This is a genomic window from Streptomyces sp. SS7, from assembly GCF_037993025.1.
Classification (GTDB): Bacteria; Actinomycetota; Actinomycetes; order Streptomycetales; family Streptomycetaceae; genus Streptomyces.
In genome coordinates, this window is sequence record NZ_CP141223.1 from 4,952,466 (window position 1) to 5,181,479 (window position 229,014).

The 229,014-nt window shown below is 70.6% G+C and carries 203 protein-coding genes, 8 tRNA genes, 9 pseudogenes and 1 riboswitch (2 of these 221 running past the window's edge); of the genes and pseudogenes, 105 read left to right on the forward strand and 115 right to left on the reverse strand.

What is annotated here, in order from left to right; translation table 11 throughout:
• On the forward strand, positions 1-2,428 hold the final stretch of the coding sequence (locus tag U5640_RS22865) for a DNRLRE domain-containing protein (RefSeq protein ID WP_340377634.1). It extends 3,704 nt beyond the left edge of the window; only the last 2,428 of its 6,132 coding nucleotides appear in the window; the start codon falls outside the window, past its left edge; its stop codon occupies positions 2,426-2,428.
• Positions 2,429-3,954: 1,526 nt separating this feature from the next.
• Entirely contained in the window at positions 3,955-4,197 is a 243-nt protein-coding gene (locus U5640_RS22870) for a hypothetical protein (RefSeq protein WP_340377635.1), read from the forward strand.
• Positions 4,198-4,349: 152 nt separating this feature from the next.
• Here the strand turns inward: U5640_RS22870 and U5640_RS22875 are convergent, their stop codons facing one another.
• Both U5640_RS22875 and U5640_RS22880 read right to left on the reverse strand, forming a co-directional pair.
• Complete coding sequence (locus U5640_RS22875; protein WP_340377636.1) at positions 4,350-4,808, reverse strand: hypothetical protein; 459 nt, start codon at positions 4,806-4,808, stop codon at positions 4,350-4,352.
• 28 nt (positions 4,809-4,836) lie between these two features.
• Positions 4,837-5,289: a hypothetical protein gene (locus U5640_RS22880; protein ID WP_340377637.1), complete on the reverse strand. Its 453-nt coding sequence runs from the start codon at positions 5,287-5,289 to the stop codon at positions 4,837-4,839.
• Positions 5,290-5,535: 246 nt separating this feature from the next.
• Between U5640_RS22880 and U5640_RS22885 the strand changes: the two genes are divergently transcribed.
• Both U5640_RS22885 and U5640_RS22890 read left to right on the forward strand, forming a co-directional pair.
• Positions 5,536-8,184, forward strand: coding sequence for an AAA family ATPase (locus tag U5640_RS22885; RefSeq protein ID WP_340377638.1), 2,649 nt, complete (start codon positions 5,536-5,538; stop codon positions 8,182-8,184).
• Positions 8,185-8,338: 154 nt separating this feature from the next.
• Positions 8,339-8,968, forward strand: a complete 630-nt coding sequence (locus tag U5640_RS22890) for a hypothetical protein (RefSeq protein WP_340377639.1) — start codon at positions 8,339-8,341, stop codon at positions 8,966-8,968.
• A gap of 203 nt (positions 8,969-9,171) precedes the next feature.
• Here U5640_RS22890 and U5640_RS22895 read toward each other — a convergent pair whose 3' ends face one another.
• Positions 9,172-9,483, reverse strand: a complete 312-nt coding sequence (locus U5640_RS22895; protein ID WP_340377640.1) for a helix-turn-helix transcriptional regulator — start codon at positions 9,481-9,483, stop codon at positions 9,172-9,174.
• Positions 9,484-9,595: 112 nt separating this feature from the next.
• On the opposite strand from U5640_RS22895, the gene U5640_RS22900 reads away from it, so the two are divergent.
• Complete coding sequence (locus U5640_RS22900) at positions 9,596-10,507, forward strand: hypothetical protein (RefSeq protein WP_340377641.1); 912 nt, start codon at positions 9,596-9,598, stop codon at positions 10,505-10,507.
• Between the two features lie 2 nt (positions 10,508-10,509).
• Positions 10,510-12,270, forward strand: coding sequence for a hypothetical protein (locus U5640_RS22905; RefSeq protein WP_340377642.1), 1,761 nt, complete (start codon positions 10,510-10,512; stop codon positions 12,268-12,270).
• Between the two features lie 199 nt (positions 12,271-12,469).
• On the opposite strand, the gene U5640_RS22910 is transcribed toward U5640_RS22905, so the two are convergent.
• Positions 12,470-12,556, reverse strand: a tRNA-Leu gene (locus U5640_RS22910).
• 431 nt (positions 12,557-12,987) lie between these two features.
• Here U5640_RS22910 and U5640_RS22915 point away from each other — a divergent pair.
• The 6 genes from U5640_RS22915 (at position 12,988) to pknB (ending at position 21,156) form a co-directional block, all read left to right on the forward strand.
• Positions 12,988-13,851: a DUF3662 and FHA domain-containing protein gene (locus U5640_RS22915; protein WP_340377643.1), complete on the forward strand. Its 864-nt coding sequence runs from the start codon at positions 12,988-12,990 to the stop codon at positions 13,849-13,851.
• A gap of 10 nt (positions 13,852-13,861) precedes the next feature.
• Positions 13,862-14,380, forward strand: a complete 519-nt coding sequence (locus tag U5640_RS22920; RefSeq protein WP_055636209.1) for an FHA domain-containing protein — start codon at positions 13,862-13,864, stop codon at positions 14,378-14,380.
• Positions 14,381-14,520: 140 nt separating this feature from the next.
• A complete protein-coding gene (locus U5640_RS22925; RefSeq protein ID WP_340377644.1) occupies positions 14,521-16,077 on the forward strand; it encodes a Stp1/IreP family PP2C-type Ser/Thr phosphatase in 1,557 nt (518 codons plus the stop codon).
• 27 nt (positions 16,078-16,104) lie between these two features.
• Positions 16,105-17,544: an FtsW/RodA/SpoVE family cell cycle protein gene (locus U5640_RS22930; protein ID WP_340377645.1), complete on the forward strand. Its 1,440-nt coding sequence runs from the start codon at positions 16,105-16,107 to the stop codon at positions 17,542-17,544.
• A complete protein-coding gene (locus tag U5640_RS22935) occupies positions 17,541-19,010 on the forward strand; it encodes a penicillin-binding transpeptidase domain-containing protein (protein ID WP_340377646.1) in 1,470 nt (489 codons plus the stop codon). Before U5640_RS22930 ends, U5640_RS22935 begins: the two co-directional genes overlap by 4 nt.
• Before the next feature lie 169 nt (positions 19,011-19,179).
• Positions 19,180-21,156, forward strand: a complete 1,977-nt coding sequence (gene pknB, locus U5640_RS22940) for a Stk1 family PASTA domain-containing Ser/Thr kinase (RefSeq protein WP_340377647.1) — start codon at positions 19,180-19,182, stop codon at positions 21,154-21,156.
• Positions 21,157-21,241: 85 nt separating this feature from the next.
• On the opposite strand, the gene U5640_RS22945 is transcribed toward pknB, so the two are convergent.
• The 6 genes from U5640_RS22945 to U5640_RS22970 are packed head-to-tail and all read right to left on the reverse strand — an operon-like array spanning position 21,242 to position 25,494.
• Positions 21,242-22,006 carry a class E sortase gene (locus tag U5640_RS22945; RefSeq protein WP_340377648.1) on the reverse strand — a complete coding sequence of 255 codons (765 nt, stop codon included), beginning with the start codon at positions 22,004-22,006 and terminating at the stop codon, positions 21,242-21,244.
• A gap of 6 nt (positions 22,007-22,012) precedes the next feature.
• A complete protein-coding gene (locus U5640_RS22950) occupies positions 22,013-23,185 on the reverse strand; it encodes a class E sortase (protein WP_340377649.1) in 1,173 nt (390 codons plus the stop codon).
• Positions 23,182-23,820, reverse strand: a complete 639-nt coding sequence (locus U5640_RS22955; RefSeq protein ID WP_067255370.1) for an aminodeoxychorismate/anthranilate synthase component II — start codon at positions 23,818-23,820, stop codon at positions 23,182-23,184. The genes U5640_RS22950 and U5640_RS22955 overlap by 4 nt, the downstream gene beginning before the upstream one ends.
• Positions 23,817-24,014, reverse strand: a complete 198-nt coding sequence (locus U5640_RS22960) for a hypothetical protein (protein ID WP_340377650.1) — start codon at positions 24,012-24,014, stop codon at positions 23,817-23,819. Before U5640_RS22960 ends, U5640_RS22955 begins: the two co-directional genes overlap by 4 nt.
• A 16-nt stretch (positions 24,015-24,030) precedes the next feature.
• Entirely contained in the window at positions 24,031-24,708 is a 678-nt protein-coding gene (locus U5640_RS22965; RefSeq protein ID WP_340377651.1) for a class E sortase, read from the reverse strand.
• Between the two features lie 18 nt (positions 24,709-24,726).
• A complete protein-coding gene (locus U5640_RS22970) occupies positions 24,727-25,494 on the reverse strand; it encodes a DUF881 domain-containing protein (RefSeq protein WP_340377652.1) in 768 nt (255 codons plus the stop codon).
• Positions 25,495-25,633: 139 nt separating this feature from the next.
• On the opposite strand from U5640_RS22970, the gene crgA reads away from it, so the two are divergent.
• On the forward strand, positions 25,634-25,888 hold the full coding sequence (crgA, locus tag U5640_RS22975) for a cell division protein CrgA (RefSeq protein WP_340377653.1): 255 nt from the start codon (positions 25,634-25,636) through the stop codon (positions 25,886-25,888).
• Positions 25,889-26,134: 246 nt separating this feature from the next.
• Here crgA and U5640_RS22980 read toward each other — a convergent pair whose 3' ends face one another.
• Together U5640_RS22980 and U5640_RS22985 are read right to left on the reverse strand one after the other, a co-directional pair.
• Complete coding sequence (locus tag U5640_RS22980; RefSeq protein ID WP_340377654.1) at positions 26,135-27,028, reverse strand: rhomboid family intramembrane serine protease; 894 nt, start codon at positions 27,026-27,028, stop codon at positions 26,135-26,137.
• 104 nt (positions 27,029-27,132) lie between these two features.
• Positions 27,133-27,660 carry a peptidylprolyl isomerase gene (locus U5640_RS22985; protein WP_340377655.1) on the reverse strand — a complete coding sequence of 176 codons (528 nt, stop codon included), beginning with the start codon at positions 27,658-27,660 and terminating at the stop codon, positions 27,133-27,135.
• Between the two features lie 254 nt (positions 27,661-27,914).
• Here U5640_RS22985 and U5640_RS22990 point away from each other — a divergent pair, with 254 nt between their 5' ends.
• On the forward strand, positions 27,915-28,637 hold the full coding sequence (locus U5640_RS22990; RefSeq protein WP_340377656.1) for a DUF5324 family protein: 723 nt from the start codon (positions 27,915-27,917) through the stop codon (positions 28,635-28,637).
• Positions 28,638-28,913: 276 nt separating this feature from the next.
• On the opposite strand, the gene U5640_RS22995 is transcribed toward U5640_RS22990, so the two are convergent.
• Positions 28,914-28,986, reverse strand: a tRNA-Ala gene (locus U5640_RS22995).
• Positions 28,987-29,165: 179 nt separating this feature from the next.
• Between U5640_RS22995 and U5640_RS23000 the strand changes: the two genes are divergently transcribed.
• Positions 29,166-29,714 (forward strand): DNA-binding protein, encoded by a 549-nt coding sequence (locus tag U5640_RS23000; RefSeq protein ID WP_340377657.1) that lies wholly within the window; start codon positions 29,166-29,168, stop codon positions 29,712-29,714.
• A 340-nt stretch (positions 29,715-30,054) separates the two neighbouring features.
• On the forward strand, positions 30,055-31,617 hold the full coding sequence (locus U5640_RS23005; RefSeq protein WP_340377658.1) for a serine/threonine-protein kinase: 1,563 nt from the start codon (positions 30,055-30,057) through the stop codon (positions 31,615-31,617).
• On the opposite strand, the gene U5640_RS23010 is transcribed toward U5640_RS23005, so the two are convergent.
• Both U5640_RS23010 and U5640_RS23015 read right to left on the reverse strand, forming a co-directional pair.
• On the reverse strand, positions 31,581-32,942 hold the full coding sequence (locus U5640_RS23010) for a hypothetical protein (RefSeq protein WP_340377659.1): 1,362 nt from the start codon (positions 32,940-32,942) through the stop codon (positions 31,581-31,583). The two genes, U5640_RS23005 and U5640_RS23010, sit on opposite strands and share 37 nt — an antisense overlap.
• Before the next feature lie 242 nt (positions 32,943-33,184).
• Positions 33,185-33,313 carry a DLW-39 family protein gene (locus U5640_RS23015; protein WP_003999697.1) on the reverse strand — a complete coding sequence of 43 codons (129 nt, stop codon included), beginning with the start codon at positions 33,311-33,313 and terminating at the stop codon, positions 33,185-33,187.
• A gap of 663 nt (positions 33,314-33,976) precedes the next feature.
• Here U5640_RS23015 and U5640_RS23020 point away from each other — a divergent pair.
• Together U5640_RS23020 and U5640_RS23025 are read left to right on the forward strand one after the other, a co-directional pair.
• Positions 33,977-34,168, forward strand: a pseudogene (locus U5640_RS23020) (DUF6344 domain-containing protein); the annotation flags it as partial.
• Between the two features lie 200 nt (positions 34,169-34,368).
• A pseudogene (locus U5640_RS23025) lies at positions 34,369-34,488 on the forward strand (glycosyltransferase family 2 protein); the annotation flags it as partial.
• 2 nt (positions 34,489-34,490) lie between these two features.
• Here U5640_RS23025 and U5640_RS23030 read toward each other — a convergent pair.
• The 10 genes from U5640_RS23030 to dnaA form a co-directional block, all read right to left on the reverse strand.
• Complete coding sequence (locus U5640_RS23030; RefSeq protein WP_340377660.1) at positions 34,491-34,985, reverse strand: hypothetical protein; 495 nt, start codon at positions 34,983-34,985, stop codon at positions 34,491-34,493.
• A 359-nt stretch (positions 34,986-35,344) separates the two neighbouring features.
• A tRNA-Ile gene (locus U5640_RS23035) sits at positions 35,345-35,421 on the reverse strand.
• Between the two features lie 112 nt (positions 35,422-35,533).
• The gene (locus U5640_RS23040; RefSeq protein ID WP_340377661.1) at positions 35,534-36,310 is read right to left on the reverse strand and encodes a DUF3566 domain-containing protein; all 777 of its coding nucleotides are present in this window, start codon (positions 36,308-36,310) and stop codon (positions 35,534-35,536) included.
• Between the two features lie 19 nt (positions 36,311-36,329).
• Entirely contained in the window at positions 36,330-38,924 is a 2,595-nt protein-coding gene (gene gyrA, locus U5640_RS23045; RefSeq protein WP_340377662.1) for a DNA gyrase subunit A, read from the reverse strand.
• Between the two features lie 42 nt (positions 38,925-38,966).
• Positions 38,967-41,030 (reverse strand): DNA topoisomerase (ATP-hydrolyzing) subunit B, encoded by a 2,064-nt coding sequence (gyrB, locus tag U5640_RS23050; RefSeq protein ID WP_340377663.1) that lies wholly within the window; start codon positions 41,028-41,030, stop codon positions 38,967-38,969.
• A 468-nt stretch (positions 41,031-41,498) separates the two neighbouring features.
• Complete coding sequence (locus tag U5640_RS23055; RefSeq protein WP_340377664.1) at positions 41,499-42,044, reverse strand: DciA family protein; 546 nt, start codon at positions 42,042-42,044, stop codon at positions 41,499-41,501.
• Positions 42,041-43,198: a DNA replication/repair protein RecF gene (gene recF, locus U5640_RS23060; protein WP_340377665.1), complete on the reverse strand. Its 1,158-nt coding sequence runs from the start codon at positions 43,196-43,198 to the stop codon at positions 42,041-42,043. The genes U5640_RS23055 and recF overlap by 4 nt, the downstream gene beginning before the upstream one ends.
• A 35-nt stretch (positions 43,199-43,233) precedes the next feature.
• A complete protein-coding gene (gene gnd / locus U5640_RS23065; RefSeq protein WP_340377666.1) occupies positions 43,234-44,109 on the reverse strand; it encodes a phosphogluconate dehydrogenase (NAD(+)-dependent, decarboxylating) in 876 nt (291 codons plus the stop codon).
• A 189-nt stretch (positions 44,110-44,298) separates the two neighbouring features.
• Complete coding sequence (gene dnaN, locus U5640_RS23070) at positions 44,299-45,429, reverse strand: DNA polymerase III subunit beta (protein ID WP_340377667.1); 1,131 nt, start codon at positions 45,427-45,429, stop codon at positions 44,299-44,301.
• A gap of 998 nt (positions 45,430-46,427) precedes the next feature.
• On the reverse strand, positions 46,428-48,386 hold the full coding sequence (dnaA, locus tag U5640_RS23075) for a chromosomal replication initiator protein DnaA (protein ID WP_340377668.1): 1,959 nt from the start codon (positions 48,384-48,386) through the stop codon (positions 46,428-46,430).
• A 363-nt stretch (positions 48,387-48,749) separates the two neighbouring features.
• Here dnaA and rpmH point away from each other — a divergent pair, with 363 nt between their 5' ends.
• The 9 genes from rpmH to U5640_RS23120 all read left to right on the forward strand — a co-directional run bounded on the left by rpmH (position 48,750) and on the right by U5640_RS23120 (position 55,644).
• A complete protein-coding gene (gene rpmH / locus U5640_RS23080) occupies positions 48,750-48,887 on the forward strand; it encodes a 50S ribosomal protein L34 (protein WP_003956500.1) in 138 nt (45 codons plus the stop codon).
• Positions 48,888-48,908: 21 nt separating this feature from the next.
• A complete protein-coding gene (rnpA, locus tag U5640_RS23085) occupies positions 48,909-49,280 on the forward strand; it encodes a ribonuclease P protein component (RefSeq protein ID WP_079079303.1) in 372 nt (123 codons plus the stop codon).
• A complete protein-coding gene (gene yidD / locus U5640_RS23090; protein WP_340377669.1) occupies positions 49,277-49,630 on the forward strand; it encodes a membrane protein insertion efficiency factor YidD in 354 nt (117 codons plus the stop codon). Before rnpA ends, yidD begins: the two co-directional genes overlap by 4 nt.
• 3 nt (positions 49,631-49,633) lie before the next feature.
• Positions 49,634-50,917 (forward strand): membrane protein insertase YidC, encoded by a 1,284-nt coding sequence (yidC, locus tag U5640_RS23095; protein ID WP_340377670.1) that lies wholly within the window; start codon positions 49,634-49,636, stop codon positions 50,915-50,917.
• A 15-nt stretch (positions 50,918-50,932) separates the two neighbouring features.
• Positions 50,933-51,442 (forward strand): R3H domain-containing nucleic acid-binding protein, encoded by a 510-nt coding sequence (locus U5640_RS23100; RefSeq protein ID WP_055632124.1) that lies wholly within the window; start codon positions 50,933-50,935, stop codon positions 51,440-51,442.
• Positions 51,443-51,561: 119 nt separating this feature from the next.
• Positions 51,562-52,278 (forward strand): 16S rRNA (guanine(527)-N(7))-methyltransferase RsmG, encoded by a 717-nt coding sequence (gene rsmG, locus U5640_RS23105; RefSeq protein ID WP_340377671.1) that lies wholly within the window; start codon positions 51,562-51,564, stop codon positions 52,276-52,278.
• A 247-nt stretch (positions 52,279-52,525) separates the two neighbouring features.
• Positions 52,526-53,599 (forward strand): AAA family ATPase, encoded by a 1,074-nt coding sequence (locus U5640_RS23110; RefSeq protein ID WP_340385266.1) that lies wholly within the window; start codon positions 52,526-52,528, stop codon positions 53,597-53,599.
• Entirely contained in the window at positions 53,596-54,690 is a 1,095-nt protein-coding gene (locus tag U5640_RS23115; protein ID WP_340377672.1) for a ParB/RepB/Spo0J family partition protein, read from the forward strand. The genes U5640_RS23110 and U5640_RS23115 overlap by 4 nt, the downstream gene beginning before the upstream one ends.
• A 336-nt stretch (positions 54,691-55,026) precedes the next feature.
• Positions 55,027-55,644, forward strand: coding sequence for a GNAT family N-acetyltransferase (locus tag U5640_RS23120; protein WP_133911126.1), 618 nt, complete (start codon positions 55,027-55,029; stop codon positions 55,642-55,644).
• A gap of 78 nt (positions 55,645-55,722) precedes the next feature.
• Here the strand turns inward: U5640_RS23120 and trxA are convergent, their stop codons facing one another.
• The 7 genes from trxA to U5640_RS23155 all read right to left on the reverse strand — a co-directional run bounded on the left by trxA (position 55,723) and on the right by U5640_RS23155 (position 65,587).
• Positions 55,723-56,055, reverse strand: a complete 333-nt coding sequence (gene trxA / locus U5640_RS23125) for a thioredoxin (RefSeq protein WP_340377673.1) — start codon at positions 56,053-56,055, stop codon at positions 55,723-55,725.
• 52 nt (positions 56,056-56,107) lie between these two features.
• Entirely contained in the window at positions 56,108-57,076 is a 969-nt protein-coding gene (trxB, locus tag U5640_RS23130; RefSeq protein WP_340377674.1) for a thioredoxin-disulfide reductase, read from the reverse strand.
• A 166-nt stretch (positions 57,077-57,242) separates the two neighbouring features.
• Positions 57,243-58,181: a hypothetical protein gene (locus U5640_RS23135; RefSeq protein ID WP_340377675.1), complete on the reverse strand. Its 939-nt coding sequence runs from the start codon at positions 58,179-58,181 to the stop codon at positions 57,243-57,245.
• Positions 58,178-58,900 (reverse strand): RNA polymerase sigma factor SigM, encoded by a 723-nt coding sequence (gene sigM, locus U5640_RS23140; RefSeq protein ID WP_340377676.1) that lies wholly within the window; start codon positions 58,898-58,900, stop codon positions 58,178-58,180. Before sigM ends, U5640_RS23135 begins: the two co-directional genes overlap by 4 nt.
• A 27-nt stretch (positions 58,901-58,927) precedes the next feature.
• Entirely contained in the window at positions 58,928-60,646 is a 1,719-nt protein-coding gene (locus U5640_RS23145) for a protein kinase family protein (RefSeq protein WP_340377677.1), read from the reverse strand.
• A 136-nt stretch (positions 60,647-60,782) separates the two neighbouring features.
• Positions 60,783-63,083 (reverse strand): murein biosynthesis integral membrane protein MurJ, encoded by a 2,301-nt coding sequence (murJ, locus tag U5640_RS23150; protein WP_340377678.1) that lies wholly within the window; start codon positions 63,081-63,083, stop codon positions 60,783-60,785.
• Between the two features lie 44 nt (positions 63,084-63,127).
• On the reverse strand, positions 63,128-65,587 hold the full coding sequence (locus U5640_RS23155) for a DUF6049 family protein (RefSeq protein ID WP_340377679.1): 2,460 nt from the start codon (positions 65,585-65,587) through the stop codon (positions 63,128-63,130).
• Positions 65,588-65,852: 265 nt separating this feature from the next.
• Between U5640_RS23155 and U5640_RS23160 the strand changes: the two genes are divergently transcribed.
• A complete protein-coding gene (locus U5640_RS23160; RefSeq protein WP_340377680.1) occupies positions 65,853-67,295 on the forward strand; it encodes a CCA tRNA nucleotidyltransferase in 1,443 nt (480 codons plus the stop codon).
• Positions 67,296-67,421: 126 nt separating this feature from the next.
• On the opposite strand, the gene U5640_RS23165 is transcribed toward U5640_RS23160, so the two are convergent.
• The 4 genes from U5640_RS23165 to U5640_RS23180 form a co-directional block, all read right to left on the reverse strand.
• Complete coding sequence (locus U5640_RS23165) at positions 67,422-67,889, reverse strand: hypothetical protein (RefSeq protein WP_340377681.1); 468 nt, start codon at positions 67,887-67,889, stop codon at positions 67,422-67,424.
• Between the two features lie 131 nt (positions 67,890-68,020).
• Positions 68,021-69,283, reverse strand: a complete 1,263-nt coding sequence (locus U5640_RS23170) for an MFS transporter (protein WP_340377682.1) — start codon at positions 69,281-69,283, stop codon at positions 68,021-68,023.
• Between the two features lie 116 nt (positions 69,284-69,399).
• The gene (locus U5640_RS23175) at positions 69,400-70,482 is read right to left on the reverse strand and encodes an inositol-3-phosphate synthase (protein ID WP_340377683.1); all 1,083 of its coding nucleotides are present in this window, start codon (positions 70,480-70,482) and stop codon (positions 69,400-69,402) included.
• A gap of 44 nt (positions 70,483-70,526) precedes the next feature.
• Positions 70,527-71,207: a helix-turn-helix transcriptional regulator gene (locus tag U5640_RS23180; protein ID WP_340377684.1), complete on the reverse strand. Its 681-nt coding sequence runs from the start codon at positions 71,205-71,207 to the stop codon at positions 70,527-70,529.
• A gap of 362 nt (positions 71,208-71,569) precedes the next feature.
• Here U5640_RS23180 and U5640_RS23185 point away from each other — a divergent pair, with 362 nt between their 5' ends.
• Together U5640_RS23185 and U5640_RS23190 are read left to right on the forward strand one after the other, a co-directional pair.
• A complete protein-coding gene (locus U5640_RS23185) occupies positions 71,570-74,242 on the forward strand; it encodes a transglycosylase domain-containing protein (protein ID WP_340377685.1) in 2,673 nt (890 codons plus the stop codon).
• 122 nt (positions 74,243-74,364) lie between these two features.
• Positions 74,365-75,921 carry a glycosyltransferase 87 family protein gene (locus U5640_RS23190; protein ID WP_340377686.1) on the forward strand — a complete coding sequence of 519 codons (1,557 nt, stop codon included), beginning with the start codon at positions 74,365-74,367 and terminating at the stop codon, positions 75,919-75,921.
• 91 nt (positions 75,922-76,012) lie between these two features.
• Here U5640_RS23190 and U5640_RS23195 read toward each other — a convergent pair whose 3' ends face one another.
• The 3 genes from U5640_RS23195 to U5640_RS23205 form a co-directional block, all read right to left on the reverse strand.
• Entirely contained in the window at positions 76,013-77,044 is a 1,032-nt protein-coding gene (locus tag U5640_RS23195) for an alanine racemase (protein WP_340377687.1), read from the reverse strand.
• 49 nt (positions 77,045-77,093) lie between these two features.
• The gene (gene femX, locus U5640_RS23200; RefSeq protein WP_340377688.1) at positions 77,094-78,215 is read right to left on the reverse strand and encodes a peptidoglycan bridge formation glycyltransferase FemX; all 1,122 of its coding nucleotides are present in this window, start codon (positions 78,213-78,215) and stop codon (positions 77,094-77,096) included.
• Positions 78,216-78,435: 220 nt separating this feature from the next.
• Positions 78,436-78,750 (reverse strand): hypothetical protein, encoded by a 315-nt coding sequence (locus U5640_RS23205; protein ID WP_340377689.1) that lies wholly within the window; start codon positions 78,748-78,750, stop codon positions 78,436-78,438.
• A 287-nt stretch (positions 78,751-79,037) separates the two neighbouring features.
• Between U5640_RS23205 and rpsF the strand changes: the two genes are divergently transcribed.
• From rpsF to rplI, 4 genes are all read left to right on the forward strand, one after another.
• Positions 79,038-79,328 (forward strand): 30S ribosomal protein S6, encoded by a 291-nt coding sequence (rpsF, locus tag U5640_RS23210; protein ID WP_007383258.1) that lies wholly within the window; start codon positions 79,038-79,040, stop codon positions 79,326-79,328.
• A gap of 81 nt (positions 79,329-79,409) precedes the next feature.
• Positions 79,410-80,003: a single-stranded DNA-binding protein gene (locus U5640_RS23215; protein ID WP_340377690.1), complete on the forward strand. Its 594-nt coding sequence runs from the start codon at positions 79,410-79,412 to the stop codon at positions 80,001-80,003.
• A 40-nt stretch (positions 80,004-80,043) separates the two neighbouring features.
• Complete coding sequence (gene rpsR / locus U5640_RS23220; RefSeq protein ID WP_003949403.1) at positions 80,044-80,280, forward strand: 30S ribosomal protein S18; 237 nt, start codon at positions 80,044-80,046, stop codon at positions 80,278-80,280.
• Positions 80,281-80,298: 18 nt separating this feature from the next.
• Positions 80,299-80,745 (forward strand): 50S ribosomal protein L9, encoded by a 447-nt coding sequence (rplI, locus tag U5640_RS23225; RefSeq protein ID WP_055633673.1) that lies wholly within the window; start codon positions 80,299-80,301, stop codon positions 80,743-80,745.
• A gap of 138 nt (positions 80,746-80,883) precedes the next feature.
• On the opposite strand, the gene U5640_RS23230 is transcribed toward rplI, so the two are convergent.
• Entirely contained in the window at positions 80,884-82,221 is a 1,338-nt protein-coding gene (locus U5640_RS23230; protein ID WP_340377691.1) for an MATE family efflux transporter, read from the reverse strand.
• Between the two features lie 459 nt (positions 82,222-82,680).
• Here U5640_RS23230 and dnaB point away from each other — a divergent pair, with 459 nt between their 5' ends.
• Positions 82,681-84,153 carry a replicative DNA helicase gene (dnaB, locus tag U5640_RS23235; protein ID WP_340377692.1) on the forward strand — a complete coding sequence of 491 codons (1,473 nt, stop codon included), beginning with the start codon at positions 82,681-82,683 and terminating at the stop codon, positions 84,151-84,153.
• A 57-nt stretch (positions 84,154-84,210) separates the two neighbouring features.
• Positions 84,211-85,599 (forward strand): serine hydrolase domain-containing protein, encoded by a 1,389-nt coding sequence (locus tag U5640_RS23240; RefSeq protein ID WP_340377693.1) that lies wholly within the window; start codon positions 84,211-84,213, stop codon positions 85,597-85,599.
• 72 nt (positions 85,600-85,671) lie between these two features.
• Here U5640_RS23240 and U5640_RS23245 read toward each other — a convergent pair whose 3' ends face one another.
• Positions 85,672-86,124, reverse strand: a complete 453-nt coding sequence (locus U5640_RS23245) for a GNAT family N-acetyltransferase (RefSeq protein ID WP_340377694.1) — start codon at positions 86,122-86,124, stop codon at positions 85,672-85,674.
• A gap of 210 nt (positions 86,125-86,334) precedes the next feature.
• Positions 86,335-87,201 (reverse strand): GNAT family N-acetyltransferase, encoded by an 867-nt coding sequence (locus U5640_RS23250; RefSeq protein WP_340377695.1) that lies wholly within the window; start codon positions 87,199-87,201, stop codon positions 86,335-86,337.
• A gap of 120 nt (positions 87,202-87,321) precedes the next feature.
• On the opposite strand from U5640_RS23250, the gene U5640_RS23255 reads away from it, so the two are divergent.
• A complete protein-coding gene (locus tag U5640_RS23255; RefSeq protein WP_340377696.1) occupies positions 87,322-87,954 on the forward strand; it encodes a haloacid dehalogenase-like hydrolase in 633 nt (210 codons plus the stop codon).
• Between the two features lie 325 nt (positions 87,955-88,279).
• The gene (locus U5640_RS23260) at positions 88,280-89,881 is read left to right on the forward strand and encodes a globin domain-containing protein (RefSeq protein WP_340377697.1); all 1,602 of its coding nucleotides are present in this window, start codon (positions 88,280-88,282) and stop codon (positions 89,879-89,881) included.
• Positions 89,882-89,902: 21 nt separating this feature from the next.
• On the opposite strand, the gene U5640_RS23265 is transcribed toward U5640_RS23260, so the two are convergent.
• The 5 genes and pseudogenes from U5640_RS23265 to U5640_RS23285 form a co-directional block, all read right to left on the reverse strand.
• On the reverse strand, positions 89,903-90,385 hold the full coding sequence (locus U5640_RS23265) for an NUDIX hydrolase (RefSeq protein ID WP_340377698.1): 483 nt from the start codon (positions 90,383-90,385) through the stop codon (positions 89,903-89,905).
• A gap of 99 nt (positions 90,386-90,484) precedes the next feature.
• Positions 90,485-90,764: pseudogene (locus tag U5640_RS23270) on the reverse strand (LysR family transcriptional regulator); the annotation flags it as partial.
• Positions 90,765-90,879: 115 nt separating this feature from the next.
• On the reverse strand, positions 90,880-92,049 hold the full coding sequence (locus tag U5640_RS23275) for a cystathionine gamma-lyase (RefSeq protein WP_340377699.1): 1,170 nt from the start codon (positions 92,047-92,049) through the stop codon (positions 90,880-90,882).
• The gene (locus U5640_RS23280) at positions 92,046-92,537 is read right to left on the reverse strand and encodes a low molecular weight protein-tyrosine-phosphatase (protein ID WP_340377700.1); all 492 of its coding nucleotides are present in this window, start codon (positions 92,535-92,537) and stop codon (positions 92,046-92,048) included. Before U5640_RS23280 ends, U5640_RS23275 begins: the two co-directional genes overlap by 4 nt.
• A 7-nt stretch (positions 92,538-92,544) precedes the next feature.
• Complete coding sequence (locus U5640_RS23285) at positions 92,545-92,922, reverse strand: phage holin family protein (protein WP_340377701.1); 378 nt, start codon at positions 92,920-92,922, stop codon at positions 92,545-92,547.
• Positions 92,923-92,980: 58 nt separating this feature from the next.
• Here U5640_RS23285 and U5640_RS23290 point away from each other — a divergent pair, with 58 nt between their 5' ends.
• The 4 genes from U5640_RS23290 to U5640_RS23305 all read left to right on the forward strand — a co-directional run bounded on the left by U5640_RS23290 (position 92,981) and on the right by U5640_RS23305 (position 95,301).
• The gene (locus U5640_RS23290) at positions 92,981-93,298 is read left to right on the forward strand and encodes a cupin domain-containing protein (protein ID WP_340377702.1); all 318 of its coding nucleotides are present in this window, start codon (positions 92,981-92,983) and stop codon (positions 93,296-93,298) included.
• 161 nt (positions 93,299-93,459) lie between these two features.
• Positions 93,460-93,672: a DUF5326 family protein gene (locus tag U5640_RS23295; protein ID WP_340377703.1), complete on the forward strand. Its 213-nt coding sequence runs from the start codon at positions 93,460-93,462 to the stop codon at positions 93,670-93,672.
• Between the two features lie 200 nt (positions 93,673-93,872).
• On the forward strand, positions 93,873-94,754 hold the full coding sequence (locus tag U5640_RS23300) for a helix-turn-helix domain-containing protein (RefSeq protein WP_340377704.1): 882 nt from the start codon (positions 93,873-93,875) through the stop codon (positions 94,752-94,754).
• 100 nt (positions 94,755-94,854) lie between these two features.
• Positions 94,855-95,301, forward strand: coding sequence for an SsgA family sporulation/cell division regulator (locus tag U5640_RS23305; protein ID WP_340377705.1), 447 nt, complete (start codon positions 94,855-94,857; stop codon positions 95,299-95,301).
• 100 nt (positions 95,302-95,401) lie between these two features.
• Here the strand turns inward: U5640_RS23305 and U5640_RS23310 are convergent, their stop codons facing one another.
• Positions 95,402-97,147, reverse strand: a complete 1,746-nt coding sequence (locus U5640_RS23310; RefSeq protein WP_340377706.1) for a YibE/F family protein — start codon at positions 97,145-97,147, stop codon at positions 95,402-95,404.
• A 71-nt stretch (positions 97,148-97,218) separates the two neighbouring features.
• Positions 97,219-97,407, forward strand: a riboswitch (TPP riboswitch).
• Between U5640_RS23310 and thiC the strand changes: the two genes are divergently transcribed.
• Entirely contained in the window at positions 97,400-99,220 is a 1,821-nt protein-coding gene (gene thiC, locus U5640_RS23315) for a phosphomethylpyrimidine synthase ThiC (RefSeq protein ID WP_340377707.1), read from the forward strand. Its footprint overlaps the riboswitch before it by 8 nt.
• A gap of 114 nt (positions 99,221-99,334) precedes the next feature.
• On the opposite strand, the gene U5640_RS23320 is transcribed toward thiC, so the two are convergent.
• Together U5640_RS23320 and U5640_RS23325 are read right to left on the reverse strand one after the other, a co-directional pair.
• Positions 99,335-99,805 (reverse strand): NUDIX domain-containing protein, encoded by a 471-nt coding sequence (locus U5640_RS23320; RefSeq protein WP_340377708.1) that lies wholly within the window; start codon positions 99,803-99,805, stop codon positions 99,335-99,337.
• Positions 99,806-99,807: 2 nt separating this feature from the next.
• Positions 99,808-100,188, reverse strand: a pseudogene (locus U5640_RS23325) (XRE family transcriptional regulator); the annotation flags it as partial.
• Positions 100,189-100,392: 204 nt separating this feature from the next.
• On the opposite strand from U5640_RS23325, the gene U5640_RS23330 reads away from it, so the two are divergent.
• Entirely contained in the window at positions 100,393-101,103 is a 711-nt protein-coding gene (locus tag U5640_RS23330; RefSeq protein ID WP_340377709.1) for a DUF2637 domain-containing protein, read from the forward strand.
• A gap of 132 nt (positions 101,104-101,235) precedes the next feature.
• The gene (locus U5640_RS23335; protein ID WP_340377710.1) at positions 101,236-102,699 is read left to right on the forward strand and encodes a replication initiator; all 1,464 of its coding nucleotides are present in this window, start codon (positions 101,236-101,238) and stop codon (positions 102,697-102,699) included.
• 285 nt (positions 102,700-102,984) lie between these two features.
• On the opposite strand, the gene U5640_RS23340 is transcribed toward U5640_RS23335, so the two are convergent.
• The 3 genes from U5640_RS23340 to U5640_RS23350 form a co-directional block, all read right to left on the reverse strand.
• Positions 102,985-105,210, reverse strand: coding sequence for a UvrD-helicase domain-containing protein (locus tag U5640_RS23340; protein WP_340377711.1), 2,226 nt, complete (start codon positions 105,208-105,210; stop codon positions 102,985-102,987).
• The gene (locus tag U5640_RS23345) at positions 105,207-106,037 is read right to left on the reverse strand and encodes a hypothetical protein (protein WP_340377712.1); all 831 of its coding nucleotides are present in this window, start codon (positions 106,035-106,037) and stop codon (positions 105,207-105,209) included. The genes U5640_RS23340 and U5640_RS23345 overlap by 4 nt, the downstream gene beginning before the upstream one ends.
• 300 nt (positions 106,038-106,337) lie before the next feature.
• On the reverse strand, positions 106,338-107,903 hold the full coding sequence (locus tag U5640_RS23350) for a recombinase family protein (RefSeq protein ID WP_340377713.1): 1,566 nt from the start codon (positions 107,901-107,903) through the stop codon (positions 106,338-106,340).
• 79 nt (positions 107,904-107,982) lie between these two features.
• Here U5640_RS23350 and U5640_RS23355 point away from each other — a divergent pair, with 79 nt between their 5' ends.
• Complete coding sequence (locus U5640_RS23355; RefSeq protein WP_340385709.1) at positions 107,983-108,111, forward strand: hypothetical protein; 129 nt, start codon at positions 107,983-107,985, stop codon at positions 108,109-108,111.
• 106 nt (positions 108,112-108,217) lie between these two features.
• Here the strand turns inward: U5640_RS23355 and U5640_RS23360 are convergent, their stop codons facing one another.
• Positions 108,218-108,631 (reverse strand): VOC family protein, encoded by a 414-nt coding sequence (locus U5640_RS23360; protein WP_340377714.1) that lies wholly within the window; start codon positions 108,629-108,631, stop codon positions 108,218-108,220.
• Positions 108,632-108,760: 129 nt separating this feature from the next.
• On the opposite strand from U5640_RS23360, the gene U5640_RS23365 reads away from it, so the two are divergent.
• Complete coding sequence (locus U5640_RS23365) at positions 108,761-110,179, forward strand: VWA domain-containing protein (RefSeq protein WP_340377715.1); 1,419 nt, start codon at positions 108,761-108,763, stop codon at positions 110,177-110,179.
• 89 nt (positions 110,180-110,268) lie between these two features.
• Here U5640_RS23365 and U5640_RS23370 read toward each other — a convergent pair whose 3' ends face one another.
• The 3 genes from U5640_RS23370 to U5640_RS23380 all read right to left on the reverse strand — a co-directional run bounded on the left by U5640_RS23370 (position 110,269) and on the right by U5640_RS23380 (position 113,947).
• A complete protein-coding gene (locus U5640_RS23370) occupies positions 110,269-111,147 on the reverse strand; it encodes a hypothetical protein (protein ID WP_340377716.1) in 879 nt (292 codons plus the stop codon).
• A gap of 214 nt (positions 111,148-111,361) precedes the next feature.
• The gene (locus U5640_RS23375) at positions 111,362-112,444 is read right to left on the reverse strand and encodes a metallophosphoesterase (protein WP_340377717.1); all 1,083 of its coding nucleotides are present in this window, start codon (positions 112,442-112,444) and stop codon (positions 111,362-111,364) included.
• 390 nt (positions 112,445-112,834) lie between these two features.
• A complete protein-coding gene (locus U5640_RS23380; protein WP_340377718.1) occupies positions 112,835-113,947 on the reverse strand; it encodes a LacI family DNA-binding transcriptional regulator in 1,113 nt (370 codons plus the stop codon).
• Between the two features lie 404 nt (positions 113,948-114,351).
• On the opposite strand from U5640_RS23380, the gene hisC reads away from it, so the two are divergent.
• The 5 genes from hisC to U5640_RS23405 all read left to right on the forward strand — a co-directional run bounded on the left by hisC (position 114,352) and on the right by U5640_RS23405 (position 122,793).
• On the forward strand, positions 114,352-115,431 hold the full coding sequence (gene hisC / locus U5640_RS23385) for a histidinol-phosphate transaminase (protein WP_340377719.1): 1,080 nt from the start codon (positions 114,352-114,354) through the stop codon (positions 115,429-115,431).
• Positions 115,432-115,606: 175 nt separating this feature from the next.
• Positions 115,607-117,115, forward strand: coding sequence for a cytochrome ubiquinol oxidase subunit I (locus U5640_RS23390; RefSeq protein ID WP_340377720.1), 1,509 nt, complete (start codon positions 115,607-115,609; stop codon positions 117,113-117,115).
• A 20-nt stretch (positions 117,116-117,135) separates the two neighbouring features.
• Entirely contained in the window at positions 117,136-118,143 is a 1,008-nt protein-coding gene (gene cydB, locus U5640_RS23395) for a cytochrome d ubiquinol oxidase subunit II (RefSeq protein ID WP_340377721.1), read from the forward strand.
• A gap of 12 nt (positions 118,144-118,155) precedes the next feature.
• On the forward strand, positions 118,156-121,656 hold the full coding sequence (gene cydD, locus U5640_RS23400) for a thiol reductant ABC exporter subunit CydD (protein ID WP_340377722.1): 3,501 nt from the start codon (positions 118,156-118,158) through the stop codon (positions 121,654-121,656).
• A 78-nt stretch (positions 121,657-121,734) separates the two neighbouring features.
• Complete coding sequence (locus U5640_RS23405; RefSeq protein WP_340377723.1) at positions 121,735-122,793, forward strand: peptidoglycan DD-metalloendopeptidase family protein; 1,059 nt, start codon at positions 121,735-121,737, stop codon at positions 122,791-122,793.
• A 52-nt stretch (positions 122,794-122,845) separates the two neighbouring features.
• Here U5640_RS23405 and U5640_RS23410 read toward each other — a convergent pair whose 3' ends face one another.
• The 4 genes from U5640_RS23410 to U5640_RS23425 form a co-directional block, all read right to left on the reverse strand.
• Positions 122,846-123,733 carry a Cof-type HAD-IIB family hydrolase gene (locus U5640_RS23410; RefSeq protein WP_340377724.1) on the reverse strand — a complete coding sequence of 296 codons (888 nt, stop codon included), beginning with the start codon at positions 123,731-123,733 and terminating at the stop codon, positions 122,846-122,848.
• Positions 123,734-123,824: 91 nt separating this feature from the next.
• A complete protein-coding gene (locus tag U5640_RS23415) occupies positions 123,825-124,727 on the reverse strand; it encodes an LLM class flavin-dependent oxidoreductase (protein WP_340377725.1) in 903 nt (300 codons plus the stop codon).
• Between the two features lie 99 nt (positions 124,728-124,826).
• Positions 124,827-125,375 (reverse strand): RNA 2'-phosphotransferase, encoded by a 549-nt coding sequence (locus U5640_RS23420; RefSeq protein WP_340377726.1) that lies wholly within the window; start codon positions 125,373-125,375, stop codon positions 124,827-124,829.
• 185 nt (positions 125,376-125,560) lie between these two features.
• On the reverse strand, positions 125,561-127,321 hold the full coding sequence (locus U5640_RS23425; protein WP_340377727.1) for an SDR family oxidoreductase: 1,761 nt from the start codon (positions 127,319-127,321) through the stop codon (positions 125,561-125,563).
• Between the two features lie 245 nt (positions 127,322-127,566).
• On the opposite strand from U5640_RS23425, the gene U5640_RS23430 reads away from it, so the two are divergent.
• The 6 genes from U5640_RS23430 to U5640_RS23455 all read left to right on the forward strand — a co-directional run bounded on the left by U5640_RS23430 (position 127,567) and on the right by U5640_RS23455 (position 131,781).
• Complete coding sequence (locus U5640_RS23430) at positions 127,567-128,562, forward strand: ABC transporter ATP-binding protein (protein WP_340385268.1); 996 nt, start codon at positions 127,567-127,569, stop codon at positions 128,560-128,562.
• Positions 128,552-129,460: an ABC transporter permease gene (locus tag U5640_RS23435; protein WP_340377728.1), complete on the forward strand. Its 909-nt coding sequence runs from the start codon at positions 128,552-128,554 to the stop codon at positions 129,458-129,460. Before U5640_RS23430 ends, U5640_RS23435 begins: the two co-directional genes overlap by 11 nt.
• The gene (locus U5640_RS23440) at positions 129,457-130,368 is read left to right on the forward strand and encodes an ABC transporter ATP-binding protein (protein WP_067255493.1); all 912 of its coding nucleotides are present in this window, start codon (positions 129,457-129,459) and stop codon (positions 130,366-130,368) included. Before U5640_RS23435 ends, U5640_RS23440 begins: the two co-directional genes overlap by 4 nt.
• 10 nt (positions 130,369-130,378) lie before the next feature.
• Positions 130,379-131,098: an ABC transporter permease gene (locus tag U5640_RS23445; protein WP_340377729.1), complete on the forward strand. Its 720-nt coding sequence runs from the start codon at positions 130,379-130,381 to the stop codon at positions 131,096-131,098.
• Positions 131,099-131,213: 115 nt separating this feature from the next.
• Positions 131,214-131,456, forward strand: coding sequence for a hypothetical protein (locus U5640_RS23450; protein ID WP_067255497.1), 243 nt, complete (start codon positions 131,214-131,216; stop codon positions 131,454-131,456).
• Between the two features lie 238 nt (positions 131,457-131,694).
• A tRNA-Ser gene (locus U5640_RS23455) sits at positions 131,695-131,781 on the forward strand.
• Positions 131,782-131,842: 61 nt separating this feature from the next.
• On the opposite strand, the gene U5640_RS23460 is transcribed toward U5640_RS23455, so the two are convergent.
• The 9 genes from U5640_RS23460 to U5640_RS23500 all read right to left on the reverse strand — a co-directional run bounded on the left by U5640_RS23460 (position 131,843) and on the right by U5640_RS23500 (position 141,951).
• Entirely contained in the window at positions 131,843-132,673 is an 831-nt protein-coding gene (locus tag U5640_RS23460; RefSeq protein ID WP_340377730.1) for an HAD family hydrolase, read from the reverse strand.
• On the reverse strand, positions 132,670-133,947 hold the full coding sequence (serS, locus tag U5640_RS23465) for a serine--tRNA ligase (RefSeq protein ID WP_340377731.1): 1,278 nt from the start codon (positions 133,945-133,947) through the stop codon (positions 132,670-132,672). Before serS ends, U5640_RS23460 begins: the two co-directional genes overlap by 4 nt.
• Positions 133,948-134,486: 539 nt before the next feature.
• Positions 134,487-135,419 (reverse strand): prephenate dehydratase, encoded by a 933-nt coding sequence (gene pheA, locus U5640_RS23470; protein ID WP_340377732.1) that lies wholly within the window; start codon positions 135,417-135,419, stop codon positions 134,487-134,489.
• A 133-nt stretch (positions 135,420-135,552) separates the two neighbouring features.
• Positions 135,553-136,833: an iron uptake transporter deferrochelatase/peroxidase subunit gene (efeB, locus tag U5640_RS23475; RefSeq protein WP_340377733.1), complete on the reverse strand. Its 1,281-nt coding sequence runs from the start codon at positions 136,831-136,833 to the stop codon at positions 135,553-135,555.
• Between the two features lie 8 nt (positions 136,834-136,841).
• Positions 136,842-138,914, reverse strand: a complete 2,073-nt coding sequence (locus tag U5640_RS23480; RefSeq protein WP_340377734.1) for a copper resistance protein CopC — start codon at positions 138,912-138,914, stop codon at positions 136,842-136,844.
• Between the two features lie 13 nt (positions 138,915-138,927).
• Positions 138,928-139,347 (reverse strand): copper chaperone PCu(A)C, encoded by a 420-nt coding sequence (locus tag U5640_RS23485; protein ID WP_340385270.1) that lies wholly within the window; start codon positions 139,345-139,347, stop codon positions 138,928-138,930.
• Positions 139,348-139,373: 26 nt separating this feature from the next.
• Complete coding sequence (locus U5640_RS23490; RefSeq protein ID WP_340377735.1) at positions 139,374-140,027, reverse strand: SCO family protein; 654 nt, start codon at positions 140,025-140,027, stop codon at positions 139,374-139,376.
• Between the two features lie 179 nt (positions 140,028-140,206).
• Positions 140,207-140,971, reverse strand: a complete 765-nt coding sequence (locus tag U5640_RS23495) for a YcnI family protein (protein WP_340377736.1) — start codon at positions 140,969-140,971, stop codon at positions 140,207-140,209.
• Between the two features lie 164 nt (positions 140,972-141,135).
• The gene (locus U5640_RS23500; RefSeq protein ID WP_340377737.1) at positions 141,136-141,951 is read right to left on the reverse strand and encodes a hypothetical protein; all 816 of its coding nucleotides are present in this window, start codon (positions 141,949-141,951) and stop codon (positions 141,136-141,138) included.
• A 253-nt stretch (positions 141,952-142,204) separates the two neighbouring features.
• Between U5640_RS23500 and U5640_RS23505 the strand changes: the two genes are divergently transcribed.
• The 3 genes from U5640_RS23505 to U5640_RS23515 all read left to right on the forward strand — a co-directional run bounded on the left by U5640_RS23505 (position 142,205) and on the right by U5640_RS23515 (position 144,670).
• A complete protein-coding gene (locus U5640_RS23505; RefSeq protein WP_340377738.1) occupies positions 142,205-142,660 on the forward strand; it encodes an ATP-binding protein in 456 nt (151 codons plus the stop codon).
• Between the two features lie 111 nt (positions 142,661-142,771).
• Positions 142,772-143,725, forward strand: a complete 954-nt coding sequence (locus tag U5640_RS23510; protein ID WP_340377739.1) for an intradiol ring-cleavage dioxygenase — start codon at positions 142,772-142,774, stop codon at positions 143,723-143,725.
• 9 nt (positions 143,726-143,734) lie between these two features.
• Positions 143,735-144,670 carry a triphosphoribosyl-dephospho-CoA synthase gene (locus U5640_RS23515; protein ID WP_340377740.1) on the forward strand — a complete coding sequence of 312 codons (936 nt, stop codon included), beginning with the start codon at positions 143,735-143,737 and terminating at the stop codon, positions 144,668-144,670.
• Here U5640_RS23515 and U5640_RS23520 read toward each other — a convergent pair.
• Together U5640_RS23520 and U5640_RS23525 are read right to left on the reverse strand one after the other, a co-directional pair.
• Positions 144,582-146,057 carry an aminopeptidase P family protein gene (locus tag U5640_RS23520; protein WP_340377741.1) on the reverse strand — a complete coding sequence of 492 codons (1,476 nt, stop codon included), beginning with the start codon at positions 146,055-146,057 and terminating at the stop codon, positions 144,582-144,584. The two genes, U5640_RS23515 and U5640_RS23520, sit on opposite strands and share 89 nt — an antisense overlap.
• A 114-nt stretch (positions 146,058-146,171) precedes the next feature.
• Positions 146,172-147,689 (reverse strand): PP2C family protein-serine/threonine phosphatase, encoded by a 1,518-nt coding sequence (locus U5640_RS23525; protein ID WP_340377742.1) that lies wholly within the window; start codon positions 147,687-147,689, stop codon positions 146,172-146,174.
• Positions 147,690-148,202: 513 nt separating this feature from the next.
• Here U5640_RS23525 and U5640_RS23530 point away from each other — a divergent pair.
• Together U5640_RS23530 and U5640_RS23535 are read left to right on the forward strand one after the other, a co-directional pair.
• The gene (locus tag U5640_RS23530) at positions 148,203-148,868 is read left to right on the forward strand and encodes a bifunctional DNA primase/polymerase (RefSeq protein WP_340377743.1); all 666 of its coding nucleotides are present in this window, start codon (positions 148,203-148,205) and stop codon (positions 148,866-148,868) included.
• Between the two features lie 269 nt (positions 148,869-149,137).
• Positions 149,138-149,671: a hypothetical protein gene (locus U5640_RS23535; RefSeq protein WP_340377744.1), complete on the forward strand. Its 534-nt coding sequence runs from the start codon at positions 149,138-149,140 to the stop codon at positions 149,669-149,671.
• Positions 149,672-149,951: 280 nt separating this feature from the next.
• Here the strand turns inward: U5640_RS23535 and U5640_RS23540 are convergent, their stop codons facing one another.
• From U5640_RS23540 to U5640_RS23550, 3 genes are all read right to left on the reverse strand, one after another.
• A complete protein-coding gene (locus U5640_RS23540) occupies positions 149,952-150,917 on the reverse strand; it encodes a DUF5926 family protein (protein ID WP_340377745.1) in 966 nt (321 codons plus the stop codon).
• A gap of 175 nt (positions 150,918-151,092) precedes the next feature.
• Positions 151,093-151,731, reverse strand: coding sequence for an ATP-binding protein (locus U5640_RS23545; protein WP_340385272.1), 639 nt, complete (start codon positions 151,729-151,731; stop codon positions 151,093-151,095).
• A 180-nt stretch (positions 151,732-151,911) separates the two neighbouring features.
• Positions 151,912-152,748, reverse strand: coding sequence for a glycerophosphodiester phosphodiesterase (locus U5640_RS23550; protein WP_340377746.1), 837 nt, complete (start codon positions 152,746-152,748; stop codon positions 151,912-151,914).
• A 256-nt stretch (positions 152,749-153,004) separates the two neighbouring features.
• On the opposite strand from U5640_RS23550, the gene U5640_RS23555 reads away from it, so the two are divergent.
• The 3 genes from U5640_RS23555 to U5640_RS23565 all read left to right on the forward strand — a co-directional run bounded on the left by U5640_RS23555 (position 153,005) and on the right by U5640_RS23565 (position 155,194).
• Positions 153,005-154,570 carry a trypsin-like peptidase domain-containing protein gene (locus tag U5640_RS23555; protein WP_340377747.1) on the forward strand — a complete coding sequence of 522 codons (1,566 nt, stop codon included), beginning with the start codon at positions 153,005-153,007 and terminating at the stop codon, positions 154,568-154,570.
• Between the two features lie 102 nt (positions 154,571-154,672).
• Positions 154,673-154,759 (forward strand) — tRNA-Ser (locus tag U5640_RS23560).
• Positions 154,760-155,011: 252 nt separating this feature from the next.
• The gene (locus U5640_RS23565; RefSeq protein WP_340377748.1) at positions 155,012-155,194 is read left to right on the forward strand and encodes a hypothetical protein; all 183 of its coding nucleotides are present in this window, start codon (positions 155,012-155,014) and stop codon (positions 155,192-155,194) included.
• Positions 155,195-155,684: 490 nt separating this feature from the next.
• Here the strand turns inward: U5640_RS23565 and U5640_RS23570 are convergent, their stop codons facing one another.
• The gene (locus tag U5640_RS23570; protein ID WP_340377749.1) at positions 155,685-156,419 is read right to left on the reverse strand and encodes a GntR family transcriptional regulator; all 735 of its coding nucleotides are present in this window, start codon (positions 156,417-156,419) and stop codon (positions 155,685-155,687) included.
• Between the two features lie 307 nt (positions 156,420-156,726).
• Here U5640_RS23570 and U5640_RS23575 point away from each other — a divergent pair, with 307 nt between their 5' ends.
• The 5 genes from U5640_RS23575 (at position 156,727) to U5640_RS23595 (ending at position 160,750) form a co-directional block, all read left to right on the forward strand.
• Positions 156,727-156,936 carry a hypothetical protein gene (locus U5640_RS23575; RefSeq protein ID WP_340377750.1) on the forward strand — a complete coding sequence of 70 codons (210 nt, stop codon included), beginning with the start codon at positions 156,727-156,729 and terminating at the stop codon, positions 156,934-156,936.
• 47 nt (positions 156,937-156,983) lie between these two features.
• Positions 156,984-158,357, forward strand: coding sequence for a replication initiator protein RepSA (repSA, locus tag U5640_RS23580; protein WP_340385274.1), 1,374 nt, complete (start codon positions 156,984-156,986; stop codon positions 158,355-158,357).
• Entirely contained in the window at positions 158,351-158,569 is a 219-nt protein-coding gene (locus tag U5640_RS23585; RefSeq protein ID WP_062644697.1) for an excisionase family DNA-binding protein, read from the forward strand. Before repSA ends, U5640_RS23585 begins: the two co-directional genes overlap by 7 nt.
• The gene (locus U5640_RS23590; RefSeq protein ID WP_340377751.1) at positions 158,569-159,747 is read left to right on the forward strand and encodes a site-specific integrase; all 1,179 of its coding nucleotides are present in this window, start codon (positions 158,569-158,571) and stop codon (positions 159,745-159,747) included. Before U5640_RS23585 ends, U5640_RS23590 begins: the two co-directional genes overlap by 1 nt.
• A 403-nt stretch (positions 159,748-160,150) precedes the next feature.
• Entirely contained in the window at positions 160,151-160,750 is a 600-nt protein-coding gene (locus U5640_RS23595) for a beta/gamma crystallin domain-containing protein (protein WP_340377752.1), read from the forward strand.
• Positions 160,751-160,895: 145 nt separating this feature from the next.
• Here U5640_RS23595 and U5640_RS23600 read toward each other — a convergent pair whose 3' ends face one another.
• From U5640_RS23600 to U5640_RS23610, 3 genes are all read right to left on the reverse strand, one after another.
• Positions 160,896-161,210 carry a hypothetical protein gene (locus U5640_RS23600; RefSeq protein WP_340377753.1) on the reverse strand — a complete coding sequence of 105 codons (315 nt, stop codon included), beginning with the start codon at positions 161,208-161,210 and terminating at the stop codon, positions 160,896-160,898.
• Positions 161,211-161,283: 73 nt separating this feature from the next.
• Positions 161,284-162,092, reverse strand: a protein-coding gene (locus U5640_RS23605) for an IS5 family transposase (RefSeq protein ID WP_340385277.1) whose coding sequence is annotated in 2 segments (ribosomal slippage) — positions 161,284-161,753 and positions 161,753-162,092 — 810 coding nt in all. Because the reading frame shifts where the segments join, the coding sequence is not laid out codon by codon here.
• 147 nt (positions 162,093-162,239) lie between these two features.
• A complete protein-coding gene (locus U5640_RS23610; RefSeq protein WP_340377754.1) occupies positions 162,240-162,902 on the reverse strand; it encodes a TetR/AcrR family transcriptional regulator in 663 nt (220 codons plus the stop codon).
• 111 nt (positions 162,903-163,013) lie between these two features.
• Here U5640_RS23610 and U5640_RS23615 point away from each other — a divergent pair, with 111 nt between their 5' ends.
• Entirely contained in the window at positions 163,014-164,216 is a 1,203-nt protein-coding gene (locus U5640_RS23615; protein ID WP_340377755.1) for an NAD(P)/FAD-dependent oxidoreductase, read from the forward strand.
• Positions 164,217-164,274: 58 nt separating this feature from the next.
• Here the strand turns inward: U5640_RS23615 and U5640_RS23620 are convergent.
• The 3 genes and pseudogenes from U5640_RS23620 to U5640_RS23630 form a co-directional block, all read right to left on the reverse strand.
• Positions 164,275-164,587, reverse strand: a pseudogene (locus tag U5640_RS23620) (hypothetical protein); the annotation flags it as partial.
• Positions 164,588-164,595: 8 nt separating this feature from the next.
• Positions 164,596-164,928 (reverse strand): annotated as a pseudogene (locus U5640_RS23625) (transposase); the annotation flags it as partial.
• 423 nt (positions 164,929-165,351) lie between these two features.
• On the reverse strand, positions 165,352-165,690 hold the full coding sequence (locus U5640_RS23630; RefSeq protein WP_340377756.1) for a YciI family protein: 339 nt from the start codon (positions 165,688-165,690) through the stop codon (positions 165,352-165,354).
• 266 nt (positions 165,691-165,956) lie between these two features.
• Between U5640_RS23630 and U5640_RS23635 the strand changes: the two genes are divergently transcribed.
• Positions 165,957-166,613 (forward strand): hypothetical protein, encoded by a 657-nt coding sequence (locus U5640_RS23635; RefSeq protein WP_340377757.1) that lies wholly within the window; start codon positions 165,957-165,959, stop codon positions 166,611-166,613.
• A 79-nt stretch (positions 166,614-166,692) separates the two neighbouring features.
• Here U5640_RS23635 and U5640_RS23640 read toward each other — a convergent pair whose 3' ends face one another.
• Entirely contained in the window at positions 166,693-167,565 is an 873-nt protein-coding gene (locus tag U5640_RS23640; RefSeq protein ID WP_340377758.1) for a bifunctional DNA primase/polymerase, read from the reverse strand.
• 370 nt (positions 167,566-167,935) lie between these two features.
• Here U5640_RS23640 and U5640_RS23645 point away from each other — a divergent pair, with 370 nt between their 5' ends.
• The 6 genes from U5640_RS23645 to U5640_RS23670 all read left to right on the forward strand — a co-directional run bounded on the left by U5640_RS23645 (position 167,936) and on the right by U5640_RS23670 (position 173,526).
• Positions 167,936-168,250 (forward strand): hypothetical protein, encoded by a 315-nt coding sequence (locus U5640_RS23645; RefSeq protein WP_340377759.1) that lies wholly within the window; start codon positions 167,936-167,938, stop codon positions 168,248-168,250.
• A 258-nt stretch (positions 168,251-168,508) separates the two neighbouring features.
• Positions 168,509-169,408, forward strand: coding sequence for a bifunctional MaoC family dehydratase N-terminal/OB-fold nucleic acid binding domain-containing protein (locus U5640_RS23650; protein WP_340377760.1), 900 nt, complete (start codon positions 168,509-168,511; stop codon positions 169,406-169,408).
• Positions 169,405-169,854 carry a MaoC family dehydratase gene (locus U5640_RS23655; RefSeq protein WP_340377761.1) on the forward strand — a complete coding sequence of 150 codons (450 nt, stop codon included), beginning with the start codon at positions 169,405-169,407 and terminating at the stop codon, positions 169,852-169,854. Before U5640_RS23650 ends, U5640_RS23655 begins: the two co-directional genes overlap by 4 nt.
• Complete coding sequence (locus U5640_RS23660; protein WP_340377762.1) at positions 169,851-171,020, forward strand: lipid-transfer protein; 1,170 nt, start codon at positions 169,851-169,853, stop codon at positions 171,018-171,020. The genes U5640_RS23655 and U5640_RS23660 overlap by 4 nt, the downstream gene beginning before the upstream one ends.
• A gap of 160 nt (positions 171,021-171,180) precedes the next feature.
• Complete coding sequence (locus tag U5640_RS23665) at positions 171,181-171,729, forward strand: SigE family RNA polymerase sigma factor (protein ID WP_340377763.1); 549 nt, start codon at positions 171,181-171,183, stop codon at positions 171,727-171,729.
• A 117-nt stretch (positions 171,730-171,846) separates the two neighbouring features.
• The gene (locus U5640_RS23670; RefSeq protein ID WP_340377764.1) at positions 171,847-173,526 is read left to right on the forward strand and encodes a long-chain fatty acid--CoA ligase; all 1,680 of its coding nucleotides are present in this window, start codon (positions 171,847-171,849) and stop codon (positions 173,524-173,526) included.
• A gap of 63 nt (positions 173,527-173,589) precedes the next feature.
• Here U5640_RS23670 and U5640_RS23675 read toward each other — a convergent pair whose 3' ends face one another.
• From U5640_RS23675 to U5640_RS23685, 3 genes are read right to left on the reverse strand one after another with little or no spacing between them, the layout of a single operon-like run.
• Positions 173,590-175,626 carry an N-6 DNA methylase gene (locus U5640_RS23675; protein WP_340385279.1) on the reverse strand — a complete coding sequence of 679 codons (2,037 nt, stop codon included), beginning with the start codon at positions 175,624-175,626 and terminating at the stop codon, positions 173,590-173,592.
• A gap of 13 nt (positions 175,627-175,639) precedes the next feature.
• Positions 175,640-176,260 (reverse strand): restriction endonuclease subunit S, encoded by a 621-nt coding sequence (locus U5640_RS23680; RefSeq protein ID WP_340377765.1) that lies wholly within the window; start codon positions 176,258-176,260, stop codon positions 175,640-175,642.
• Positions 176,261-176,311: 51 nt separating this feature from the next.
• Positions 176,312-176,527 (reverse strand): hypothetical protein, encoded by a 216-nt coding sequence (locus U5640_RS23685; RefSeq protein ID WP_340377766.1) that lies wholly within the window; start codon positions 176,525-176,527, stop codon positions 176,312-176,314.
• Between the two features lie 203 nt (positions 176,528-176,730).
• Between U5640_RS23685 and U5640_RS23690 the strand changes: the two genes are divergently transcribed.
• Complete coding sequence (locus U5640_RS23690) at positions 176,731-177,315, forward strand: TetR family transcriptional regulator (RefSeq protein WP_340377767.1); 585 nt, start codon at positions 176,731-176,733, stop codon at positions 177,313-177,315.
• A gap of 49 nt (positions 177,316-177,364) precedes the next feature.
• Here U5640_RS23690 and U5640_RS23695 read toward each other — a convergent pair.
• Both U5640_RS23695 and U5640_RS23700 read right to left on the reverse strand, forming a co-directional pair.
• Positions 177,365-181,670 (reverse strand): annotated as a pseudogene (locus U5640_RS23695) (PAS domain-containing protein).
• A 375-nt stretch (positions 181,671-182,045) separates the two neighbouring features.
• Positions 182,046-182,564, reverse strand: coding sequence for an SSI family serine proteinase inhibitor (locus U5640_RS23700; protein WP_340377768.1), 519 nt, complete (start codon positions 182,562-182,564; stop codon positions 182,046-182,048).
• Positions 182,565-182,722: 158 nt separating this feature from the next.
• Between U5640_RS23700 and U5640_RS23705 the strand changes: the two genes are divergently transcribed.
• The 4 genes from U5640_RS23705 to U5640_RS23720 all read left to right on the forward strand — a co-directional run bounded on the left by U5640_RS23705 (position 182,723) and on the right by U5640_RS23720 (position 185,306).
• Positions 182,723-182,816, forward strand: a tRNA-Ser gene (locus U5640_RS23705).
• A 205-nt stretch (positions 182,817-183,021) separates the two neighbouring features.
• A tRNA-Arg gene (locus tag U5640_RS23710) sits at positions 183,022-183,094 on the forward strand.
• Between the two features lie 169 nt (positions 183,095-183,263).
• A complete protein-coding gene (locus U5640_RS23715; RefSeq protein WP_340377769.1) occupies positions 183,264-183,899 on the forward strand; it encodes a signal protein in 636 nt (211 codons plus the stop codon).
• A gap of 105 nt (positions 183,900-184,004) precedes the next feature.
• Positions 184,005-185,306, forward strand: coding sequence for a helix-turn-helix transcriptional regulator (locus U5640_RS23720; protein WP_340377770.1), 1,302 nt, complete (start codon positions 184,005-184,007; stop codon positions 185,304-185,306).
• 46 nt (positions 185,307-185,352) lie between these two features.
• Here the strand turns inward: U5640_RS23720 and U5640_RS23725 are convergent, their stop codons facing one another.
• Both U5640_RS23725 and U5640_RS23730 read right to left on the reverse strand, forming a co-directional pair.
• Positions 185,353-186,258, reverse strand: a complete 906-nt coding sequence (locus tag U5640_RS23725; RefSeq protein ID WP_340377771.1) for a hypothetical protein — start codon at positions 186,256-186,258, stop codon at positions 185,353-185,355.
• 322 nt (positions 186,259-186,580) lie between these two features.
• A complete protein-coding gene (locus U5640_RS23730; protein ID WP_340377772.1) occupies positions 186,581-187,918 on the reverse strand; it encodes a helix-turn-helix transcriptional regulator in 1,338 nt (445 codons plus the stop codon).
• Positions 187,919-188,298: 380 nt separating this feature from the next.
• Here U5640_RS23730 and U5640_RS23735 point away from each other — a divergent pair, with 380 nt between their 5' ends.
• Positions 188,299-188,811: a hypothetical protein gene (locus U5640_RS23735; RefSeq protein WP_340377773.1), complete on the forward strand. Its 513-nt coding sequence runs from the start codon at positions 188,299-188,301 to the stop codon at positions 188,809-188,811.
• Between the two features lie 20 nt (positions 188,812-188,831).
• Here U5640_RS23735 and U5640_RS23740 read toward each other — a convergent pair whose 3' ends face one another.
• The 4 genes from U5640_RS23740 to U5640_RS23755 all read right to left on the reverse strand — a co-directional run bounded on the left by U5640_RS23740 (position 188,832) and on the right by U5640_RS23755 (position 191,342).
• On the reverse strand, positions 188,832-189,386 hold the full coding sequence (locus U5640_RS23740) for a hypothetical protein (RefSeq protein ID WP_340377774.1): 555 nt from the start codon (positions 189,384-189,386) through the stop codon (positions 188,832-188,834).
• A 159-nt stretch (positions 189,387-189,545) separates the two neighbouring features.
• A complete protein-coding gene (locus tag U5640_RS23745; RefSeq protein ID WP_340377775.1) occupies positions 189,546-190,343 on the reverse strand; it encodes a hypothetical protein in 798 nt (265 codons plus the stop codon).
• Between the two features lie 146 nt (positions 190,344-190,489).
• Entirely contained in the window at positions 190,490-190,780 is a 291-nt protein-coding gene (locus tag U5640_RS23750; protein ID WP_340377776.1) for a hypothetical protein, read from the reverse strand.
• Between the two features lie 55 nt (positions 190,781-190,835).
• Positions 190,836-191,342, reverse strand: coding sequence for a MarR family transcriptional regulator (locus tag U5640_RS23755; protein WP_340377777.1), 507 nt, complete (start codon positions 191,340-191,342; stop codon positions 190,836-190,838).
• Positions 191,343-191,455: 113 nt separating this feature from the next.
• On the opposite strand from U5640_RS23755, the gene U5640_RS23760 reads away from it, so the two are divergent.
• From U5640_RS23760 to U5640_RS23805, 10 genes and pseudogenes are all read left to right on the forward strand, one after another.
• Positions 191,456-191,872, forward strand: coding sequence for an HGxxPAAW family protein (locus U5640_RS23760; protein WP_340377778.1), 417 nt, complete (start codon positions 191,456-191,458; stop codon positions 191,870-191,872).
• Complete coding sequence (locus U5640_RS23765) at positions 191,829-192,710, forward strand: DUF2797 domain-containing protein (RefSeq protein WP_340377779.1); 882 nt, start codon at positions 191,829-191,831, stop codon at positions 192,708-192,710. The genes U5640_RS23760 and U5640_RS23765 overlap by 44 nt, the downstream gene beginning before the upstream one ends.
• Positions 192,711-192,991: 281 nt before the next feature.
• On the forward strand, positions 192,992-193,732 hold the full coding sequence (locus U5640_RS23770; RefSeq protein ID WP_059202906.1) for a response regulator transcription factor: 741 nt from the start codon (positions 192,992-192,994) through the stop codon (positions 193,730-193,732).
• On the forward strand, positions 193,729-195,363 hold the full coding sequence (locus U5640_RS23775; RefSeq protein WP_340377780.1) for a HAMP domain-containing sensor histidine kinase: 1,635 nt from the start codon (positions 193,729-193,731) through the stop codon (positions 195,361-195,363). The genes U5640_RS23770 and U5640_RS23775 overlap by 4 nt, the downstream gene beginning before the upstream one ends.
• 14 nt (positions 195,364-195,377) lie before the next feature.
• Positions 195,378-196,901: a bifunctional glycosyltransferase family 2/GtrA family protein gene (locus U5640_RS23780; protein WP_340377781.1), complete on the forward strand. Its 1,524-nt coding sequence runs from the start codon at positions 195,378-195,380 to the stop codon at positions 196,899-196,901.
• Positions 196,898-199,118 (forward strand): annotated as a pseudogene (locus U5640_RS23785) (glycosyltransferase family 39 protein). The gene U5640_RS23780 and the pseudogene U5640_RS23785 overlap by 4 nt, the downstream one beginning before the upstream one ends.
• 87 nt (positions 199,119-199,205) lie before the next feature.
• Positions 199,206-200,648, forward strand: a complete 1,443-nt coding sequence (locus U5640_RS23790) for an MFS transporter (protein ID WP_340377782.1) — start codon at positions 199,206-199,208, stop codon at positions 200,646-200,648.
• Between the two features lie 76 nt (positions 200,649-200,724).
• Positions 200,725-201,942 (forward strand): FAD-dependent oxidoreductase, encoded by a 1,218-nt coding sequence (locus U5640_RS23795; protein ID WP_340377783.1) that lies wholly within the window; start codon positions 200,725-200,727, stop codon positions 201,940-201,942.
• A gap of 30 nt (positions 201,943-201,972) precedes the next feature.
• Positions 201,973-202,869: an RNA polymerase sigma-70 factor gene (locus U5640_RS23800; RefSeq protein WP_340377784.1), complete on the forward strand. Its 897-nt coding sequence runs from the start codon at positions 201,973-201,975 to the stop codon at positions 202,867-202,869.
• A gap of 86 nt (positions 202,870-202,955) precedes the next feature.
• The gene (locus U5640_RS23805) at positions 202,956-203,741 is read left to right on the forward strand and encodes a TetR/AcrR family transcriptional regulator (protein WP_340377785.1); all 786 of its coding nucleotides are present in this window, start codon (positions 202,956-202,958) and stop codon (positions 203,739-203,741) included.
• Between the two features lie 44 nt (positions 203,742-203,785).
• Here the strand turns inward: U5640_RS23805 and U5640_RS23810 are convergent, their stop codons facing one another.
• The 4 genes from U5640_RS23810 to U5640_RS23825 all read right to left on the reverse strand — a co-directional run bounded on the left by U5640_RS23810 (position 203,786) and on the right by U5640_RS23825 (position 208,203).
• A complete protein-coding gene (locus U5640_RS23810; protein ID WP_340377786.1) occupies positions 203,786-204,256 on the reverse strand; it encodes a PPOX class F420-dependent oxidoreductase in 471 nt (156 codons plus the stop codon).
• A gap of 49 nt (positions 204,257-204,305) precedes the next feature.
• Positions 204,306-205,127: a YceI family protein gene (locus U5640_RS23815; RefSeq protein ID WP_340377787.1), complete on the reverse strand. Its 822-nt coding sequence runs from the start codon at positions 205,125-205,127 to the stop codon at positions 204,306-204,308.
• Positions 205,128-205,202: 75 nt separating this feature from the next.
• Positions 205,203-207,683, reverse strand: a complete 2,481-nt coding sequence (locus U5640_RS23820) for an MFS transporter (RefSeq protein WP_340377788.1) — start codon at positions 207,681-207,683, stop codon at positions 205,203-205,205.
• Between the two features lie 13 nt (positions 207,684-207,696).
• On the reverse strand, positions 207,697-208,203 hold the full coding sequence (locus U5640_RS23825; protein WP_340377789.1) for a MarR family transcriptional regulator: 507 nt from the start codon (positions 208,201-208,203) through the stop codon (positions 207,697-207,699).
• A gap of 383 nt (positions 208,204-208,586) precedes the next feature.
• On the opposite strand from U5640_RS23825, the gene U5640_RS23830 reads away from it, so the two are divergent.
• Positions 208,587-208,787 (forward strand): hypothetical protein, encoded by a 201-nt coding sequence (locus tag U5640_RS23830; RefSeq protein WP_067255576.1) that lies wholly within the window; start codon positions 208,587-208,589, stop codon positions 208,785-208,787.
• 9 nt (positions 208,788-208,796) lie between these two features.
• On the opposite strand, the gene U5640_RS23835 is transcribed toward U5640_RS23830, so the two are convergent.
• The 5 genes from U5640_RS23835 to U5640_RS23855 all read right to left on the reverse strand — a co-directional run bounded on the left by U5640_RS23835 (position 208,797) and on the right by U5640_RS23855 (position 212,481).
• A complete protein-coding gene (locus U5640_RS23835; protein ID WP_340377790.1) occupies positions 208,797-209,573 on the reverse strand; it encodes a hypothetical protein in 777 nt (258 codons plus the stop codon).
• Positions 209,574-209,641: 68 nt separating this feature from the next.
• Positions 209,642-210,547 (reverse strand): RNA polymerase sigma factor SigF, encoded by a 906-nt coding sequence (locus U5640_RS23840; RefSeq protein WP_340377791.1) that lies wholly within the window; start codon positions 210,545-210,547, stop codon positions 209,642-209,644.
• Between the two features lie 370 nt (positions 210,548-210,917).
• The gene (locus U5640_RS23845; protein WP_340377792.1) at positions 210,918-211,751 is read right to left on the reverse strand and encodes an RNA polymerase sigma factor SigF; all 834 of its coding nucleotides are present in this window, start codon (positions 211,749-211,751) and stop codon (positions 210,918-210,920) included.
• A 178-nt stretch (positions 211,752-211,929) separates the two neighbouring features.
• Positions 211,930-212,223, reverse strand: coding sequence for a Dabb family protein (locus tag U5640_RS23850; protein WP_340377793.1), 294 nt, complete (start codon positions 212,221-212,223; stop codon positions 211,930-211,932).
• Positions 212,224-212,310: 87 nt separating this feature from the next.
• Positions 212,311-212,481, reverse strand: coding sequence for a hypothetical protein (locus U5640_RS23855; protein ID WP_340385711.1), 171 nt, complete (start codon positions 212,479-212,481; stop codon positions 212,311-212,313).
• Between the two features lie 204 nt (positions 212,482-212,685).
• Between U5640_RS23855 and U5640_RS23860 the strand changes: the two genes are divergently transcribed.
• On the forward strand, positions 212,686-212,982 hold the full coding sequence (locus tag U5640_RS23860) for a hypothetical protein (protein ID WP_340377794.1): 297 nt from the start codon (positions 212,686-212,688) through the stop codon (positions 212,980-212,982).
• Here U5640_RS23860 and U5640_RS23865 read toward each other — a convergent pair.
• The 5 genes from U5640_RS23865 to U5640_RS23885 all read right to left on the reverse strand — a co-directional run bounded on the left by U5640_RS23865 (position 212,969) and on the right by U5640_RS23885 (position 215,463).
• Positions 212,969-213,538, reverse strand: coding sequence for a DUF4232 domain-containing protein (locus U5640_RS23865; RefSeq protein WP_340377795.1), 570 nt, complete (start codon positions 213,536-213,538; stop codon positions 212,969-212,971). The genes U5640_RS23860 and U5640_RS23865 overlap by 14 nt on opposite strands.
• A 224-nt stretch (positions 213,539-213,762) precedes the next feature.
• A tRNA-Ser gene (locus U5640_RS23870) sits at positions 213,763-213,847 on the reverse strand.
• Positions 213,848-213,914: 67 nt separating this feature from the next.
• Entirely contained in the window at positions 213,915-214,346 is a 432-nt protein-coding gene (tadA, locus tag U5640_RS23875) for a tRNA adenosine(34) deaminase TadA (RefSeq protein WP_340377796.1), read from the reverse strand.
• Positions 214,347-214,396: 50 nt separating this feature from the next.
• Positions 214,397-214,924 carry a hypothetical protein gene (locus U5640_RS23880; protein ID WP_340385281.1) on the reverse strand — a complete coding sequence of 176 codons (528 nt, stop codon included), beginning with the start codon at positions 214,922-214,924 and terminating at the stop codon, positions 214,397-214,399.
• Positions 214,925-215,256: 332 nt separating this feature from the next.
• Positions 215,257-215,463 (reverse strand): hypothetical protein, encoded by a 207-nt coding sequence (locus tag U5640_RS23885; protein WP_340377797.1) that lies wholly within the window; start codon positions 215,461-215,463, stop codon positions 215,257-215,259.
• A gap of 130 nt (positions 215,464-215,593) precedes the next feature.
• Between U5640_RS23885 and upp the strand changes: the two genes are divergently transcribed.
• Entirely contained in the window at positions 215,594-216,229 is a 636-nt protein-coding gene (upp, locus tag U5640_RS23890; protein ID WP_340377798.1) for a uracil phosphoribosyltransferase, read from the forward strand.
• A gap of 153 nt (positions 216,230-216,382) precedes the next feature.
• Here upp and U5640_RS23895 read toward each other — a convergent pair whose 3' ends face one another.
• The 6 genes from U5640_RS23895 to U5640_RS23920 form a co-directional block, all read right to left on the reverse strand.
• A complete protein-coding gene (locus tag U5640_RS23895; protein ID WP_340377799.1) occupies positions 216,383-217,033 on the reverse strand; it encodes a LytR C-terminal domain-containing protein in 651 nt (216 codons plus the stop codon).
• Positions 217,034-217,256: 223 nt separating this feature from the next.
• Positions 217,257-217,553 (reverse strand): type II toxin-antitoxin system VapB family antitoxin, encoded by a 297-nt coding sequence (locus U5640_RS23900; protein WP_004943146.1) that lies wholly within the window; start codon positions 217,551-217,553, stop codon positions 217,257-217,259.
• A gap of 419 nt (positions 217,554-217,972) precedes the next feature.
• Positions 217,973-218,098, reverse strand: coding sequence for a hypothetical protein (locus tag U5640_RS23905; RefSeq protein WP_340377800.1), 126 nt, complete (start codon positions 218,096-218,098; stop codon positions 217,973-217,975).
• Positions 218,099-218,144: 46 nt separating this feature from the next.
• Positions 218,145-218,459 carry a hypothetical protein gene (locus tag U5640_RS23910; RefSeq protein WP_340377801.1) on the reverse strand — a complete coding sequence of 105 codons (315 nt, stop codon included), beginning with the start codon at positions 218,457-218,459 and terminating at the stop codon, positions 218,145-218,147.
• Between the two features lie 136 nt (positions 218,460-218,595).
• Positions 218,596-219,180 (reverse strand): HhH-GPD-type base excision DNA repair protein, encoded by a 585-nt coding sequence (locus U5640_RS23915; RefSeq protein ID WP_340377802.1) that lies wholly within the window; start codon positions 219,178-219,180, stop codon positions 218,596-218,598.
• 52 nt (positions 219,181-219,232) lie between these two features.
• Positions 219,233-219,952, reverse strand: a complete 720-nt coding sequence (locus tag U5640_RS23920) for a siderophore-interacting protein (protein ID WP_340377803.1) — start codon at positions 219,950-219,952, stop codon at positions 219,233-219,235.
• A gap of 123 nt (positions 219,953-220,075) precedes the next feature.
• On the opposite strand from U5640_RS23920, the gene U5640_RS23925 reads away from it, so the two are divergent.
• The 7 genes from U5640_RS23925 (at position 220,076) to U5640_RS23955 (ending at position 228,524) form a co-directional block, all read left to right on the forward strand.
• The gene (locus tag U5640_RS23925; protein ID WP_340377804.1) at positions 220,076-222,202 is read left to right on the forward strand and encodes a penicillin acylase family protein; all 2,127 of its coding nucleotides are present in this window, start codon (positions 220,076-220,078) and stop codon (positions 222,200-222,202) included.
• A complete protein-coding gene (locus U5640_RS23930; protein WP_340377805.1) occupies positions 222,195-222,800 on the forward strand; it encodes a GNAT family N-acetyltransferase in 606 nt (201 codons plus the stop codon). The genes U5640_RS23925 and U5640_RS23930 overlap by 8 nt, the downstream gene beginning before the upstream one ends.
• A 60-nt stretch (positions 222,801-222,860) precedes the next feature.
• The gene (locus U5640_RS23935; protein ID WP_340385283.1) at positions 222,861-223,328 is read left to right on the forward strand and encodes a cupin domain-containing protein; all 468 of its coding nucleotides are present in this window, start codon (positions 222,861-222,863) and stop codon (positions 223,326-223,328) included.
• The gene (locus U5640_RS23940; RefSeq protein ID WP_340377806.1) at positions 223,325-224,089 is read left to right on the forward strand and encodes an SDR family oxidoreductase; all 765 of its coding nucleotides are present in this window, start codon (positions 223,325-223,327) and stop codon (positions 224,087-224,089) included. Before U5640_RS23935 ends, U5640_RS23940 begins: the two co-directional genes overlap by 4 nt.
• Before the next feature lie 159 nt (positions 224,090-224,248).
• Positions 224,249-226,288 (forward strand): copper resistance protein CopC, encoded by a 2,040-nt coding sequence (locus U5640_RS23945; protein ID WP_340385285.1) that lies wholly within the window; start codon positions 224,249-224,251, stop codon positions 226,286-226,288.
• A gap of 199 nt (positions 226,289-226,487) precedes the next feature.
• Positions 226,488-227,465, forward strand: coding sequence for an EamA family transporter (locus U5640_RS23950; protein ID WP_340377807.1), 978 nt, complete (start codon positions 226,488-226,490; stop codon positions 227,463-227,465).
• A gap of 216 nt (positions 227,466-227,681) precedes the next feature.
• Complete coding sequence (locus U5640_RS23955) at positions 227,682-228,524, forward strand: hypothetical protein (protein WP_340377808.1); 843 nt, start codon at positions 227,682-227,684, stop codon at positions 228,522-228,524.
• Between the two features lie 26 nt (positions 228,525-228,550).
• On the opposite strand, the pseudogene U5640_RS23960 reads toward U5640_RS23955, so the two are convergent.
• A pseudogene (locus tag U5640_RS23960) lies at positions 228,551-229,014 on the reverse strand (DUF234 domain-containing protein) (its annotated part continues 702 nt past the right edge of the window); the annotation flags it as partial.

A 229,014-nucleotide genomic window follows, 5' to 3' on the forward strand; every position in this document is an offset into this window, starting at 1 on the left:
CGAAGTCGCCCTCGGCGTATCCACCGAGGACAAGGCCACCCAGGCCGACCTCGGCATCGCCCAGCTCACCAAGGCCGAACGCGCCGACCTCCTGGCGACCAAATCCGTCTACAACGACACCGGCACCCGGGAACTGGAGGAGTACGGCCCGCTGCGCCGGATCGACCTGACCGCCGATCTCAAGCAGGGCACCACCACCCTGGTGCCGTCCGGCACGTCGGTCACCGCCCGCACCTGGACGGTCAACGAGTACGACGGCGGCCGCCCGACCGACGGCACCGCCAAGGTCAAGGACCAGATCACCAGGACCATCACCGGCGCCCAGGTCCGCGAGCACCCGACAGTCCAGGGCGAGACGCGCACCGTGCAGACCGTCTTCGACTGGGCCAAGGGCCTGCCGACCAAGACGGTCAAGGACCCTGGCGGTCTGGCGATCACCGAGACGACGGAGTACGACGCCCAGGGCCGCGTGACCAAGCAGCTCCTGCCTGGCGCCACCGGCACCGACGCGGGCACCCGCGTCACCACCTACTGGTCCGCGACCGGGACGGGTACCTGTGCCGGCCGCCCCGAGTGGGCCGACCTGGTCTGCTCCACCTCCGCGGGCGGCACCATCACCGGCGGCGGCTCCAACCCGACCGGACTGCCCACAACCACCACCGAGTACGACGGGTGGGGCAACACGGCCAAGGTCACCGACACCGCGAACGGAGTGACCCGCACCACCACCACGTCGCGCGACAACGCCGGCCGCCCCACCACGGTCACCGTCACCGGCGGCACGGGCCAGGCAGTTCCGTCGACCACCACCGAGTACGACCCCGCCACCGGCAAGGCCGTCAAGACGGTCTCACCGACCGGCGGCACGCTCACCAAGGCATACGACAAACTCGGCCGCCAGATCTCCTACACGGACGCCGACGGCGGAACGACCACCACCGAGTACGACCTGCTGGACCGCCCGGTCAAGGCCACCGACACCGCACCGTCCACGGTCACCTACACCTACGACCACACCTCCGAACCGCGCGGCCTCGCCACCTCCACCACCGACTCCATCGCCGGCACCTTCAAGGCCACCTACGACGCAGACGGCTCGGTCGCGACGGAGAAACTCCCCGGCGGCTACACCCTCACCCAGACCGAGGACCCCACCGGCTCCGCGACCGCCCGCACCTACACCCGCGACAGCGACGCCACGATCGTCTACTCCGACACCACGGCCGAATCCATCCACGGCCAGGTCACCCGCCACGCCGGCTGGTCCGACCAGACCTACGGCTACGACGCCACCGGCCGCCTGACCACGGTCGAGGACACCTCCGAAACCATCTGCACCCAACGCACGTACAGCTTCGACACACGCACGAACCGCAAGTCCCTGACCACCGCAGCCAGCACCCCCGGCGCTGACTGCCCCACCACGGGCGGCACTACCAGCAGCTCCGCTTACGACAGCGCCGACCGTATCGTCGACTCCGGCTATACCTACGACGCCTTCGGCCGCACCACGGCGCTGCCTGGCACTACGCTCGGCTACTACGCCAACGACCTGGCCTACCAGCAGACCGCGGCCGGCAATCGCCAGACCTGGCAGCTCGATGCTGCCCTGCGCTTCCGCTCCTGGAAGACCGAAACGGGCAGCGGCAGCACATGGACCCAGACCGCGTCCAGACTCAACCACTACGACAGCGACAGCGACAACCCGCGCTGGGTCGTGGAGGACACCGCCACCGGCGCCCTGACCCGCAACGTCGATTCCGCCTCCGGCGACCTGGCCGCCACCACCAGCAAGACAGGCGACACCGTCCTCCAACTCACCACCATCCACGGCGACGTCGCACTCCAGCTCCCGCTGAACACTGGCCAGGCTCCCGTCGCCCTGGACGCAGATGAGTACGGCACCCCGAGAGCAGGCCAGACGACGGCCCGCTACGGCTGGCTCGGTGCCAAACAGCGATCCGCAGAGACGCTCACCGGCCTCACTCTCATGGGCGCCCGCCTGTACAACTCCCGCAGTGGGCTGTTCCTCTCAGTGGACCCCGTCTACGGAGGCAATGCCACCGCATACAACTACGTCTACGGCGACCCGCTCAACAAGTACGACCTGAGCGGCAAGTACTGTGAGTGGTGGAAGGGCAAGTCCTGCAAGAAGGCAAAGAAGAAGCCCTATTACGGCAAGCGGACGTCCAAGTGGAGTGCACGCCGTTGGTTCGGTAACAGGCTCCGCGGCGCGGTGTACTGGGGTTCTCGGTGGGGCGGTGCCGGGCTTGTCGGCGGAAGCTTCGTCGGTTGCGCATACGGGGCGATCTTCGGTCCGGCCGGTTGCGTCGCAGGCGGAGTCGCCGGGGGCGGGTACGGCGGTTTCTGGGGAGCAGCAGGAGGAGGGATCTACGGACTCTTCCGCGGATCAAGAAGTTGGTTCTAGTGAGCGCATTCCGCAACATAGTGAGAGGGGTGAGCGGGCTTGACTCCTCACTTCCCGTTGACCTTCAATACGTTCTAATCGGCGTATTGAACGGGATCATCTGGGCAGCCTCCAGTCAAATAAAGGGAAGTCGCGTCATCACATCTGTCGGGCTTTTCTTTGTTGGCTTCACGATCGGCCTTCTCCTTTACGGGGGCGTTCGGCACTTCATCCAATGATGCCGTTCCCAGCGCTTGACTGACGCTCCTTTAGATGCCGGGATGCGAGAGCCCAGCGCATCCCGGTATCTCCAGTCAAGAGGCTAGAAGGATCCTGATCGGCTGAATGTCTGGATAATTCAGGGCCCTGTTCAGATATTTCAAGGCGTGACAGGGAATAAAACTCGACGGCGAGGCAGACATGCTCAAATTTTTCCACACATTGCAACGCCGCATGGACACGCTGATGCCACCTCGCTGGCAGTACGTGTCCGGCATTGTCCTAGGCGGTTTCGGCTACGCGGTGTCTGGCCTATCACAGGGCGACTCCACCGCCGCCCTCATAGCGGAGTCCGCAGCCGGACTCCTCGTCGGCGGACTGGTGGTAGCAGGCCTCCGTTATCTCGGACGAGAAAGATAGCCCCACCTCTAGGTGCCCCGCGGGCTGTATCGGCTCGCGGGGCATTCCGGTCACTGCGATTTTCCGCCAAGGTTCGCGGATGGCCAGCCCGCTGTCTGGCCGAGGCTCCGCCGGCGTCATCGAGTGAACCGTTCACGCATGCATGTGTGGAATTGGCACTCACGCAGGTAGGTCGACGCCACGGATTCCGCAACAGCAGCACGCGACGAGGTCTGGCAATGACGGTGCGGCCTCTCGGCATTGGGTGGTGCTCTGGAACGACTGGCCGCTCCCTTGGACGGCCAGTCCGCCATCCAGGCAGTGCTGGCTGCCCACCCTTCTTTCCTATCCCTGACGTCGATGCCCGGCGTCGGTGTCAAAGCCGCCGCAGTCCTCCTGGTCACCGTCGGCGAGGGCAGATTGAATGGAATATACATGACAAGCCAGACAAAGCGTACGTCGCGTGCGATGTTCTCTTCGGGCCTGACTGTTTTCGCGCTGGGCATTACAGCGTCCGCTCTGTACGGGCACAAGGATGGCGAGCACCTGTTCTTCTGCTCCGCCATAGTCCTCGCGATCGCCTGGCTAATCGAACGGAGATCTGATGACTGACTGTCTGAGTAAGGTGTTCCGATTCACGGACCTCCTTCCGGGAGGCGAGCTGCCGACGAGCCGGACTCAGCGGTTCGCTGCGCGATATCTATTCGCTGCCGGACTCCTTGCGAGTCTCATTTCGTTTGGATTCGGCATGCTGATTTCCGACCGCGACGGCGGAGCAGCAAGTTGCCTGTATCCTCTCTTTTTCGGAACTATCATGGGATGCGTCTTCGTCGCAACCAGCTTCGGAGAGCGCAAGCGCCAGGCGCGGCTGGAGCGGGCTGGTCACTGATCCAGCGAACGGCCCGTGGAGCGAGAAGGAATAGGCGCGGGTGGAAGCACTCGTACCGGAGATGACGGCGTTCGCAACTCACGTCTACGAGGAAGAGCCGGGCACCCTGCCGCACCGGGTCGAGTTCAGCCACCGCGTCGGCGTCGAGACGCTGCTGAGCCGACTGCGAGACATGGGCAAGCCCTATCCTCTGACCGGCGGCGGCATCGCGCTCAAGTGGCGCGATATGAGTGACCCCTACCTCAAGCGGCAGCAGGAGATCCAAGACCGCGGTGAAGCCTGAGCCACCTTGATCGAACGACTGCAGAACGGCGCTGAGGTCACCGCTACCGCCCAATGGGCCGAGCAGATCGAGGTGATCTTTGATTCGGTTCGTGAGGGGCGGCACTTCCTGAATCGCCCTGTCTCAACGGGCGCTTGGCCGCATACCCGGCGTCATACTCCGCCGATCCGCCGAGCTGCCGCCCGGGTCACTTCCTCGGGTGTGAAATCGTCGAACAGCCGGCTCAGGGCGCAGGCCAGCCTCGCGCGTCGTGTGGAGCGGTCCCGGGCCAGTGCCCGGGCAATGGCCGCCTTGAGGTACATCTCCGGTGTCTGTCCCGCTTCGGCCGCGAGGTGTTGAAGGCGTTCGGCGGTTTCCGGCTCCATCGGGATGCTCATGAGGTAGCTGCCGTCGACACCCGGGAACAGTCCGCAGAGCACGTCGACGGGCAGTGCGTCTCCCAGCCGTTTCCAGATCTTTCGTACGGCTCTGGGCTCGCTCTTCGCGGACACGAGGACCACCAGGCGGCTGCCGTCACCGGAGGCCGCCATGGCAAGACGGCTTCGCTGCTGTGCGGCCCTCAACTCAACCGCGCCCACGGCGCGAGTCAGGACGATCTCGATGACGTACATGGACACTGTGCTTCTCCTGTCCCTGGGCTCACTCGAGGGAGACCAACCCGTCGGGCAGCCATCCCTCCCAGTAACCGTCGATGAGGTCGAGCAGCACGCGCGGCTCCACCCGCACGTTCGCCTCCCGCAGTTCGGTCGTGGTCCACCACCGCGCGCCCGGCGACAGCAGGACGCGGACGTCACAGGGCCAGACGCCCGCCGCGGGGGCCGCCAGCACGAAGTACTCCTCGCACCGGCGCTCCTCGGAGGCGGGAAGGCGTCCGGTGACGGAGGCGATCCGCACTGCGGGCAGCCGCAGTTCACGCCGGAGGTGGTGCGCCGCCGCCCGGCGGAAGGACTCGCCCAGCCGTATCGAGCGCCTGGGAACGCTCCAGGTAACCGGGGGTACGGCGCGGTCGGGTACCAGCAGAAAGCTGCGTGCGGCCGGGTCGATGACGACGGGACGGACGCATGCGGCTGCCGGGAGGGCTGGGCTGATCACATAGGCCACTCTGCCCGCATGTTATTGGAATGGCATGCCGATGTGTTCCATACGGGTGTGTCAGGGCAGGATCCGGCGTGCATGTAACAGCGAACTGGACGCGATGTGAGTGCGAAAGCGACGTCGCATCCAGTTCACTGGATGGCGAGGAAGATCTGACCGGACCGAGCGGTGGCGGTCCGCACTCGTGGGCGGTGTGAACGCGCAGGAGTCCGGCTCGGCACCGTTCGGCCCGGCCAGGTGCGGATGACGGGTGAGGGGAGGAGCAGGGTGTGGCCCGACCGGCTCGCCGTGGGAGACCGGGTCCGGTTCGACGGGCAGGTGTGCACGGTGACCGGCGTGCGCGGCGGGCACGTCGCGTTGCTGGACGGACTCGGCGCCACCGAGCAGGTCGATGTGGTCTTCCTGGTGTCTTCGGAGGGCTTCGAGTTCCTGGGGCGGGGAGCAGGGCCGCCTCCTGAGCAGTCGGCGCCGCCCCTGCCGGCATCCGCGCTGGAGCGTGCACGCTGGTGGCGGCGGCACGTCACCGAGGTGCTCGACGGCGTGCCGTACGACGCCCCGGCCGGCACCGAGCCGCTCCCGGCCTACGATCCGTCGCACCGCACCTTGACCGAGCGCGAGGAAGCCAAGGCACGGGAGTTGGCCGACCTGGGCGTGCGCGGCGCATCCGCGCGGACGGTGCGGCGCAAGCGACAGCGGTATCAGCAGCAGGGCCTGGCCGGGCTCGCCGACGGGAGGGCCGGCCGGCATATGACCGACGAGGCCCGGCTGGACCCCCGAGTGCGGGCGACGGTGTGGGAGGTGCTCGCCGCGCAATTGTCAGGAGCCCCCCTGACGGCCGGACACTTGCACGATCAGGTGCTGGCCCGGCTGGCCGGGCCCATCTCGGCGGGTGAGCTGCCCAGGCCGTCCCGGGCTGCCGTCCGGCGGCTCGCCGCCGAGATGCTTGCCGGCGAGGGGAAGCGACGGCTGCGCCAGGTGAGCGACGTGGCCGTGGGCGAGCGTGTTCATCTGGAGTCGGTCGAGTTGCCGCTGCCATCCAGCGGGGCGGTCCCAAGGGGGCGTCTCCGGCTGCTGGTCGCTCTGGACGAGGCGACCGGACTCGTACTGACCGCCGTCGTCCACACCGGGTATCAACCGCCACTGCACGCGACGCTGCTCGCCCGGATGCTCGCCCCCGTCGGGGTGCCCACGGACTGGGGCGCCCTCCTGTCCGGACCACTGTGTCGCACGGACCGGCGACCCACGTCCTCACTGATCGTCCGCCCGGACAGCCTCGTTGTCGACGGGGGCCACGCGCCCAGCCTGCGGGCACTGCGCCCGGCCTGCGTCCATCTGGGCATCCACGTGCGCTACGCACAGCGTCTGCGGCCCACGGCCCGCCGGTGTGTGGAGCGCATGCTGGACCACTTCGTCTCTCTCTTCACCGACCATCTGCTCTCCGCCGCCGGGCGAGCCGCGCACGAGGCGGGATGGCCACCCGAGATGGTGCAGGACCTGCTCGACGTATGGGTGGCCCGAGTATGGCCGGACACCCCAGCGCCGACGGCCTTCTCAGTCGGAGCGCACACGCCGCGCACCCGTCACGAGACACTGACCGCCTCGGCGGGGTGGACACCGACACCGTTGCCCCCGCACGGTTTGGCGGAACTTCTGAGCGTGGCCTGGAGAGTGGTCGGAGGCCGGGGACTGCGGCTCAGCGGGCAGACCTACAACTCCTCGGCCCTGGATCCCTTGCGTTCCCGGTCATCCTCGGACAACGGCCGCAGGTTCGAGGTCCGCTGGGATCCGTATGACCTCCGCCGTGTGTGGCTGCGGTCGGCGGACAACGCGTGGATCACGGTTCCCACCGTGTCACCCACTGCCCGGCCGGCCGTCCGGACCGTCCTGCGCCACGCGCCGCTCGAACACACGGAGGTCTACGCCGCCGTCCCCCGGCAGCAGCCGGATTCGGCCGCGGACGCGAGCGCGCACTCGCCTGTCTCCTGGACCGGGGCGTCCTGTCGCGAGCGGGTGGCCCCGTGGTTCCCGCTTTCGGACCAGGAGGACGGCTCACATCCGGCACCAAACGATCCCCGCGTGGCCTATCACGCCGGGCTCCGGCTGCGCGTGCCGGACGTCGTGTCCGCCGCGCAGCGTATCGAGGAGTTGCTGGACCTCAACCGGTACGGGACAGGCGCCCGCCACGGAGTGCTGCTGCACGGGGTGTCCGGTACCGGCAAAACCACGGCCCTGCTGGAAGCGGCACGCCGCTACACCGCCCAACTGCCCGGCACTGCCTCGGAGAAGCCAGGCAGCTCGGCCGGGCCGGTGGTCTACGTCCGGCTGCCACCCGCCACCTCACCGCGCCTGCTTCTGGCCGAACTCGCACGCGCTCTCGGCATCCCACTGCGCGGCTCGCCGACGACCGCCGACCTTGCGGCCCGGGTGAGCGAGGCACTGGCAACCGCCCGGACCGGCCTCGTCCTGGTGGACGAGGTCCAGCACCTTCGCAGCCCGGGCTGGTCGGACACCGCAGTGGCCGAGATTCTGGACTACCTCTGCGACCGCATCCCGGCGACGTTCGCCTTTGCCGGTATCGGCAGCCCCGAGTCCCTCGCCACGGCGGTGACGCACACACCGCACCGCCGACTGCTGTCGGTACGCCTGGAGCTTCTGCCCGACGGCGAGGTCTGGCAGGAGGCCATCAACCGGTTCGAAGACGCGCTGCGTCTGCACGCGCACGAGCCAGGCACCCTGACCGCCCAGGCCGCCTATCTCCACCAGCGCACCGGCGGAAACGTGGGCCGGCTGGCCCTTCTCCTGCGCACCGGAGCCGTCCGCGCCATCCGCGGAGGCACCGAACAACTGACCCTCCCCCTGCTTTCCGGGTTGCCTCTTCCCAGCCCCTCGTGAAGACCTTTCCGAGAGCCGTAAATACCATCCACAAAAGCGAAGCACGAACATACAGACGATAAATGAGCGCTCTATCAGGGTTGCAGCCACCAAAAAGCCAGCTGGTCCCCCAAAGGCCAGACGGCCAACTGGCTTTGCCCCTACCTTGATGGCCATGACGTACCAGGAGACTTTTCCGAGTCCCCCACCTGAAGGGGACGAAGCGGAACATGTGGTCCGTCAGTACGAATCGCTGATCGAGAAGTCCCAAGCGGCCATCGGAAGGCTGAGTACGGCGCTGCGTGAGGAAACCGAGAAGTGTGAGGCGCTGATCGCTCACCGCGATGAGGCGCGAGGCCTGGTGGGAATGCAGTCCCGCTTGCGGAGCATGCATGAACGGGCCAGACAGCACGGCATCTTCACCGGCCAGCCCACCCCACCGGTGACGCTGCACATCGTCCCGGAACCTCTGGACCGCGAACAGTCCTCGTCGGAAAGCGAGCCGCATGCGTCCGCTGAACCGGCACTGGCACCGACGGATGCGGGCCATCTGCCGGCCGCCCTCACGATCCGGAGCAGCCGACAGCAGGAAATCCTGAACGTCATCGCCGCGCGCCCGGATCTTCCCTGGGGCAGTGAGGACATCGCCAAAGTCCTGGGCATTCCCAAAGAGGACCCCCGGGGCCGCAAGAGGCTGCGCAACCGTCTTCGGGCTCTGACGCTGATCGGCGCCCTGGAACGCGTCACACGCGAGGACGACCGGCACGTCTACTACCGTCCACGAATGAACTGGAAGTTCGACTGACCATCCCACCCACGACAAGCGATAAGCGCACTGCTGTTTTATGACCGCCGCCGCATGTAGCGATCCAGGAGGCAACCTGGATCCGCGGCGACGGTCGTGACCGTACAGGCCGTTTCCGACACTACCCGGCACCGCCCGAGCGTGTTCGGCATTCGGTCATTTTTCCCTGCCTCTTTCCCGAGGAACCGAATGCCCATGCGAATTCACTTCGGTGGATTGCCCGGCTCACGGCCGGGCCACAGGTCCACTTCCAGCGCCTTCTCCAGGTTCGCGATCGTCAGCAGGTCGCACCACACCGCGCCGTCCAGCACCTGGGCGACCGTCATGCGGGACACGCCACTACGGCGGGACACCTCTGCGACGGACCAGCCCTTCTCGCCGATCACCTTGCGCAGCCTTGCCGCCACCTCCTGCGCCACGCGGGCGCCGTGGTGGTCATCGAGCACGGCGTGCGGCCACGCGCCGTCGGTCACGTACTCGGCAGGGCTGCGTCGTCGCTTGTCTCCTCGTGGCACAGCGAAGAGTGTCGCCCATCCGGCCCTCCCGGGATGACAGCGTCCGCCAACTCCACCGCATGCTATTCCAAACACACCCCCTCCCGGGGTTCTTTCCTGGTGGAGAGTCACGATGGACGCGATCGAGCGCTACCGGCCCAACCTGCCGGGGCCTGTCTGGGCCCGTATCGGCCCCGACTGCCGCCGCGCCGTCGCCAAGGCCGGGCCGGCCACGCCCAAGGAGGCCCGCGACTGGCTCGGCGCCCTGGCTCACGCCGCCGCTCACGCCGATGCCTGCGGGCGCCCCACCAAGGCCGAGCACCTGCTCACCCCGGAGGCGATCGAGTGGTACCTGGCCACCGGCTGCCTGCACCTGCAGGAGCCCTCCCGCTCCAACCGCCGCTGCCGCCTCAACAAACTGCGCCGCGCCCTGCTCGGCCCCGACCTGATCACCGGCACCCCCGCCGCCTACTCCGGCTCGGACGCCTCCCGCCCCTACACCCAGCCGGAACAGGCCCAGCTGTACGCCTCCGCCCGCGCCCAGCCCACCGACGAACTCCGTAACGGCCTCCTGACGCTGCTCGCCCTCGGCTTCGGCTGCGCCCTGGACTCGCCCGAGATCATCCCGCTGCGCACCCACGACGTCCGCGAGGCGCCCAACGGCGCCGTCGCCGTCGCTGTCCGCGGACAGCGCGCCCGGGTGGTGCTGTGCCGCACCGCCTGGGCCCCGGTCCTCACCGAGGCCACTGCCTGGGCCTCCCGCCCCGGTCAGGCCCGCTATCTCTTCCGCCCCAGCAGCCACGCTCGCGGCACCAACACGGTCACCAACTTCCTCGCCCGCACCAATAAGCCGCCGGTAACGCCTCTGCTGGTCATAGGCCGGGCCCGTGCCACCTGGCTCGTCGACGCCATCGAAGCCCGCATGCACCTGCCCACCCTGATGGCCGCCGCAGGCCTGACCACCCTGCGCTCCATCGACCGGGTCCTGCCCCACGTCCGCAACCTCTCGCCCGACCAGGCCGCCGCCGCGCTCAAGGAGTTCTGACCATGACCAGCCGCCTCGCACGCCACAGCCGTATCGCCCGCCTACGCTCCCAGCGCGCACTCGTTCCCGACCTGGAAGTCGCCGAGATCCGGGCGGAAGTGGCCGGCTCCGGCCTGATCGAGGAGATCGAGCCGCTCGTCGCCCGCCGCACCGGCTGCCCCTGCAAGCTCCCTGTCGAGGCCTTGCTGGTCGGTATGAGCCTTGCCTCCGCCCGCAATGGCGGTGTCGTGACGTTCACCGCCGTCACCGATCTGCTGTTCTTCTCCCTCTCCGAGCCGATGCGCGAGCAGCTCGGCCTGCGCCGCTACCCCGACCACGACCGCGGCTTCGAAGCCGCCTACGCCACCGTCCGCCGCCGCCTGCACAGCATCCTCGGAGCGATCGACCCGTCCCCGCTGCCCAAGAACCACCGCCTGGCCCGCCGCCATGCCGAGAAGCTCATGGCCAAAGCCGACCCGGACGAGCTCGCCCGCAAGCGCACTCTCATGATCAAGCTGGCCAACCTGATCCTGGCCATGTCCCTGCGGGAGGCGATGCCACTCCTGGAAGACCGCTGGAACGGCTCGGTCTGCGTCGACGCCACCGTCATCGGCACCTACGCCAAGGGGCTCGCCCCGAACAGCCCCGTCACCGCCACCGACCCCGACGCCGCCTGGTACGTGCGCACCGCCAAGCACAAGGACCCCCTCGCTCTGGACGACCTCGCTCCCGACCGGCAGGACAAGACGGGCGCCAGGCTCCTGAAGAAGGCGGAACGCATCAAGAAGAGCCTGTTCGGCTACGACGCCTCCCTCGTCATCGCCCGCGACCCCAGCCGCAACGGCGTCCCGCTGCCTGACGGCTCCGCCGACCCCGACGTCGTCCCGGCCCTGGTCATCGCCTTCTCCGTCGACAAGCCCAGCCACCGCCCCGGCCACGTCGCCGTCGAGGCTCTCCAGCAGATCGACGACAGCCTCCCGCGCGGCTACCTGGCGGGCGACCGCGCCTACAACGACCAGAAACCCGAGAACTTCCAGCTCCCCATCCGCGCCATGGGTTACGAGCCCGTCTACGACTACGCAAAAGACCAGCTCGGCGTCCAGGCCGGCTTCGCCGGCGCCGAACTCGTCGAGGGCAACTGGTACTGCCCCTCCATGCCCCAGGAGCTCAAGGAAGCCACCAAGGACCTGATCAACGAGCGGATCGACAAGCAGACCTGGATCAACCGCATCCGCGCCCGGGCCGCCTACGTCTTCATGCCCAAGCAGCGGCCCGACGCCGAAGGCCACCGCCGTCTGATGTGCCCCGCCGAGGCCAACTGGACCCAGTGCCCTCTCAAGGCCTACACCCTCGGCCGCGGCATCCACCTGCCCCTCGTCGACCCCGCCCCCAGCCCCGCGGGCTCGCCTCCCTGCTGCAGCCAGAAGACAGTCACCGTCCCACCGGAAGCCGGCGCCGGCCTCTGGCAGCCCCTCCAGTACGGCTCCGAAGCCTGGCAGCGCGTGTACTTCCGGCTGCGCAACAGCGTCGAAGGCATCAACGGCTACGCCAAGGACCCCCTCTACGAGCGCCTCGAAGACGCCGGCACCCGCCGGATCCGCGGCATCGCCGCCCAGACGCTCCTGCTGGCCTTCCAGCTCGCCCACGCCAACCGCCGCAAGCTCAGGGCCTGGGCCGACTCGATCGCTCTCCACGACGACCGACCGCGCCGCCGGCCCACCCGCCGTCGCAAGACCAAGCCCCTGGGCACCTGGACTCCCAAGGGCTACGTCACCCAGCCCTGAAGCCTGAGACCTTCATCACAAGCCACCCGTAGCCCACCCCAACGCCACCGAAGATCCACACCCAAAAACCGGACCGCCGACGGCACCCAGCCGTCGGCGGTCCACGTGTTTCTGCCCACACAAAGCGGAACGGGCGGCATCGTGATCACGATGCCGCCCGTTCCGTCGGTGTGTCAGGAGCACTTTCGTCGGTGCTCCCTGGTGCGCGAGGGGGGAGTTGAACCCCCACGCCCTTGCGGGCACTGGAACCTGAATCCAGCGCGTCTGCCTATTCCGCCACCCGCGCATTGGGTGTGTCCTGGGGCTTCGGGCTTTTCGTCCCGGCGCCTTCCGACATGCAGAACATTAGCACGGTGACCAGGGTGCGTTCACATCCCTTATCCGGGGCACAGGTCCCGTGGGAGGCCGACGGCAACCTCCTGCGTCTCGGCGGTGACTGGTTCACGTATCAACCTCGTACCTATGGCGTCCGTCTCCCCGGGAGCCGGAGCAGGTCCACAGTCGGGTGCGGGACACTGGTCCTCGGCCGCCTCTACGATCCTGGGCAGAACCGGTACGGAAGCAGGTACGGAGACAGGTGAGGACGAGGGCGTCGACACCCGTCGACGGGGCCGACAGGGGGAACCAGCCGATTCACCGGCGCGTGGATACGATCAGTAAGCAGTACCAGGTAGGCAGCAGGACACGGGACGCAGGTCACGACGGAGGAGGTGCCCCATGGGAGTCCTGAAGAAGTTCGAGCAGCGTCTCGAGGGTCTGGTCAACGGCACCTTCGCCAAGGTCTTCAAGTCCGAGGTCCAGCCCGTGGAGATCGCCGGAGCGCTCCAACGCGAGTGCGACAACAACGCGACGATCTGGAACCGCGACCGGACCGTCGTCCCCAACGACTTCATCGTGGAGCTCAGCGCGCCGGACCACGAGCGCCTCAGCCCCTACTCCGGCCAGCTCGGCGACGAGCTCGCCGGCATGGTGCGCGACTACGCCAAGCAGCAGCGCTACACCTTCATGGGACCGATCAAGGTCAACCTGGAGAAGGCGGACGACCTCGACACCGGCCTGTACCGGGTGCGCAGCCGTACGCTCGCCTCCTCCAGCAGCCAGGCCGCCACGGGCGCCCCCGGCGCCGGCCCCGCACAGCGGCCCGGCGGCTACGGCTACCCGCCCGCCGGCGGCACCGCCGCTCCCCCCATGCCGTCCTCGCCGCCACCGGCCGGCGGCTACGGCTATCCGCCCGCCGCCGGTGCCCAGCGCCCCGGCGCCGCGGGCGGCGGCCTCGCCGGCGCCCCCGCGCCCGGCTCGCGCACCCGCCACTGGGTCGAGATCAACGGCACCCGCCACCAGATCTCCCGCGGCACCCTCGTCCTGGGCCGCTCCACCGAGGCCGACGTGCGGATCGACGACCCCGGCGTGTCCCGCCGGCACTGCGAGATCCGGACCGGTTCGCCCTCGACGATCCAGGATCTCGGCTCCACCAACGGCATCGTGGTGGACGGCCAGCACACCACCCGCGCTACGCTCCGCGACGGCTCGCGGATCGTCGTGGGCAGCACCACCGTTATCTATAGGCAAGCCGAAGGGTGAAGCGGGGGCAATGTCAGAGCTGACCCTCACGGTCATGCGGCTGGGTTTCCTGGCCGTACTGTGGCTGTTCGTGATCGTGGCCGTCCAGGTCATCCGCAGCGACCTGTTCGGTACGCGCGTCACCCAGCGCGGCTCGCGACGGGAAGCGGGACGACCGCAACAGGCCCAGCGCCAGCAGGCGCCTCCGCAGCAGCGCCAGCAGCCCGCCGCGTCCGGCGGCCGCCGGGGCCGCAACGCCCCGACCAAGCTCGTCGTGTCCGAGGGCATCCTCACCGGCACGACCGTCGCGTTGCAGGGTCAGACCATCACCCTGGGCCGCGCGCACGACAGCACGATCGTGCTGGACGACGACTACGCCTCCAGCCGCCATGCCAGGATCTACCCGGACCGCGACGGCCAGTGGATCGTCGAGGACCTGGGCTCCACCAATGGCACGTACCTCGACCGAACGCGGTTGACGACCCCCACGCCGATTCCGCTGGGCGCGCCGATCCGTATCGGCAAGACCGTCATCGAGCTGCGGAAGTAGTGCTACATCATGACTGAGCGCGAGCGGAGCGAGCACGCCAGGACAGCCGGCACCCCGGTCCCGGGCGCGCTCCCGACCGGAGGGTGGGCAGTGTGGCTCGACACGACCGGCTGTACCCGGGGCCGACGGGCGAGGTGGGCATGAGTCTGTCACTGCGTTTCGCCGCCGGATCGCACAAGGGCATGATCCGCGAGGGCAACGAGGACTCCGGTTACGCCGGTCCCCGACTGCTCGCCATCGCCGACGGCATGGGCGGCGCCGCCGCCGGTGAGGTCGCCTCCTCCGAGGCCATCTCCACCATCGTCGCCCTCGACGACGACGTGCCCGGCTCCGACGTCCTCACCTCCCTCGGCACCGCGGTGCAGCGCGCCAACGACCAGCTGCGCTCCCTGGTCGAGGAGGACCCCCAGCTCGAAGGCATGGGGACCACCCTGACCGCCCTGCTGTGGACGGGCCAGCGCCTCGGTCTGGTGCACGTCGGCGACTCGCGCGCCTACCTGCTCCGGGACGGCGTACTGACCCAGATCACCCAGGACCACACCTGGGTGCAGCGGCTGGTGGACGAGGGCCGCATCACCGAGGAAGAGGCCACCACCCACCCCCAGCGCTCCCTGCTGATGCGGGCGCTCGGCAGCGGCGAGCACGTCGAACCCGATCTGTCGATCCGTGAGGTCCGGGCGGGCGACCGCTATCTGATCTGCTCCGACGGACTGTCCGGGGTGGTCTCCCACCAGACCCTCGAGGACACCCTCGCCAGCTACCAGGGCCCGCAGGAGACCGTGCAGGAGCTGATCCAGCTCGCGCTGCGCGGCGGCGGCCCCGACAACATCACCGTCATCGTCGCGGACGTCCTCGACCTGGACACGGGCGACACCCTCGCCGGCCAGCTCTCCGACACCCCGGTCGTGGTCGGCGCGGTCGCCGAGACCCAGCACCAGCTGCACGACAACGGCATCATGCAGACCCCGGCCGGCCGGGCCTCGAACCTCGGCCGCAGGCGCCACGCCGGCGGCGGCGGGGGCGGGGGCGGCGCGTTCGGTCCGCCCGGCTCGGGCGGCGACATCACCGGCTTCATCCCCACCGACGGCTTCGGGGAGTACACCGACGACGACTTCGTCAAGCCGCGCAAGGGCCGCAGGTGGCTGAAGAGATCCTTCTACAGCGTCCTCACCCTCGCCGTGATCGGCGGGGGTCTCTACGGCGGCTGGCGCTGGACGCAGACCCAGTACTACGTCGGCACCAACGGCGAACACCTCGCGCTGTACCGGGGCATCAGCCAGGACCTGGCCTGGGTCTCGCTCTCGAAGGTGGAGAAGGACCACCCCGAGATCGAACTCAAGTACCTCCCGGAGTACCAGCAGAAGCAGGTCCAGGCCACGATCCCCGAGGGCAGCCTGAACAGCGCCCAGAAGAAGATCGAGGAACTGTCGGTCCAGGCGTCGGCGTGCCGGAAGCAGACGCAGGCCGACGCGGCCAAGACCAAGGCCAGTTCCAAGACCGGCACCGGCCAGGCCGGCGGCGGCACGGGAACCACCCCCGTGTCCCTCACGTCCAAGGCTTCACCGAGCCCGACCCCGAACCCGAGCAAGCCGTCGGGTTCGTCGTCCCCGTCCCCGTCCGCGACCGCCAATCCCAGCCCCGGCCCCACTCTCTCGGAGGAAGAGCAGAAGGTCGTCTCGCGGTGCGGTGAGCAGTAGGCAAGCCGTGAGAGGCCCTGTCACATCATGAGCAGTACTACTAATTCGCCGACGCATCACACGTCCACGATCGGCTCGATCGGCACCCCGAGCCGGCGCAACACCGAGCTCGCGCTACTGGTGTTCGCCGTCGTGATCCCGGTCTTCGCCTACGCCAACGTGGGCCTCGCGATCAACGACCAGGTGCCGTCCGGCCTGCTGAGCTACGGCCTGGGCCTCGGCCTGCTGGCCGGCGTCGCCCATCTCGTCGTCCGCAGGTTCGCGCCGTACGCCGACCCGCTGCTGCTGCCGCTGGCCACCCTGCTGAACGGCCTCGGGCTCGTCGCCATCTGGAGACTCGACCAGTCGAAGCTGCTCCAGCAGATCAAGCAGGCGGGCACGGCCGCGCCCCGGCAGCTGATGTACACGGCGATGGGCATCGCGCTCTTCATCGTGGTGCTGATCTTCCTCAAGGACCACCGCGTCCTGCAGCGCTACACCTACATCTCCATGGTCGGCGCGCTGTTCCTGCTGCTCCTCCCGCTCGTCCCCGGTCTCGGCCAGAACATCTACGGCGCCAAGATCTGGATCTCGGTCGCCGGTTTCTCCATCCAGCCCGGCGAGTTCGCCAAGATCGTGCTCGCGATCTTCTTCGCCGGCTATCTGATGGTGAAGCGCGACGCGCTCGCCCTCGCCAGCCGCCGCGTCCTCGGCCTGTACCTGCCACGCGGCCGCGACCTCGGCCCGATCATCGTGGTCTGGCTGATCTCGATCCTGATCCTGGTCTTCGAGACGGACCTCGGCACCTCGCTGCTGTTCTTCGGAATGTTCGTCATCATGCTGTACGTCGCCACCGAGCGGACCAGCTGGATCGTCTTCGGTCTGCTGATGTCGGCGGCCGGCGCGGTCGGCGTGGCCCAGTTCGAGAGCCACGTCCAGCAGCGTGTCCAGGCCTGGCTCGACCCGATGAACGAGTACAAGCTCTCCCAGGCGGGCCAGATCGGCCACTCCGAGCAGGCCATGCAGGCGCTGTGGGCGTTCGGCTCCGGCGGCACCCTCGGCACCGGCTGGGGCCAGGGCCACTCCGAGCTGATCAAGTTCGCGGCCAACTCAGACTTCATCCTCGCCACGTTCGGCGAGGAGCTGGGCCTCGCCGGCATCATGGCGCTGCTCCTGCTGTACGGCCTGATCGTGGAACGCGGTGTGCGCACCGCCCTCGCCGCCCGCGACCCGTTCGGCAAGCTGCTCGCCATCGGCCTCTCCGGCGCCTTCGCGCTCCAGGTGTTCGTCGTCGCCGGCGGTGTGATGGGCCTCATCCCGCTCACCGGTATGACGATGCCCTTCCTGGCGTACGGCGGTTCGTCCGTCATCGCCAACTGGGCCCTGATCGGCATCCTGATCCGGATCAGCGACACCGCGCGGCGTCCCGCCCCGGCCCCCGCCTCCAACCCCGACGCCGAGATGACCCAGGTGGTCCGCCCGTCATGAACAAGCCCCTGCGCCGGATCGCGATCTTCTGCGGCCTGCTCGTGCTGACCCTGCTGCTGCGGGACAACTACCTGCAGTACGTCAAGGCGGACAGCCTGGCGAGCGACACCAAGAACCGCCGCGTCAACATCACGCGCTACTCCACGCCGCGCGGAGACATCATCGTCGACGGCAAGGCCATCACCGGCTCCGTCGAGACCACCGGCGACTACAAGTACAAGCGCACCTGGAAGGACGGCGCCATGTGGGCGCCGGTCACCGGCTACTCCTCGCAGGCCTTCGGCGCCAACCAGCTGGAGAAGCTCGAGGACGGCATCCTCTCCGGCAACGACGACCGGCTCTTCTTCCGCAACACCCTGGACATGATCACGGGCAAGGAGAAGGAGGGCGGCAGCGTCGTCACCACCCTCAACGCCGCCGCCCAGAAGGCCGCCTACAAGGGCCTCGGCGACAAGAAGGGCGCCGTCGCCGCGATCGAGCCGTCCACCGGCAAGATCCTGGCCCTGGTCTCCACGCCGTCGTACGACCCCTCCAAGTTCGCCGGGTCCTCCAACAAGGACCAGGAGGCCTGGGAGGCCGTCCAGAAGAAGAACGACCCCGACGAGCCGATGCTCAACCGCGCGCTGCGCGAGACCTACCCGCCGGGCTCCACGTTCAAGGTGGTCACGGCCGCGGCGGCGCTGGAGAACGGCGAGGTCGACGGGATCGACGACAAGACCGACACCCCTGACCCGTTCCCGCTGCCGGAGTCCTCCAGCAAGCTGACCAACGAGCACGGGGCCTGCAAGAACGCCTCCCTGCGGTACGCGCTCATGGTGTCCTGCAACACCGTCTTCGCGAAGATGGCCGACAACGTCGGCAACGCGAAGATGATCGAGCAGGCGGAGAAGTTCGGCTTCAACGAGACCGAGCTGGACACTCCGGTGCGCGCCGCCGAGAGCGTCTACCCCAAGGACAACCGGCCGCAGAACGCCCAGGACGGCATCGGCCAGGCCTCCAACCGCGCCACCCCGCTCCAGATGGCCATGGTCGCCTCGGCGGTCGCCAACGACGGCAAGCTGATGAGGCCGTACATGGTCGACGAGCTCAAGGCGCCGAACCTGGACACCCTGGAGACGACCGAGCCCCAGCAGCTGTCCCAGGCGGTTTCCGCGGAGACCGCGCAGAAGCTGCAGGACATGATGGTGACGGTCGTCAACGACCCGCAGGGCACCGGTGGCAAGGCCAAGATCTCCGGCGTCACCGTCGGTGGCAAGACCGGTACCGCCCAGCACGGCCTGAACAACAGCGAGAAGCCGTACGCCTGGTTCATCTCGTACGCGAAACTGTCCGACGGCAGCACGCCGGTGGCCGTCGCGGTCGTCGTCGAGGACGGCGCGGCCAACCGTGAGGACATCACCGGTGGCGGTCTCGCCGGTCCGATCGCGAGGGACGTGATGAAGGCTGTCATCGACAGCAAGAAGTGACCCCCATCACGTTGCCTGCACATCGGTGCACGTTGCGATACCGGTCCTGCATCGGGTGACGGGCTTGGCCAGGTCACGCACCGCCGTCCGGGTACGGTATGCCCGGACGGCAGCCTTCGACCGCACATGTGTGCCGGTCGGGACCGACGGAGAGGGCTGGTAGGTAGCTATGGAAGAGCCGCGTCGCCTCGGCGGCCGGTACGAGCTGGGCCATGTGCTCGGTCGTGGTGGCATGGCGGAGGTCTATTTCGCGCACGACACCCGCCTCGGCCGCGCCGTGGCGGTGAAGACGCTGCGCGTGGACCTCGCGCGCGACCCTTCCTTCCAGGCCCGGTTCCGCCGGGAGGCCCAGTCGGCCGCCTCGCTCAACCACCCCGCGATCGTCGCGGTCTACGACACCGGCGAGGACTACATCGACGGGGTCTCGATCCCGTACATCGTCATGGAGTACGTCGAGGGCTCCACGCTCCGTGAGCTCCTCCACTCCGGCCGCAAGCTGCTGCCGGAGCGGACGCTGGAGATGACCATCGGCATCCTCCAGGGCCTGGAGTACGCGCACAGAAGCGGCATCGTGCACCGGGACATCAAGCCGGCCAACGTCATGCTCACGCGCAACGGCCAGGTCAAGGTCATGGACTTCGGCATCGCCCGTGCGATGGGCGACTCCGGGATGACGATGACGCAGACCGCGGCCGTCATCGGCACCGCCCAGTACCTCTCGCCGGAGCAGGCGAAGGGCGAGCAGGTCGACGCCCGCTCGGACCTGTACTCGACGGGTTGCCTGCTGTACGAGCTGTTGACGGTACGGCCGCCCTTCGTGGGCGACTCCCCGGTGGCCGTCGCCTACCAGCACGTCCGTGAGGAGCCGCAGCCCCCGTCGGTCTTCGACCCCGAGATCACCCCCGAGATGGACGCGATCGTCCTGAAGGCGCTGGTCAAGGACCCGAACTACCGCTACCAGTCGGCCGACCAGATGCGCGCGGACATCGAGGCCTGCCTCGACGGCCAGCCGGTCTCGGCCACGGCGGCGATGGGCTCCGTGGGCTACGGCTACGGCGACGACCAGGCCACCACGGCCCTGCGCTCCGCCGACGGCGGCGCCACCTCGATGCTGCCGCCGATGAACCCGGACGACGGGGGCTACGGCTTCGGCACCTACGACGACCGCCCGGACCGCCGCCGCCAGAAGAAGTCGAACACCTCGACGATCCTGCTGGTGGTGGCCGCGGTCCTGGTGCTGGTGGGCGCGATCCTGATCGGGAAGTACGCGTTCGACGGCAAGGCGCAGGACAAGCCGTTCGCCGTCCCCAATTTCGTGAACCATACGCAGGCCGAGGCCAGGACGATGGCCGGGAACGTCGACCTGAAACTGGTCTTCGCGGAAAAACCCTGCGAGAGCACCACCAAGGGCAACGTCTGTTCGCAGGACCCGGCGTTCGGGAAGAACGTGAACAAGGGCGACACCGTCAACCTCGTGGTGTCGACGGGCGCGCCCAAGGTCGCGGTGCCCAGTGTCCTCGGCAAGAGCCTCGACGAAGCCAAGTCGATCCTCGAGGACGACAAGTACGGCTTCGACGTGAAGACCAAGGAGGAGATCTCCACCGAGGAGGCCGGCACCGTCCTCGAGCAGGACCCGAAGCTCGGCGCAGAGGTGGAGAAGGGCACCACCATCACCCTCACCATCGCCAAGGCCGAGGAGAAGGCGACCGTTCCCGACGTCTCCGGCCAGAGCTGTGACGCCGCCAAGAACCAGATGCAGGCCAACAACCTGACCGGCAACTGCGTCGAGGTCGACACCCAGGACCAGAACCAGGTCGGCAAGGTCATCTCGACCAGCCCGTCCATCGGGTCCCAGGTCGACAAGGGCTCCACGGTGACGATCCAGATCGGCAAGAGCAGCCAGACCCAGGTGCCGTCCGACCTCCAGGGCCTGAGCCTGAGGGACGCCAAGCAGAAGCTCGCGGACGCGGGCTTGAACGTGGGCCAGATCTCCGGCTCCCAGGACGACAACGCCCAGGTCATCGGCTCCGACCCGAGCCCCGGCAGCACGGTCAACCGCGGCACCACGGTCAACCTGATCGCCGTACAGACCGGGAACAACAACGGCGGCAACAACGGCGGCTTCTTCGGCGGCGGCAACGGTTAGCCACTGAGCCCGCACGGCCCTGCGGCGAGGGGCCCGGTACTCGGATCGGACGAGTACCGGGCCCCTCGCCGTGCCGCCGGGACGGTCAGCCGTTCAGTTCCTTCGGCGGAGTGCGCTCGGCGTCGACCTTCTGGACCCGCTCCAGTTCGCCCCACACCACGTAGCGGTAGCGCGAGGTGTAGACCGGGGTGCAGGTCGTCAGGGTGATGTAGTGGCCGGCCTTCTTCTTGCCGGACTCCTCGGGGATGCGGCCGAGCACCTCGACGTTGTACTTCGAGGTCTCGGGGAGGATCGCGTAGACCTTGTAGACGTACCAGTCGTCCCGCGTCTCGAAGACGATCGGGTCGCCCTTCCTGAGCTTGTCGATGTTGTGGAACTTCGCGCCGTGGCCGTCCCGGTGTGCGGCGAGGGTGAAGTTGCCCTCCTTGCCGCTGGTGGGGAGGACGGCCTTGACGGGGTCGGTGTAGTAGCCGGCCACGCCCTCGTTGAGGACGTCCGTCGAGGTGCCCTTCTCGACCAGGACCTCGCCGTTCCGCATGGCGGGCACGTGCAGGAAGCCGATGCCGTCCTTGGTGTCGAGCACGCCCGGCCCGGTGTCCTGCCGGGCCCAGTGGTCGCGGACCTTGTCGGCCTGTTTGTCGGCGTGCCGGTCGGCGACGACGTTCGTCCACCAGAGGGAGTAGACGACGAACAGGCCGAGGACCAGGCCCGCCGTGATGAGGAGTTCACCGAGGACGCTGACGGCGAGGGCGATCCGCCCCCGCCCGGGCGGCCCCGCCGATGAGTCCGATGAGTCCGTCTCCGGATCCCGTACCTGCTCGGTGTCGCCGGTGGTCGCTGCCACGTTCATCTGCCCCTACTCGACTAGCGCATCCGGCTTGCCCTTGCTGCGCGGCCGTTCCTCGACCATCTTGCCCCAGACGATCAACCGGTACTTGCTGGTGAACTCCGGCGTACAGGTGGTGAGGGTGATGTACCGGCCCGGACCGGTGAATCCGGACTGCGGCGGTACGGCGTCGAGGACGCTGGTGTTGCTGGGCGAGGTGACGGGCAGCGACGACGTCATCTTGTAGACGAAGTACTCGTCCTGCGTCTCCACGACGATGTCGTCGCCCTGCTGGAGCCGATTGATGTAGCGGAATGGCTCACCGTGCGTGTTGCGGTGGCCGGCGAGCCCGAAGTTGCCGCTCTTGTCCTCGGGCATGGCCGTCTTCAGCGCGCCCTCGCCGTAGTGCCCGACCATGCCCTTGTCGAGCACCTTCTTGTTGCTGACGCCCTCCGCGATCGGCACGACCACGTCCAGCTTGGGGATGTGGAGGATCGCGAAGCCCTGCCCGGGGGAGAAGGTGCCCGGGTTGCGCTTGCCGTTGGCCCAGTCGTCCTGGAGGCTGTTCGCCTCCTTGCTGGCCTGGGCGTGCGCCCGCACGTTCGTCCACCAGAGCTGGTAGCTGACGAAGAGCAGCATCAGCACGCCCGTGGTGATGAACACCTCGCCGACCGCCCGGCTGGCGACGACCGCGGCGCTGGGCTTGCGCGCCTTGGCCTGCCGGCGGGCCTCCACCCGCGACAGCGGCCGCTCGTCCTGCGAGGGCGCGATCGCCAGGTCGTCCGCGTCGAGCACTCCCGCGGCGGAGCCGCCCTGACGGCCGTGACGGCCCTTGGCTGCCTTTCTGCGGGCCGCTCGGCCCCCTGCAGGGGTTCCGGGGGCAGGAGGGGCCGCTGTGGCGCCAGAGGTGCCTGTGGCGTCCCGGAAGGGGTCGACCCCTGGCGGTGGCTCGGGTATCCGCAGCGCCACCGTCTCCTCGTCGATGGGCGGAAGCTGCTGGGTGAACGCCTCCGCGCCCCCCGCCGCGCCGCTCCTCGGTTCGGCAGCCTGGGCCGGCTTCCGTCGCCGCCCGGTGCCGGGCCGCGGATCGCCGGCGTACGGCTGGGCACCCGGCGGCCGCTCCCCCGCATACGCATCCACGCCGAAGGACTCGTACGGCGCGGTGCCGTACGAGTCCTCACGCTCGGGGCGCAGCGCGGTCACGCCGTGGCCCTGCCCACCACCGGGGCGAGCCCCGCCGACCTCGCCACCGCGCCCTGGTCACCGCACTCCACCAGCCAGTTGGCCAGCATCCGGTGGCCGTGCTCGGTCAGCACCGACTCCGGGTGGAACTGGACGCCCTCGACCGGCAGTTCCCGGTGGCGCAGCCCCATGACGATCCCGTCGTGGGTGCGGGCGGTGACCTCCAGCTCGGCCGGGACGGTGGCCGGCTCGGCGGCGAGCGAGTGGTAGCGGGTCGCGGTGAACGGGGTGGGCAGTCCGCTGAAGACGCCCTTGCCCCCGTGTTCCACCAGCGAGGTCTTTCCGTGCAGCAGCTCGGGCGCACGGTCGACGACACCGCCGTACGCCACCTGCATCGACTGCATGCCCAGACAGACCCCGAAGACGGGGACACCGGTGGCCGCGCAGTGGCGGACCATCTCGATGCAGACGCCGGCCTCCTCGGGCGTGCCGGGGCCGGGGGAGAGCAGAACGCCGTCGAAGCCGTCCTGGGCGTGGGCCGTGGAGACCTCGTCGTTGCGCAGGACCTCGCACTCGGCGCCCAGTTGGTACAGGTACTGGACGAGATTGAAGACGAAGCTGTCGTAGTTGTCGACGACGAGAATGCGCGCGCTCACTGGTTGTCCACCGTCACATCGTTGAAGGGAAGCAGCGGTTCGGCCCACGGGAAGACGTACTGGAACAGGGCATAGACGACAGCGAGGACCAGCACGATCGAGATCAGCGCCCTCACCCACGCGTTTCCCGGCAGATGCCGCCAGATCCAGCCGTACATGCCGTCCCTTCCGTCGCACCACGGCACCTGACTCACGCCGTACGCCACCAGACTAACGGCGCAGGGCCTTGGGTTCGCCTGCCTCCACAGGCTGTGTGGAGTCGAGGTGCGCCCAGACGATCAGCCGATGACTGTGCCCCCATTCCGGATCGCACGTGGTCAGCGTCAGATACCGGCCCGGACGCGTATACCCCGACTTACGTGGCACAGCGTCGATCACCTCGACGTCGGAGGGCACGGTTTTGTAGGGGCCTTTGTCGATCCGATACGTGAACCAGGTCGTGCCGTCGGTGAGCACCACCGCGTCCCCGCGCCGCAGCTCGGGGAAGTCCTTGAAGGGGTCGCCGTAGGTGCGGCGGTGGCCCGCGACGGAGAAGTTCCCGGGCTGTCCGAGGCGTGCCGTGCCGGTGTAGTGGCCCAGCCCCTTCTTCAGGGTGCCGGTCCCGGTGCCTTCGAGGACGGGCTTGTTCCACGTGAAACCGAGGCGCGGGATGTACATGACCGCGAAGGGCTGTCCGCCGCGGTACGGCGCCGGCGGCGCGGGGCTGCTCGCCCGGGGGGCCGGCGGCCGGGTCGCCCACTGGTGGTGCAGGTCGTCGATCTGGTCACCCATGGCCCGGTCGGCCCGCACGCCGGTCCAGAAGAGCACATAGGCCACGAAGAGCACGATGAGGGCGCCGACGGTGATGCACAGCTCGCTGAACGCCCTGACGATCACCCGTAACGACACAGGCGCTCCCGCCGGTTGCTACTCCACAGGCTTCGCGTAGTGCAGATCCACTGTGCCCGAGTAGCCCGGCAGAGTCACCGTCCCGTCCTCGGTGACTTTCCAGCCGAGGCCGTAGACGTTGACGTAGACCATGTAGTTCTGGATCGCGGGCGAGTCCGCGAGCGCCTTCTGGAGCTTCTCGGGGTCGCCGACCGCCTGGATCTTGTACGGCGGTGAGTAGACCCGGCCCTGGAGGATCAGGGTGTTGCCGACGCAGCGCACGGCGCTGGTGGAGATCAGCCGCTGGTCCATGACCTTGATGCCGTCGGCGCCGCCCTTCCACAGGGCGTTGACCACGGCCTGGAGGTCCTGCTGGTGGATGACCAGGTAGTCGGGCTGGGGCGCGGGGTAGCCGGGGAGCTTGGCGGTGGCGTTGGGCGGGGCGTCGTTGAGGGTGACCGTGATCGCCCTGCCCTTGAGCTTCTGGGTGCCGGCGCTCTTCTCCAGGCCCGTGAGCTTCTCGTCCTCGGCGCTGGTGCTGCCGTCGTCCGCCTCGGCCAGGGACTCGACCTGCGAGCGCAGGGCCCCGTTGGACTCGTCCAGCTCGCCGTTCTTGCGGCTGTGCTCCTGGATCAGGTCGGAGAGCTTCAGCAGGGAGGCGTCCGTGCGGATGTTCGTGCCCTTGGCCGTCTGGAAGCTGGTGACGAAGATGAGTCCGGCGAGGGCGAAGACGCCCGCGGTGAGCATGCGCACGGGACGGTGACGGGGCGTTGAACCCGTGCGGGGGGAGTCGGCAGAATTGCTCAACGTACCCTTATCTCCTTCGGCGCCGTAGAAGCACTACGCTAACGGACGCCCGGGGGAGCCCCTCAGTCCCCTAGTACGCAGCCCCCGAGCCCGACCAGCCCCTGCGCGGCCACGCAGCGCATCGACAGGAGAGACCCTCGTGCCGAAGTCACGTATCCGCAAGAAGGCCGATTACACGCCGCCGCCGGCGAAGCAGGCGACCGCGATCAAGCTGACCAACAGCGCCTGGGTCGCCCCGGTGATGCTGGCCATGTTTGTGATCGGCCTGGCCTGGATCGTCGTCTTCTACGTGACGGACGGCACGCTGCCGATCGACAGCCTGAACAACTGGAACATCGTGGTGGGCTTCGGGTTCATCGCGGCCGGGTTCGGCGTCTCCACGCAGTGGAAGTAGCCTCGGCCGCACTGAGTTATCCACAGGCCTGAGCCTTCTGTCCACAGAGTGGGGAAAAGAAACGACGATCTGTGGATAACTCACTGGAGGTTGACGCCGGTATGACCTAACTACCGGCAGTCACCGCCACTCGAAAACCCGTTCGCCCCCTGCCTGACCTGCACCGATGCAGGTCGTCAGCAGGGGGCGTCGCCGTTCCCGCACGTTGTGCACAAGATTCGCCACGCGCTGTGGACAACAGGGCGCTCAAGTGAGCTGGGCGGTCCTCAACAGGGTCAACACGACCACCGCGGCCAGCACCACCGCACAGGTCCCGTACTGCACCAGGGCCCGGTGCTCACGCGGGGCGTGGACCATGCCGTACCCGATGATCACGCCCGCGACGAGCCCGCCGATATGGGCCTCCCAGGCGATGTTGCTCCACCCGAAGGTGAAGATCAGGTTGATCACCAGCAGCGCGATGATCGGCCGCATGTCGTAGCGCATCCGGCGCATCAGCACGGCCGTGGCGCCGAAGAGGCCGAAGATCGCGCCCGAGGCGCCGAGGGAGGGCTGGTTGGGTTCGGCGATCAGGTACGTCAGCGCGCTGCCCGCCAGCCCGGAGACGAAGTACAGCGCCAGGTAGCGGGCCCGGCCGAGCGCCTGTTCGAGCGGACCGCCGAGCCACCACAGGCTCATCATGTTGAACAGGATGTGGACGACCCCGCCGTGCAGGAACATCGGCGTCACGAGCCGGTACCACTGGCCCTCCGCGATGCCCTCGACACCGCCGAGGCCCGGCACGTACGCCCGGCCGAGCAGCTCGAAGCTGTTGGTGAAGCGGTCACCGACGGCCATCTGGACCAGGTAGACGGCCACGCACAGCCCGATGAGGATCTTGGTGACCAGGCGGGGGTCCTCCCGGAGGGATCCCCCGGCCAGGGTGCGCGGCTGCGAGGCCGCGGCCGGATGCCCCGTGCCCGAGCCCTCCCGGACGCAGGTGGGGCACTGGAACCCGACGGAGGCGCTGACCATGCACTCCGGGCAGATCGGCCGCTCGCAGCGGGTGCAGCGCACGCCGGTCTCCCGGCCCGGATGCCGGTAGCAGGAGGGCAGCCCGCTGTGGGTGCCGTCCGGCCGGCTGCCTGGCGCCTGGTCCATGAGCTCCCCCAGTTCGTCGTCGGGCGGGACGGGCGTACGGGATTCGCCCTGCTCATCCTTACGGACGAGCGGGGCAAATGGTTCCTGTCCCGCCACGGACCGCGCTAACGCGTCTCGACGACCACGGACTCGATGACGACGTCCCGCAGCGGGCGGTGGGTGCGCGGGTTGGTCTCGGTGGCCGCGATGTCGTCCACGACCTTCTGACCGGCCTTGTCGACGACCTCCCCGAAGATGGTGTGCTTGCGGTTCAGCCAGGCCGTCGGGGCGACGGTGATGAAGAACTGCGAGCCGTTGGTGCCCGGGCCGGCGTTCGCCATGGCCAGCAGATACGGGCGGTCGAAGCGCAGCTCGGGGTGGAACTCGTCGGGGAACTGGTAGCCGGGGTCACCGGTGCCGTTGCCCAGCGGGTCACCGCCCTGGATCATGAACCCGCTCATCACCCGGTGGAAGACCGTGCCGTCGTACAGCGGGGCCGTGGAGCGCTCGCCGGTCGCGGGGTGGACCCATTCGCGCGCACCGGTGGCGAGCTCCACGAAGTTGGCGACCGTCTTCGGGGCGAAGTCCCGGAAGAGCCGGATCTCGATGTCGCCCCTGCTGGTCCTCAGGGTGGCGTAGAGCTGCTCGGCCACGATCCTGCCTTCCGTCGTGCTCGTGTGATCCCCCGATCCTCGCACGGACGGGAGCGGGCGGCGCCGATCCGTGGCATTGTCGACGACAAGGTCCCGTTGCCCTTATTCATCCCCTATGGCACTCGCCCGGCCCCCTGTCGCACCCGCCCGGCACCCGGATGCCCCTCCGCGCGTGCCGCGACGGACACCGGCAGGCATGATCCGTAAAAGGGTGGAAAGTCGAATTACCGTACGCCACCGAGGAGGAGGAACCCGTGACCCGCATCGACAGCGTGCGCGCCGCGACCGGCTCGGCGAAGGACAGCGTGCTGCACGCCGCGGAAGTGGTGGCGCCCTACGCCGACACGGCCAAGGAAAGGGCCGCGCAGTACGCGCAGGAGGCCCGGGAACGACTCGCGCCCAGGGTGTCCCTGGCCGCCGAGCAGGCCCGCACCCAGTACGACACCCATGTCGCGCCCCGGCTGGAACTGGCGAGGACGCATGTACCGCCGAAGGTCGACCAGGCCGCGCACGAGGCGGCCGTCCGGACCCGGATCGCCGCACGGCAGGCCGCCGAGTACTCCCGGCAGGCTGCCGAGTACTCCCGGCCGAGGATCGAGCAGGTGGTCGCCGCGGCCGGCCCCATGAAGGACGAGGCCGCCGCCCGGGGCGTCGCCGCGGTGGCCGCGCTGCGCGGTCAGGTGACACCGAAGGAGATCGAGCGGCTCGTGCGCAGGCACCGGCGCCAGGCCCGGGCCGGCCGGGCCGCCCGGATCCTGCTGGTGTGCGGGGCGGTCGCCGGCGGCGCCTTCGCGGCCTGGAAGTGGTGGGACAAGCAGGCCAACCCCGACTGGCTGGTCGAACCGCCCGCCCCCACGGAGGTCCCCGCCACCGGCGGGCTGTCCTCGGTGGACGGCAGCGGTGCCGCCCTGGACCCGGAGGTGCAGGCCAAGCAGGCCGAGGAGGAGGCGGCGCACCGCGACGACGAACGCGGCTGACGGCTGACGGCTGACGGCTGGGGCCGTACGAACGGTACGTCGGCCGACCGGAGTTCGGCCGGATTCCGTGGCCCGTCGTGGCCCGTCGTGTCCTGTCGTGTCCTTGCGGACAGGGCGGTCCCGTCCGTCCGACCGGTCGGGCGGGACCGCCCGTCACCCACCGCCGCCCCGCGAGACGGCCCGAGAGAACCCGAGAGAACCTGAGAGAAGCCCGAGAGAACCTGAGAAAAGCCCCTCTGCTCTGCGTTGATGCAGATCAGAGGGGCTTTTCGGGTGTGGAGCCTAGGGGAGTCGAACCCCTGACATCTGCCATGCAAAGACAGCGCTCTACCAACTGAGCTAAGGCCCCGGAAGGGACGTCCGGCCGGGAACTCGTCCCGACGGCCGCCGCAGACCAGAGTACCGGGTCACCGGGGGTATCTCGCAAAAAGATTGGGGGTCCCCGTGAATGACCACTCTCCGTAAGATGCTCGACGTGGTTCGCTACAGCGAACCGTGGATGTTCTGGGGAAGCGATGGGGAGACGCAATGGACGCCGCACAACAGGAAGCGACCGCGAGAGCGCGGGAACTTCAGCGGAACTGGTACGGGGAGCCACTGGGGGCGCTCTTCCGTAAGCTCATCGACGATCTCGGCCTCAACCAGGCTCGTCTCGCGGGGGTGCTGGGGCTGTCGGCCCCGATGCTGTCCCAGCTGATGAGCGGTCAGCGGGCGAAGATCGGCAACCCGGCCGTGGTGCAGCGCGTGCAGCTGCTCCAGGACCTGGCCGGACAGGTCGCGGACGGCAGCGTCAGCGCCGCCGAGGCGACCGAGCGGATGGACGAGATCAAGCGCTCGCAGGGGGGCTCCGTGCTCAGCAACACCACCACCACGACGAGCAGTTCGGGTGCCCCCACGGTGAAGCGGGTGGTCCGGGAGATCCAGTCGCTGCTGCGCTCGGTGGCCGCCGCCGGCGACATCATCGACGCCGCCGACACTCTCGCCCCGAGCCACCCGGAACTGGCCGAGTTCCTCCGGGTGTACGGGGCCGGCCGCACCTCGGACGCCGTGACGCACTACCAGTCGCACCAGAGCTGAGCCGTCCGCCCGGTCGCTGAAGGGGGTTCGGCACCGGACGCACGCACCCGGCCGTCGGGGGACGGTCAGAGGAGTACTCGGGGAGACCACTACAGGTGCAGGGGGCACCGGTACGGGTTACACGGGGGACGAGTACGAGGTACTCAGGGGACAGGTACGGGGAACACGGGGGACGAGTACGGGGGTACTCGGGGGATACATACGGGGGCACGGGGGACATACCCGAGGGGCCGGGGAGACCTTCCCACAGGACCGCGGGGACACGGGGGTCCATCACTCGCCACGGGGGTAGCGAGGGGGTAGCAGGGGGACAGCCGAGGGGGAGGAGCGACGCACTGCCATGGGTGAGGTCTTCGCCGGACGGTACGAACTGGCCGACCCGATCGGGCGCGGAGGGGTCGGCGCGGTCTGGCGCGCCTGGGACCACCGCCGCCGCCGGTACGTGGCCGCCAAGGTGCTCCAGCAGCGGGACGCGCACTCCCTGCTGCGGTTCGTCCGCGAACAGGGGCTGCGAATCGACCACCCGCATGTGCTCGCGCCCGCCAGCTGGGCCGCCGACGACGACAAGGTGCTGTTCACCATGGACCTGGTGGGCGGCGGTTCGCTGGTCCACCTCGTCAACGACTACGGTCCGCTGCCGCCCGCGTTCGTCTGCGGCCTGCTCGACCAGCTTCTGTCCGGGCTCGCCGCCGTGCACGCGGAGGGCGTGGTCCACCGTGACATCAAACCGGCGAACGTCCTCCTCGAAGCCACCGGCACCGCCCGCCCCCGGCTCAGGCTGTCCGACTTCGGCATCGCGATGCGGCTCGGCGAACCGCGCCTGACCGAGACCAACCTCGTGGTGGGGACGCCCGGTTACCTCGCGCCCGAGCAGATGTTGGGCGCCGAGCCCGACTTCCCGGCCGACCTGTTCGCCGTGGGACTCGTCGCGCTGTACCTCCTCGAAGGCGCCAAGCCGGACGCCAAGGCGCTGGTGCAGTACTTCGCCGAGCACGGAACTCCGGGCGCTCCCAAGGGAATCCCCGATCCGCTCTGGCAGGTCGTCGCCATGCTGCTGCAACCCGACCCGCAGGCCCGCTTCCGTACGGCCACGGGGGCGCGCAAGGCGCTGGCGGCGACCGCGGAACTCCTGCCGGAACCCGGCCCCGACGACGAACTCATCGAGATATTCGACCAACTCGGGCCCCTTCCCCAGGGGTTCGGGCCCGAGGGGCCCCTGACGGACCGTCTGGGTCACACCGGTCACGTCAAGCTCAGAAGTCACACCGGCCACACCGGATCGACCGGCGAGCGCATCCTGCCCGCCCGGCCGGCCACTCCCCCCGACGGGTCCTATCCCGTACGACCGGACGCTCCCCCCGGCCACGCTCGTGCGGGCACGGATCCCCTGCCCGCACGGCCCCTCACGCCCCCCGGCCCGTCCGCCCCCTCCGCCCCGGCCGGTCCAGGCGAAACGTCCCCTCACACGGCGTCCACGCCGACGCCCTCGCTCTCCGGCCCCGTCGGCCCGCTCACCCCACGGCCACCCGCACACCCTCCGACGGTCACCCCCACCCCGACACCGACGCCGACCCCGACTCCGTCCATGTCGGACACCGGCAGCTTCCACCTCCCGCCCCCGCTCCCGACGGTCACGGCCACGCCCACCCCCACCCCGACGTCGGCACCCGCCCCCTACGACCCCACCCTCTCCCTCCTGCCGGTCCCCGGCCCGCGGGCCGCCACGGCCACCGCCACCGCCTCCTCCACCGCTCAGGACCCGGTGGCGGAGGCGTCGCGGCCGCGGGGGCACCGGGCGGTGCGGCAGCGGCGGCCGGGTCCGCCCGTCAGGGTCACGGTGCCGGTGCTCCTGCTCGCCCTGGCCTGTTACGCCGTCGGGTTCTGGGCGCTGACGCGGATCTGAGCGGAGGCCCGGCGGCGGGCGATCAGGGTCCAGCCGCCGAGGAACAGCAGCAGGGCGCTGCCCGTGCCGAAGCCTGCCGCCGCGACCGCCCGCATCACGGGATCGTCCCCGGCCCCCGTTGATCCCCCGGACGGCCCCGAGCCCGTGTCGGTGCCGAAGACCCCGCGGGGCACGGGCCGGCCCAGGTACCCCGGCCCGGCCTCCGGGGTACCCCCGAGACGGACCCGCAGGGTCACCTCGTAGGGGCCGTCGCCGAACTGCTCGGCGACCTGGGTGGAGAGGTGGACGACGAGGTAGTAGGAGCCGGCGAAGCGCAGACTGTTCTGCGGGTCGGTGGGCGCGTACCGGTTGGCGTACCGGACGGGCGGAACGGGGTCCAGGGCGGCGGACTTCTGGGTGCCGCCGTAACCGGTGCCCCGGGCCACCACCTTGGCGCGCACGGGGTTGTAGAGGGTCAGCTCCAGCGCGTCGACCGTATATCCGCTTCCGCCTCCGGCACCGGTCTCCGAGGCGCTGCTCGTGGTGCCGCCGCCGGCCAGGTCCGCCTCGGCGTACAGCTGCTGTCCCCAGTCGACGGGCACCCGGTAGAAGACGGTCTCGCCGGGGACCACCTCGCCGCGCCAGACGCCCTGCCCGACGGCGGTCGCGGCGCTGAAACCGGCGCCGCCCGGCCGCGCGACCGGCTCCCCGGACGGCGGTGCGGGGGTCGCGGAGTCCCAGGCCCGGGGCGTGCCCGTGTCGTCGGTCGCGGCGAGCGGGGGCTCGGTGACGGGCGCGAGTTCCAGCTCCCAGGGGTCGTCGGCGGTCTCCCCGGTGCCGGTGTCCGACCGCTCGACGACCACGTAGTACGTGCCCGCCTCCTGGCACAGCCCCTTGCCGGACCGGATCTCGCGCGCGCCCCAGGCCGTCACGGGCTGCGGGCTGCGCGCGGCTCCGATCGTCGCCGACTCGAAGGAACAGCTTCTGCTGTCGGCGTCCTGCACGGAGACCGTGATGCCGTCGCCGACGGCGGGCGTGCTCCCGGGGCGGGGGATCGCGGTGACGGCGACGTACGCGGTGCTCGCGTCGTCGAGCTCGAGGCGGTAGTACGCCTTGCTGCCGCCGTCGAGCGTGCTTCTGTACGTCGCTCCGGGCTCCAGCCGTACGGCGTCGGCGGCGCCGGCCGCGGCACGGGCCTCGCGGACGTCGTCGGCGAAGGCGTACGACGGGACGTCCGGCGCGGCGACGGCGGCCGGCGCCGGGACCGTCCACCCGAGCAGCATCCCCAGGACCACGGCGCGCAGCACCACGGCCGCGCGCCCCGTACCCCCCGTACGCCGGGCCATCAGAACCCGCCCCCTCGCCTTGGTCCGAACGTGGCCCATCCTGCCCCGCTGCCCCGGCCGCCGCCCCCGCATTCCCCGCGAGCGTCCGGAACGCCCGCCTCTATCCGCAAACCGGAACCTCCGCAACCGGAAGCCGCGCACCGGGGGCGTGCACGGGGGCGTGCACCGGCGGCGGCAACACAAAACCCCGACCGCTTCGGCGGCCGGGGTCTGATCTCGATCTCAGTCTCTGGTGTCGGTACTCACGAACCCGTGGGCACGGAGTCGGTGGCCTCCGTCCACAGGTCCTGCTCGGCGCGATCCGCCTGGATCTGCCGGTACACGAGGAGACCGCCGATGGCGGCCAGTGCGACCAGGAGCAGCTTCTTCACCGCGCGACCTCGTCTTTCCTTGACGTAGGGGACCTCTGGCGCCCGACTATACACACCGATCGATACCGATCGGTGACCTGAGCCGGCCTCCCAACTCCCTTCTGGGGATGCCCTGCGACTCATTTCGCCCGGTGCGCCCATACGAGTGGTGTTCATCGGAACATCGCCTCGTCGTGTGCGTCGGTCCGCTGGTTCCCGCTCGCCCTACACATGATGAGCAAAGTACGCAAATCGCCCAACCTGAAGGTGAGGGGCATGACCGTGAACCAGGTCATGAAGCTGTGGACCGCCATCGTCACCGCGTTCCTCGCGCTGTGCACGGCGCTCGGCTTCGTCGCTTCGACCGCCGCGACCGCGACGGCACAGACGGGACCGACGCACACGGACGCCGAGAAGACCGGCGGCGCCGAGAGCCCGCGCGCCGAGAGCGCAGGCGGGTCGAGCCCCGGAGGCTCGCGCCCCGCGGCCGGCGAGAGCAGCCGCGCCGACGGCCTCCGCGCCACGAGCCCCGCGGCGTCGAGCCCGCGCGGTAGGAGCGCCGCAGGCGAGGTCCCCTCCACGAAGAGGGTCGCCGGCCGGGGCGTGGGCTCGGTGAGTCCCGTCGGTGAACGTCCGCGCGGGCCGGTCACGACCTCTCCGGCCGTCCCCACCTGGGACTGGTTCCAGACCCGCTCCCTGCCCCCCACCATGAAGCAGCGCATCCTCGCCGAGGCCCACGGCAAGTCCCCCAGCTGCCGCCACAGCTCCCTCGACGACGCGGACGCGGCCGAGCAGGACGCGGACTGCGACCGGGACCGAGACCGGGACGACGACCTCGCGGAGGCGGCCGAGCCGTCGATCCCGCTCCAGCGCTGAGACACGCTGGCAGCACGAGCGGTATCGAGAAGCACCGAGACGTAACGAGCAGGACCTGGCAGGACCTAGCAGGACCTTTGCGAGCAGTACCCAGCAGTACCCAGCAGCAACACCGACGTTCGACGTGACGGCGACTTGCGTACAGACCGCACGATGCAGGCCCGGCAGCTCCCCGGCGACCGGGCCTTCGCCGCATGTACCCCCGAGGCCCGGAGTGGCACTGGGTGATCCACGAGGACGGTACGACGGACCAGGTCCGCCCGTACGCCCCCCAGGACCCCCGAGTGACCTTCCGGCATGGACGCCGGCCCCTCGGCCCGACCTACCCGGCGGACTGACCCGCGACGGCCAGCCAGTGGGCCACCCGGCGCAACGTGCTCTCGTCGACCCCGTCCACCAGGGCTCGTACGGCCGTGGCGTCGTCCGGGGTGAGGTGGTAGAGGCCCGCCTTGCCGAGTCCGGCCATGAGCACCTGGTGCCGACGGTCCTCCAGGCGCTCGGCGAGCTTGGTGGTGGGCGAGGTGGCCACCGGGCTGGCGGCCGTGGGCGCCGCAGCGGGGGCCGGGGCGCCGGCCGGGTCGTAGAGGTGCCAGGCGCCGTCCTTCGGACCCCACAGGGCCACCGTCACCGCGTCCCCCCGCGCCCGCTTGACCTGCGCCATCTCGCCCACCGCGTACAGCACGGGGGTGCGGTCGGGCGATTCGGCGGCGGGCCGCCAGGAATCCGAGGACGGGTCGTGGAACATCGCGACCCAGCGCGGGTCCCCCGGCGGCTGCGGACTCCGGGGACTGCCCTGTCGGGCCTGTCGGGTCTCCATGGCGCTCACCCCTTCCGTATCGCCGTATCGGCACGGCGGGGCGACCATAACTGACGCACCGTCAGCTATCCAGACCCGTCCGGGGCCGGGCACGGTCCCCTTCGTACGATCCTCCGTGCGCCGACCCGGCCCAGGAGTGATCCCGATCACAACTCACCATTCCGCCCGACCAGTCGCCCCCCGTTGATCAACCACACTTGTTAGCCTTGGCCCAAGCCCGGTCGCTGGTGCATCCCCCGTCGCCAGCGACCGGGCCTTTTGCCGCCTCCGCACCGTGACACCGGCCACGCGCCGTTTCACGTGAAACAGCGGTGGACATCAAAAAGACCCCCGGACCGATGGTCCAGGGGTCTTCTCGCTGGTGGGGCTAACAGGATTTGAACCTGTGGCCTCATCCTTATCAGGGATGCGCTCTAACCAACTGAGCTATAGCCCCGCCGCGCTCTGCGGTGTGTGTCCCGCGCGCTGACTCCTGAAGATTAGCGCACGACGCGGGCAGTCCCAAAATCGGTTGTCTGAGGACCGCCCACGACAGGTTCAGCGGGTGTTCACTCGTCCTCGGCGAGCGTCAGCTCCACTCCGCCGACGAAGCCGGCCGAGATGTTGTAGATGAACGCGCCGAGGGTCGCGAGGGCCGTCGCCAGGACGACGTCGATGACCGCGATGATCGCCGTGAACATCAGGACGTGGGGCAGCGACAGGAAGGACTGCAGATCGAAGCCGTTCGCCTCGTTGGATCCGGTGGCCTCGGAGATGGTGCCGCCGACCGTCGAGAAGACGCCCATCGCGTCCATGACCATCCACAGCACCGCCGCCGCGACGATCGTGCAGATGCCCAGCGCGATCGACAGCAGGAAGCTGACCTTCATCACCGACCACGGGTCGGCCTTGGCCACCCGCAGCCGCGCCTTGCGCACCCGCGGCACGGTCCCCGCGCCGGCGCCGGTGCGCGGACGCCGCACCGTACCCGGCGGCGTCGCCTGGGTCGGGTAGGCCTGCGGCGGGTGATAGGGCGCCGCGGCGGGCTGCTGGGCCTGCCGGTCGCCGGGCATCGGTGAGGCCGGCTGCTGGGCCTGCGGACCTCGGGTGTCCGTCACGGTTCCCCCCTGGGATCCCTTGGATCCTTGCGTCTCGGACGAGGAGGAGGGGGCGTCGGCAGCCGTCGGCTTGATCGCCTTCAGCTGGGTCGTGTGCGTGTCCTGCTCACGTCCCTCCGCGCCCCGCGCGCTGGTCGTGCGCGTGTCCCCCTCCGGCGCGGCGGAGCCACGGCCGCCGCCGTTCTTGTCCGTGCCGGCAGACGTACCGGCGCCCGTGGCTCCGCTCACGATGACTCACTCCTCGTGCCTACTCGGCCGAGGGCGCCTCACCCTCGTCCGTGCCGCTGCTCGCGGCTCCCTCGGCGGTCTCGTCCACGGCCACGTCGCCGTCGACCTCCTCCGCCTCGCGCCCCGCCTCGGCGTTCCGCGCGATACCGACCACGGCATCGCGCTTGCCCAGGTTGATCAGTTGGACGCCCATGGTGTCACGGCCCGTCTCCCTGACCTCGTTGACTCGCGTACGAATCACACCGCCCGACAACGTGATGGCGAGGATCTCGTCGGTCTCCTCGACCACCAGCGCGCCGACGAGCGAACCGCGGTCCTCCACGATCTTGGCGGCCTTGATGCCGAGGCCGCCGCGGCCCTGGACGCGGTACTCGTCGACGCCGGTCCGCTTCGCGTACCCGCCGTCTGTGGCAGTGAACACGAACGTACCGGGTCGAACAACATTCATCGAGAGCAGCTCGTCGCCCTCACGGAAGCTCATGCCCTTGACACCCGAGGTGGCGCGGCCCATGGGGCGGAGCGTTTCGTCCGTGGCGGTGAAACGGATCGACTGTGCCTTCTTGCTGATCAGCAGCAGATCGTCGTCCGCCGAGACGAGTTCGGCACCGATCAGTTCGTCGTCGGAACCGTCCTCCGTCTCACGGAGGTTGATCGCGATGACACCGCCGGAACGGGGCGAATCGTAATCCTTCAGCGGCGTCTTCTTGACCAAGCCGCCCTTGGTGGCCAGGACCAGGTACGGCGCCGCTTCGTAGTCGCGGATGGCGAGGATCTCGGCGATCGCCTCGTCCGGCTGGAAGGCCAGCAGGTTCGCGACGTGCTGACCGCGCGCGTCCCGGCCGGCGTCGGGCAGCTCGTACGCCTTCGCGCGGTACACCCGGCCCTTGTTGGTGAAGAACAGCAGCCAGTGGTGCGTGGTGGAGACGAAGAAGTGGTCGACGATGTCGTCTTCCTTCAGCTTCGCGCCGCGCACGCCCTTGCCGCCGCGCTTCTGGGCGCGGTAGTCGTCGGCCTTGGTGCGCTTGACGTAACCGCCGCGCGTGACGGTGACGACGATGTCCTCCTCGGCGATCAGGTCCTCGATGGACATGTCACCGTCGTAGGGCACCAGCATGGTCTTGCGGTCGTCGCCGTACTTCTCGACGATGGCGGCGAGTTCCTGGCTGACGATGCCGCGCTGGCGGACCGGCGAGGACAGGATCTCGTTGTACTCCGTGATCTTCGCCTGGAGCTCGTCGTGCTCCTGGATGATCTTCTGGCGCTCCAGGGCGGCCAGTCGGCGCAGCTGCATCTCGAGGATGGCGTTCGCCTGGATCTCGTCGATCTCCAGGAGCTCCATCAGGCCCGTGCGCGCGATGTCGACGGTGTCGCTGCGCCGGATCAGCGCGATGACCTCGTCGATGGCGTCCAGGGCCTTCAGCAGGCCGCGCAGGATGTGCGCGCGCTCCTCGGCCTTGCGCAGCCTGAAGCGCGTACGGCGGACGATGACCTCGATCTGGTGCGTCACCCAGTGGCGGATGAACGCGTCGAGGGACAGCGTGCGCGGGACGCCGTCGACCAGGGCCAGCATGTTGGCGCCGAAGTTCGTCTGCAGGTCCGTGTGCTTGTACAGGTTGTTCAGCACGACCTTGGCGACCGCGTCGCGCTTGAGCACGATGACCAGGCGCTGGCCGGTGCGCGAGGACGTCTCGTCGCGGACGTCCGCGATGCCGCCGATCTTGCCGTCCTTCACCAGGTCGGCGATCTTCTGCGCGAGGTTGTCGGGGTTGACCTGGTAGGGCAGCTCCGTGACCACCAGGCACTGGCGGTTCTGGATCTCCTCGACCTCGACGACCGCCCGCATGGTGATCGAGCCGCGGCCCGTGCGGTACGCCTCCTCGATGCCCTTGCGGCCGACGACCAGGGCGCCGGTCGGGAAGTCGGGACCCTTGATGCGCTCGATGAGGGCGTCCAGCAGCTCCTCGTGCGAGGCGTCCGGGTTCTCCAGGTACCACTGGGCGCCGGCCGCGACCTCGCGCAGGTTGTGCGAGGGGATGTTGGTCGCCATGCCGACCGCGATACCCGCCGAACCGTTGATCAGCAGGTTCGGGAAGCGGGCGGGCAGGACGGTCGGCTCCTGGGAGCGGCCGTCGTAGTTGTCCGTGAAGTCGACGGTCTCCTCGTCGATGTCACGGACCATCTCCATCGACAGCGGCGCCATCTTGCACTCGGTGTACCGCATGGCGGCCGCCGGGTCGTTGCCCGGGGAGCCGAAGTTGCCGTTGGAGTCGACGAGCGGCATGCGCATCGACCACGGCTGGGCGAGACGGACCAGCGCGTCGTAGATCGAGGAGTCGCCGTGGGGGTGGTAGTTGCCCATGACGTCGCCCACGACGCGGGCGCACTTGTAGAAGCCGCGCTCGGGGCGGTAGCCGCCGTCGTACATGGCGTACAGGACGCGGCGGTGGACGGGCTTGAGACCGTCGCGGACGTCGGGCAGCGCACGCGAGACGATGACGGACATCGCGTAGTCGAGGTACGAGCGCTGCATCTCCGTCTCGAGCCCGACGGGCTCGATGCGCATGGCGATGTCGCCGCCCTCTTCAGGGGTGACGGGAGTGTTCTCGTCGGTCATTGCCGGTGGGGATCCTTCCTGGTGCGGTCAGCTGAGACCGACTCAGATGTCGAGGAAGCGGACGTCCTTGGCGTTGCGCTGGATGAAGGCGCGGCGCGCCTCGACGTCCTCGCCCATGAGGACCGAGAACAGGTCGTCGGCCTGGGCGGCGTCGTCGAGGGTGACCTGGCCGAGGACGCGGTGCTCCTGGTCCATGGTGGTCACGCGCAGTTCCTCGGCGTTCATCTCGCCGAGGCCCTTGAAGCGCTGGATCGAGTCCTCACGCACGCGCTTGCCGCGCTGGCGGCCCATCTCGATCAGGGCGTCGCGCTCCCGGTCGGAGTACGCGTACTCGATGTCGTCCCGGCCCCACTTGATCTTGTAGAGCGGCGGGCGGGAGAGGTACACGTGTCCGGCCTCGACCAGCGGCCGCATGAAGCGGAACAGGAAGGTCAGCAGCAGGGTGCTGATGTGCTGGCCGTCGACGTCGGCGTCCGCCATCAGGATGATCTTGTGATAGCGCAGCTTCTCGATGTCGAAGTCCTCGTGCACACCGGTGCCGAAGGCCGAGATGAGCGCCTGGATCTCCTGGTTCTGCAGGATCTTGTCGATCCTGGCCTTCTCGACGTTCAGGATCTTGCCGCGGATCGGGAGGATCGCCTGGTACTGCGGGTTGCGGCCGGACTTGGCCGAGCCGCCGGCGGAGTCACCCTCGACGATGAAGATCTCGCACTTGGTGGGGTCGTTCGACTGGCAGTCGGAGAGCTTGCCCGGCAGCGAGGCCGACTCCAGCAGACCCTTGCGGCGCGTCAGGTCGCGGGCCTTGCGGGCCGCCACGCGCGCGGTGGCCGCCTGGATGCCCTTGCGGACGATGTCCGCCGCCTCGACGGGGTTGCGGTCCAGCCAGTCCTGGAGGTGCTCGTAGACCGCCTTCTGGACGAAGGTCTTGGCCTCGGTGTTGCCCAGCTTGGTCTTGGTCTGACCCTCGAACTGCGGCTCGCTCAGCTTGACCGAGATGATCGCGGTCAGCCCCTCGCGGATGTCGTCGCCCGTGAGGTTGTCGTCCTTCTCGCGGAGCAGCTTCTTGTCGCGCGCGTACTTGTTGACCAGGTTGGTCAGGGCCGCGCGGAAGCCCTCCTCGTGGGTGCCGCCCTCGTGCGTGTGGATGATGTTGGCGAAGGAGTACACGCCCTCGCTGTAACCGCTGTTCCACTGCATCGCGACCTCGAGGGAGAGGGCGCGCTCCCTGTCCTCGGCCTCGAGGTCGATGACCGTCGGGTGCACGAGGTCTCCCTTGCGGGAGTTGAGGTACTTCACGAAGTCGACGATGCCGCCCTCGTAGTGGTACGTGACGCTCTTGACCTCGGACTTCTCGTCGGCGCCCGCCTCGTCCGCACCGGTGACGGCCTTCGCCGACTCGCGCTCGTCCGCGAGTTTGATCGTCAGACCCTTGTTGAGGAACGCCATCTCCTGGAAGCGCCGGGAGAGCGTCTCGAACGAGTACTCGGTGGTCTCGAAGATGTCCGGGTCGGCCCAGAAGGTGACCGAGGTGCCGGTCTCCGTGATGGCCTCGTGCTGGGCGAGGGGCGCCGTGGGGACGCCCATCTTGTAGTCCTGGGTCCAGCGGTGGCCGTCGGTCCGCACCTCGACGGCGACCTTCGACGACAGGGCGTTCACGACGGAGACGCCGACGCCGTGCAGACCGCCGGAGACCGCGTAGCCGCCGCCGCCGAACTTGCCGCCCGCGTGCAGCACGGTCAGCACGACCTCGACGGCCGGCTTGCCCTCGGAGGGCACGATGCCGACCGGGATGCCGCGGCCGTTGTCGATGACGCGGATCCCGCCGTCGGCCAGGATCGTCACGTCGATCGTGTCGGCGTGACCGGCCAGCGCCTCGTCGACGGAGTTGTCCACGACCTCGTACACCAGGTGGTGGAGGCCGCGCTCGCCCGTGGAGCCGATGTACATACCGGGGCGCTTGCGGACCGCGTCCAGGCCCTCGAGGACGGTGATGGCGCTGGCGTCGTACGAGGCGGTGACCTCGCCGTTCACGCCGGCGTCGGTGGACGGGTTGTTCTCGTTGGGGTTGCCGGAATCGGCCACGAAGCGCCCTTTCTGGCACAGCACGAGCCAGGCTCCTCGGCAGGTTGCCGGGGCGGCTGCGGCATGTTGCGTTGGTAAGCCTTGATCAGCGTTGCTCAGCTTGTCCCGGGCGGTCCCCACGTTCGGGGCGGGATTGGCTTCCAGTCTACCGGTAGCACTGACAGTGATGGGGGTTTGCCGGTACCTGAGTCCGGATGTGCCGCCCTCAACCGGTCTCCGACGGGTCCCGATATACGGAAGGGGGCTTCAAGGGGCTCACGGAGGCACTCAGCGCTTCCGGGTGTCAACCCTTGGCTACCGACGGGTCAGGTCGGAAATCGGCCCCCTGTGCGGGTGGTTTGCGTGCTTGTCCACAGGCTGTGGGCGCATGACGGCCGCCCGGTGGAGCGCCCCGGCAGCCTCCTGCGGGCACCTTCCGGAGCCACGGAGGGCACGTTCCGGACAGACGAAAAAGACGGCCGGGGCGGTACGCGCGTGCCACCCCGGCCGTCTTCACGTGACGCAGATCACCCGTAGGTGTCGCCCGGACCGGTCGATCCGGGGGCGCGCAGCGGGCCGTAGCGGCGCACGGGGCCGCCGGGACCCTGCACCTTGATCTGTCTGACCCGACCGTGTCCGAGGTCCTCGTTGAGCCGGGCGACCAGGGTCGGCGCCAGCAGCCGCAGATTCGTCGCCCAGGCCGTGGAGTCGCAGCGCACGAGCCAGGACCCGCTCGTCCTCGTCGTACCGCTCCGGCACACAGTGCTTGGCCACGTCCTCGCCGACGATCTCCGGCCAGCGCCCCATCACACCGCCCACCGCGGCCGGCGCCTCCCAGCCGCGCTCGTTCAGCAGCCGGTTGATCGCCGCGCCGAGAGCCATCGGGTCGCGCCCGTCCGCCCGCGCGCCGGAGCGCAGACCGGCCCCGCGCCGCACCTGCTTCTTCTGCTGCGCGGCGTCGCCCCGCGCGCGTGCCTGTTCCCGCGCCGCCCTCAGCGCCACGCGCGCGAGGTCGACGCCGGAGGGCTCGGGGGTCCTGCGGGGTTCCTGCTCGGTCATAGGCGTTCCACCGTCCCGTCCGCCACGGCGTACCGCGCCCCGCTCAGGACATGCGGTACGTCGTCGTCGACCGCCGCGGTCACCAGCACCTGTTCCCCCGGCGCGACCAGCTCGGCCAGCCGCTCCCGGCGGCGCGCGTCCAGCTCGGCGAAGACGTCGTCGAGCACCAGCACCGGCTCGTTGCCCTCCGCCCGCAGCAGGTCGTAGGAGGCCAGCCGCAGCGCGAGCGCGTACGACCAGGACTCGCCGTGCGAGGCGTACCCCTTGGCCGGCAACTGACCGAGCTTGAGCAGCAGTTCGTCCCGGTGCGGGCCCACGAGGGTGACACCCCGCTCGATCTCCTGCTTGCGGGCGTCCGCGAGCGCCGCCATGAGCTGCGCGTAGAGATCCTCGCGCGTGTGCGCCTCACCGGGCGCCGACGGGCGGTACTCCAGCGCCAGCGGACCCCCGCCGGGCGCCAGCTGCTCGTACGCCTTGTCGGCCAGCGGCTGGATCGCCGCGACCAGGTCGAGCCGCTGGGCGAGCAGTTCGGCGCCCGCGCGCGCGAGATGCTGGTCCCACACGTCGAGCGTCGACAGGTCCGCCCCCGGGCCCGCGTCCGCTCGCGCGGCCGGTGCCCCCCTGCGCGCGCCGTGCCGCCGCGCGAGTGCCGCGGACTTCAGCAGGGTGTTGCGCTGCTTGAGGACCCGCTCGTAGTCCGAGCGCACACCGGCCATCCGCGGCGACCGCGCGGTGATCAGCTCGTCCAGGAACCGCCGCCGCTCCCCGGGATCCCCCTTGACCAGCGCGAGGTCCTCGGGCGCGAACAGCACGGTCCGTACGATGCCCAGCACGTCCCGGGGTCTGACCTGCGAGGACCGGTTGATGCGGGCGCGGTTGGACCTGCCCGGGTTCAGCTCCAGCTCGACGAGCTGCTGCCGCTCGCCCTGCCGCACCTGTGCCCGGATGATCGCGCGGTCGGCGCCCATGCGGACCAGGGGCGCGTCGGAGGCGACCCGGTGGCTGCCGAGGGTGGCGAGATAGCCGACGGCCTCGACGAGGTTGGTCTTGCCCTGGCCGTTGGGGCCGACGAAGGCGGTGACGCCCGGGTCGAGCGGGACCTCGGCCCGGGCGTAGGAGCGGAAGTCGGCCAGCGACAGATGCGTGACGTGCATGGTCGTTCGCCGACCTCCCCAGGGTTCTCGGGCTGTTACTTCGTCTCGACCGCGTGGCCGCCGAACTGGTTGCGCAGCGCCGCGATCATCTTCATCTGCGGGGAGTCCTCCTGGCGGGAGGAGAACCGCGCGAACAGCGAGGCCGTGATCGCGGGCAGCGGCACGGCGTTGTCGATGGCGGCCTCGACGGTCCAGCGCCCTTCGCCGGAGTCCTGGGCGAAGCCCTTGAGCTTGTCGAGGTGCTCGTCCTCGTCGAGGGCGTTGACCGCGAGGTCGAGCAGCCAGGACCGGATGACGGTGCCCTCCTGCCAGGAGCGGAAGACCTCCCGCACGTCCGTGACGGAGTCGACCTTCTCCAGCAGCTCCCAGCCCTCGGCGTAGGCCTGCATCATGGCGTACTCGATGCCGTTGTGGACCATCTTGGCGAAGTGGCCGGCGCCGACCTTGCCGGCGTGCACCGAGCCGAAGTCGCCCTCGGGCTTGAGCGCGTCGAACACCGGCCGCACCTTGGCGACGTTCTCCGCGTCGCCGCCGTACATCAGCGCGTAGCCGTTCTCCAGGCCCCAGACGCCTCCGGAGACCCCGCAGTCGACGAAGCCGATGCCCTTGGCGGCCAGCTCCTCCGCGTGCTTCTCGTCGTCCGTCCAGCGGGAGTTGCCGCCGTCCACGACGACGTCACCGGGCTCCAGCAGCTCGGCGAGCTCGTCGATCGTCGACTGTGTGGCCGCACCGGCCGGGACCATCACCCACACCACGCGCGGGCCCGTGAGCCTGCCCACGAGTTCTTCGAGGCTGTGGACGTCGGCGAGGTCCGGGTTGCGGTCGTATCCGACGACGGTGTGGCCCGCGCGGCGTATCCGCTCGCGCATGTTGCCGCCCATCTTGCCGAGGCCGACGAGACCGAGCTCCATCAGTTGTTCCTTAGGTCGCTGTGTGGCGTGTGGGGCACCTTCGTACCCATGTCCGAGCCTAGCCCCGGACGGTCACGCACACCTGTGGGCACACGCGCTCAGACGTAGCCCCACAGACGCGGGCCCACCTGCGGGTTTGCCCACAGGCCGGGAGGAGTTCTCCACGACCTGTGGACGACGTCAGGCAGCTCAGCCGCTCAGCCGCACCGGCATGATCAGGTACTTGTAGGCGTCGTCGGCCTCGGCGTCCAGCGCCGGCTTGCCGCTCAGCAGCGCGGGCTTGGTGGACGTCGTGAAGGACAGCTGGGCGACGGGGGAGTCGATCGCGCTCAGGCCGTCCAGCAGGAAGGTCGGGTTGAAGGCGATCGAGATGTCGTCGCCCTCCAGCTGCGCGTCGACCCTTTCCACAGCCTGTGCGTCGTCGCTGGAGCCGGCCTCCAGGATGAGCACGCCCTGCTCGAAGCTGAGCCGCACCGGGGTGTTGCGCTCGGCGACCAGGGCCACACGCTTGACGGCCTCCACGAAGGGGGCGGTCTCGATCACGGCGACGGAGTTGAACTCGGTCGGGAACAGCGTGCGGTACTTGGGCAGGTCGCCCTCGAGGAGCCGGGTGGTCGTGCGGCGGCCCGCGCCCTCGAAGCCGATCAGTCCCTCGCCGGAGCCCGAGCCGGAGAGCGCCAGGATGACGCTGTCGCCGCTCGTGAGGGCCTTGGCGGTGTCCAGGAGCGTCTTGGCGGGCACCAGGGCGACCGCGGAGGCGTCCGGGTTCTCCGGCTTCCACAGGAACTCGCGGACCGCGAAGCGGTAGCGGTCGGTGGAGGCGAGGGTGACGGTGTCGCCCTCGATCTCGATACGCACACCGGTGAGGACGGGGAGCGTGTCGTCACGCCCGGCGGCGATGGCCACCTGGGCGGCGGCCGAGGCGAAGACGTCGCCGGGGACGGTGCCCGTCGCGTTCGGCATCTGGGGCAGCGACGGGTACTCCTCCACGGGCAGGGTGTGGAGGGTGAACCGCGAGGAGCCGCAGACCACCGTCGCCCGTACACCGTCTGTGGAGATCTCCACCGGCCGGTTGGGGAGCGCGCGGCAGATGTCCGCGAGCAGGCGGCCGGAGACGAGGACCGTGCCCTCCTCCTCGACCTCGGCCTCCACGGACACGCGCGCCGAGACCTCGTAGTCAAAGCTGGACAGGCTCAGTGCGCCGTCCTCGGCCTTCAGCAGCAGGCCCGCGAGGACGGGCGCCGGCGGGCGGGCCGGGAGACTGCGCGCCGCCCAGGCCACTGCCTCCGCGAGTACGTCGCGTTCCACCCGGATCTTCACTCTTGCCGCCTCCTGCTGTTGCCGGCGCTTCTCGCCCTGCCTGGCTTCGTGTCTGGTGTCGGTGTGATCGGCCCCGGCGAAGGGAAGGACCACCCGGGGACCAGTCTGACGCACCGCACTGACAGTAGGTGCCTCTCGAGGTCAAGTCGTGACGAGGGGCAGCCGGACGCCGGAGAGCGAGTTGTGCACAGGACCCACTTCGAAACGGATTCCGAGCTCTCTCTAGTCGTCAGTAGTAGTAGGGCCTGTGGATACCGTGGATAACCCCGTTTTCGCAGCTCAGAGGCGATTTTTTATCCACTGGCCCTGTGGGCGGAGCCGGTGGACAACCGGGCCCGTCTGTGGAGAACGGAAAGTTCTGCACACTCCGTGCACAGGGAGGGGCGAGTTCTCCCCAGCATCGTCCCCAGCTTTACCCCCCTTTCCCACAGGCCAACCCGGCAACTTCGTGTGACGCCTTTCACTCGCCCCGGTGAGGAGGCGCGTCAGCTTGCCGAACAGTGGACAGACATGTGGAGAAACCGCTGATCGCTGGGGACAACCGGCCTCAGCCTGTGGGTTGCCGGTGGACAACTTCGTGCACACCCTGTGGATCATTTTTTTGTCCACAGCCTGTGGATGTCCTTTTTCCACGAATCCACAACCTGTTGACCTGGCTGGATGCTCCTCCCACAGGCTCGCCTGTGGATACAGTCTGGACAACTTCCGGGTCCCCAGGGTGTGGACGGCAAAAAGTCACCGAATCTGTGGAGAGAGGCCGTAACCCGGCCGGGAATCGAACAACGGACGGGGGACCGCCGCGACGCACGGACCGCTCCCGGGCTTCCCTCGGGGCTCCTCCGGACCTCCTCGGGGCCGTCCGCGGACCTCTTCGAGGACGTCCGTGGACCGCTTGGGGCCTCCCCAGCCCCTTCCCGGCCCGCGTCACCGGACCCCGGACACGCGAAAGGCGCCCCGGGATCGGCTCCCGGAGCGCCCTGCGTGGCGTCGTACGGCGGTCAGCCGGCCTTGATGCGGTTCGTCAGCTCGGTCACCTGGTTGTAGATGGAGCGCCGCTCGGCCATCAGATTGCGGATCTTGCGGTCGGCGTGCATGACCGTGGTGTGGTCGCGGCCGCCGAACAGCGCGCCGATCTTCGGCAGCGAGAGGTCCGTCAGCTCGCGGCACAGATACATGGCGATCTGCCGGGCCGTCACCAGCGCCCGCCCGCGCGAGGTCCCGCACAGGTCCTCGACCGTGAGCCCGAAGTAGTCCGCGGTGGCGCTCATGATGGCCGTGGAGGTGATCTCGGGCGCCGAGTCCTCGCCGCCGGGGATCAGGTCCTTCAGGACGATCTCCGTCAGCCCCAGGTCCACCGGCTGCCGGTTGAGCGAGGCGAACGCGGTCACCCGGATCAGCGCGCCCTCCAGCTCACGGATGTTGCGCGAGATCCGCGAGGCGATGAACTCCAGCACCTCCGGCGGGGCGTTGAGCTGCTCCTGCACCGCCTTCTTGCGCAGGATCGCGATCCGTGTCTCCAGCTCGGGCGGCTGCACGTCGGTGATCAGCCCCCACTCGAAACGGTTCCGCAGCCGGTCCTCCAGCGTCACCAGCTGCTTGGGCGGCCGGTCGCTGGACAGCACGATCTGCTTGTTGGCGTTGTGGAGCGTGTTGAAGGTGTGGAAGAACTCCTCCTGCGTCGACTCCTTGTCCGCGAGGAACTGGATGTCGTCGACGAGCAGGATGTCCATCTCGCGGTACCGCTTGCGGAAGCTGTCGCCCTTGCCGTCGCGGATGGAGTTGATGAACTCGTTGGTGAACTCCTCCGAACTCACGTACCGCACGCGCGTGCCGGGATACAGGCTCCGCGCGTAGTGTCCGATCGCGTGCAGCAGGTGCGTCTTGCCGAGCCCGGACTCGCCGTAGATGAAGAGCGGGTTGTACGCCTTCGCGGGCGCCTCGGCCACGGCGACCGCCGCCGCGTGCGCGAAACGGTTGGACGCCCCGATGACGAACGTGTCGAAGAGGTACTTCGGGTTCAGCCGGGCGGTCGGCTCACCGGGGCCGCCCCCCGACGCCGACGGCGCGGCCGGTGCCCCGGGCACCCCGGGTGCGCCGGGCCGCTGCGGCGGTCCGGAACCGGCCGGCGGCTCGGGCAGCTCGCGCCGGCCCGCGTCCCGCTGGTCGTACTCGGGCCGCTTCGGCTCGTAGGGCGCGGAGTCGTACGGCGGCCGCTCCATCGACTGCGGCCGGTAGTCCTGCGACGGCTGACCGTAGGAGGCCGGGGACGGCGACCCGTAGGGGTCCTGGGCCGGGGAACCGTAGGAGTCCTGGGACGGCGAGGCGTAGGGGTCCCGCTCGGGGAAGCCCAGCCGCTGCTGCTGCCAGCCGTAGTCGTCCTGCTGGGGCCGCGGCCAGGCGCCGGGCTCCGGGCGCTGGTACTCCGACGGGTAGGCGGGCCGCGCGGTCGGCAGCTGCTCGCCGCGCGGGCCCTCGCCGGAGGGACCCGGGAGCTGCTCGGCGCGGTGCCGGCCGTAGCTCCCGTCGTACGGGCTGTCGTAGGAGGGGTCGTACGTGCTGTCGTAGCGGCCCTTGGGCTCGTCGTACGGGCTGTCGTACGGGCCGGACGGAAGTTCGGGCTCCTCGTAGCGAGGCTTCGGCTGCTGCTGGACCGGGGGCGCCGACGGGGCCGGGGACTCGCCCACCGAGTCGTCGACGGTGATCGCGATACGGATCGGCCGCCCGCACTCACGGCTCAGCGTCTCGCTGACGATCGGTGCCAGCCGGCCTTCCAGTACGCCCTTGGCGAACTCGTTCGGCACGGCGAGCAGGGCCGTGTCGGCGACCAGCGCCAACGGCTGGCAGCGCCGGATCCAGTGCTCGTCCTTCGCCTCGACACCCTGGCCGCGGCCCTCACCGAGGAGCTGCTCCAGTACGCGTGGCCACACTGCGGCAAGATCGGCAGGTACGTCAGCCACAGGGCACGCTCTCTCGTGGGGGGTCCCACGCACGTGTGGTTGCGGGACGGGTCGGTAACCAGGGGTCAATGGAACGAATCGGAGTCCAGCCACGGTAGTCAGGGCGGCGGCTGCGGTTCAAGTTGTTGTCCCCAGGCTGTGGACAGTGTCTCTCGGTGACCCCTGGTTTGACCGGATGGCGCAGCCGCGCGTACCGTAACCAGGTCGAGTTGTCGATGGCTGCTGCCGCCTGCCTCCGATGGGCACAGATCGCGTCAGGTGATCGGGAAGCGGTGCACTCGGGCGTAACGAGAGCTACTCGTGGGCGCACGGTGACAGCCAGGACGGCACCCGCCACCACCGATTGATTTCTGGAGCCCCCGAGTGAGCAAGCGCACCTTCCAGCCGAACAACCGTCGTCGCGCCAAGACCCACGGCTTCCGCCTGCGTATGCGCACCCGTGCCGGCCGCGCGATCCTCGCGTCCCGCCGCAGCAAGGGTCGCGCCCGTCTGTCCGCCTGATCCCGGTCAGGTCATGCCGTCGTGCTGCCCACCGAGAACCGGCTGAGGCGGCGCGAGGACTTCGCGACCGCGGTACGACGGGGCCGTCGGGCCGGACGCCCGACGCTCGTCGTCCATCTTCGTAGCGGTGCCACGGACCCGCACGCGCCTGGGGAGAGCGCTCCCCCGACGCGTGCGGGTTTCGTCGTGAGCAAGGCTGTGGGCGGGGCGGTCGTCCGCAACAAGGTCAAGCGCCGACTGCGTCATCTGATGCGTGACCGAGTCGTTCTGTTGCCCCCCGGTAGCCTGGTAGTGGTACGGGCGCTGCCCGGGGCGGGTGACGCCGACCACGCACAGCTGGCCCAAGACCTGGATGCCGCCCTTCAACGGCTGTCGGGAGGGGGCGCGCGATGAAGTACCCGCTGCTGGCCCTGATCAAGCTCTACCAGTGGACGATCAGTCCACTGCTCGGGCCCGTGTGCAAGTACTACCCGTCGTGCTCCCACTACGGGTACACGGCGATCGACCGGCACGGCGCGATCAAGGGAACGGCACTCACCGCCTGGCGCATCCTGCGGTGCAACCCGTGGTCGCTGGGGGGTGTGGACCATGTCCCGCCGCGGAAGCGCCCGCGGTGGCACGAAATGCTGCGGGACGCCTGGCGTGCACGCAGGGGCGGGACCTCCGCCGCCGAAACGGCCACCGGGGAGAGCGTTTCCCCGAGCCCGGCCGCAGAGACCTCGTCCCATGCCCAAGGAGCATGATTAGTGGACACGATTGCCAGCCTCTTCAGCTTCATCACGACACCCGTTTCCTGGGTCATCGTCCAGTTCCACACGGTGTACGGCAAGATCTTCGGCCCTGACACCGGATGGGCCTGGGGCCTGTCGATCGTGTCTCTGGTGATCCTGATCCGCATCTGCCTGATCCCGCTCTTCGTGAAGCAGATCAAGGCGACCCGGGCCATGCAGACGCTCCAGCCCGAGATGAAGAAGATCCAGGAGCGCTACAAGAACGACAAGCAGCGTCAGTCCGAAGAGATGATGAAGCTGTACAAGGAGACGGGCACCAACCCGCTCTCCTCGTGCCTTCCCATCCTGGCGCAGTCCCCGTTCTTCTTCGCCCTCTACCACGTGCTCAACGGCATCGCCAACGGTGACACCATCGGCGTGATCAACCAGAGCCTGCTGGCGAGCGCGCAGAAGGCGCACATCTTCGGTGCCCCCCTGGCCGCGAAGTTCACGGACAGCGCCTCGGAGGCCTCGGCCCTCGGAGCCTCGCTCACGGACGTCCGGGTCGTCACCGCGATCATGATCGTCCTGATGTCGGCCTCGCAGTTCTTCACCCAGCGCCAGCTGATGACGAAGAACGTCGACACCTCGGTGAAGACGCCGTTCATGCAGCAGCAGAAGATGCTGATGTACGTCTTCCCCGTCATGTTCGCCGTCTTCGGCATCAACTTCCCCGTCGGTGTCCTCGTCTACTGGCTGACCACCAACGTGTGGACCATGGGCCAGCAGATGTACGTCATCCGCAACAACCCGACCCCGGGTTCCAAGGCCCAGGCCGCGTACCTGGACCGGCTGTACAAGCACGTGACGCACGCCGGCAAGACCCGCCGTCGCAGCGAGAAGACGATCATCAAGGCCATCGTCGCCAAGGGCCGCGACCGCAACGAGGCCGAGCGCAAGTTCATCAACGGTCTGGCCAAGGCGGGCCTCGCAGCCCAGGCCGACGGCACCGTGATGAAGAGCGACGGCCAGACCGTCGTGGAGACCGCCGAGGACGGCACCACCACGTCCACGTCCGCGGCCGCCGCCAAGCGCCAGCAGCCGAAGCGCCAGTCCAAGTCCCAGCGCCAGTCCGGTGGCCCGAAGGCGGCCGGTGAGACGACCTCGCTGAGCAAGTCCGACGAGCCCGAGGACGCCAAGCCCTCCGACGCCGCCCGGCCGTCCGCCTCGCAGGCCGGTACCGGGAACGGGCGCAGCAAGGCCCAGTCCGGTCAGCGCAAGGGCGGCCCGCAGCGCCCCAAGTCCCCGTCCAAGAAGTAAGAAGGAGCCCATCCCGTGACGGAAGGCACCACCTCCGCTGCCGAGGGTGCAGACACCCTGACCCGCCTGGAGCAGGAGGGCGAGATCGCGGCGGACTACCTCGAGGGTCTGCTGGACATCGCCGATCTCGACGGCGACATCGACATGGACGTCGAGGCCGACCGCGCCGCGGTGTCGATCATCAGTGACTCCGGCACCCGTGACCTGCAGAAGCTGGTCGGCCGGGACGGCGAGGTGCTGGAGGCGCTGCAGGAGCTGACGCGCCTGGCCGTGCACCGGGAGACCGGGGACCGCAGCCGGCTGATGCTGGACATCGCCGGCTACCGGGCCAAGAAGCGTGCCGAGCTCTCCGAGCTGGGTGCCAAGGCCGCGGCCGACGCCAAGAACAGCGGCGAGCCCGTGAAGCTGAAGCCGATGACGCCCTTCGAGCGCAAGGTCGTCCATGACGCGGTCAAGGCCGCGGGCCTGCGCAGCGAGTCCGAGGGCGAGGAGCCGCAGCGCTTCGTCGTCGTGCTTCCCGACTAGATTCGTTACGTACGTCACCCCCGGCCCCGTCTGTAGCGCAGGCGGGGCCGGTCTTTGTCAGCCTGGTTCTCTGGTGGTCGGCGCTGGACGCGCCGAAGCGGTACGGAAGGACGGTCCCCGTGACGGAGGCAGCAGAGCTCCCCCCTGCGCCTGAGGTGGCACGCGAGGTATTCGGTGATCGCTTCCCGGACGCGGTCCGGTACGCCGAGCTCCTGGCCGAGGCCGGTGTGCAGCGCGGCCTCATCGGCCCGCGCGAGGTGCCACGCCTGTGGGAGCGGCACATCCTCAACTGCGCGGTGCTCTCCGAGGTCGTGCCCGAGGGCGTGACCGTGTGCGATGTGGGCTCGGGCGCCGGGCTGCCCGGTATCCCCCTGGCGCTGGTGCGCGAGGACCTGAAGATCACTCTTCTGGAGCCACTGCTGCGGCGCACGAACTTCCTCACCGAGGTGGTCGAGCTCCTCGGCCTGGACCATGTCACCGTGGTCCGCGGCCGTGCCGAGGAGGTCATGGGCAGCCTTCCGCCCGTCCATGTGGTGACCGCCCGGGCCGTGGCGCCCCTCGACCGTCTGGCCACCTGGGGCATTCCGCTGCTGCGCCCCTACGGCGAGATGCTCGCCCTCAAGGGCGACACCGCCGAGGAGGAGCTGAAGAGCGCGGCCACTGCCCTGAGCAAGCTCGGCGCGGTCGGCACCTCGGTTCTCCAGGTGGGCGAGGACGTCGTCGATCCGCTCTCCACGGTGGTGCGGGTCGAGGTCGGGGAGAGCCCCGGTGGCGTGCGATTCGCGGCCAAGCGGGCGAAGGCTGCCCGGGCAGGCCGGGCCCGCCGCCGACGCTGAACGTACTCCACACAAGCTGCCCACCTACGTATGACGGAGTGTCGCGTCCGTTCGGGCGTAGGCGCTGTGCATCGTGTTTCACGTGAAACGTCGCTCCCTGCTGCACGGCATCATCGGCCGCGGTCGCGCCGCGGCCGAACCCCGCAAACGAAAGCCCCTCGGTTCACTCGATGCGGGGGTGGAGTTGTCCACAGAGGTGGATTTCTCCACAGAACAACAGGCCTCACTGGTTCGCGACCCCGAAGACATGGCAGGCTCTGTTCATTGCGAGCTTGAAGTCGAGGAGAGTGAATCCTTGCGGTCCGACGCCAACATCGCGGGACCGATGGCCGATCCGGTCCCCGGTCCCCGTACCGAGTCCTTGGGGGAGGATGTTTCACGTGAAACACCGCCCCCGATGGACGACACTCCGATCGGTCGTGCTGCCCAGCTGGCGGTGGAAGCACTGGGCCGCGCCGGCGAGGGTCTGCCACGTCCGGAGCAGACCCGGATCATCGTGGTCGCCAACCAGAAGGGCGGCGTGGGCAAAACCACCACGACGGTGAACCTCGCCGCTTCCCTGGCTCTGCATGGCGGCCGTGTCCTCGTCGTCGACCTCGACCCGCAGGGCAACGCGTCCACGGCCCTGGGAATCGACCATCACGCCGAGGTCCCGTCCATCTACGACGTGTTGGTCGAGAGCCGCCCGCTCGCGGAAGTCGTCCAGCCGGTTCCCGATGTCGAAGGCCTCTTCTGTGCCCCCGCCACGATCGATCTCGCCGGTGCGGAGATCGAGCTGGTGTCCCTGGTGGCGCGAGAGAGCCGACTGCAGCGTGCCATCCAGGCCTATGAGCAGCCGCTGGACTATGTCCTCATCGACTGCCCGCCCTCACTCGGCCTGCTGACGGTCAACGCCATGGTGGCGGGCGCTGAGGTCCTGATCCCGATCCAGTGCGAGTACTACGCACTGGAGGGACTGGGCCAGCTGCTGCGCAACGTCGACCTGGTGCGGGGGCACCTCAACCCCGCCCTGCATGTGTCGACCATCCTGCTCACCATGTACGACGGCCGGACGCGCCTGGCGTCCCAGGTCGCCGAAGAGGTGCGCACCCACTTCGGTGACGAGGTACTACGGACGAGCATTCCTCGCTCGGTCCGTATCTCCGAGGCGCCGAGCTATGGGCAGACGGTGCTGACCTACGATCCAGGATCGAGCGGCGCCCTCTCCTATCTTGAGGCGGCCCGAGAGATCGCGCTGAGAGGTGTGGGGATCAGCTATGACGCCACCCACGCTCATATCGGCGCTCAGAACAGTCCAAGCATGGTGGAGGGGATCCAGTGAATGAGCGACGGAGGGGGTTGGGCCGTGGTCTCGCCGCACTGATCCCTGCCGCCCCCACGGAGAAGACGCCGGCGCAGTCGGCGGTGACCGGCTCGACGGCCCCGGCGGCCGTCCCGGGTCTGCACGAGCGGGGTGTGGCCGCGGCGAAGGTGGCCACACTGCCGGCTGTTTCACGTGAAACAGAGGAGCCGTCGGCCTATGACGTCGTGGAGACGCCCGGGCCGCCCATCGGGGCGTACTTCGCGGAGATCCCTCTCGACGCGATCACCCCGAACCCGCAGCAGCCGCGTGTGGTCTTCGACGAGTACGCGCTGGAAGAACTCGTCATCTCCATCAAGGAGGTCGGTCTCCTCCAGCCGGTCGTCGTACGGCAGATGGGCCCCGGGCGCTATGAGCTCATCATGGGTGAGCGCCGGTGGCGGGCCTGCCGTGAGGCAGGGCTGGAGGCGATCCCGGCGATCGTGCGGGCCACGGACGACGAGAAGCTTCTTCTGGACGCGCTCCTGGAGAACCTGCACCGGGCGCAGCTGAACCCGTTGGAAGAGGCGGCTGCCTACGACCAGCTGCTGAAGGACTTCAACTGCACGCACGACCAGCTGGCGGACCGGATCGGACGGTCCCGTCCGCAGGTCTCCAACACCCTGCGTCTGCTGAAGCTCTCACCGGCGGTGCAGAACCGGGTGGCGGCGGGTGTGCTGTCCGCCGGCCACGCTCGTGCGCTGCTCTCCGTGGAGGACGCGGAGGAGCAGGAGCGACTGGCGCACCGCATCGTCGCCGAGGGCCTCTCGGTGCGGAACGTCGAAGAGATCGTGACCCTCATGGGCTCCCGGCCGCAGTCGGCGCAGCGCGCCCGGAAGCCGCGTGCCGGTGCACTGGTCTCTCCGGCGCTGTCCGAGCTGGCCACTCGGCTCTCGGACCGCTTCGAGACCCGGGTGAAGGTCGATCTGGGGCAGAAGAAGGGCAAGATCACCGTCGAGTTCGCCTCGGTGGAGGATCTGGAGCGCATCCTCGGCACGTTGGCCCCGGGCGAGGGCTTCGCCCTGCAGAAGGGGCTTGAAGAGGGGAGCGACGAGGAGGAAGCGGACGACTGATGCAGGGGCCCGCCCTGAGACCCTGTCACAGAGTGGCCTCGTGAGCGTCTGAGCGAGCCGTGCCCGGTGTGTCCGGAACACGGCTCGCTCTTTGCGTTCAGTCGGTATCGACGGGAATCGCATCGTGGATACGATGCGAGGGGGTATGGCGCATCCACCAGGCAGCACCTCGAAGCGGGAGGCGAGGGCCATGCGAACGATGAGCCGGACCGGACTGGTGAGCGCGGGGCTGGGGCTGGGGGCGGTCGGCGGCTTCGTCGGCAGTCTGCTCAGGGAACGCAACGCTCTGACAGCCGCTCGCGATGCCGCGGGCGAAGGAAGCGAGGAACAGCCTTCATGGGGCGTCGGCTTGTACCGCTTACGCTGGACAACCTTCAGGACCTTCCCAAGCGCTGTCGCTCGTGTGTCTTCTGGGAGTTGGATCCCGTCAGGGGTGCGGCCGCGCTGAAGGCGGGGACGGCCGCTCTGGAGAAGGAGTCCTGGATCTCCGCCGTCCTGCTGGACTGGGGATCATGCGGCCGGGTGGTGTACGTCGACGATCGTCCCGTGGGGTTCGTGCTCTACGCCCCGCCCGCCTATGTGCCCCGCTCGACGGCGTTTCCCACAAGTCCGGTGGCACCGGACGCCGTGCAGCTGATGACCTCGTTCATCATGCCGGGGTATCAGGGGCAGGGGCTCGGCCGTGTGATGGTGCAGACAGTCGCGAAGGATCTGTTGCGGCGCGGATTCAAGGCGATCGAGGCCTTCGGGGACGCCCGTTGGAAGGAACCCGGCTGTCTGCTCCCCGCGGATCATCTGCTGGCCGTGGGCTTCAAGACGGTCCGGCCGCACCCTCGTCACCCTCGGCTGCGGCTGGAGCTGCGAACCACGCTCTCCTGGAAGGAAGACGTGGAGATGGCCTTGGACCGGTTGCTGGGGGCCGTGCAGAAGGAGCCGGCGCTGCGACCGCTGTAGACCATGACGAAGGGGCCGGTCCTGGAGGACCGGCCCCTCTCGGTTTCACGTGAAACAGTGCGTTCGTGAAACAGTGCGTCACTCGGAGATGAAGGTCTCCAGGTCGCGGACGAGCGCGGCCTTCGGCTTGGCGCCGACGATGGTCTTGGCGACCTCGCCGTCCTGGTAGACGTTGAGCGTCGGGATCGACATGACGCCGTACTTCGCGGCCGTGTTCGGGTTCTCGTCGATGTTGAGCTTGACGATCTGGATCTTGTCGCCGTGCTCGGCGGCAATGGCCTCGAGGGACGGAGCGATCTGGCGGCACGGGCCGCACCACTCGGCCCAGAAGTCCACCAGAACGGGCTTGTCGCTCTTCAGGACGACCTCATCGAAGTCGGCGTCGGTCACATTCTTCAGGGTGCCGGCCACAGGGGGCTCCTTCATTCCTTGTGCGGTGGGGCGGGAGAGGGGGGCGGGGAGGTCAGACAGCGGTCTTCTCGGGCTCGGCCTGCTCTTCGTCGGCGAGGGCCGCGAGGAAGCGCTCGGCGTCGAGAGCGGACGAGCAGCCGGTTCCGGCCGCGGTGATCGCCTGGCGGTAGGTGTGGTCCACCACGTCACCGGCCGCGAAGACACCGGTCAGGTTCGTCCGGGTCGAGGGCGCGGCCACCTTCAGGTAGCCCTCCTCGTCCAGGTCGAGCTGGCCCTTGAAGAGCTCGGTGCGCGGGTCGTGGCCGATGGCGATGAACAGACCGGTGACCGCGAGGTCGGAGAGCTCACCGGTCTTGAGGTTGCGCAGCTTCAGGCCGGCCAGCTTCGGGTCGCCCTGGATCTCGGCGACTTCGCTGTCCCAGACGAACTTGATCTTCGGGTCGGCGAAGGCGCGCTCCTGCATCGCCTTGGAGGCGCGCAGAGTGTCCCGGCGGTGGACGATGGTGACGGACTTGGCGAAGCGGGAGAGGAAGGTGGCCTCCTCCATCGCGGTGTCGCCGCCGCCGATCACGGCGATGTCCTGGTCCTTGAAGAAGAACCCGTCACACGTGGCACACCAGGAGACACCGCGGCCGGAGAGGGCGTCCTCGTTCGGCAGGCCGAGCTTGCGGTGCTGGGAGCCGGTGGCGACGATGACTGCCTTGGCGCGGTGGACCGTGCCGGCCGTGTCCGTGACGGTCTTGACCTCACCGGTGAGGTCAACGGAGACGATGTCGTCCGCGATGAGCTCCGCACCGAAGCGCTCGGCCTGGGCGCGCATGTTGTCCATGAGCTCGGGGCCCATGATGCCGTCCTGGAAGCCGGGGAAGTTCTCCACCTCGGTGGTGTTCATCAGGGCGCCGCCCGCGGTGACGGCGCCTTCGAAGACCAGCGGCTTCAGCGACGCGCGCGCGGTGTAGAGCGCGGCGGTGTAGCCGGCGGGCCCGGAGCCGATGATGATCACGTTACGGACGTCGCTCACGGCTTTGTTCCTCGTCTCTGGTCTGCGTCGTTCGACCGGGGGGAGCTGCTCTGAACTCTCACCCCACCCAACGGATCCTAAGGGGCGCGCATTCCCGCTGTGTCCGGGCACACGGAGGGAGGACCCCCTGGGGAGAACCGCCGGGGACGGAGTCGCAGGTGGGCCGTCAGTGGCGGGTGTACGAAGCCTTCAGAAGGATCTTGGCCGGGCCGGACGAGGAATCCGTGACGCAGGTGCTGTCCATGAGATAGGCGTCGACCTTGGTGCTGTCGGAGGGATCGGGCAGCACGACGAGAAGCGCGTCCGTTCCCTTGTAGACGCCCGGCTCGGTGGCGAGGACCGTGTCCCCGCGACCGATGCCCTTCTGGACGCAGGTGGGGACGGTGGGCTCCGTAAAGACCCTGGGCCGCGGGCTGCCGGTGGTGCCTGCGATGCCCAGACTGTTGGGAGCCTTGGACCCCTGGGCCCGGCCGAGGAGATCCGTGACCTTCTGCTCCAGGGTGCCCTGGGCGAATGTGTCGGCGGCGGTGGACTGCCCGTGCGCGGAGGTCCCCGGTCCGCTGCCGCCGGTCAGCGAGGAGACCAGGATGCCACCGAGCCCCAGGGCGGCGGCACCGAGCACGGCGCTCAGCACGGCGACCCTGCGGCGTCCGCCCCGCTTGCCGCTTTTGCGGCCCGGGCCGGTGGTGGCGGAGCGGGCATGGCCGGAGGGCCGATCCGCGACGACCGCTGTTTCACGTGAAACATGGGGTGCCTCGGTGCCGACGAGAGCCGTGGCGCCCGTGGCCTCCCCGGCAGCCTCTGCCTCTGCCTCCGTCTCCGCCCCTGCCCCTGCCCCTGCCTCGGCCGTCGGGCCGGTGACCGCCTCGGCGGCGAGCGCTGCGTCGATACGCCGGGCGATGTCCTCCGGCATCCGGGGCGCCTCGGGGAACGTGCCCAGCAGGCCGCGGATCTCCTCAAGCGAGGTGTGCAGGTCGGCGCAGAGCGCGCAGCCGTCGAGGTGCCGGCGTATGTCGGCGCTCCGTGACGGGGCGAGCAGGCCCTCGGCGAGGTCGGAGATCTCCGTGACGTCCGGGTGCCCGGTCGTGTCCGTCGTCGATGTCACGTTCGTCCACCTCCGCCCTTCACCGCTGCTGAATCGCCTGATCCGGCGCTGGTCGCACCCTCCCCGGGAGGATCCGCTGCCGGTGGGACGGCTGTCCCCCGCGCCCGGTTCCGCCCGCTGTCGCCTTCCTTGGTGCCGCCGGAGTTTTCCGGCCTCAGATGGGTCAGCAGCGGCAGCAGTCTGGCTCTTCCCCGGGCACAGCGGCTCTTCACCGTCCCGGTCGGCACGTCCAGGATGCGGGCGGCCTCGGCGACCGGATAGCCCTGCATGTCCACCAGGACGAGGGCCGCCCGCTGGTCGGCGGGAAGGGTGCCGAGCGCTTCGAGGAGCTGACGGTGGACGTCGTTGCGCTCGGCCGGGGCGGCGGCGGACTCATGGGGTTCGAGCAGGTGCTCCAGGCGCTCGGTGTCGTCGACCGGGGAGGTCTTGCGGGAGGCCGCCTTGCGGGCCCGGTCGAGACAGGCGTTCACGGTGATGCGGTGCAGCCAGGTCGTGACGGCGGACTGGCCGCGGAACGTGTGGGCGGCACGGTAGGCCGACACCAGGGCGTCCTGGACGGCGTCGGCGGCCTCCTCACGGTCGCCCAGCGTCCGCAGGGCGACTGCCCAGAGCCGGTCCCGATGCCGCCGTACGAGTTCACCGAAGGCGTCGGGGTCGCCCTCCACGTGCCGGGCGAGGAGGTCCTGATCGCCGGCCGCTTCGTAGCCGCCCTGCGCCATGGGACCCCCTCCCCTTTCGGTGAGTCATCACCCCGTGAACTTCACGTCGGTGATCGCCTGCTTGTGGCCGGCGTTGCTGTACTGGTCGGACGGCTCGTAGGGCAGGGCCGTCAGCCAGACGAGGACGTACCGCGTCTTCACCGACTTGGTGACCTTCACCGTAGCGGTGGTCCCGTTCGTTGTGACGGTACCGATCTTCTGCATCGACTGCAGGGCGCTCGGGGAAGGTCGCAGCGAGTCCGTCGCGTACAGGTTCACGGTGGTGTGATCGCCGCCGTAGTAGAGCCCTATGGCCGCCGCGGAGACGTGCTGGTCGGAGCCCAGGTCGTAGACGATGCCCACACCCGGCTTGTACGGCGCCAGCTCCGGGCCGTCGATGAAGCTGGAGGTCCGCCAGTAGGTCGAGCTGTCGCCGTCGTACGTCTTCCCGACGTCGCCGGGGTGCTGCGAGTCGCCCTTGACGACGTACTCCGCCGCTCCCGCGACCTTCAACGTGGTGACGGGCTTCGGCGAGGCGCTGGCCTTGTCGCCGTCGTCCGTCGTCTGTGTCTTGTTGGTGTCGTCGGACTTGTCCCGGTCCATCAGGGCGTCCGCGAGCTGCCAGCTGCCCAGGCCGAGGGCGGCGATGAGCAGCGCGGAGACCGCCCACTTCAGGGCCCGGCCGGTGCGGCTCTGCAGCGGGGGCGGCGGGGTCGGGACCGGCTGTGTGACACCCGGGTGGGGCGCGGGGCGGCCGTAGCTGCCCTGCTGGTACGTCGTGCGCTGGTACTCCGGCGGCGCGGTGAACGCCGGCTCCGGCGGGCGGATCCGGGGCATCTCCCCGATCGCCTTCACCAGTTCCTCCGGCGTCGTGCACGCCGCCTCGTGCCGGGACGCGGTCGCCCCGTCGTTGGCGAGCGCGCGCATGGCCAGCTCGGACAGCCCCCGGTGGACACCGGCGCGCACCTGGTCGGGTGCGATCAGACCGACGTCCTTGGGCAGCCCGGACAGGCCGTGGGCGTCGTTCTCGTACGGCCAGCGCTGGGTGAGCGCCGCGTACAGCAGGGCACCGATCGCCTCGGTGTCGGTGCGCTGCGGGGTCTCCGAGGTGATGCCGCGCAGCGCGGCGTTGACCGCGAGCCCCCGGATGCGCCACTGGCCGGTGGAGGTGCGCAGGACCGCGCTGGGGTTCAGGCGCAGATGCGCCAGTCCCTCACGGTGCGCCGCCGCCATGGCCGAGGCGAGCTGACTGACCATCTGGTACGCGTCGTGCGGCTCCAGCGGGCCGGACGCCAGCAGTGCGGTCAGCTCGGTGGCATCGGGCAGCCACTCGTGGACGACGTAGACCAGGTCGTTCTCCTCGACCGCGTCCAGGACCTGGACGAAGCGAGGATCGCCGAGCAGCGCCGCCGAGCGGGCCGCGGCCAGCACCGAGCGGGCGCGGGCGTGGTCCGCGGGCAGGATGTGGACGCCCACGGCACGGCGGAGTTTCTCGTCGACCGCACGCCAACTGCTGAAACCGTCCAGACGGGTGACGCACTCCTCGAGGCGGTACCGCCTGGCGAGTTTGTGGCCGCTGTGCAGTTCAGGCGGTGAGGTCCGGCCGGGATGCTCGATCCCGCCACCCCCCTGTGCCTCGTCGCTGTCCGTGTCCCGCTCCCGGTTCTTGGCCACCCCGTCGGCCGTGGACTGGTCCGCCTGTGCGGTCAGCGGCTCATCGCCGCTGTTGTCTGCCACGTCGACGGCAGCCGTGCTCCGTTCCGCCACCGTCGTTCCTGCCTCCCCATCCCATGCGCGCCGCCGACCTCGTGCGCGCCGTCCGACGCCGGATCCAATTGTGCCCACAGTCCGCCGCTATGCACGACACACGGCGGCCGACGATGGTTGTGCGACTCCCCCTCGCTCAGCGCCCCAGGCGCCCTCGGACCATGCCGACGAGGGAGTTGAGCTCCTCGATGCGCATGCGCCGGGCGGCGACGAAGAAGATGCCGAGCAGCAGGGCTCCGCCGACCAGCAGGGCGGCGAAGGAACCCATGACGCCCTGACCGAGGGTCTGGGCGATGCCGTAGCAGGCCGCGCCGCTGATCAGCGCCGCCGGTACGGAGGCGATGCACAGGCGGGCGTACGTGCGCAGGACGTGCGAGCCGTCGAGGTCGCCGCCGAGCCGCTTGCGCAGCCGGTTCCAGGCGACACCGACGCCGATCGCGTAGGCCAGTCCGTAGGCGGCGGCCATGCCCGCCACGGCCCAGCGGGCCGGGAGGACGAAGTAACAGACCGCCGAGGCGGTCGCGTTGACCGCGGCCACGATGACGGTGTTGTAGAAGGGGGTGCGGGTGTCCTCGTACGCGTAGAAGGCGCGCAGGACGACGTACTGCACCGAGTACGGGATCAGGCCGAGGCCGAAGGCCATCAGCATGAAGCCCATGTTGGTGGCCTCGCTGGTGCCGGAGGAGCCGAAGATCAAGGTGCACATCGGGATGCCGAGCGCGAGGAAGCCGAACGCGATCGGCACGATCGCGACGGCCGTCGTGCGCAGCCCCTGCGAGATGTCGTCGCGGACCGCGCCGCCGTCGCCCTCGGCCGCCGAGCGGGAGATACGCGGCAGCAGGGCCGCCATCAGCGACACGGTGATGATGGCCTGGGGCAGGCCCCAGATCAGCTGCGCGTTGGCGTAGGCGGCGAAGCCGGTGCCGTCGACGGGCGAGGCCTTGCCGGCCGCGGTCGACAACTGGGAGACGACGATCGCGCCCGCCTGGTTGGCGAGGACGAACAGGAAGGTCCACTTGGCCAGCGTCACGGCCTTGCCGAGGCCGTGGCCCCGCCAGTCGAAGCGCAGCCGCAGCCGGAAGCCGGTCTCCCGCAGGTAGGGGATCATCGCGAGCGCCTGCACCACCAGGCCCAGCAGGACGCCGATGCCCAGGAGCCGCTGGCCCTCGGGCGGGATGGAGGTGACCTTCATGCCGGAGTCCGCGGCGGTGCCGTAGACCCAGATGAACATGCCGAGCGTCACGATGATGACGATGTTGTTCAGGACGGGGGTCCACATCATCGCGCCGAACTTGCCGCGGGCGTTGAGGATCTGACCCATCACGACATGGACGCCCATGAAGAAGATCGAGGGCAGGAAGTAGCGGACGAACGTGATGCCGACCGCGTTGGCCGCCGGGTCGCTGGCGACCGGGTCGGACAGCGCCCGGATCAGCAGGGGGGCGCCGGCGACCGCGGCGACCGTCAGCACGCCGAGCGCCACCATCACCAGCGTCAGGAGCCGGTTGGCGTAGGCCTCGCCGCCGTCCTCGTCCTCCTTCATGGCCCGCACGAGCTGCGGCACGAAGACCGAGTTGAGACCGCCGCCGACGGTCAGGATGTAGATCATCGTCGGCAGCTGGTAGGCGACCTGGAAGGTGTCGCCGAGCAGGCCGACGCCGAGCGCCGAGACGATCAGGGCGGAGCGGACGAAGCCGGTGAGGCGGGACACCATCGTTCCCGCGGCCATCACGGCACTGGACTTCAGCAGGCCGGCCGCCTTGCCGCCCTTCTTCGCGGCCGGAGCGGCCGGGGCGGCGGCCGGCTCGGGAGCCGGCGCCTCGGTCACGGCGGCCGCGCTGCCGAGATTCATGGTGCGGTCGTCCACGGGCGGCACGGAAGCCGGACCCTGGTGGCGCGGCGCGGGCCCGTGGCCGCCGTGGGCCACCGACGGGCCGGGCACCGCCGGGGACTCGGCCGACGGACGGGTGCCGCCCTGCCGCTGGTCCTTGAAGAGGTGCGCGAAGGCGTCGGGCTGGTGCTGCTCCTCACCGGAGTGCGACACCAGGTCGTCCACGCCCACGAACTCGGTCGTGCGCGGGTCGTCGCCGTAGGGAAGGTACTGGGTGGGGCCCTCCGGCTCGGGGGCCGGCGGCTGGGCCCACACCTGCGGGTCCGGCGCGTACGGCGACGGCGCAGGCCGGCCGTAGAGCGGCTGCTGCGGGGCGTACGTGCCCGGGGGCGGCGGCGGGTGCGCGGCACGGTCGTAGAGCGCCTCGGCGACCGGGTCCTGCGCGGTGAGGTCCTGCGCCCCGTAGGGGTCCTGGTCGTAGGCGTCCTGGAGGTACATGTCCGCGGGGTGCTGCGACGGCACCTGGCCGTGCTCGGGCGGCGGGCCCTCGGGGTGACCCGAGCTGCCCGCGGCCTGGCCGCGGTCACCCTCGTACGGCGCGTTCATGGCTACCCCACCTCATCGTCCCGGGCCCACCGGCCACGACATCCTCAACGGTCCACTCTCTCACCCGTCCCCGAGGGGGCCGGGCTTTCCGCTGCGGTGTCCGCTGTCCCGTCACTCTGCTGCTCCGGGTCGTCTGCCCCGGACCGTGCGGCCGATTCTTCCCCGGCGTCGTCCTCGGCGTCCGCGGTGTCCGCGGACGTCCCGGGGGCGTCGCCGGCCTCGGCCGCGGTGCCCTCCTCGGTGTCCTCGGAGGTTCCGGCGTCCTCGGCGTCCTCGGCGTCGTCGGTGTCTCCCGTGGCTTGCGTCTCCTGCGCCTCACGGGCCGCGGCCCGCTTGCGCTGGGTGTACATCCGGAAGCCGGCGAGCACGAGGAGCAGCACACCGCCGCCGATGACCAGCATCACCGTGGCCGTGATCTCGGTGACCTTCACGTCGAAGGTCACCGGCGCACCGTAGACCTGGCCGTCCTCGGTGTACAGCTGGGCGATCACCGTGGTCTGGCCGTTCACATTGGCGGTCGTGGTGAACTTCACCGTCGTGCTGTGCCCACCGGAGACCTCGATGGACTGCTCGTCGAAGTCGTGGCCGCCGATCTCCAGGCGGGTGTCGTTGGACGAGGAGAGCCGCAGGATCAGGTGGTGGACGCCCTGGACCAGGTTGTTCTGCACGGTCACGGGGATCGTGGCGCTGCGCCCGGAGAGCTTGGTCTCCGACTTGTCGATCAGCTTGACCTGGTCGGTGAGGGTGTCGAGGTAGCTCTGCACGCCCTGGCGGAAGGTGCTCGCCCCGGTGGAGCGGCCCCGCCACGAGGTGGACGTCTCCCGGTTCGTGGCCCTCCCGAACGGGGTCACCACCCGGGACTTGTCGGTGAGGATCACCTTGAAGCTGTCGAGCGTGTGCTGGGTGGCCGCGATCTGCTCGAAGGCCGACTTCGGCAGCTCCTGCCTGCGCAGCGCCGAGGGGTACGAGGACCGCGAGGGCACCTTGGTGGTGGCACTGCCGTCGGGCTTGGCCTCGGCGGCCGCGGTGAGGTTCTGAGGCTGCGACCAGCCCGCGTCCTGGAGGGCCCTGACGGCCGCGGCCATGGCCTGGGCCTGAGCGGCGGTCGGTGTGCGCTGGGGGGCGACGACGATGCTGCGCTGCTTGTGCGTCTGGAGGTTCAGCGCCAGGCTCTGGGCCAGGAACGCCTGCACCGCGAGGGTGGACGCGGAGGCGTTCGTCAGGTCGCCCTGGAAAGCCGTGGACAGGCGGGCGTCGGCCACGACCGCCGTGGTGCCGCCGCCGATGGGCCGGGCCGCGGAGGGGGTGTAGGTCAGGCTGCCGGTCTCCGCCAGGCTGTCGCTGCGCGCGATCACCTTGTCGGCGCCCGCGGAGGTGGCGACCTTCACGATCGAGGGGTCGACGGCCCCGTCCACCGGCCAGGCGAAGTCGGTGCTGGGCGTCACGTGGAGGATCGTCTGCACGGTGGTCGCGGCGACATCGGTGGCCGCCTTGAACTGGCTCAGCGAGCCGCTGACGCCGGTGCCGTTGTGGGCCAGCGAGGCCAGGTCGGGATCGGCGAAGGGCAGGGCGACGACCTCCTTGTCCGCCACCGCGTCCTGGAGGCCGGCCAGCCACTTCTTGGCGACGGCCTGATGGGTGCCGGCCGTGGTGGTGTCACCGTCGGCACGGACCCGGTAGCTGCCGGTCATCGCGTCCACGGAGGCCAGCAGGTCCGGGTCGATCACCCAGGTGACGTCGAGGTCCCTGCCGAGGCTCAGCAGCTGGTCCAGGCGACCGCCGGGGGCGATCTCCTCGGCGAGGTCGTCGTTGAGGAAGACGGGCGTCTGGCTCGCGTTCGAGCCGGTCTCGGCCGTCATGTGGACAGTGGAGACCAGTGGCCACAGGACCGTCGTCCTCGTCGCCGTGTCCGCGCCGTCCGGCTGCCAGGGCAGGAAGGTCCGCTCGATCCCGAGCACCTGGTCCCACTGCCGCGCGGCCGTCTCGCCCGAGAGGGAGACCGCGAGCGGGTAGACGCCCTCGTCGCCGAGGTCCAGCTCGTCGACCGGTACGGAGATGCTGAAGGGCTCGGCGACTCCCGGCGTGAGCTCGGCGAACTTCGCGACGTACTTGCCGCCCACCTCGGAGCCGTAGCCCCCGGAGAGGTCCTCGGCGTCGCCGGTGGCGTCGGCGATCGCCGAGCGGGTGGTGAGCGCGGAGCCCACCCGCAGGTCGACGTGCGCCCCGGTGACGGCCTGCTTGCCCTTGTTGGTCACCGTGCCCGAGACGGTCACCGTGTCGCCGTCGGTGGGGACGGCCGGGCTGAGGGAGTCGACGGCCACGGAGACCGAGCCCTTGTCGGAGGCTTCCTTGACGCCTGTCGCGGCGTCGGCGTGCGCGGGGAGTGCGGGCAGCTGCAGCAGCCCGGCCAGCAGGGGCGCCCCGGCGAGCAGTGCTCCGATGCGCCGCAGCCACCGGCGGGCAGGTGAGGGACTCGTCCCCGGGAAGTCTGCCGCCTCGGCCACGCGTTCGCCCGTCTCTCGTCGTCGTCAGTGGTCGTCGGAATGTGCGTCCACGCATGGTAACGATGTGCGCGGAGGTGAAGTGCCGCGGACCGGTCCGCAAGATCAGGTGGGGTCCGTGTCCTGTCCTCTATCGTCGCGTATGGGGAGCGGTGTCGGTGAAGCGGACCTAAGGATCGACTTCCCTGGCCATGGGCGATGTGTCCACGGGCACCCCGGCGGTAATCGGGGCGCCCCCGGTCCGCCGGGCCCCGTACCCTTTCCTGTTGTGCCGAACGCCAACGAAGACACCTCCAGCGCCCTCAGCCAGGCGCAGCACAGCGCCGTGAGCGAGCTGCTGCGGGTCGCGCCTGTCGCCGACGACCTCGCCCACCGCTTCCAGGAGGCCGGGTTCTCCCTCGCCCTGGTCGGCGGGTCGGTCCGGGACGCGCTGCTCGGCCGGCTCGGCAACGACCTCGACTTCACCACGGACGCCCGCCCCGAGGACGTCCTGAAGATCGTGCGGCCGTGGGCGGACGCCGTGTGGGAGGTCGGGATCGCCTTCGGCACCGTCGGGGCACAGAAGGACGGCTACCAGATCGAGGTGACGACGTACCGCTCCGAGGCGTACGACCGCACCTCGCGCAAGCCCGAGGTGTCCTACGGCGACTCCATCGAGCAGGACCTCGTCCGTCGTGACTTCACCGTGAACGCGATGGCGGTGGCACTCCCGCAGAAGGAGTTCATCGACCCGCACAACGGCCGTGACGACCTCGCGGCCCGGGTGCTGCGCACCCCGGGGACACCGGAGGAGTCCTTCTCGGACGACCCGCTGCGGATGATGCGTGCCGCCCGGTTCGCCGCACAGCTCGACTTCGAGGTCGCCCCCGAGGTCGTCACGGCGATGAAGGAGATGTCCGAGCGCCTCGACATCGTCTCCGCCGAGCGGGTGCGGGACGAGCTGAACAAGCTGATCCTCTCCGCGCACCCGCGCAAGGGGCTGAGCCTGCTGGTCGACACCGGACTCGCCGGCCGTGTCCTGCCGGAGCTGCCGGCCCTACGGCTGGAGCGCGACGAGCACCACCGGCACAAGGACGTCTACGACCACACGCTGATCGTCCTGGAGCAGGCGATCGCCCTGGAGGAGGACGGGCCCGACCTCACCCTGCGGCTCGCCGCGCTGCTGCACGACATCGGCAAGCCGCGCACCCGCCGGTTCGAGAAGGACGGCCGGGTCTCCTTCCACCACCACGAAGTGGTCGGGGCGAAGATGACCAAGAAGCGCATGCTCGCGCTCAAGTACTCCAATGACCTGGTGAAGGACGTCTCCCGGCTGGTCGAGCTGCATCTGCGCTTCCACGGGTACGGCACCGGGGAGTGGACCGACTCCGCCGTGCGCCGGTATGTCCGGGACGCGGGACCGCTGCTCGACCGTCTGCACAAGCTGACCCGGTCGGACTGCACGACCCGCAACAAGCGCCGGGCCACCGCTCTCTCCCGGGCCTACGACGGTCTGGAGGAGCGCATCGCCCAGCTCCAGGAGCAGGAGGAGCTCGACGCGATCCGCCCCGACCTGGACGGCAACCAGATCATGCAGATCCTCGGCGTCGGCCCGGGCCCGGTCATCGGCCAGGCGTACAAGTTCCTGCTGGAGCTGCGCCTGGAGAACGGGCCGATGGAGTACGACGCGGCGGTGTCGGCGCTCAAGGAGTGGTGGACCGAGCAGGGCTGAGGCCGGGAAACGGGGCGGTGTTTCACGTGAAACACCGCCCCGATCCACCGCTTCGGTCGGCCTCCCAACGCACTGAGGGCCGGTGTTTCACGTGAAACACCGGCCCTCAGTCGTGGCAGCCTGCCGTTACTTGACTTCCTTCAGGCAGAGGACCACGTCGTGGCCGTTGCCGTACTGCACGTAGGAGATCGTCGCCTCGGTGACGGCCTCGCACTTGCTGTCGTCGCGGGAGCCGTCGAACTTCTGGACCACCTTGTACTGGGCCTTGCTGTCCGAGCAGTCGACCTCGTTGAGGTCGGCGTTGGAGTCCGTGCCCTCGTTGTGCATGCAGGCGCCGACCGAGGTCGTCTCCGCGTCGTCGCGCGTCAGGAACCAGCCCGCGCCGAACTTGAGGATGCCGATGATGACGGCGACGACGATCGCACCGACGATGCGTATCGCCTTCTTGCCCATGCGCTTGCCGGCCGGCGCGGGCGGCGGGGGGACCGGAGCGCCGCCCTGGTTCGGGAACGGCGCGTACGGCTGCGGCTGCCCCGTGGGCACAGTGGGCTGGGCGTACGGGTTCTGGCCCTGTGGAGGCGGCGGAGTGGTCATGCTGGGGTCCCCCTAGAACGTGGGTGCGCACGAACGTGCGTGCGCATGGCGCGAAGTAAGACCCACGTAAAGTACCGGCCACCACTGACAGTCCCCGACCATGGAAGAACTCTGTGTCTTTGATGTGACACTTACTGGCGTTCAAAGCGGGCCATAGCCACAGCAATTACCCCGTAGATAACGGCGACCGTTACCACCAGAGCCGCTGAGCGGCCGTCAGGCGGCAGCATCAGGGCGGCCACCCCGGCGGCACCGACGAAGGCGACGTTGAACAGGACGTCGTAGAGCGAGAAGATCCGGCCACGGAAGCCGTCCGCCACGGACGACTGCACGACCGTATCGGTGGCGATCTTCGCCCCCTGCGTGACCAGTCCGAGGACGAACGCCGCGACGAACGTGGTGGCTTGGGCGAAGGGAAGCATCAGGGCGAGCTCCAGCACGGCGGCCGCCGCCGAGCAGACGACGATCCAACGGCCGGGGCCCAGGCGCCCGGCCGCCGTCGGGGTCACCACGGCCGCCACGAAGAAGCCGACGCCGGAGATGGCCACGGCCACACCGAGCAGCGCCAGCCCCTTGTCGGGATCGGTGGACCAGGCGTACCGGCACAACATCAGCACCATGACCGTCAGGGCGCCGTAGCAGAACCGCATCAAGGTGATCGAGCCCAGTGCCCAGGCGGCCTCCCTGCGCCGCGGCTCCGTCAGATGCCGCACCCCGGAGACCAGTCCGCGGGCCGTCCCCCTGACCGCGTTCGCCCACCCGGCCGGAACCACGTCACGTTCGGGTCCGAGCAGATCCGCCGCCATGGTCAGCGACATCAGCGCCGCGCACAGGTACAGCGCGCTGCCGAGCAGGACCACCGCGGCATCGGTGTCCGCGATCGCCAGGCGTACGACGAAGGCGAGACCGCCGCCCGCGACCGCGGCCAGTGTTCCCGCGGTCGGGGAGAGGGAGTTGGCGATGACGAGGCGCTCGGCGTCGACCACGCGCGGCAGAGCGGCCGAGAGACCCGCGAGGACGAACCGGTTCACCGCGGTGACGCAGAGCGCGGAGACGTAGAAGAGCCAGTCGGGGACGTGGCTGAGCATCAGGACGGCCGTCGCGGAGGCCAGCAGGGCCCGCAACAGATTGCCGTACAGCAGGATCTGGCGGCGCCGCCAGCGGTCGAGCAGGACGCCGGCGAAGGGGCCGACGAGGGAGTAGGGCAGCAGCAGGACGGCCATCGCGGAGGCGATCGCCGCGGCCGAGGTCTGCTTCTCCGGGGAGAACACGACGTAGGTGGCGAGCGCGACCTGGTAGACACCGTCGGCGCACTGGGACAGCAGCCGTACGGCGAGCAGGCGCCGGAAGGCGCCGAGGCGCAGCAGGACGCGCAGATCACGGACGACGGCCACGGGGCCCAGCCTCACATACGGGGAGGGTCCCCGGGTCATACGACCCGGGGACCCTCTCAGCCCTGGCAGGAGCGAATTTCAGCGGTGGCGCGCCGAGGACGCGCCATGGCGTCGAGCTAGCGCTCGACCTCGCCGCGGATGAACTTCTCGACGTTCTCGCGGGCCTCGTCGTCGAAGTACTGAACCGGCGGCGACTTCATGAAGTAGCTGGAGGCCGAGAGGATCGGGCCGCCGATGCCGCGGTCCTTGGCGATCTTCGCGGCGCGCAGCGCGTCGATGATGACACCCGCCGAGTTCGGGGAGTCCCAGACCTCGAGCTTGTACTCCAGGTTCAGCGGGACGTCACCGAAGGCGCGGCCCTCGAGACGGACGTAGGCCCACTTGCGGTCGTCGAGCCACGCCACGTAGTCGGACGGGCCGATGTGGACGTTCTTCTCGCCGAGCTCCCGGTCGGGGATCTGGGAGGTGACGGCCTGGGTCTTGGAGATCTTCTTGGACTCCAGGCGGTCGCGCTCGAGCATGTTCTTGAAGTCCATGTTGCCGCCGACGTTCAGCTGCATGGTGCGCTCCAGGACGACACCGCGGTCCTCGAACAGCTTCGCCATGACGCGGTGCGTGATGGTGGCGCCGACCTGGGACTTGATGTCGTCACCGACGATCGGCACGCCCGCCGCGGTGAACTTGTCCGCCCACTCCTTGGTGCCGGCGATGAAGACCGGGAGGGCGTTGACGAAGGCGACCTGGGCGTCGATGGCGCACTGGGCGTAGAACTTCGCCGCGTCCTCGGAGCCGACCGGCAGGTAGCAGACGAGGACGTCGACCTGCTTGTCCTTGAGGACCTGGACGACGTCGACCGGCTCGGCCTCCGACTCCTCGATGGTCAGGCGGTAGTACTTGCCCAGACCGTCGAGGGTGTGACCGCGCTGCACGGTGACGCCGGTGCTGGGCACGTCGCAGATCTTGATGGTGTTGTTCTCGGACGCCCCGATCGCGTCCGCGAGGTCCAGGCCGACCTTCTTGGCGTCCACGTCGAACGCGGCGACGAACTCGACGTCACCGACGTGGTAGTCGCCGAACTGGACGTGCATCAGGCCCGGGACCTTGGCCGCCGGGTCGGCGTCCTTGTAGTACTCGACGCCCTGCACCAGCGATGCGGCGCAGTTGCCCACACCGACGATGGCTACGCGAACCGAACCCATTCCGGTTGCTCCCTGTGTGTACGAGTGAGGCCCTGGCTGGGCGCTCACGGGGTGGTGTCGCCGGGCGTATCCGTCCCGGGGGTGTCCCCGGGACGGGGCAGGACGCCCGGCGCTCCATTGGTGTTCTGCTGAGCGGAATCCCCGGAGGCGGAACCCTTCAGGTCCCGTCCGGCCCGCTCGCTCTCGATGAGCTCGTTCAGCCAGCGCACTTCGCGCTCCACGGACTCCATCCCGTGGCGCTGGAGCTCAAGCGTGTAGTCGTCGAGGCGCTCCCGGGTGCGTGCCAGCGAGGCGCGCATCTTCTCCAGGCGCTCCTCCAGCCGGCTGCGACGACCCTCCAGGACGCGCATGCGCACATCGCGCGACGTCTGCCCGAAGAAGGCGAAACGGGCGGCGAAGTGCTCGTCCTCGTAGGCGTCGGGGCCCGTCTGCGAGAGCAGGTCCTCGAAGTGTTCCTTACCTTCCGCCGTCAACCGGTAGACGATCTTGGCGCGACGCCCTGCGAGTGGTGCGGCGAGGGCGTCCTCCGGGGTGTGCCCCGGTTCCTCGATCAACCAGCCGTTGGCGACCAGCGTCTTGAGGCAGGGGTACAGCGTCCCGTAGCTGAAGGCACGGAACACTCCCAGTGACGTATTGAGTCGTTTGCGCAGCTCATAGCCGTGCATCGGGGATTCGCGGAGCAGGCCGAGCACGGCGAACTCGAGGATGCCGGAACGTCGGCTCACCGTCGCCTCCTCTCGTCCGCAGCGCGCTTATCTCGCTCTGATGTATCGACTCGATACATCACGACGATAGAACGGCCTTCCGGATGCGACAAGAGGGACGGTGGTGAACGGGATCACATCACCGTTTCTTCGCAGACGACTTGCCCGGTATGAGGTGAACCTTGGGACTGGGCGGGTTTTGACGGTGCGTAGTCTGTGCGCCATGCAGACCACCGGGACCCGAGGGACGCCGGGGGGCGTCGAGGCCCCCGGTGCCGTACGGGTGAATGCGCAGCCGACCGCATCCGTACTTCGGGGGGACAGGAAACCAGCCGCCCTTCTCAGGCGCTCACGGATGCGCCTGCCCTAGGAGTAATCGTTCGATGAGCGAGCACCGTCGCAAACCGCCGCAGCCGCAGGGAGGCGGACGTGCCGCGGCCCGACGCGGCCAGTCCGGGCCGTCCTCCGGCCGCCGCGCACCGCGAGGCGCCACCGGATCTCCCTCCGACTACGGGTTGGGCCAGGTGTCGGGAAGTCCGGAGGAGCCGTACGGCGGTCGTGCCGATGCCCGGCGCGCCGCCCAGCGACCGCCGGGCGGCCGGCGCAGAGGGGCCGACCCCGCGGGAGACCCCTTCGGCGGCCCGCACGGGCCCGGCCGGGGCAGAGGGCGCTCGGCGCCCGGCAGAAAGCGCCTGGTCGACTATCCGCGCGCCGACAGGTACGGCTGGCAGCGCTGGATCCCGTCCTGGAAGCTCGTCGCGGGTCTGTTTGTCGGCTTCGTCGGCGGCATGGTGGCCGTGGCGGGTATCGGCTACGCCATGGTGGGCGTGCCCGACGTCGCCAAGACCGCGACGGCCCAGAACAACGTCTACTACTGGAAAGACGGCACCCAGATGGTGGCCACCGGTGGTGAGACGAACCGTCAGAACATCTCGCTCTCCCAGATCCCGCAGGCGATGCGGAACGCGGTGATCTCGCAGGAGAACAAGACCTTCTACGACGACAGCGGCATCGACCCCAAGGGCATCGCGCGGGCCCTGTTCAACATGGCGCGGGGCGGCCAGACACAGGGTGGTTCGACGATCACCCAGCAGTACGTCAAGAACGCCATGCTGAACGACCAGTCGCAGACGATCTCCCGCAAGTTCAAGGAGATCTTCGTGTCGATAAAGGTGGGCGCCGAGGTCGACAAGGACACGATCATGGCCGGCTACCTGAACTCCGCGTACTACGGACGCAACGCGTACGGGATCCAGGCCGCCGCCCGCGCCTACTTCAACAAGGACGCGATCAAGCTCGACCCGGGTGAGTGCGCCTTCCTGGCGGCCACGCTGAAGGGCGCCACGTACTACGACCCGGCGGGCGCGACCTCGATCGACCCCGTCGGTGCCACTCCCGAGAAGAACACCCGCCGGGCCCTGCGCCAGATGCAGGACACCCTCGACAAGATGGTCGAGTACCACCATCTCGACGCGCAGACCCGGGCCAAGTACACCAAGCTCCCCGACTGGAAGAACCCGCGGTCGAACACCCAGCTCAGCGGTCAGATCGGCTACCTCGTCGACCTCGCCAACGGCTACCTGGTCACCCACAGCAAGGAGACCGGGATCACCCAGAACCTGCTCCAGCAGGGTGGCTACTCGATCTACACGACCTTCGACAGGAAGAAGGTCCAGCAGCTCACGGACGCGGTGACCAAGGTCCAGAAGGCCAACATCAAGCCGGAGGAACGCCCGGACACCGACACCCACGTCCAGTTCGGCGGGGCGTCCGTGGAGCCGGACACCGGAGCCATCCGGGCCATCTACGGCGGTGAGGACGCCACCAAGCACTTCACCGACAACGCCGACGAAACCGGTGCCCAGGTCGGTTCGACCTTCAAGCCCTTCGTGCTGGCGGCCGCGATGACCTGGGGCGTGCGTGACCCCGATCTGGGCTCGTCCCAGGCGCAGGACGAGCGCACCATCGTCTCCCCGGAGAGCCTGTTCAGCGGCAAGAACAAGCTGAAGATCCAGGACTACAACCGCACCGTCTGGAAGAACGAGAAGGGCGAGGAGTGGCTGCAGACCAATGACGGCAACGAGTCGTACGGTTCTCCGCCCGACTACAAGATCGACCTTCGCGAGGCCATGCGCGAGTCGGTGAACTCCGCCTTCGTGCAGCTCGGCATGGACGTCGGTCTGGACAAGGTCAAGGACTCCGCCATCAGCGCGGGCCTGCGGGAGAGCAGCCTCGCCGGCACCACCTTCCCGTCGTTCTCGATCGGCATCTCCGACCCGAGCGCGATCCGTATGGCGGGCTCCTACGCCACCTTCGCCGCGAGCGGCAAGCAGCGCGACCCGTACTCCGTGGAGAAGGTCACCAGCGAGGAAGGCCAGATCTACACCCACAAGGTCGTGGCCGAGCAGGCCTTCACCTCGAAGGTCGCCGACAACGTCACCGACGTCCTGAAGACCGTGGTCGAGCGGGGCACCGGTACCAACGCCCAGCTGCCCGGTCGCGAGGTGGCAGGCAAGACCGGTACCACCGACGGCAACAAGTCGGCCTGGTTCGTGGGCTACACCCCGCAGCTGTCGACCGCGATCAGCATGTTCCGGCTCGACGACGACGAGAAGAACAAGAACCGCACGTTCCTGGAGATGTTCGGAACGGGTGGCCAGAAGAAGATCCACGGTGCCTCGTTCCCGGCGCAGATCTGGCACGACTACATGGCGGACGCGCTGGAGGGCGTGCCGGCGAAGGACTTCCCGGAGCCCGAGCCCATCGGTGAGGTCGTCAACGCGGAACCGTCGGCGACGCCGACCCCCACGGCGACCGAGACCGAGGAGGAGGAGCCGTCCCCGACCCCGACCGCCTCGGAGACACAGAGCGAGCCTTCGCCCACCGCGACGGAGACCTGCAACAACTTCTTCCCGTGCAACAACAACGGCGGCACGGACAACGGCAACAGCAACGGCGGCTCGGACGGGGGCTTCTCCCCGTCACCGACCGCGTCCGAGTCGGACAGCATCAGAGGCAACCAGAACGGCGGCCTCTTCGGAGGATCGGACGGTTAGCCGCCTTCTGGCCCAGCACGGGTGTTTCACGTGAAACATGTCGATGTTCCACGTGAAACGAGAGCCGCCCCACCGAACCTGGTGGGGCGGCTCTCAGCTTTTTCCTCACTCGGTGCGGCAGGATGTGCCCCATGCCCAGTGCAGAATCGACGCCCGCGCGCGTGCACGAGCCGGAGCCGGTGCACCCGACCAGGAACGACAAGGTGGCCACGGCCGGCAGCGAGCTGATCGGCGGCCCCCTAGGCCAACGAGCCCTGATCGGGACGGCCTGGTGGACGCCCGTACGGGTCGTCGCGCTCGTGGCGATCGGGATGTTCGTCCTGGGCCTGGTCCAGAAGCTGCCCTGCTACGACGGGGGCTGGTTCTTCGGCGCCAGCACGCAGTACACCCATGCCTGCTACTCGGACATCCCGCACCTCTACCAGGGGCGCGGCTTCGCCGACGGGCTGGTGCCGTACTTCGACAAGCTCCCCGGTGACATGGACTACCTCGAATACCCGGTGCTGACCGGTGTGTTCATGGAGGTCGCCGCCTGGCTGACCCCGGGCAGCGGCAGCATCCAGCACCAGGAGCAGTGGTACTGGATGGTCAACGCGGGGATGCTGATGGCCTGCGCGGCGGTCATCGCCGTCTGCGTGAGCCGTACGCACGCCCGGCGCCCCTGGGACGGCCTGCTGGTCGCCCTGGCGCCCGCTTTCGCACTGACCGCCACCATCAACTGGGACCTGCTGGCCGTCGCCCTGACGGCCGCGGCGATGATGATGTGGTCGCGGGGCCGCTCGCTCGCCTTCGGCATCCTCCTGGGGCTCGCCACGGCCGCCAAGCTCTATCCCGTGTTCCTCCTCGGACCGCTGTTCGTGCTCTGCTGGCGCGCGGGGAAATGGCGGGACTACGGCAAGGCCTTCGGCGGCGCGGCCGTCGCCTGGCTGGTGGTCAACCTGCCGGTGATGCTCTTCGCCTTCGAGGGCTGGTCGAAGTTCTACCGGTTCAGCCAGGAGCGCGGCGTCGACTTCGGCTCCTTCTGGCTGATCCTGGCGCAGAACTCCAGCGATCCCCTCGCCACCGACAGCGTGAACACCCTCGCCACCCTCCTGGTGGTCGTGTGCTTCGCGGGCATCGCCTGGCTGACGCTCACCGCCCCGCGCCGCCCCCGGTTCGCCCAGCTCGCCTTCCTGGTGGTGGCGGCCTTCATCCTCACCAACAAGGTCTACTCACCGCAGTACGTCCTGTGGCTGGTGCCGCTGGCCGTGCTGGCCCGGCCGAAGTGGCGGGACTTCCTGATCTGGCAGGCCTGCGAGGTCGCGTACTTCCTGGGCATCTGGTTCTACCTCGCCTACACGACCAGCGGAGACGCCCACAAGGGGCTGCCGACCGACGGCTACCACTGGGCCATCGGGGTGCATCTGCTGGGGACGCTCTACCTGTGCGGCGTGGTCGTGCGCGACATCCTGATGCCGCAGCGGGACGTGGTGCGCCAGAACGGCGACGACGACCCCTCGGGCGGCGTGCTCGACGGGGCGGAGGACGTCTTCGTCCTCGGGGCCGCGGCGCATCCGCCCCGGCACGCCTCCCACGCCGAGGGGCCGCAGGCGGACTGGGGGACGCAGCACGAGGTGGACTGGGGCACCCAGCACGAGGTGGAGTGGGGCCGGCAGGGCACCAGCGACGGTTCGCCCTGAGCGAACACAGGCGTCGTACCGGCGTGAAAGAGGCCGTACACGGGACATCGTGTACGGCCTCTTCGGTGTTCCGGGTGGCGACCCCGTCCGCTCAGCGGTCCACGAGCCGGTCGAACTGCGTCGTGGTGTGGCGCAGATGGGCCACGAGCTCGTCGCCGACGGTGGGCTCCGGGGCGTCGGAGGGGACGAAGAGGATCGACACCTGCATGTGCGGCGGCTCGGCGAACCAGCGCTGCTTGCCGCCCCAGACGAACGGCGAGAGGTTCCGGTTCACCGTGGCGAGGCCGGCCCGGGCGACCCCCTTGGCGCGCGGCATGACGCCGTGCAGGGCCTTGGGGGCCTCCAGACCCACCCCGTGCGAGGTGCCGCCCGCCACGACCACCAGGAAGCCGTCCGAGGCCGCCTTCTGCTGGCGGTAGCCGAAGCGGTCGCCCTTGGCGACCCGCGTGACGTCCAGGACCGCTCCGCGGTACTCGGTGGCGTCATGGTCCCCGAGCCACAGCCGGGTGCCGATGCGGGCGCGGAACCGGGTCTGCGGGAACTGCTGCTGCAACCGGATCAGCTCGTCGGCCTTGAGGTGGCTGACGAACATGGTGTGCAGCGGCAGCCGGGCCGCGCGCAGCCGGTCCATCCAGCCGATGACCTCCTCGACGGCGTCGGAGCCGTCGGTGCGGTCCAGCGGCAGATGGATGGCGAAACCCTCCAGCCGGACGTTCTCGATCGCGGAGTGCAGCTGCGGCAGGTCCTGCTCGCTGATGCCGTGCCGCTTCATCGAGGACATCACCTCGATGACCACCCGTGCGCCCACGAGGCCGTACACCCCGTCCACCGACGACACCGAGCGCACCACCCGGTCGGGCAGCGGAACGGGCTCCTCGCCGCGCCGATACGGCGTCAGCACCAGCAGGTCGCCGCTGAAGAAGTCCTTGATGCGCGCGGCCTCGTACGTCGTGCCGACGGCGAGGATGTCCGACCCCAGCCGGGTCGCCTCCTCCGCCAGCCGCTCGTGCCCGAAGCCGTAGCCGTTGCCCTTGCAGACCGGGACGAGCCCCGGGAACTGCTCCTGCACGTGCTTGTGGTGCGCCCGCCAGCGCGCGGTGTCGACGTAGAGCGTGAGCGCCATGGCCGGACCTGGGACCTTTCTGGTGGCCGGGAAGGGGTGGGGTGTGACGTCAGCGGCGCGACATGTAGATGTCGAGCGCCTTGTGGAGCAGCTTGTTCAGCGGGAAGTCCCACTCGCCGAGGTACTCGGCCGCCTGGCCGCCCGTGCCGACCTTGAACTGGATCAGGCCGAAGAGGTGGTCGGTCTCGTCCAGCGAGTCGGAGATGCCCCGCAGGTCGTAGACGGTGGCGCCGAGCGCGTAGGCGTCGCGCAGCATCCGCCACTGCATGGCGTTGGACGGGCGGAACTCACGGCCGATGTTGTCGGAGGCGCCGTAGGAGTACCAGACGTGGCCGCCGACGATCAGCATCGTCGCCGCCGAGAGGTTCACCCCCTCGTGACGGGCGAAGTACAGCCGCATGCGGTTGGGGTCCTCGCTGTTGAGGGCCGTCCACATGCGCTGGAAGTACGACAGCGGGCGGGGCCGGAAGTGGTCGCGCACCGCCGTGATCTCGTACAGCCGCTGCCACTCCTCGAGGTCGTGGTAGCCGCCCTGGACGACCTCGACCCCGGCCTTCTCGGCCTTCTTGATGTTGCGGCGCCACAGCTGGTTGAAGTTCTTGTGGACCTCTTCGAGGGAGCGGTTCGCCAGCGGCACCTGGTAGACGTAGCGCGGCTGGACGTCACCGAAGCCGGCGCCGCCGTCCTCGCCCTGCTGCCAGCCCATCCGGCGCAGCTTGTCGGCCACCTCGAAGGCGCGCGGCTCGATGAAGTCCGCCTCGATGTCGCGCAGCCGCTTCACGTCCGGGTTCTGGATGCCCGCCTTGATGGACGTGGCCTCCCAGCGCCGGATGATCACCGGCGGGCCCATCTTCACCGAGAACGCGCCCTGCTGCTTGAGGTGCGCGAGCATCGGCTCCAGCCACTCGGTCAGGTTCGGCGCGTACCAGTTGATGACCGGGCCCTCGGGCAGATAGGCGAGGTAGCGCTTGATCTTGGGCAGCTGGCGGTAGAGGACCAGACCTGCGCCGACCAGTTCACCGGTCCGCTCGTCGAACCAGCCGAGGTTCTCCGACCGCCACTCCGCCTTGACGTCGGCCCAGGCCGGCACCTGCATGTGGCTCGCCGACGGCAGGCTCTGGATGTATGCCAGATGCTGCTCGCGGCTGATCGTCCTCAGGGTCAGGCTCATTCGGGGCGCTCCTCGGGCTGGTGTGTCCCCATGGGTACAGGGGCTCCGGCTCTCGCCGAAGCCTACTGCGCCGTGCGCGGGCCCCGACTGGGCGTACGGCACCTTCGCCCCGGCCAGTTGGGGGGCCGGGGCGTTACGTCAGGGTTCGTAGGCGTCCTACGAGTCCCGCGGCGCGGACGGTGTGCGTGGTGCGGTGGTGCGCCGGCCGGACCGGGTCAGGTCACCACAGGCTGCCGAAGAGGCCGCCGTGCGCCATACCGAGGAAGAAGCCGACGCCGGAGGCGCCGAGACCCAGGATCAGACCGAAGCGCTGGCGGGTGGTCTCTGAGATCCACTGGCCGTACGCGCCGGTCAGGATCCCCACCAGACCGGTCCATGAGCTGAGCAGATGGAGGTTGTCGAACTGCGCGGTGATGAAGGACACGACTCCCAGGACCAGGGTGACCGCCATGAGGGTGTCCTGGACGGGATGGGGCTTTCCATCGGTGGCGAAGAGAGATCCGACTCCGGTGTTGGGTCGCAATGCCTGTGCCATGGGGCACCTCCTGCGGAAGACGGCGCACTGTAGCGCCATACACACCCGATGTGTACAGATTGGCTGCCCTCGCGGCCGGATTTCAACCGGAAGCAGGTGTGCGGGTAGTCTGTACCCTCTGCACCGGTGTCTGCCCAGGCACAGCCAGGGACTCCGCCCAGATCAGAGCGGGGACGTCGGCATCCGACCCCCGATTGTCAGTGGCGGCCGATACCGTTGCGTACGCATCACAACCCTCCTGCCACGGAACGACCGTGGCCGCTGAGTCCAAAGGAGGTGGGTTCCACATGCGTCACTACGAGGTGATGGTCATCCTCGACCCCGATCTGGAGGAGCGCGCTGTCGCCCCCCTGATCGAGAACTTCCTCTCCGTCGTCCGTGAGGGCAACGGCAAGGTCGAGAAGGTCGACACCTGGGGCCGTCGTCGTCTCTCGTACGAGATCAAGAAGAAGCCCGAGGGCATCTACTCGGTCATCGACCTGCAGGCCGAGCCTGCGGTCGTCAAGGAGCTCGACCGCCAGCTCAACCTGAACGAGTCGGTCCTCCGGACCAAGGTCCTCCGCCCCGAGACCCACTGAGCTCTCCCGCTCAGCCGATCTCGGGATTCTGAGTAGCAGCACAAGCAGCCAGCAGCAGCAAACCCGCCGAGAGGTTCCCCCATGGCAGGCGAGACCGTCATCACGGTCGTCGGCAACCTTGTCGATGACCCCGAGCTGCGCTTCACCCCCTCGGGTGCGGCGGTCGCGAAGTTCCGTGTCGCGTCCACCCCCCGCACCTTCGACCGTCAGACGAACGAGTGGAAGGACGGCGAGAGCCTGTTCCTGACCTGCTCGGTCTGGCGCCAGGCGGCGGAGAACGTCGCCGAGTCGCTCCAGCGAGGCATGCGCGTCGTCGTGCAGGGCCGGCTGAAGCAGCGGTCCTACGAGGACCGTGAGGGTGTCAAGCGCACGGTCTTCGAGCTGGACGTCGAGGAAGTCGGCCCCAGCCTGCGCAACGCCACGGCCAAGGTCACCAAGACCAGTGGTGGTGGCGGCGGACGCGGTGGCCAGGGCGCTTACGGCGGCGGTGGCGGCCAGGGTGGCGGCGGCTGGGGCGGCGGCCCCGGCGGCGGTCAGCAGGGCGGCGCACCGGCCGACGACCCGTGGGCGACCGGCGCTCCCGCCGGTGGCAACCAGGGCGGCGGCGGTGGCTGGGGTGGAAACTCCGGCGGCAGCGGCAGCGGCGGCGGCTACTCGGACGAGCCCCCCTTCTAGGGCTCGCATCCCCACTTCTTGATCACACAGGAGAAACACCATGGCGAAGCCGCCTGTGCGCAAGCCTAAGAAGAAGGTCTGCGCTTTCTGCAAGGACAAGGTCACGTACGTGGACTACAAGGACACGAACATGCTGCGGAAGTTCATTTCCGACCGCGGCAAGATCCGTGCCCGCCGCGTGACCGGCAACTGCACGCAGCACCAGCGTGACGTCGCCACGGCCGTCAAGAACAGCCGTGAGATGGCGCTGCTGCCCTACACGTCCACCGCGCGCTAAGGGAAGGGTGACCGACACATGAAGATCATCCTCACCCACGAGGTCTCCGGCCTCGGTGCCGCCGGCGAGGTCGTCGACGTCAAGGACGGGTACGCCCGTAACTACCTGATCCCGCGGAAGTTCGCGATCCGCTGGACCAAGGGTGGCGAGAAGGACGTCGAGCAGATCCGTCGTGCTCGCAAGATCCACGAGATCCAGACCATCGAGCAGGCCAACCAGGTGAAGGCCCAGCTCGAGGGCGTCAAGGTCCGCCTGGCCGTCCGCTCGGGCGACGCCGGCCGTCTCTTCGGTTCCGTCACCCCGGCCGACATCGCCTCGGCGATCAAGGCTGCCGGTGGCCCCGAGGTCGACAAGCGCCGCATCGAGCTCGGCACGCCGATCAAGACCCTGGGCGCCCACGAGACGTCCGTGCGTCTGCACCCCGAGGTTGCCGCCAAGGTCAACATCGAGGTCGTCGCGGCCTGATCGCGCGTCCGGCGTGAACAGCTGAGAACGTGAACAGCTGAGAAGGGGCCGCACCCAGTAGGGTGCGGCCCCTTCGTCATGCCTCACGTTTTACGTCTCCGGTCTCCCGTCTTCGGTCTCCCGTTTCACGTGAAACGGTCAGCGGGTGGCGCCTGTGACGATCCAACGGCCGGAGCGGGCCCGCAGCCACAGCGTCAGCATCCGGACCGTCATCATCAGCGCCATCGCCCCCCAGAGCGCGGTGAGGCCGCCCCCGACGACCGGAACGATCAGAGCGACGGGGGTGAAGACCGCGAGGGTGGCCACCATCGCCCAGGCCAGATACGGCCCGTCCCCCGCGCCCATCAGGACGCCGTCCAGGACGAAGACGATGCCGCTGACCGGCTGGGACAACGCCACCACGAGCAGTGCGGGCAGCGCGGCGTCCTTCACCCCGGAGTCACTGGTGAACAGCGGCAGGAAGACAGGCCGGGCCAGGATGACCAGCAGCCCGAGCAGTAGCCCGACGGCGATGCCCCACTGCACCATGCGGCGGCAGGCCTCCCGGGCGCCCCGGGCGTCGCCCGCACCGAGAAAGCGGCCGATGATGGCCTGACCGGCGATCGCGATGGCGTCCAGGGCGAAGGCGAGCAGGCTCCACAGGGACAGGGCGATCTGGTGCGCCGCGATCTCCGCATCGCCCAGACGGGCCGCCACGGCGGTGGCGATCATCAGGATCGCCCGCAGCGAGAGCGTACGGACCAGCAGCGGGACGCCGGCCTGGGCGGACGCCCTGATGCCGCCGGTGTCGGGCCGGAGCGAGGCGCCGTGGCGGCGGGCTCCCCGGATCACCACCGCCAGATAGGCGGCGGCCATGCCGCACTGGGCGATGACCGTCCCCCACGCGGAACCCGCGATCCCGAGTCCGGCGCCGTAGACCAGGCCGGCGTTGAGGGCGGCATTGGCGACGAAGCCGGCGACCGCCACATAAAGAGGTGTCTTCGTGTCCTGGAGCCCGCGCAGCACTCCGGTCGCGGCCAGCACGACGAGCATGGCCGGTATGCCGGCCACCGAGATCCGCAGATAGGTGGTCGCGTACGGGGCTGCGGTGTCCGAGGCCCCGAAGAGTTCCACGAGCGCCGGGGCGGCGGGCAGGACCGCGGCGACCACGGCGGCGCCGAGCAGCAGCGCCAGCCAGATGCCGTCCATGCCCTGCCGGATGGCCGAGGTGAGGTCACCGGCCCCCACGCGGCGGGCGACCGCGGCCGTGGTGGCGTAGGCGAGGAAGACGAAGACGCTGACGGCCGTGGTCAGGAGCGCGGAGGCGATGCCCAGCCCGGCGAGCTGGGCGGTGCCGAGGTGACCGACGATGGCGCTGTCGGCCAGGACGAAGAGGGGCTCGGCGACGAGCGCGCCGAAGGCCGGGACGGCCAGCGCGACGATCTCCCGGTCGTGCTGTCGCCGTATGGCCCTGGGGGGCGCGGGAGCCTGTGTCATGAGCATCAATCTAATCGTCCACAGGTAAGAGATGCAATGGCGAAGTGACCCTTACTTTTCGTTGCGTTGCGTGTCGTTTGGCCCCTGGCTCGCGGCGATCTTGCGCTGACCGGGAAAGTTTTTCTTCTGCACAGCCGGTGGATCGGAAAAGTGCAGGTCAATGGCTGTGAGCAGGAAAAGAAGAGGGCTTGTTCACAGGGCTGTCCACCGGGTCGTGCACAGGTTTTGCGGAGTTGTCCACAGCATCCGGGCCGTCGTCCACATGGCCTGTGGATAACCAGATTGGCTGACGGTGCCCGCGGGCCTACCGTGGTCCGGCGCCCGCTCCGTCCACCGGCCGTTGGAACCGTCACAAAACCGACGCGCCTGAACCGGAGTTGGGCCTCTCAATTGTCAGTGCCGTGCCGTAGAACTGAGGTCACGGCGAGGTCCGCTCGGCGGACGGGAGGAGGTGGCTCGGTGAGCATTTCCGAGCCCTTGGACGACCCGTGGGCCGACAGCGGACCCAGCGATCGTCTGCCTCCCGCCCGCCGCCGCGGGGACGGTGGCCGAGGCCGTGACGAACAGCACGAGCGGGGCCGGGACAGCGGTGAGTGGGAGGGCGGCTCCACCTTCGAGCGCGTCCCGCCGCAGGACCTCGACGCCGAGCAGTCCGTCCTCGGCGGCATGCTCCTGTCCAAGGACGCCATCGCCGACGTCGTCGAGGTCCTCAAGGGCCACGACTTCTACAAGCCCGCCCATGAGACGATCTACCAGGCGATCCTCGACGTCTACGCCAAGGGCGAGCCGGCTGACCCCATCACGATCGCCGCCGAACTGACCAAGCGCGGCGAGATCAACAAGGTCGGCGGCGCATCGTATCTGCACACGCTCGTGCAGACAGTGCCGACGGCGGCCAACGCCGAGTACTACGCCGAGATCGTGCACGAGCGGGCGGTCCTGCGCCGCCTGGTGGAGGCCGGCACCCGCATCACCCAGATGGGATACGCGGGCGACGACGACGTCGACGAGATCGTCAACCGCGCCCAGGCCGAGATCTACGCCGTCACCGAGCAGCGCACCAGCGAGGACTACCTCCCGCTCGGCGACATCATGGAGGGCGCCCTCGACGAGATCGAGGCGATCGGCTCGCGCAGCGGCGAGATGACCGGTGTCCCCACCGGGTTCACCGACCTCGACTCGCTCACCAACGGTCTGCACCCGGGCCAGATGATCGTCATCGCCGCCCGTCCCGCGATGGGCAAGTCGACGCTGGCGCTGGACTTCGCGCGCGCCGCGTCGATCAAGAACAACCTGCCCAGCGTCATCTTCTCCCTCGAAATGGGCCGCAACGAGATCGCGATGCGTCTGCTGTCCGCCGAGGCCCGGGTCGCCCTGCACCACATGCGCTCCGGCACGATGACGGACGACGACTGGACCCGGCTGGCCCGCCGGATGCCCGAGGTGTCGTCCGCGCCGCTGTTCATCGACGACTCGCCGAACCTGTCGATGATGGAGATCCGCGCGAAGTGCCGCCGGCTCAAGCAGCGCAACGACATCCGGCTCGTCATCATCGACTACCTCCAGCTGATGCAGTCGGGCGGCAAGCGCTCCGAGAGCCGTCAGCAGGAGGTCTCCGACATGTCCCGTAACCTCAAGCTCCTGGCGAAGGAGCTGGAGGTCCCGGTGATCGCGCTCTCCCAGCTCAACCGTGGCCCCGAGCAGCGCACGGACAAGAAGCCCATGGTCTCCGACCTGCGTGAGTCCGGATCCATCGAGCAGGACGCCGACATGGTGATCCTGCTGCACCGCGAGGACGCCTACGAGAAGGAGTCCCCGCGGGCCGGCGAGGCGGACATCATCGTGGGCAAGCACCGAAACGGCCCGACGGCCACCATCACCGTGGCCTTCCAGGGCCACTACTCCCGCTTCGTGGACATGGCACAGACCTGATCACGCGCCCGGTGAAATGAACTCGACGCCGACGGCGCGGGCGGGTGGACTGGCCCCATGACCACACCTCAGGAAGAGCTGCTTCCCGCCACCCGGCGTGCGCTGCTGCACCGGATCGCCGTCGCCCAGGCCGACGGGCGTGCCCCGTCGCTCGTCGCCGCGGTCGTCCGGGACGGGCGGGCCGTCTGGCACGGGGCGCGGACCTCGGTCGACGGGCACGCTCCGGACGAGAACGTGCAGTACCGGATCGGCTCGATCACCAAGACCTTCACCGCCGTTCTCGTGCTGCGGCTGCGCGACGAGGGAGCGCTCGACCTGGGGGACCCGCTGGAGCGGCATCTGCCGGGCACGGGGGCGGGGGAGCTGACCGTCGCCCAACTGCTCGCCCACACGGGCGGGCTGGCGGCCGAGACGCCCGGACCGTGGTGGGAGCGCACACCGGGGTCGCTGCGGCCGCGGCTCGCCGACGTCCTGGGCGAGGGGAAGCCCACCCTGCATCCGGCGGGCCGCCGCCACCACTATTCGAACCCCGGCTACGCCGTGCTGGGCGCACTGGTGGAGAAGGTGCGCGGAGCGGCCTGGGAGGACGTACTCCGGCGTGAAGTGCTCGAACCCCTGGGTCTCAACCGTACGAGTGTCCGACCGCAGGCCCCTGCCGCGGGCGGCTGGGCGGTGCACCCCTGGGCCGACGCGATGCAGCCCGAACCCCTTGAGGAGTACGGCCCGATGGCCCCGGCCGGCCAGTTGTGGTCCACCACCGGGGACCTCGCGCGGTTCGCCGCTTTCCTGATGCGGGGCGACGACCGGGTGCTCAGCGAGAGGACCCTGCGGGAGATGGGGACGCCCGCGGCACCGGCCGAGGTCGCCGATCTCACCGAGGGGGCCACCTACGGGCTGGGGATGCAGATCCAGCACCGGGACGGACGGGTGCTCGTCGGCCACTCCGGCTCGGTCCCGGGTTTCCTGGCCAATCTCACCGTCGCGGTGGCGGACGACGTCGCGGCCGTGGTCCTCGCCAACTGCACCTCCGGCCCGCTGCTGGGACAGGTGGGGGCCGATCTCGTCCGGCTCGTGGCGGAGGCCGAACCGCGCATCCCGCAGCCGTGGCGGCCCTTGCGGGAGGTCGACAAGTCGGTGCTGGAGCTGGCGGGCCAGTGGTACTGGGGGACCGGTCCCCAGGTCCTGCGCGTCACGGCCGACGGGCTGGTCTCCCTGGGGCCGCTGTCCGGCGGTGGGCGCCGCTCACGGTTCCGGGCCAACGGGGACGGCACCTGGACGGGCCTGGAGGGCTACTTCGCCGGAGAGCTTATGCGGGCCGTACGGCGGCCGGACGGGACCGTGGACCATCTGGACCTCGGGTCGTTCGTGCTCACCCGCCAGCCGTACGACAAGGACAGTGACGTGCCCGGTGGGGTGGACCCGGAGGGGTGGCGGGGCATCGGCTGACCGGTCTCGGGGAGAACGGCGGCAGGTCTGAGGGGCTGTGTTTCACGTGAAACACAGCCCCCTCAGAATTCTTCAGAGAGGCAGCTTGAAGCCCACGTGCGAGGCCACGAAGCCGAGCCGTTCGTAGAAGCGGTGGGCGTCGGTGCGGGTGACGTCCGAGGTGAGCTGCACCAACTGGCAGTTCTCCCGGCGGGATTCCTCGATCGCCCACTCGATGAACCGCGTTCCCAGACCGCTGCCGCGTTCGTCGGTGTGCACGCGCACGCCCTCGATGACCGATCGAGTCGCGCCGCGACGGGACAGGCCGGGAATGATCGTCAGCTGGAGTGTGCCGACGACGCGTCCCTCGCGTACGGCGACGACCAGTCGCTGGTTCGGATCGGCGGTGAGCCGCTCCAGCGCGCTCCGGTAGGGCGCGAGGTCGTCCGGTGACTCCCGCTGTGCACCCAGCGGATCGTCCGCGAGCAGGGCGACGATCGCGGGGATGTCCTCGGCGACGGCGGTTCGGATGTCGAGATCTCCCATGGCCGCACCCTACGGCTGCGCGGTGGGCGCGCTCTGGGGCGAACCGGGTCGGCACCGCCCTGGCCGCCGGCGCCTTGGTACCGGCCGTCGTCTCGTCCGCCTTGGAACGGCGTGCCGGTGTCCCCGGCAGGGCCGTTGCCGCCGGCACCCCCGCACAGCGGGCGACCGCGCACCCCTGAACCCCGCGAGCGCGCCCGTCACTCCTGCGTCTCAGCCGGCCGCCACGGTCAGCGGTGCGAACCGTCGGTTCCAGTCACCGGGCAGCTCGGCGATGCCATGGGTCATCACCGCGTTGAAGGCGACGGACTCCAGACCCCGGGACTTCACCCACGCCAGCAGGTCCTCGTGGCGTACGTCGATGTCCGTGCGCAGCGGCCGGTCGGTGCGGGCCGCGAGGGAGGCCAGCAGGGCCTTGGCGGTCTCGGTGTCCCGGGCGATCAGCGGACCCACCACATGGGTGGCCATGTTCGGCCAGGCGGCCGCGTATCCGATGACCCGGCCGCCGTCCTCGGCGACCCGCAGCTGGTCGGCGAAGGCCGGCAGCCGTGTGATGAGGTGCGTGCGATCAGCGCCGAACACCTCCTCGTCGAGCCGGAGGACCGCGGGCATGTCCTCGGCCGTGGCCGCGCGGGTGACGACGTCGGACGGCGTGCCCTCCGGGGTGAAACGCCCGCACACCATCTCCGCCCGGCCCGTGGTCTTGAAGCCCAGCTCCTCGTAGAGCGGACGGCCGTTCGGGGTGGCGTGCAGCGTCAGGGGAACCGGGCCCATCACCGCGACGATGTGCCGCATCAGCCGACGGCCGACACCCTGCCGGGCGTGTCGCTCGGCGACCAGCACCATGCCGACGGCTCCGAGCGTGGGACGGCTGGGGGAGCCGTACTCGGTGACGACGGAGGCGGCGACGAGGCCTCCAGCGGGGTCGTCGATGCCGTACCCCTTACCGGCGGAGAGGAGGAGGCCCCACTTGCGCTCCTCGCGCGGCCACCCCCGGTCCTCGGACAAGTCGGCGCAGGCCGTGAGGTCGCGGTGTGTCAGACGGCGGATGGGCAGAGCGGCGGGGGAAGGAGTCGGCACGCCGGCCAGGCTGTCCGACGGGCGCCCCTGACGTCCACCTGTTTCCCCCGGGAGGCACGCGCTTTTGGCCACCGCTGTTTCACGTGAAACAGCGGCCGTCCGGCCCGTTAGCCTCGGCGCATGGCGAGACTGCATCTCTTCGACCTCGACGGCACTCTGCTGCACGGCACCTCCGCTCCCCGGGAGATCTCGCGCCAACTCGGCCTGGAGGCCGAGGCGGTGGCGCTGGACCGCGCCGCGGCGGAGGGGCGGATCCAGCCGCCGGAGTACGCGCACCAGGCGCACGCGCTGTGGACGAGTCTCACCGAGGAGCATGTGACGGCGGCGTTCGAGGGCGCTCCGTGGCTGGCGCGCATCCGTGAGGTCTGGGCGGAGATCGGCAGCCGAGGGGAGTACTGCGCCGTCGTGTCGCTCTCCCCGTCATTCTTTGTGGAAAAACTCACGGCCTGGGGCGCCCACGCAGCCCATGGATCACGCTTTCCGGCCCTTCCTTTCACCGAGCCGGTGGATCCGGCGGGAGTTCTCAGCGCCGCGGCGAAGGTGGTGATCGCCGATCGGCTGTGCGCCCAGTTCGGAGTGACGCGGCAGGACTGTGTCGCGTATGGCGACTCGGGCTCCGACAAAGACCTGTTCGCAGCCGTGCCGGTCTCCGTGGCGGTCAACGCGGACCACCGTCTGACGAGCCTCGCGACGCATTCCTACACGGGGAAGGATCTGTGGGATGCCTATGAATTGGTGCGTCCCGCCCGGTAGTTGAGGGAATCGACGGTTCACTCCCCGGCCGTTGTCCAGGGGAGGGAAGGCGGGACTTGTGTGGTCCACCGCGGCCGGTAGGGTCGACTCCGGTTCGCTTTCGGAGTCAGGCGCGCGGGGCGCTGCGCACACGTTCCGGGCGGGCCGGGAACAGGGCAATGCAGCCTGATGGGGCGGAGAGAACCGAAGACCGCATTTCCGGTGTGCGCGTCTGCCGAGTGCGTGCGGAACCGAACGGAAAAGCAAGCCGTCTGCCGGGGAAGCAGGCCCTTCCGAGCCAGGAAGCGCGCAGACCGACCGAAAGATGTTCGAGGCGAGGCAGACCATGGACGCTCCGACCACCAAGTCGGCCGACAACGGCACGTCCGGCGGCGGGGACGGATGGTTCGCGCCCCGCAGACAGCCGGAGCCGACCGCCGGGGATGAGCAGGGGGCGCAGGGCGGCCGCCGCCTGGCCGCACTGCGCCCGGTGGGCCGTGCCACACCCCCGCCCGATCGCGGTTCCCGCCCGACCGACGGCGACTCGCCCGAAGATGCTCCTCCGGTGACAGGAGAACGCGCGGAGACGGACGCGGCGCGGCGGCAGCCGGAAACGGAGTCGCAGAGCCTCTACGGCCCCTCAGGCACCCTTGCGGTGCCGGTGGCGGCCCCGCCGGAGGCCGCAGGCGCCGAAGCCTTCGCACCGCCCCCTGCGGCGCAGGAGCAGCAACCGGGCATACCGGCCGAGGCTCCTCCGCAGCGGGAAGCGGTACGCCCCTCGCCTCCCGCCGATCCCGTGGTCCCCGCCCAGCCTCCCGCCCCCGCCCGGGAGGCCTCCCCGGACGCCGTCCTCATCCGCCGGACCATGGCCGAGGTCGGCCCGGTGGCCGACAAGGTCACCTCGTACTTCTACGCCCTGCTGTTCGTCCGCCACCCCGACCTGCGCCCGCTCTTCCCGCCCGCGATGGACGCCCAGCGCGACCGGCTGCTCAAGGCGCTGCTGACCGCCGCCGAGCACATCGACAACACCCCGGTCCTCGTCGAGTACCTCCAGAACCTCGGCCGTGGCCACCGTAAGTACGGCACCCGGGCCGAGCACTACCCGGCCGTCGGCGAGTGCCTGATCGGCGCGCTCAACAAGTACGCCGACGCCGTCTGGGACGCCGACACCGAAGCCGCCTGGGTCCGGGCGTACACGACGATCTCGCAGGTCATGATCGACGCGGCGGCCGTGGACGAGCTGCGCGCCCCGCCGTGGTGGCAGGCGGAGGTCGTCTCCCACGACCTCAGGACGCCGGAGATCGCCGTACTCACCCTCCGCCCCGACCAGCCCTACCCCTTCCGCGCGGGGCAGTACGCGAGCCTGGAGACACCGTGGTGGCCCAGGATCTGGCGGCACTATTCGTTCGCTTCGGCGCCCCGCTCCGACGGACTGCTGGCCTTCCATGTGAAGGCCGTCCCGGCCGGGTGGGTGTCCAACGCCCTCGTCCACCGTGCCCGGCCCGGTGACGTCGTACGGCTCGGACCGCCGGCCGGCTCGATGACGGTCGACCACACCCGGGACAGCGGTCTGCTCTGCCTGGGCGGCGGTACCGGCATAGCTCCCATCAAGGCACTGGTCGAGGACGTGGCCGAGCACGGTTCCCGCCGTTCGGTCGAGGTGTTCTACGGCGCCCGAAGCAACCACGACCTGTACGACATCGACACGATGCTCAGGCTCCAGCAGGCCCACCCGTGGCTGGAGGTGCACCCGGTGGTCGATAGGGACGGTCTGCTCCAGCTCCCCGACGCCATACGGACCTTCGGGCCCTGGACCGCGTACGACGCCTATGTCTCCGGTCCGCCCGGCATGATCCGCAGCGGAGTGGACGCCCTGCGCGGAGTCGGCTTCCCCGTGGAGCGCATACGCCACGACTCGGTCGAGGAACTCGTCGCCTCCGGCAGCTGACGCCGCGGCCGGCCTACGGGCTCATCCGAGATCCGGCGCGTGCATGGCCCGTACGCCCTCGATGTTGCCGTCGAGGTAGTGGCGCAGCGACAGCGGCACGAGATGGACGGACGCGATGCCCACCCGGGTGAACGGCACCCAGACGATCTCGTACTCCCCGGAGGGCTCGTCGATCTCGGGGCCGTGCCGCAGGGAGGGGTCCATGGACTCCAGACGGCAGACGAAGAAGTGCTGCACCTTGACGCCGGTCGCGCCGCCGTCCTCGCCGATGTGCTCGACGGTGTCGACGAAGCAGGGGACCACATCGGTGATCTTCGCGCCGAGTTCCTCGTGGACCTCGCGGTGCAGGGCGTCGACGACGGTCGCGTCATCCGGTTCGACGCCGCCGCCGGGCGTGACCCAGTACGGGTCCACACCGGGCTTGGTGCGCTTGATCAGGATGAGGTCGTCGCCGTCGAGCAGAACGGCGCGGGCGGTGCGCTTGACCACAGGTCGGACGGTCATGGGAGAAATGTGGCCCCGCATGTTCCACGTGAAACATCGCGAAACGTCACCGGGGGAGCGCATCCCGTGACGGCTCCGGGCACTCCACCCCGAGCCCGCTCAGCACCACGCGAAAGCCGCCCTCAGCAGCCGTTCATGGGCGCGTGCGACAGGGGGCAGCGCCAGGGTGCCGGTCCGCAGCGCCAGGACGTACGTGCGCAGCGGCGGCACCGCCGGCTCGTGCGGGGCGACGACCTCCCCGCGCTCCAGGGCGCCCGAGCACGGCGCGCAGATCGGGCACGATGACGGTGCCGGAGGCGGCGGGGGTGGAGTCGAAGACGGAGGCCCAGTAGCGGGAGACGAGCGGAAGCGACTCGTGCACCTCGACGACCGGGAGATTCGCCTTGTGGGCGCGGTTCTTCGCCCGCGGAACCGGGGACGGCCCGAGCCACCAGGGGGGAGGCTCGGACCGTCCGTCGCAGGGAGGGGACACCCCGGGGGCGTCCGCATCCCGGTCATGGCGCCGTCTCACCCACCGACTCCCCCAAGGCGCGCAGCACGTCGGCCACCAGGTCCTCGGGATCCTCGGCGCCGACCGACAGCCGCACGAAGCCCTCCGGCACCGCGTCACCGCCCCAGCGTCCCCGCCGCTCGGCGGTGGAGCGAACCCCGCCGAAGCTGGTCGCGTCGTCCACGAGCCGCAGCGCCTCGAGGAAACGCTCGGCATGCGCACGCGTGGGCAGCGTGAACGACACCACGCACCCGAACCGCCGCATCTGCCGGGCGGCCACCTCGTGGGCCGGGTCGTCACGCAGGCCGGGATAGCGCAGCCCGGTCACCTCCGGCCTGCCCCGCAGCGCCTCGGCGACGGCCAGGGCACTCGCGGCCTGCCGGTCGACGCGCAGCTGGAGCGTGGCGATCGAGCGGTGTGCCAGCCAGGCCTCCATCGGCCCGGGGATCGCCCCGACGATCTTCCGCCAGCGACGTACGGCGGTCATCGCCTCGCCGGCCCGCCCGCTGACGTATCCGAGGAGGATGTCGCCGTGCCCCGTGAGCTGCTTGGTGCCGCTGGCCACTGAGAAGTCGGCGCCGAGCTCCAGCGGGCGCTGTCCCAGCGGAGTCGCGAGCGTGTTGTCGACGGCCACGAGGGCGTCACGCGCGTGTGCCGCCTCGACGAGCCTCCGGATGTCGCAGACGTCGAGGCCGGGGTTGGACGGCGACTCGATCCACAGCAGCCGGGCGCCGTCGAGGGCGTCGAGCTGGGCGTCGCCACCGGTCGGGGCGGTCCGTACCCCGATGCCGTACGCCTCCAACTGGGCGCTCACCAGGGGCAGCGCCTGGTAGCCGTCGCTGGGCAGGACGACCGTGTCGCCGGCGCGCAGCTGGGAGAAGAGCAGCGCCGAGATCGCGGCCATCCCGGAGGCGAAGGCGAGCGTCTCGACGTCGTCGTGCCCCGGTGCCTCCAGTTCGCCGATCGCGCGCTCCAGCCGGGTCCAGGTGGGGTTCTCGTCGCGGCCGTAGGTGTACGGCCCCGTCGGTTCCCCCGGCAGGTGGTAGTGCGCGGCGAACACCGGCCCCGGCAGGGTCGGTTCGTACTTCACCGGCTCGGGCAGCCCGGCCCGTACCGCGCGGGTGCCCTCCCCCGCGTCACCGGGGACCCCTCCGGGGGTGGCCGAGTCGCTCATGTCCGCCGTCCTTCCAGATCCTCGCGTACGGCGGCCAACAGGCCGTCGGCCGCCGCCTCCACCATCCGGAGGCACTCCTCGAAGCCGTCCGGGCCGCCGTAGTAGGGGTCGGGCACGTCGAGGGCGCCGTCGGCCGCGGGGTCGTAGGCCCGCAGCAGGCGCACCTTCGCGGCGTCCTGCGCGGTGGGCGCCAGGCGGCGCAGGGTCTTGAGGTGTCCGGCGTCCAGGGCGATCACGAGGTCGACGCGGCCGAACCAGGACGGCCGGAACATGCGGGCCGTGTGATCGAGGGCGTAGCCGTGCTCCTCCAGGACGGAGAGGGTGCGCGGGTCGGCGCCCTCGCCCTCGTGCCAGTCGCCCGTGCCGGCGCTGTCGACCTCGACCACATCGTCGAGACCGGCTTCCGCCACGCGCGTGCGGAAGACCGACTCGGCCATCGGCGAGCGGCAGATGTTGCCGGTGCAGACGAAACAGACGCGGTAGGTCATCGCGTGTTCAGTCCCCGTCCGGCAGGACGACGTTGAGCGCCCAGGAGACGACGGAGACGATCAGGCCGCCGCCGACCGCGGTCCAGAAGCCGTCCACGTGGAAGCTCAGGTCGAACACGCCGGCCAGCCAGGAGGTCAGCATCAGCATCAGCGCGTTGACGATGAGGGTGATCAGACCGAGGGTCAGGATGAACAGCGGGAAGGTCAGCACCTTCACGATCGGCTTGACCAGGAAGTTCACCAGGCCGAAGAGCAGGGCGACGCCCAGCAGGGTGACGATCTCCTTGCCCTTGTTGTCACCGGACAGGGTTATGCCGGACAGCGCCCAGACGGCGACCGCCAGGGCACCCGCGTTGGCGATCGTCTTGACTACGAAATTCTTCATGTGTCTGATCGTGGCAGAGAGATCGGCAACGGGCACCGGGCGAGGGCGGACGAACACGATGAAGGCATTCCGGTTGGACGAACTGGAGGCGGAGCGCGCCTCCAACGACGGCGCCTACCTGCAGTTCCTGCGGGAGCGGAACATGTCCGTCGGGCTGTACGCGCTCGACGCGGGGGCACACGACCCGCAGAACCCACACCACCAGGACGAGGTGTACTTCGTCGTCAGCGGACGGGCCTCGATCACCGTGGGCCTGGAGACCACCGAGGTCGCGCGCGGCAGCGTGGTGTACGTCCCGGCCGGGGTCGCCCACAAGTTCCACCACATCAGCGAGGACCTACGGGTGCTGGTGGTGTTCTCTCCGCCCGAGGCCTGATCCGGATCTCCGGGTTCCCTAGGGGATCGATCAGGGGAGGACAAGGGGCGCCGGGCCCCCGCCGGCCCCCCTCGCGGACCTAGCATCGACGGCAGGACACCGGAAGCATCCGGACTCACAGGAGTTCGGGCCGGACCGCGACGAGGACAAGGACGAGGGCGATGCGAGAGATCTTCGCGGGACTGCCGTGGTGGGTGAAGTGGGTGGCGGTGCCGGTCATCGCCCTGGTCGTCTTCGGCGGCCTGATAGCCAGCGTGGTGGGCTTCCTGGTGTGGCTCCTGTTCAAGGTGCTGATCTTCGTGGCCCTGGTCGGCGGACTGGTCTACGTCGTGCGGAAGTTCATGGCGGGTTCCGCCTCGCGCGGCGACTGGTAGGCGGGACGGGAGACCGCCGAGCGGTAACAGGATTCACCTGTTCCCTCGGCCGGGGGAAGTTTCGGGCGGGGCCGGTTCCCGGGCGGTGGCGGGCGGTTAAAGTCCCAAACTCGACGGGGGCAAGACCCCCGCGAGCGGCGTACACCCCCCTCCCGTGTCTCCCCGCACGGGCCGCCCCCTCGCGCTTCGGGAGTGACCCCTTGGCCCTGGTCGACACCGCCTCCCCGGAACCCCACGCACCCCCCGCCCCGCGTGCTCCCACGCCCCGGCTCCAGCGCCCCCCGGGCACGGGACTCCCCGAGCAGCCGCGTCCGACGACGACGCAGCCGAACTCCGCCGTGACGCTGATCGGCTCCGTGCAGCGCGCGATGCGCCTGCTGGAGTCCGTGGCCGAGCACCAGTGCGGCGCTCCGGCCAAGCAGCTGGCCCGGGAGACCGGACTCGCGCTCCCCACGGCCTACCACCTGCTGCGCACCCTCGTGTACGAGGGCTATCTGCGCCGGGACAAGGGCCTGTTCTTCCTCGGCGAGGCGGCGGAGCGGCTGGCCGGCAGTGGAGCCGCGCAGAAACGTCGCAGCACGGTCGCCGACACTCTCGCTCAGTGGCGTGATTCGATCGGTGTCCCCGTGTACTACGCCCGGTACCGCGACGGTGAGATCGAGATCATGTGTGTCTCCGACACCCCGGGCAATCCCGCGGTGCAGGAGTGGGCCGACTTCCGTGAGACCGCGCACGCGCACGCCATCGGCCAGTGCCTGCTGTCCCAGATGGATGAGAACGCCCGCCGTGATCACCTGGACCGCCACCCCGTGCAGTCGATCACCCCGTACACGGTGCGTGACGACCACACCCTGCTGCGACGCCTGGAGCGAACCCCACGCATGGAACCGGTCGTGGAGAGGCAGGAATACGCGTTGGGCACCGTGTGCGCCGCGGTCCCGATCACCGTGGGCGCCACGGCGGCCACGATGGCCATCTCGCTGCCCTCCCGGCAGGCCGACCGGCTGCTCCCGGCGGCACGGCAGTTGCAGAGCGAGATCGGGAGCAAATTGGGGTCAATCGCGATCTCTATCAGTATGTGAAAACTCACTCCTTGTGATCTGTTGTGCACGTTCAGCAAGATGCGGTGCAGTGTCAGGGGTTGATTACCGGCCATTCGACGGCAAATGACGGGGTAACGCGATGCGCGAGTCCGTACAGGCAGTTCAGGCAGAAGTCATGATGAGCTTCCTCGTGTCCGAGGAGCTCTCGTTCCGCATCCCGGTGGAGCTGGGCTATGAGTCGCGCGATCCCTATGCCGTACGGCTCACCTTCCACCTTCCCGGTGACGCCCCGGTGACCTGGGCGTTCGGGCGCGAGCTGCTCATCGACGGGGTGGGCAGGCCGTGCGGGGAGGGGGACGTCCGGGTCTCGCCGGTGGACCCCGATGCGTTCGGCGAGGTCCTGATCCGGCTTCAGGTGGGCGGTGACCAGGCGTTGTTCCGGTCCTCGGCGGCGCCTCTGGTGGCCTTCCTGGACCGCACCGACAAGCTGGTCCCGCTGGGGCAGGAAGGGGCGCTCGCCGACTTCGACGCCCACCTCGACGAGGCGCTGGACCGGATCCTCGCGGAGGAGCAGAGCGCCGGCTGACCCTCCGACAGCCGGCGCAGGCGTAACGCTTCGCCAGGGGGGTGGGGCCATGCAGGAACGCTTCTTCAGGGGGCGGTCGCTCCGGCGCCCGCCCCCGACGTCAGTGCTTGCGCCGTCTCCCCCGGCCGCCGCGCGGCTGCCCGGGACCTGCTTCCGGCGCCCCTGCCGGGGCCGTCTCAGGAACCGCCGCAGCCGCCGCCGTACCCGGTTCCGGACGGTCGGCGGCGACCACGAGAGCCGCGAGGGCCGTGGTGACCGGCACCGACGCGACCAGACCGATCGAGCCCACCAGCGTGCGCACGATCTCCTCGGCGACCAGCTCGCTGTTGGCGACCGTGCCCACGCTGCTCTGCGCGATCGAGAAGAGCAGCAGCAACGGCAGCGCGGCACCGGCGTAGGCGAGCACGAGCGTGTTCACCACGGACGCGATGTGGTCGCGGCCGATGCGGATGCCGGCCCGGTACAGCCCGCGCCAGCCCATCGCCGGGTTCGCCTCGTGCAGCTCCCAGACCGCGGACGTCTGGGTGACCGTCACGTCGTCGAGCACGCCGAGCGAGCCGATGATGATGCCGGCGAGCAGCAGGCCGCTCATGTCGATCGACGGGTACAGACCGTGGATCAGGCCGGTGTTGTCGTCCGTGTTGCCGGTGAGCGCGGCCCAGTCGACGAACCAGGAGCCGAGGAAGCCGATCAGCATCAGCGAGATGAGGGTGCCGAGCACGGCGACGGACGTACGGGCGGACAGCCCGTGGCACAGATACAGGGCGATCAACATGATGGCGCTGGACCCCACCACGGCCACCAGCAGCGGGTTCGAGCCCTGGAGTATCGCGGGCAGGATGAAGAAGTTCAGGATCAGGAAGCTCGCGGCCAGCGCCACCAGGGCCATCACACCGCGCAGCCGCCCGACGACCACCACGGCGACCGCGAAGATCACGGCCAGCACCGTCATCGGGATCCGGCGGTTCACATCGGTGACCGAGTACTGCAGGTCCTTGGGGGCCGAGGGCTCGTAGGCGACCACGACCTGCTCGCCCTGCTCCAACTGGCGGGACTGGTCGGGCTGGACGATCTCGGTGAACGTCCGGCCCTTGTCGTCGCCGGTGTCCACGCGGATCGTGGCCTTCTTGCAGGTGTCGCCTCCCTTCTTCTCGGCGGACGAGCCGTCGGCGGGGGAAGCGCCGCCGATCGGCGTGCCACCGGAGGCGTTCACCGACTGGCAGCTCACCTTGACGACCTTGGTCACCGTGGCGTGCTGCGTCTGCCGGTCGAAGCCGACGCCGGTCCGCTCATGCGCCGGGGCACCGCCGGGCCACAGCACCACCAGCCCGACCAGTACCGCCGCGGCGAAGGGGATCAGGACGGCTCCGATGACCTTGCGCAGATGCTTGGAGACCGGTGCGGCCGGACCGTGGCTGTGGCTGTGCCCATGCCCGTGTCCGTGTCCATGCCCGGATCCGTGTCCGCCTTCGGAACCGCTGCCCTGTGCGCCGGTGTGACCGTCCTCGAAACCGTGCCGGTGGCCTCCGCCTGCTCCGGGCCCGGAGTGCTGGGGCCTGTGGTGCTCGGGCCCATGATGCGCAGGTCCGTGGTGCTCGGGCCCGTGGTGCTCGGGCCCGTGGTGTCCAGGCCCGGGACGGGGGCCCGGACGCTGCCCGTAGCCGGGCCCGACCTCGTGGCCGCGGTCGAACCCACCACCGAAGCTGAAGTCGCGTTCGTCCTGGCGCCCCTGTGCGGCCGGTCCGCCCTGCGGAGCGTTGGCCGGTCCGGGACCCGGGCCGCCACCGGTGCCGGGCCTGCGGGGCGGCTCTCCGGGCGGATACGGGGGCTGGTGTGTCGTGGTCACCGCCCGATCATCGCAAGAACGGCTGAGGCCCACTGTTCACCGCGCCACACCTACCGCTAGCGTGGAGCCACTTTTGCACACGCGGGAGCTCGGAGCACCGGGCTGAGAGGGCGCTGACCTCCGTCTTCGCGATGTTTCACGTGGAACGTCACCACAGCGAGTGATGTTTCACATGAAACGTCGGCAGACGGTAGCCGCTGCGTCGACCGCCGAACCTGTTACCGGGTAATGCCGGCGTAGGGAGTAGGTCTCATGACCAACAAGGACGCACGCACGCCTGCCTTCACGCAGAACGCGGCCGAGACGGACACGGCCGAGGCGACCGGCGAGAAGAGCGGGACGTCCATCGGCTGGCACAAGGGGTACATCGAGGGCGCTCGCCCCGACCTGCGGGTGCCGGTCCGCCAGGTGCATCTCACCAACGGGCAGTCGGTCACGCTGTACGACACCTCCGGACCGTACACCGATCCGCTCGCCGACACCGACGTTCGCAGGGGCCTGGCGCCGCTGCGGGAGAACTGGATCATCGCCCGCGGTGACACACAGGAGTACGCGGGCCGACCGGTCCGGCCCGAGGACGACGGCGTCAAGCACACCTCGCCGCGGGGTGGACTGCGTAACCTCGACGCGGTGTTCCCGGGCCGCCCGCGGCTGCCGCGCCGGAGCCGGGACGGCAGCGCGGTCACCCAGCTCGCGTACGCCCGCAGGGGCGAGATCACGCCCGAGATGGAGTTCGTGGCCCTCCGGGAGAACGTTTCTCCCGAGGTGGTGCGCGAGGAGATCGCGGCCGGGCGCGCGGTGCTGCCGGCCAATGTCAACCACCCGGAGATCGAGCCGATGATCATCGGCAAGAGGTTCCTGGTGAAGGTCAACGCCAACATCGGCAACTCGGCGGTGACCTCCTCCATCGAGGAGGAGGTCGAGAAGATGACCTGGGCGACCCGTTGGGGCGCCGACACGGTCATGGACCTCTCCACCGGCCGTAACATCCACACCACCCGGGAGTGGGTGCTGCGCAACTCCCCCGTGCCCATCGGCACGGTGCCGCTGTACCAGGCGCTGGAGAAGGTCGACGGCAGGGCCGAGGAACTGACCTGGGAGATCTACAAGGACACCGTCGTCGAGCAGGCCGAGCAGGGCGTGGACTACATGACGGTCCACGCGGGCGTGCGCCTCGCGTACGTCCCGCTCACCGCGAACCGCAAGACCGGCATCGTCTCGCGCGGCGGCTCGATCATGGCGGCCTGGTGCCTGGCGCACCACAAGGAGTCGTTCCTGTACGAGAACTTCGAGGAACTCTGCGAGATCCTCGCCGCCTACGACGTCACGTACTCGCTGGGCGACGGTCTGCGGCCGGGCTCGATCGCGGACGCCAACGACGAGGCGCAGTTCGCGGAGTTGCGCACGCTCGGGGAACTCAACACGATCGCCAAGCGTTTTCACGTACAGACCATGATCGAGGGCCCGGGGCACGTCCCGATGCACAAGATCAAGGAGAACATCGACCTTCAGCAGGAGATCTGCGATGAAGCTCCGTTCTATACCCTCGGCCCGCTGACGACGGACGTCGCCCCGGCGTACGACCACATCACCTCCGGCATCGGCGCCGCGATGATCGCCTGGTGGGGCACGGCCATGCTCTGCTACGTCACGCCCAAGGAGCACCTGGGCCTGCCCAACCGTGACGACGTCAAGACCGGTGTCATCACCTACAAGATCGCCGCCCACGCCGCCGACCTCGCCAAGGGCCACCCCGGAGCACAGGAGTGGGACGACGCGCTGTCCGACGCCCGCTTCGAGTTCCGCTGGGAGGACCAGTTCAACCTGGCCCTCGACCCGGACACGGCCCGCGACTTCCACGACGAAACCCTCCCGGCCGAGCCGGCCAAGACGGCTCACTTCTGCTCGATGTGCGGGCCGAAGTTCTGCTCGATGAAGATCAGCAGAAGCATCACAGAGCAGTTCGGCGGCGAGGCGGACGCCACCCCGGAGGAGATCGAGGCCGGGATGCTGGAGAAGTCGAAGGAGTTCGCGGCTTCCGGCAACCGTGTCTACCTTCCGCTAGCGGACTGACCTGCGCAAATGAGGCTGACCGACGGCATTCCGGGGGGAGTCGTCGGTCAGCCTTCGTCGTTCTGCGGACTGATCTTTTGACGTCGGAGCGTCCACCAGCACATGTTGACGGGGTCAGCCGAGGTAGGGCTGCTCGCGGTGCTCCATGAAGTGGCGGAGCCTGAGTCGCTGCGTGTGGTGCATCGGAAGTCGGTCCAGCTCGTCTGGAGGGACGAACCGTAGCTCCGTCGACTCGTCGGAGATCGCCAGTTCTCCGCCGACGATCCGCGCGGTGAAGCAGACGTTGAACTGCCGACGCACCTCGCCATCCGTGTAGGCGATGATGTGCTTCGGGTCGGTGTACGTGCCGACCAGTCCCGTGACCTCCACGTCGAGGCCGGTCTCTTCCTTGACCTCGCGGACGGCTGTGCCGGGAAGAGAGTCGGTGAGGTCCATCCCTCCACCCGGGAGGGCCCACAGATCGTTGTCGCGTCGGCGCTGGAGCAGGATGCGCCCCTGATCGTCGGTGACGACGGCTGAGGCTGCGACAACCATGCTGTTCGGCTTGGGCGCGTTCGAGTCGTCGTAGTACTCGGTCCGTGCCATGGTCACCCCTCGTGCCGTACGGGCGTCGCCGTGGACCACACCGCGTCGAAGCTCTCGGCGTAGGTGTCGAACATGCCGCCCTCGCCGCTCCGCCGAAGATGCCACACCGGGGCCCCGTACGCGTTGACCCCCCAGACGTGGGCATTGACCAGACACTGATCATCGGCGCGGTAGAGCGAGTTGTAGAGCGTCGTCCCGTGGGTCCGGATGTCGATGCCCGGCACGCCGATCAGGGGCCGGTAGTGCATGAGCGCCAGTTGGCAACGGGACTCGATGCCGTGCCCGAACTTCTCCTCCTGGCCGCGCGCCCGGACGTTTTCGCTGTCGGCGTCGCCCACCGCGATCCGGATCACGCAGCCCTCTGCGGCTCGCTCCCGCAAGAGATGAGACCGCCCACCTCACGGCCGACCCCGCCGACCTGCTCTCCGCCCGGCTCCCCGCCGGCATCGACCTGACCAAGTACGACGGCTACGACGAGGGTGAGGAGCCGCTCGCCGCATAGTCCAGACGGCCAATCCACTTATCCCTGCGTGCTGTTGAGAGGAGGTGAATCCCTTTGTCTGAGGACCGGATCACCTCAGCGCACCGTGACCGTGGTCATGGGCGTCATCGCCGCTCTGGCCTTCGTCTTCTCCTTCGGCAACGTCTGGGCCCTCGCCCTGCGGCTCGGCATCCCCGAGCCCATCGCGCCGCTGATCGCTCCGATGGTGGACCTGTCCGTGGTCGGACTCCTGGTGGCCCTGCGCTACCTCTCGCTGCGCGGTGTCCCGCCGGAGCAGATGATGGCCGCTACCCGGCTGATGCACTTCTCCGGCCTGCTGACCCTGGCCCTCAACATCGCCGAGCCCCTGGCCGCCGGCCACTACGGCCGCGCTGCCGTGGACGCCGTGGCCCCGCTGCTCCTCCTCGGCTGGGGAGCCGTCGGCCCCCAGCTCCTCCGGGCCTTCCACACCATCGGCACCCCCGCGCCCGTCCCCGTCGGCACGGAGCCGAGACCGGAACCCCGGCCCGTTCCCGCGCCGGTCGTCCCGGCCGAGGAAGACGAGCCTGCCGCCACCCCGGCCCCTGCCGATCCGGCCCCCGTGCCCGAGCCCGTGCCCGTGACGGCCCCGCCCGTGCCCACCCCGGCCCCGGTGCCTGCGGCCAAGGTGCCCGAGCCGCTGCTGAACGAAGCGCGCTCGATCGCGGACGCCCACCGCGTCCAGCACGGCGAGCCCATCACCACCGCCCAGCTCAAGGCGCGGCTCGGCGTCGGCCTGCCCATGGCCACCGCCCTGCACTCGGCCCTGACGGCCTGACCCTCCCGCCGGCCTTCCGGCTCCCCTCCAGCACCCGGCCCCCAAGGGGCCCGGTCCGCCATGCCCCGAGCAGCCCGCGCATCCGTCGGCCTGCTCGGGGCCCCAGCCCAGCACGAAGGGAGACCCCGCCCCATGAAGCGCCCCCTGGACCTGCGCCACGTCGTCAGCCCCGCCCTGCGGGACCTGATCGAGCTGGCCCAACTCGAAGACTTCGACCGCGTGGCGGATCAGATCCGCAACGTCCGCGGCTGCACCCGCCCGGTCAACCTCGTCGGCCACACCGCCACCCTCGACGCCGCCACCCGCACCGTGGTCCGCGCCTACTCCACCGCCGACGAACCCACCGGCCGACTCCTCACCACCTGCGGCAACCGCCGCGCCTCCCGCTGCCCAGCCTGCTCCCGCGTCTACGCCGCAGACACCTACCACCTGATCAAGGCCGGACTCTCCGGAGGCAAGACCGTCGCCGAAGACGTCCGCACCCACCCCCGCGTCTTCGCCACGCTCACCGCGCCCTCCTTCGGCCCGGTCCACAACCGCCCCACCACACCCTCGGGCAAGCCCCTGGACTGCCGCTGCGGCCGGCACCACGCCGAGGACGACCCCGCCCTAGGCACGCCGCTCGCCCCAACCTCGTACGACTACACCGGCGCCGTGCTCTGGAACGCACACGCCGGAGCGCTCTGGGCACGCTTCACCATCTACCTCCGCCGCGAACTAGCTGCCCAACTCGGCATCACACAGAAGGAGTTGAAGGCAGCTCTACGCGTCTCCTTCGCCAAGGTCGCCGAGTACCAGAAGCGCGGCCTGGTCCACTTCCACGCCGTGATCCGCCTCGACGGCCCCGACGGACACACCACCGCGCCCCCGCCCTGGGCCACCCTCGATGCCCTGGACCACGCCGTACGCGCCGCTGCCCGACGCGCCCAGCTCACGATCGAGTCGGACGCCGTGGGCGAACGCGTCATCGCCTGGGGCGACCGCATCGACGTGCGGGAGATCAAGGCTCTGGGGGACGGCGAACTCACCGACCAGAAGGTGGCCGCTTACGTCGCCAAGTACGCCACCAAGAGCGCAGAGGGCTCCGGCACGGTTGACCGCACGCTTGTCTGCCGCCCCTGCGCGGGACGCGGATACACCAGCGGCCCGGACGGCTTCCGCGACCTGTGCGCCGACTGCGACGGCACCGGACAGGCCGAACCCCTGCGTGACCTCCAGGTCCAGCAGCACGTACGGCAGATGATCCGCACCGCCTGGGCGCTCGGCCACCTGCCGGAATTCGCGGACCTCAAGCTCTGGAAGTGGGCCCACATGCTCGGCTTCCGGGGCCACTTCTCCACCAAGTCCCGCGCCTACTCGACCACCCTCGGCGCACTCCGCGACGTACGCCGCGCCTGGCGCACCGCACAGGCCGAGACCGCCCGCGCCCGCGCCGGCCACCCGGCCCTCGACGAGAACACGACCCTCGTCACCGAATCCTCCTGGGCCTACCTCGCCTCCGGCTACCGCCCAGGCGAGGAACTTCTCGCCAACCAGGTCCGCCACGACCTCGCCCAGGTCGAACGCCTCAAGACAGAAGGGAACCCCTGGCAGTGATCACGGTCGTGGAGAAGTCGGTTCGTTCCCTGGCGGACGAGGCCAGGGAACGATGGATCCGGAAGTGCGTGGACGAGGCCCCGCCGCTGAGTGACGCCCAGCTCAAGAGCATCGGCACGGTGCTGGGCATCCGCCTCACTCGGAGGTGCGCTACACAGGCTTGACTAGTTCGGTTAGTCGGTGATCTTGATGGGTCGCCATCGGCCATTCACTGGGTAGTGCGCAGATGGCGCCAGCAGGATCCGAACCCTGGCCGGAGCCGCGGTAAAGCACCGGCATCGGTGGCTAGAGGCGACTTCCCTGGTTCGATTCCATCAGTTGGTTGTTGCGTGCACGCAGAAGGACTTCCGGCGCTCCGCCATCGTCGTCCTCGTTAACAAAGACACGCACTTCCCTCTGTGCGCGGCTGAGCGCGAGGTAGAGGAGCGACAGGTACCGGATGCGTTCGTTGGCGGTCGGTGTGGACGAGTTCAGATCCGGGATCCCCGCCACAAGCACTGCGTCGAACTGCAGCCCCGCAAGATGCTCCGCTGTTCCGACGACCAGCCCGCGACGCCGGTAGCCGAGACCCTCGATGTCGGATCGACCAGTGACGGTGGACACATGGAACTTGCCCGAGTGCCCGATTCGTGAGGCGAGCCTGCTGAACCTTGACCATTGGCGGAAGTCCACCACCGCGAGCGCTAGCCGGCCTGAGGGATACAAGTCCTGTACCGCGCGGACGATGTCATCCTCCTCGCCAACGCGAGAAGCGGCGGAGATCAGGTACGGCGGGGCACCATCGGCCTGCGCAGACTCCACCCTGGAGAAGTCGATGTCCCACTCATGGCCGAGGTCGAGGGTCGGGAACTCGTGATGTACGTGCTTGATGAGCTCGAGGATCTGTGGCGTGAATCTGTGGACGGTAGTGAGTTCGAAGTTCGCCACCTCGCCGAGGTCGTCGTCCTCGGGCACACCACTTGTCGACCTGGTCCCGTCGGCAGCCAGACCGATGAACGCCTCGGACGGTGACTGTCGAGGATCCACGGCCATGAATACGCGGGGGTAGACCGACGTATCACGGGTGAGGTAGTGGAGCACCTGTCGCTCCAGTGGATTGAATAGATGGAATTCGTCTACAAATACCAAGTCGTATCCTTGAACTCGGCGGGCGCGGTTCCATGTATTCGTCGACAGGTGGATCAGGAAGTCCGCAAGCACCTGATCGGATGTAGTGAGTGAGCGTTCGTCGAGGCTTGCCCAATATCGTGTGTACAACTCGAAGACGACCCGCTGGTCGTCGCGGCTGAGGGGCAGCATCCATGACGCCCGCGGCAGTTGGAAGTACCGCAGATCGGCTCCAGCCCCGGGGAAGATTGCCGCAGCGCCGATGACGGATCCAAACTCGATGAGTAGATCCCAGGCGAGTGCGCGCCGTTCATCATCGTCGTTCGAATCGAACCTCGCGCGCAGCCCTTCGCTGACCTTCCCCTTGTAGGTGATCCAGTCGCCATTGATGAACTCATCCAGCACTTCCTGGATCTCATCCAACTGGGCCTGCTTGCCGCTGAGACTGTCCTCTCCAATCAGACTGAAACCAGAGGATTCGTCCTGCACGTACTGAGGGGAAATCATCGTTGCAAGTTCGAGCAGGGGGAATACATCGATTTCCTGCAAGAGCCCGAGGCCCATCGAGTCGATTGAGTCCGAGATCTGAGCCGCCAACGCCCAGCTATGGGTCACGATGAGAACACGCACATCCTCTCCGGCTGCGCGGGCGTGGAGCACCTCCCGGATCGCCTTGAGTGTCAGGGCGAGCGTCTTGCCGGAGCCGGCAGGGCCTCGAAGGCGAATCGACTTTTCCGTCTCTGCCTCGATGAATGCACGCTGCTCGTTGCTGACTGCCTCCAGCCATTGTTGGTATGACCAGCCCTTGGTCGTCGACTGTTCGAGCGCCGGAAGGCTCATCTCGACATCTGCGGGTTGGGTGCGTTCCTCGCTGAAGTATTCTTGAGAGGCCGTGATGGCGAGTGGCCAGTCCGCGTTGATGTCGGGTGCGGTAGGCCGCCTGGAGTCGAACTGCTCCAGCGTCGATTTGTTGTCCGCTGTAGTGGTCGTCCAGAAGATGATGTCGGCTCTTTGGCCAGGGATAACTTCCGTAACCCATCGACTCTCGTGGGCATCCTTCTTTGATGTTGCCCTGAAAGCGATAAGGTTGTTGTGCTTGTATTGGTGCCACTGCTTCGGAAGGGAAAGAGGCCCCGGAGTCCTAGCTCTTTCAGCAAAGCTCTTCATCCGGCTCAGGACTTCTCTTCTTAGGCTTACGAGATGCTCTGGAACGAATGGCTCTTTGTTGTTCTGCTCGCGCATGAGGACGACGCGCTGAACTTCTTCATCGTCATCCACGGAGAGGATAAAGTCGGCCGCCTCGGTGCTGAATTCGAAGAGGACGGCTGACGAGGAGACGGCGTCAGGGGATAGGCCGGTAGCTAGCTCGCTCAGTGCGCGGACGGTCGTAATCAGAGGCTTCACGTGAGATCCTCTCCAAGGTAGTCAGCGTGCAGATCGCGAAGGTCTTCGTATTGCTTAGGAAGCCCGATCGACATGAACACCGTGGCGAACTTCTGTACAAGGGCGTGAGCGAACCGGTCTTGCATACGTGAGATTCGGCGGTACGCGACATTTTGGTGCGACGGCCCAAGCGAAATCACGGGCTCCCAGACCTGTTCGATGTGGCGGAGATAGGCGAAGTATCCCGAGTCCTGTCCAGGCCCGATGGCTGTCAGGAACAGTGCGTCGCCAGGGGGCTGGGCATAGGGTTCTCGCAGCTTCTCTTTCACCCGCTTGACTGCATTCTCCCGCTTGGGTGGGTTAATGCCGATGAGTTGAGCCTCTACGAACAGGCGCATGCTCTCCTTGAGGCTGTCCGCCTCCGTGTCCATCATGCGAATGGCTTCGAGAGCGGCTTTGGCCCTCTGAGCCTCTGCGGGCTGCAGGTTGAGCATGCTGACAATGTCGATGGGTTCTTGTTCGCTCGGCCACTCCCGAAGTCGGCGTTCGGTGATGGTGGGGGCCGCAGACTTCGAGAGGATCTGTCGCAACTCTCTCACCTGCTGTTTGGCCAGCTGTTCACGGAGCTTGGGGACCTGCATCTCCGACAGGTACTCCTCTGCCGCGAGCATGGGAACGCAGGTGACGCGGCCTTGGTGCTTCGCATTGGCGAAGTCGCAGTCGGCCGTCACGACGAGTAGGTGCCGCTGCCACATTGTTGCTTCGGGGGCAACGGCTTCCAGGACATCACCCTGTCGCAATGGGTCTGTCACGCTGACCTCACGGAATTCAGCGAACGGCTCGTCCACGGCACGCCCCTCCCACCCATCCGGTTCACATCGTGCCGCCAACGTATCCGACTGCAGTACGGTGCACGTGAGCTTCCGGGAACCGGGTAGAAGTGCCCAGCCCCTCCTGCGAGACAGCAGGTGAGGACAACCTTCCGCCCCGGTAGAACTGGCTGGCCTCCAAGTCGTCCCACCCTGCCGCGTACTTCCCTCAGTGGATGGACATGTGATGAGCTTCAGCGTGGCCTATAACACGGCAGTTGATCGCTGGAACTAGGGGTCGCCCGCGAGTGGTGTGACGGGAGCAAGTGGCACGTAGCTTCACTCGGAAGTGCGCCACACAGGCTTGAGTAGCTCGTAGTCGAACGCTTTGTTCCCCTTGCCGCCGGGGACGGCCACAACGGCTACGAGCGCATCCTTTATGGCCTTGCGCTTCTGCGTCAGCGTCTTGCCCTTGAACGACGAGGCGATGTCGGCCTCTGCCGCCTCTGCCTCCGCCTTCAGCGCTTCGTTCTTCGCCTGGTCGGCCCGTAGTTCCTTGATGCGGCGCTCGATCACCGGGAGGTTCCGGAAGAACGCCTCGTCGTCGATGTCGGTGTCATCGTCGTCATGCCATCGGCGCTCCAGCTCCTTGCGGCTGCGGATGGCGCGTTCGAGGGCTTCGGCCTTGTCCCAGTCGGGCACGTCGCGGGACTTGCTGGCGGCGTCCTTCTCCAGCTTGGCGATGACCACGTCCTCCACGAACCGGTCGGTCTCGTCGCCCCGCTTGTACGTCTTGTTGCAGCCTCCGTCGACGGTCTTCTTGCACATGTAGGCGTGCTTGTACTTAAGCCAGTCGTTCGCCTTGATGCCGATCATCTTGTTGTTGCAGACGGTCCCGTCCTCCAGCACGTTGCCGCATCGGAGGATGCCGGTCAGCAGGTACTTGTGCACCAGACCGCCCGTCGGAACCCCGGACCCTCGTCCCCGCTCGCGGATCGTGTGGGTCACGGCGTACCACTCCTTGGGAGTGACGATCGCCTCCCACGTGCCGACCACGGGCTTGTCGTCGCCGTCGTGGACGAGCTCGCCCTTGATCTCCCGGTAGCCGCAGAGGCGTGGGTTCATCAGCACCTGCTTGACGGTCTGGTACTGGAAGGCATTGCCCCGGCTCGTGATGAAGCCGGCCTCCTTCCACTGCCGGGTGATCTCTGAGATGGACGCCCCCGCGATCACGTCCTTGACGGCCTGGCGGACGGCGTCCGCCTCCTTCGGGCGAAGCGTGACCTTGTCGTCCTCCCAGCCGAACGGGCGCCACGCAGAAACGGCCAGGCCGCGAACTGCGCGGTTGCGGTGGCTGTTGCGTGAGCGGCGCTGCTTCTTCCTCGTCTCGCTGAGCGACATGGCCACGCCCACGAGACCCTTGATCTCGAACCCCTCGGCGTAGAGATCCTGGATGCCGTTCGAGTCGTGGTAGACGCGGCCTTCGTGGTGTGTGAACGCCTTCAGGTACCGCTCCCAGTCGCTCGGCCGGCGGTAGAGGCGGTCATCGTTCACGGCCATCACGCCATGGATGGGGTAGCCCTCGGGCGTGTGGCCGGCCTTCAGGTCGGTGATGAGCTGCTCGAAGTCGTCGCGAACGACGCTTTCCTTGCTCGCGCTCTTGTCGTTGTCGGTGTACCGGTAGACCACCAGCCAGTTGAACGCGCGGGCATGGTCGCCCATCTCGCGGTGTTGGTCCTCGATGCCGTGGGCGTCCTTGACCCGTCCGTCGAACGAGATGCGCGCGTAGCAGACGACGCATTTGAGTGTCGGGTCCGCGGCGAGCATCGCTCGAACCTCGTCCACGGACGGCGCGCCTTCGGGCACCCCGCGCAACCTGCTGACCAGCTCTTCGCGCTTCTCCATGGGCGGCCCCCCTCGGGTCTCATGCGGCTGTCTGCCAATGACCCTAGACCATATGGATACTCTGCTAATGCTCTGTTCGATGAAAATCTCCCAGGACATCCGCCGTACCCACGGGGGAAGCCGGCAGGAAGTCGAGGAGGGCATGGCCCAGAAGTCGAAGGAGTTCGCGGCCGGCGGGAACAGGGTGTATCTGCCGATCGCGGACTGAGTCCCGCGCGGCGGGCGGAGCCGGGGGGCATGCCCTCGGCCTTCCGGCTCCCTCGTCCCGGCTCCGTCGTCTCCCCCCTCCGGTCGCCCCGGTCCCGCGCCCCCCGTCAGGGCGGGGTGTCCTGGGGGTACCAGCGGAGTTCCACGGTGTTGCCGTCCGGGTCCGCGATGTAGACCGACGTGGCGATGCCGCGTGCGCCGAAGCGTTGTGCGGGGCCTTCGAGGACCGTGAGGGTTCCGGCCGCGATGAACTCCTCCCAGTCCACGGGGTCGACGGTGAGACAGATGTGGTCGACGTTCGACTCCCCGCGGGGGCGCTCCAGCAGGTCGACGATCGTCTCGGGGGTGATCCGCACCGAGGGGAAGGGGATCTCGCCGGCCCGCCACTCGGCCACGCGGACCGGTTCCAGGCCGAGAAGCCCGGTGTAGAAGTCCAGGGACCGTTCGACATCGGCGACATTGAGGACCAGGTGGTCGAAGCCCCTCACACGCAGGGCGGGAGGCGGAGTCGGGGGAGGCATGAGGCTTCCTTGGGGTCGGGTGACCGGGTGCGTCGTCCCTTCTCACGATCCGCCGATGGGGAGCCGCCATCAAGACCGGGGCGGTGGACGCGCGGGCTCCGGCAGCGCTCCAGGTGCTTGACTGAGCCCATGAACGCGCGATCCATGAGCAAGGGCGCGAACGTGCCGGTCGACTCCTCCGCCGTCCGGGCGGAGCTCAGCTGGTCCGAGGGAGCCGGAGGGCCGGACATCGACGCCTCCGCGCTGCTGCTGACCGGCGCCGGACGGGTGCGGGACGACGGGGACTTCGTCTTCTACAACCAGCCGCGCCATGCCTCCGGCGCCGTCACCCACCTCGGCAAACAGCGGGCCGACGGGGTGCTGACCGACACGGTCCAGGTGGACCTCGCCGCGTTGGAGAGCGCCGTCACGCGGGTGGTGCTGGGGGCGTCAGCCGACGGCGGCACCTTCGGGCAGGTGGCCGGGCTCACGCTCCGGCTGCTCGGCCCGGACGGGCGGTCCGAACTGGCGCGCTTCGAGATGCGGGCCGAGACGGAGACCGCGTTCCTCTGCGGCGAGCTGTATCTGCGCGAGGGACGCTGGAAGTTCCGCGCCATCGGTCAGGGGTACGCCTCCGGACTCGCCGGCCTGGCCACCGACTTCGGCATCACGGTCGATGAGGAGCCGCCGCCCGTCCGGCCCCCCGCCCCGGCCCAGCCCGCACCGGCGGCCCCCGCCCGGCCCGCACCGGCGCCCCCCGCCCAGCCCCCCTCCCCCTCGGCCGTCCCGGCGGTCACGCCCCACCTGATCAAGGGCGAGGAGCAGCTTCCCGTCGACATGCGCAAGCGGCTCTCTCTGCGCAAGGAGCAGGTCGCCGTCAGCCTGAGCAAGCGCGGGGCCGCCGGTGTCCGGGCGCGGATCCTGCTGGTGCTGGACGCCTCCGGATCCATGGCGTTCCTGTACTCGCGCGGGGTCGTGGCGGACGTCGTGGAGCGCATGGCCGCGGTGGCGGCGCAGCTCGACGACGACGGTGAGATGCAGGCCTGGACGTTCGCCAGCAATCCCGCCCGGCTCCCCGATCTCCGGCTCGCGGAACTCCCCGAGTGGCTGCGGCTGCATGTCCGGGTGGGCGAGATCAGTCTGTTCCGTCGCGGCAAGAAACCCCGCAAGGGGCTGGAGCCCGGTCAGGTGGACATGCGGGCGGTCGGCATCCAGAACGAGGAGCAGAAGGCGATTGCCGAGGTCAGGGCGTATGTGCGGGAGAATCCCACGCCCCTGCCCACGCTGGTGCTGTTCTTCTCGGACGGAGGGGTCTACCGCGACGCGGCGATCGAGCAGGAGCTGCGCGCGGCGGTCGAGGAACCGGTCTTCTGGCAGTTCGTGGGGCTCGGCCGGTCCAACTACGGCGTTCTGGAGCGGTTCGACACCCTCCCCGGCCGACGCGTGGACAACGTCGGCTTCTTCGCCGTGGACGACATCAGCGCCGTCCCGGATCAGGAACTCTACGACCGGCTGCTGTCGGAGTTCCCGTCCTGGATCACGGAGGCCGGACGCGCCGGCATCCTCTGAGCGGCCGTAGGAAACCCGCCACCACGACACCCCCCACCGATCGGCTTGCGCTCCCCGACCCCAGGTATGCGGGGGCGCAAGCCGACTGGCTATTCCGGCTGGTGCTCCGGTCCGCCGAAGTCCGGGCTCGTGTAGTCCGGGCTGGTGAAGCTCGGGCGCGGGCCCGCCGCGGGGCCGTCGTCGGGGCTGGTGAAGCCCGGACGGTCGTATCCGATCTTCGGCAGCCGGCCGGTGGGCGCGGGCGGGGCCGGGTGGGGGGAAAGGAGCGTCGTGCTCGGGGCGGCGAGGGCCTCCCGCAGGAACGGCAGGATGCCCCGCTCCAGCAGGGCCTCCCGCCAGGCGTCCTTCGCGCGCTCGACCTCGTCGTTCAGTTCGCCGTACGGTCCCGCCTCCAGGGAGGGACGGTTGCGCAGGGCGGTGAGCAGCAGCCCCACGGTGGCGACCAGGATCGCCAGGGCGGCGATCGCCCCGAACGTCCATCCGACGTTGAGCATGGCGTGGGCGGCCGTCCTGTCGGGGTCCACCGCCCGCAGGAGGTAACCGACGAGCAGGAAGATCAACGCGGCGGTGCCGGCGAGGACCGGGGTGAGCACGGCGGCGACGGCCACGGCGCCCGCTCCGGCGGCCTCGGCGGCCTGCGCCGCGTCGCCCACGGTGGTCGCGAGCCCCACCGCGCCCGCGCCCGGCTCCCCCGAACCGGACTCATGCGGGGACGAAGGGGTGGACGGCGCCGGGTGACGCAGTTCCTCGCGGACCTTTATGTAGTGCTGGTACTCGGTCGCCGCGGCCGCCGTGATGAGTGCGGAGGCGTTGAGCGCCATGGTGCGCAGCTGTTCGGGATTGAGCCGCTGTCCCACAGCGGCCGGTTCCGGATGATGTGGTGCGGAGCGCAGCGCCTCGTCGAGGACCCGCTCGTACTCCTGGCGGTCCTCACTGAGCAGGTGCTGCGGAACGCTGTTCATGTGCATCCCCCGATGCTCCGTAGGGCTTGGGGCTCGCATGCCAACGAGCCGTCGGGCAGAAACGGAGGGGAGCCTGCTACGGATAAGCCGATGGTAGAGCGGCGACGGGTCGCGGTGACAGGGGGTTTGCCGAAATTGGCCGCCGACCTGCACCGTCGCCGACCGCGCGCACGGGGGGCGCACTCGCCGAGCGCGCGCACGGCCGTTCGCCCCCGAATGCTCAGTCGTCCAGCGGCAGTTGCTGGACCAGCAGCTTTCCGGCCATCGTCACGCCGCCGTCCATCGCGATGGCCAGTCCGTCGGCGTAGACGTGCGGTCCCTCGACGTGCGGGCCGTCGCCGTCCTCGTCCTCCTCCGAGCCGACTTCGCCCAGCAGATAAGGGATCGGGCTGTGTCCGTGAACGATCCGGGTACCGCCGTACGTATCGAGCAGGGAACGGACGGCGTCGGCTCCACCTTCGTCCCGGAAGGAGAAGCGCTTGGTGAACTTGCGGAAGAGATCCCACACCTCGTCCGCGTCGTTGCGGGTGATCGTCTCGCGGACGGTGTCGTTGACCGCCTCGATCGAGTCGCCGTAGTCGAGGTAGGCGGTGGTGTCGGAGTGCACGAGGAGATGGCCGTCGACCTCCTCGACGGCGTCGAGCCGGGCCATCCACTGCAGGTGGTGGTCCTGGAGGCGGTCCATGTCGTTCTTCTGGCCGCCGTTGAGCAGCCAGGCGGCCTGGAAGGTGGCGGTGCCCGCGCCGGAGTTGACGGGGGTGTCGCCGAACCGCTTGGCGCCGAGCAGGAGCAGCTCGTGATTGCCCATGAGGGCCTTGCAGTAGCCGCCGGCGGCCGCGGCCTCGGCGGACAGCCGCATGACGAGGTCGATGACGCCGATGCCGTCCGGGCCGCGGTCGGTGAAGTCGCCGAGGAACCACAGCCGGGCGGTGCCCGCGCACCAGTTGCCGGCCGTGTCGACCAGGCCCTTCTCCCGGAGCGCGGCCAGCAGCTCGTCGAGGTAGCCGTGCACGTCGCCGACGACGAACAGGGGCCCCGGGCCGGCCGAGGGCTGGGCCGCGGGGGCGGGCGCCGGGTCCACGGGCAGCTGGAGGGTGTCTCCGCGCTTGATGACCGGCAGGTCGCGCTGGGTGGGCGTGTAGCCCTCGGGATGCTCCACGGCGTCCTCCAAGGGCGGCGCGGCGTTGCCGGGATGTGTGTTCTGGTCGTACGGACCGGTCTCGTGCACATATGCGGGCACCCGGAAGTCGCGCAACGTCGCCGTCCGCTCCGCCTCCGGTCCCTGACCGGCCCCCTGAGTCATCAGACCCCTCCACCATCGCGCCGCAGCTGCACCCTGCGGGCTGTTTGGTCGAAGCCGCCCGCGGTGCCGTGCGCCCATCATAGGAATGCGGATCGAGCCGTGTGATGACCCAGGGGTGGTGAATCGGAGCAAGGGTCCAGTTCATCGCCGCTTTCGCCCCGATTGGGCCGGGCTTCTGCAGCCGGTACACACCCGGCGCACACCGCACTCATACGCGCCGGGTCCCGCCGCGGGGGCGGGGAACCGGTTTCCCGGGGCGACCCCGGAGGGTCGGACGGCCCGACCGCACGGACGGACCGCCTCCGCGCCCCCTCCGCGCCCCTGTCGAGGGGGCCCACGCCCCCGCGCGCGTGCCGAGGCCCCCGAGCGGCGAGGCCCCGCGCGCGCCCGCTACCCCTTCTCCGGCGTCCGCGGCGGGCTGACCGTCGTCCGGGGCGGACGCCGCTGGGAAGAGGTACGGATGATCAGCTCGGTCGGTATCACCTGTTCGACCGGTGAGTCCGCGTCCACGCCCTCGATCGCGTCGATGAGGAGCTGGACCACCGCCGTGCCGATGCGGCGGGGCTTCAGGGAGAGCGTGGTGATGGGCGGCTCGGTGCTGGCGTACACCGTGGACTCGCTGCAGCACACCAGCAGCAGGTCCTCCGGCACCCGCAGCCCGTAGCGGCGGGCGGCGGCCAGCAGATCGGTGCCGTTCGGGTCGAACAGGCCGTAGACCGCGTCGGGGCGGTCCGGGCGGGCGAGCAGTCGGTCGGCGGCGACGGCGCCCGCGCACGGATCGTGGGCGGGGTAGGCCTCGTACACCGGATCCTGCCCGACCCGCTCGCACCAGCGCAGATAGGCCGTGGTGGACAGGTGCGTGTACGTGTCCGTCGTGGTCCCCGTGAGCAGGCCGATGCGGCGGGCGCCGGCGGCGGCCAGGTGGTCGAGGATGTCGAGGACGGCGGCCTCGTGGTCGTTGTCGACCCAGGCGGTCACCGGCAGCGAGCCGACCGGGCGGCCGTCGGAGACCACCGGTAAGCCCTGGCGCACGAGCTCGCTGACCACCGGGTCCTGGTCGGACGGGTCGATGACGACCGTGCCGTCCAGGGCGACGTTCGACCACACGTCGTGGCGCGAGGTCGCGGGGAGGATGACGAGCGCGTAGCCGCGGGCGAGCGCGGCCGAGGTGGCGGCGCGCGCCATCTCCGCGAAGTACGCGAACTCGGTGAAGGTGAAAGGTTCATCCCCGTACGTCGTCACGGTCAGACCGATGAGGCCGGACTTGCCGGTACGGAGGGTTCGGGCGGCGGCTGAGGGCCGGTAGCCCAGTCGGTCGGCGACCTCGCGGACGTGGCGTCGGGTGGCGTCGGGGAGCCTGCCCTTGCCGTTGAGGGCGTCGGAGACGGTCGTGATGGACACTCCGGCGGCGGCGGCCACGTCCCTGATGCCCGCCCGGCCCGGCCGGTTGCCTCGGCGTGAGGTTTCCGCGCGGCTCACCTGGTGCTTCCCTGCTGCTGTCATGGCGAGCCGATAGTAGGGCTCATTCGGTGGGGTAGGGCGGACGCATATGCACGCGTTGACAGGCACGTTTCTGCAAGGCTGTCAGGGGCTAAACACCTTAGAAAACAAGAAAGTTGAGCGTTCACATCCCAAGACGTGGCGTGTTGGCACGGATGAGCCTGCCAACGCGCCGATGTTTCGAAGAGGTCTCAACTCACCTGCACGAGGGATGCGCGCCACGGCGTGAGCCACCGGCGCGTAGATATATGTACGGCGCGCCCCCTGACGTGTACGCCTTCGTGCGGCTTCGTCCGCAGAGGTCGCGGAGATCCGTCCGCACCTGTTCGCCCGCCCCCCAATCCTCATAAGGTGAGCAGTATTGAAGCCGGGAGCCGGAGCCGGTGGTGGTCACGAGGAGGACTGCGGTGAGCGAGACGAGCCCGAAGCTGCGTGCCGAGCTGGAGGGAATTCCCACCTACAAGCCGGGCAAGCCCGCCGCGGCCGGCGGTCCCGTGGCCTACAAGCTGTCCTCCAACGAGAACCCCTACCCTCCGCTGCCCGGCGTGATGGAGGCTGTGACGGCGGCCGCCGCCGCCTTCAACCGTTACCCGGACCTGGCCTGCACGGGCCTGGTGGAGGAGATCTCCGGCTGCTTCGGCGTGCCCGCCTCGCACATCGCCACCGGCACCGGCTCGGTCGGCGTCGCCCAGCAGCTGGTGCAGTCGACGGCGGGCCCCGGCGACGAGGTGATCTACGCCTGGCGCTCCTTCGAGGCGTACCCGATCATCACCCGGATCAGCGGTGCGACCCCGGTGCAGGTGCCGCTCACCGACGGGGACGTGCACGACCTGGACGCGATGGCCGACGCGATCACCGGGCGGACCCGGCTGATCTTCGTCTGCAACCCCAACAACCCGACCGGCACGGTGGTCCGCCGGGCCGAGCTGGAACGGTTCCTCGACCGGGTGCCGGGCCACGTGCTGGTCGTCCTCGACGAGGCCTACCGGGAGTTCATCCGCGACCCCGAGGTGCCGGACGGCGTCGAGCTGTACCGGAACCGGCCGAACGTGTGCGTCCTGCGGACGTTCTCGAAGGCGTACGGTCTCGCCGGGCTGCGGGTGGGCTTCGCGATCGCGCACGAGCGGGTGGCGGAGGCGCTGCGCAAGACGGCGGTGCCGTTCGGGGTGAGCCAGCTGGCGCAGGAGGCGGCGATCGCCTCGCTGCGCGCGGAGGACGAGCTGTTCGGCCGGGTCGGCTCGCTGGTGGGTGAGCGCACCCGGGTCGTCGAGGGGCTGCGGGCCCAGGGCTGGACGGTGCCCGACAGCCAGGCCAACTTCGTGTGGCTGCGGCTGGGGGAGCGCACGGCGGCGTTCGCAGCGGCGTGCGAGCAGCACGGGGTCGTGGTCCGGCCGTTCCCCGGGGAGGGCGTCCGGGTGACGGTCGGTGAGACCGAGGCGAACGACATCTTCCTGAAGGCGGCGGAGGGCTTCCGCAAGGAGATGTAGCCGACACTGGCGCGTTCGCGCAGTTCAGAGGTGCGTGGAGGGGGTTCCCTGCGGTAAGGGGACCCCCTTTCCCTTGTCCCGGACGCGTTTGTCATACTAGCTTGTGAATGTGAACGCTTTCACAAGCGCTCGCTGAGCGTATGTTCCACAAGCCTGTGAGGTAAGGAGCGGCGACGTGGACCTGGCTTTGGCGCCGGAGACCCTGGCGCGCTGGCAGTTCGGCATCACGACCGTCTACCACTTCCTGTTCGTACCCCTGACCATCTCCCTCGCGGCGCTCACCGCGGGGCTCCAGACCGCCTGGGTGCGCACGGAGAAGGAGAAGTACCTCAGGGCGACCAAGTTCTGGGGCAAGCTCTTCCTGATCAACATCGCGATGGGCGTCGTCACCGGCATCGTGCAGGAGTTCCAGTTCGGCATGAACTGGTCCGACTACTCGCGCTTCGTCGGCGACGTCTTCGGCGCCCCGCTGGCCTTCGAGGCCCTCATCGCCTTCTTCTTCGAGTCCACCTTCATCGGGCTGTGGATCTTCGGCTGGGACAAGCTGCCGAAGAAGATCCACCTGGCCTGCATCTGGATGGTCTCGATCGGCACGATCCTGTCGGCCTACTTCATCCTCGCGGCCAACTCCTGGATGCAGCACCCGGTCGGCTACCGGATCAACGAGGCGAAGGGCCGCGCCGAGCTGACCGACTTCTGGGCCGTGCTCACCCAGAACACCGCGCTCAGCCAGGTCTTCCACACCCTGTCGGCGGCCTTCCTGACCGGTGGCGCCTTCATGGTCGGCATCGCCGCCTTCCACCTCTTCCGCAAGAAGCACGTGGCCGTGATGAAGACCTCGCTGCGGCTGGGCCTGGTCACCGTCGTCATCGCCGGACTGCTCACCGCGGTCAGCGGTGACGTCCTCGGCAAGGTGATGTTCAAGCAGCAGCCGATGAAGATGGCCGCCGCCGAGGCCCTGTGGGACGGTGAGGCGCCCGCGCCGTTCTCGGTCTTCGCCTACGGCGACGTCGAGAAGGGGCACAACAAGGTCGCGATCGAGATTCCCGGCCTGCTCTCCTTCCTGGCGAACGACGACTTCACCTCGCACGTCCCCGGCATCAACGACGTCAACAAGGCCGAGCAGGAGAAGTACGGGCCCGGTGACTACCGGCCCAACATCCCCGTCGCCTACTGGGGCTTCCGCTGGATGATCGGCTTCGGCATGGCGTCGTTCACCATCGGCCTCGCCGGACTCTGGCTCACCCGCAAGAAGTTCCTGCTCCCCCAGCACCTGCGGGTCGGTGACGACGAGGTGCCCCACCTCGTCCTCTTCCGGAACAAGGCCCTCAGCCCCAAGCTCTCCAAGCTGTACTGGCTGGTCGCGATCTGGACCCTCGGCTTTCCGCTGATCGCCAACTCCTGGGGCTGGATCTTCACCGAGATGGGCCGCCAGCCCTGGGTCGTCTACGGCGTCCTGCAGACCCGCGACGCGGTCTCCCCCGGTGTCTCCCAGGCCGAGGTCCTCACCTCGATGATCGTCTTCACCGCGCTGTACGCCGTCCTCGCCGTCGTCGAGGTCAAGCTGCTGCTGAAGTACGTGAAGGCCGGTCCGCCGGAGCTCACCGAGGCCGACCTGAACCCGCCCACGAAGATCGGCGGCGACTCCCGTGACGCCGACAAGCCGATGGCCTTCTCCTACTAGGCCGAGGGAGCTGCACAGTCATGGAACTGCACGACGTCTGGTTCGTCCTGATCGCCGTCCTGTGGACCGGCTACTTCTTCCTGGAGGGCTTCGACTTCGGAGTCGGCATCCTCACCAGGCTGCTGGCCCGCGACCGGCTCGAGAAGCGGGTGCTGATCAACACCATCGGCCCCGTCTGGGACGGCAACGAGGTGTGGCTGCTCACGGCCGGCGGCGCCACCTTCGCCGCCTTCCCCGAGTGGTACGCCACGCTCTTCTCCGGCTTCTACCTGCCCCTGCTGCTCATCCTGGTCTGCCTGATCGTCCGGGGCGTCGCCTTCGAGTACCGGGCGAAGCGGCCGGAGGAGAACTGGCAGCGCAACTGGGAGACAGCGATCTTCTGGACCTCGCTGCTCCCGGCGTTCCTGTGGGGCGTGGCCTTCGGCAACATCGTGCACGGCGTGAAGATCGACCGGCACTTCGAGTACGTCGGGACCGTCGGGGACCTGCTCAACCCGTACGCCCTGCTCGGCGGTCTGGTGACCCTGACGCTGTTCACCTTCCACGGGGCGGTCTTCACCGCCCTCAAGACCGTCGGCGAGATCCGGGAGCGGGCCCGGAAGCTGGCCCTCTACGTCGGCCTCGTCACGGCCGTGGTCGCGCTGGTCTTCCTGTCGTGGACCCAGGTCGACAGCGGTGACGCCAAGAGCCTGGTCGCGCTGGTCGTCGCAGTCGCCGCCCTGGTCGCCGCGCTCGTGGCCAACCAGGCCGGGCGCGAGGGCTGGTCGTTCGCCTTCTCCGGCGTCACCATCGTGGCCGCTGTGGCCATGCTCTTCCTGACGCTCTTCCCGAACGTCATGCCGTCCAGCCTGAACGAGGACTGGAGCCTCACGGTCACCAACGCCTCGTCCAGCCCGTACACCTTGAAGATCATGACCTGGTGCGCGGGGATCGCCACCCCGCTCGTCCTGCTCTACCAGAGCTGGACCTACTGGGTCTTCCGCAAGCGGATCGGTACCCAGCACATCGCCGCCGATGTCGCCCACTGAGGTGTGTTTCACGTGAAACCGATCGACCCGCGTCTCCTCCGTCACGCCCGGGCCACCCGGTCCTTCCTGCTGGCCGTGGTCGGCCTGGGCGCCGTCGGGGCGCTCCTGGTCATCGCGCAGGCGATGCTCGTCGCCGAGGTGGTGGTCGGCGCGTTCCAGCACGGACTGGGCGTCTCCGGACTCCGCACCCCCCTGCTGCTGTTGGCGGCGGTCGCGGCCGGCCGTGCCCTGGTCTCCTGGCTCACCGAACTCGGCGCCCACCGGGCGAGCGCGGCGGTGAAGTCGGAGCTGCGGGGGCGGCTCCTGGAGCGGGCCACCGCGCTCGGTCCCGGCTGGCTGGGCGGACAGCGCACCGGCTCCCTGACCGCCCTGGCCACTCGGGGGGTCGACGCCCTCGACGACTACTTCGCGCGCTACCTCCCCCAGCTGGGGCTTGCCGTCGTCGTGCCGGTCGCGGTGCTGGCGCGGATCGTCACCGAGGACTGGGTGTCGGCGGCCATCATCGTCGCCACCCTCCCCCTGATCCCGGTCTTCATGGTGCTGATCGGCTGGGCCACCCAGTCGCGGATGGACCGTCAGTGGCGGCTGCTGTCCCGGCTGTCCGGGCATTTCCTGGACGTGGTCGCGGGGCTGCCCACGCTGAAGGTGTTCGGGCGGGCCAAGGCACAGGCCGAGTCCATCCGGCGGATCACCGGCGAGTACCGCCGGGCGACCATGCGGACGCTGCGGATCGCCTTCATCTCCTCCTTCGCGCTGGAGCTGCTGTCGACCCTCTCGGTGGCCCTGGTGGCCGTGACGATCGGCATGCGGCTCGTGCACGGCGAGATGGACCTGTACATCGGCCTGGTCATCCTGGTCCTGGCGCCCGAGGCGTATCTGCCGCTGCGGCAGGTCGGCGCGCAGTACCACGCGGCCGCCGAGGGGCTCGCGGCCGCCGAGGAGATCTTCGCCGTCCTGGAGACACCGCTCCCGGCCCCCGGCACCGCCGAGGTCCCCGAAGGCCCGCTGGTCTTCGAGGGGGTGACCGTCCGCTACCCGGACCGCGCCGTCGACGCCCTCTCCGAGGTGTCGTTCACCGTCGCACCGGGGGAGACCGTCGCGCTGGTCGGCCCGAGCGGCGCGGGCAAGTCGACGCTGCTGCACACCCTGCTGGGCTTCGTACGGCCCACCGGGGGCCGGGTGCGGATCGGGGGAGCCGACCTCGCCGATCTCGACCTGGAGCAGTGGCGCTCGCGCATCGCCTGGGTGCCGCAGCGCCCGCACCTGTACGCCGGGACGATCGCGGAGAACGTACGGCTGGCGCGTCCCGACGCCGACGAGGCGGCCGTACGGCGGGCGCTGGCGGACGCGGGAGCGCTGGACTTCGTGGCCGCGCTGCCCGAGGGCCTCGACACCGTCCTGGGCGAGGACGGCACCGGCCTGTCCGCGGGCCAGCGCCAGCGTCTCGCCCTGGCCCGCGCCTTCCTCGCCGACCGTCCCGTCCTGCTGCTCGACGAGCCGACGGCGGCGCTCGACGGCGCGACCGAGGCGGAGATCGTGACGGCCGTACGCCGACTGGCGGCCGGCCGGACGGTCCTCCTGGTCGTCCACCGTCCGGCGCTGCTGGGTGCGGCGGACCGGATCGTCCGGCTGGCGGAGCCCGCCGGCACCGGCCCCCGCAGGTCCGCCGCCCAGGTCACGGCCGCCCCCGCCCCGCAGGAGGCGCCGACGCCGGGTATCCCGGCCGCCGCCGGGACCACCTCCGTCGCCGACCGGCAGGGGGTGCTCGCCCGTGTCCGGGGCATGGCCGGCGCCCGCCGTGGCCGGCTCGCTCTCGCGCTGCTGCTGGGCGCCATGGCCCTCGGCAGTGCCGTCGGGCTCATGGCCACCTCCGGGTGGCTGATCTCGCGGGCCTCGCAGCAGCCGCCGGTGCTGTACCTGATGGTGGCGGTGACGGCGACCCGCGCCTTCGGCATCGGCCGCGCGGTGTTCCGGTACGCCGAGCGGCTGGTGTCGCACGACGCCGTGCTGCGGATGCTGGCCGACACCCGGGTGGCGGTGTTCCGGCGCCTGGAGCGGCTGGCGCCCGCCGGGCTGCGCACGACCCGCCGGGGCGATCTGCTGACCCGGCTGGTCGCCGACGTGGACGCCCTCCAGGACTACTGGCTGCGCTGGCTGCTGCCCGCCGCTGCCGCCGCCGTCGTGTCGGCCGGGTCGGTGGCGTTCACGGCGTGGCTGCTGCCCGAGGCGGGCGCGGTGCTCGCCGCCGGGCTCCTCGCGGCCGGGGTGGGCGTTCCGCTGGTCACCGCGGTGGTGGCCCGCCGGGCCGAACGCCGGCTGGCCCCTGCCCGGGGCGTGCTCGCCACCCGGACGGCCGACCTGCTCACCGGTACCGCCGAACTGACCGTCGCGGGCGCCCTGCCCGCCCGCCGGGCCGGGGTGCGGGCCGCCGACGGCGTGCTCACCCGGATCGCCTCGCGGGCCGCCACGGCCACCGCCCTGGGTGACGGGCTGACGGCCCTCGTCTCCGGACTGACCGTGGCCGCCGCGGCGCTCGTGGGGGCCCAGGCGGTCGCCGCCGGGCGACTGGACGGCGTGACCATGGCGGTGGTCGTCCTGACCCCGCTGGCCGCCTTCGAGGCGGTCCTGGGGCTGCCGCTCGCCGTGCAGTACCGCCAGCGGGTCCGCAGGAGCGCCGAGCGGGTGTACGAGGTGCTGGACTCCCCCGACCCGGTGCGTGAGCCGGAACGGCCCCGGCAGGCGCCCGTGATGCCGTTCCCGCTCGCCGTCAGGGGGCTGACCGCCCGGCACGCGGGGCAGGACCGGGACGCGCTCGCCGGGGTCGACCTCACGCTGGCGCAGGGGCACAGGATCGCCGTGGTGGGGCCCTCCGGCTCCGGCAAGACGACGCTCGCCCAGGTGCTGCTGCGCTTCCTGGACGCCGACGCGGGCTCGTACACCGTCGGCGGGGTGGACGCGGCGGCTCTGGACGGCGACGACGTGCGCCGCCTGGTCGGGCTGTGCGCCCAGGACGCGCATCTCTTCGACAGCTCGGTGCGCGAGAACCTGCTCCTGGCGCGGAAGGACGCGAGTGAGGACGAGCTGCGGGACGCGCTGGCGCGGGCCCGGCTGCTGGAGTGGGCGGAGGGACTGCCCGACGGCCTCGACGCGCTCGTCGGCGAGCACGGGGCCCGGCTCTCCGGCGGTCAGCGGCAGCGCCTGGCGCTGGCCCGCGCGCTGCTCGCCGACTTCCCGGTGCTGGTGCTCGACGAGCCCGCCGAGCACCTCGACCTGCCGACCGCCGACGCGCTCACCGCGGACCTGCTGGCCGCGACCGAGGGCCGTACCACCCTGCTCATCACCCACCGGCTGGCCGGTCTCGGGGCGGTGGACGAGGTGGTGGTCCTCGACGCGGGCCGGATCGTGCAGCGCGGCACGTACGCGGAACTGGCGTCCGTCGAGGGACCGTTGCGTGCGATGGCCGAGCGGGAGGCGGCGGCGGACCTGCTGGTGGGCGTGCAGCCGGCGGGTTGAGCCATCAGGGGGTGAGGCGTCCCCCGGGCGTACGCCTCCGACAGGACCGGGGCCGCCGACCGGGTCACGATCGCTGACATGTGCTCACTTCGCCGCGGTACGAGGCTCGTCGTGGTCCTGCTGTGCGGGGCGGCCCTGCTCGCGGGGCGCCCCACGGCCGCCGACGGGGAGCCCGGCGGCGGGACCGGCGCGGACTCCGGGCTCAGTGAGCGGGTGGCGCGGCTGTACGAGGACGCGGCAGCGGCCACCCAGCGCTACGAGACGGGACGGCGCGCGGCGCAGGCGAAGCAGGCCGAGGTCCGGCGGCTGGAGGAGCTCCTCGGCCGGGAACGCCGGGAGACCGCGGTGCTGCGCGAGGACCTGGGCCGTATCGCCCGCGCCCAGTACCGCGACGGGGGCGGGCTCCCGGTCGTCGCGCAGATGCTGCTGGCGGCCGGTCCGGAGCGGCTGATGCGCGGTCAGCACCTGTTCTCCCAGGCGAACCTGGCCGTCGACAACGCGCTGGAGAAGAGCCGCCGGGCCGAGACCCGGCTGGCCGCCGACGAGGCACGGGCCGTCGCGGTCTGGCAGGAGATCGAGCGCAGGCGGGTCGAGCTCGCCGGCCTCAAGCAGGACCTCGAGGACAGGCTGGAGCAGGCGCGGTGGGTGTTGCAGGGGCAGGCGGACGCCTCGGTGGCCGCGGGCGCCTGCCGGGGCGCCGTACGGCTCGACCAGCCGCCCGCGCGGGTCGGGCCGTGGGTCACCCCGGTGGAGACGTACACCCTGTCGGCGGGGTTCGGCAGCGGCGGTGACCGTTGGGCGAACCGGCACACCGGGCAGGACTTCGCGGTGCCGATCGGGACGCCGGTGCGGGCGGTCGGCGCGGGGCGCGTGGTGCGGGTGGCGTGCGGGGGCGCGTTCGGCATCCAGGTGGTGATCCGGCACGCCGACGGCTACTGCACGCAGTACGCCCATCTCGCCGCCGTGACGGTCGACCAGGGGGACCGGGTGACGGCCGGGCAGTGGATCGGCCAGTCCGGCACCTCCGGCAACTCCACCGGACCGCATCTGCACTTCGAGGCACGGGTCACGCCCGAGCTGGGCTCGTCGGTCGATCCGGTGCCGTGGCTGGCGGAGCGGGGTGTGCCGGTCGCCTAGGGGTGTTGCGAGAGTCCCGCACAGCACCCGCACAGGACTTTCGAAGCACCCCCTAGTACCGCTCGGCGATCAGCCGCTCGATGACCACGGCGACTCCGTCCTCGTTGTTGGCGACCGTCTGCCCGGAGGCGGCGGCGATCACGTCCGGGTGTGCGTTGCCCATGGCGTACGAGCGGCCCGCCCAGGTCAGCATCTCGACGTCGTTGGGCATGTCCCCGAACGCGACGACCTCCTCGTGGGAGATCCCGCGCTCGGCACAGCACAGGGCGAGCGTGCTGGCCTTGGAGACGTCCGGGCCGCTGATCTCCAGCAGGGCGCTGGGGCTGGACCGGGTGACGTTGGCGCGGTCGCCGATGGCGACGCGGGCCAGGGTGAGGAAGGCGTCCGGGTCGAGCGTGGGGTGGAACGCGAGGATCTTCAGCACCGGCTCACCGGCGGCGAGGCCGTCCGGCGCCAGCAGCTCCTCGGCGGGTGCGAGGTGGTCCGGGACCTCCATGTGCATCTTCGGGTACTCCGGCTCCTGGTGGAAGCCGTACGTCTGCTCGATCGCGTACATCGTGCCGGGCGCCGCGTCGCGCAGCAGCCGTACGGCGTCCAGCGCGTTGTTCCGCTCCAGCTCGCGCACCTTCACGAACCGGTGGGCGCCGGGGCCGCCGTGCAGATCGACCACGGCGGCGCCGTTGCCGCAGATCGCCAGACCGTGGCCGTGCACGTGCTCGCTGACGACGTCCATCCAGCGGGCGGGGCGGCCGGTGACGAAGAAGACCTCGATGCCCGCCTCTTCGGCGGCGGCGAGGGCGGCGACCGTGCGCGGTGACACCGACTTGTCGTCGCGCAGCAGAGTGCCGTCGAGGTCGGTGGCGACCAGCCGCGGCGGGAGGGCGGGGGCCGGGGTCTCGGGCTGTCGAGTCGCTGAGGTCACCCGGCCATTCTCGCGCATATGCCCGCACGGTCGTGCGAGAGCTCGCACACATGAGACCCGGGAAGGGCTCGGGCGGCCGGTCTTCGCGCCCGGCGACCGGCCGTCGGCGTCAGCCGAGTTGGGCCGGAGCCTCCATGGCGATCTGCTCGAAGACCTTCTCGTCCGCCGCGAAGTCGGAGTCAGGGATGGGCCAGTGGAGCACCAGCTCGGTGAAGCCGAGCTCCTGGTGCCGTCCCGCGAAGTCGACGAAGGCGTCCAGGGACTCCAGCGGACGGCCGCGGTCCGGGGTGAACCCGGTGAGCAGGATCTTCTCCAGCCCGCTCACGTCCCGGCCCTCGGCGGCGCACGCCTCGGCCAGTTTCCCGATCTGCCCGTGAATGGCCTGAATCGACTGCTCCGGGGTGCCGTTCTCGTACAGCTTGGGGTCGCCGGTGGTCACCCAGGCCTGACCGTGCCGGGCCGCCAGCCGCAGCCCGCGCGGCCCGGTCGCCGCGACGGCGAAGGGCAGCCGGGGGCGCTGGACACAGCCGGGGATGTTGCGTGCCTCGTGCGCCGAGTAGAAGGTGCCCTCGTGGGACACGGAGTCCTCGGTGAGGAGTCGGTCGAGCAGCGGCACGAACTCGGCGAACCGGTCGGCCCGCTCGCGCGGGGTCCACGGTTCCTGGCCGAGGGCGGTGGCGTCGAAGCCGGTGCCGCCCGCGCCGATGCCCAGGGTCACCCGGCCGCCGGAGACGTCGTCCAGGGAGATCAGGTCCTTGGCGAGGGTCACGGGGTGCCGGAAGTTCGGCGAGGTCACCAGGGTGCCCAGCCGCAGTCGGTCGGTGACGGCCGCGGCGGCGGTGAGGGTCGGGACCGCCCCGAACCAGGGGCCGTCACGGAAGCTGCGCCAGGACAGATGGTCGTAGGTGTAGGCCGTGTGGAAACCGAGCTGCTCGGCTCGCGTCCACGCCGAACGGCCCCCTTCGTTCCAGCGGCGGTAGGGGAGGATCACGGTGCTCAGGCGCAGACTCATGTCATCGAGCGTATGCGGACGCCCGTGTTTCACGTGAAACAGTCACCGTATGTGACCGGTCGGCCACGAAACGAGGCTCGCCCGCGGTCTTCTGCGGGGTCAGTGCGCCTCGGGAAACCGCACGTACTGCGGCGGGACGGCCTTCGTCAGCCACACCCCGTTGGCGCTGAGGTGGAAGACATGGCCGTCGCGGTGCATGGCTCCGGCGTCCACGGACAGGACGACGGGGCGTCCCCGGCGGGCTCCGACCCGGGTCGCGGTCTCCCGGTCGGCCGACAGGTGCACGTCGTGCCGGTTCATCGGCCGCAGCCCCTCGGCCCGGATCGCGTCCAGGAAGCGGGCCACGGTCCCGTGGTAGAGGTACGGCGGTGGGGGCGCCGGGGGCAGCCCCAGCTCCACCTCGATGCTGTGGCCCTGGCTGGCGCGGATCCGGGTGCCCTCGATCGCGAAGCGCTTCTTGTCGTTGGTGTCGACGACGTGGTCCAGTTCGTCCCGGGTGAAGCGGAAGCCGTGTGCGGCACACGCCGCGATCAGCTCGTCGATCTCGGCCCAGCCGGCCTCGTCGAGGGTGAGGCCGATGCGCTCGGGCTGGTGGCGCAGATGTTTGGAGAGGTACTTCGACACCTTCACGGTGCGTCTGGGATCCATGCCCTCAGCATGACGGGGGAGACGTGGATCACGCATTTTCTTTTGCGTCCCAGGTTTGATCCACAACCAACAGTAGTTATCCACAGGCGAGTTGGTGTTTCTGTGGACAACCGGCCGCACTCCATGGATCTTTCGCCAAGGCCGCCCGGTGAGAGGGTGTTTGCGGCCGGGCGGCACAAGTCACCTCAGAGCGGCGGCCGCACCCGGGCGAGCGCCCCCAACACCCGGGGAGCGAGGCGTGACAGAGCGTGCGCTCCGCGTGCCTCCGGTGTCACCGGGACCACGGCCTCGTCACGGACCACGGCGCGCAGGATCGCGTCCGCGACCTTCTCCGGAGGGTAGTTGCGCAGCCTGTACGCGCGCGTGGCCCGCTTCTGGCGGCGCTGCTCCTCCGCCGCGCCGACGCCCACGAAGGTGGCCGTGCCGGTGATGCCGGTGTTCACCAGTCCGGGGCAAATGGCTGTAACGCCTATGCCCTGACCGGCCAGTTCGGCGCGCAGGCAGGCACTCAGCATCAGCACGGCGGCCTTGGACGTGCCGTAGGCGGCAAGCACCCTGGACGGCTGAAAGGCCACGGCGGACGCGATGTTGACGATGTGCCCGCCCTGACCGCGCTCGGCCATCCGCCCGCCGAAGAGCCGGCACCCGTGGATGACCCCCCACAGGTTGACGTCCAGTACCCGGCGCCAGTCCTCGGAGGTGGTGTCGAAGAACGAACCCGCGAGCCCCACACCGGCGTTGTTCACCAGCACGTCCAACACCCCGTACTCGGCGTGCACCCTGGCCGCGAGTTTCTCCATCTCCCGTTCGTCGGAGACGTCCGCGGTCTCCGCCCAGGCCTGCGGGGCACCGACGAGGCGTGCCGTGCCGGCGGTCCGGACCGCGCTCTCCGTGTCCCGGTCGACGGCGATCACCCGTGCCCCGGCCTCGGCGAACGCGAGCGCCGTGGCCCGCCCGATGCCGCTGCCCGCGCCCGTCACCAGCACCAACTGCCCGCCGAAACGCTCGGCATGGCGGCCGGTGGGCTGTGGCTCCGGTTCTCCCGTGGCCTCGACGGACGTGACGAACTCCGTGATCCACGAGGCGACCCGGTCGGGGCGCGTGCGCGGGACCCAGTGCCTGGCGGGCAGCGTGCGCCGGACCAACCGCGGCACCCACTGCTCCAGTTCGTCGTAGAGCCGCTCCGACAGGAACGCGTCGCCCAGGGGCGTGATGAGCTGCACGGGCACGTGCGCGTGGGCGTCGGGGCGCGGACGCCGCAGCCTGCTCCTCACGTTGTCCCGGTACAGCCAGGCGCCGTTGGCCGCGTCCGAGGGCAGCGACGAGGTCGGGTAGCCGTCGCCCGGCACGTTCTCCACCCGGCGCAGGATCGCGGGCCAGCGCCTGCCGAGCGGTCCGCGCCAGGCCAGTTCGGGCAGGGCGGGCGTGTGCAGCAGGTACACGTACCAGGACTTGGCTCCCTGGCCGAGGAGTTGACCCACCCGGCGAGGAGTGGGCCTGGTGAGGCGCTTGTTGATCCAGTGCCCGAAGTGATCGAGGGACGGCCCGGACATCGAGGTGAAGGAGGCGATCCGGCCCTTGGTGCGCTCGACGGTCACGAACTCCCAGGACTGCACCGAACCCCAGTCGTGCCCCACCAGGTGCACCGGCCGGTCCGGGCTGACCGCGTCCACGACCGCCAGGAAGTCGTCCGTCAGCTTCTCCAGGGTGAACCCGCCCCGCAGCGGCCGCGGCGCGGCGGAGCGGCCGTGGCCCCGGACGTCGTACAGCACGACGTGGAACCGGTCGGCCAGCCGGACCGCGACCTCGGACCAGACCTCCTTGCTGTCCGGGTAGCCGTGCACCAGGACGACCACCGGCCGCCCGGTGTCCCCCAGCTCGGCCACGCACAGCGTCGTCCCGCCGGTGCGCACCCACCGCTCGCGCGCACCCTGGAGCACCGTCACGTTCCCTCCGCCTCGTCCCACCGGTCCGCGTCGACTGCGGTACGTGTCCGTAACTTGACCACGCCGAATCTGGCACTCGTTAGAGATGGCGTCAATAGGGCGGTCGGCAGCCCGGTACCCCCGGTCCCCGTAACTCTCAAGAAGGGCGTCCCCCTACGGGTCCGTACATCTGAGGTCTGAGGCGAAGACGGCTCTGAGGTCTGACGATGTCCGTGGCGCGCGTCACTACATTCGATGCTGTGACTGTGATCGCGACCGAAAGCCTGAGCAAGCGGTTCCCCCGGGTGACCGCGCTCGACCGGCTGTCCGTGGACATCGGACCCGGTGTGACCGGACTCGTCGGAGCCAACGGCGCCGGCAAGTCCACGCTCATCAAGATCCTGCTGGGTCTCTCGCCCGCCACCGAGGGCCGCGCCCATGTGCTCGGCCTCGACGTGGCCACCCAGGGCGCCGCCATCCGCGAGCGGGTCGGCTACATGCCGGAGCACGACTGCCTGCCGCCCGACGTCTCGGCCACCGAGTTCGTCGTGCACATGGCGCGTATGTCCGGCCTGCCGCCCACCGCCGCGCGCGAGCGCACCGCCGACACCCTGCGCCACGTCGGGCTGTACGAGGAGCGCTACCGCCCCATAGGGGGCTACTCCACGGGCATGAAACAGCGCGTGAAGCTGGCCCAGGCGCTGGTGCACGACCCGCAGCTGGTCTTCCTCGACGAGCCCACCAACGGTCTCGACCCGGTCGGCCGCGACGAGATGCTCGGCCTGATCCGCCGCATCCACACCGACTTCGGCATCTCGGTCCTGGTCACCTCCCATCTCCTCGGCGAACTGGAGCGCACCTGCGACCACGTCGTGGTCGTCGACGGCGGCAAGCTGCTGCGCTCCAGCTCCACCACCGACTTCACCCAGACCACCGCCACCGTGGCGATCGAGGTCACCGACACCGACGCCCACCCGGACGGCACCCGCGCGGTCCGCGACGCGCTCCTCGCGCGCGGAGTGGAGATCGTGGAATCCGGCGCGGGCCTGCCCGGCGCCGGCCACATCCTGCTGCTGACCGCCCAGGGCGAGGAGACCTACGACGTCGTCCGTGACGTGGTCGCCGACCTCGGACTCGGCCTGGTCCGCATGGAACAGCGCCGGCACCACATCTCCGAGGTCTTCACCGACGCGGACAGCGCCCCCACGGACGCGACGGACAGCGACACGACCAGGAAGGAGGCCGTCGGCCATGGCGGTTGACCAGCCCGTCACCACCCCCACGGGGGACCAGACCCGCATCCACAACATCGGCTACCGCAGCTACGACGGCCCCCGCCTCGGCCGCGCCTACGCCCGCCGCTCCCTCTACTCGCAGTCCCTGCGCGGCGCCTACGGCCTCGGCCGCTCGGTGAAGTCCAAGGTGCTGCCCATGCTGCTGTTCGTGGTGATGTGCGTGCCCGCGGCCATCATGGTCGCCGTCGCGGTCGCCACGAAGGCCAAGGAACTCCCCGTCGACTACACGCGCTACGCGATCATCATGCAGGCCGTCATCAGCCTGTACGTCGCCTCACAGGCACCCCAGTCCGTCTCCCGCGACCTGCGCTTCAAGACCGTCCCGCTGTACTTCTCCCGGCCCATCGAGACCGCGGACTACGTACGCGCCAAGTACGCGGCGCTGGCCTCGGCGCTGTTCGTCCTCACCGCCGCCCCCCTCCTCGTGCTCTACATCGGCGCGCTGCTGGCCAAGCTCGACTTCGCCGACCAGAGCAAGGGATTCGCCCAAGGACTCGTCTCCGTGGCCCTGCTCTCCCTGCTCTTCGCCGGCATCGGCCTGGTCATCGCCTCGGTGACGCCCCGCCGCGGCTTCGGTATCGCGGCCGTCATCGCCGTCCTGACCATCTCCTACGGCGCCGTCTCCACGCTCCAGGCCATCGCCGAGGCCCAGAACAGCACCGGCGCCATCGCCTGGATCGGACTCTTCTCACCGGTCACCCTGATCGACGGCGTCCAGTCCGCGTTCCTCGGCGCCCAGTCGGCCTACCCCGGGGCCATGGGCCCGAGCACCGGGGAGGGCGTGGTCTTCCTCGCCGTCACCCTCGGTCTGATCGCCGCCAGCTACGGCCTCCTGATGCGCCGCTACCGGAAGGTGGGCCTGTGACCACGCTCCACATCGACCACGTCTCCCGCTGGTTCGGCAACGTGGTCGCCGTCAACGACATCACCATGACCATCGGCCCCGGGGTCACCGGCCTGCTCGGCCCCAACGGCGCCGGGAAGTCCACCCTGATCAACATGATGGGCGGCTTCCTCGCCCCCTCCACCGGCGCCGTCACCCTCGACGGCCGGCCGGTCTGGCGCAACGAGGACATCTACCGGCACATCGGCATCGTCCCCGAGCGCGAGGCGATGTACGACTTCCTCACCGGCCGCGAGTTCGTCGTCGCCAACGCCGAACTGCACGGCCTCGGCGACAAGGCGGCCCAGCGCGCCCTGGCCACGGTGGAGATGGAGTACGCGCAGGACCGCAAGATCTCGACCTACTCCAAGGGCATGCGCCAGCGCGTGAAGATGGCCAGCGCCCTCGTCCACGACCCGTCGCTGCTCCTGCTCGACGAGCCCTTCAACGGCATGGACCCGCGTCAGCGCATGCAGCTCATGGATCTGCTGCGGCGCATGGGGGACGAGGGCCGTACCGTGCTGTTCTCCTCCCACATCCTCGAAGAGGTCGAACAGCTCGCCCGGCACATCGAGGTCGTCGTCGCCGGACGGCACGCGGCCAGCGGCGACTTCCGCAGGATCCGCCGCCTGATGACCGACCGGCCGCACCGCTATCTGGTGCGCTCCAGCGACGACCGCGCCCTCGCGGCCGCACTGATCGCCGACTCGTCGACCTCCGGCATCGAGGTGGACCTGGCCGAGGGCGCGCTGCGCATCCAGGCCGTCGACTTCGGCCGTTTCACCGCGCTGCTGCCGAAGGTCGCCAGGGACCACGGCATCCGGCTGCTGGCGGTCTCGCCGTCCGACGAGTCGCTCGAGTCCGTCTTCTCGTACCTGGTCGCGGCGTAGGAGGCCGAAGATGTACGACCCCACAGTCGCCCGGCTCACCTACCGGGCCCTGCTCGGCCGCCGTCGGGCCCTCATCCTGGGCGCCCTGCCCCTGCTGCTGATCGTGATCTCCGTGGTCGTCCGGGCGCTGACCGGCGCCGACGACCAGACGGCCGCCGACCTGCTGGGCGGTCTCGGGCTGGCCACGATGGTGCCGATCATCGGTGTCATCGCCGGCACCGGCGCGATCGGCCCGGAGATCGACGACGGCTCGGTGGTGTATCTGCTGTCCAAGCCGATCAAGCGGCCCACCATCATCTTCACCAAACTGATCGTGGCGATCGCGGTCACGATGGTGTTCTCTGCCCTGCCGACGCTGATCGCCGGGTTCATCCTCAACGGCAACGGCCAGCAGATCGCCGTGGCCTACACGGTCGCGGCCCTGGTCTCCTCCATCGCCTATGCGGCCCTCTTCCTGCTGCTGGGCACGGTGTCCCGGCACGCGGTGGTCTTCGGGCTCGTCTACGCCCTGGTCTGGGAGGCCCTGTTCGGCTCCCTCGTGCCGGGCGCGCGCACCCTCAGCGTCCAGCAGTGGTCGCTGGCCGTCGCCCACAAGGTGGCCGGCGGGGACCTGGTCACCTCGGACGTCGGGCTGACGACGGCGACCGTGCTGCTGGTCGCGGTGACCGTCCTGGCCACCTGGTACGCGGGACAGAAGCTGCGGGCGCTGACCCTCGCGGGCGAGGAGTAGCAGCGGAGCGGAAGGGGCGGAAGTGCGGCCGCCGTCGCCCTTGACGGTGGCTTCACCTCCTCCCGGGCACACTGGGCCGAAGGATTGCGGCCCATCAGGAGGTCAGGAGGCCGGGATGGCAGACAAGACGTCACAGCGCGGCGGTCGCGAGGAATCCGGTGACGAGATCTGGGACGACCTCGTCCTGGACGAGGACTTCGTCCGGGCCGCCGAGACGTCCGAGCCGTCCGCCCGGGCCCGGATGCTCGCCGCACGCTGGCGGGCCCAGGAGCCCGAACCGCAGCCGTGGCGCTCCGACGAGCCGCCCGCCGGCTGGTTCTTCAGCAAGGCCCGCCGCCGCAGGTGGCGCCGCCGATAGCACACCTGTTTTATTCAGTGGCGCCCGACTCGTGGACGGGGCACAGTGGTTGTCGTCCACCACGAGCTGGGAGAGGAGCGGGGCGATGTCCATGCACGGCAGTACGTCCAGCTCCCGACAGGGCAGCCGGCGGCGGGCTTCGGAGTAGTTACCCCTCCAAGAAGCCCGGTCGCACGGGGAGCTGCCCGGGGCGGCCGCTTCGAGCACGCGATGTCGCTCTCGCGTGGGCCGCCCACCCGGAGGATTGGCCGAGTGGCAAGGCACCGGTTTGCTAAACCGCGGTCGGGTGGAAAAGCCCGCGCACGTTCGATCCGTGCATCCTCCGCAAGACGTTGTGACGCCAAGGCGCGTGGGCGCAGGCGCGGCCCACCCGCACCACGACCGCTTCAGCCCAGCAGACGCTCCACCACGACCGCGACCCCGTCCTCCTCGTTGGAGGACGTCACCTCGTCGGCGACGGCCTTCAGTTCCTCATGCGCGTTGGCCATGGCCACCCCCCGCGAGGCCCACGCGAACATGGGAAGGTCGTTGGGCATGTCGCCGAAGGCGATGGTCTCCGCGGCCTTCACTCCCAGACGGCGGGCCGCCAGGGACAGTCCCGTCGCCTTGGACAGGCCCAGCGGCAGCAGCTCCACGATGCCCTCACCAGCCAGGGCGACGGTCACGAAACCCCCCGCGGCCCGGCGCGCGGCCTCGGCCAGCTCGTCGTCCGTGAGGGCCGGATGCTGTATGTAGATCTTGCTCAGCGGGGCGGTCCACAGATCGGACGCGTCCGTGAACGGCGTCGAGGGCAGCCTTCCGGTGACCGCGTAACCGGGCCCGACCAGCACATCGCCGTCCAGTCCGTCCCGGCTCGCCGCCAGGTACAGCGGGCCCACCTCCGCCTCGATCTTCGCGAGGGCCACCCCGGCGAGCTGCCGGTCCAGGGTCACCGAGGTCAGCAGACGGTGCTCCCCGGCGTGGTACACCTGCGCGCCCTGGCCGCAGACCGCGAGGCCCTCGTAACCGAGGTCGTCGAGGATGTGCCGGGTCCAGGGGACCCCGCGGCCGGTGACCACGATGTGGGCCGCGCCCGCCGCGGTGGCGGCGGCGAGCGCGTCACGGGTGCGCCGCGAGACCGACTCGTCGGAGCGCAGGAGCGTTCCGTCGAGGTCGGTCGCGATCAACCGGTAGGGGAAGCCACCGGAGGGAGAACCGGAGGGCGGCGCGGTGCTCACTTGGCGGTCGGCTCCAGGACCTCTCGGCCGCCGAGGTAGGGGCGCAGCACCTCGGGCACCCGCACCGAACCGTCGGCCTGCTGGTGGTTCTCCAGGATGGCGACGATCGTGCGCGGAACGGCGCACAGGGTGCCGTTGAGCGTGGCCAGGGGGCGGACCTGCTTGCCCTCGCGGACCCGGATCGACAGCCTGCGGGACTGGAACTCGGTGCAGTCCGAGGTCGAGGTCAGCTCGCGGTACTTGCCCTGGGTCGGGATCCACGCCTCGCAGTCGAACTTGCGGGCGGCCGAGGAGCCGAGGTCACCGGTGGCGACGTCGATCACCCGGAACGGCAGCTCCAGCGAGGTCAGCCACTGCTTCTCCCACTCCAGCAGCCGCTGGTGCTCCGCCTCCGAGTCGTCGGGGTGCACGTAGGAGAACATCTCGACCTTGTCGAACTGGTGGACGCGGAAGATGCCCTTGGTGTCCTTGCCGTGCGAGCCGGCCTCGCGGCGGAAGCAGGGCGAGAAGCCCGCGTAGCGCAGCGGAAGGCGCTCGGCGTCGATGATCTCGTCCATGTGGTACGCGGCGAGCGGGACCTCGGAGGTGCCGACCAGATAGAGGTCGTCCTTGTCGAGGTGGTAGACGTCCTGGGCCGCCTGGCCGAGGAAGCCGGTGCCCGCCATCGACTGGGGGCGGACCAGGGCCGGGGTGAGCATCGGCGTGAAGCCGGCCGCCGTGGCCTGCGCGATCGCCGCGTTGACCAGGGCCAGCTCCAGCAGCGCGCCCACGCCGGTCAGGAAGTAGAAGCGGGAGCCGGAGACCTTGGCGCCGCGCTCGACGTCGATCGCGCCGAGCAGCTGGCCGAGCTCCAGGTGGTCCTTGGGCTCGAAGCCCTCGGCGCCGAAGTCACGGATCGTGCCGTGCGTCTGGAGGGTGACGAAGTCCTCCTCGCCGCCGACGGGCACGCCGGGGTGGACGAGGTTGCCGAGCCTGAGCAGCAGCTCCTGGGTCTCGGCGTCGGCCGCGTCGCGCTCGGCGTCGGCCGCCTTGACGTCGGCCTTGAGCTGCTCGGCGCGCTTCAGCAGTTCGGCCTTCTCCTCGGCGGAGGCCTTGGGGATCAGCTTGCCGAGCGACTTCTGTTCGTTGCGCAGTTCGTCGAAGCGGACGCCGGACGACCTGCGCCGCTCGTCGGCGGACAGGAGGGAGTCGACGAGCGCGACGTCCTCTCCACGGGCGCGCTGGGACGCGCGCACACGGTCGGGGTCCTCACGGAGCAGGCGAAGGTCAATCACGCGGTCAAGGCTACCGGTGCCTGGTTGCGACTCACGACTCACTATTCGGAACCGCGTGCCCGGGGTGACGAATCGCGAGCTCACCGCCCGTCATGAGGGAATTGCCGAACGTGTCAAGCGAAAGTGTCTCACTCCCTGGGACGGGTCATGTGACGGGCGTCGCATTGACTCGATCTCCTTGCGCGAGGCGGGACTTGGGGGTGCGGTTGTCCACAGGGGTCCACACCCCGAGTGAGTTATCCACAGGGTGTGCGAAAGCTCTGTGGACATCGGAACGGATCATTCCGAGACCCCTGCGCGACACCGGGAATTCCCGTCCTCGCTGCCCATCGCCCCCACTTTCGAGTGGAAATGCGTCGCCCCAAAGGATTGATCGAAGGAAACGGGTGGACGAAGGGTGATGTGCACGGCTCTGCGCTCGCTTGGGCGCTCCAGGGCGATTTGTCGACTGGATGGCGCTTCGTTGTCGACTTGTCCCCAGGTCGAGAAGCCTACCTGTGGATAACTTCTGTGGATAACGAAGGGAACCGGCGCGGGTTCTAGAACCGGCCGTCCTGGCAGCGCGCGACCCAGTCGGCCGCCGCCATGAACGCGCTGTCCGAGGTTCCGGTCAGCGGAGCGGGTACGTCCGCCGCGGTCGCGTCCGCACGCGGGTACGAGCCGAGGAAGCGCACGTCGCGGCAGATCCGCTTCAGTCCCATCAGCGCGTCCGCCACCCGGCGGTCGGTGATGTGCCCCTCGGCGTCGATGCAGAAGCAGTAGTTGCCGATGCCGGCGCCCGTCGGCCGGGACTGCAGCACCATCAGGTTGACGCCGCGTGTGGCGAACTCGCCCAGCAGGTCGCGCAGCCCACCGGGGTGGTCGTCGCGCTGCCACAGCACGATCGACGTCTTGTCCGCGCCCGTCGGCGCCGCGGGCCGGGCGGGCCGGCCGACGAGCACGAACCGGGTCTGGGCGTTCTCGGCGTCGTGGATCCCGGTCTCCAGGGCGGTGAGGCCGTACCGGGAGGCGGCGAACTCGCCCGCGAACGCGGCGTCGTAACGGCCCTCCTGGACCAGCCGGGCGGCGTCCGCGTTCGAGGCGGCCGACTCCCAGACCGCTTCGGGAAGGTTCGCCTTCAGCCAGTTGCGCACCTGCGGCTGGGCGGCCGGATGCGCGGAGACCGTCTTGATGTCCGCCAGCGTGGTGCCGGGCCGCACCAGCAGCGCGAAGGTGATCGACAGCAGCACCTCGCGGTAGATCATCAGCGGCTCGCCCGCGACCAGCTCGTCCAGGGTGGTGGTGATCCCGCCCTCGACGGAGTTCTCGATCGGCACGAACGCGGCCTCGGCCTCGCCCCCGCGCACCGCGTCGAGCGCGGACTGCACCGACACATAGGGGATCAGCTGCCGGGTGGCGGTCTCCGGAAGCGTGCGCAGGGCGACCTCCGTGAAGGTCCCCTCCGGGCCGAGATACGCATAGCTCGCTGGCATGACCTCACCCTAATGGCCGTAGCGGAACCACGTGCCGCTGTCTCACGAGCACCCCTCCCACGGATGAATCCGCGTAACCCCGGGCGCACCCCTTGGACCGGACCGCGCACCCAGCCCGCCCCACGCGCCCCGCTCACCCCTCCAGCAACGCCTGTCCCACATAGCCGCCCGCCGCCGCCCCGCCGGGCACGGCGAAGAGCCCGCTCGACTCGTGCCGGATGTACTTCGACAGGGCGTCCCCCCGGTCCAGCTTGCGCTGCACGGTGACGAAGCCGCGCAGCGGATCCGCCTGCCAGCACACGAACAGCAGGCCCGCGTCGGGGGTGCCGTCCGGGTCGATGCCGTCGTGGAAGGAGAACGGCCGCCGCAGCATGGCCGCGCCGCCGTTCTGATCGGGCCGGGTGATCCGGGCGTGCGCGTTGAGGGGGACCACCAGATCGCCGTTCGCGTCGGTCTTCTCCAGGTCCATCGCGGTCGTCTCGCCGCCCCCGGTCAGCGGCGCCCCGTCGGACTTGCGCCGCCCGATCACCTGCTCCTGCGCCGTGAGCGACAGCTTCTCCCAGTCGTCGAGGAGCATGCGGATACGGCGAACGACGGCGTAGGAGCCGTTCGCCATCCAGGCGGGATCCTTGGTGCTCTTCGCCGGGACGAAGATGCGCTCGTCGAAGTCGGACTCGGTCGGCTTGGGGTTGCGGGTGCCGTCCATCTGGCCCATCAGATTGCGGGCCGTCATGGGGTGCGCGGTGGCACCCGGGGTGCGGTTGAAGCCGTTCATCTGCCAGCGGACCTTCGCCGCGCTGCCGGCGTCCTTCTGGATCGCGCGCAGGGCGTGGAAGGCGACCAGGGCGTCGTCCGCGCCGATCTGCACCCAGAGGTCACCGTTGCTGCGGGTCCTGTCGAGGTGGTCGGAGGAGAAGTCGGGCAACGGGTCCAGGGCGACCGGGCGCTGCTTCTCCAGACCTGTACGGGCGAAGAAGCTGTTGCCGAAGCCGAAGGTGATCGTCAGCGAGGACGGCCCCGCGTCCCGGGCGATGTCCGTGTCGCCGTTCGGGGCCGCCTCGCCCGCCATCAGCAGCCGGGCCGTCTCCGACCAGCGGCGCAGCAGCGCGGCGGCCTCCTTGCGGCCCGCGCCGACCGCGAGGTCGAAGGCCACCAGATGCCCACGCGCCTGGAGGCCCTGGGTGATGCCGGGCTGGTGTTTCACGTGAAACGGTGCCTGCCCCGCGCCGACCGAGGACAGCGGGGTCGCCCGGGCGGGGGCGGCCGCGTAACCGGCGGCCGCGCCGGCGGCCCCGAGCACCAGCCCGGTGGCACCGGCGGTGCCGAGCAGCTTGCGGCGCGTCAGCCTCGCCACCCCCTCCTCGGAGGAGGGGGCCGCAGACTCATGGATCTCGGTGGTGGACTGGTCGGGCATGGTGCGGTTCAGCCGATCTGCGCGTTCTTGAAGACGGTCACCTGGTCGATGTCGGAGGTCCGCACGGTCACAGCGATCTTCCATTCGCCGGCCACGGGGATCTGCACCCCGTTCGCCGCCCAGTGGCCGGTGGTGATGTGGTCGGGCACGACGGACAGCGGCCCGATGTTCTTGGCTTCGAGGGTGAAGGCGACCTTGACCTCGGGGACGTCGAAGCCGCGCCCGTTGGGCCGGGTCACATAGACGTGCATCTCGTTGGCGCCGGTCCGGGCGGGGTCGATGTCCACGCTGACGACGCCCTTGCCGTCGGCGCCGCCGGCGTCGAACGCCATGTCCAGCGTCAGCGCACCGGAGGTGGAGTCCGAGGCGTCCGAGGACGAGGACGAGGCGGACGACGAGCCGGCCTTGGCGGCCTCCAGCTCCGTACGGCCCGGCTCGGTCGAGGTCAGCGCGGTGGTGACGGCGAGGAGGACGACAGCCACCCCGGCCTCGGCGAGCACCGAGCGGCGCAGTCCGAGGCGGTGCGGATCGCCGTCCCGCAGCCGCTTCTCCCGGGCGGTGTCCACGGCGGCCCGCTGCCGCGCGAGCTGCACGGCCCGCCGCGCGTCACCGCCATCACCGGCACCCTGCGCGCCCCCGGCACCCTGCGCGCCCCCGGCACCCTTCGAGCCCTCGGCACCCTTCGAGCCCTCGGCACCCTTCGAGCCCTCGGCGCTCTTTGACTCCCCGGCCCCCGCGGGAGCGGTCACGTGCTCCTTGCCGGCCTGCTCTTCCCCGACGTCCTCGGCTCCCCCCGCTTCCGTGGCTGCCCCGGCTTCCTCGCCTGCCCCCGCCTTCCCGGCGACGCCCGCCGCGTCCCCCAGTCGGGCCGTCCAGCGGCGGGAGATCCAGGCGATGCCGACGAGTACGGCCACCAGGCAGATCTTCACCAGGAGCAGCCGGCCGTACCCGGTCTCGGTGAAGGCCGACCAGGAGCCGAGCTGGCGCCAGGACTGGTAGACGCCGGTCGCGACCAGGGCGATGACGCTGCCGAAGGCGACCTGGGAGAAGCGGTGGACGGCCGCGGCCTCGACGGGCCGGTCGGCGGGCGCCCGGTAGAGGGCGACGAGCAGCGCGGCGAGCCCGCCCAGCCAGGAGGCGACGGCCAGCAGGTGCAGGATGTCGACCGGCATCGCGATGCCCGGCTGCAGCCCGGTCGAGGCGTGCTCGGCCATGGCCCAGCTCGCCGCGAGCCCCGCGGCCACGACCGTCCCGCCGACCGCGAGCCCGAAGGTGAGGTCCCGCTTCTCCTCTTCCTCGCGCTTGTCGTACGCGCCGAACAGGACGGCGATGAACAGCGCCGCCGCGGCGAGCAGCAGCAGCCGGGAGACGAGCGCCGCGCCCGTCTTGGTCTGCAGGACCTGACCGAGCAGCTCCAGGTCGAAGATGGCACCGACCTTGCCGGAGCTGGTGTAGGAGCCGCGCAGGAGCAGCAGGAACAGCGTGGCCGCGGTCATCGTGAGCCAGCCGGAGACCACCAGCCGCTGCAGCGCCCGTACCCCGCTGCCGCGCTGCCAGCAGGCCAGGACGAAGGCGGCCCCGCCGACCATCACGATGAAGCCGGCGTACGACAGGTACCGCCCGAAGCCGTAGAGCCGGCCGACGACCCCGCCGCCGGCCGTCTGGTCGGAGACCGACACGCTGGTCTTCGAGGGGGAGCCGATGGAGAAGGTGTAGGCGCCGGCGACGGGATGGCTGTCGGCGGACACCACCTGGTAGGTCACGGTGTACGTGCCGTCGGGCAGCCCCGAGTGCAGCTGGACGGCGTACGAGGTGCCGCCGGTGTGGGACGGTTTGCCCTCGTCGACCCGGGCGCCCTTGGGGTCGAGGACCCGCAGCGAGTCGTCGTTCAGGGAGACGGTCTCGGAGAACGTCAGCGTCACCTGGGTGGGTGCCTTGTCGACCACCACTCCCTGCGCGGGGTCGCTGCCGGTCAGCGCGGCATGCGCGGCGGCCGGTCCGGCGCCGGCGAGCAGCGCACCGGTGACCGCCAGGAACAGCAGCACGATCATCCGGACGCGGGGGGCGATGGTCTGCCTCACGGTGGTCCTTCCCTCAGTGGCCGGTCTTGGGGCTGTACACGGCCGACTCCACCGGGATCTCGACCTTCAACGGGCCGGACTCGGCGAAGTGCAGTTCGACGTCGACCGTCTCGCCCTGCACCGGCTTGCGCTTCAGCTTCTCGAACATCAGATGGTTTCCCCCGCTCTTGAACACGAGTTGACCGTGGGCGGGCACCGCCAGCGAGGTGACCTCCTCCATCGAGGACCCGACGGTCTCGTGCAGGGTGACACTGCCGGCGACGGGACTGGTGACGGAGGTCAGTTCGTCCTTGGCGCCGCCCTTGTTGACGACGGTGAGGAAGCCGGCGGCCATGGTGTCGGAGACGGGCTGCGGTATGTAGGCGGACTCGACGGACAGGTCGGCTTTTCCGTCGGAGCCGCAGCCCGCGAGCAGGAACACGCCGGCGATCACCGCCGCGGTGGCCGTTGTGCGACGGCTCACGGGTTCTGCCCCTTCATGATCTTGGGCAGGTCCCTGGTGTAGTCGTCGACCGTGGCTTCCTCGCCGTACAGCAGGTAGCCGCCGTTCGTCTTCGGGGAGAAGGCGATGACCTGGGTGCCGTGGGTGGAGACCATCTTGCCGTTCTTGTCCTTGTGCGGCGGCTCGACGGTGATGCCGACGGTGCGCGCGGCGGCCTGGATGGTGGCGAACTTGCCGGTGAGACCGACGACCTGCGGGTCGATGCCCTTGAGCCACTTGCCGAGCGCGGCCGGGGTGTCCCGGTCCGGGTCGGTGGTGACGAACACCACGCGCAGCTCGTCCTGGTCGGCCCGGGACAGCTGCTTCTTGGCGACGGCGATGTTGCTCATCGTCAGGGGGCAGACGTCCGGGCAGTTGGTGTAGCCGAAGTAGATCAGCGTGGGGTGGCCCGCGGTCTCCTTGCGGAGGTCGTAGGACTTGCCCCGGGTGTCGGTGAGGACCAGGTCCGGCTTGGTGAACGGCTGGTCGAGCACGGTCGCGGCCTGCTTCTTGCCGTTGTCCTCGGCGACCGCGGCGACGGAGGTGTCGGCGCTGTCACCGCTGCCGCAGGCGGAGAGAGTGAGGGTGGCGACGGCGAGCAGCGCGGCCGCGGCGAAGGTCTTCTTGCGCATAGAGAAATGTCCCAGATGGAGGAACTCCGGTACGCACCGGGCCCGTGCGTCCGTGCGGCTGCACGGGCCCGGAGCGTACGGCAGTACGGCGGCACCAGGTACGCGCGTGGGCGGTACTCGGTACTCGGTACTGCGGGTGGAGAGGGAGGCGGAGGTGGGGGCGGGGTGGGCGGTGCCGGTCAGGCGTCGGACGTCGTGCGGCGGCGGCCGGCGAGTACGCCGTAGGCCACCCCGGCGGCGCCGACGACGATGCCGACCACGCCGAGGACCCGGGCGGTGGTGTCGCTGCCGCCGGAGGAGTCGGCGGCGGCCTCGGTGGTCGCGGAGGCGGCCTTGGCGTCGTCGGAGGAATCGGCGGACTCGTCGGAGGCGTCCTCGGCGGTGGCCGCGCCGCCGTGGTGGTCCTCGGTGGCGGCGGACAGGGCGAGCACGGGCGCCGGGTTCTCCGGTTCCTCCGCGCCGTCCTCCTGGACCTCGATCCAGCGGACGACCTCGCCGCCCGAGTAGGTCTGGATCGCCTTGAAGACGAGTTCGTCCGTGTCCTCGGGCAGGGCGCCCATGGAGACCGGGAACCGCTGGATGTAGCCGGGCTCGATGCCCTTGCCGTCGGCGGTCCAGGTGACCTTGGAGACGGCCTCGTTGATCTTCTGCCCGTGCATCTCGAGCGGCTTGGCGAGCTTGGTCTTGGTGACGGTGGCCTTCCAGCCGGCGATCTTCTCCGGCATCACCGAGGCCAGCGGGTGGTCGGTCGGGAAGCTCACCTCGAGCTTGGTGGTCGAGGCGTCGTCGCGCTCGTTCGGAACGCGGAAGTTGACCAGGGCGTAGCCGCCCTTCGCGGCCGTGCCGTCCGGCTGCACGCTGACGTGCGCGAACGCGGGCGAGGACAGCAGGAGGACGGCGGAACCGGCGACGGCAGCGGCGGCGGCGATACGAGAGGCCTGCATGGCGAGGAGCACTCCACTCCGGGATGAGGTCTGTGGTCAGGTCTGAGCACAGGACGGACGGTGGGAGGCGTACGCGACGGGCCGGACCGACCGGCGGGCAGCGCGCACGCACGCGTGCCGCACGACAGCGGCCATCTCTCCCACGGAGTGCTGGTCGTGCCGCGTCAGGCAGCGAGGACGAGGACCGATCCGGTCGGCGGGCCGCGCCTGATCACCGTGTGCTGGAGTGCGGTGATACGGGGCCGCGGGGGCGGGAGCAGGGCGGTGCGCGGGAGACACGGCCCTGTGCCGGGCGCGGCCGGCAGGCCCGCCAGCAGGGCCCGCACCAGCGCGAGCGCCCCGCGCAGGGACCGTACGAGCGCTCCCTCGGCGACCCCGTGCGCCGACAGGTGGATCAGCTGCCGCAGGGCGGAGTCGCCGCGCCGCAGCAGCCAGCCCGTGGCGAGGGCCGAGAGGAGATGCCCGAGGACCATGGGCAGCGACGGCAGCAGGGACATGGTCGGGCCGGCCGCGGACAGGGCGTCCGCCGAGTGGGTCATGGACCCCATCCCGCTCATCCCGGTCATGCCGGTGCCGTCGGTGGGGCTGTAGAGGCGGGCGTCGACGAGGATCTTCTGGGCCTGGGCGGGGCTGATCGCCGCCGCCGTCGCCCCGCAGACCAGCCGCGCCGCCCGTGCGACGAGCGCGGCGTCGGACGTCGACATCGCGCCGGCGGTCGTGGCGGCGGTGTGCTGCCCGAGCCCGAACAGGGTGTGCAGCACGGTCTGTCCGGCCGCGAGCAGCCCCACCATGCCCGGCAGCGAACGCTCACGCCCGGCGAGCGGCACCACGACGGCCAGGGCGCCGAGGAAACCCGCACCGAGCGTCCACGGCGGAACGGTGGCGCAGGAGGCCATGGTGTGCCCGGCCGCGGCCAGCACGACGCAGACCGCGGTGAAGACCGCGGCCCGCAGCAGGCGGACCTCGTGGGGGGCAGTCATGGCGGCCTCATCATCGCACTGCCCTTACGGTCCCCCTGCGGCAGGTCCACGCGATGCGATACGGCCGTCCGCATCATGGAAGATCACTTTTCGGGCGGACCGGTACACCGGATACCTCCTGAGCACCACATACACCGATTCTTGTCATCCGTGCACCCCCCATATGGGCGGCATCACGCGGAATTCGCGCTTACACAAGCGTCCGCGCGGCAATACGTATCGGTATGTCGAGCCGCGGCCAGGAGGCTGGAGCATGAGCATCTGGTGGTCACTCCATCTGCGGCGCGAAGCCGCGAGTGTTCCGCTCGCCCGCCGTCTGCTGCTCGGGACGATGGAGACGGCAGGAGTCGATCCCGACGTGAGCTACGACCTCTCGGTCGCGCTGAGCGAGGCCTGCGCCAACGCCGTGGAGCACGGCGGGGAGTACGCGCGCGGCGGGCCTTCGGAGGCGTACCGGGTCACCGCGTATCTCGACGGCGAGAAGTGCCGGATCGAGGTGGCCGACTCCGGTCCCGGCTTCACCGCGGAGCGCCCCGCTCCCGCGCCGGTGCGCACGAGCGCGGACGCCGAACAGGGCAGGGGCCTCTTCCTCATCCAGGAGCTCGCCGATCACGTGCACATCGGCAACACGCCGGGGCGCGGCGGAGCGGTGGTCAGCTTCGACAAGATCCTGAAGTGGCGCAAGGACGCCCCGCTGATGGCCGTATGACGCCTCCTCAAGTGGCGTGAGCCGCGCGGGGCTTGAGGTTCCTCGGTACTCACAGGTGCCTCTCAGCGTTCCTCCAGCCCGCTGATGGAGTGCGTTCCTACGTTCCTGTTCATGACGGGAAACCACAAGGACACCAGCATCACCCGGCGCCGCGCCCTCGTGGTGACGGGTGGCACGGTCGCGGCCGGCGGGCTCGCCGTCGCGGGCTACCAGTCGGCGTTCGCCGACACCACCACGGACACCGACACCGCCACCGACACCGAGGCCACCGCGGACGCCACCGCGACCGGCGGTGCGTGCACGACGCTGATGAGCAGCGTCACGGAAGGGCCCTACTACCTCGACGGTGCCCTGGTGCGCAAGGACATCACCGAGGGCAAGAGCGGCGTACCGCTGACCCTGCGGCTGACGGTCGTCGACGCCACCGACGGCTGCACCCCGGTCAAGGGCGCCGCGGTCGAGATCTGGCACTGCGACGCCTGGGGCTACTACTCCGGCTACACCACCGCCAACCCCGGTGGCTCCGCCCCCGCCGAGAGCGAGGACGGCTCCACCGCCGACGACAGCACCTATCTGCGCGGTTACCAGATCGCCAACGCCAACGGGGTGGTCAAGTTCGAGACGATCTTCCCCGGCTGGTACACGCCCCGCACCTGCCACATCCACGTCAAGGTGCACACCGGCGGCGAGAAGGAGGACGGCACCTACGAGGGCGGCAAGGTCAACCACACCGGCCAGCTCTTCTTCGACGACACGATCGCCGAGGAGATCTTCGCCCTGGAGCCGTATGCGAAGCACTCCGGCAGCTACACCACCCTTGACGACGACATGGTGTACGACGGCGGCGGCGCCTCCAGCGGCCTGCTGACCTTGAAGGCCGTCCACAAGAAGGACCCCTCCAAGGGCTACAAGGGCTTCCTGACCCTCGGGATCGACCCGGACGCCGAGAACACCGGCGCGGGCAGCGGCAGCGGCGGCGGGGACGGCGGCACCCCGCCGAGCGGCGCCCCGACGGGTGCCCCGCCGAGCGGCGCGCCCACCGACTCCGCCACCGCGTCCTCGTAGGGCGGGGCCATGACCAGCCGTGAGGACGACGTGCTCGCGCAGGCCGCCGTGGCCGCGCTGACCGGTCAGCTGGCCCTGGCCCCCAAGCCCGGCCTGCCCGACCCCCGTGACCTGGACGCCCGTGTCACCCGCAGGGACCACCGCGGGCTGCGCTGGTCGGCGAAGGCACTCGCACCAGGCCTTGCGGCGATGGCCGCCGCCGCCCGCCGCACCGGTGAACCCACACCCCGGCTCCGTGCGGAGCTCGGCGCCATCGGGAGGTGCACCGAACACTCGGTGGGCCTGGCCGGCGGCGGACACCGGGGCGCCCTGTGGACGCTGGGACTGCTGGTCGCCGCGGCCGCCCTCCGTCCCGGCGCGCGGGGCGCCGAGGTCGCCCAGGCCGCCAAGCGGATCGCCGCGCACCCCGACCGGGGCGCACCACGGCGGCCCTCACGCGGGTCGACGGTCTCGGCGAAGTACGGCGCGGCAGGCGCCCGGGGCGAGGCACGCGCCGGGTTCCCTCATGTACGGCGGGCACTGGACGCCCTGGCCACGGCACGCTCCGCCGGCGCGGGCGAGGCCGAGGCACGGCTGGACGCCCTGCTCACCGTGATGTCCACCCTCCAGGACTCCGAACTCCTGTACACGGCCGGCCCCCTGGGCCTGCGCCATGTGCAGGCGGGCGCCCGCGGGGTCCTGGAGGCGGGCGGTGCCCACACGGGTGAGGGCCGTGAGGCACTGGCCGCCTTCGACGCGGACCTCCACGAGAGGGGCTGGAGCCCCCGGGGAAGCGCCGGTCTCCTGGCAGGCGCCCTCTTCGTGGACTCCCTGCCGGACCTCGGGGCAATCCCCTCAGGGACGCGCGGCGAACCGCTCAGCCCTTCAGCGAAGCCATCCAGCTCTCGACGTCGTCGGACCGCCGCGGCAGCCCGTCCGACAGATTCCGCTGACCGTCCTCCGTGACGAGGATGTCGTCCTCGATCCGGACGCCGATCCCCCGGTACTCCTCCGGCACGGTCAGGTCGTCGGCCTGGAAGTACAGCCCGGGCTCGACGGTCAGCACCATCCCCGGCTCCAGCGTCCCGTCGACGTACGACTCCACGCGCGCGGCGGCGCAGTCGTGGACATCCATGCCGAGCATGTGGCCGGTGCCGTGCAGCGTCCACCGGCGCTGCAGCCCCAGCTCCAGCACCCGCTCCACCGGCCCCTCGACGAGCCCCCACTCGACGAGCCGCTCGGTGAGCACCCGCTGCGCCGCGTCGTGGAAGTCGCGGTACTTCGCCCCGGGCACGACCGCCGCGATGCCGGCCTCCTGGGCGTCGTACACCGCGTCGTAGATCTTCTTCTGGATCTCGGTGAACCGGCCGCTGACCGGCAGCGTGCGCGTGACGTCCGCGGTGTAGTACGTGTGGGTCTCCACGCCCGCGTCCAGCAGGAGCAGATCACCCGGGCGCACGGGTCCGTCGTTGCGCACCCAGTGCAGCGTGCAGGCGTGCGCTCCGGCCGCGGCGATCGTGCCGTAGCCGACGTCGTTGCCCTCCACGCGCGCGCGGAGGAAGAACGTCCCCTCGATGTACCGCTCGCTGGTCGCCTCGGCCTTGTCCAGGACCCGTACGACGTCCTCGAAGCCGCGGACCGTCGAGTCGACGGCCTTCTGCAGCTCGCCGACCTCGAACGCGTCCTTGACCAGCCGCGCCTCGGAGAGGAAGACCCGCAGCTCCTCGTCGCGCTCGGCGGTGACCTTGTCGGTCAGGGCGGCCTCGATGCCCGCGTCGTACCCGCGGACGACCCGCACCGGGCCGGTGGCCTCGCGCAGGACGCCGGCGAGCTCGCGCACATCGGCGGCCGGGATGCCGTGGCGCTTCTCCGCCTCGCTCAGCGAGTGCCGGCGGCCGACCCACAGTTCGCCCTGGCCGGAGAGCCAGAACTCGCCGTTCTCGCGGTCGGAGCGGGGCAGCAGGTGGATCGTCGCCTCGTGGCCGTCGCCCCTGGGCTCCAGGACCAGGACGCCGTCCTCGGTCTGGTTGCCGGTCAGGTACGCGTACTCGACGGAGGCGCGGAAGGGGTAGTCCGTGTCGTTGGACCGGGTCTTCAGGTTGCCCGCGGGGATCACCAGGCGCTCGCCCGGGAAGCGCGCGGAGAGCGCGGCGCGGCGGGCGGCGGTCTCGGCGGCCTGGGCGATCGGCTCCAGGTCGTGCAGCTCGGTGTCGGCCCAGCCGGACTTCATGTTCTCGGCGAGCTCGTCGGACACGCCCGGGTACAGGCCGTTCTTGCGCTGCTTGATGGGCTCCTCGGTCTCCTCCGGGTTCTCCGGGGTCTCCGGCGTCTCCGGGGTGAGCTCCTCGGCCACGGTCATCCTCCTCGATACGGCACTGGACCCTGTCCATCGTACGGTCGTACGGGAGACCGGCCGGGGGAGGAACCCGGGCACCCGGAAGCGCGGGGGAGCCCGCAGTCCGGCAGCTCACTCGAAGCGCGCCGCCAGCAGCACCACGTCCTCCTCGCTGTCCCGCTCGGCCGCCCCGTGCGGCAGCACCGTGCGCAGCACATGGTCGGCGATCGCGCCGGGGTCGCTCCGCAGGGCCTTCGGCACCCCGGAGGCGGCCGCGTGCAGCCGGGCGAAGGCACGGTCCGAGGGGTCGCCCGTGCGGTGCAGCAGTCCGTCGGTGTACAGCAGGACCGTCTCGCCGGGCTCCGGATCCAGCTCGACGCTCGGTGCCTCCCAGCAGGTCAGCATGTTGAGCGGGGCGGAGACGGAGGTCTCCACGAACTCGGTGCGGTCTTCGCCGACCAGCAGCGGCGGGCAGTGTCCGGCCCCGGCCAGGGTGATCTTGCGCAGGGCGGGCTCGCAGTAGGCGAACAGGGCCGTCGCGGAGCGGGCGGGCTCGGTCAGGCGCAGCAGCAGCTCCAGGTCGGACAGGACGGCGACCGGGTCCTCTCCTTCCATCACGGCGTACGCCCGCAGGGAGGCGCGCAGCCGGCCCATCGCGGCGACCGCGCTCGGCCCGGAGCCGGTGACCGACCCGACGGCGAGGCCGAGGGCCGCGTCCGGCAGCGGCAGCGCGTCGTACCAGTCGCCGCCGCCGCGCGGGCCGCTGCTGCGGCGGGCGGCGAGCTGGACGCCGGGCACCCTCGGCAGTCGGGACGGCAGCAGTTCCTCGGCCATGGTGGCCATGGACGCGCGCGTGCGCTCGACCTCGACGAGCCGGGCCAGGTGCTCGGCGGCGGTGCGGACGTACAGACCGATCAGGTGGCGCTGGCGCTCGCCCGGTTCGGCGGGCTCGTCGTAGAGCCAGACGGCGGCACCGACCCGGCCCTCGGGGCCCTCGGCGATCAGGGGCAGGGCGTAGCTGGCGGCGTAGCCGAGGCGGGCGGCCACCTCGCGGTGGCGGGGGTCGAGACCGTCCTCGGCGAGCAGGTCGGGCTCGGCGATCTCGCCGTCGGCGCCGGGCAGGCCGTCGAGGATCCGGCCGTAGGAGATGGCGCTGCGCGGCACGGTCTCGATGTGGCCGAGGTCCGCGCGGCCGAGTCCCAGGCCGATGGTGGTGTCGGGGCCGAGGCCGCTGGCCGGTTCCAGGACGACGAGACCGCGCCGGGTGCCCACGAGGGCGGCTCCGGCGCGCAGCAGTTCGGTCAGTGCCTCGTTCAGTGCGTCCGTGCGTGCCAGACGTTCGGTCAGTTCGTGCAGGGTCGTGAGGTCCGAGACCCATCCGGCGAGGCGGTCCGTGAGCAGGGTGCCCGGGTCGGCGGGGGCCGCGGTGGCCGACGGTGTTCCCGGGGAGGCGGGCGCGGGCGCGACAGTGTGTGCTGGCGAGGGAACCGTTGAATCGATTCCAGCCACTTTCGGAGCGTGAGGGGCGTTCATGGCATCCGGCTCTCGGACCGGAGCGTATTGCTCAAAAGCATCGCAAACCCCCATGTCATTCTGCGCCGCTGGCAGTGTCTCCACATGTACACGCACTCGTAAGGGGATGTCCAGCATTGTCCTGCTGGGATTAGTGGTGTCCATGAGGCCTTTGGGGGGAATCGGACGCGACTCTTCCCGCCCTCTTGTCGAATAGCAAAAATGGCTTAAAACTGACTCGGGTTACGGTTGTTTGCGGTCGACTGGCCTTGCTCCACGGAGCGTCACAACGGTCGTGATGGGTACGTACTCGGTAAGGACCAGGGGTCGTCGGGAGCCACCCGGAACCTGGTGGCCGAACCGGGCGTCATAGCCACCGACGACCGTGCCCCATCCTCCCGTGGCGGAGGCCGAGAGAAATACGGCGAGCGGCAAAACGCCAGACTTCGCCACCCCACGCCACGCCCAGCGTTTCGATGGACGCAAGTCGGCGGAGCGGCCGCGGAAGCGGCCGGAGCTCGGCCCCAGGGGTTCCCCTTGTCGAGGACAGGGGTGTGATGCGCCAACAGGTACGCCCAGTGAACTGATCGACACATGGTGTGATGTGGCCCACGGTGTTGCCAGCGGTGCAACGGAAAGGAACGAGCGCTCATGCGCGAGATCCTCGGAAGGCGACGCAGGCTTCTGTCCCAGTCCGGCGAAAAGGGGTCTGAGTCCGTCGACTCGGCCCTGACCTTCGCGACGGAATGGCAGTGGCCCGTCCTGCCCGGCGTGACGGCGGACCAGCGCAGCACCTCGCGGTGCGGCTGCCCCGACCCCGAGTGCGTGCTGCCCGGCGCGCACCCCTTCGACCCCGGCCTGCTCGCGGCCACCACCGACGCCCGTATGGTGCGCTGGTGGTGGACGAACCGGCCGGCGGCGCCGATCATCCTCGCCACCGGGGGCCGGGCCCCCTGCGCGGTCAGCCTTCCCGCGCTCGCCGCGTCCCGCGCGCTCGTGGCGCTGGACCGGCAGGGCATGCGGCTCGGCCCGGTCGTCGCCTCGCCCACCCGGTGGGCGATCCTCGTCCGCCCCTACTCCATGGAGCAGTTGGGCGAACTGCTCTACGCCAAGGACTTCGTCCCCGGCTCCCTGCGCTTCCACAGCGAGGGCGGCTACCTCGCCCTGCCCCCCTCGGAGACCGGCCGGGGTGACATCCGCTGGGAACGCGCCCCGCTGCCCGGCTCGGCCTCCCCCTGGGTGCCCGACGTCGAGGCCGTCGTGGACGCCGTCGTCGACGCCCTCACTCGTACGGGTGTGAACGCGCCCGAGATGTAGCGGTGTCGGGCGCGCGCCGACCCGTGAGGCCCGGCGCCGCGCCCTATCTTCCCCCTATGAACCTTCGTCTCCTCGCCCTCGGCGGAGCCGTGGCCTGCGCGCTCGCACTTCCCTTGGCCATGGCTTCCGCGGGGCAGGTGGGAGACAGAGGCCGCTCGGCGGCGCGCTCCCCGATGTCGTCGGACGGATCCGCGGACGGATCTGTCCGCAGATCTTCTGACGGAACCGCGGACGGATCTTGGCGCGCCGCTTCGGAGGTGTCGCCGGGGATGTCTGGGCGCGCCTCCTCGCGCGTCTCCCCGGACGGGGACTCGCGCGCATCCTCGGACGGGTCCTCGGACGTGTCCTCGCACGGCGACGCGGACCCGAAGGCGCCCTCCGCCTTCCCGGCGCCGCCCCCCGCTCCCTCCGCCGGGTCCTCCCCGCTGCTGCTCGGCCTCGGTCTCGCCACCGCCGCCCGCTGCGGTCCCGGACTGACCTCACCCGAGGGCGTCGAGGCGCAGACCTGTGTGCTGACCCAGGGCGACGACACCTGGGCGCGCACGTACTACCGCAACGCCACGGGACGCGCCCTGAACGCCGTCCTGAGCCTCATGGAGCCCGAGGGGCGCACGGTGCAGATGCGCTGCGCCGTGGCCGCCGAGGACGAGCCGGAGACCTGTGAGACGCCCCGTGAGCGGACGCGGGGGACCTTGGACGCGTACACCGCCGTCGCCGAGTTCTCGGCGTTCGCCCGGGAGGCGGGCGAGGGGCCGCTGCTGCTGCGTTCCGGCAGCAACTCCCCAGGGGCCGGAGGCAGTTGACGGGCAGGTCGGTCCGTCCGGGCCGATCGGACATGCAAAGACCCGGTTGCTGGCGACGGGGGATGCACCAGCAACCGGGCTATTGGAACGGTAACAAGAGATCGGCTCCAAGCAAATTCGATCTCTGGTTTTCATCGGGCTTTCGGACATGTGCTGATCGGCAATTTCTGGCGCCGACTCGCCTTGTGCGTACGGGAGTTGTGAGCGGAGTCACGCCTTCCGCCTCGTCCGGCCCGGCTGACCGTCGGGTCAGCCGGGGGCCCGGTCCGGCGGCCGTTCCTCAGCTCAGCGTCACCTGGCGGTTGGTGAGCCCGCCGCGCGCCCGGCGCTCCTCGGGCGTCAGCACCGCGTCCGAGGCCAGGGCCGCCGCGAGCCGCTCGGCGAACTCGGCGGCCGGCTTCTCGACGTCGTCCGCCGAGACCCCGCTCGGCAGGTCCCAGACCGGCACGGTCAGGCCGTGCGCCCGGAAGGAGCCCACCAGACGCGTCCCCTCACCGAGGCTGGAACGTCCGGCCGCGTGCAGTCGGGCGAGAGCGTCCAGGAGCCGCTCCTCCGGGTGCGGCATGACCCACCGCAGGTGGTTCTTGTCCGGGGTCTCGCACCAGTAGGCGGAGTCCACCCCGGTCAGCTTCACGGTCGGGATCGCCGCCGCGTTGGCCCGCTCCAGGGAGGCGGCGACGTCCGGGGAGGCGTTCTCCGGGTCCGGCACCCAGAACTCGAAACCGTCGTGCACAACTGGCTCGAACACGCCTTCGGCGTCCAGCAGATCCTGCATCCGGGGACCGTCCGCCGGGGCACGCCGGGCCTGCACCGGAGTACCCGGCTGTGCCTCCAGGGCCCGCTGCAGGGTGTCCGCCAGGTCGCGGCTGATGTCACCGGACGGCGTGTCGTTCTGCAGACCGAGCAGCACCGAGCCGTCGTCGCGGCGCAGCGCGGGCCAGGCCATCGGCAGGACCGTGGCGAGCGTGACGGAGGGGACGCCCTCGGGCAGTCCGTCCTTCAGCGTCAGCTCGACGGTGGCGGCCGGGACCAGCTCACGCAGGGCCACCCAGTCGCACTCGCCCGGCAGGCCCTCGAAGGGGCGCTGCACCAGCTCGGTCACGGCGTGCGCGGCGGCCCGGCCGTGGCAGGCCTTGTAACGGCGGCCGCTGCCGCAGGGGCAGGGCTCCCGGGCGCCGACGACCGGGATCTCCCCGTCCTTGAGCTGCGGCCGGCCGGCCTTCGTCTGGGGTCGCTTCTTGGCCACTGGGTGTCTCCCGGGTACGGCTCGTCTGGTACGGGCGGAGCCTAGCCGTTCGCACCCGAGACCACGGGTACCTGTGGACAACGCGGCGGTTGTGGACAACGGGTTGGTGCTTCAGGGGGTCGGTACTTGGTCGGCGGCGGCGGCCGGTGCCGGTCCCGGCCGCCGCCGACCGGGGTCAGTCCAGGTCGTCGAACGCGTCGGCGAAGTCCAGGCCCGGAATCGACGCCACCGAGGGCGCTGCGACCCGGGAGGCGAAGTCGTCACGGCGGCAGCCGGCATCGGGGTCGTAGGCGTCCGCATGGACGAGGACCCACACGGTGACCTCGCCGCGGGCGTCGTCCCGTACACCCCAGTCGTCGGACAGGGCCGTGATGATGTTCAGCCCCCGGCCGCCGTGCGCGGTGACGGAGGGGGTGGCCGGCGAGGGGCGGGTCGGGCCGCCGCCGTCGGTCACCTCGACCATCAGCCGGCCGCCGGTGTCGACCCGCCAGGCGGCACGGACATCGCCGTCCCCCGCCAGGGCGTCACCCAGGGGCCGGCCGTGTTTGCACGCATTGCTCAAAAGTTCGGAAAGGATCAGTACGGCATCATCGATGACCGCTTCCGACACCCCGCCGCTGCGCAACTGGTCGCGCATGCGGTGTCGCGCCTTCCCCACGCCCGCAGGGCCATGGGGTACGGCCATGCTCGACGACGTGGGCACCTCCTGTGCCACCACCAACGCCACCCCCGAGACCTCCTTCGCCCCACGCCACGGTGTGGATGCCCCATTGGCCTGTACCGGAAACCGGCCAATCCACGTCCTCAGACGCATCCGCAACGATCGAACACGGAGCGAATGCGCCGGAGCACTCCCCGTGAGCACTTGGCTGATTTTCGACGGAGTGGCCGATTTGGAGGATGAGGGAGGGTTGGCGTGGGGTCAAGGGGACGTGAGGTATCAGTGAGGTGTGAGTGCCTTGTGGGACGCGCGGCCCTCGGCCGGTGCGGGCGTTCAGCGGCCCAACCGGTCGAGCACCGCGCGCGGGCGGTTGGTGATGATCGCGTCGATGCCCAGCCCGACGCAGAGGTCCACGTCCTCCGGTTCGTTCACCGTCCAGACGTGCACCTGATGGCCGGCCTGCTTCAGGCGCTCGATGTACACCGGGTGGTTGCGCACGATCCGGATCGAGGGGCCCGCGATCCCCACTCCCGAGGGCAGCCGCCCGTCGCGCAGCCGGGGGGAGACGAACTGCGACAGATGGACGGTCGGCAGCAACGGCGCCGCGGCGCGCACGCGGTGCAGCGAACGCGCCGAGAAGCTCATGATGCGCACCGGCGACTCGGCCGCCGACTCCGGCGCGTCCAGGCCGAACCGCTTCAGCAGTATCAGCAGCCGCTCCTCGACCTGGCCCGCCCAGCGGGTCGGGTGTTTGGTCTCGATGGCCAGCTCGACCCGGCGGCCGGAGTCGGAGACCAGCTCCAGCAGCCGCTCCAGGGTCAGTACGGACGTCTCCTCTCGGTCCTCCGGCCGGACCTCCCAGTCCGGGTCCTCCACGCGCGCGTGCCAGGCCTCGCGCGCCTCCCGTGTCTTCCAGGAGCCGAAGTCCAGCGCCGCGAGATCGGCGAGTTCCAGCGCGGAGACGGCACCGCGGCCGTTGGACGTACGGTTGACGCGTCGGTCGTGCACACAGACGAGATGTCCGTCCGCGGTCAGCCGTACATCGCACTCGAGGGCGTCCGCACCGTCCTCGATCGCCTTCTTGTACGCGGCCAGGGTGTGCTCGGGGGCCTCCTCGGAGGCTCCGCGGTGGGCGACGACTTGAATGTGGTGCTGCCGTGCGTGGGTCACCGCGTCATGGTGCCACCGCGAGGATCTGAGAACAGTCTGAGATGTTTCGAAGATGCGCGCTTAGTGCACTAAAAGTCCCTTATAAAGATTGCCCGAAGACCCACAGCCAGCGCTTATGGTGCTCTGACGGCCCGTGGGAAAAGCTGAGCAGGACACAAGCGCACGCACAGCCACCCCGCGCCGGGTCGACGACAAGCGTGAACGGGCGAGACCTAGTGCGACCGACGACAACAGCCGTGGATCGAGGAGAAGAGCTGTGAGCACCGAGAACGAGGGCACGAACGAGGGCACCCCGGTCCCCCCGGCGCCGTCCGGACCCCCCGTGCCGGTGGAGTCCTCCTCGGCCGCCGCCCCCCAGGCGCCCGCGTCGGACGCCGGCGCCACCACGCCCCTCCCGCAGACCCCGCCGGCTCCCGTGGGTGACTGGCCGCCGCCGGCCGCCCCGCAGCCGGCACCGGCACCGGCACCGCCCGCGGCCGCGGGCAACTGGCCCCCGCCCGCCGCACCGGCCGCCCCGGCGCCCGCCGCCACGGACGGCTGGCAGAACCCGCCCGCCACCCCGCTCTACGCCGAGGCCGGCGTCGGCGCCGGCACGCACGCGTACGGCGACGCCACCGGGGCGGGGACCGGTGGCACGGGCGGAGGCGGCGGAGGCGACTCCCTCGCCTGGGGCGCCTCCTACCAGCAGCCCGCGCCGAAGCCGCGCAGCGGCCGGGGCGGACTCGTCGCCGCCGTGCTCGTCGCCGCTCTGGTCGCGGGCGGTCTCGGCGGCGGACTCGGCTACACCCTCGCCAAGAACGACGACAACACCGGTTCGACCACCGTCTCCGCCGCCACCAGCGGCGGCGACGTGAAGCGCGCGGCGGGTTCGGTCGCCGCGGTGGCCCAGTCGGCCCTGCCCTCCACGGTCACCATCGAGGCCGAGTCCAGCAACGGCGAGGGCGGCACCGGCACCGGGTTCGTCTTCGACACCCAGGGCCACATCGTCACCAACAACCACGTCGTCGCGGACGCCGTGGACGGCGGCAAGGTGACGGCCACCTTCCCCAACGGCAAGAAGTACGACGCCGAGGTCGTCGGCCACGCCCAGGGCTACGACGTCGCCGTCATCAAGCTGAAGAACGCCCCCTCGGACCTCAAGCCGCTCACCCTCGGCGACTCCGACAAGGTCGCGGTCGGCGACTCGACGATCGCCATCGGCGCCCCCTTCGGCCTCTCCAACACGGTGACCACGGGCATCATCAGCGCCAAGAACCGCCCCGTGGCCTCCTCCGACGGCAGCGGTAGCTCCTCGTCCTACATGAGCGCCCTGCAGACCGACGCGTCGATCAACCCGGGCAACTCCGGCGGCCCGCTCCTCGACGCCCAGGGCAACGTCATCGGCATCAACTCCGCGATCCAGTCCACCGGCAGCGGCGGCCTGGGCGGCACCTCCCAGTCCGGCTCGATCGGCCTCGGCTTCGCCATCCCGATCAACCAGGCCAAGTACGTCGCCCAGCAGCTGATCAAGACCGGTGAGCCGGTGTACGCGAAGATCGGCGCCTCCGTCTCCCTGGAGGACTCGGGCAACGGTGCGAAGATCACCGACCAGGGCTCGGGCGGCGCCTCCGCCGTGGAGTCGGGCGGCCCCGCCGCCAAGGCCGGCCTCAAGCCGGGTGACGTCATCATCAAGCTGGACGACACGGTGATCGACTCCGGCCCGACCCTCATCGGCGAGATCTGGACCCACCAGCCCGGCGACAAGGTCACGATCACCTACCAGCGCGACGGCAAGACCCACACCGTCGAACTCACCCTCGGCTCCCGCAAGGGCGACAACTGAGCCCACGCGCGCGTACCTCCCCGGCTCAGCACCGACTGACCCACACGCGCGCGTGTTCACCCGTTACCCTTGTCCCCGCGCCGCCGATCAAGGGCGACGCGGGGAGACGTGCCCGAGCGGCCTAAGGGAACGGTCTTGAAAACCGTCGTGGCAGCGATGTCACCGTGGGTTCAAATCCCACCGTCTCCGCACAGTGAGCAGTGAGAACGGCCCCCGACCTGGGTGTTTGGTCGGGGGCCGTTCTCATTCCCCTGTGCCCGAGACTGCCCGGCATTCCCCATGATTCCCCGCTCGATCGGGCACGCGTGGGGCACGGGATGGATGGCGGCCCCAAAGCTGCTCCTCTGCCGTATGCTGTTAGCGCGCTTACTTCACTGTGAACTGATCAAGCAATAAGCGTGCCTAGTCGCTCCGGTGCGAAGAGCCGTGCGGGCTCACCTGATGATCTCGGACGACAGGCCTCTCAAGAGAGGTCTCGTCGTGATGTCCGAAATCCCCTGGTATTGCATCTTCCTGCTGATCTTTGGCTCTATCGTTCTTCTGGGCCTGGTGGCGCTGCTGCGCTGTCGCCGTGAGGACATCGTCAAGGTCATCCGGGAACTGCGCCGTATCATCCGCAAGTGACCTACTGAGGTTGGCGGGGCAGCACGGCCCTGAAACTGCTCTGGGGAGAGCGTCATGCCGGGCTTGCCCCGTCCCCCAGCCCACCACTTGCCCCAGCTCCCATCCCGTTTGCCGTCGACCCACACACCGTGGAGCGGGCGTGGTTCCTGGCGTCCAGGTGGAGCGCGCCACTGTACGAACGACCTGGACGCCAGGGGCCACGTCTGCTCGGCTCTGCCTGGGTCGACGGCAAACGGGATGGGAGCTCCCACGCACACTTCCACGAACCCGCACTCGGGAACGGCGCCCCCTCCATCCCGGCGTCGGCCGATCCCCCGCCGGAGGCTTGTTCTGGCCTCATGCCCGTGTGCCTGCCTCTTGGGCGGGCGGGGGTCGTCGGCCGTGCCGAGCGGGGCGGAGACAGGAGCGCGGGCGCGGACGGCGGCCCGCGCCCGCCCGGAGGAGCGAAGCGACGACGGGTGCTTGATGAGGTAGGGAATCCTGTAACAGCTCAGCTGCTCAGGCGGTACTCCAGGACGTACGAACCGGCGTCCAAGAGCATCTGGTTGACCTCCACGGGGCGCTCGTCCTCGGTGAAGGCGGTGCGGCAGATCTCCAGGACCGGAGTGCCGGCCGCGAGGGCCAGGGCGGTCCGCTCCTCCTCGCTCGGCATCCGCGCCCGAAGTTCCTCGGAGAAGAGGACGGGTTCCGCGCCAAGCTCGGCCAGGCGGGCGTAGCTGCCTCCGGGGCCCGTGTTCGGCTGGGCGATCGCCGTGTCTCGGACCAGGTCCGCGGGGAGGTACGACGTCGCGATCTGGACCGGGCGGTCCTCGACCACGAACTTCCGGCTCCGCACGATGACGGCCGCTCCGGGCTCGAGGTTCAGCAGCCGCCCGATCTGGCGCGGGGCCTCGGCCTCGTAGACCTGGACGTCGGTGACCAGGGGACGTTGGGCGACATCGGCCGACCAGATGGACTGCCCTGCGTCTCGGCGCGTCTTGGAGAGACGGTCGTTCGCGACCCGGCGGATCGGCCTGAACTCCCGTACGTAGGTCCCGGATCCCGGCCGCGCGACCGCCAGGCCCTCGCTCACGAGGATCTTCAGTGCCTGGTTCGCGGTCATCTTGGCGACGCCGTACGTCTTCACCAACGAGGGTTCACCGGGCAACCGATCGCCCGGCTGTAGTTCACCGGACTCGATCCGCGCCCGGAGATCGTCGGCGATCTGCCGCGCAGTCTCGGGCATTGTCTCTCCCACTCCTCGATGCTCCCTAGGGTGGTCAGACTACCTTCCACCCCCTTCCGGGCGCACGAACGCGTACCCGATCGCTTCCCCAACCCACCCCCCTTTCGCAGGTCTCGTTGACATCCCTAGGGAGGTTTGGTTTCAATCTCCCTAGGGAGGTGCACACTCCCTGAAGAAGGGCGGCGCCCCTACCGCCAAGCAGATGCGCCGCCCCACCCCCTCTTCCAAGGGAGCCTCCATCATGCCTGTCTCGCTGATCCACCCCGGCCGACGGACCGGGGCCTCAGCACCGAGGATCGTCCGGCGTATGACCCGTAGCTGCGCGGTGTGCGGCAAGCCGCGCTGCCAGGACGCAAACGCCTGCCGTACGGCCTTCGGCACCACCGAGTGGCTGGAGTGCCCGGCCTGCGCGGGCAGCGGCTACGACACCACCGGATTCCAGCTGTACTGCCCCGACTGCGGCGGCGCGAAGGTCCTGGAGGTCGAGATCGTCGACGCTCCGGGGGTGGGTGAGTGACGGTGTTCCCCGTCGCCCCTGCGGCCGTGGCCGGTGCTGCGGCCACCATGGGCACCGACCCCGTGACCCTGGCCGATCTGCTGAGGGTCGCCTCGGCTCCCGGCTTCGAACGCTGGCGTGACCAGGTACGCCGTACGGGTGGCTGCTCGGATCCGATCCACCTCTCCGGTACGACGGTCACCCGTGACGCTCGGACCGGGGATGTCCTCTACTCGTACTCGACGACCGAGGAGCCGGGCGGACGTCTGCGGGTCGCCTGCGGCAACCGGCGGGCCTCTCGCTGCCCCTCCTGCGCCTGGACGTACGCGGGAGACGCGTACCACCTGATACGGGCCGGGCTCACCGGGGATCCGAGGATGGGTATCCCGGACGGCGTGCGCGTCCACCCCGGTGTGTTCGCCACGCTCACCGCGCCCTCCTTCGGGCCGGTCCACAACCGTCCCGAGCACGGCCGCTGTCGCTGCGGTGTCGCCCACTCCGAGGACGCCCCGGAACTCGGTACGGCGCTCGATCCGACGACGTACGACTACGCCGGGGCCGTCCTCTGGAACAACCACGCCGGGGACCTCTGGCGCCGGTTCACGATCTACCTCCGCCGGGAGATCGCCGCCCGCGCCGGGATCACCCAAGCCACGCTGCGGGAGGTCTGCCGGATCTCCTTCGGCAAGGTCGCCGAGTTCCAGAAGCGCGGGGCCATTCACTTCCATGCCATCGTGCGCCTGGACGGCCCGACCGGTCCCGGCGACACCCCGCCCGAGTGGGCCAGTACGGCGCTGCTCGGCGACGCCATCCGCGATGCAGCCGCCCGTGTCTCCGTCCCGGTCGCGCCTGCCGCTGACCTCCCGGCCCGCGTCCTGCGCTGGGGCGCCCAGGTCGACGTACGCGCCATCGGCACCGACGGCCAGGAGCTGACCGAGCAGGCCGTTGCCGCGTACGTCGCGAAGTACGCCACCAAGGCCGCCGAGTCCACCGGCACCGTGGACCGCCGCGTCGGGGAGCTCTCGGAACTCGACAAGCGGCCCGAGCTTCCCGACCACACCCGCCGCCTGATTCGAGCCTGTCATGCCCTTGACCGGCAGTACCCGGACCGCAAGCTCTGGGCCTGGGCTCACATGCTCGGCTTCCGCGGCCACTTCCTCACCAAGTCCCGCCGCTACTCCTCGACCTTCGCCGAACGTCGCCAGGTCCGCGCCGACTTCCGCGCTCGCCAGGAGCGTCGGGAACGGGGACTGCCCGAGGACTGCGCCGACAAGGAGGGCTCCACGCTCGTCGTCGCCCACTGGTCCTACGCCGGGCACGGCCACACCCCCGGCGAATCCTGGCTCGCTGCATCGATCGCAAAGGAGATCCGACTGAACCGAGAGACGGCCCGTGAGGCCCTGGCTGACATTTCTGATCTTGAGGCTGAGGGGGAGTGGTGAGTGTGGATCGACTGCTGAGCGTGCAAGAAGTCGCCGACCGGCTTGGCACCGGTGTGAGGTTCCCCCGTCGGCTTGTTGAAGAGCGTCGCATCACCTTCGTGAAGGTCGGCCGACACGTGCGGATCCCTGAATGGGCTCTGGAGGCGTACGTGGCCGAGAACACCGTGCAGCCGATCACCCTGCGGCCCAACGCGCTCAGGAGAGCCGCCTGATGGCTGGCAAGCGCAAGTCCCGCCGCGCCTTCGGCCGGATCCGCAAACTCCCCTCCGGCCGCTTCCAAGCTCGGTACCCGGGGCCCGATGGGGTCCTCCGCCCTGCGGATCGGACGTTCGCCACCTCGACGGACGCCGACCGCTGGCTCTCCCGGAAGCGCATCGAGATCGAGGAAGGGCACTGGCTGGACCCCGCCGAGGGGCAGACGACCGTACGCGACTGGGCGGCCCGGTGGCTCGCAGCCGTCTCCCCGCAGCTCAAGCACAAGACACAGGCGTCGTACCGGTCGCTGATCAACTCCCTGATCAACCCGGCCCTCGGGGACCGGGAGCTGTCCAGCCTCCGGCCGATCACGGTTGCCGAGTGGGTCGGCGGGATGAAGACCAAGGGGCTCAGCGCTTCCAGGATCCGGCAGGCGTACCGAGTCCTGTCCCAGGTCATGCGGGCCGCCGTCGACAACGACATGATCCCGCAGACCCCCTGCCGGGGCGTCAAGCTGCCTCGGATGCCGCAGACCGAGCCTCACATCCTGACCCCGCTCGAAGCCTCCCGGATGGTGCGGAGTGCGGCCAAGCCTCATGATCTGCTGATCGCTCTTCTCGCGTACGCGGGCCTGCGAGTCGGTGAGGCGTTCGCCCTCCGGCGTGCGGACATCGACGTCTCCGGCGGCTTCGTCCTGGTCGACGAGAACCTCGCCGAAGCCAACGGCACCTTGGTCTTCGATACCCCGAAGTCCCATCAGAAGCGGCTCCTTCGCGTCGGCCCGTCGCTGGCGAAGCAGCTCGGCCGGCACCTGGAGACTCTGCCCGGCGGGGATGACGCGCTCCTGTTCACCACCCCGGCTGGCAAGCCGCTGCGCTACAACCAGTGGCGCAAGGCCTACTTCGACCCCGCTGTCTCGGCGGCCGGGCTGACCGACGTGACCCCGCATGACCTCCGGGCCTCCCATGGAACTTGGGTCGCCGACCGGTACGGCGTGATGACCGCCGCCCATCGCCTCGGCCACTCGAACGCGAGCGTCACCACCCGGCACTACGCCCGGCCGGTCGCCGGTCGCGACGACCAGGTCGCCGAAGCCGCCGACTCCTGGCTGAGCGGGCACGACCCTGAGCCAGGGGCACGCAGAGGGCACGAGGAGGATGACGACGGGTCCGCCGGGGTGCTGGTACCCGTCTGACCTGCGGTGGAGCAACCCGTTCGGCGTAAGCCAAGAGGTCTTGAAAACCGTCGTGGCAGCGATGTCACCGTGGGTTCAAATCCCACCGTCTCCGCGCAGGTCATAGATGTTGCAGGTCAGAAGGGGTGTCACTCACTGAGGGGCACCCCTTCCGCATGGGCCCTGTGTCTCACTCCGATCCGGCTATGTCGCGTTGTGGATCACTGCGTGTGGACCAGGCGTGGACCACTGCCCGGCGGAAAGAGGGCCATATATCTGCTGGTCAGCGGCACTTTTGTGGTCCGGAGCGTGGACCGTGACCGACCGTGGCCGCCGGAGCGCCGGGGAGCATGGCAGTCCCTATGTGTAATCAATTGGTAACTTTAAGTAGCAAGGGGGGCTCGAACCTCAGTAAAGGGACGACATGAGCGACCAGGAAGTCATCTTCTACACCCGAACCAACTTCTCGGGCGACGCCCACCCCTACAGGGTCGGAGCCGACGAAAACCTGTACCCGGGCCAGCTCAACGACAGGTTCAAGTCCGTCAAGGTCGGCACGAAGGCCAAGATCCTGGCCTGGCAGCACGCCAACCAGACCGGCAAGTACCGAGAATGGGACCTCGACCAGGCGGACATCTCCGACATCGGCGGGCTGACCCGGTTCAAGGTCGTCGACAGCACCACTCTGCCCATCGCGGTCCGGCTCCAGGACCTCACCGGGGCACCAGGCGGGCGGTACAGCCTGAAGGTTGACTCCTACGACGTGGGGACCATCATCGTCCACTCCGGCGACCCCGAGTACGGCCTTGTTGGCGTCATGCCAGAGGACGGCCCGCCGGTCACCACCGCCATCTACGTCCGCAACGAGCAGAGCGGCGAATACGTCGCCACAGGCGCCATCCACTTCGTCTGGAACGCCGGCACCAAGTCGATCGACGTTGCCGACACCACGAACTTCCCCGAGAACATGGAGTACTCGCGGGACGGCCGCAACCGGTTCATTTTCGAGCTCAAGTCCGTCTAGCCGCCACCAGCACCAGGGCCGGAGATCTCGTGTTCCGGCCCATCGGAAGTGACGGCGAAAGAACGCGGTCCAGAAACACGAGGAGGCGCCATCCTCACCCACTGTGGCGTGAGGATGGCGCCTGCCGTGCGGACAACCGCGCCGCCTACTCCCCTTCGGCGGCTTCCAAGGCCCGCTCGATCTGTTCGTTCGAACGCTGCCGGCTACGGTGAATCGCCTTGGCGTAGAAGCGGAACAGGACCGCGATGCTGTGGCCTGCACGGCGTGCGACTTCGGCCGGGGAGACGCCGGACTCAAGCCAGAGAGAGACGCCCGCGTGGCGCAGGGAGTACGGCACGTCAGCCAGTGGTGAGGCAGCCTCGGACTCCGTCAGTACCGCGAGGCGGGCCGCCTTCCACACCTCCCCGTACTTCCCTGTCCAGTCCTTGTGTTCAGTCGCGCAGCTGCTGCTCAGTCCCACGGACGAGAGAGGGCCGCCCCGGTGTTCAATCGACCGGGGCGGCCCTCTGTGGGTGGGTCTCTTACTGATCATTTCAAAATGAGGTTCGGAGTCGGCGTAAGCAGATGATGCTGCAGGCGAGTTGGAGCAGGCCGAGGTGGAGGTCGGCTCGTATCTCGTAGCGGGTGCGCAGGCGTTTGAACTGGTGGAGCCAGGCGAAGATGCGCTCGACGACCCACCTGGTCCTGCCGAGGCCGGAGCCGTGGGCAGTGCCCCTGCGGGCGATCTTCGGCGTGATGCCGCGAGCGCGGACGAGGCGACGGTACTTGTCGTAGTCGTAGCCGCGGTCGGCGAACAGCCGCCGTGGTCGGTGGCGGGGTCGGCCCACCAGGCCGCGTATGCGCGGGATCGCGTCCAGCAGGGGCATGAGCTGGGTGACGTCGTGACGGTTTCCGCTGGTCAACGACACTGCGAGGAGTGTTCCGTGCCGGTCGGTGATCAGATGGTGTTTGCTGCCCTGCCGGCCGCGGTCGACCGGCGAAGGTCCGGTGTGAGCCCCCCTTTGAGAGCCCGGACGTGCGAGCCGTCAATCGCGGCGTCGTCCATGTCCAGCAGGCCTGTCGTGCGGAGTTCCGCGAGGAGCATCTCGTGCAGACGTGGCCAGACGCCGGCCTCGGTCCAGCCCCGCAGGCGGCGCCAGCACGTCACCCCACTGCAGCCGATCACTTCGGTCGGCACATCTGCCCAGGTCACACCCGTGCGCAGAACGTAGACGATCCCGCGCAGAGCCGCACGGTCATCCGCCGGCAGCCGCCCCGGATACCGCAGACGCCGCGGCGGGCGCGGAGGGAGCAGCGGTGCGACACGTTCCCACAGATCGTCAGGTACAAGATCAGCCGACACCCGCAGAACTCTGCCGCCCACCAGCCCGACTGCCGAGCCCCAGAGCCCACTCATTCTGAAATGATCAGTTAGTAGGTGCCTGTGTCAGAAGTCGGTGACGGGCAGCTCCGAGCGCGGCTCGGCTGTCGGCTGCCGCTGTTGCCGTGATCAGGCGCTGGGGTATTCGCCGCCCAGCAGATAGCGCACCGCCGTTTCCCCCATGTCGACGACGAACCGGTGGTCGTCGACTGGGACGGGCGTGGCGAACGCGGGGCCGTACGCGACCCGGATCATCGAAGCACCGAAGAGGGTGTCGAAGCAGGACCAGATGGCGCTCTCCGGGTCGTCGTGCGTGATCACGCCCGCCAGGCGGCGCAGGACCGTCGCGAACCTCTCGCCCAGCTCCCGGCTGTGACGGGAGCCGCGCCGCTGGACCTCCGGGTGCGCGGCTGAGGTGAGGACGATGGCCCGGAGGAACTCGGTGTGGCGGAGTGAGATGCCGATCATCTCTGCGACGGCCGAGCGCACGAGTGCATCCGGCTCCAGTCCGGCCCAGTGGTCTGCGTCGGTGAAGATCTCCTGCTCGGCGCGCAGGCGCGCGATGCCGTGCTCGTACACCGCCAGGAACAGGGCGTCCTTCGTGCTCGTACGGGCGTAGATGGCGGGAGGGGCGACTCCCGCGCGATGGCACACGGCCGCGATGGTGAACGCCTCGTAGCCGCCGTCCTCCAGGAGCGTCACCCCGGCGTCGAGGACTCGGTTCCAGGCTTCGCGGCTGCGGCGCTGTTTCGGCGGCCGGATCTCAAAGTCATCGGCGGCGACGTCTGCCACGACCCCATCCTTCCTGGTTGACGGCCTGAAGCCTTGACAAAAATGTAGCGCCCACTACCGTTCACCGCTAACAGTAGTGGACGCTACTGTTCTGCCTCGGAAGGTTGTCCTATGTCCTCCACACCAGCCCGTCCCGGACGGGTAGCCGTTCTCGGCGCCGGCCCCGCCGGCATGGCAGCCGCGCTCGGCATCGCACAGGCCGGCCACGATGTCGTCGTCTACGAGCGCTACCGGGAGGCCCGCCCGGCCGGCAACATCCTCAACCTCTGGCCCCCGCCATTGAAGGCGCTGCGCTCGCTGGGGGTGGACACCGACGATCTCGGCGCCCCCACCGACACCGAGTTCCGCAACCTCCGCGGCAAGGTCCGCGTGCACGTCAAGCTCGACGCGGAGGTAAAGCGGGCCTACGGCGGCGGCTTCATCGGCCTGCTGCGTCCGGAGCTGTACGAGCGGATGCTCGCCGCCATCCCCGAGGGCATGCTGCAGTTCGGCCAGCGCGTCGACCGCATCGAGCAGGACGACCGGGCGGTGACCTTGCACTTCGCCGACGGCAGCAGCGCCGAACATGACCTGCTCGTCGGTGCCGACGGCATCGACTCGCTGGTCCGCCGCACACTGTGGGGCGACGCTCCCAAGCGGGAACACCGGCTGCACGTCTTCGGCGGCTTCACACTGACCGACGTCCCCGGCACCCAGCAGAACATGTCGGTCCTCACCCACAGTGCGACGGTCCAGGGCAGTTGGACCTCGATCCGGCACAAGGGCCGCGACGGGCACCAGTGGTGGATGCTCGCCGCCACCGACCCCGACGCCCCCGCGCCGGCCGACCTCAGGGCCGCCGCCGCCGCGTTCGCCGCCGGATTCCCCGCCCCGTTGCCTGGGCTGATCGAGGCGACCGACCCGGCGAACGTGCAGCGCTGGGTGCTGCGCGACCGCCCGCGGCTGAAGCAGTGGAGCAAGGGGCGGGCCACCCTGGTCGGCGACGCCGCCCATCCGACTTCGCCGTACGCCGCCTATGGCGCCGGCATGTCGATCGAGGACGGCTACTTCCTCGGCAGGGCACTGCGCGGCGTCGACCTCACCGACCTGACCGCCGTCAGCGCCGCACTGCAGGCGTACGAGGGCCCGCGCAAGCCGCACACCGCCCGGCAGGTCCAGCAGGCCTGGATGCTCGGCAAGGTCTTCCACCACACCCCGGCCCTGCTACGGCCACTTCGCGATCTCGTGTTCGACCACACCCCCTTCCTGCAGATGGTCGCCGGCGACACCAACCCGAAGGAGATCAACAAGCAGCTGGCCCTGATCGAGGACTGACCGAGCATTGGGGCCGGTGATTTGGGCGGTGGGTAGATCACGAAACCGCACTGGAGTATCAGGTGGCGGGTGGGTGGAGCGGGATGACGTTGTCGGGAGCCGTGACAGGAATCGTTGACGCGCTCTCCTCTTCAATCGGCGAGAACAGCGCTGGCAAGGGTGAGGTTGGTTACCAGTTGGCGGAGTTCTTCGATCTCGGCCTTCTGGTTCGCGATGGTCCTTTTGAGTTTGGTGACGGTGTCTCTGAGTCGCTTCTCCGTTTCTGGAATCTGCCTGGTCTCCTTGCGGACGCGTTCCTCGAACTCGCGCTTCAGATCGACGTGTCTCTTGTAGAGAGCCATGCGGTGGACGCCAGCTTCGGCGGCCAGGGCGGCCGCGGTATCCCCGCCGCGTCGTGGTGAGCGCGCGCGGTGGTGGAGTCGATGCTGACCAAAGACAGATCCACCTCACCCCGCTTCGCGGCCTCCGCGATCAGGCCCTCCAGCAGAGCCTCGAAGGCACCGGCGCCACACCACTGCCGGAAGCGGTTGTGGACGGTCGGCCAGGCGCCGAACTCCTGCGGCATCTCCCGCCACTGTCCGCCGGTCTTGAACCGCCAGATCACACCCTCGAACTGCTGCCGCAGCCGCTCGGGGTAGGGGCCGTACTCGCCGATCGGGAGGTACGGCTCGATGAACTCCCATTCTTTGTCCGTCAGTTGCACTCGCGTCATGCAAGAAGGTTTACCGGTCCAGATCCTGCCACGAAGGCGAATCCCGCAGACTGATCACGACTCGATACGCGCCCTAGTACTGGCCAGTACCAAGGGCCATGCCGATCACCAAGCCGCACGAACCCGTTTAAAGCCTGCTGCAGCTTTGCAGCGGTTAGAGCAAGCGCTGCTCTCAGCCCCCCGGATCCCAGCAGCTGGCCTTTGTGTGCACGGTTGCCTTCCAGAAAGTCGCCCAGTGTTCCGGGCGCTCTCCGCAGACCGGGGCCATATGGACCCCGAGCACGCCGCACGCGTGCTCGTGCTGCTGCACGACGGCGCGTTCCAGGCAGCGGAACTCGGCGCCCCGACGGTCGTCCGCCAAGCACTGCGTCGGGCCGTCGACGAGGTGTTCCCCGCCCCAGCGGGCCGGTTCGAGCCGACGGGTCAGCTCTCCGGGTCGTACATGATCTCGCGGACCTCCTGCGCGCACCGGCACGCCCCGGCGAGCTTCGCGGCCCATCTCAGCGCGTCCTCGCGCGTCGGGACCTCGATGATCGAGAAGCCGCCGACGACCGCCTTCGTCTCGGGGGAGGGGCCGTCCGTGACCGTGCCGTCGGTGGCCACGATGCTCGCCCGCTGACGTGCCACTCCCGCTCCGAAGATCCAGACCCCCGCGTCCTTGGCCTCCCACACCACCCGGCGGGAGGCCTCGTCGAGCGCCGGCAGGTCCGCCGCGGGGAAGTCCATCGCACCGTCGTCGAACGAGATCAGGTACCGCGCCATTGTGCTCGCCTCCTTGTCCGGCGACCCCTGGCCGCCGCGTCGCTGCTACGGGGGCGGACGGATTCCGCCTCAGCTTCTCATCGGTCGTTCCGCCCCGTTCCGCAAGCGCCCGCGCCTCGTCACACCCGTCCCCACCCGGTGACAACTGTGTCTTGACTGTGTGACGCAAGGGCTTACCGGTCTCCCGCTCTGACCAGGGACGTTGTTAGCGTCCCGGCTCGGGGTGCGGCCGAGTGGGCCGCCCGTGCACAGGGGGGACGTCCCAGATGAAGGTCAACCGGCTCAGACCCGTCGTCGGCGCGCTCGTGGCCGCCGCCACGCTGACCGCCGTACTCACCGGCTGTGAGAAGGGCGGCTCCGCCGCGGGGGAGACCGCCGCGAGCGCCGGTGCGGCGAAGAGCGCCGCCACCACGGCCGGTACCGCAGCCGGGTCCACCGCCGAGCCCGCCGGATCGGTCGACACGGGGTCGCCCACCGGGACGGCCGCCGCCTCCAAGGCCAAGCCCTCCTCCGCCACCACGACCGCCCCCGCGGCGCCCGCCGCGTCCGCCGCCTGCGCCGACGCGCCCCCCACCCCCGACGACTACGACCCCGACGAGTTCGCCCTGTTCCGGATCGAGGAACTCCCCGCCGACACCGGCAAGGTGAACCTGGTCATCCAGCACGGCGCCTGGGGATGCCCGGACGAGGACACCGACGGCGCCCCGTTCATCGTCTCCGGTGAGGACAGCCGCTGGGCCCTCGACCAGGCCGCCTACGTCACCGCCGTCACGCCGATCACCGACAGCACCGAGAACCAGCGCATCGGTGTGCAGGAGCTGATCGACTGGGTCGACGCGCATCCGGACTCCGGTCTGGTGTTCCGGTACGAGACCGGCGACGACGGTGCCATCCACCGGCTGGAGCAGGTCTTCACGCCGTAGGCAGAAGGCAGAAGGCAGAAGGCAGAAGGCAGAAGGCCGTAGGTCGCGTAGTACGTCGTGGCGTGCGGCCTGTCGCAGTTCACGCCGGGGGGTGGGACATCCGCGCCGCCGAGGCGACCGTGGAGCGGGCCTCGCGTTCGGTCAGCCCCGTGCGGACCGCGGCCGCGACCAGCAGGTCGGCGAGCGCCTCGCCGATGCCGTTCTCGTAGGCCCGGCAGGCCGCCCAGAACAGCCGCGTGTTGCGCTGGCCCTCGTGCGCGGCCAGGACGAACCGCACCAGCCCGCGGCCGTGCGCGCCGTCCGCCTCGGCCCCGGCCCGGGCCGCCCCCCGCCCCCGTCGCACCCCCGGCACCAGCAGCCGCAGCAGCGCCCGTGGGCAGGGTGCCGGGAAGAGGTGGCCCGTGCCCCGGGCCGTGCCGTAGACCCCGTGTGCCGTGCGCGAGCCGGGGCCGACCAGGTATCCCCCGGCGCCCCGGATGTCGATGCCGGGGGCCAGCCGGCCGGCCGAGTTGGGGATCACGACGTCCGGCGGGCCGGTGAGCCAGAGGTGCCGGCCGCCCGACGGGGTGACGACCACGACCGTCGGCGGGATGGTGAACAGATGGCGCAGGCCCAGCTCGCGCAGGGCGCCCGGGGCGTCCGTACCGCACTTGGTGTCGAGGTCCACGCCGATCAGATGGTGCGGGGGCAGTCCGCACGCGATGCCGTAACCGGTGGCCCAGGGTGCGGCGGCGAACAGCGCGCGGACGCGGACCGGGTCGCTCGAGGCGTCGTACACCCCGTGGCCGAAGCGTCCGCAGGTGCCGTGGCACGGAGGGTCCTCGGGGCGGTGGGGCGAGCGCAGGGCCGGGAGTTTGGTCCGGGACAGAGGAAGGACGGCCAGGCCGCGCTCGGCGGCCGACAGGGCGTGGGCGAGGGCCAGGGTGGCGGCCTGCCGGTCGGTGAGGGCCATACACTCAGTGTCGTACTGGTGTTCGAGAAAAGGAAGAGCGGGAGGGCTGCGACGCGCCGTGCGGCGGCCTCGGCGGCACCCGGAAGCGGACATCCGGCGGAACGCTTCACCTCTTGTGGGGCCCGCGTGACAGGTGTCCGGCTTGCCGGGGGTTGTGGCGGCCGGGGGAAGAAAGGTGTGGACAGGGGTTTATCGACTTGTCATCACGCTTGCGTGCGAATCAGGTCTTCCGGGGTGGTTCGGCGGTGATCGGGTGGGCAACTCTGGTCTCGCGACGTCGTCACCGCACCGGGCCGGTCGGCCAACCGACCTGGTGGAGCCGCAGTTCAGGGCTTCGTACCGCATAGACCGATGGTTCTGGAGGACCAACATGGCAAGCATCCGTACCGCCCGCGTCATCGCCGCCGTCTCCGCCTTTCCGCTGGCCGCCGCGCTCTTCACCGGCGTCGCGGTGGCGGACAACGGCGGTTTCGCGGACGACGGATCGAACGCCGGTGTCGCGAGCATCGTGGGCAGCGGAGTCGGACGCGACAACAACGGCAACGCCTCGACCACCCAGCAGAACGCCGTCGGTTCGGGCGCCGCGAACCAGAGCAACACCGGGCAGGTCAACGGGGCCGCCCACACGGCCCTCAATCAGGGCAACGGCAACACCGCGGTCTCCTTCGCCCCGCTCTTCCGGTGAACCGGTGAGCGGGTGAGCGGGTGAGCCGGCGGGGGTCGGGGACGCCGGACCCGGTTCCCGCCGGAGCGTGCTCCGTGGGGGTGTGACAGCGACTGCGCGGCGGTGCTCCGGCACCGTCGCGCAGTCGCTTTGCCGCCCCCTCCCCGCCTGCCGGACTTGCTCGCGCGCGCCCCGCGACCTTGACACCTCCCCCTATCTGACGGACAGTCAGAAACCGCAACCCGCCCGAGCGGTGACTTCCCGGAGGGAGCGGCGACCGTGGACGACGACGGGCTGATCGCACGTCTGAAGGCCTACGAGGGCCGGCCCGCCGCCGTCGCCGGCAGTGGCCGTGACCCCGTCAACGCGCCCATGATCCGCCACTGGTGCGAGGCCATGGGCGACGGGAACCCGGCGTACAGCGGTCCCGACGCGATCGCCCCGCCCACCATGCTCCAGGCCTGGATCATGGGCGGCCTCGGCGGTCACGGGGGCCGCGCCCCGGCCTACGAGGAGCTGCTCGCCGTACTCGACGAGGCGGGCTGCACGGCGGTCGTGGCCACCGACTGCGAGCAGGAGTACCTCCGCCCGCTGCGCCCCGGTGACGAGGTCGCCTTCGACACGGTGATCGAGTCGGTGTCGGAGCGGAAGACCACCAAGCTGGGCACCGGCCACTTCGTCACGACCCGGACGGACGTCAGGGTCGGTCCCGACCTCGTCGGCACCCACCGCTTCCGCATCCTCAAGTACGCCCCGGCCCGCCGGGGAACGGCTCCGCCCGAGCGCCGGCCGCGGCCCGTCGTGAACCGCGACAACGCCGGCTTCTGGGAGGGCGTGCGCGAGCACCGCCTCCTCCTCCAGCGCTGCGCCGGCTGCGCGGCCCGGCGCTTCCCCTGGCTGCCCGGCTGCCCGAGCTGCGGCTGCCCGGAGTGGGACACGGTGGAGGCGTCCGGCGCCGGGACCGTGTTCTCGTACGTCGTCCTGCACCACCCGCCGTTCCCGGCCTTCGAGCCGCCGTACGCGGTCGTCCTGGTCGAACTCGCCGAGGGGGTGCGGATCGTGAGCGGCGTGGTCGGGACGCCGTACGACAAGGTGCGGATCGGGATGCCGGTACGGCTGGAGTTCCGCCGCTACGACGAGGAGCTGACGCTGCCCGTGTTCCGGGAGGTGACGGTGTGAACGCCGGTGACGCGCTGCCCCCGCTGGAGATCGGGATCACCCGCACCCTGATCGTCGCCGGGGCCCTCGCCTCGCGCGACTACCAGGACGTGCACCACGACCCCGAGGCGGCCCGCGCGAAGGGCTCCCCGGACATCTTCATGAACATCCTCACCACCAACGGCCTGGTCGGCCGCTACGTCACCGACACCTTCGGGCCGCGGACACGGATCCAGAAGGTCGCGATCCGGCTCGGGGCGCCCAACCACCCCGGCGACACGATGGTGCTGCGCGGCACGGTCGAGGAGGTCCGCGCGGACGACACCGTCGTGGTCCGGATCACCGGCGACAACGGCGTCGGCCGGCATGTCACCGGCACGGTGACCTGCGCGGTGCCGGGCGCGGCGCGTGCGGGGCACGGCATCGGCAGTGTGACGGTCACCCTCCGGGAGGACGACCCGCGATGAGCGTACGCGCGCGTGACGGACTGGGCGGCCGGGCCGCCGTCGTCGGCATCGGGGCCACCGAGTTCTCCAAGGACTCGGGGCGCAGCGAACTGCGGCTGGCGGCGGAGGCGGTGCGGGCGGCGCTCGACGACGCGGGGCTGACGGCGGCCGACGTGGACGGCCTGGTGACGTTCACGATGGACACCAGCCCGGAGATCACGGTGGCGCAGGCCTGCGGAATGGGCGAGCTGTCGTTCTTCTCCCGGGTGCACTACGGCGGCGGGGCGGCCTGTGCCACCGTGCAGCAGGCGGCGCTCGCGATCGCGGCGGGCGTGGCCGAGGTGGTGGTCTGCTACCGGGCCTTCAACGAGCGCTCGGGCCGCCGCTTCGGCTCCGGCGTACGGCATCGGGAGCCCACCGCGGAGGGGGTGGCGCTGGGCTGGGTGATGCCGTTCGGGCTGCTCACCCCGGCCTCCTGGGTGGCGATGGCGGCCCAGCGCTATCTGCACACCCACGGGCTGACCGCGGAGGAGGCCTTCGGGCCGGTCGCCGTCACGGCCCGCCGGCACGCGGCGGTGAATCCGGCGGCGTACTTCCACGGCCGCCCGATCACCCTGGCCGACCACGCCTCCTCGCGCTGGATCGCGGAGCCGCTCCGGCTTCTGGACTGCTGCCAGGAGACCGACGGCGGCCAGGCGCTCGTCGTCACCTCGGTGGAGCGGGCCCGCGATCTGCCGCGGCGGCCCGCCGTGATCGCGGCCGCCGCGCAGGGCGCCGGGCGGGCCCAGGAGCAGATGACCAGCTTCTACCGCGACGACCTGACCGGCCTGCCGGAGATGGCCGTGGTGGCCCGTCAGCTCTGGCGCACCTCGGGGCTCGCGCCCGCCGACGTCGACGTGGCCGTCGTCTACGACCACTTCACCCCGTTCGTGCTGATGCAGCTGGAGGAGTTCGGCTTCTGCGCGCCGGGCGAGGCGGCCGCCTTCGTCGCGGAGGACCGCCTGCCGCTCAACACCCACGGGGGCCAGCTCGGGGAGGCGTACCTCCACGGTATGAACGGGGTGGCGGAAGCGGTACGGCAGCTGCGGGGCACCGCCGTCAACCAGGTGCCGGGCGCGGCCCGGGCCCTCGTGACGGCCGGGACGGGAGTGCCCACGTCCGGCCTGGTCCTGACGGCCGACGGCTGATCCCCGGGCGGGTACGTCTCAGGGGCGCCCCGTAGTACTCGGCGCGGTCCGCTCCACCCACAGGAGGTGGAGCCGGCGCCACCCCTACAACCTGAGGGGGACCCGTCTTCGGCACCTGCGGGCGATCCGGACTACACGGTCTCACTCCTAGCGTGGAGCCATGACCACACCCGTCTGCACCAGCGCCTCCCACGGCCAGAGGCGGCCGTCCCCGTACCCGTCCTTCGCGTCGTACGTCCGCGCCCGCCAGCCGGTGCTGCTGCGCACCGCCCGGTCGCTCACCGCCAACCCGAGCGACGCGGAGGACCTGCTCCAGACCGCGCTCGCCAAGACGTACGTCGCGTGGGAGCGGATCGAGGACCACCGGGCGGTCGACGGTTACGTCCGCCGCGCGCTGCTGAACACCCGCACCTCGCAGTGGCGCAAGCGCAAGGTCGACGAGTACGTCTGCGACGAACTGCCCGAGCCGGAACCGACGGGCGGCGAGGGGGACCAGGCCGAGCGGCAGGCGCTGCACGACGCGATGTGGCGGGCGATCATGAAGCTGCCGGACCGGCAGCGCGCGATGGTCGTGCTCAGGTACTACGAGGATCTCAGTGAGGTCCAGACGGCCGAGGTCCTCGGGGTCTCGGTGGGCACCGTGAAGTCGGCGGTGTCCCGGGCCCTCGGCAAGCTCCGCGAGGACCCTGAGCTGGTGCTTGTCCGGTAGCGAGCCGACGTGGTGGTTTTACCGGGGCTTTAAGTGAGGTGATCGATCATCGTTACCTAGTGACATACCGCGTGGTATGTGCGCAGAATCAGCGCAACCGTTACCACCGCGTAGGCAATGTCGCCGCCCTGGGAGGACGCCGTGCTGAGCACCATGCAGGACGTACCGCTGTTGATCTCGAGGATCCTGACCCACGGGGCGACGATCCACGGGTCATCACGGGTGATCACCTGGACGGGCGAGGGCGCCCCGCAGCGCCGCACGTTCGCCGAGATCGGCGCCCGCTCCGCCCAGCTGGCCCACGCCCTGCGCGAGGACCTCGGCGTCGAGGGCGACGAGCGGGTCGCGACCCTCATGTGGAACAACGGCGAGCACGTCGAGGCGTACTTCGCGATCCCCTCCATGGGCGCGGTCCTGCACACCCTCAACCTGCGGCTCCCGGCCGAGCAGCTCGTCTGGATCGTCAACCACGCGGCCGACAGGGTCGTCATCGCCAACGGCTCGCTCCTCCCCCTGCTGGCCCCGCTGCTCCCGCACCTGCCGACGGTCGAGCACGTGGTCGTCTCCGGCCCCGGCGACCGCTCCCTCCTGGCGGGCGCCCACGCCCAGGTCCACGAGTACGAGGACCTCATCGCCGGAAAGCCCACCGCGTACGACTGGCCCGAGCTGGACGAGCGCACGGCCGCCTCCATGTGCTACACCTCCGGCACCACCGGCGACCCCAAGGGCGTGGTCTACAGCCACCGTTCGATCTACCTGCACTCCATGCAGGTCAACATGGCCGAGTCGATGGGCCTGACCGACGAGGACACCTCGCTCGTCGTGGTCCCGCAGTTCCACGTCAACGCCTGGGGCCTGCCGCACGCCACCTTCATGACCGGCGTCAACATGCTGATGCCGGACCGCTTCCTCCAGCCCGGCCCGCTCGCCGAGATGATCGAGAGCGAGAAGCCGACCCACGCCGCCGCCGTCCCCACCATCTGGCAGGGACTGCTGGCCGAGCTGACCGTCAAGCCGCGGGACGTCACCTCCCTCATCCAGGTCACCATCGGCGGCTCGGCCTGTCCGCCCGCCCTGATGGCGGCCTTCGACGACCTCGGTATGCGGGTCTGTCACGCCTGGGGCATGACGGAGACCTCCCCGCTGGGCACCATCGCCCGCCCGCCGGCCCATGCCGTCGGCCTGCCCGAGGAGTTCGCCTACCGCCTCACCCAGGGCCGCTTCCCGGCCGGTGTCGAGGCCCGCCTCAGCGGTCCCGGCGGCGAGCGCCTCCCCTGGGACGGCGAGTCGGCCGGCGAGCTGGAGGTGCGCGGCCCCTGGATCGCGGGCGCCTACTACAACGGCCCCGGTGGCGAGCCCCTGCGCCCCGCCGACAAGTTCAGCGAGGACGGCTGGCTGAAGACGGGTGACGTCGGCACCATCAGCCCCGACGGCTTCCTCACCCTCACCGACCGCGCCAAGGACGTCATCAAGTCCGGCGGCGAGTGGATCTCCTCGGTGGAGCTGGAGAACGCCCTGATGGCCCACCCGGCCGTCGCCGAGGCGGCCGTCGTCGCGGTCCCCGACGACCGCTGGGGGGAGCGCCCGCTGGCCACGGTCGTCCTCAAGGAGGGCGCCGACGCCGACTTCGAGACCCTGCGCACCTTCCTCGCCGAGGAGGGGAAGATCGCCAAGTGGCAGCTCCCGGAGCGCTGGACGATCATCGAGGCGGTCCCGAAGACGAGCGTGGGCAAGTTCGACAAGAAGGTGCTGCGCCAGCGGTACGCCGAGGGCACGCTGGACGTCACGCAGCTCTGAGCGCGGTGGGGGCACGGCCGTACGACAGGGGTCTTCCCCGGTGTACGGCCGTCAGCGCGCCCCTCAGAAGTCGCCGAGGCCGGCCAGGCGGTCGCGCAGCCGGTCCGCGGCGGCTCGGGACCGGCGCTCCAGGTCCGCCAGGGAGACCGCGTACCGCTCGCCCCAGCGCAGATACGCCTCGACCAGCTTCTGGCGCTCTCCCGTGACGAGTCGCTCGGTGCGGGTGCGCAGATCCGCGCCGAGCTCGTCCCCCACGTACTCGGGAGCCTCGCCCGGGCGGGGCGGCGGATGGTACGTGTGCGGCACGCCGTCGCGGGGGACCGTACGCCAGCGGCGCACCACGCCCTGGAAACCGAACGCGCCGAGGGCCCTGAAGTCGTCTTCGTGGTCCGCCCACCACGAGGCCAGGACACCCAGCAGCTGCTGGTCGTCCAGGATCCCCAGGGGACGCAGCCGTCGGCAGAAGGACTCCTCCAGGCGGGCCCGTTCCCCGGCGAGAGGGACGCCTCCCCGGTCGGCCAGGTACCGGAGGAACGAGTGTTGTTCCCCCCACCAGTGACGGACCGCGCCGAGGAAGTCGTGCTCCTTGTCCGCCGCCAGCTCGGGGATGAGGTTCGCGGCCTTCTCGTACCCCTCGGGGGGAAACTCCCAGTAGCCCGGGCGGAGGGGGCGGAAGAGCTCGTCCGGAAGGAAGCCGAAGGCACGGAAGCGGTCGGCCATCAGGTCGACCTCCCGCCAGGGGACACCTCCCGTGAGCGCGGCTCCGATGTCCAGCAACGGCTCCGGCGGCGGGTCGCTGTCCACGTATCTGCGGATGTTCAGGTTGTAGTCGTGCTCCCTGATCTCCGACACGGGGACGACACGCGAGAAGCCGGGTGTGTCCCGCCAGGAGAGATAGGCGTCCGCGATCTTCGCGACATGCTGGGCGTCCAGTCGGTTCTGCGACCGCCCGACGGTCACCTCGCGCTCCGCGTTGACGAACAGCACCCGGCCCCGTCTCTCCGCCGGCCGGTGTCCGGTCCCCCGCAGGACCAGGATGCAGGCGGGGATACCGGTGTTGTAGAAGACGTTCGCCCCGATGCCGATCACGGCTTCGAGACGGTCGTCCTCGATCATCCCCCGCCGGATCTCGCCCTCGGAGCCACCGCGGAACAGCACACCGTGCGGCGTCACCACGGCGCCGAGCCCCCCGGGCCGCAGCACGGCGAGGACGTGCTGCACGTACATGAGGTCGGCCTTCTTGCCGCCCTCCGGGGTCCAGCCGTACCGCATGCGCTCCGGGTGGCGCACCTCGTCGCGGACGTAGTTCATGGAGAACGGCGGCGCGGTGAGCGCGCGGTCGAACCGCATGACCTCGGGGCCGGCCGTCAGCGGATCGGTGAGCGCGTCGCTGTGGGAGACGACCGCGTCGGTGAGGCCGTGCAGCAGGAGGTTCAGCCGGCCCGTGAGCCACGCCGAGGCGTTCTTCTCCTGGCCGAACAGGGACAGGTTCGTCGTGCTGCGGCTGCCGCTGCGCTCGGCGACGTGGTGCGCCGCGCTCAGCAGCATTCCGCCCGAGCCCGCGTGGGGGTCGGCGACCGAGTGCCCCTCTTCGGGGCGGACGAGTTCGGCCATCAGCTGGCACACGGCCCGCGGCGTGAAGAACTCGGACGGCCCTCGCGCGCCCGATGCGGAGGCGGTGTGGGTCAGGAACCGGTCGAAGGCCCGGCCCACCTCGTCACCGAACTCGAGATCGTCGTCGCTCAGGGACAACCGGTCGATCTGGTCCAGCAGCCGTGTGACGACTCGTTCGTTCGACGGCCTGGCGAAGTCGACCGTACGGAAGAGATCGGCGAGGAGCGTGTGATTGCTGTCCTCGAGCGCGAAGAGCGCCCTGTTGACCGCGTCCCCGGGACGCACACCACCGCGGTGGAACACGTGCGGCCAGCGGGCGTCCCACGGGACGACCAGCAGGCCCGGCTGGTCCGAGACCCGCTTGAGCAGCAGGAGCGGTCCGATGAACTGGACGAGTTCCGAGCCGCTGACCTCGTCGCGCAAAAGGTCAGCGGTCCGCTTGAGGAACGCGTCCAGCTGGTCGACGGTGAGGGGCTTCGCGAGCATCGCGTCCACGCGGTCACACCTCCCTGGTCAGTTGCTCGAACACCGACGGCCGCAGCGCGACCAGGCGGTCCAGCATCATTCTCTGTACGGCGATCTGCTCGTCGATGTCCTCCAGCGCGGCGACGACGTCGTGCTGACGGTGCACGGCGGGGATGTCCACCGGGAACTCCGTGAGCATGGTCGAGTTGAGCGAGGGGACCGTCCCTGACTGCGCCTGGGCCAGCAGTTCCCGCTGCACGGGCGGGTGGGTCAGATACGCGGCCAGGTACCCGGGGAGGATCCGGGACTGGTCGGGACGGATCCGCAGGCACGACGAGCTGTACAGCCAGCCGGACTGCTCGTGCTTGATCAACGCGAGCCGGCCGAGCGTGCCCTGCCGTACCAGGAGCACGTCCCCGGCGCGCAGTTCGAACCGCGCGAGCCGCTTCGCCTGGGGGTGGGACACCCGGCGCAGCCGCCGGGTGTCCACGGTGAGGTCTTCGGTGAGGTCGGGGGGCGCGACGACCGGGACCCCGCTGGGGCCTTCGTGGAGATTGTCGAGCAGCGAGCCGGACGGGCCGGCCGTGACTCGGCAGAAGTGCCCCAGGCGGGGCCGGTCGTCCCCCGAGGCGGACCAGGGCCGCTCAGGAGCCATGGATGTGTGACCTTCCCACGGGAGAAGCCCGTCCTTCCTCGACGACGTCGCTCAGGCGACGCGCAACCAGTACTTCAGCGCCGCACGGAGCAACTCCTCCACGGCCACGGTCAGTGCGGCGAGGGCGATCGTGGCCACCGCCGCCGCTCCCTGCCCGGCCAGGCAGGCCGCGACCAGGGTCACGACGACGACGACCACCAGTGTCACCGTGGCCTTCCTGGTCTGCCGGGGCCAGGTCCAGGCATGATGGATGTCGGCGATTCTCAAGGGAATCTCCCTTCGGCCCCGTCAGGGGCAGTCGGGCCGCACCGCCCTGCTTGGTTTGAGCCCTAGGTGGGGGCGGTGCGGCAGTTAATTCATTGAGTGTGATTCGGGTCCCGATGGTGATAACTGTAGCAGAAGAAAGATGCGAAGACCTCTTCGCATTGCGTGGGACGCTTCGCACGTGTGCCCGCCGCTACCATGCCCCCATGGCACCCACCCGCGACCCCGAGGCCACCAAGGGCCGGATCTTCGACGCCGCCGTCGCCGAGTTCGCCCGCTACGGCGTCGCAGGCGCCCGCATCGACCGCATCGCCGCCGGGGCCAAGGCCAACAAACAGCTCATCTACGCCTACTTCGGCAACAAGGCCGAGCTGTTCACCCGGGTCCTGGAGAAGGCCATGCTCGACCTCGCGATCGCCGTCCCGGTCGACGCGGACGACATCGAGGGCTGGATCGACCGGGTCATGGACTACCACGTCGCCCACCCCGAGGTGCTGCGCCTGCTCTTCTGGGAGGGCCTCGAGTACGGCACCACCGAACTGCCCCACGAGGCCGAGCGCCGCGACCGGTACCGCGACAAGATCGCCGCCATCCGGGACGGCCAGGAGCGCGGGGTCGTCAGCGAGGCGATCCCGGCCCGCGACCTGTTCTTCCTGCTCATCGCCCTGGCCAACTGGACCGCGGTCGTCCCCCAGATGAGCCGCATCGTGGTCGGCCGCGACCCCGGCGACCGCGAACGCCTGCGCGCCTCGGTACGGGAGGCCGCCCGCAGGCTGGTGGCCCGGCCGTAGACGGTCCGGCCGGGGCCAACCGGGGCCTGGGGCCCACGGTTTTCCGGTCCTAGTTGGTGCCGATGCGGGCCAGCAGGTCCACGATCCTGACCTGCACCTCGGGACTCGTCGAGCGCTCGGCCAGGAACAGCACCGTCTCCCCCGACGCCAGCCGGGGCCGGTCCGCCTGGTCGACGGCGGCAGTGTAGACGACCAGCGGCGTGCGGTTGAGCTGGCCGTTCACCCGCAGCCAGTCGATGATCCCGGCGGATCCGGCCTGCCGGGGGTGCACCTGCATCAGGTCCATCACCACCAGGTTCGGCCGCAGCTGCCCCGCGAGCAGCACGGCATCCGCGTCACTGGCCGCCCGCGCCACCTGCATCCCACGCCGCTCCAGCGTCGCCGTCAGGGCCAGTGCGATCTCCGCGTGCTCCTCGATGAGCAGGACCCGCGGCGGGTGCTGCTCACTGTCCCGGGGCGCCAGCGCCTTCAGCAGTACGGCGGGATCGGCGCCGTACGCCGCCTCCCGCGTCGCCTGCCCGAGACCGGCCGTGACCAGCACCGGAACCTCGGCGGCCACCGCCGCCTGGCGCAGCGACTGCAACGCGGTCCGGGTGATCGGCCCGGTCAGCGGGTCCACGAACAGCGCCGCCGGGAACGCGGCGATCTGCGCGTCGACCTCCTCGCGCGAGTGCACGATGACGGGCCGGTAGCCGCGGTCGCTGAGCGCCTGCTGGGTGGAGACGTCCGGCGCGGGCCACACCAGCAGCCTGCGCGGGTTGTCCAGCGGCTCCGGCGGCAGCTCGTCGTCCATCGGCACCGGCCGCGGCGGATCCGCCACCTCGACGGCCCCACCGGGACCGTCCAGCGGCTCGGGGCCCTCGGCGGCATTCTCGTCCGGTGCTCCTATGGCGTACGACCGTCCTGCCCCGTCGGTCGCCCCCGGAACGAGCCGCGACTGACCGGCGAGGGAGGGCTGGGGCAGCGGCTGGCCCGCGAGCGAGGGGTGCGCGGGCAGGGGCGCCTGGCCGGCGACGGGCTGCTCGGCCTGCGGGTGCGGACGCGCCGTCTGCTCGGGTCGGGACGCCGGGTCCGGCGGGGTGCCCAGCTTGCGGCGGCGCCCGGAACCGCCCGCCGCGTGCGGGGCGGGAGTGGCCGTGGCCTGCGCGGCGGGCTGCGCCTGCTGGACCTGGGCGGCCTGCCGGGTGAAGGGAACACCCTGGCCCAGCGTCCGCACGCTGATCGCCCGGCCCTGGGTGGAGTTCGGGTCCATCGGCAGCGCCGCGGCCTCGGCGGGCAACGGCTGCGCCACGGCGGCGGCCGGGGGCACCGGGGCCTCGGGCGGGAGGGGGGGTGCCCGTGCCGGGGGTGGCGGTCGGCGGGGCGGGGACCGGGCCATGGGGCGCGCCGGGCGCGGACTCGGCCGGGAGTGGCGCGGCCTGCCCCGGAGTCGCGTTCGCGGGCTGCGGCGGGGCCGGCTGGCCGGGCAGCGCCTGTGCGGGGAGGGCCTGGGCGGGGAGGGGCTGCCCGGCCGGGGGGACCGGCTGGCCGACGGCCTCCAGGCCCGGCTGCACCGCTTGCGCCGGCGCCATGGCCTGGTTCGGGACGCCTCCGGGCGCCACGGCGCCCCCCGGCTCCGCGGGCTGGCCCACCGCGCGGCGGCGGCGGCCGGTGGGCGCGTTCGTGGGGTGCGGCTGGGGCGGGGTGTGGTCGTCGGCCTGGTCCTGCGCCACGGCGTCATGGCGGCCGTGGTCGATGAGCGCGTCCTCGGACGAGCCCTGGGCGGGAATCTGGGCCGACGGAGCCTGACCGGGCACGGGCCCGGGTCCTGGAACCGGGACCGGGACAGGAACCGGCCCGGCGTCCTGCACCTGTCCAGGTACCTGTCCGGGCATCTGACCAGGAATCTGACCAGGAATCTGTTGGGGCAGCTGACCCGGGACCTGCCCCGGAATCTGACCGGCGACCTGACCGGGAATCTGTTGGGGCAGCTGACCCGGCACGCCCTGACCCGGCACGCCCTGACCCGGCACGCCCTGACCCGGCACGCCCGGACCGGCCAGGCCCTGACCGGGTACGCCCGGACCGTCGGCCGTCCGGTCCGCCTCGGCGGGCGGCAGGGCGAACACCGTGCGCGGCCCCGCCTCCTGCGCGGCGGCACGCTCGGACGCGGCCGCGAGGGCACGTCGTCGGCGTCCGGTCGGCTCGCCGTCCTCAGCGGACGCGACCGGTACGGCCGGCACGGGAGCACCGGCGACCGCGGGCAGGGCGGGCGGCAGGGCGTTCTGCGGCACTTCGTCGGCGGGCAGGCCCCGCCGACCGCCGGGCGGCGCGGGAACGCCCTGGGGCGGAACGGTGCCGCCCAGTCCCGTACCCGCCGCGGCCGTACCGGCCGCGCTCTCGGCGGCGGTCACGACCGCCCCCTCGGCCACGCCCGCACCGGCCGACTCGACCACCGCGACCGCCGCGCCGTTCTCGGCGGGACGGGCACGCCGCCGCCCCGAACCGCCGGAGGCCTCCTCGGCCCCCTCGGGCAGCTCACCGGGCGTCTCGTCGGCGGCCGGGCCGCGTCGGCGCCGGCGTCCGGTGGGCGGCGCCGCCTCGGCTTCGCCGCCCTCGGCCGCGGCCGGAACCTCGCCCTCCAGGAAGGCGTCCACGGAGGAGCGGCGGGCCCGGCGGCGGCCGGGAGTCTGTTCGGCGGGCGGCTCGCCGTCGAGCGGAGCGCTCTGCGCCGGGGGCAGGGCGGCGGGCAGCGCGGCGGGTGCCGGAGGGGCGACCGCGCCCGCTCCACCCCCGAGGGGCACTTCGAGGACGTACGCACTGCCGCTCATGCCCGGCACCTCGTGCGTCTGGAGCACGCCCCCGTGGGCCCGCACGATCCCGCGCACGATCGGCTCGTGCACCGGGTCGCCCCCGCTGTACGGTCCGCGCACCTCGATCCGTACGACCTCGCCCCGCTGGGCGGCCGCGACGACGACCGTGTTGTCCATGTAACCGCCCGCCGAGACGGGCGCGTTGCCGGTGGCGTCGACCCCGGCGACGTCGGCGACGAGATGCGCGAGCGCGGTCGCGAGCAGCCGCGCGTCGACCTCGGCCTCGATGGGCGGCGCGTGCACGGCGAACTGCACCCGCCCGGGCCCGATGAGCTCGACGGCCCCGTCGACACCGGCGGCGACGACCGCGTCGAGCATCACCTTCGTACGGACGATCTCGGCACTGCCCGCGTCGAGGCGCTGGTAGCCGAGGACGTTGTCGATGAGGGTGGTGATCCTCGAATATCCGGCCGACAGGTGATGGAGCACCTGGTTGGCCTCGGGCCACAGCTGCCCGGCGTCGTCCGCGGCGAGCGCGGCCAGCTCGCGGCGCAGCTCGTCGAGGGGCCCGCGCAGGGAGGTCGCGAGGAGGGTGAGCAGCTGGTCGTACCGCCCGGCGAGGGCGTCGTAGCGGTCCTTCTCCCGCTCACCGAGGGCCGCGTAGCGTTCCTCGGCGGCGGCGACCTCCTCCGCGTGCTCCTCGTGCAGCTCCTCCAGCTCGGCGACGTGCTGCTGGCGGAGCGCGGTGAGGTCGGAGGCGTGCTCCTCGGAGAGCCGCTCCAACTCGTCCTCGTGCCGCTTCTCGACGCCTTCCTTCTCCGCGAGGAGATCGTCGTACGACCGCCGGTCGGTGAACGTCATCACGGCGCCGACGAGCTGGTCACCGTCGCGCACCGGAGCGGTGGTCAGGTCGACGGAGACCTTCTCGCCGCCCTTGGACCACAGCACCTGCCCGCGCACCCGGTGCTTGCGGCCGGAGCGCAGGGTGTCGGCGAGTGGCGACTCGTCGTACGGGAAGGGCGAGCCGTCGGCGCGCGAGTGCACGACGAGGGTGTGCAGCTCCTTGCCGCCGAGATCGCTGGCCCGGTAGCCGAGGATCTGCGCGGCGGCCGGGTTGACGAGCACGATCCGACCGTCGGTGTCGGTCCCCACAACGCCTTCGGACGCCGCCCGCAGGATCATCTCGGTCTGCCGCTGCGACCGGGCCAGCTCGGCCTCGGTGTCCACGGTCCCGGTGAGATCCCGTACGACGAGCATCAGCAGCTCGTCGCCGCTGTAGCCGTAGCCGTCGTAGGCCTGCTGGCCGTTCTCCAGGTTGGCGCTGGTGACCTCGACGGGGAACTCCGAGCCGTCGGTCCGCCGGGCGATCATCCGGGTCGGCTTGGTCCGCCCGCGCGGGTCCATGTGGTCGGGCCGCCGCATGGAGCCGGGGATCAGCTTGGAGTCGAACTGAGGCAGCAGGTCGAGCAGGCCCCGCCCCACCAGAGCGGTGCCGGGCGTCTCGAAGGCCTCGAGCGCGATGGTGTTCGCGTTGACGACGGTCCCGTTCGCGTTGACCAGCAACAACGCATCGGGAAGGGCGTCGAGTATGGCTGCGAGGCGAGCAGCGCCTCGGGATGGCCTGCTGCTCACGAGTCGCTTCCTCCCTGTTACCGCACCTTGCCGACCGCTCGGGCCATCTTGCCAACCGGCCCGCAGCGTGTCACGCGAGGGAGTCTAAGGGCTGGGTTCCCGTCTCAGGCCCCGGATGAGAGGGAGCTCGCACGACGAAGTGACGCGGAACGTGTGACCGTCGTATGACCTTCGCGGGAGATGCACGGGACGAGTGAAGCCGCCGGGGGAACCCTGTGGGCGGGCCGTCGCCCCGCGGCGGCGGCCACAGAACGGAATCCGGGCTACCGCCCTCGGGCGGGGAGCGAGCAGTTTCAGCGGGCAGAGTCAGCGGGCCGTTTCAGCGGGGAGCGTGGGCAGCAGGGGCACCATCCGGTTCCACCGCTCGATCCCGCACCCGTCGCGGCGGTCGTACGTCGTATCGACGGGCCGCCCGGCCCAGCGGCCGGTGACGTGGGCGGTGGCCGGTCCGCCGTACCGCATCGTGCACGGCGAACCGCTCGGCACCGGGGCGAACGGGTCCCGCCCCCAGCGGGTGCCGCGGTCCACGGTCCGGCAGGCGCCTGACACGTCCGGGTGACGGCCGCCGGCGGGCCGGCACCACACCTCGAACACACCGTCGAGCCGTCCGCCCGCGTGCCGGACCGTGACGACGAGGTGGTCCTGGTCCGCCCGGTCCTCCTCCCGGACGGGCGGGGGCGCGAGGGCCGCGCCGACGGGGGCGGCGGAGGCGGGCCAGGGGAGGAGGGCGCCCAGGGCGAGGGCGCCGGCCAGGGACAGGGCGAGGGTGCTCCGGCGCCGCCGGGGCGGGCTGCTGCTGGGCGGGAGGGCGGTGACCTGCGACATGCCCTGACCAACGCGGCGCCACGCCGGACGTTGCGCTCGGGGGAAGCCCTTTGCCCTGTGACCCGACTGCCTAGTACCGTGGACGTCGATTGGTGACAGCACGCTCGACTGTGTCATCATCTGCACGCACCACTCGCACCCACGCGAGAGGTTGTGCTGGAGGCGTCGCCTAGTCCGGTCTATGGCGCCGCACTGCTAATGCGGTTTGGGCCTTAAAGCCCATCGAGGGTTCAAATCCCTCCGCCTCCGCCAGATCTTCCGAAGCCCCGGTCCGTTCACGGCCCGGGGCTTCGTCGTACCCCAGGACCTTCCCGATCGCCCCTTGAGGCCGTTTCCGCAGGTCACAAGGGGTACGGCAAACGGATTTCACATGTCGGCGGCAGTCATGTAATGTTCTTCCTGTCGCCGAGAGCGGCCCGGAAGGGCAAGGATCGAAGACAAGAAAACCGAATAACACGCACTCGTAGCTTAACGGATAGAGCATCTGACTACGGATCAGAAGGTTGCAGGTTCGAATCCTGCCGAGTGCACACAAGTGAGAGGCCCCGGAGAGATCCGGGGCCTTTTGCGTTTCGGGAGCGTACAGCAGCGAAGTACAGCAACGGGTGGCCCAAGGGGGTCGGCCAGCTCGCGGACAGGGTCCGCGCAATCCGTATGCGACCGGGGGTCTCGCACGTGCGTAGCAGGGGAGGGGAACTCATGAAGATCAAGACCGGCAGAGTGGTGCTCATGACCATGGTCCTGGTGGCGCTGGTGGGGTGCGGGCGCAGCGCAACCGAGGGAACAGGGGACTCGCCGGCTCGGGCTTCAGGTGCGCCGTCGTCGGTGCAAGACGGTCTCTCTCCCGAGGATCTGCAGAGCCGATGGTGGACGTGGGCGCTGTCGGAACCCGAAGGCACCAATCCGGTCGCTGACGAGGATGGGAGCGATTGTGAGCGCAACCAGCCGCAGGACGTGTGGTTTCTGGCGGGTACCTTCGGCACTCAGGCCGAGCGCAGTTGCCACGTGCCCGAAGGGGTCCCTGTCGCGTTTCCCTTGGTGAACCTGATGGGTGAGCCGGCGGACTGCGCAATCTTCATGAGCGAGGCCAAGGGGTCCGCAGTCCTGGATGGCGAGAAGGTCGAATCGGAGACGAACCGCGGAGAGCCGATCTCTGTGCAGGGCGTTGCCTTCAACCCCGTCACAGGCACGGACGAGCGCCTCACGACCACAGGGTGCGGCCTCTGGGTGCAGTTGCCCCCGCTGAAGCCCGGGAAGCACACACTGACAATTCGTGGCCAGGCCCAGGACTTCGCCGTTGGTGTGGACTACTCCCTGACCGTGGATGCTGCATAGGCGAACGACGTGCAGGGGACCCCAAGTTCGGGGTCTCCTGGAGAGCAGGTCACGGCGAGGAGTCCTCAGCCGGCGCCGCCCATGGTTTCGCTGCGGAGGTGTTCGATGCACGACGACGTAGCCGAGTTCGCGTTCCTGCTGACGCGTCTGAAGGAGCGCAGCGACCGCAGTTACGCGGCGCTGGCCCGTCGGCTCGATGTGCACGCCTCCACCCTGCACCGCTACTGCTCGGGAGAAGCGGTCCCGCAGGACTTCGCCGGAATCGAGCGGTTCGCCGTCCTCTGCGGTGCCTCCCCCGAGGAACGCACGGAGCTGCACCGCCGGTGGGTCGTGGCCGCCGCCGCGCGGCAACGACCCCGCCCCTCCGGGAGCGGGCAGGCACCCGGGTCCCGCACCGCCACGAGCACGGCCGCACCGATCGCCCCCGCGAGGGATGCCGCACCGGCCGCCCCCGCGAGCGATACCGCCCCGATCGTCTCCGTGAGCGGGAGCAGCCCGGGCGTGGAGGCGACCGGGCTCGTGTCGCCGGTCGGCCGGCGTCCCGAGTCGGCCTCAGCGCCCTGGCCGCAGCTCCACGGCGGGCGCCCCCGGCGACGCCCCGTGCGGTCGATGGCACTGGTGGCCGGGCTCGCCGTCGCGCTCCTCGGCCTCACCGCCTCCGCCGCCGCACCCCCCTCCGGGCCGGCCCCGCACGACGGCAACCGCCAGCCGAACCGGGGACGCGCAGGCACGGCCCCACCGGTGGCCCCTCTCACCTGGACCGCCAACTCCCACACCCTCGGACTCAACGGTTGCGGCGAAGAGTACGTCGTCGCCAAGCCACCGCAGGAGGTCCCGCCGCCCCCGCACCCGGAGGACATCGCCGCGTGGGCCGCCTCCCAGCAGGCGGTGCACGGCGGCCCGACCGACGTGCAGATCATGGTGCAGGGACGCGGCTCCGCCGCCGTCGTCCTGGAGGCCCTGCACGTGCGCGTGGTCAACCGCGTCACCCCCGCAGCCGACCGGGGCATCGTCTATTCCCTGAGCCCCGGCTGCGGCGCCGGCATCATCCCCCGCTTCTTCGACGTGAACCTCGACGCGGACCAGCCCCTGGCCCGTTCGGTTCCCGGCGACAACGGGGAGGGCACGCCGATCCCCGCGATCGCCTTCCCCTACCGGGTGTCCCTGCAGGAGCCGGAAGTCCTGGTGGTCTCCACCCTCAACGAGTCCTGCACCTGCGACTGGTACCTCGACCTCGCCTGGTCCTCACAGGGCCGCAGCGGCACGGTCCGCATCGACGACCACGGCCGCCCCTTCCGCTCCACCAGCCCCGGAGGACTGCCGGGCTACCGGTACGACCGCGTCTCCTCCGACCCCGGACGCTGGGTCCCGGTCCCCGCCGCCGAGGAGGCGGAGACCGAGGACTGACGGAGCGACAGGCCGCGTGATCCGCCCGGCCGGCGGCCTCCGGGCGTCAGCGGGTGCTGGTGGTGCGGATGTCGGTGATGTCGCCGAACACCGACTCCAGCTTCACGACGAGGTCGGTCCACACCGTCGGCGTCTCCCCGCCACCGTAGGCGTGGCTGACGACGATCTCACGGCTGTCGGCGCCCGCGCGCACCGTCCAGTCCACCGGGACGTTCCGGGCCCGCAGGACACCGTCCACCTTGTTCTTCTTCTCCCAGGCCGTCAGGCGCTTGGCGAGGGCGGGTGTCAGGTAGTGCGCGCGCAGTGCCTTGGCCAGTGCGGTGTCCGGGTTCGTGGTGTCGTCCTTCGCGTCGACGTAGGCGCCGTAGAAGTCGGCGACCTGGGTCACCGGGTCGCCGTTGAAGCCGCTGACCGACCGCACCGCGGCGGAGCTCTTCGCGGTTGCCTTCGCGGAGGAGGTGCCCGTGGTGCGGATGTCGGTGATGTGGCCGGTCGGCTCCTGCGTCACGACGAGCCTGGCCGTCCTCGTCGGCGACTCCCCGCCGCCGAAGGTCAGGGTGACGACGACCTCGAGGCCGTTGCGGCCCTCGCTCACCGTCCACTGCACCGGGACGTTCCGGGCCCGCAGGACACCGTCCGCCCTGTTCTTCTTCTCCCAGACCGTCAGGCGCTTGGCGAGGGCGGGTGTCAGGTAGTGCGCGCGCAGCGCCTTGGCCAGTGCGGTGTCCGGGCCTGTTGCGTCGTCCTTCGCGTCGACGTAGGCGCCGTAGAAGTCGGCGACCTGGGTCACCGGGTCGCCGTTGAAGCCGCTGACCGACCGCACCGCGTGGGCGGGGACGGTGGCCTGTGCCGCCACCTGCGTCGACACGCCGAGCCCGACGGCCAGGGCGAGAGTGGCGGCGAGGGCCGCACGGCGGCCCGGACGACGACGTGCGTGGGTGTTCCTGCTCATGTCGGGTCTTCCTTCTTGGTACGTGGTCCGTAGGGGTCGCTCCCGGCCCGCGCCGGCTCTCGACGACGGCCGGACGCGGTGCATCGGACGCCGCGCCTCGGGCGTCGGGGCACACGGATGCCCGGTACGCGGGCACAGGGCGGGAGTCGTCGCCAGGCAGCCACCGGGGCCTCGGATCGCCCCGGCCGGTGCGACACCCACAGCTTCGAAGACACCGGGGACCCACCGCAACCACCGCCGGCCAACCCGCGACGACGCAACCGTCCCACCCACCCTGAGCTGCGCGGACACGCACTGCCTGAGACGCCCGTCGCACGCTCCCTCAGGAGTCGGTGAGCACCCACTGACGCACGTTGTCGGCGTTGGTGCCGTACCAGTAGTGGGGCAGGCCCTTGATGCCACTGGTGCGGAACGGGCGGCCGTGGTCGTCGATACGGACCGTGCCGGTGCGGCCTTGTGAGGACCAGTCGAGTTCCAGGTACCAGCTGCAGTCGCAGGCCTCGGTCGTCGCGGTGACCTGCAATACCTCCGGGTCGTCGGCGGAGACGCGGTAGGGGAACTCCACCGCGGGGAAGGGCTTCCCGCTGTCGTTGCCGGGGCGCGCGTGGGCGATCGGGCGGTCGACGTCCAGGTTCACGGAGAAGTTACGGGGCGGCAGATCGCTGCCGCAGCCCTGGCCCATGGCGTACGCGTTGCCGGCGACCGGGGCGTCGCGGCTGACGACGCGGACCCGCAGGGCCTTCAGGACCACGGCGGTGGACGACTTGCCCTGCACCGAGATCTGCACCGTCGTCTGCCGTCCGGGCACCGCCCGCTGCGTCGCCGCCCACACCTCGGCGTCCTGCTGCACCGGCGGCGGGGGCACCTGGGCCGGTTCCTTCGCGATGACGTAGTCGTGGCCGCAACCGCCGTCCCAGACCTGCGAGTCGGCGGTCCAGGCGAGGGGCGCGCCGGTCTGCGCGGGGGCGTCGCCGTCCGCCGGCGGTCCGCCCTTCGGCTCGGGGCTCCCCGATGCCCCCGAGGGCCGGTGCGAGGTACCGGTTCCCGTCGTAGGGGACTGGCCCTGCGCCTTGGCGGAGTTGTCGTGGGACCGGTCGGCCGACAGCGCCGACACACTGCCCAGCGTCACCAGCAGCACGGTCGCGGCGGCGCCGACGGCGGTGCGGCGACGGCGGTACCAGGGCCGTCGCGTGGAGCGGGCCGCATCCCCCTGGACCGACGACTCGGGACGGCCCGGTCCGGGAGCGCCGGGAACGCCGGGAGCGGGCGTCCGGGTGTCGGAGGCGGGCGGCCGGGTGTGCGGGGTGGGCGCTTCGGCGGCAGGAGCGGGCGGCCCGGCGTCGGGTGTGTCCGCGTCGGGCCGTGCTGGTGGACCGCTCGTGCCGTCCCCGTCACCCGCCCTCGGCCGCTGTCGTGCCGCCACCGCGAGCAGCCACAGGCGGTGCAGATCGAGGCGTTCCTCCGGTGTCGCCCCGCAGAAGGCGGCCAACCGCTCCACCGGGGCGTACTCCTGCGGGACCGCCCCGCCCGCGCAGTAGCGGTGCAGCGTGGAGGTGTTCATGTGGAGACGGCGGGCCAGGGAGCCGTAGCTCCTGTCCGTGCGGTTCTTCAGCCGTCGCAGCAGCGCCGCGAACTGCTCGACGTCGTCCTCGGTCGACACCGTTGCCCGTCCTCCCCCTGTGCCCGTATCTCAGGCGGCCCATATACCTGCACGTCAGGTGGCCTGGGATGGTTCCACCCCCGCCGGACGAGCGTGGGGCGTTGCGCCGGGCCGACGTGACGGCTGATGCTCTTGGTGTCGCACCGACCAGGGCCGGCCCGATCAGGCCCGGACCGATCAAGGCCGACCGACCAGTCGGCGGCGGCGACCCATGACATCCCTGCACTCCTTTACGGGGACACCCATGCACTCATTCAGGGGGACGTCCATGCCCACGAAGACGGCCGTCACGGCCGCGCACAAGCTCCACTGACCGCATGACCGGGGCCGCCCTCCGCCACGGGGGTGGGGAGGGCGGCCAACAGAGAAGGAAGACCCACATGAACAGGAAGTCCCTGACGCACCGTCGCGCGGCCGTCGCCGCCGGCCTCGCTCTGGCCGTCGGACTCGGCGTCTCGACCCAGGTGTCGGCACAGGCGTCCGTCCCGGCCCGCGCACAGGCGTCCACCGCCGCGTCGCAGTCGGTCAGCGGCACGCACAACCAAGCGCTGACCAGGGTCGCCGACTTCTACGGCGCGTACATCGACGCGGAGGGCAACTACCCGGACCCGGACGTCGCGCTGGCCAAGGCGCTCCGCAAGCACTACCTGACGCCCGACTTCGCCAAGCGGCTGGCGGCCTGGGAGAGGAGGAACGAGGCGGACGGCGTCCTGCGCGCCCAGAACGTCCCGGCGAAGTGGACGCTGACCGACAACGGAGCCATAGGCCACGCCCATGAGGTCGTCGTCACCCTGACCTTCGGCAGCGGAGGGACGACGCAGAAGATCAAGCTCTTCGTGCTGGTGGAGCGGTACAACCACATCTCCGACATCGGCACCACGAGCAGCCGCTGACGGAGCCGCTGACGAGGTAGCTAGGACCGGCAGTCGTTCCACAGGGCGGCCAGGCGGGCCGGGATCTGGGGGATCGCGGCGCAGCCCTGGGGAGCGGCGCGGAAACCGGCGCCGGCCACGTAGTGCCAGCCGGCGCCGGGGCGATCGGTGAAGTACTTCATCGCCGCCCCGTCGTCCTGGAGGGCGACCTGCTCCGCCAAGGTGCTGCCGGCGGTGGGCTGGAAGCGGGTTCCGGCGTAGAGGATGCCGTCACAGCTGCCGTAGTAGAAGGTGCCCTGGACCGGGGCGATATGGGTGAGGCGCGGCTGGGCCTGGCTGCCGTAGGCCGCCGTGACGCTCGCCTTGACGGCGGGCGGCACGGGCAGGGAGCGGCAGCCGCCGGTCTCGGCCGGGGCGCCGGCGGTGGTCGGGGAGGGGGCGCCGGCAGTGGTCGGCGTCGGGGAGCCCGCGGTGGTGTGCGGAGGGCTGCTCTGCGCGGTGCCGCCGGCCGGCGTGCAGCTCGTCAGCAGGGCCGCTGCCGCGGCGGCCACGCCCAGAGCGGCACCGCGGGACAGGAAACGGGTCCGGTGTGCCATGTCGAACCATCCTCTCTGATATGTCCAGACAGGCCAGAGACGGCGTAACCCGGCTACGTGATCCCGGTCTTGTCCCTTGGGACGCCCGCCCCATGCGCCCCGGTTTCACCTCGTCCCGCCGCGTCCCGCCGCGTCTCCTTGCGTCAACGGAGCCGCCGCCTACGGGCCACTCTCGAAGAAGCCGGACCGCAGGTCCGTGACCACGGCGTCGAGCGGATGCCCGCTGACGACGAACGGTCCGCTCCAGGACGCGCTGAGGGCGAACAGCAGGGCCAGGCTCAGCCCGACCACGCTCGACACACCCGCGACGAGCAGGGACGTGCGCGGGCTGTTGCGGAAGACCAGGGCGCCGGAGTTCACGATCAGGGCCAGTCCGCTGACCGCGAGCGTGACGACGTAGAGCACGGGAACGTCGCGCCCGGCGGCGGCGACGCGGGCGCGACGGCCGCTGGTGACACCGTCCAGGGACACCACCAGCTCGGTGCCCGTCGTGGTGCCCACCTCGGGCCGGGCCGCCTCGGCGCGCACGGTCCGCTCCAGCCGCGCGATGGCGCGAGCGGTGGCCCGGTCGTCACCGGACGCCGCTGCCGCACCCTTCCACTCCTTGGCACGCGTGGTCCGCAGGTAGTCCAGCAGGGCCGCGTGGATCGGCTCCGACTCGACCCGGGGGCCGGTCGCCGCCCAGGCCAGGCGGGAGGCCGCGGCGGCCTCGTCGCTCACCAGTGCCTCCGCCGCGCGCACATAGCCGGCCTCGCTGGCCAGCGAGAGCGCCGCGAAGATCGCGAAGGCGGCGCCCAGGGACGGCATCAGGGGGGTGGCGATCCTCGCCACCTGGTCCTGCTCCCCGGCCGGTACCAGGAGCCGTACGCCGATCCGGGCCCCGGCCGTGAGCAGCAGGGCGAGGAGGAGCCCGCCCACGACCAGCACCACGGCGGGCAGCGAGGTCAACCAGGTCACGACATCACCGCATCACCACATCATCGTGTCGCCGCTCACGCACAGCGCGTCAGCGCGCTGGACGCCCATGATCACAGCCGGCGGACCGGTGACGGCGCAGACGCCCGGCACGCGGCGCGCGTCGTGGGCCGAACAGGCGACCGCCGTCAGGCCGAGGAACCCGGCAGGACGCGTACGAAGCCCTCGGGCCAGTCGTCCTCGTCGAGTGTGTGCTCCTCCACGACGAAGCAGTCCGGTTCGGCCGAGAAACCGGGCAGGAGGCGGGCCCGGTGGATGCGTTCCTCCGCCTTGTCGACGGTGGAGTAGACGCCGAGGAGTTTGGAGTCGTCGCCGTCCTGTTCGTCGATGTACACCGTCTCGCCCTCACGGTGCACGGTGACGCCGTCGGCACCGGCTTCGTTCTGGTGTCCCACGTGCCACAGCAGATAGACCGTCATGCGCCGGAGGCTACCGGCGTCATCCCGTGGTCGGCCGTACCGGGTGCCGGGGCGATCACCCCGTGCCGGGTTCCCCGCCCTGGTCGGCGCGGCGCTCCTCGCGGTACGCGTTCGCCAGGGTGGTCGCCCGGGTGAACCAGTCCGTCAGCACCGCGATCTCGTCCGGGGAGTAGTCCGCGAAGAGATCGTTGAGACGGTCGTAGTACGGCTGGTAGAGCGCGTACGCCCGGGCCACGGCCGTGGGGACGGCGGCCACCCGCACCCGGCGGCGGTCCTGGGGGTCGGGGCGCCGGGTGACGTAGCCGGCGCGTTCCAGCCGGTTCAGGATGCCGGTGACCGCGCCCGTGGTGACGTGCACGCGGGTCGCCAACTCGCCCGCCGTGAGCAGGTTCTCGCCCGCCTGGAGGACGTAGGCGAAGCAGGTCAGGTCGGTGACGTTGAGGCCGAGGCGCTGGGCCATCTCCTGCTGGCCGATCATGCTCGCCGCGATGAGGTCGTCCATGGCCGAGATCGCCTGGGCGGGGGTCGCCGCGGGGCGGGGGCGGGGTGGCTGGGCTGTCATCGGGGGCGGGGTCCTCTCGGAGGGTTCGTGCTGGGTCCTTGTTATCTGCTTTCGGTTTCTCTTACCTTGTAAGAGGTTAAGTGCATCAACTTCTTAGATCGTGAGGGAATGACATGGCGGGTCATCTGTACGACGAGGGGCACACGGTCGCCGGCTGGACCGGCGTCGCCATCGCGACCGCCGGGACGACGGTGATGGGGGTCGGGGTGTGCGCCGTATCCCCCGCGCTGCTGGTCGGCGGGGGCGCCGTGGTGGTGCTGAGCGCACTGGTCACCTGGGCGCTGCACCTGGCCGGGTGGGGCAAGCCGCCGGGCGTGCGGCCCCGGGCGGAGTGGGGGATGCGGGTGCGGGACACCTCGGCCCGGGACGGTCATCCGGAGTGCGTCGGCTGCCTGATCGCCGGTCGGCGCCCCGCGCGGGTCGCTGGACGGACGGTTCTCGCAGGTGGGAGCGCATTGTCAGAGGCGGGGGCTAGCGTGGTGGGCGATGGCACAGGCATGGAGGTGCGCGGGGCTGCGGTGGGCGACTGAGGGTCCCGTGCTGCTGTGGGACGGGGGCCGGCGCAGCCCGCTGTCCCGGGGGAAGCGGGTGGCCTTCGCGGTCGTGGAAGGGGGCGTGCGCGGGTGTGTCGGGGCCCGGGGGCACGCGTGCCCGGTGCGGGCGGCGGTGTCCGCGCGGAGCACGGGGGCGCGGTGCGAGGAGTGTGCGCGGCTGGACCGGGCGCACTCCGTCGCCGCGGACGGGACCGCCGACGATCCGCGGCCGTACCGGGTGTACCTGGCCTGGTTCGGGCCGGGGCTGGTCAAGGTCGGGATCACGGCGGCCGGGCGGGGGCCGGCACGGCTGCTGGAGCAGGGGGCGGTCTGCTTCAGCTGGCTGGGCAGCGGGCCGCTGATGGCCGCGCGGCGGACCGAGGAGCTGCTGCGGGCCGCGCTGCGGGTCCCGGACCGGATTCCGTACGCCGAGAAGCGGGCGGTGCGGGCCCGGCTCCCGCGGGACCTGGAGGAGCGGGTCCGGGAGATCAGGGAGGTGCACGGGCGCGCCGTGGACCTGCCCCAGTGGCCCGAGTCGTTGACCCGTGCGCCCTTCGAAGCCGTCGACCACCTGCGGGTGTTCGGCCTCGACACGGCACCCGCGGCGCGGGGCGAGGTGACGGAGCTGGTCGAGGGCGCCGTGGTGAGCGGGGAGCTGGTGGCCGCGGCCGGGCCCGATCTCCATCTGGCGGGCGGGGAGGGGGTCATCGTGCTGGACACCCGGTTGATGAGGGGGTGGGAGCTGGTTCCGGCGGGGTCCGAGGGGGGTTCCGAAGTGCGGCCACCGGTGCGGGGGTTCAGGGTGGAGGGGCACGCGCAGGACGGCCTGTTCTGAAGGCCCGGCGCCCTCGCCGGCCGGTACGGTCGCAACCGACGGGCACGGCCGGAACCGAGCGGTGGCGCCCGCGCGTTGCCCAGGGGGAGCACAGCCAGGGGCCCGGGCCGTCCTTACCCGGCCGGTCGGGGCCGAAAGGCTGTGAGCAGGGCCGCAGCCGCCCGAGATCAACGCGGCGTCAGGGGTTGCCAGGCATTGCCTGAGAGGCTCCTGTGCGTTTCTCAGGCAAATCACAGGTTGTCGAAAGAGTGCTCTCAGAGGACACCGACAGGGTGTTCCCCATGACCACGACCTCGCCCCAGGGGCGCACCGAACTGCTGAGGCCGGACGGGAGCCCCGTCCGAGTGCTTGTGGTGGACGACGAGCTGTCGATCACCGAACTGCTGTCCATGGCCCTGCGGTACGAGGGATGGCAGATCCGGAGCGCGGGCGACGGCACCGGTGCCATCCAGACCGCCCGGGAGTTCCGGCCCGACGCCGTCGTCCTCGACATGATGCTGCCCGACATGGACGGGCTGACCGTCCTGGGCCGGCTGCGCCGTGAGCTGCCGGACGTCCCCGTCCTGTTCCTCACCGCCAAGGACGCCGTCGAGGACCGTATCGCCGGTCTGACCGCCGGTGGCGACGACTACGTCACCAAGCCGTTCAGCCTGGAAGAGGTCGTGGCCCGGCTGCGCGGTCTCATCCGGCGCTCCGGCGCCGCCGACCGGCGCTCCGACTCCGTGCTCGTCGTCGGTGACCTCACCCTCGACGAGGACAGCCACGAGGTCTCGCGGGCCGGGGACAACATCCACCTCACCGCCACCGAGTTCGAGCTGCTGCGCTTCCTGATGCGCAATCCGCGGCGCGTGCTGAGCAAGGCGCAGATCCTGGACCGGGTGTGGTCGTACGACTTCGGCGGCCAGGCCAACGTGGTCGAGCTGTACATCTCCTACCTGCGCCGCAAGATAGACGCCGGCCGGGAGCCGATGATCCACACCCGGCGTGGGGCCGGCTACCTGATCAAGCCCGCCGCGTCATGAGCGGGCGACGACGGCCGCGTCCGCAGAAGAGACGAGCGGGAAAGCCGCGGACCCTGCGGACCCGGCTCGTCGTCGTGTCCGTGACCCTGATCGCCGTGGTGTGCGCGGTGATCGGGACGGTCACCACCCTGGTTCTCCGGGACCACCTGTACGGGCAGCTCAACGGCCGGCTCGGCGAGGTCGCGGCACGCGTGGCACCTCGCGACTTCGGAGGGGGACCCCCCAGCCAGCCCAAGAGCGGCACCTTCTCGCCCGGTCAGCAGCTGGGCAGGGAGAAGGAGACCGACCTCGCGAAGTTCGTCACGCTGGGCCCGCAGCCCGCCGGCACGATCGCGGCCAAGGTCGTGGACCGGACCATCACCGATGCCAAGCGCGGTGTGACGACCGACTCCACCAACAACTTCGAGATGGACGACAAGCCGCTCACGGACGCTCAGACCAGGGCGCTCAACTCCGTCTCCCAGGACGGCGCGATGCACACGGTGGATCTGCCCGGCCTGGGCTCGTACCGCGTCAAGTACGCGAGCAACGACACCTCCGGCTACTACGTGGCCATCCCCACCGCGGACGTCGACAACACCATCAACACCCTGATCATCGTCGAGATCAGCCTCACCGTCGCCGGTCTCCTCGCCGCCGGTCTCGCCGGGACCGTCATGGTCAACGTCGCCACCCGCCCCCTCCGCAAGGTCGCCGCCACCGCGACCCGTGTCTCCGAGCTGCCCCTGCACACCGGTGAGGTCAACCTCAGCGAGCGGGTGCCCGAGTCGGAGACGGATCCGCACACCGAGGTCGGCCAGGTCGGTGCCGCGCTGAACCGGATGCTGAACCACGTCCACGGCGCCCTGCACGCCCGCCAGGAGAGCGAGATGCGGGTCCGCCAGTTCGTCGCGGACGCCAGCCACGAACTGCGCACCCCCCTCGCGTCCATCCGCGGCTACGCCGAGCTGACCCGCCGCGGACGCGAGGAGGTCGGCCCCGACACCAAGCACGCCCTCGGCCGCATCGAGTCCGAGGCCGGCCGGATGACCCTCCTCGTCGAGGACCTGCTGCTGCTCGCGCGGCTCGACGCCGGGCGCCCGCTCCAGTTCGAGCACACCGACCTCGTACCGCTGGTCATCGACACCATCAGCGACGCCCGCGCGGCCGGACGCGACCATGTGTGGCGGCTGGAGCTGCCCGACGAGCCCGCGCTCGTCTCCGCCGACGCGGCCCGCCTGCAGCAGGTGCTCGTGAACCTGCTGGCCAACGCCCGGACGCACACCCCGCCCGGCACGACCGTCACCGCACGGGTGCAGCGGCGCGGACCGTGGCTGTGTGTCGACGTCCAGGACAACGGACAGGGCATTCCGCCCGACCTGCTCCCGCACGTCTTCGAGCGCTTCGCCCGCGGCGACTCGGCGCGTTCCCGTGCCACCGGCTCCACGGGCCTCGGTCTGGCCATCGTGCAGGCCGTGGCGACCGCGCACGGCGGTGCCGTGACGGTGGACAGCGTGCCCGGGCAGACCGTCTTCACGGTGCATCTGCCCGCCCTGGCCCCCGCCGTGCCCCAGCCCGCGCCCGAAACGAACTGGCAACTCGACTCACAGGTCGAGCACAGTGCCACCACATGGGTGCAACAGGGCACTTGACGAGAGTCGTCGGCATGCGAACCGACTCTTCTCCCGGCACCCTGCCGGTGCGGGAGCACCTCCCGGCCGCCACAGCCGGTACGCCTGTCCTGGACGTAGTGATCCCCGTCTACAACGAGGAGAAGGACCTCCAGCCGTGCGTCGAGAGACTGCACGACCACCTGACGCGTACGTTCCCGTACACCTTCCGCATCACGGTCGCGGACAACGCGTCGACCGACACCACCCCCGAGGTGGCGCGCCGGCTGGAGACGCGGATGCCGGAGGTCAGGAACTTCCGGCTGGAGCAGAAGGGCCGCGGCCGTGCGCTGCGGACCGTCTGGTCGGCCTCGGACGCCCCGATCCTCGCCTACATGGACGTGGACCTGTCCACCGACCTCAACGCGCTGCTGCCGCTGGTGGCCCCGCTGATCTCCGGTCACTCCGACCTGGCGATCGGTTCCCGGCTCTCCCGCAGCTCGCGCGTGGTGCGCGGCCCGAAGAGGGAGTTCATCAGCCGCGCCTACAACCTGATCCTGCGCGGCTCGCTCCAGGCCCGCTTCTCGGACGCCCAGTGCGGCTTCAAGGCGATCCGCCGTGATGTCGCGCAGGTACTGCTCCCCCTGGTGGAGGACACCGGCTGGTTCTTCGACACGGAGATGCTGGTGCTCGCCGAGCGGGCCGGCCTCAGGATCCACGAGGTGCCCGTCGACTGGGTCGACGACCCCGACTCCACGGTGCACATCGTGAAGACCGCCACCGACGACCTCAAGGGCGTGTGGCGGGTGGGCAAGGCCCTGGCCACCGGCTCCCTCTCGCTCGACCGGCTCACCCGCCCCTTCGGCGACGACCCGCGCGACCGCGAGATCCAGGACGTGCCCAAGGGGCTGGCCCGCCAGCTCGTCGGCTTCTGTGTGGTGGGCGGTCTGTCCACCCTGTTCTACTTGCTGCTCTACAGCGGCTTCCGCCAGTTCAGCGGCTCGCAGTCCGCCAACGCGCTCGCCCTGCTGGTGTCCGCGGTCGCCAACACCGCCGCCAACCGCCGGCTGACCTTCGGGGTCCGCGGCCGCGGCGGGGCCGTCAAGCACCAGGCGCAGGGCCTGGTCGTCTTCGCCATCGGCCTGGCGCTGACCAGCGGCTCGCTCGCCGCCCTGAACGCGGCGACGACCCGGCCCGCCCACTCCACCGAACTCGCGGTGCTCATCGCCGCCAACCTGGCGGCGACGGTCCTGCGTTTCCTGCTCTTCCGCGCGTGGGTGTTCCCGGACCGGCGGGAGGGCTCCGAGGACGACGCCCCGGCGCCGACCGTGGTCGCCTCCCGCCACCCGGCGCAGCCGACGCCGTACGCGTCGTCGTACCCGGTCGCCCCGGCATACGGGCCGCAGCACCCGGCCCGTCCGTCCGCCCCGGCGTACGCCTCGCCGTACCGGAACACCACCGCCACCCACGAGACCACCCAGTTCCGCGCCGGTGACGCCGCGGACGGCACCTGGAGGGACGCCACCGTGCGACTGCAGCCGGTGCGCCCTCACGACACGGACCCGGGGGACCCCCGATGACCACGCACCTCGACCAGCCGACAGCCTGGGGCCCGCCCCCCACCGCCCCTCCGGCCACCGCCCCTGCGGCCACCGAGCCGCAGCAGCCGGCCGCACCGGCGCCGGAGTCGGGCGAGCCGAAGCAGCCCCTGCACCGCAGACTCTGGCGCGGCCGCCCCGAGGACCCCCGCTGGGCCCGCCCGGCCTTCCTCGGTCTGCTCCTCGCCACCTTCCTCCTCTACCTCTACAACCTGAGCGCCTCCGGGTACGCCAACTCCTTCTACTCGGCGGCCGTCCAGGCGGGCAGCCAGTCCTGGAAGGCCTTCTTCTTCGGCTCGCTGGACGCGGGCAACGCCATCACCGTCGACAAGCCCCCGGCCTCGCTGTGGCCGATGGCCCTGTCGGTCAGGATCTTCGGCCTGAACTCCTGGGCGATCCTCGTCCCGGAGGTGCTGATGGGCGTCGGCACCGTCGCCGTCGTCCACGCCTCCGTGCGCCGCCGCTTCAGCGCCGCGGCCGGTCTGATCGCGGGTGCCGTGCTCGCGCTCACCCCCGTCGCCGCGCTGATGTTCCGGTTCAACAACCCGGACGCGATGCTGGCCCTGCTGATGGCCGTGGCCTGCTACTTCACCGCCCGCGCGGTGGAGGACGGCCGTACGAGGTGGCTGGTGTGGGCCGGCGTCGCGATCGGCTTCGCGTTCCTCGCCAAGACGCTCCAGGCGTTCCTGATCCTCCCGCCGCTCGCGATCGTCTACGCGGTCTGCGCGCCGGTGAGCGTGCGGAAGCGGTTCGGACAGCTGGCCCTGGCCACCGGTGCGCTGGTCGCGTCCGGCGGCTGGTGGGTCGCGATCGTCGAGCTGTGGCCCGCCTCCTCCCGCCCGTACATCGGCGGCTCGCAGAACAACTCCTTCCTGGAGCTGACCTTCGGCTACAACGGCCTCGGCCGCCTCAACGGCGAGGAGACCGGCAGCGTCGGCGGCGGGGGCGGCGGCAACACCGGCCAGTGGGGCGAGACCGGCTGGGACCGGATGTTCAACTCCGAGATCGGGGGCCAGATCTCCTGGCTGCTGCCGGCCGCGCTGATCCTGCTGGCCGCCGCGCTCGTGGCCACCCGCAGGCGCGGGCGGACGTCGGCCACGCGGGGTCTGTTCCTCGTCTGGGGCGGCTCGCTGCTGATCACCATGGTCGTCTTCAGCTACATGGCGGGCATCTTCCACCAGTACTACACCGTCGCCCTCGCCCCCTACATGGCGGCCGTGATCGGCATGGGCGCGGGTCTCCTGTGGGAGAAGCGGTCCGAGCTGTGGGTCTCGATCACCCTCGCGGCCTCGGTCGTCGCGGCGGCCTCCTGGTCGTACGTCCTGCTCAACCGCACCTCGGACTACCTGCCCTGGCTGAAGTGGCTGGTCCTGATCGGCGGCCTCGCCGCCGCCCTGGGCCTGGTCTTCGCGGGTCGGATCACCCGTCGGCTCGCCCTCGCGGCGGCCTCCGCCGGCCTGGTCGCCTCCCTCGCCGGTCCGACGGCGTACACCCTGAGCACCCTCCAGACGGGCCACACCGGCTCCATCGTCACGGCGGGCCCGGCGGGCGCGTCCATGGGCGGCGGTCCGGGCGGTGGCGGCGGCCGGGGCGGCTTCGGCGGCGGCATGCCGGGCCGGCAGGGGCAGCAGAACGGCAACGGGACCACCCAGAACGGCAACGGCTTCCCCGGCGGCGGCTTCCCGGGCGGCGGCCAGAACCGGCAGAACGGCAACGGCACCACCCAGAACCAGAACCAGAACCAGAACCAGGGCCAGAACCAGCAGGGCGGTCCCGGCGGCCGAGCCGGTGACGGCGGCGGCATGGGCGGCGCCGGTGGCGCCGGCGGCCTGCTGAACGGCGCGAGCGTCTCCGACGAGGCCAAGAAGCTGCTGGAGACCGACTCCGGCGCGTACACCTGGGTCGCGGCGGCGATCGGCGCCCAGAACGCGGCGAGCTACCAGCTTCTCCACGGGCGACGCGGTCATGGCGATCGGCGGCTTCAACGGCACCGACCCCTCCCCGACGCTGGCCCAGTTCAAGCAGTACGTCGCGGACGGAAAGATCCACTACTTCATCGCCGGCGGCACCGGCGGTGGCATGGGCGGCAGCGGCAGCGGCACGTCCTCCCAGATCACCTCCTGGGTCGAGGCCAACTTCAAGAAGGTGACGGTGGGTTCGTCCACCTTCTACGACCTGACCCAGAAGGCGAGCGGCTGACACAGCGGAAGCGGTTGAAGGGCGGTGGCACGTCGCCACCGCCCTTCCCCGTAATTGCGTTGTACGCCGTACAGGAGCTCTTCTACGGTGTATGACGTGACCACCTCCCACCCCCGCCGCTGGCTGATCCTGGCCGTGATCTGTCTCGCGCAGCTCACCGTGCTGCTCGACAACACGATCCTGAACGTCGCGATCCCCTCCCTCACCCGCGAGCTGGACGCGAGCACCGCCGACATCCAGTGGATGATCAACGCGTACTCGCTCGTCCAGTCCGGTCTCCTGCTCACCGCCGGCAGCGCCGCCGACGGATACGGCCGCAAGAAGATGCTGGCCACGGGCCTAGCGCTGTTCGGCATCGGCTCGGCCGTGGCCAGGTTCGCCACCACCTCCGGGCAGCTGATCGCCGCCCGGGCCGGTATGGGCGTGGGTGGCGCGCTGCTGCTCACCACCACCCTCGCCGTGGCGATGCAGATCTTCGCGCCCGAGGAGCAGCCCAGGGCGATCGGCATCTGGGCCGCGGTGAACGCCCTCGGGTTCGCCACCGGCCCGCTCGTCGGCGGCCTCGTGCTCGACCACTTCCGCTGGGGCGCGATCTTCCTGCTCAACCTCCCGGTCGCGGCGCTTGCGCTCGCCGCCGTCCTCGCCCTGGTCCCCGAGTCCAGGAACCCCCGGGGCGACCGCCCCGACCTGCTCGGCGCGCTCCTGTCCACGATCGGCATGGCCGCGCTGGTCTTCGCGATCATCTCCGGCCCCGCCCGCGGCTGGACCTCGGCCCGAGTGCTGGTGAGCGCGGCGGTCGCCGCCGTCGCCCTCACGCTGTTCGCCCGGTGGGAGAGCCGGATCCCGTACCCCATGCTCGACCTGGCGTTCTTCCGCGACCGCCGGTTCACCGGCGCGGTCGGCGGGGTTGTCCTGGTCACCTTCGGCATGGGCGGCGCGCTCTTCCTCCTCACCCAGCACCTGCAGTCCGTGCTCGGCTACGGCCCCCTGGAGGCGGGCCTGCGCACCGCGCCGCTGGCGCTGACCGTGGTCGTCCTGAACTTCAGCGGGCTGGCGGCGAAGGCGACCGCCCGGCTCGGAACCCCGCTGTCGGTGCTGGGCGGCATGGTGCTGATGGCGGGCGGGCTCGTCTCGATCGCGTCCGGCGGAGAGGGATACGGCGGTGTCGCGGCCGGTCTGGTGCTGATCGGCGTCGGCTGCGCGGTCGCCAACCCGGCGATGGCCCACGCGATCATGAGCGCGATACCGCCGGAGAAGGCGGGCGTCGGCGCGGGCGTCAACGGCACGCTGGCGGAGTTCGGCAACGGGCTGGGCGTCGCCGTCCTGGGTGCCGTGCTCAGCGCCTCCCTGACCGCGGGCAAGCCGCTGTCGGACGGGCTCGGCGCGGGCCTGCTGGTGGGGGCGGTCGCCGTCCTGGGCGGAGGACTGGTGACGGCGGTCCTGCTGCGCAGGGCGGACAAGGCGAAGGCCGACAAGGAGAAGGCCGACAGGGAGAAGCCGGACAAGGGGACTGCGGGCGTTCTCGTGTGAGCCGGCTCACGTGATGTCACAGACCGCGGGGCTCCGGTGTCCTGTGACCGAACCCCCTGGAACCGGAGGAGACACCGTGAGCGAGAACACCGAAGTCGTCGTGATCGGCGGGGGATACGCCGGCGTCATGGCCGCCAACCGCCTGACCGCCCGCGGCGACGTGAACGTCACGCTGATCAACCCGCGCCCGGCCTTCGTCGAGCGGATCCGCCTGCACCAGCTCGTGGCCGGGACCCACACCGCCGTCACCGACTACACCGAGATCCTCGGCGAGCGCGTCCGGCTGGTCGTCGACACCGTGACCCGGATCGACGCGGCCGGGCATGCCCTCGCCCTGGAGCACGGCGGCACCGTCCGCTACGACCACCTGGTCTACGCCGTGGGCAGCGGCAGCGCCGACCCGAGCGTGCCCGGGGCGGCCGAGTTCGCCCACCCGATCGCCACCCTGGAGGACGCGAGCCGACTGCGGCCGGTCGTCGAGGCCGCGTCCGCCAAGGCCGCCAACGCTCCGCTGACCGTCGTCGGAGGCGGTCCGACCGGCATCGAGACCGCGGCCGAGCTGGCCGAGCAGGGCCACACGGTGACCCTGGTCTGCGGCGGGGTCCTCGGCCCGTACCTGCACCGGCGCGGTCGGCGCTCGGTCGCCGGGCGCCTGGCCGCGCTCGGGGTGACCGTCCTGGACGGCCCCGGCACGAAGGTGACGGCCGTGACCCGTGACGCCGTACGGCTCGCCGACGGCCGCGAGCTGCCGAGCGAGGTGACCGTCTGGACCGCCGGCTTCGGGGTCCCGGACCTGGCCGCGCGCAGCGGCCTGAGCACCGACGCCCTCGGCCGACTGCTCACCGACGAGACGCTGACCAGCGTCGACGACCCGCACATCGTCGCGGCCGGGGACTCTGCGGCGCCCTCGGACCTGCCGCTGCGGATGAGCTGCCAGGCCGCCGTCCCGCTGGGCGCGCGGGCGGCCGACACGGTGCTCAGCAGGATCGCGGGCGAGCGGCCCGCGACCCTGAACCAGGTGTTCGCCGGCCAGTGCATCAGCCTGGGCCGGGGCGCGGGCATCTTCCAGTTCGCCCACCGGTACGACGTCGCGGTCGGGCTCCACATCGGCGGTCGTCCCGGCGCGAAACTCAAGGAGTTCATCTGCAAGGGCATCGGCGAGCACCTGGCGGGCGAGGGGCGCAAGCCCGGTGCGTACCGGCTGCACAAGGTGTCGGGAGGATCCAGGCGGCAGCAGCAGCTCCGGCGGAGCGAGCCCGCCCGGCCCGCGGCCGTCGCCGAACGCACGGTCTGAGCCGCACCCGGACGGGGGAGGGAACCTGACATGGACGATCACACAGCCGACCCGGCGACCGAGGCGTTCGTCGCCCACCGCAACCTGCTCTTCACCGTCGCCTACGAGATGCTCGGCTCGGCGGCCGACGCCGAGGACGTCCTGCAGGAGACCTGGCTGCGCTGGGTCGACACCGACCTGGACGAGGTGCGCGACCGGCGCGCGTACCTCGTCCGGATCACCACCCGCCAGGCCCTCAACCGCCTGCGCACCCTGTCCCGCCGCAAGGAGGCGTACGTCGGCCCCTGGCTGCCCGAGCCACTGCTCACCACCCCCGACGTCGCCCAGGACGTCGAACTCGCCGAGAGCGTGTCGATGGCGCTGATGCTCGTCCTGGAGACCCTGTCCCCGACCGAGCGGGCCGTCTTCGTGCTGCGCGAGGTCTTCGACGTGGGCTACGACGAGATCGCCGCCGCCGTCGACAAGAGCCCCGCCGCCGTCCGCCAGATCGCCCACCGCGCCCGCCGGCACGTCGACGCCCGCCGCCCCCGCGAGGCGGTATCGGCGCGCAGGACCCGGGCCGCCCTGGAGTCCTTCCAGCGCGCGCTCAGCACCGGGGACCTCCAGGGCTTCCTCGACGTGCTCGCCCCCGACGTCGTCCTGATGAGCGACGGCGGCGGAGTGCGGCAGGCCGCGCTCCGGCCGATCAGCGGCGCCGACAAGGTGGCCCGCTTCATCGTCGGCGGTTCGCGCCGCCACCAGGCGACGCTCACCAGCGAGTTCACCATGGTCAACGGCGGCCCGGCGCTCGTGCTGCGCGTGGACGGCGAGATCGACGGGGTGGTCGCCGTCCGTTTCGAGGACGACCGCATCACGGGCCTCTACTACGTCCGCAACCCGGAGAAACTGACCCGGGTCGACTCCGAGACCCCGCTCACCCTGCGCTGAGGGACCGGCCGCCATGGCAGGCCTAGCATCTTCCCCAGTACCGGAACACAGTTCCCCGTACCGGACGAAGAGGAAGGTGCCCTGCCATGGCCGAGACCGGCAAGGACGCCAAGCACCACAGCGTGTGGCTGGAGGGCAAGGCGCGGCGGCGCGGCCGGGGCGGCGGCCAGCCCTCCGGGCTCGACCGGACCCGGATCACCGAGGTCACCGTACGGCTGCTGGACGCGGAGGGCCTCGCCAAGTTCTCCATGCGGCGGCTGGCGGCCGAGCTGAACGTGACGGCGATGTCCGTGTACTGGTACGTCGACACCAAGGACGACCTGCTCGAACTCGCCCTGGACGCGGTCTACGAGGGCATGGAGCTGCCCGACCCGGCGCATCAGGACGAGGACTGGCGCGACCAACTGCGCGCCCTGGCCCGCTCCTACCGCGCCCTGCTGGTCCGCCACCCCTGGGTGTCCCCGCTGGCGGGCACGTTCCTCAACATCGGCCCGAACAACGTCGCGTTCGCCCGCACCGTCCATCGGGTCGTCCGCCGCACCGGTCTGCCCACCCACGGGCTGGCGGCGGCCATCTCCGCCGTCTTCCAGTTCGTGTACGGCTTCGGCACGATCGAGGGCCACTTCATCACCCGCTCCGCGGCCGTGGGCCTGACCCCCGACGCCTACTTCCGCCAGGCTCTCAGCACGGTCACCCAGGCCCCCGAGGCCGCCGACGTCGTCAAGGAGAGCGAGGACATCATGGCGGCCCGGGGCGGCGACACGGTCGAGGAGATGTGGGAGAGGGACTTCGAGTACGCCCTGGACCTGCTGATCGCGGGAATCGAGGCGATGACGGCCAGGGCCGAGGCGAAGGACGGCCAGGACAGCTAGGACATCCAGGACAGCCTGGGGCGCGGGGCCGTATCAGCAGGCGCTCACTCCTGCGGGGCGAGCCGCGCGGGGAAGCCGCCGGTCGCGACCGGCCCCCACCGCACCGGGGTGATCCGGATGATCGACTTCCCCTGCCGCACCATCGCCGCCCGGTACTCCTCCCAGTCGGGATGCTCCCCCGCGATGTTCCGGAAGTACTCCACCAGCGGCTCCACGGACTCCGGCACGTCGAGCACCTCCGCCGTCCCGTCGATCTGCACCCACGGCCCGTCCCAGTCGTCGCTGAGCACGAGCACGCTCACCCGCTCGTCCCGCTTGGCGTTGCGCGTCTTGGCCCGCTCGGGGTAGGTGGAGACGACGATCCGCCCGGAGTCGTCGACGCCGCAGGTCAGCGGGGATGCCTGGGGCCCGCCGTCACCCCGCCGGGTCAACAGGATCGCGCGGTGACGGGGGCGTACGAAGTCCAGCAGCTCGTCGAGCGAGACGGCCGTGTTGGTCGCGATGTTCGGTGCCATGCCGTCAGCCTAGGCGGACGCGGGGCTTCCGCACGTGATCCCGCCGGTCCTACGCACCGGGCAGCGACGCGCCCCGCACCGCCTGGACCTCCAGCTCCACGCGCAGGGTCGTACCGATCGCGGCGATGCCCGCCCGGACGACCTGGTTGTAGTTCATCGCGAAGTCCTCGCGGTGGAGTGCGGCCGTCGCGCGGAAGGCGGCCCGGGTGCCACCCCAGGGGTCGGCGCCGGTGCCGAGGTAGGCGAGGTCCAGGTCGACCGGCCGTACGACTCCCCGCAGGGACAGGTCGCCGTGGACGGTCCAGCGGTCGGGTCCCGCGACCGTCAGCCCGGTCGAGCGGTAGGTGATCTCCGGGTGCTCCTCGACGTCCAGGAAGTCCGCCGACCGCAGATGCGTGTCGCGCGTGCCGTTGCCGGTGTCGATGGAGTCGGCCCGTATCACCGCCTCCACCCGGGACTTCGTGGCGTCGTCCGGGGCGATCTCGATCGCCGCCGAGAAGTCGGTGAAGCGGCCCCGCACGCTGGAGAGGCCCAGGTGCCGGGCGACCGCGCCGACCGTGGAGTGCGCCGGGTCGACCCTCCACGGCCCGGGCGGCGGCAGCTCGGTCCCGCCCTGCCGGGCCAGCGTCACCGTGCCCACGTCGACCCGGCCGCCCGCGGTGACGAGCGCCGTGGAGGCGACGGGCGCGTACCCGACGGCCGTGACGATCACGGTGTACGGCCCCGGCGCGAGCCCCGACGCGTCGCGCACGACGCCCTCGTCGTCCGCCCCGGCCCGCAGCACCTGCGTCCCGGCCATGTCGGTCACCGTGACGACCGCGTGCGACACGGCCCATCCGTCGCGGGTGCGGATCCTCGCGGTCAGTGCCATCTCAGGGAACTCCTCGTGGGGAAGAACAGGGCGGGGGCGGCGGGGCACACCCCGTCGCCCCCGCCCGCGGTCGTACTACTCGCCCGGGTGGGCGAGCTCGATGTCATGGCCGTCGACGCCGGCCCCGGTCACCGTCAGCGCACTGGCCACCGGCGGGTAGCCGGTCGCGATGACCGTGTACTCGCCGCCGTCCAGGTCCGCGAAGGCGTACGCCCCGTCCGCGCCGGTCGTGGCCGTGCCCAGGACGTTGCCCGCCGCGTCGACGAGCGTCACCAGCGCGTCGGCCAGCGGCCCGTGCGGCGCCCGGACGACCCCCCGGAGCTGCGCGCCCGCGTCGAGCGCGACCTCCAGCCGGGTCACCCCGGTCCCGCCGATCTCCACGGGCAGCGCCTGCGGCCGGAACCCGGCGGCGTTCACCGCGACGGTCACCGCACCCGGCACCAGCTCGCCGACCGCGAACTCCCCCCGGTCACCGGTGGCCGCGGTGGCCAGCAGCTCGCCGCGCACATCGGTGACGGCGACCATCGCGTCCTTGACGCCCTCACCCGAACCGGAGGCCCGCACGGACCCGCTGAGCCCACTGGTCCCGCTGAGCAGGATGTCGTACGCGAGCGGCTCGCCGTTCACGACGATCGTGGACGCCTGCGGCTGGAACCCGTCCGCCGCGGCGATCAGGACGTACGACCCGGCCCCGGGCGCGTCCAGTGCGTAGGCACCGTCGGCCTGCGCGACCGACCGGCCCAGCTGCCGTCCGGCCAGGGAGATCAGCGTGACGGCGGCCTGCGGGACCGGCGCGCTCTCCGCGCCCCGGACGAAACCGCGGACCGGGACACCGGAACCGGACTCCTGGACGGGGCTCTCGGCGGCCGCCCGGCCGGGCGTGTGCTGCTGCTCCACCGGCGCGGGAGCCGTCGCCTCCGCCTCCGTCCGAGCCTCTGCCGGGGTCTGGTCCGCGGCCTCCGCCTCTGCCGTGTGAGCCAGCGCGCCCTTGGTCCGCAGCGGGACCTCCTTGATGAACAGGGTGATCAGGAAGGCGAGCAGGGCCAGCCCGGAGGCGATCAGGAAGACGTCCGCGATGCCGTGGCCGTACGCGTCCTCCATGACCGTGCGCAGCGGCGCGGGCAGCTTGTCCATGTCCGGGATCGTGCCGGAGGAGCTGGAACCGGACGCGAGCGCGGCGTACTTCGGGCCGAGACCGGCGATGCCGTCCTTGGCGTAGTCGGTGATGCGGTCGGCCATGACGGCACCGAGCGCCGAGACGCCCATCGCCCCGCCGAGGGAGCGGAAGAAGGTGACGGTCGAGCTGGCCGAGCCGAGGTCCTTCGGATCCACCTGGTTCTGCGTGGACAGCACCAGGTTCTGCATCATCATGCCGACGCCGAGACCCAGCAGCGCCATGAAGACAGCGGTCTTCCAGTAGTCCGTGTCGTAGCGGATGGTGCCCAGCAGACCGAGGCCCGCCGTGATGAGCACACCGCCGCTGACCAGCCAGGCCTTCCACTTGCCGGTGCGGGTGATGAACTGCCCGGAGACGGTGGAGGAGACGAACAGACCGCCGATCATCGGGATGGTGAGCACCCCGGACATGGTCGGGGACTCGTCGCGGGCCAGCTGGAAGTACTGGGCGAAGAACACCGTGCCGGAGAACATCGCCACGCCCACGAACATCGAGGCGATGGAGGAGAGGGTGATGGTCCGGTTGCGGAACAGCCGCAGCGGGATGATCGGCTCGGCGGCCTTCGACTCCACGAGCACGAACACCGCGCCGAGCAGGACCGAGCCCGCGACCATCGTGTACGTCTGCCAGGACAGCCAGTCGTACTTGTCCCCCGCGAAGGTGACCCAGACGAGCAGCAGGGAGACGGCGGCGGAGATGAAGAACGCGCCGGCCCAGTCGACCTTCACGTCCCGCTTCACGACCGGCAGGTGCAGCGTCTTCTGCAGCACGATCAGCGCGATCACGGCGAAGGGGACGCCGACGTAGAAGCACCAGCGCCAGCCGAGCCACGAGGTGTCGGTGATGACACCGCCGAGCAGCGGGCCGCCCACGGTGGCGACGGCGAAGGTCGCGCCGAGGTAGCCGGAGTAGCGGCCGCGCTCCCGCGGCGAGATCATCGCGGCCATCACGATCTGCGCGAGGGCGGAGAGACCGCCGACGCCGACGCCCTGCACGACACGGCAGGCGATCAGCATGCCGGGGTTCTGCGAGAGCCCGGCGGCCGCCGATCCGAGGACGTAGACGACCAGCGCGATCTGGACGAGCGCCTTCTTGTCGTAGAGGTCGGCGAGCTTGCCCCACAGCGGGGTGGTCGCGGTCATCGCCAGCAGGGTGGCGGTCACCACCCAGGTGTAGGCGGACTGGCCGCCGCCGAGGTCGCCGATGATCTCCGGGAGGGCGTTGGAGACGATCGTGGACGACAGGATCGCCACGAACATGCCGAGCAGAAGGCCGGACAGGGCCTCCATGATCTGCCGGTGCGTCATCGGGGCGTGGGCGTCGTGCCCGCCCCCGTGCTTGGCGTGGGCCCGCACACCGGCCGGTGTGGTCGTTGCCATGGTCTTCCTTCTCTTACGCGGGTGTACGGGTGGTCTCGTGCAACGGGGGAGGCGGTGGCGGCTGGGGCGGCTGCTGCCGGTGCGGGATGGTCCGGCAGTCGCCGAAGCTGGCGCGCAGCCGGGTCATCAGCCGGATGAGCTGGCCGATCTCGTCGTCGGACCAGTCGCCGAGGCGCTCCGCCAGCAGGGCGACACTGCGCCGGTACAGCTCGGCGAGCACCGCGCCGCCCTCGGGGGTGAGGCGCAGGATGCGCGAGCGCTTGTCCGCCGGGTCCGGGGAACGGTCGATCCAGCCGCGCTCGGCGAGATGGGCGACATGGCGGCTGGTCACCGACATGTCGACCGCGAGCAGCTCGGAGAGATTGCTCATGCGCATGTCTCCGTGGCGGCCGAGGAGGGTGAGCACGGCGGCGGAGCCGGGGGAGCAGTCGGCCGGCGTGATCCGCCCGAGGTCCCGCTTCACGACGCCGAAGGCACTGAGCTGACGCGCCAGTTCCTCGTACTGCGTCTGCGCGGCCATCGCACCTCCCTAGTTTGTTGCTTGGGGCAACCATAGGTTTGATTGGTTGCTGCAGGCAAATAAAAGGGGGTGGAGGGCCGCAAAAAGTTGGCAAAGGCACGTATTGCCGGGGTAAACGTGCAGGTGGGCGGGGTGACGGCGGGCGGAGGCGGGCGCCTCTGCCGGTTTCCTCACCGAACCGGGTGCCGACCGGGTGCCGGCCGGGTGCCGACCGGGTGCCGACCGTGTGCCGGCCGCTTTCCGATGTCGTGCGGCGGGGCCGCGTGTCGAGCTCGGGCGGGACTTCGTGCCGGACCTGCCGGACTGCTTGCCGGGCCCCTGCCGGACTGCTTGCCGGACCCCCGCTTGGGCCGATGCCGTCGTTTTCGCTAGGGTCTCTGGCCATGGCTAACACCCAGGGCCCGCAGGGCAATCACGACCCCGCCGGCAGCACCCAGATGTTCCGCGCGTTCGTCGACGAGGGCGGCCCCCAGGCCACCTCCCGTCAGGCGCCCGCGCCGGCCGGTCCCCGCCTCGGTCTGATCATCGGCATCGTCGCCGCCGTGGCGATCGTGGCGGCGGTCGCCTGGCTGGCGCTGAAGTAACCGACGCCCCTACTCCCACCGCACGGACACGTCCCGCGTCTCGACCCGCATGCCCAGCGGCACCCTCCAGGCCTCGACGCACACCGTCCAGGTCCGCTCCTTGCGCTCGCCGGGGGCGAGGGGCGCGGGGAACCCCACCGTCGACCCGACGGTGGACCAGTCGATGCCGAGGGCGTCGACGACGTGTGTCCCGAAGGTGACCGCGCCCGACCGCACGGGCATGCCCCCCGCATTGCGGAAGACCAGCGTCACGTCCTCGCACCAGCGGTGCTCGGTGGGCGTGCGTACGGGGTCGCTCGTGAGCAGGGCGGCGGGGGCGGGTGTGCCGGTGGGTGGCGGCGAGGGGGACGGCGACGGCGCCTGCGGCGACGGGCCGCCCGCTTCCGAGCCCCCGTCAGTGCCCCCCTCCGTGCCCGCACCCACGCCTGCGTCCGCATCCCCGCGCGTGCCCGTGGTCCGCGCCGTTGAGCCGGCCCCGGTCGCGGGCGGTCCGGCCGCCGACGTCCCGGGGGCACCCGGAGTCCTCGTCGCCTGTGATGGCGACGGCGACGGGCCGGTGTCCGTCGGCGCGTCCAGCGGCACCAGTCGTACGCCTCCCGCGGGCGCCGCCGACAGCGGTCTCCCGCCCGGGACGCCGACCGCGACGTAGTCCCGGCCGTGCCCGCCGCCGTACGCCCCGAGGGCGCCTGCCGTCCCCGCCACGACGGCCACGGCCGCCGACAGCCCCCACAGGGCGCGCCGACGGCCGCGTGACCGTTCCGTTGTTCCTTCCGCTGACGCGCGCATCGCGACAGTGTGGCTGCCGGTGCGTCAGTAAGGAACCCTCGGTGAGGAACGCTCGGTGAGGAACGCTCTCAGTCCGAGATCAGGCCCTCGCGGAGCTGGGCCAGGGTGCGGGTCAGGAGGCGGGAGACGTGCATCTGCGAGATGCCGACCTCCTCGCCGATCTGGGACTGGGTCATGTTGGCGAAGAAGCGCAGCATGATGATGCGCCGCTCGCGCGGCGGGAGCTTGGCGAGCAGGGGCTTGAGCGACTCCCGGTACTCCACGCCCTCCAGGGCCGTGTCCTCGTAGCCGAGACGGTCGGCCAGGGAGCCCTCGCCGCCGTCGTCCTCGGGGGCCGGGGAGTCCAGTGAGGAGGCCGTGTAGGCGTTGCCGACGGCGAGGCCGTCGACCACGTCCTCCTCGGAGACGCCGAGCACCGCGGCGAGTTCGGCGACCGTCGGCGAGCGGTCCAGCTTCTGGGAGAGCTCGTCGCTGGCCTTGGTGAGGGCCAGGCGCAGCTCCTGGAGCCGGCGCGGGACGCGGACGGACCACGAGGTGTCGCGGAAGAACCGCTTGATCTCGCCCACGACCGTCGGCATCGCGAACGTCGGGAACTCCACGCCGCGTTCGCAGTCGAAGCGGTCGATCGCCTTGATCAGGCCGATCGTGCCGACCTGGACGATGTCCTCCATCGGCTCGTTGCGCGAGCGGAAGCGGGCGGCGGCGTAGCGGACGAGGGGGAGGTTGAGCTCGATGAGGGTGTCCCGGACGTAGACCCGTTCGGGGCTGTTCTCGTCGAGTGCGGCCAGTCGCAGGAACAGGGAGCGGGACAGGGTGCGGGTGTCGATGGCACCGGAGGACGGGAGGGCCGGAGCCGGCGCGGCGGCCTCGAGGGCCGTGACGTCGTCGAGCACATCGGGCTCGACGGGCACGACGGGCTCGGTCTCGCTCTTCGTGAGCGTGAGCACCTTCGAGCTGCCCTGGTCTGCGGACATGCCACCCCCTTTGGGTCGCGGGACGGTCGCGGCGTTCGTCCTCCGTCACTGGAGAACGTCAGCCTTCACCTGAATACCGGAGCCGAAGCCCCGGCAAACGCGCTTCCAGGAGAATGTCACATGTCGGCAACACGCTGTAGTGACATGTCGACATCACAGTGACGAATCGGCCCTGGAAACAGGGGGTGTGACGGTTTTTCAGCGCAGATATGTCGGGAAGTTACTTCGTGGGGGATTCGCTCTCACCGGTGACTTCTCGCTCCTGCATGCGAACACCCATCGGATGACGTAACCAGAGCCGTGCGCCCTGTCCGTGCGCCCCACCTGTGCGCCTGTGCATACGGCCGTGCTCCCGCGTCCCCGTGTTTCGTCAGGCCTCGATGCGGTTCGCAGAACGCAGTCGCTGGAAGCTACGCGCGAGTAGCCGGGAGACGTGCATCTGCGACACGCCGAGTTCCGCGCTGATCTGAGACTGCGTGAGATTGCTGTAATAGCGCAGCAGGAGAATTCTCTGTTCGCGTTCCGGGAGCTGGACGAGGAGATGGCGGACGAGGTCGCGGTGCTCGACGCCGTCCAGGGCCGGGTCCTCGTAGCCCAGGCGGTCCAGCAGGCCAGGCAGTCCGTCGCCCTCCTGGGCGGCCTCCAGGGAGGTCGCGTGGTACGACCGACCCGCCTCGATGCAGGACAGGACCTCGTCCTCGCCGATGCGCAGCCGCTCGGCGATCTCGGCGGTGGTCGGGGTGCGGCCGAAGGCGGTGGTCAGGTCCTCGGTCGCGCTGTTCACCTGCACCCACAGCTCGTGCAGCCGGCGCGGTACGTGGACCGTGCGGACGTTGTCCCGGAAGTAGCGCTTGATCTCGCCGACGACGGTCGGCATGGCGAAGGTGGGGAACTGCACGCCCCGGTCCGGGTCGAAGCGGTCGATGGCGTTGATCAGTCCGATGGTGCCGACCTGGACGACGTCCTCCATCGGCTCGTTGCGGGAGCGGAACCGGGCGGCCGCGTAGCGCACGAGCGGGAGATTGGCCTCGATGAGCGCCCCGCGGACCCGGTTGTGCTCCGGGGTGCCCGGCTGGAGCTCCTTCAGCTCCGCGAAGAGCACCTGGGTGAGCGCCCGGGTGTCGGCGCCGCGGCGCCGCTCGGGGCCCGGGGCCGGGGCCTCTTCCTGAGGGGGCGCAGTACTGGCCGACACGGTCAACGCCACCTCTTCGTCAGGTCAACAACATCGGTCCACTCATCCGTCAAAAGCGGTCATAGCATCACAAGACATGTGCACTGTGTGCAAGCACCCCATAACACCGTGTTGAGGGAGAAGTTGGGCAGTGCTCGCACGACAGCCCCCCGCCGTCCGGCGGGGGGCTGTCCGGCTCCGCGGGCGCGGCTCAGAACGTGTAGTCGGCGACCACCCAGGTGGCGAACTCCCGCCACAGGGCGACGCCCGCCTGGTGCGCCGGGTGCTCGAGGTACCGCTTCAGGGCGTCCGCGTCCTCGACCGCCGAGTTGATCGCGAAGTCGTAGGCGATGGGCCGCTCGCTGATGTTCCAGCCCAGTTCCCAGAAGGCCAGCTCCTCGATCTGCCCGCCGAGCGCCCGGAAGGCCGCCTCGCCCTCGATCACGCGGGGGTCGTCGCGCTCGACGCCCTCGTTCAGCTTGAACAGGACCAGGTGGCGGATCATGGGTAACTCCCGATGCGTGCTGCCGGTGCGTGCTGTTGGTGCGTGGCTGCTGGTGAGTGCCGCCGGCCCCGGCGGCCGGCCCGGAGGCTAGTGGGCCCCGTCGGCGAGCCAGGTGAAGAAGTCTCCGATGGCCTTGGCGGCGTCCGATATGCCCTCGAAGCCTATCTGGACGTAGTCCGCCGCCCGGGACGGGTCCGTGATGATCACGTACAGCACGAAGACCACGAGTATGTAGACGGCGATCTTCTTGGCGTTCACGGCCACCTGGCCTCCCCTGTCGTGGCCGCTGGGCCCCTGTTGACGGCGGCGAGTGTAACCGTAAGTGCGATTTACGCACCGCTTTTGACCGGGTGCGGCGTGCCCGTGAATTTTTTTCGGGCGTCCGTGAACCGATCGGCAGGGCTCGTCCGATGAGGGGGTGAACACCGAACCGGGCCGACGCCCCAGCAAGGGAGAAGTCACATGCTGCACTTGGCGGACCTGCCGGTCCTGGTCCTGATCGCCCTGGTCGCCGTTTTCACGCTGTGGGCGCTGATCGACTGCGTCCGCACCCCCAGGGAGCGCGTGCGGTTCCTGCCCAAGCTGCTGTGGCTGCTGATCCTGCTCCATGGCTCGGTCTGTGCCGCACTGCTCTGGACCTACTTCGGCAAGAAGCCGACAGCGGACACGCCGAAGGGCCCGATCCGGCGGATCGAGCCCTCGTTGCGATCGTCCGGCAGTCCGCTCGAGGTGTGGGGACGGTGGGTCAGGAAGGCTTGACCGCCGAGACCGGGGTGACGGTCACCTTGTTGTCGCACTCGGCCCACCACCCGTCGTTCAGGGCGACCTGGTGCTTCCCGGAGTGCGGCAGCCCGATGACCATCGTCGGATACGCCACCGGGTCCTTGCCCGACACGCAGTAGCCGTCGGCCTCCCCGTGGACCTGGACGAAGGTCAGCTTCACCCACGCCTTGCCGTGCGGCCGGACCGTCACGGTGGCCGCCCTGCCGGTGCGGGTGACCTTGAGCGGGGTGTTGTGGGCGGGGGAGCCGTTGCCGGCGCCCGCGACCGTCGGATGGCCCTTCAGGACGCACGTCCTCCGGGAGGCGTTGGTGAACTGCACGACCGCCGCCCCGGTCCCGGTCCCGACGGGCCGGTGGGCGGCCTGCCAGGCGCTGACTCGAAGGGCGGAGGCCGAGCAGGCGGGCGGAGGCGTGGAGGCGGTGGTGCTCGCCGCCATGGCGGTGCCGGGCAGGACGCCGGTCACCGCCGCCGCGACGGCCGTGACCGCCGTCGTCGCCAGAGCCGCCCTGCGAATGCCGTTGCTGTGCCGCATGCTGTCGTCCCCCTGAGTCGTCTCGTCCGCGGGTTTCGGTCGTCGGTTGTTGCCCCGCGGTACGCGTGGTCGTGGTACGTGAGTGCAGACAGGGCGGGAGAGCGGCAGGGTTCCGTGCGGCGACTGCTTGTGACGGAACGGTGACGACAGGCTGCGTCCGTGCGGATGGCCGACGAAAGCCGAAGAGGCGCCCGGTTCGATGAACCGTGCGCCTCTCCTACCAGCGGTAGCGGAGGGATTTGAACCCTCGGTGACTTGCGCCACACTCGCTTTCGAGGCGAGCTCCTTCGGCCGCTCGGACACGCTACCGAGGGAGACCTTACAGCACGCGGGGGCGTGGTTTGAAATCGGTATGCGAGGGGTCGACGGCGACGCGTCAGCGGCCGCGGAAGAACTCCGTGAGGAGTCCCGCGCACGCCTCGGCGAGGACGCCTTCGACCACCTCGGGCCGGTGGTTGAGCCGCCGGTCGCGGACGACGTCCCACAGGGAGCCGGCCGCGCCCGCCTTGTCGTCGCGGGCGCCGTAGACGACCCGGTCCACCCGCGACTGCACGAGGGCGCCCGCGCACATCGTGCAGGGCTCCAGCGTGACGACGAGCGTGCAGCCGGTCAGCCGCCACTCGCCCAGCCGCGCGGCAGCCCGCCGGAGGGCGAGCACCTCCGCGTGCGCCGTCGGATCGCCGCCGGCCTCGCGTTCGTTGTGGCCGGCCGCGAGGACCGTCGTGCCGTCAGCGGCCAGCACCACGGCGCCGACCGGGACGTCCCCGCCCCGGACGGCCAGCCGGGCCTCGTCCAGGGCGAGCCGCATGGCGGCCCGCCAGGGATCGCGTACCGGGTCCGGTGGCGCCTCGGCTGCGGTCAGCGGACGGTCTCCAGGACCTCCGAGGCGCCCAGGGCGTCGGCGATCTCGTTGAGGGCGTCCTCGGACAGCGACTTCAGCTCCTTCTCGCTGACGCCGAGGTCGTCGAGGATCCCGGCGTCGCCGACCGGGCCGTGCGGCACGGCCTCGGCGGAGCCGGAGGCGCCGCCCTCGTCGTCGTCCTCTCCGTCCTCTCCGTCCTCGGTGCCGTCGAGGTCCAGGGCGTCCAGGTCGTCGTCACCCGGCTCCCTTCCGAGCAGTTCGTCGGTGAGCAGCAGCTCGCCGTACGAGCTGCGGGCGGCGGCAGCGGCGTCGGAGACGTAGATGCGAGGGTCTTCCTCGCCATCGATGCGGACGACACCGAACCACGAGTCCTCCTGCTCGATGAGCACGAGCACCGTGTCCTCGTCGGGAGTGGCTTCCCGGGCCAGGTCGGCCAGATCCGACAGGGTCTCCACATCGTCGAGCTCTGTGTCGCTCGCTTCCCACCCGTCTTCGGTGCGCGCGAGCAGTGCGGCGAAGTACACCGTGACTCTCCCACTGGTCATAGGCGTGCCGGTTGGGGGTCCCCCCGGCGGAGGTTACGGGCGGAGAGAGCTGTGCTCCGAGCCCCACCCACTCGGAATCGTGGCAGAAACAAGGCGTTCAGGGGACGTCTTCGACTCCCTGTGTCCGGTGGTTTTGATCGCACGTCCATGACTACGTCCGTAGGCAACTCACCAGCACACTCGTTGCGGCCACTGCGGATCGTACGCGGCTTTCCCTGCGCCCACGCACGCCCACCCCCGGTGCCACCCGTGACGGTGGCGATCTTCCCCGAACGTCCCAAGTGCCGTACGGACAGAAGGGGATCGTTCGGCTACCAGCGGAATGTGCGCATGCGCATCGCGTGACGCAGACGGGCGCTCTTGGCGCGTCGCGGCTGGACCCGGTCGCGCAGTTCACGGGCCTCCGTGAGCTCGCGCAGGAAGCGGTCGCGGCGTCGACGGCGCTCGGCGTCGGTCTCCCGCGGCACGCCCGAGCGCTCGGGAGACTCCGGCGCGTCGCGCTTCGGCAGGTCAGGCATCGGCTTCACCACCCCGGGTCCGTCTCCACCACTTTCCCCCGCCCGGGCGGTTTGATGCAGGCGAACGGCCCAAGCCCACTCACCGAGTGCGGGGGAGCCGGGCCGGTCCCGCCCGGTTACTGTTGTGGACATGCGTCTCCACGTCGTCGACCACCCCCTGGTCGCCCACAAGCTCACCACGCTGCGCGACCGGCGCACGGACTCCGCGACCTTCCGCCGCCTGGCCGACGAACTGGTCACCCTGCTCGCCTACGAGGCCACGCGTGACGTGCGCACCGAGCAGGTCGACATCGTCACGCCGGTCGCCGAGACCACCGGGGTGAAGCTCTCCCACCCGCGTCCGCTGGTCGTCCCGATCCTGCGCGCGGGCCTCGGCATGCTGGACGGCATGGTCCGGCTGCTGCCGACCGCCGAGGTGGGCTTCCTGGGCATGATCCGCAACGAGGAGACGCTGGAGGCGTCCACCTACGCCACGCGGATGCCGGAGGACCTCTCCGGCCGCCAGGTCTACGTCCTCGACCCGATGCTGGCCACCGGCGGCACCCTGGTCGCCGCGATCCGCGAGCTGATCCGGCGCGGCGCCGACGACGTGACCGCGGTGGTCCTGCTGGCCGCCCCCGAGGGCGTCGAACTCATGGAGCGCGAACTCGCGGGCACCCCGGTGACGGTCGTCACCGCGGCCGTCGACGACCACCTCAACGGCCACGGCTACATCGTCCCGGGCCTCGGCGACGCGGGCGACCGCCTGTACGGCGCGGCGGAGTAGCAGCCGCGCGAGCGGAACGCGAGCAGGAGGGGGCGTAGCAAGGCCGAAGGCCCGCTACGCCCGGGGCGCGGGAACTGCGCGACCGGCCACGGTCGGCCCGCAGCCCGCAGCCCGGATGGCACCGTGCCGAAGAGACGGGCCTTGGCGAAGCCCTCAGCAGGCCTTCTTCGTCGTCGCCGTGGGCTGCGGCGACACCAGCACGTTCCAGGCCTTCGCCGCCTCCGCCTCGGTGCTCAGGGCCTGGAACCTGTCGCCGATGATCAGATCGACCTCGGTCCCCCTGCGCGCCGCGTCGGCCCGCCGCTCGGCCCCGTCGACCTGCGTGGCCAGCACCGACAGCGAGGTGTTCAGCGAGGCGGTGGGCCCGAGCAGCAGGGCCGCGCCGGTGACCTTCTTGTCGTACTGCTTGGGCGCGTTGCCCACCTCGCCGATCTTGAAGCCGCGCTTCTCCAGCGCGTCGGCGGTGGTCTTGGCCAGCCCGCTGCGGGTGGTGGCGTTGAGGACGTTCACCGTGATCTGCGCGGGCCTCGGCAAGGCGGCCGGGGAGGCGGGGGCCGACGGGCTCGCCTTGGCCGACTTCACCGTGCAGGAGGCCTTGGAACCGGCCGCGGAGGCCGTCCCTCCGCCCCCGGTGAAGACGTCGATGAGCTGCAGGGTGCCCCAGCCGGCCACGCCCAGCGCGGCACCGCAGGCGACGACCACGACGATCAGCCTGCCGCGCCGCCGGCGACGGCGCATACGGGGGTACTTGTCCCCCGTGATCCGGTACTTGCCGCCCATGCCGGGGGGAGTCAGCATGCTCATGGGCGCAGCGTAGTGCGCCCGGGCGGCCGTGACTAATAAACGATCATCCGACATCGCTCAAGAGCGGGGGAAAGAACCCGAAAGGGCCAACCCCACTCACGGCGGAAGCGGCTCGGAGCCGCTCGACACGGCCCGGTGCGGCCCGGTCGCGACTCGGTGCGGCCCGGTCGCGGCTCGGTGCGGCATGGCGCGGCACGGCAGCCGCTCGGCTCAGCTCGGCGGCTCAGTCCAGTTCGAGGACGCGCGCGTGCAGCACCTGGCGCTGCTGGAGCGCCGCGCGCACCGCGCGGTGCAGCCCGTCCTCCAGGTAGAGGTCGCCCTGCCACTTCACCACGTGCGCGAAGAGGTCGCCGTAGAAGGTCGAGTCCTCGGCGAGCAGGGTTTCCAGGTCGAGCTGCTGCTTGGTCGTCACCAGCTGATCGAGGCGGACCGGGCGCGGCGCGACGTCCGCCCACTGCCGGGTGCTTTCCCGGCCGTGGTCGGGGTACGGCCGGCCGTTTCCGATGCGCTTGAAGATCACACGGAAAGCCTACCGGCCCAGACCTTCCGGGCGCAGCCATGGCGGCCGAGTGCGACGCTGGAAAAGCCATGATGAACAGGGTCAAAACGGGAGCACGGGTCCGTCTCCCGCTGCCCGTGCTCACGACCAGAAGGCCCCGCGAGCCATGGTGAAGACCGGTGGACGGGGCGGTCCGGGACCGGGCGGTCGGGAGTCCCCGCCGTGCGGGCGGTATGCACAGGCTGTGGACAGAGAATCGCGTTCGAGAATCTGACGGCGGCGGGCGCCACGACGGCGACGGCAGGTTCAAGACGGCAGGTTCAAGACGGCAGGTTCAAGTCGCCCGCCCGGGCCGTCGGCACCGGGTGGGACGCGAGACCACCCGCTCCCTCTGCGGCACGGCCCGGCGGAGGCGGTGGGCCACCGCCTCCGCCCGCGGCTCAGCGGTCCCGTTCCCGCACGGGAGGATCTTGCTCGGCCTTCTTCACCTGCGGCTTCGGCGTGGCGCTGCGGGCGGCCTCAGCGCGCAGCAGGGCGCGCAGGACGGCGTAGGGGTCGGTGGGCATGGCTGTGCTCCTTGCGTCGTGCTGACGGACCTGGTGCGGGGGTCGGTCAGCAGCGCAGGACCACGGTGCGCAGGGTGTGGGGCGCGTACGGCGTCCCGGGCGGGGCGGGGCACGGCCGCGCGGCCGGTGCGCCCGGTGCCGGGGCCGGCCGGGGCGCGGGCCGCAGGGGTGCCGCGGCGTGCCGGTCACCGGGGGTGGGCCGGACGGCGGTGTCCACGGCGTCGTACTCGACGGTCTCACCGGCGACGACGGACGCGGCGGAGGACACCTCGGCGGGCGCACTCGGGACGAGCAGGGCGAGCAGCAGCACGAGCACCCGCAGCCACGTGCGGCGGCGGGGGAGGTGTGCTGCGGTGCTCATGGAAGGTCATGTGCCCGCGACACGCCCGCGGTTCAGCACGCGGCGGCCGGAAGCACCCGTTCGGCGGACGGCGCCTTTCCGGCTCGGTGCGCCCCTCTCTGCGCGCCCTCCCCGCGAGCCCCCGGCGTGCCGCCCCCTACTTCTTCGCGGCCTTCGCCGCCGCCTTCATCTCCTGCTTGTGCGCCCGTACCTTCGTCAGCGACTCCGGGCCGGTGATGTCGGCGACGGACCGGAAGGACTTCGCCTCGCCGTAGGTGCCCGCGGCCTCCCGCCAGCCCTGCGGTCGTACGCCGAGCTGCTTGCCGAGCAGGGCCAGGAAGATCTGGGCCTTCTGCTTGCCGAAGCCGGGCAGCGCCTCCAGTCGCTTCAGCAGGTCCTTGCCGGTGCCGGCGTCCTTCCAGAGGGCCTCGGGGTCACCGTCGTAGTGCTCGACGAGGTACTGGCACAGCTGCTGGATGCGCTTGGCCATGGAGCCCGGGTAGCGGTGCACGGCCGGCTTCTCGGAGAGCAGCGCGGCGAAGGCCTCGGGGTCCTGGGCGGCGATGTCGTGCGCGTCGAGATCGTCGGCGCCGAGGCGGTCGGCGATCGTGCGGGGGCCCTTGAACGCCCACTCCATCGGGACCTGCTGGTCCAGCAGCATCCCGACCAGCGCGGCCAGCGGGGAGCGGCCGAGCAGCTCGTCGGCCTCGGGGTCCTGGGCGAGGTGAAGGGTGACGTCCATGCGTCGATGATCCCCGACCGGCCCCGCGCCCGCGCGCCGGTACCCGCCCCGCTCAGTCCGCGCGCCAGTACCCCAGCGCGTGCACCCGTTCCCTGGGGACGCCGAGCTCCTTGCGGACGTACGCCGAGAGGGTGCGGGTGGTGCGGGTGTCGCAGGCGATCCAGACGTACGGGTGTGCGGTGGCCGTGAGCAGGGCGGGCAGCTCGGCGCGGACCCGCTCGACCAGCTCCGCGCGCGGGACGTGCCGCACGTCGTGCCGGGCGGGGTCGGTGCGGAAGGGGAGGCCGTCACCCGCGCCGTCGGAGCCCTCGAACCAGACGGTCGCCGGCGCCGGGTCCAGCGCGGCCAGCAGGGAGTTGATCGCGGGCAGCGACGCGGGGTCGCCGACCGCGAGGACGCGGCCCGGGGCGGGGGCGGGGGTGTCGAAGGCGGTGCCCTGGACGGTCGCCTCGACGGTGTCGCCGGGCCGTGCCGCCCGCGCCCAGTCGCTCGCCACGCCCTCGTGCAGGGCGAACTCCAGCGAGAAGGTGCCGGCCGCCGGGTCGGGGTCGACCAGGGTGTACGCCCGCTGGTGCGGCCTGCCGGCCTGCGCGAACCACAGCCGCACCCACATCGTCGGGTGCATCCCGGTCGCGGCGAGCAGCCCGCCGTCGGTGAGGTGCACCCGGCGGAAGCGCGGAGTGACGTCCTGCGCGCCGGTCACGGTCAGCGTGAAGTCCTTCGCCCGCATCAGCCGGAGGACCGCGCCCTCCCAGCCCCGCCCCTGTGCCATGGCCTCTGCACCCCTCGCGTACGCTTCCTGCTCGAATGATTAGGTGAGGCTAACCTAAAGTGCCCGTAAGTGCCGGTGCAGGGGCCACGGGCGAGGGTGACGGAAGGGCCACAGGGTGACGACGTGACGACCGAGATCTACCGGGACGCGTGGGGCGTCCCGCATCTGCGCGCCCCGGACGCCCGTGCCCTCGCCCGCGCCCAGGGCCTGGTCACGGCCCGCGACCGGGCCTGGCAGCTGGAGGTCGAACGGCACCGCGCCCAGGGCACCTCCGCCGCCTTCCTCGGCCCGGAGGCCGTCTCCTGGGACGTGCTCGTCCGCCGGGCCCGCCTCGCCGACACCGCCCGACGCTGCCTCGACCGGCTGGAGCGCGAGGACCCGGAGACCGCCGCGTGGGTACGGGCGTACGTCGACGGCGTCAAGGAAGGGCTCCACGTCACCCCCGAGTTCACCCGGGTCGGGCTCGCCCCCGGCCGCTGGGAGCCCTGGACCCCGCTCGCGGTCTGGCTCTCCGTCCACCTCCTGTTCGCCGGTTTCCCCGCCAAGCTGTGGCGGGAGGAGGCCGTACGGCACCTCGGCCCCGACGCGGTCGGCCTGTTCGCCACCGACGGCCCCGGCACCTCCGGCAGCAACGGCTGGCTGGTGAGCGGTGCCAGAACCGTCACCGGGCAGGCGGTCATCGCGGGTGATCCGCACCGGTTCATCGAGGATCCCGGCGTCTACCAGCAGATCCGGCTCGCCTGCGACGAGTTCGACGTCGTCGGGCTCGCCGTGCCCGGCGTCCCCGGCATCGCCCACTTCGGCCACACCGGCCCGGTCGCGTGGGCCATCACCAACGCCATGGCCGACTACCAGGACCTCTACCGCGAACGGCTGCGACGCACCGGCGCCGGTGTCGAGGCCCTGGGCCCGGACGGCGTCTGGCGCCGGGCCGCCCGGCACACCGAGACCGTCGAGGTGGCCGGGGAGGAGCCGGTCGAGGTGGAGGTGATCGAGACGGAGCGCGGGCCGGTGATCGCCGGCGGACCGGAAGGACTGGAGAGCGGGGTGCCGCACCCTTCGGAAGGAACGGCCCCGGCGTCCGATCCCGCCGTCCCCCCGGCTCCGGCTCCGGCCCCGGCCTTGGCCCTCGCCCTCCGCTACCCGCCCCGCGTCACCGGGGACCTCGGCTTCGGCGCGCTCCTCCCCCTGCTGCGGGCCCGCCGGGTCGCCGACGTGGACGCCGCCTTCGACCTGTGGGCCGAGCCGGTCAACGTCGTCCAGGCCGCCGACACCGAGGGCGGACTGCTGCACCGGGTCGCCGGCCGGGTCCCCGTACGCGCCGAGGCCAACGGCGTCCGGCTGGTCCCCGCCTGGGAGCCCGGCCACGAGTGGACCGGCTGGCACCCGGCGCCCCACGCCGGACTCACCGACGGCGTCGCGGTCATGGCCAACCAGCGCGGCCCGGCCGCCCCCCTGGGCGTCGAGTTCGCCCCGCCGCACCGCGCCGACCGCATCCGGGCCCTGCTGGACGGCAAGGACACCTGGTCCGCCCCCGACATGTCCGCCGTCCACACGGACACCCACCTCGGCTCCGCCGGACCGCTCCTCGACCGGCTCGCCGCCCTCGGCGGACTCACCGGCCCCGCCGCCGCACTGCGCGCCCGCCTCCTGCGCTGGGACCGCCGCATGGACGCCGACAGCGAGGACGCGGCCCGCTACGCGGCCCTGCGCGGCGCCGTGGTCCGCCGGCTCGCCGCCCACCCGGCCTTCGCCGCCCTGACCACCCCGCCCGCCTACCCCGAGGTCCTCCTCCCCTGGCTGGCGCTGGTGCCCCGGATCGGCTTCGCCCTCGAACACCTCCTGCGCGCCCAGGAGCTGTACGGCGTGGACCGGACCCGGCTGGTCCGCGAGGCCGTCGAGGAGGTCGCCGTACAGCCGCCTGCCCGCTGGGGCGACACCCACCGCCTCGCCCCCTGGCGGGCCCTGCCCGACCCGTCGTACGAGGCCCCCGCCCTCTCGGGCGACCACGACTGCGTCCTGTGCACCACGGCCGTGCCCGGCTGGACCGACCTCGCCGCGCGCGGCCCGGCCGCCCGTTACGTCTGGGACCTGGCCCGCCGCGAGGACAGCCTGTGGGTGGTCCCGCTCGGCGCCTGCGGGCACCCCGACAGTCCCCACCACCACGACCAGCTGCCCCTGTGGCTCAGGGGCGAGCTGGCCCCCGTCGTCACCGACTGGGCACGGCTGACGAAGGAGAGCGATGTCTGACCGGCACGTCCCCGTCCCCTACGTCCACACGGAGCACGCCGAGGGCCTCGGCACCGTGGGCATCCGCCCGCTCGACGCCGCGGGCGACGCGGACGTCGTCCACGGCTGGGTGCGTGAGGAACGGGCCGCGTTCTGGGGCATGAACGGTCTGACCCGGGACCAGGTCGCCGAGATCTACGGCCACATGGCCGGCCTCGACACCCACCACGCCTACCTCGTCGAACTCGACGCCACCCCGGTCGGCCTGCTCCAGACGTACGAGCCCGCCGCGGACCGGGTCGGCGAGGTCTACGACGTGGAACCCGGCGACATCGGCGTCCATGTGCTCCTCGCGCCCGCCGGCGCCCGGGGCGCGCGCCCCGGCTGGTCGGCGGCGCTGATGCGGGTCTTCGCCACGTACGTGCTGCTCGGTCTGGACCGGCGGCGGGTCGTGGTGGACCCCGACGTCCGCAACGAGAAGGCCGTCGCCCGCTTCCTGCGGCAGGGCTTCGAGGCCGGACCGCCGGTCACCCTGCCCGAGATCGCCCTGCCGGACGTGTACCTGCCCGAGAAGAAGGCCCAACTGGCTTTCCTGCGCCGCGAGGTGCTGTTCCCGTAGGACCGGGCGCTGTTCCCGTGACGCCGCCCCCAGCCATAGCCTTCCGGCGTGAGAGCCCCGCTGACCCCGGAAGACCTCGTCGCCCACTACCGACTCGAACCGATCCCCCGCGAGGGCGGACTGTTCCGCCGCACCTGGGCCGGACCCGAGGCGCCCGACGGGCGCCCGGCCGGTTCCGCGATCGTCGCGCTGCTCGCCGCGGGCGACTTCTCGGCCCTGCACCGCCTGCCCACCGACGAGGTCTGGCACCACTACCTCGGCGACCCGCTGGAGCTGCTGCTCCTCGCCCCCGACGGCAGCTGCCGTACGGCGGTGCTCGGGCCGGACGTGCTCGGCGGGCAGCACCTTCAGCTCACGGTCCCCGCCCGCACCTGGATGGGGGCGCGGACCGCGGGCGCCTGGACCTTCTTCGGCTGCACCATGGCCCCCGGCTTCACCTACGAGGACTACGAGCACGGGGACGCGGCCGATCTGACGGCGCGCCACCCGGACCGGGCCGCGCTGATCGCGGGACTGTGCCGTCCATGACGTTGCTGGCGGGCCGGGTGGCCCTGATCACGGGGGCGGGCGGCGGGCTCGGCGGGGGCATCGCGCGCCGGTTCGCGCAGGAGGGCGCCGCGGTGGCCCTGCACTGCCGGACGAGCACCGGGGCGGCCCGCGCGCTCGCCGCGGAGATCGAGGAGAGCGGCGGGCGGGCGGTCGTCCTGCCCGGCGCCGATCTCACCGTCGAGGACAAGTGCCGCGAGCTGGTGGCGCGAGCCGCCGAGTGGGGCGGGGGACGGCTCGACGCGCTGGTCAACAACGCGGGCGTCCAGCCGGTACGGGCGCTGCCCGGGATGCCTGCGGCCGACTGGCGGGCGGTCGTCGACACCAATCTGACCAGCGTGTTCGCCGTCACCCAGGCGGCCGCCGAGGTCATGCGGGAGCGGGGCGGCGGCAGCGTCACGCACATCGCCTCGGTGGAGGCCCGGCTGCCCGCCCCGGGCCACGCCCACTACGCCGCCGCCAAGGCCGCCGTCGTGATGCATGCGCGCGCGGCGGCCCTGGAGTACGGCCCGCACGGCATCCGCGTCAACACGGTCTCGCCCGGTCTGATCGACCGTGAGGGCCTCGCCGAGGCCTGGCCGGAGGGGGTGCGGCGGTGGCGCGAGGCGGTCGCCCTCGACCGGCTGGGCCGCCCGGAGGACGTCGGTGACGCCTGTGTTTTCCTTGCCTCACGGCTGGCGGCCTGGATCACCGGCCACGACCTGGTGGTGGACGGCGGGGTGACGGCCCGGCCGACCTGGTAGGGGAGCCGAGCGGATGAGAAGGATGCCGTGCCCATCCGTACATGTCCCCGAGCACACGAGACTGGAGTCCGGGCAGCCCGGGCAGTTCGGAGCGGTGACGTGAGCGAAGGGCGCGACGGCGGACGGCGCGGCAGTGGACGAAGGCGACTTCAGGGGCTGGTGCTGCTGGCCTCCGTGCTGGTCCTGCTCCTCCTCGGCGGCGGACCGGCCTCGGCGCACGCGGCGCTCCGATCCACCGACCCCGTCGACGGAAGCGTCGTCAAGAACAGTCCCCGCAGCATCACTCTGACCTTCACCGAGTCGGTCGGCCTCGTCGACGACTCCTTCCGCCTCCTCGACCCCGAGAACCAGCGGGTGAAGCTGGGCGAGGCGGGGCATGTGGCGGGCCGCTCGGACAGTGTGCGGGTGAAGCTGCCGACGAAGCTCGGCACCGGCACCTTCACCGTGGCCTGGCGGGTGGTCTCCGCCGACAGCCATCCGGTGTCGGGCGCCTTCACCTTCTCCGTGGGCAAGGCCTCCCCGACCCTGGCCGTCCTGCCGTCCGACGCCACCGAGGACCCGGTGACCGACGGCCTCTACAACATCGGCCGCTACCTCGCGTACATCGCGGCGGCCCTCCTCGTCGGCACGGCGGCCTTCGTCGCCGTCTGCCGCCCGCCGGACACCCGCCCGCTGCGCCGGCCGCTGCTGATCGGCGCCTGGACGCTGGCCGGTTCGACGGTGTTCCTGTTCTTCCTCCGCGCGCCCTACGAGGCCGGCACCGGCCCGGCCGACGCGCTCGAGCCCTCTGGGCTGCTCCGCACCCTGGAGGGCCGCCCGGGCCTCGCCCTGGCGGCGCGCCTGCTGCTGCTCACGGCGGCGGTGGCCCTGCTCCTACGGCAGCGCAGCCGCCCCGAGCCGTCGAAGGCGGCCCTCGCGCTGGGCTCCGCCCTCGCGGTGGGCCTGGCGCTGACCTGGGCGGGCGCCGAACACGCCTCGGCCGGCCTCCAGGTCCCGCTGGCGATGACCTCCTCGGTGCTGCACCTGCTCGCCATGGCGGTCTGGCTCGGCGGCCTGGTCGCCCTGCTCACGCTGCTGCCCCGCGCCTCGGTCCCCTCGCGGGTGGTCACCCGCTTCTCCCGGCTGGCCGGACTCTCGGTGACGGTCCTCGTGGTGACCGGCGTCTACCAGTCCTGGCGGGGCCTCGGCTCCCTGTCGGCGCTGACGGACACGACGTACGGCAGGGTCCTCCTCGCCAAGCTGGTCGCGGTCACGGTGCTGCTGGCGGCGGGGGCGTGGTCGCGGGCGACGGTGACCAGCCAGGCGAACCTGACGAGAGGCACGAGAGCGAAGGCGCAGGCGCAGGAGGAGAGGACGGCGGAGGAGAAGGCGAAGACGAAGGAGACGGCGGTGCTGGTGGAGGAGACGGAGAAGGAGCCGGAGACGAAGACGGCGGCCGCGACGGAGACCGAGACCGAGACCGAGACGGAGACGGAGACCGAGACGGCGGTGGAGGCCAAGGTGCTGGAGAAGGCGGCCGTGGGCGGGACGTCGGCGCACGGGATGGCCGCCGGGGGACCGGCGAGCGAGCAGCCCTCGAAGACCGACGCCGGCACCGACGCCGGCTCGGACGGCGCCGCCGCCCCCTCGACGTCCGCCGCGGGGGGCGACCGCCCGTCTCGGCCGGACCGTCCGTCGTCCACCGGCCCGCGCCTCACCCCGGCGGAGTCCGCGCACAGCCGTGCCCTGCGCCGGTCGGTCCTGCTGGAGGTCGCCGTCTCCGTCGTCGTTCTCGTCCTGACGACGATCCTGACCGGCACCCTGCCGGGCCGGGCGGCGGCCGAGGCGGCGACGACCCAGCAGTCGGCCGGACTGCCGGTCGCCTCCGTGACGATCGTCCCCTTCGACCTCGGCAAGCCCGGACTGCGCGGCAAGGTGCAGGTCACCCTCGACCCCGGCACGGTCGGCGACAACACCCTCCAGGCCGTGGTCTACGGCCCCGACGGCGGTTTCGTCACCATCCCCGAGCTGCGGATCTCCTTCACCCTGCCCAGCCAGGACATCGGCCCGCTCGACGCCAAGCTGGTCGACAGGGGCGGCTACTGGGCCTCCAGCAAGGTCAGTCTGCCCATCGAGGGCACCTGGGAGATGAAGACGACGATCCGGGCCACGGACATCGACCAGGTGAGCGTGGTGAAGGACGTACAGATCGTCCGGTGACGGGATCGGGACGGGTAGCATCAGCCCCGTGAACACCTACTGGCACGTCGTTCTGCCGCCCCTCCGCGCCTGACGGGCGCGGACCACTCAGCAGCTGACTTCTGCGCACCCCTCACCGAGCCGAGCTCGGTCAGGGGTGTCGTCGTGCGCCCGACGCGGATCCAGTCCCTGACGCATTCGACGACGGAAGTTCACGACTGTGCCGAACCGCACCACCCCCTCGACCCCCGCGCGCCCGTCCGACACCGGCCCGCGCCCCTCTCGTACGGCCCTCCTCGGTGGCCCCGCCCCCATCCTGCTCGCGGCCGTGCTCTGGGGCACGACCGGAACCGCCGGTTCCCTGGCACCCGCCGACGCGCCCGCGGCGGCCGTCGGCTCCGCCGGTCTCGCCCTCGGCGGAGTCCTGCTGTTCCTGCTCTCCCGGGGCGCCCGCTCCCTGCCCGCCGGCTGCACGCGGCGTGAGCGCCGGCTGCTCGCCCCGGGCGCCCTGGCGGTGGCCGGATACCCGGTCGCCTTCTACCCGGCGGTCGCCCGGACCGGGGTGGCGGTCGCCACCGTGATCGCCCTCGGCAGCGCGCCGGTCTTCGCCGGGCTCCTCTCCTGGCTCAGCGGACGGTCCCGCCCGACCGCGCGCTGGACCGCCGCCACCACGGCCGCCGTGCTCGGCTGCGCCCTGCTGGTGCTCGGCCCCGCACTCACCGGCGCCACCACGCCGGTGGACCTGACCGGCGTGGCCCTCGCCGTCGGAGCCGGACTGTCCTACGCCGTCTACTCGCTGATCGGCGGCGACCTGATCACCCGCGGGCACTCCTCCGACGCGGTGATGGGCGTGCTGTTCGGCGCGGCCGGGCTGCTGGTCCTGCCGCTCCTGGCGGCCGTGGACCTGCGGTGGATCACCACGCCGCGCGGCGCGGCGGTGGCGGGCTACCTGGCCCTGTTCACGGTCTGCCTGGCCTACCGCCTCTTCGGCCACGGACTGCGCCGTACGTCCGCGTCGGCGGCGACCTCCCTGACGCTGGCCGAGCCCGCGGTGGCCGCCGTGCTGAGCGTCACGATCCTCGGCGAGCGACTCCCGGCCGTCTCCTGGACCGGCCTGACCGTCCTGGCCCTGGCCCTGGCCCTGCTGGCCGTCCCGACGGGCGGCCGCCGCCGCCAGGCCGAACTGCCCCGGCCCTGACGGCGGCGCGCCCGTGCGGGCGGGGCCCTCGCAGGCCCGCTGCGGGGTGCCCGATCGGAGCCGTGCCGTGAGCGCGATTCACCCGTATTTCTGCAAACATATGCCGCATACGAGCCATACGGATCTTGACGGGCGGAGGGCAGGACGGCCGGTACCAACCGCGAGCGGCTCATCAGGACGCTGACATTCTGGCTCCGTCCGGCGTTCGTCCTGCGCGTGGTCAACCGGTTCCAGAAGATCGCGGGCTTCGATCGCGCGATGGCTCTGGCCTCCGGTGCGCTGACCGCGCTGATCCCGCTGGCGGTGCTGAGCGGTGCGGTCTTCGGCGGAGAGTCCGCGGACCGGATCATCGATCGCTACGGGCTCGCCGGCGGAGGTGCCGAGGCCGTCCGGGCGGTGTTCTCCGCCGAATCCACGAGTGTCGGCATCGGCTTCTTCGAGACGGTGTTCCTGGCGATCTCGGTGCTGAGCTTCTCCCGGACGATGCAGCGGCTGTTCGAGCAGACCTGGGAACTCAAGCCGCTCGGGGTGCGCAACACGCGCTACGGCCTGTGGTGGATCTGCACGCTCAGCCTCTACACCGCGGTCATCGGATGGCTCTACGCGGTTCTGGGCGGCGGACGCCTGGGACTGGCGGCCGCGGTGTGCGAGGTACCGGTGACCACGGCCTTCCTCACCTGGAGCGGCCGGCTCCTCTCCGCCAAGAGGCTCACCGGGGCGGCCCTGCTCCCGTTCGCGGTCTCCGCGGCCGTCCTGACCGCGGCCTATTCGGTGGTCGCGACCGTCTACCTGCCACGCCTCTTCAATTCCTACGCCTCGCGCTACGGCGCGGCCGGCGCCGTCTTCGGGATGGCTTCGGCCCTCTTCGGCGCCATGCTCGTCCTCGTCGTGGCAGCGGGCCTGGGCCGCGAGGTACGGGACGAACTCCTCCGCATCCGCCAGGGCCGGCGCCCGTCCGAGGACGAGGTCAGCCGCCAGTGGGACAGCATCGTCGAACAGACGCGGTCGCGCTGGCGCAAGGTGAGGGATCGACCCGCCACCAGCCGGAACGACGACTGAGACGGAAACACCGCTCACGTCCTCAGTCAGGCGCCGAGCAGTTCCTGGGGGCCGTACACGGCCTGGAGGCCGGAACAAGCGACTCCGTTGCGGGAGACCGGGACGAGCGGTACCGGCTCGTCGGTGATCGCCGCCCGGTGCTTCTGCAGTGCGGCCAGGTCGTGGCCGTCGAACGCGGAGTTCTCCAGCCACTTGACCGAGCCGGGGAAGAGCAACTGCCGGGCCACCGGTTGCCGGTCGGCGCCCACCAAGTCGATTTCCACGTCGTTGCTGCGGGTCCAGTACCCGCCGATCGCCGGGGCGGCGGGCAGGAGCCCGTCCGGCAGGAGACGGGCGAGGGATTCCCGCACCAGGGGTTCGACAGCGCGGCCCGCCAGCTCGTCCACCGCTCCCGGATGCGGCTCAGTGTGAGATCCCCCCGCATCCGTTCGATCTCCGCCATGTGAGGATCCAGAAACGCGAGCCAGAACCGCAGGTAGGGGTCGGCCAC

What these genes read in the sequence shown, in the direction of transcription:
- U5640_RS22875 (WP_340377636.1), bottom strand. Translation starts at nt 4,808, where the DNA reads ATGTACGTCATCGAGATCGTCCTGACTCGCGCCGTGGGCGCGGTTGAG.
- U5640_RS22885 (WP_340377638.1), top strand. Translation starts at nt 5,536, where the DNA reads ATGACGGGTGAGGGGAGGAGCAGGGTGTGGCCCGACCGGCTCGCCGTG.
- U5640_RS22890 (WP_340377639.1), top strand. Translation starts at nt 8,339, where the DNA reads ATGACGTACCAGGAGACTTTTCCGAGTCCCCCACCTGAAGGGGACGAA.
- U5640_RS22900 (WP_340377641.1), top strand. Translation starts at nt 9,596, where the DNA reads ATGGACGCGATCGAGCGCTACCGGCCCAACCTGCCGGGGCCTGTCTGG.
- U5640_RS22905 (WP_340377642.1), top strand. Translation starts at nt 10,510, where the DNA reads ATGACCAGCCGCCTCGCACGCCACAGCCGTATCGCCCGCCTACGCTCC.
- U5640_RS22915 (WP_340377643.1), top strand. Translation starts at nt 12,988, where the DNA reads ATGGGAGTCCTGAAGAAGTTCGAGCAGCGTCTCGAGGGTCTGGTCAAC.
- U5640_RS22920 (WP_055636209.1), top strand. Translation starts at nt 13,862, where the DNA reads ATGTCAGAGCTGACCCTCACGGTCATGCGGCTGGGTTTCCTGGCCGTA.
- U5640_RS22925 (WP_340377644.1), top strand. Translation starts at nt 14,521, where the DNA reads ATGAGTCTGTCACTGCGTTTCGCCGCCGGATCGCACAAGGGCATGATC.
- U5640_RS22930 (WP_340377645.1), top strand. Translation starts at nt 16,105, where the DNA reads ATGAGCAGTACTACTAATTCGCCGACGCATCACACGTCCACGATCGGC.
- U5640_RS22935 (WP_340377646.1), top strand. Translation starts at nt 17,541, where the DNA reads ATGAACAAGCCCCTGCGCCGGATCGCGATCTTCTGCGGCCTGCTCGTG.
- pknB (WP_340377647.1), top strand. Translation starts at nt 19,180, where the DNA reads ATGGAAGAGCCGCGTCGCCTCGGCGGCCGGTACGAGCTGGGCCATGTG.
- U5640_RS22945 (WP_340377648.1), bottom strand. Translation starts at nt 22,006, where the DNA reads ATGAACGTGGCAGCGACCACCGGCGACACCGAGCAGGTACGGGATCCG.
- U5640_RS22980 (WP_340377654.1), bottom strand. Translation starts at nt 27,028, where the DNA reads ATGGACCAGGCGCCAGGCAGCCGGCCGGACGGCACCCACAGCGGGCTG.
- U5640_RS23000 (WP_340377657.1), top strand. Translation starts at nt 29,166, where the DNA reads ATGGACGCCGCACAACAGGAAGCGACCGCGAGAGCGCGGGAACTTCAG.
- U5640_RS23005 (WP_340377658.1), top strand. Translation starts at nt 30,055, where the DNA reads ATGGGTGAGGTCTTCGCCGGACGGTACGAACTGGCCGACCCGATCGGG.
- U5640_RS23010 (WP_340377659.1), bottom strand. Translation starts at nt 32,942, where the DNA reads ATGGCCCGGCGTACGGGGGGTACGGGGCGCGCGGCCGTGGTGCTGCGC.
- U5640_RS23030 (WP_340377660.1), bottom strand. Translation starts at nt 34,985, where the DNA reads ATGGAGACCCGACAGGCCCGACAGGGCAGTCCCCGGAGTCCGCAGCCG.
- gyrA (WP_340377662.1), bottom strand. Translation starts at nt 38,924, where the DNA reads ATGACCGACGAGAACACTCCCGTCACCCCTGAAGAGGGCGGCGACATC.
- U5640_RS23055 (WP_340377664.1), bottom strand. Translation starts at nt 42,044, where the DNA reads ATGACCGAGCAGGAACCCCGCAGGACCCCCGAGCCCTCCGGCGTCGAC.
- recF (WP_340377665.1), bottom strand. Translation starts at nt 43,198, where the DNA reads ATGCACGTCACGCATCTGTCGCTGGCCGACTTCCGCTCCTACGCCCGG.
- gnd (WP_340377666.1), bottom strand. Translation starts at nt 44,109, where the DNA reads ATGGAGCTCGGTCTCGTCGGCCTCGGCAAGATGGGCGGCAACATGCGC.
- yidD (WP_340377669.1), top strand. Translation starts at nt 49,277, where the DNA reads ATGAAGTACCCGCTGCTGGCCCTGATCAAGCTCTACCAGTGGACGATC.
- U5640_RS23110 (WP_340385266.1), top strand. Translation starts at nt 52,526, where the DNA reads ATGGCAGGCTCTGTTCATTGCGAGCTTGAAGTCGAGGAGAGTGAATCC.
- U5640_RS23120 (WP_133911126.1), top strand. Translation starts at nt 55,027, where the DNA reads ATGGGGCGTCGGCTTGTACCGCTTACGCTGGACAACCTTCAGGACCTT.
- sigM (WP_340377676.1), bottom strand. Translation starts at nt 58,900, where the DNA reads ATGGCGCAGGGCGGCTACGAAGCGGCCGGCGATCAGGACCTCCTCGCC.
- murJ (WP_340377678.1), bottom strand. Translation starts at nt 63,083, where the DNA reads ATGAACGCGCCGTACGAGGGTGACCGCGGCCAGGCCGCGGGCAGCTCG.
- U5640_RS23165 (WP_340377681.1), bottom strand. Translation starts at nt 67,889, where the DNA reads ATGACCACTCCGCCGCCTCCACAGGGCCAGAACCCGTACGCCCAGCCC.
- U5640_RS23175 (WP_340377683.1), bottom strand. Translation starts at nt 70,482, where the DNA reads ATGGGTTCGGTTCGCGTAGCCATCGTCGGTGTGGGCAACTGCGCCGCA.
- U5640_RS23185 (WP_340377685.1), top strand. Translation starts at nt 71,570, where the DNA reads ATGAGCGAGCACCGTCGCAAACCGCCGCAGCCGCAGGGAGGCGGACGT.
- U5640_RS23190 (WP_340377686.1), top strand. Translation starts at nt 74,365, where the DNA reads ATGTGCCCCATGCCCAGTGCAGAATCGACGCCCGCGCGCGTGCACGAG.
- U5640_RS23195 (WP_340377687.1), bottom strand. Translation starts at nt 77,044, where the DNA reads ATGGCGCTCACGCTCTACGTCGACACCGCGCGCTGGCGGGCGCACCAC.
- femX (WP_340377688.1), bottom strand. Translation starts at nt 78,215, where the DNA reads ATGAGCCTGACCCTGAGGACGATCAGCCGCGAGCAGCATCTGGCATAC.
- U5640_RS23205 (WP_340377689.1), bottom strand. Translation starts at nt 78,750, where the DNA reads ATGGCACAGGCATTGCGACCCAACACCGGAGTCGGATCTCTCTTCGCC.
- rpsF (WP_007383258.1), top strand. Translation starts at nt 79,038, where the DNA reads ATGCGTCACTACGAGGTGATGGTCATCCTCGACCCCGATCTGGAGGAG.
- U5640_RS23215 (WP_340377690.1), top strand. Translation starts at nt 79,410, where the DNA reads ATGGCAGGCGAGACCGTCATCACGGTCGTCGGCAACCTTGTCGATGAC.
- rpsR (WP_003949403.1), top strand. Translation starts at nt 80,044, where the DNA reads ATGGCGAAGCCGCCTGTGCGCAAGCCTAAGAAGAAGGTCTGCGCTTTC.
- rplI (WP_055633673.1), top strand. Translation starts at nt 80,299, where the DNA reads ATGAAGATCATCCTCACCCACGAGGTCTCCGGCCTCGGTGCCGCCGGC.
- U5640_RS23230 (WP_340377691.1), bottom strand. Translation starts at nt 82,221, where the DNA reads ATGACACAGGCTCCCGCGCCCCCCAGGGCCATACGGCGACAGCACGAC.
- U5640_RS23240 (WP_340377693.1), top strand. Translation starts at nt 84,211, where the DNA reads ATGACCACACCTCAGGAAGAGCTGCTTCCCGCCACCCGGCGTGCGCTG.
- U5640_RS23245 (WP_340377694.1), bottom strand. Translation starts at nt 86,124, where the DNA reads ATGGGAGATCTCGACATCCGAACCGCCGTCGCCGAGGACATCCCCGCG.
- U5640_RS23255 (WP_340377696.1), top strand. Translation starts at nt 87,322, where the DNA reads ATGGCGAGACTGCATCTCTTCGACCTCGACGGCACTCTGCTGCACGGC.
- U5640_RS23260 (WP_340377697.1), top strand. Translation starts at nt 88,280, where the DNA reads ATGGACGCTCCGACCACCAAGTCGGCCGACAACGGCACGTCCGGCGGC.
- U5640_RS23265 (WP_340377698.1), bottom strand. Translation starts at nt 90,385, where the DNA reads ATGACCGTCCGACCTGTGGTCAAGCGCACCGCCCGCGCCGTTCTGCTC.
- U5640_RS23275 (WP_340377699.1), bottom strand. Translation starts at nt 92,049, where the DNA reads ATGAGCGACTCGGCCACCCCCGGAGGGGTCCCCGGTGACGCGGGGGAG.
- U5640_RS23280 (WP_340377700.1), bottom strand. Translation starts at nt 92,537, where the DNA reads ATGACCTACCGCGTCTGTTTCGTCTGCACCGGCAACATCTGCCGCTCG.
- U5640_RS23285 (WP_340377701.1), bottom strand. Translation starts at nt 92,922, where the DNA reads ATGAAGAATTTCGTAGTCAAGACGATCGCCAACGCGGGTGCCCTGGCG.
- U5640_RS23290 (WP_340377702.1), top strand. Translation starts at nt 92,981, where the DNA reads ATGAAGGCATTCCGGTTGGACGAACTGGAGGCGGAGCGCGCCTCCAAC.
- U5640_RS23295 (WP_340377703.1), top strand. Translation starts at nt 93,460, where the DNA reads ATGCGAGAGATCTTCGCGGGACTGCCGTGGTGGGTGAAGTGGGTGGCG.
- U5640_RS23305 (WP_340377705.1), top strand. Translation starts at nt 94,855, where the DNA reads ATGCGCGAGTCCGTACAGGCAGTTCAGGCAGAAGTCATGATGAGCTTC.
- thiC (WP_340377707.1), top strand. Translation starts at nt 97,400, where the DNA reads ATGACCAACAAGGACGCACGCACGCCTGCCTTCACGCAGAACGCGGCC.
- U5640_RS23320 (WP_340377708.1), bottom strand. Translation starts at nt 99,805, where the DNA reads ATGGCACGGACCGAGTACTACGACGACTCGAACGCGCCCAAGCCGAAC.
- U5640_RS23335 (WP_340377710.1), top strand. Translation starts at nt 101,236, where the DNA reads ATGAAGCGCCCCCTGGACCTGCGCCACGTCGTCAGCCCCGCCCTGCGG.
- U5640_RS23350 (WP_340377713.1), bottom strand. Translation starts at nt 107,903, where the DNA reads ATGGAGAAGCGCGAAGAGCTGGTCAGCAGGTTGCGCGGGGTGCCCGAA.
- U5640_RS23355 (WP_340385709.1), top strand. Translation starts at nt 107,983, where the DNA reads ATGAAAATCTCCCAGGACATCCGCCGTACCCACGGGGGAAGCCGGCAG.
- U5640_RS23360 (WP_340377714.1), bottom strand. Translation starts at nt 108,631, where the DNA reads ATGCCTCCCCCGACTCCGCCTCCCGCCCTGCGTGTGAGGGGCTTCGAC.
- U5640_RS23365 (WP_340377715.1), top strand. Translation starts at nt 108,761, where the DNA reads ATGAACGCGCGATCCATGAGCAAGGGCGCGAACGTGCCGGTCGACTCC.
- U5640_RS23370 (WP_340377716.1), bottom strand. Translation starts at nt 111,147, where the DNA reads ATGCACATGAACAGCGTTCCGCAGCACCTGCTCAGTGAGGACCGCCAG.
- U5640_RS23375 (WP_340377717.1), bottom strand. Translation starts at nt 112,444, where the DNA reads ATGACTCAGGGGGCCGGTCAGGGACCGGAGGCGGAGCGGACGGCGACG.
- U5640_RS23380 (WP_340377718.1), bottom strand. Translation starts at nt 113,947, where the DNA reads ATGACAGCAGCAGGGAAGCACCAGGTGAGCCGCGCGGAAACCTCACGC.
- cydB (WP_340377721.1), top strand. Translation starts at nt 117,136, where the DNA reads ATGGAACTGCACGACGTCTGGTTCGTCCTGATCGCCGTCCTGTGGACC.
- U5640_RS23405 (WP_340377723.1), top strand. Translation starts at nt 121,735, where the DNA reads ATGTGCTCACTTCGCCGCGGTACGAGGCTCGTCGTGGTCCTGCTGTGC.
- U5640_RS23410 (WP_340377724.1), bottom strand. Translation starts at nt 123,733, where the DNA reads ATGCGCGAGAATGGCCGGGTGACCTCAGCGACTCGACAGCCCGAGACC.
- U5640_RS23415 (WP_340377725.1), bottom strand. Translation starts at nt 124,727, where the DNA reads ATGAGTCTGCGCCTGAGCACCGTGATCCTCCCCTACCGCCGCTGGAAC.
- U5640_RS23420 (WP_340377726.1), bottom strand. Translation starts at nt 125,375, where the DNA reads ATGGATCCCAGACGCACCGTGAAGGTGTCGAAGTACCTCTCCAAACAT.
- U5640_RS23435 (WP_340377728.1), top strand. Translation starts at nt 128,552, where the DNA reads ATGGCGGTTGACCAGCCCGTCACCACCCCCACGGGGGACCAGACCCGC.
- U5640_RS23445 (WP_340377729.1), top strand. Translation starts at nt 130,379, where the DNA reads ATGTACGACCCCACAGTCGCCCGGCTCACCTACCGGGCCCTGCTCGGC.
- U5640_RS23450 (WP_067255497.1), top strand. Translation starts at nt 131,214, where the DNA reads ATGGCAGACAAGACGTCACAGCGCGGCGGTCGCGAGGAATCCGGTGAC.
- pheA (WP_340377732.1), bottom strand. Translation starts at nt 135,419, where the DNA reads ATGCCAGCGAGCTATGCGTATCTCGGCCCGGAGGGGACCTTCACGGAG.
- efeB (WP_340377733.1), bottom strand. Translation starts at nt 136,833, where the DNA reads ATGCCCGACCAGTCCACCACCGAGATCCATGAGTCTGCGGCCCCCTCC.
- U5640_RS23490 (WP_340377735.1), bottom strand. Translation starts at nt 140,027, where the DNA reads ATGCGCAAGAAGACCTTCGCCGCGGCCGCGCTGCTCGCCGTCGCCACC.
- U5640_RS23495 (WP_340377736.1), bottom strand. Translation starts at nt 140,971, where the DNA reads ATGCAGGCCTCTCGTATCGCCGCCGCCGCTGCCGTCGCCGGTTCCGCC.
- U5640_RS23500 (WP_340377737.1), bottom strand. Translation starts at nt 141,951, where the DNA reads ATGACTGCCCCCCACGAGGTCCGCCTGCTGCGGGCCGCGGTCTTCACC.
- U5640_RS23505 (WP_340377738.1), top strand. Translation starts at nt 142,205, where the DNA reads ATGAGCATCTGGTGGTCACTCCATCTGCGGCGCGAAGCCGCGAGTGTT.
- U5640_RS23510 (WP_340377739.1), top strand. Translation starts at nt 142,772, where the DNA reads ATGACGGGAAACCACAAGGACACCAGCATCACCCGGCGCCGCGCCCTC.
- U5640_RS23515 (WP_340377740.1), top strand. Translation starts at nt 143,735, where the DNA reads ATGACCAGCCGTGAGGACGACGTGCTCGCGCAGGCCGCCGTGGCCGCG.
- U5640_RS23525 (WP_340377742.1), bottom strand. Translation starts at nt 147,689, where the DNA reads ATGCTGGACATCCCCTTACGAGTGCGTGTACATGTGGAGACACTGCCA.
- U5640_RS23530 (WP_340377743.1), top strand. Translation starts at nt 148,203, where the DNA reads ATGCGCGAGATCCTCGGAAGGCGACGCAGGCTTCTGTCCCAGTCCGGC.
- U5640_RS23535 (WP_340377744.1), top strand. Translation starts at nt 149,138, where the DNA reads ATGTCTGGGCGCGCCTCCTCGCGCGTCTCCCCGGACGGGGACTCGCGC.
- U5640_RS23545 (WP_340385272.1), bottom strand. Translation starts at nt 151,731, where the DNA reads ATGCGTCTGAGGACGTGGATTGGCCGGTTTCCGGTACAGGCCAATGGG.
- U5640_RS23565 (WP_340377748.1), top strand. Translation starts at nt 155,012, where the DNA reads ATGATCTCGGACGACAGGCCTCTCAAGAGAGGTCTCGTCGTGATGTCC.
- U5640_RS23570 (WP_340377749.1), bottom strand. Translation starts at nt 156,419, where the DNA reads ATGCCCGAGACTGCGCGGCAGATCGCCGACGATCTCCGGGCGCGGATC.
- U5640_RS23575 (WP_340377750.1), top strand. Translation starts at nt 156,727, where the DNA reads ATGACCCGTAGCTGCGCGGTGTGCGGCAAGCCGCGCTGCCAGGACGCA.
- repSA (WP_340385274.1), top strand. Translation starts at nt 156,984, where the DNA reads ATGGGCACCGACCCCGTGACCCTGGCCGATCTGCTGAGGGTCGCCTCG.
- U5640_RS23590 (WP_340377751.1), top strand. Translation starts at nt 158,569, where the DNA reads ATGGCTGGCAAGCGCAAGTCCCGCCGCGCCTTCGGCCGGATCCGCAAA.
- U5640_RS23595 (WP_340377752.1), top strand. Translation starts at nt 160,151, where the DNA reads ATGAGCGACCAGGAAGTCATCTTCTACACCCGAACCAACTTCTCGGGC.
- U5640_RS23615 (WP_340377755.1), top strand. Translation starts at nt 163,014, where the DNA reads ATGTCCTCCACACCAGCCCGTCCCGGACGGGTAGCCGTTCTCGGCGCC.
- U5640_RS23630 (WP_340377756.1), bottom strand. Translation starts at nt 165,690, where the DNA reads ATGGCGCGGTACCTGATCTCGTTCGACGACGGTGCGATGGACTTCCCC.
- U5640_RS23635 (WP_340377757.1), top strand. Translation starts at nt 165,957, where the DNA reads ATGAAGGTCAACCGGCTCAGACCCGTCGTCGGCGCGCTCGTGGCCGCC.
- U5640_RS23640 (WP_340377758.1), bottom strand. Translation starts at nt 167,565, where the DNA reads ATGGCCCTCACCGACCGGCAGGCCGCCACCCTGGCCCTCGCCCACGCC.
- U5640_RS23645 (WP_340377759.1), top strand. Translation starts at nt 167,936, where the DNA reads ATGGCAAGCATCCGTACCGCCCGCGTCATCGCCGCCGTCTCCGCCTTT.
- U5640_RS23660 (WP_340377762.1), top strand. Translation starts at nt 169,851, where the DNA reads ATGAGCGTACGCGCGCGTGACGGACTGGGCGGCCGGGCCGCCGTCGTC.
- U5640_RS23665 (WP_340377763.1), top strand. Translation starts at nt 171,181, where the DNA reads ATGACCACACCCGTCTGCACCAGCGCCTCCCACGGCCAGAGGCGGCCG.
- U5640_RS23670 (WP_340377764.1), top strand. Translation starts at nt 171,847, where the DNA reads ATGTCGCCGCCCTGGGAGGACGCCGTGCTGAGCACCATGCAGGACGTA.
- U5640_RS23675 (WP_340385279.1), bottom strand. Translation starts at nt 175,626, where the DNA reads ATGCTCGCGAAGCCCCTCACCGTCGACCAGCTGGACGCGTTCCTCAAG.
- U5640_RS23680 (WP_340377765.1), bottom strand. Translation starts at nt 176,260, where the DNA reads ATGGCTCCTGAGCGGCCCTGGTCCGCCTCGGGGGACGACCGGCCCCGC.
- U5640_RS23690 (WP_340377767.1), top strand. Translation starts at nt 176,731, where the DNA reads ATGGCACCCACCCGCGACCCCGAGGCCACCAAGGGCCGGATCTTCGAC.
- U5640_RS23700 (WP_340377768.1), bottom strand. Translation starts at nt 182,564, where the DNA reads ATGTCGCAGGTCACCGCCCTCCCGCCCAGCAGCAGCCCGCCCCGGCGG.
- U5640_RS23715 (WP_340377769.1), top strand. Translation starts at nt 183,264, where the DNA reads ATGAAGATCAAGACCGGCAGAGTGGTGCTCATGACCATGGTCCTGGTG.
- U5640_RS23720 (WP_340377770.1), top strand. Translation starts at nt 184,005, where the DNA reads ATGCACGACGACGTAGCCGAGTTCGCGTTCCTGCTGACGCGTCTGAAG.
- U5640_RS23725 (WP_340377771.1), bottom strand. Translation starts at nt 186,258, where the DNA reads ATGAGCAGGAACACCCACGCACGTCGTCGTCCGGGCCGCCGTGCGGCC.
- U5640_RS23735 (WP_340377773.1), top strand. Translation starts at nt 188,299, where the DNA reads ATGAACAGGAAGTCCCTGACGCACCGTCGCGCGGCCGTCGCCGCCGGC.
- U5640_RS23740 (WP_340377774.1), bottom strand. Translation starts at nt 189,386, where the DNA reads ATGGCACACCGGACCCGTTTCCTGTCCCGCGGTGCCGCTCTGGGCGTG.
- U5640_RS23750 (WP_340377776.1), bottom strand. Translation starts at nt 190,780, where the DNA reads ATGACGGTCTATCTGCTGTGGCACGTGGGACACCAGAACGAAGCCGGT.
- U5640_RS23755 (WP_340377777.1), bottom strand. Translation starts at nt 191,342, where the DNA reads ATGACAGCCCAGCCACCCCGCCCCCGCCCCGCGGCGACCCCCGCCCAG.
- U5640_RS23760 (WP_340377778.1), top strand. Translation starts at nt 191,456, where the DNA reads ATGGCGGGTCATCTGTACGACGAGGGGCACACGGTCGCCGGCTGGACC.
- U5640_RS23765 (WP_340377779.1), top strand. Translation starts at nt 191,829, where the DNA reads ATGGCACAGGCATGGAGGTGCGCGGGGCTGCGGTGGGCGACTGAGGGT.
- U5640_RS23770 (WP_059202906.1), top strand. Translation starts at nt 192,992, where the DNA reads ATGACCACGACCTCGCCCCAGGGGCGCACCGAACTGCTGAGGCCGGAC.
- U5640_RS23775 (WP_340377780.1), top strand. Translation starts at nt 193,729, where the DNA reads ATGAGCGGGCGACGACGGCCGCGTCCGCAGAAGAGACGAGCGGGAAAG.
- U5640_RS23780 (WP_340377781.1), top strand. Translation starts at nt 195,378, where the DNA reads ATGCGAACCGACTCTTCTCCCGGCACCCTGCCGGTGCGGGAGCACCTC.
- U5640_RS23800 (WP_340377784.1), top strand. Translation starts at nt 201,973, where the DNA reads ATGGACGATCACACAGCCGACCCGGCGACCGAGGCGTTCGTCGCCCAC.
- U5640_RS23805 (WP_340377785.1), top strand. Translation starts at nt 202,956, where the DNA reads ATGGCCGAGACCGGCAAGGACGCCAAGCACCACAGCGTGTGGCTGGAG.
- U5640_RS23810 (WP_340377786.1), bottom strand. Translation starts at nt 204,256, where the DNA reads ATGGCACCGAACATCGCGACCAACACGGCCGTCTCGCTCGACGAGCTG.
- U5640_RS23815 (WP_340377787.1), bottom strand. Translation starts at nt 205,127, where the DNA reads ATGGCACTGACCGCGAGGATCCGCACCCGCGACGGATGGGCCGTGTCG.
- U5640_RS23820 (WP_340377788.1), bottom strand. Translation starts at nt 207,683, where the DNA reads ATGGCAACGACCACACCGGCCGGTGTGCGGGCCCACGCCAAGCACGGG.
- U5640_RS23825 (WP_340377789.1), bottom strand. Translation starts at nt 208,203, where the DNA reads ATGGCCGCGCAGACGCAGTACGAGGAACTGGCGCGTCAGCTCAGTGCC.
- U5640_RS23830 (WP_067255576.1), top strand. Translation starts at nt 208,587, where the DNA reads ATGGCTAACACCCAGGGCCCGCAGGGCAATCACGACCCCGCCGGCAGC.
- U5640_RS23835 (WP_340377790.1), bottom strand. Translation starts at nt 209,573, where the DNA reads ATGCGCGCGTCAGCGGAAGGAACAACGGAACGGTCACGCGGCCGTCGG.
- U5640_RS23840 (WP_340377791.1), bottom strand. Translation starts at nt 210,547, where the DNA reads ATGTCCGCAGACCAGGGCAGCTCGAAGGTGCTCACGCTCACGAAGAGC.
- U5640_RS23850 (WP_340377793.1), bottom strand. Translation starts at nt 212,223, where the DNA reads ATGATCCGCCACCTGGTCCTGTTCAAGCTGAACGAGGGCGTCGAGCGC.
- U5640_RS23860 (WP_340377794.1), top strand. Translation starts at nt 212,686, where the DNA reads ATGCTGCACTTGGCGGACCTGCCGGTCCTGGTCCTGATCGCCCTGGTC.
- U5640_RS23865 (WP_340377795.1), bottom strand. Translation starts at nt 213,538, where the DNA reads ATGCGGCACAGCAACGGCATTCGCAGGGCGGCTCTGGCGACGACGGCG.
- tadA (WP_340377796.1), bottom strand. Translation starts at nt 214,346, where the DNA reads ATGCGGCTCGCCCTGGACGAGGCCCGGCTGGCCGTCCGGGGCGGGGAC.
- U5640_RS23885 (WP_340377797.1), bottom strand. Translation starts at nt 215,463, where the DNA reads ATGCCTGACCTGCCGAAGCGCGACGCGCCGGAGTCTCCCGAGCGCTCG.
- upp (WP_340377798.1), top strand. Translation starts at nt 215,594, where the DNA reads ATGCGTCTCCACGTCGTCGACCACCCCCTGGTCGCCCACAAGCTCACC.
- U5640_RS23895 (WP_340377799.1), bottom strand. Translation starts at nt 217,033, where the DNA reads ATGAGCATGCTGACTCCCCCCGGCATGGGCGGCAAGTACCGGATCACG.
- U5640_RS23905 (WP_340377800.1), bottom strand. Translation starts at nt 218,098, where the DNA reads ATGCCCACCGACCCCTACGCCGTCCTGCGCGCCCTGCTGCGCGCTGAG.
- U5640_RS23910 (WP_340377801.1), bottom strand. Translation starts at nt 218,459, where the DNA reads ATGAGCACCGCAGCACACCTCCCCCGCCGCCGCACGTGGCTGCGGGTG.
- U5640_RS23915 (WP_340377802.1), bottom strand. Translation starts at nt 219,180, where the DNA reads ATGGACGTCACCCTTCACCTCGCCCAGGACCCCGAGGCCGACGAGCTG.
- U5640_RS23920 (WP_340377803.1), bottom strand. Translation starts at nt 219,952, where the DNA reads ATGGCACAGGGGCGGGGCTGGGAGGGCGCGGTCCTCCGGCTGATGCGG.
- U5640_RS23930 (WP_340377805.1), top strand. Translation starts at nt 222,195, where the DNA reads ATGTCTGACCGGCACGTCCCCGTCCCCTACGTCCACACGGAGCACGCC.
- U5640_RS23940 (WP_340377806.1), top strand. Translation starts at nt 223,325, where the DNA reads ATGACGTTGCTGGCGGGCCGGGTGGCCCTGATCACGGGGGCGGGCGGC.